Genomic DNA, 230,686 nt, shown 5'->3' on the forward strand with positions numbered 1-230,686 from the left:
GATTTAAGTCCAAAACAACTTTGCGTAGAGGAATATTGGGCGCCAATATGTAAATGGAAGCCAAGTATTGCGCCAAGGTAATCACAAGAATATTGTAACCTCTGACCACAGAAAACAGACTCAACAGCTTAAAAAGCAAGAGTTTGTTTTTTCTACTAAGCATGGATTTGCTTTTAGAAGTTGTACACTACCTCCAAATTATGGCCTTTGAGTGCTTTTTTGGCTTTTTCCAAGTCTTGGGTAAAACCTAAAATATATCCGCCACCACCAGAACCACAAAGTTTAAGGTAGTAATCGTTGGTTTCGATTCCTTTTTGCCACAATTGGTGGAACTTGGATGGGATCATCGGTTTGAAGTGATCGAACACCACGTGCGAAAGTTGTTTCAAGTTGCCAAACAACGATTTTACATTACCGTTCAAAAAATCCTCTACACAAGCATCGGTGTGCTTTACAAACTGGTTCTTCACCATATTACGAAAACCTTCCTGCTTCATGTTTTCCATAAACAGTTGTACCATGGGGGCGGTTTCTCCCGTCATACCACTGTCCAACAAGAAAACCGCACCTTTTCCTTCGGTATTTTGTGAAGGGATACTGGTGGATTCGATATTGTCTTTGGAATTGATAAGAATCGGCAAGCTCAAATAGCTGTTCAAAGGGTCCAATCCTGAGGATTTCCCATGGAAAAAAGATTCCATTTTCCCGAAAATCTTCTTCAATTGAAGCAATTTTTCTCGGGTCAGGTTTTCCAAAACCGTGATTTTGTCCGTTGCGTAGCGGTCGTAAATAGCAGCGACCAATGCACCACTGCTCCCTATTCCATAACCCTGTGGAATAGAACTATCAAAATACATTCCGTTCGCAACGTCTTTTTCCAAAGCTTCGATATCAAAAGAAACCAAGTTTGGTTCTTCACTCTCTAGCTTTTTTAAGTATTCAGCAAAAGCCATGAGGCTTTCGTTGGACGACTGGGCCATTTCGGAATCGTTCTTGTCCCTTTTGAGTGCTCCCTTGAAAAAATTATAGGGTATTGAAAGCCCTTTGGAGTCTTTGATAATGCCGTACTCCCCGAACAATAGAATCTTGGAATAAAATAATGGACCTTTCATATGATACTACTAAGATACAAACAAATTTTGTTTAATTTTTGATAAAATTCGATAAACAAACCGATTTTATCTATAAAAACCTGTTCCCATGGTCTAAAATCTTGGCAAAGAACGTAAAAAAACGGCTTAGCTGTTCATTTTTAAGCATTTATTTTAATGGCTCCTGACCCTACTCGATCATGAATGTATTGTCCATTTTCGCAATGTTCAATCAATTCATCCTTTATAAAATCCAAAACTTTTTCCTTGTCTGCTTCCGGATAAAGTAAATGCACATTGGCCCCGGCATCGAGTGTAAAACATACTGGCGTTTTGGTCGCTTCCCGATATTGCCAAATTTTGTTGATGATTTCCAAGGTATCGGGTTTCATCAACATAAAATAGGGCATACTGGTCATCATCATGGCATGCAAGGTCAGTGCTTCGCTCTCTACCACTGTGATGAATTCTTTCAGATTGCCACTTGCTAAAATGGATTTTAACTTGTCCAGATTATCAAATGCCTGTTGAAATCGGTTTTTGGCATATGGGTGTCCATGCATCAATTGGTGCCCCACCGTGCTACTGATCTGTTTTTGTCCTTTGTGTACCAACAAAATCGTATCGCAATAACTTTTAAAAACCGAATCTACCTCAAACGGATATTCCACACCGTACAAGTCGGAACTGTTGGGAATATTCTGGTGTGCTCCCCATTGCACCAAACTGCTCTTGATGCTTCTACATGCACTTCCCGATCCCAATCGCGCCAAAAACGAAGCTTTTGCGTGGAACAAGGCATCATCCATTGCAGGGTTTAATTGTCTTTCAATATCCATCAAGCACATCGACAAAGCTGCCATTCCACTTGCCGATGACGCAATCCCGCTACTGTGCGGAAAGGAATTGGAGGTTTCAATTATGAAGTGGTACTCCTTCAAAAAAGGTACATACTTCTCAACACGCTCCAAAAAAGTGTGAATCTTTGGTTTAAAATCGTCCTTGGGCTGTCCTTCGAAAAGTAAATCAAAAGAAAGCGCTTTATTGTTATCCTTCTTCTCAAACAAAACGGAAGTTGTTGTTGCACAAGCATCCAACGTAAAGCTAATGGATGGGTTGGCAGGAATCTGAACGGGTTTTTTTCCCCAATATTTTACCAAAGCAATATTGCTGGGCGCTTTCCAAGTTACTTTGCCGTTATCAAGCAATTTTTGATAGACGCCTGGCAAAAAATCTTTTTCCGTCATTTGGAATGGATATTTTGGACAAATATAAGCAGGGGGAAGCGTACTGGGCGTCGGATTGAAATAAATTCTTATTTTCGTTGGAGTTGCACCGACCATGAAAAAAAGAATTGTTTATATAACCATCTGTGTTTTGATTTGCCTTGCCATTGGATTCCTTTCCAGCATAGCCACCCAAAGCTCGGTAAACGACTGGTATCTTGGCCTCAACAAACCATCCTTTACACCTCCAAACTGGCTTTTTGCTCCTGTTTGGACTGCCCTATACATTATGATGGGAATTGCCGCAGGAATTGTTTGGTCCAAAGGCTACCACCATATTTGGGTAAAGACTGCCCTGTACCACTTTGTTTTTCAGTTGTTGCTCAATGCGCTGTGGAGCATTGTTTTCTTCGGATTAAAAAATCCACTTGCGGGCATGGTGGTTATTTTGGCTTTACTAACAATGATCATACTCACCATAAAATGGTTCAAGGTCATTAGCAAACCTGCTGCTTTATTACTTGTTCCTTACGTGTTATGGGTTGGATTTGCTGCTGCACTCAATTACAAAATCTGGGAACTCAATCCCTAGCCCGAAGTCATTTCCAAAAGTTTCAACATGGTTTTATGGTTACGGGTAGTCGCCTCTACCTTCAACTTCTTTTCAATAAGGTTGTTATTGAGCTTTGCTTTGCCATAGCCGTTTTTACAAAGTAAATACACGCATTTGTCCGTGATATGGTATCCTTCATTTTCAAAATGAAGTTGATTGAACTCCTTAACCAAATCCTCCTTTGGAGTACTTTTGAACAAAACGTAGTACAGTTTATTTTCTTCACTTTTACTTGCGAAAGGATTAGTCTCCAAAATAGCTTTCACATCTTCCTTTTTAACCACCAAGGTCGGTACATCAAACCCAAAATGCTGATGGATGGTTGCCGCAATTTTTTCTTGAAGTATGTCTTTATCAACCTGATCGCTATCAAAAACAATGTTACCACTTTGGATGTATGTTTTTGCGTTTTTTAGTCCAGTAGCTTCCAAAATACTACGCAACTCCGCCATTTTTATCTTCTTTTGTCCGCTAACATTGATTCCCCTAAGTAGTCCTATAAATGTATTGCCCATAATAATCGATTCAGAACTCAAATTTATTTTAGTAAATTCAAACGCACATAAATTAATAAAATGAATCAATATATCCTTGCCTTGGACCAAGGTACCACCAGTTCCCGTGCCGTGGTCTTCGACAAAAAGGGAACCATTATTTCCGTAGCACAGAAAGAATTCACACAAATATTCCCAAAACCAGGCTGGGTAGAGCACGATCCCGATGAAATTTGGTCCACCCAAGCGGGAATGGCCGCAGAAGCTGTAAGCAAAAAAGGACTCAAAGCATCCCAAATGGCCGCCATTGGCATTACCAATCAGCGGGAAACCGTTGTGGTCTGGAACAAAAAAACAGGAGAACCCATTTATAATGCCATTGTTTGGCAAGACAAGCGGACAGCTGACTACTGCGATAAACTAAAGAAAGAAGGAAAATCTGATTTGATCCGCAAAAAAACCGGATTGGTGATAGATTCTTATTTCTCGGGTACCAAAGTGAAATGGATTTTGGATAATGTGGAAGGTGCCAGGGAAAAAGCAGTGGCCGGTGATTTGGTACTCGGAACCATTGATTCGTGGCTTATCTGGAAAATGACGGATGGAGGGCTTCACATTACGGATGTGACCAACGCCTGCCGCTCCATGCTGTTCAACATCAATACCATGGATTGGGACGATGAACTTTTAGAACTGCTGACCATTCCCAAGAGTATGCTCCCCGAAGTAAAACAATCCAGTGAAGTCTATGGACACACCACTCCAAATTTATTCGCTACTCCCATACCGATCGCTGGTATTGCGGGAGATCAACAAGCGGCTTTGTTTGGGCAAATGTGTACAAAAAAGGGCATGGTCAAAAACACCTACGGCACAGGTTGCTTTATGTTGATGAACATTGGCGAAAAACCGATAGTTTCCGAAAATAATCTCCTTACCACGGTAGCTTGGAAAATCAATGGAAAAACTCATTACGCACTCGAAGGAAGCATTTTTATTGCCGGAGCTGTGGTGCAATGGCTTCGTGATAGCTTAAATATTATCAAAACATCTTCGGAAGTGGAAAAACTGGCCAGTTCGGTGGATAGTTCGGACGGGGTGGTTTTTGTTCCCGCTTTTGCCGGTTTGGGCGCCCCACATTGGAACCAAAAGGCCCAAGGAACCATTTTTGGACTCACTCGTGGAAGTACCGATGCACATATTGCGCGTGCCGCTCTGGAATCCATTGCTTACCAAACCATGGATATTCTAAAAGCCATGGAAGCCGATTCGGGAATTTCCATAAAAGAATTGCGGGTTGATGGCGGAGCAACCGTAAATGATATGCTGATGCAATTTCAGGCCGATGTATTGAACACCGTTACCGTAAGGCCCAAGATTGTGGAAACCACAGTGATGGGTGCCGCATATTTGGCAGGATTGGCTGTTGGGTATTGGGAAAGTCCAGAGGAAATCCAAGATATTTGGCAGACCGATGTGCATTTTAACCCTACCAAAGAACGCAAAACCATTGAAGAAGGCATAAAACAGTGGTACAAGGCCATTAAGGCACTTGAATTTTGGACGGAGAACCCTTAATTTTTCAAATAACATAAACACTAACTTTCCTTTATATGACCCCTTTTGTTTCTGAAATTGTAGGCACTTTTTTATTGATGGTACTCGGATGTGGCGTAAATGCCAACGTATCCCTACAAAAAACTTACGGCAACGGCTCTGGCTGGATTGTGATCACTACGGGTTGGGCTTTTGCCGTTTATACTGGTGTTGTGGTGGCTGGGCCGCACAGCGGTGCGCACATTAATCCCGCAGTTACCATTGGACTGGCTGTTGCAGGAGAATTTCCATGGAGCGAGGCTCCAAGTTATATTTTAGCACAGTTTATTGGGGCTATGTTTGCCGCTTTTTGCGTTTGGCTCGTTAATAAAGAGCATTTTGATGCCACCGAGGATGGGGGCGTAAAAAGAGGTGTTTTTTGTACGGCCCCGGCAATCCCAAATACATTTATTAATCTGTTCTCCGAAATCTTGGGCACGTTTGTTTTGGTCTTTTCTGTGCTTTACTTTACGGATGCGGTGCTTTCCGCGGACGATGCAATTATTGGCCTAGGTTCGTTGGGAGCCTTGCCCGTAGCTTTAATTGTTTGGGGCATAGGTTTATCCTTGGGAGGCACAACAGGGTATGCCATTAATCCAGCACGGGATTTGGGGCCTCGCATTGTTCATGCGCTATTGCCTTTAAAAAACAAGGGGCACAATGGATGGAACTATGCTTGGGTTCCTGTAATCGGGCCCATTTTGGGAGCTGCTATAGCTGCTTGGATTGCTTTAGCATTGCACTAATTTTTAGGAGGCAATGGCCTGGGCGGCAATATAGGCTCCTGTCCATGCATTTTGAAAGTTGAACCCTCCGGTAATGGCATCCACATTGATGATTTCACCCGCAAAGTAGAGATCGGGATGCAATTTGCTCTCAAAAGTCTTAAAATTAATTTCCTTTAAGTCAACACCACCAGCGGTGACAAACTCTTCTTTAAAGGTGCTCTTCCCCTCTACTTTAAATGATGAAGCCGTTAATTGCCCCGCCAAGGCTTGCAATTGTTCTTTGCTCATGTCTGCCCAGCGCTCTTCAGGTTCAATTTCGGCCGCTTCCACCAAACGTTTCCACAAACGTTTCGGAAGTTCGGTCACATTGGTACGCATCACGGTTTTCTTGGCCTCTACATCTTTGAGTTCCTTGAGGTATGCCTCCATGGATTCCGTGCTATAATCGGGCAACCAGTTTACCTTTATTCTAAAAGAATAATTGTAATCGTGCAGGATGTTCGCTCCCCAAGCGGATAGCTTCAAAATGGCGGGGCCGCTCAAACCCCAATGGGTTATCAAAAGTGGACCATCGGCATAAAGTACGGTATCTTCCTTAATCTTACTTTTTAGGTTTAACGATTTTTTGTCCGTATTGAAGGTTTTCTTGGACATTACTTCAACAGTAGCATTGGTGCTTATGCCCTGGATGCCTTGAATTCTTTTGTCCTTGATATTGAATGTGAATAAGGAAGGTACAGGCGAAACAATATGGTGGCCCAAATTCTCCAATTGTTTCCATATTTTAGGGTTACTGCCCGTGGCAAGCATTAGTTTTTTGGTTTGATAATGCTTGTTCATGGTAGTTACCTGCCAGCCTTCTTCGGTTTTGCTTATTGCCTTTACAGCACTGTTTTTTAAAACTTGTACACCCAATCGCTCAGCTTCACCTACCAAACAATTGATTATGCTCTGGGAAGAATCACTTTTGGGAAATACGCGACCATCTTCTTCTATTTTGAGAGAGACTCCACGCGCTTCAAAAAAGGACATAACATCTATTGGAGCGTATTTATGGAACGGACCCAAAAGCTCCTTCTCCCCTCTTGGGTAGTTCGTTGCCAATTCTTTAGGTGAAAACTCTCCGTGGGTCACATTACAACGGCCGCCTCCCGAAACCTTTACTTTGGAAAGTACGGTTTTGCCTCTTTCAAAAATGGCAATGTCCAGTTCTGGCGAAAGTTCCGCCATTTGAATTGCTGCATAAAATCCTGCTGCGCCTCCTCCTACAATTATGACGTCTAACATTATTTCACACGTTCCGGATAATTGGTAATGATGCCATCAACCCCGAACTCAGTCATTTCTTGAATGTCCTCGGGTGCGTTTACCGTCCATGTGTATACTTTTAACCCTTCTGCCTGGATTTTTGCTACGTTTTCCTTGGTAAGTGTTTTAAAGTTGGGGTTTATCGCCACTGCTTTTAGTTCTTTGGCCACTTCAATTGCTTCGAGTGGATCTTCGGAAGTTAAAACCGCAATTTTTATATCCTTGTTTTTCGCTCTCATGGCTTTGAGCTCATCCCATTTGAAACTTGAAATTACGAAGTTTTCGGGGCTCCACCCTTCTTTTTCGATATAATAGTTGACAATATGATTGACTCTATCGGCTGTTCCGGCTCCTTTAAGCTCGATATTTAGAGCAACCTGATTATTGATTTTTTTTAACACATCTTGGAGCATTGGGATTTTGTGTCCGCCATCCAAAGTGAGTTGCCTTAGTTGAACAATATTGTATTCTTCAATATTTCCGCCGGAATTGGCCAGCCTGTCCACCGTTTCATCATGAAAAACAACGATTTCTCCGCTATCAATTTTAAACACGTCAATTTCTATCATATCAACACCAAGGTCCATCGCTTTTTGAACCGATGCCAAAGTGTTTTCGGTCTCGTGGCCCATAGCTCCTCGGTGGCCTATCACCAATGGTTTTGATTTTGTCATTTCGCAACTAGTTAAAAGTAGGGCAACTGTAATAGCTACAAGTAAGTTTTTCTTCATTTTGGGTTGGTTTTGATGGTTAAAAATACGATTTGCAAACGAAAAACATCAATTCCCTACCTTAAAGATATAGGATTGAAGCGGTTCTAGTTCCAAGTGTATCTGGCCTTGTCCATTGTTAACGCACATCTTCTTTTTAACCCTTCCGTACAACTCCTCCGTCAATGAATACTCCCCATTCGATAATTGCCAGTTGGCAATAACATCTTCGGGAACTTTAAAGTCAAGGGAATAGTGTTTGTGTCCATCAAAATTGGATAGGATAATTAGTTTTTCCCCGGCGGACCATCTTACATAGGAAAATACTCTGTGATCGTATCCTTCCGTGTTGTCCTTATTGTAAAAATGAATCTCTTGATACCCACCCATCAAAGCTTCACTATTTATAGTGAAATTCAAAAGTCGTTTATAGAAATCCCTTAAACTTTTCTCCTCTTCCGATAATTGACCGCCATCGAATTTTTTGTTGTTGACCCATCGCTGGTGATGCGGCACCCCGATATAATCGAAAATTGAAGTTCGTGTTGGGCTGCCAAAGCCTGCATCTTCTTCTGCGGGCTCACCAATTTCTTGCCCAAAATAGATCATGATGGGCGAGGTGCTTATGGTAGCTGAAACTACCATTGCCGGCTTTCCCAATTGGGCATTTCCCGCAAAATCGCGACTGGCTATGCGCTGCTCATCGTGGTTTTCCAGAAAGTGGAGCATGTGGTGCTCTATATCGGCCATTCCTTTTTGTACTACAGGGATGTGGTCTGTCCATCCGTAGCCCTTCATTATATGTTTGATGCTATCGTAAAATTCTACCTTATCGTAGAGGTAATCCATTTTACCTTGATGAATATAATCACGGTACAAACTTGTGTTATAAACTTCGGCCAACAAAAAGGCATCTGGGTTTTTCATTTTGATGTTGGAATTGAGGTAACTCCAAAACTCTACTGGAACCATTTCGGCCATATCAAAACGAAAACCATCCACACCAAAATCCAGCCAATACTGGGTTATGTCCTTAAATTTCTGCCACGAGTCCGGCAGGGTCTTGTCTTTCCAAAACTCGGAATGGGCCTTATAATCTTTTTGACGGTATGCTTCGGGCAGTTCTTCAAAGTCTTTGGTTCCATCTGGACGAACTCCGTAGTTGATCTTTACGGTTTCGTACCAGTCGTTAAAATGAGGTTGTGCCAGTCGGGAGCCGTTACCCGTCCATTTTGCAGGAACTTCTTCAAACTTGGAGTCAGCCAACCTATTTTCATCTCCTCCCAAAGGCAAATATCCATCTTGCCATTCTGGCACTCGAAATGCTTCATTGGGGATGTAGTAAAAATTGTTGTTTACATCATATTCTTTGGATGTATCATCAGAGGCTCCAAAATCCTCCACGCCTTCGGGGTTGGTAATTCCTTTATAATTCCTCGCCACATGATTGGGAACAATGTCGATGATAACTTTTAGGCCAGCTTGGTGTGTTCGTTGAATCAAATCCTTGAATTCTTCCAACCGTTTTGATGGGTCTGTGGCCAAATCGGGATTTACATTGTAGTAATCCTTAACGGCATAGGGAGAGCCTGCCCTTCCTTTGACAACATCGGGGTCGTCATTCGAAATTCCGTAGGCGGTATAGTCGTTGATTACGGCATGGTGGGGAACTCCTGTGTACCAAATATGCGTAACGCCCAGATTTTTGATCTCGATGAGGGCCTTGTCCGAGAAATCGGCAAACTTGCCCACTCCATTTTCTTCGATGGTACCCCAAGGCTTGTTAGTAGCATTGGTGTTTCCGAAGAGACGGGTAAATACCTGGTAGACTACTTGTTTCTTCTTCATTGGTGTAGGGGTCGACTTTTGATTGGTTTGTTGCTTACATGAAGATAACACGATGAGTACAATAAAAAAAGTCAGTATCCCATTTGTTTTCATACCATAAAGAAGAGATTCTTAAATTAATGTGCAATAGAATCCCTGATTACCAAGGTGGGCTCCAAGATTTTGGTTTGATAGGTCTCTTCCTCCGCTTCGCTCTCTACTTTATCTATCAACATTTTTGCGGCCTCTTCGCCCATTTTTTCTCCATGTTGTGCCACAACAGTAAGGCTTGGGTTGGCATATTTGGACAGCACCCCATCGGTAAATCCTATAAAAGATATATCTTCTGGTATCTTTAGCCCCTTTTTCTGTGCAAATCGCATACCACACACCGCAAAGATTTCATTTACGCACAAAACGGCATCCGGTTCCTTATTGTCCAAAAAGGTTTTTATGGCCTCTTCGTCCATTTCCATTGAAGGCATTTTCAATATCATGGATTCGTCAATTCCAAGGGGACTCTCTTTCAATGCTTTGAGATACCCTTTGGTGCGGGCCTTACTAACGCTCAAATAGTCATCCGTAGTAATCAGGGCTATTCGTTTTTTTCCCTGATCGATAAACTTTTTTGTTGCCTGGTAAGCGCCCAGCTTATCATCAATGATTACTTTATCACATTCCACCTCATGGGTGATCCTATCAAAAAGCACCACGGGAATGCCTTGCTCCGTAACTTCTTTTAAATGATTGTAATCGCCTTTCTCTTGTGTTTCGGAAGAGAGTGACATTATAAAGCCATCAATGCTGCCATTGGCGAGCATTTCCATGTTAATGACTTCCTTGTCGAAAGATTCTTCGGAAAGACATACAATAACGTTATATCCCCTGGCATTTGCATATTTCTCGATACCCCGAATGACCGTTGTAAAAAAATGATGTACAATATCCGGGATTACAACCCCAATATTTTTGGTGCGCTTATTTTTTAAGCTTATTGCAATGTTGTTGGGCTTATAGTTGTACAGTTTTGCAAAGGCCTGTATCTTTTCTTTGGTATCCCTACCTATTTCCTCACTGTTCTTAAGTGCTTTGGAAACCGTTGATATGGATACTTCTAGTTCTCTGGCTATATCTTTTAAGGTAATCTTTGATTTCAAGGGATAGATATTTTTATGCTTTTGGGATATACTCAAATAAAAATAAGTAACTGACCAAATTACACTTTTTAACAAAAACAAAACAACCACTTAAAAAATCACTTCTTGAATTAGTTGCCCCAACCAAAGAATAAAAATGTTATATTAGTAGCAATATTGCGGAATCCGTAATTATGAATACACTTTTTAAGATTTAAGCAAGTAAGCTGTTTAAGTTTTGTAAAAAATACACTTCTTAAAGTTATCAACACGAAACCGTTTTCGTTGTGTTTTGCAATATAGTTAAATTTAGATTAACCTTTTTTTTATATATGTTTAACACTTGAATTAAAATTAACTAAACTTAAATTAATTATTTATGAAAATTACGCTACTAAGAAGCTTTTTGTTGCTTGGGGCATTTTTATGCTTTGGGATGGCGAAAGCTCAGACAGTATCAGGTACTGTTTCGGATGCGAATGGGCCGTTGCCAGGGGCAAGCGTATTGGTAAAAGGTACTACCAATGGTACGCAGACCGATTTTGACGGCAACTATACCCTTAACAATGTTGAGGATGCCGCAACATTGGTTTTTAGCTACATTGGTTACAAGACCCAAGAAATTGCCGTCAATGGACAATCCTCCATTAATGTAACCTTGGAAGAAGACGCACAGGCTTTAGACGAGGTAGTAATTATCGGTTATGGGCAAACTACAGTAGATGATGCTACAGGTGCCGTTGCGGTCGTTACTTCGGAAGATTTTAACCAAGGGGTTATTTCATCTCCCGAACAATTGATTCAAGGTAAAACAGCTGGTGTACAAATTACTCAAAGTAGTGGTGAGCCAGGTGCTGGTATTAATGTTAGGATTCGAGGTACAAGTTCTGTTCGTTCCAATAACAACCCTCTTTTTGTTGTGGATGGCATGCCTCTTACAGGACAGGACACTTCCGCAGGCGGGGCTGATGTTGGTACCGGAACAAGTTCTTCCAAAAACCCATTGAGCTTCCTTAACCCTAACGATATTGAGAGCATCAGTATCCTGAAAGATGCATCGGCTACGGCAATTTATGGTTCCCGTGGTGCGAACGGTGTTGTGATCATTACCACCAAAAGTGGTAAAACAGGACAGGGAAGGTTTGAGTTTACATCAAACCTAAGCTACTCAACGCCCGCAAAAACTTTTGACCTTCTAGACAGAAACGAGTTCTTGACTGCACTGCCAGAATATGGAGGGGATCCCAATGCTTTGGATTTTGGGTCTAACACCGATTGGCAGAACCTCATACTTAGAAGCGTGGCTTCACAAAACCAAAACCTTTCCTATGCCAAAAATTACGGGAGCGGAAACATTCGTGCTTCTTTTGGGTACGGAAAACAGTTTGGTGTAGTAGAAGGCTATGCACAAGAAAGGTTAACAGGTAGGATCAATGCATCTCAAAGATTCTTTGACAACAAATTGAAGATTGATGCCAACCTAACCGTTTCAAGAATCAACGATGATGGCGGAGCGATTAGCAACAACTCAGGTTCTACAGGGGATTTGCTCGGTGCTGCTTATTTTGCCAATCCTACTTGGCCGGCAAGAACAAGCTTTTCTACCGGGGGTAGTGAAATCAACCCACTTCAACTGCTGAACTATTACGATGATGTAACCCATACCGATAGATTTTTGGGGAACGTTTCCGCAGAATATAGTCTTACCGATGAATTGAAGGCCAAAGTTGCTGTTGGCTACGATGATTCAAGTTCAGAAAAGTACCAGGTCCAATCCGCTTTATCAACTGGTATTGGCAACGCTCCTGGACAAGGGCAAGGTGCTCTAAGTACTGTGGAGGTAACCGGTAAACTTTTAGATGTTACCCTTAGTTACAATAAGGAGTTCGACAATTCTAAGTTGACCGCTTTACTTGGTTACTCTTTCCAGAGCTACCAAAGAGCAGGTAAAAATATAACAGCATTGGGATTCGGATCTACCGATTTAAACTCAATGATTTCCGATTTAGGGACTGCCACTTCGACCATAGAAAGTCAACTTGATGGCAGATACCAACAATTCGGTTACAACAACACTGGAACCTTTGTAAATCGTTTGTTTGTTGACGAACCTGGAACTTTTGATGTAGCTAGTCCTACAGGTGTTCCCATTAGTGCTGTTGCGGGAGACTATTTTGATTCTACCGACGAGCTACAATCTTTCTTTGGAAGAGCCGAATATTCCATTGCCAACAAATACATTATTACTGGTACATTAAGAGTTGATGGTTCTTCTAGATTTGGACCAAATAATCAATATGGTTACTTCCCTTCAGGTGCATTTGCATGGAAATTGAATGAAGAGGATTTTATTGGAGATACTTTCTCTACTCTTAAGCTTCGTTTAGGTTATGGTATCACAGGTAACCAAGAAGGGTTGGGATATGGTAACTTTACCGTAAGGCAACGATTTGCAGGTATTGGCATCGACCAAAACCAGAATATCAATGCACCGGGACTTGCGATACAATCCTTTACAAATGATGATTTGAAATGGGAAGAAACAGCACAAGCCAACATCGGTCTTGATTTTGGTATAAATAACAACAGGTTTTCCGGTACATTGGATTTTTACCATAAAACCACAAACGATTTGCTACTTCAGCAAGAGGCGGCACAGCCTTCACCTCAACCATTTTACTTTGGTAATTTAGATGCCAAAGTAATTAACCAAGGTGTGGAACTTTCCATGAACTACGATATCATCCAAATGGAAGATGCCAATTGGAATCTTGGGTTCAACGTAGCCTACAACGATAACATGGTAGAGGATTTCGATGGACAAATTCAAACAGGTGAAATCAACGGTAACGGACTTACCGGAGCTTTCGCTCAATTGTTGGCCGGTGGACAACCATTGTTCTCTTATTACTTAAGAGAGTTTGGTGGATTTGATGAAAACGGAATCTCTGTATATCCAAATGGGGATGTACAGGAGTTTGTTGGAAAAAGTGCATTGCCAAAAGTTAACTTGGGTATCAGCACAAGTGCTTCCTATAAAAATTGGGACTTCAACGCATTCCTTGCCGGACAGTACGGCTTCTATGTGTACAACAACACACAAAACGCTTACTTTACAGCTGGTATTATCGGTGTAGGTAAAAATGTAACGCAAGATGTACTTACCAATGGTGAGTCCAACGCCAATGCTGCCGATGTCTCAACAAGATTTTTGGAAAAAGGCGACTTCTTAAGATTGCAAAATGCCTCGTTAAGCTACAACGTGCCACTTAGCGGAGATGGAACCTTACAAAGTTTGCGTTTATCCTTGATTGGCCAAAACCTGTTTATCATTACAGATTATTCAGGTCTTGATCCAGAGGTTAACGTACCAAAATCTTTGAACAACATACCATCTTTGGGAATCGATTATACCGCTTTCCCAAGATCTAGAACAGTTACATTAGGTATTAGTGCAACTTTTTAAAAAAATTATTCTATGAAAGCTATCAAACTAAATAAAATTTATATCTGGACAATCGCATTGGCGATGTTTGGTTGTACAGATCTGGAAATTGAACAGACAGACTCCATCTTCACCGACTTGAGTGGAGAATTTACTGGAGTCCAAGCTGGTGCCAGCCTTACTGCACTATACAATGCAGTGAGAGGACAAACCGAAAGCCAAGAAAATTTATATGCTCTTGCAGAAGTAAGTACAGATGAGTTTGTAGTCCCTACCCGTGGTACAGATTGGGGAGATAACGGGGTTTGGAGAACACTGCATTCCCATACCTGGAGTCCAACGCACCAAAGGATAAAAAATACTTGGAACGATCAAAACAGTAATGTGTATAACGCTACTACCATTATTGACAGTAGAAGTAATCCTACACCTCAGCAAGCTGCGGAAGCCAAGTTTTTAAGAGCTTACAGCATGTTTTGGTTGATAGACCTTTTTGGTCAGGTGCCCTTTAGAACACCAGATGAAGGCCCAGATGTTAACCCAACGGTTATGACAAGGGCAGAAGCTTTCGACTTTGCTGTAAAAGATTTGACCGAAGCTATTCCGGACCTACCATCTGTAGGGCCAAGTGAAGATTTGGTCAGAGCTTCAAAAGCTGCTGGAATGCTGCTATTGGCCAAGTTCTACCTGAACAAGCATATTTTTACAGGTACCGGAACACCAGAAACCTCCGATATGCAACAAGTAATTAGCTTGGTAGATGACATTGAAGCTGAAGGTTTCGCCTTGCAAGAAGGTTATTTTGAGTTGTTCACCGATGATGTGGATACTGAAACCATATTCTTTACCACTTCAAGTGTTGGTAATGTTATTTGGAACGGTTTGCACTATAACCAAATTGTTCCCGACCAAGCTGGTGGATGGAACGGATTTACTACGATTGCAGAATTTTACGATTTGTTCGAAGGTGATCCAAATGTGAACACCCCAGGGTCAGGTCAAGAAGAAAGAAGAGGTTTTGTCCCAACTGATGGAACCAACTTTGGTATTGGTAACGGTTTCCTAATTGGACAACAGTACGATGCCAACGGTAATCCATACAAGGATAGAACTGGGGCTCCCTTGGCATTTACCAAAGAATTACCTGGTTTGTTGGGCAACAACGAAAGAACTGGTATTCGAGTAATTAAATACAACCCTGCCAATGGTGCTTTTGCCAACCACAAAATTGTATTTAGATATGCCGATGCATACCTAATGAAAGCTGAGGCTATGCTGAGAAGTGGAGGTGATCCAACAGCAATGGTTAACGAACTTAGAGCGCTAAGAGGAGCCTCTCCATTAGGAAGTGTTACCGAGCAAGACCTTATTGATGAGAGAGGAAGGGAATTATATGGTGAGCAATGGAGAAGAAACGACTTGATCCGTTTTGGACAGTTTACCGCTCCATGGTCTTACAAAGAGGTTTCTGGGGATGACACTAAAAACTTGTTCCCTATTCCTGCTACAGCAATTATTTCTAACCCTAACTTGGTTCAGAACCCAGGCTACTAATAATTCAAAGTTTAAGCTGTTTTTATATATGAAAAGACCACCGATCGGTGGTCTTTTCTTTTTAACACAACATATATTAATCAAATATTAATCCTTTCTTAGGTTAATATTAATCATTTGCACCTTATAACATACTGAGTAAATAGTTATATTATCCCAGCTATCGATGAAAGAAATGAGAGGACAGCTCTGTATTATTTTTTTATTACTGTTAACCTTGATAAGTTGTAATACAAACAAGCAGAACAAACTGTTTGTTTTAAAAAGCTCCAAGGATACAGGGATAAAATTCAAAAATCAACTCAAACAAACCCCGGAGCTCAATATCCTAAACTACCTTTATTTTTATAACGGAGCAGGTGTTGCAGCAGGGGACTTCAATGGAGATGGCCTTGTGGATCTATACTTTACCTCTAACCAAGAATCGGACAGATTATACTTAAACCAAGGTGATTTCAAATTCGTAGATGTTACCGCTCCATCGCAAATAATCAACAAAACAGGTTGGACCACCGGAGTTACCCACGCCGATGTCAACAACGATGGTCTTCTCGACATATACGTATGCAAAGTCGGAGATCATGAGACTATTCGTGGTCAAAATCTCCTCTTCATCAATCAAGGAAATAACGAACAAGGTATCCCAACATTTAAGGAGGAAGCCGCTAAATATGGATTGGATTTTATAGGATATTCCACCCAAGCAGCCTTTTTTGATTATGACCTGGACGGCGATCTGGATATGTACTTAATGAACCATTCCGTAAATCCAAACCGCTCTTATGGGAAAGGCTCCAAACGAAAAATAGTGGATTCCATGTCTGGCGATATACTGTTTAAAAATGAAAATGGCCAATACATTGATGCCTCCAAAGAAGCTGGAATATTCCAAGGCACCATTGGCTATGGATTGGGACTTGCCATAAGCGATGTCAACAACGATGGATTCCCCGACATATATATCGGCAACGACTTTTTTGAAAACGATTACCTCTACATCAACCAAAAAGATGGCACATTTAAAGAAACCATTTCTGAAGATGATACCAAACTCGGACACACAACCCACTTTTCCATGGGTAACGATATAGCGGACATTAACAACGATGGCCTTTCCGATATTTTATCATTGGACATGCTTCCAGAAGATTTGGAAGCCTATAAAACATCTGGGCTGGAACACCCCTACCCCGTGTATCAACAATATCTAAAGAATGGATTTGCACCTCAATACATGTCAAACGCACTGCATTTAAATTTGGATGGTAAAAACTTTGGCGAAATTGCCAACTTAAGCGGCATCGATGCTACGGAATGGTCTTGGGGAGCCCTTTTTGCCGATTATGACAACGACGGTTTCAAAGACCTTTTTATTTCCAATGGAATACAAGGTGTAACCAACGATATGGATTACATCAACTATATATCCAATGAAGAAATTCAAAAAAACATAGAACAAGGCTTGTCCGACAAGGATATGGAACTTATTGACCGTTTGCCCAAGAAAAAAGTACAGAACTATTTCTACAAAAATAAGGGAGGAACGCAGTTCAAAAATGTTACAACCACTTGGGGACCACAAATAGATTCTTACAGCAACGGCTGTGTATATGCCGATTTGGACAATGATGGCGATTTGGATTTGGTGGTAAACAATGTGAACCAAGATGCCTTTATCATGGAAAATACCCTAAAGGGCAACAATTATCTTAAAATCCAATTTGATGGGAGCCCTAAGAATAAATTCGGCATTGGTGCAAAAGCAATTGTATTCGGTACAACCGGAAAATCGGTTCAAGAAAACATCCCTACCCGTGGATTTATGTCGGCCAAGGACAATAGTCTAAACTTTGGTGTTGGCAAAGATTCCATAATTGATTCCATTCAAGTTATTTGGCCTCAAGGAAAGTATCAAACCATTAAAAACGTAAAGGCCAACCAAGTGTTACAACTGTCTTATTCAGATGCATCTGGAAACTATTTTGCAGAAAAAGACAGAGAGTCAACACCCAACTTTTATACCTCATCAGGTAATTTGAACTTTGTCCATAAAGAATATACAACACTCGATTTTGACCGTAATCCTCTCATTCCCTTTGCCTATTCCAACGAGGGCCCATCAATTTCCGTTGGGGATATCAACAACGATGGATTGGATGATATCTTTATCAGTGGGGGCAAAAAACAGGCTTCAAAACTTTATTTACAAGATGCTGAAGGCAATTTCAAAGAACATCAAAATGACCTTTTTGAAGAAGATGCCATCAATGAAGATACCAGCCATGTATTTGCGGATATTGATACGGACGGCGACCTTGATTTAGTAGTGGTCAGTGGCGGCAACGAATTTACCACTGGCAAACCGCTACAACCTAGGCTGTATCGTAACAATGGTGGTCGGCTTTTAAAAGAGAATACCTTAACACAGATTGAAGTCAACGCCTCCAAAATAGGTGCCGTTGATTTTGACAGTGATGGGGATTTGGATTTATTTATTGCCTCTAATGCAGTACCAACACAATTTGGGGCAAAAGCAAAGCAATACCTTTTAGAAAATGATGGAACAGGAAGCTTTAAAGAAGTGACCAACTCCTTTGCACCGGAACTTCAAGATGTTGGAAACATAAAAGACTTTGTTTGGAAAGATATTGATGGCAATGGATTCCCAGACCTTATCGTAGCCGGGCATTGGACACCGGTGACAATCTTCCTGAACAACGGAAAACAACTTTCTTCCCAAAAAAACAACGGACTTGGCAACACCAACGGCTGGTGGAACACTGTTGAATTGGCCGATTTGGACAATGATGGAGATTTGGATATCCTCGCGGGCAATTGGGGGCTCAATACAAAGTTCAGTGCTTCCCAAGAGAAACCCCTTACGCTCTACATTAACGATTTTGACAATAACGGCTCCATTGAAACTGTAGTCACCCATTTTCATGGTAATCGGGAAACCGCCTTTGCCTCCAAAGATGAGCTTGCCAAACAAATGCCATTTTTAAACAAAAAATTCCTCTTCTATAAAGATTTTGCAAAAGCCTCTTTGGAAGATCTTTTTGGAAAAGATAAATTGGAAGAAGCCACCAAAAGAAAAGTGTACACGCTTAGCACTTCCTATTTTAAAAATGACGGCAGTAATAATTTTACAGAAAAACAATTACCAAATTTAGTGCAATCTTCTACCGTAAACGATATTTACTTGGCAAAAAACAGTAAAGAAAAGATTAATGAAATATTAATGGTTGGCAATAATTTTGAGATAAGCACCCAACTTGGTAGATTGGATGCTTCACACGGATTTTTATTAGAAAATGACGATCAGGGAAATGTGAGTTGGAAGGAAAGCTTGGGAATCTCCGGTGCAGCCAGAAAAATTGAAAAAATAATTGTCAATGGGAAAGAAGCGTTCATCATTACAATAAACAATGATGCTCCCACTTTTTTGGTCAAAAAACAGAACGATAAATGAAACTGAAATATATCAGCACAAGCCTTCTACTAATAAGCTTGATGGCATGTAACAACCAAGAAACTGCCCAATCAAAGGAAGAAAAGAAAGCAGAACCACTTTTCACCCTGTTGGAACCAGAGGAAACTGGCGTTACATTTATCAACAAGGTTAAAAACCAGAAGAATTTCAACATATTTAAATACCGTAACTTTTACAATGGCGGGGGTGTGGCCATTGGCGACATTAACAATGATGGTCTTCAGGATATTTACCTAACAGGAAACATGGAGCCCAATAGGCTTTATCTGAACAAAGGAAATATGAAGTTCGAGGACATCTCCGAAAGTGCAGGTGTTTTGGGTAATAAACCTTGGTCAACAGGCGTGGTCATGGTAGATATCAATCACGATGGCCTGCTGGACATCTATGTCTCCAATGCCGGGAACATGGAGGGAAACAACCACGACAACGACCTCTATATTAATAACGGCGACCTAAGCTTTACCGAAAAAGCCGAAGAATATAATCTAGCAAAAACGGGATTTTCAACACACGCTTCCTTTTTTGATTACGACAAAGACGGTGACCTCGATGTGTACATTCTAAACAACAGCAACATTCCCGTAAGCAGCCTTGGTTATGCGGAGCAGCGCGAAGTGAGAGCACAGGATTGGGAAGGCGTCCCCGACATTTTCAAGGGTGTGGGCGATATGCTTTTGCGCAACGACAACGGTAAATTCGTGGATGTAAGCGAAGAGGCAGGAATCTACGGCAGTTTGATAGGTTTTGGACTTGGTGTGCTGGTCACGGATTTTAACGGCGACCTTTATCCTGATATTTATGTTTCCAACGATTTTTACGAAAGGGATTACCTCTACATCAATCAAAAAGACGGTACATTTTCCGAAGAAATCAAAGATTGGACCTCTCATCTGAGCCTTTCTGCCATGGGAATCGATATTGCCGACATCAACAACGATGGGCATAACGATATTTTCATAACCGATATGTTGCCCGAAGAAGAATCCAGGGTAAAATCCGTGATGGAATTTGAAGGATACAATGTTTTTGATTTAAAACAAAGCAAAGATTTTGGTCAACAATACATCCAAAACACCTTACAACTCAACAACGGAAACGGCACATTCTCCGAAGTGGCCTATTACAGCGGTATTGATGCCACGGACTGGAGCTGGGCCGGACTCATGTTCGACATGGACAATGATGGCCTCAAGGACATATTCATTACCAACGGTATCAACCACGACCTTACCGATTTGGACTTTGTGGACTTTTTTGCCAACGAAATAGTCCAAAAAATGGCCTTGACGGGCAAAAAGGAATCCATAGATTCCATCATCAATAAAATGCCCATAAAACCACAACCCAATTACGCCTACAAGAACAACGGCGATATCACCTTTAAAAATGCCAATAAGGAATGGGGCTTTGAGCTACCCTCCCGCTCCAATGGTGCTGCCTATGCCGATTTGGACAACGATGGCGATCTGGATTTGGTGATCAACAATGTCAACACACCAGCCTTTATCTATAAAAACAATACCGAATCGCAATTGAACAACAATTACATCCAATTGAAGTTCAAGGGACCAAAAAACAACCCATTTGCAGTGGGCACTTTGGCCAAACTCTATTTTGATGGCAACATTGTAAACCAAGAACTGATTCCTTCAAGGGGTTTTCAATCATCCGTTCAGTACGATATGACCTTTGGTTTGGGCAAATCTGAAAAACTGGACTCCATTCGCATTGTTTGGCCCGATGAAAAAACCCAAAAGTTGGAAAATGTAGAGGTCAATCAAGTATTGACATTAGACCATGCCAATGCCACAGAAACTTATACAATTCCCAAAAAACAAATAATAAAATCCTTTTTTAACGAGTTGGATACCGATTTGGTAGCAGCGCATAAAGAGGATGGATACAACGATTTTGATTACGAAGGACTGATTTCCCATAAACTATCACAAGAAGGTCCATCGTTGGCCGTTGCCGATATAAATGGTGATGGAAACGAGGATTTCTTCATCGGAGGGGCCAAAGGACAACCTGGAACCCTCTACCTACATACAGGACATGGCAAAGTAACCCCAAAGAAAACAACAGCTTTTGAACAGGACAAAGCGTTTGAGGATGTAGCAGCAGCATTTTTTGATGCAGATGGTGATGGTGACCTCGATTTGGTTGTAGGTTCTGGTGGAAACAATGTAGGAATGGAAAGAAATTATAGGGCACGCTTGTACTTGAATGATGGAAACGGAAACTTTTCAAAATCGGAAAACGAACTTCCATCAACATTCAAAAACATATCCACAATATCTCCCCAAGATTACGACAATGATGGAGATATGGATCTTTTTATAGGTTCTCGAAGTGTTGTGGGCGTTTATGGGATATCTCCCGACCATCTATTGTTGGAAAACGCAGGAGACGGTACCTTTAACAATGTAACCGAAAGGTTGGGCTACGACCTCAAAGACGCCGGAATGGTAACCGACTCCAAATGGGAAGATATGGACGGGGACGGCAAAAAGGACTTGATCGTAACCGCAGAATGGGATACACCAAAAATCTATAAGAACACAGGCAGAAGGTTATCCAAAATGACCAGTTCGTTGGATAGTCTCTATGGATGGTGGAACACCGTGGAAACTGCTGACCTCGATGGCGATGGCGACCAAGACCTTATTTTGGGCAACCAAGGTCTAAACCTTCACTATAAACCAACGGAATATGCTCCAATGAAGATGTATATCAACGATTACGATAACAACGGCACCATTGAGCAAATTGTTACCATGCAAGAAAACGGCGGCGATTATCCCATTCATCAAAAAAGAGAGCTTACCGAGCAATTGCCCTCGCTTAAGAAGCAAAACCTAAAGGCATCAGATTACGCCCACAGGACCATCCATCAACTTTTCCCAGAGGAAGTGATGAATAAATCCATTGTAAAAAAAGTGGAAACATCAGCATCGGTAATTGCAATCAACGAAGGCGGGGGAGAGTTTACCATCAAAAACCTGCCTCCACGCGTTCAGCTTTCCTGCGTGTGCGATATTACCTGTACCGATGTGAACAATGATGGCAATCTAGATTTGATCATGGCAGGGAACAATTACGAGTTTAAGCCCCAGTTTTCCCGATTGGATGCAAACCAAGGAAACCTTCTTTTGGGGGATGGCAATTTGGGTTTTACATGGCAAGATTATGAGACCAGCGGATTCAAGGTCAGGGACGAAGTGAAATATTTGAAACAGTTCAAGGATAAAAATGGCAAAACTTACGTAATTGCAGCCATCAACAACAAAAAACCAAAGATTTTTGCCTTAAATGAATAGGTTTCTCATCATATTGTTTATTTCAGCATTGGTTATTTCCTGTAAAAAGGAAGGTAGTCTCTTTGAAAATCCCTCCCCCAAGGAAACAGGGGTGGATTTTACCAATACGCTTACTTCTTCCAAAGATTTGAGCATCTTGGATTACCTGTATTTTTACAATGGGGGTGGCGTATCCATAGGCGATATCAACAACGATGGCCTGCCCGATATCTTCTTTACCGGAAACCAAGTCAAAAACAAACTCTACCTCAACAAAGGCAATCTTAAATTCGAGGATATTTCCAGTTCGGCCGGGATCCAAGGAAACAGTGATTGGAATACAGGAACCACAATGGCCGATGTAAACGGCGATGGGCTCTTGGACATCTATGTCTGTGCCGTAGTGGGCATCAACGGGTTTAACGGGTTCAACGAGCTCTATATCAATAATGGCGACAATACCTTTACCGAAAGTGCCGCCAAATATGGGCTGGATTTTGATTCGTACAGTTCCAATGCAGCTTTTTTTGATTATGACCTGGATGGAGACCTTGACCTGTACTTGCTCAACCATGCCGTGCACACCCAAAACTCCTTTGGCCGTTTTGATCTAAGGTACGAACGCCGTTATGAAACGGGGGACAAACTATTGCGCAACGATAATGGAAAATTTAAAGATGTTAGTGAAGAAGCCGGCATTTACGGAGGTATCAATGGTTATGGGCTAGGTTTGGCCATTTCCGATTTTAATCAAGATGGGTACCCCGACATTTATGTGGGCAACGATTTTCATGAAGACGATTATTATTACCTCAATAATGGCGATGGCACTTTTACCGAAAGCCTAAAAAAATATTTTGGTCATACCTCTCGCTTTTCCATGGGCAACGATGTGGCCGACATCAACAATGATGGCCGACCGGATTTTCTTTCCTTGGATATGCTTCCCGAAGACGAAGTGGCCTTAAAATCTTCCGAAGGAGATGATAATATCCAGACCCAAAAAATGCGGATCGACCGTTTTGGGTACCATTATCAGTTTACACGTAATATGTTGTTCGTAAACCAGCCCGATGGAAACTTTATGGAAACCGCATTAATGAGCGGCATTGCTGCCACCGATTGGAGTTGGAGTGCCCTTTTCGGTGACTATGACCAAGATGGGCAACAGGATGTGTTTATTTCCAATGGGATTCCGAAAAGGCCAAACGACCTGGATTTCATCAAATTTGTTTCCAATGATCAGATCCAGCAAAAGATGGACAATACCAAGCTTGTAGATCAACAAGCTCTGGAACTAATGCCCTCGGGCAATGTCCATAATTATGTCTTTAAAGGAGGTAAAGACCTTCATTTTGAGAATATGTCCGAACAATGGATTGCCAAGGACACCTTGGTCTCTGGTGCAACTGCCATGGGCGATTTTGATGGTGATGGCGACCTCGACCTTGTAACCAACAATATTGATCAGCCTGCCACCTTTTATATCAATAAAACAAACGACAAGGGCAACTACTTAAAACTGAGGTTCAATTACACCAACAAGAACACTTTTGGTATCGGCACCAAGGTATATTCATACGTTGATGGAGGCCTTCAGTTCAAGGAACTCTTCCCCACCCGCGGTTTTCAGGCATCCTCCGAACCCATGGTACATTTTGGCTTTAAAAATGCCAAGGCGATTGATTCCATAAAAATCATATGGCCCGATAAGACCTATCAGGTATTAAAAAATGTTGCCGTCAACCAAACACTTACATTAGAACCAAAAAACACCAAACCTTTTGATTACAAATCCCTTAACAAAGGGAAAAAAACAATGTTCAATTTGGTGGACAACAATCTTGGCTTGGATTTTAACCATGTGGAGGACAATTATACCGATTTTAACCGCGAAAAGCTGATTCCCTATCAAATATCCGATAGAGGGCCTGCGCTTGCTATTGGTGATTTAAATGGAGATGGTAAAGAGGATGTTTTCTTTGGAGGCTCCAAATACGGACCATCGCAAATCTACTTGCAACAAGATTCAATCTTTATAAACCAAAGGTTTGACAGTATCCAAAGGGATTCCATTCGTGAAAATGTTTCGGCAACCATTGCCGATTTTAACAACGATGGTAAAAACGATTTGATTACCACTTCTGGAGGTGGGGACTTTTTTGGAAAATCGGAACCCTTATTAGATGCTTACTTCATTCAAAAAGATACTGTTTTTGATAATGCTGCACTTCCAGAATACTATCAAAATTCATCTGTTGTAAAACCTTTTGATTTTGATGGTGACAGTGATTTGGACGTTTTTATCGGTGGGCACACCATTACCGCCAAGTTCGGAGCTCCTGCCAAATCATACCTTTTGGAAAATGATGGTGGAGCCTTTAAAGTGAAGAAAGAATTTGAAGCATTTTCTGAAGGAATGGTAACCGATGCCATTTGGAGCGATTTTGATGGAGACGGCAGCACCGACCTTATTTTGGTGGGAGAATGGATGTCTCCCAAGTTTTTAAAGCAACAAAACGGTTCTTTTACCCAAGTAGAGCAGGTTAACATTCCTGGACTATGGCAGGCCATTGAGGCTTTTGATATGGATGGGGACGGGGACACCGACTACCTGCTCGGAAATTGGGGCACCAACTCCAAGTTCAAGGCTTCAGAAGAACATCCCATAAAATTATACTTCAACGATTTTGATGATAACGGTCAAACCGAAACGGTAACGGCCATGGAAAAAAATGGAAATTACTATCCATTGGAAACATTGGACGGATTGGCATCGCAAATGGTTTACCTCAAAAAGAAATACAACACTTATAAATCGTTTGCCGGTGATACCATGGAAGAAATATTTGGAGAAGATGCATTGGATGCTTCCACTTTAATGGAGGTCAACACACTGAAATCTGGATATTTAAGAAACGATAATGGTAGCTTTGTTTTTGTACCGTTCAAAAGTGAACTTCAAGTGTCGCCGATTATGTCATTTTTGGTAGATGATTTTGATGGTGACGGAAATACCGAGGTGCTCGTTGGCGGCAATTATTTTGGAGTAAAACCCTATCACGGTAGGCTGGATTCGTTTCCAGGGGCACTCATCAAAAGTAATGGTAACATTATTTTGGGCAATCAATTGGGATTGGATTTTACCAAAAAATCAATCCGGCATTTAACAACAATCACACTTAACAATCAAAAATATTTGTTAGCTGTATTCAATAACGATAAAGCACAAGTCTATAAAATCAATGATTAATCGCAAGGCCATGAAAAAAAGAATAAGTTTAATCGCAGCAGCATTGTTGGTTTTGGCATCATGTCAAAAAAAACAGGAACCCGTCGAAGTCTCTCCGGAAGAATTCCATGCATCCGTGGACAAAGTAATCGAAATAATGATCCATGATATATTCTCGCCTCCTGTGGCCAGTAGAATATTTGCGTACTCCAATATTGCGGCATATGAAATTGTAGCTAAGAAAAACGACAAATACAAGTCTTTGGCAGGGCAGGTTACCGATTTGAAAAGTATTCCAGACCCGAAAAACAGTGAGAACGTCAATTACGAAATGGCCGCCTTGATCGCTCATATGGATATTAGCAAAAGACTTATTTTTTCCGAAGAAAGGATGGAAAGTTTTAGGGACAGCCTTTATACCATTTGGATGGATAAAAACGAAACCGTTTTTAATGCCAGTAAGGAATATGGATTGGAAGTGGCCGACTTTGTTGGGAAATGGATGAACAAGGACAATTATAAGGAAACACGTACCATGCCCAAGTTTTCCGTGGACTCCGACGACCCATCTCGTTGGCAGCCCACTCCCCCGGCCTACATGAACGGTATTGAGCCACATTGGGATAAAATACGTCCTTTTGCCATTGATTCCGCTCAGCAATTTAAACCCATCCCACCACCAGAATTTTCCATGGAAGAAGACTCCAAATTTTATGAAGAGGTGATGGAAGTCTACGAAGTGAGAAAAAGTATGATCGGCAAAGGTGACAAATCAGATGAAATAGCCATCGCGCAGTTTTGGGATTGTAATCCTTATGTTTCCGTAACCCGTGGACATTTAATGTTCGCCACAAAGAAAATTACCCCGGGAGCTCACTGGATAGGCATTGCCAAAATAGCATCCAGAAAATCGGGTGCGGATTTTGCCAAAACGGTTTACGCCTATACCAAAACTTCTATAGCGATTGCCGATGGCTTTATTAGCTGTTGGGCCGAAAAATACAGGAGTAATCTTATTCGTCCAGAAACAGTTATCAACGAATATATTGATGACAGTTGGGAGCCTGTGCTTCAAACTCCCCCATTCCCCGAATACACAAGTGGGCATAGTGTAGTATCTGGAGCAGCAGCCATAGCACTTACGGACATCTTTGGGGACAACTTTGCCTTTGATGATGACACCGAAGTTCCCTATGGTCTCCCAGTACGTTCCTTTACCTCCTTTAACCAGGCATCCGACGAGGCTGCATTAAGCCGGATGTATGGTGGAATCCACTATCGTGCGGCCATTGAGGTCGGTATTAAGCAAGGTAGGGATTTAGGAAAATTTATAGTGAACAAATTGGATATGACAAAAGGCTAATCCGTATTTTTGCTCCTTAGTTATGAGGAAGATTATTTCTATAATCCTTACCCTTGTGGTAGGAGTAATTTTATGGTATCTTTTTTTGAAGCCCCAGGATTATCAAGTCAATTTTAAGGCAAATGCAATCCCTGGAACCATCTTTGAAACGGTAAAGGCCTGGAACCACGGTTTTGATTCCGTAGTCCCTTTGGAGTACATAAGCCCAAGCTACTTTAAGCAAACCATTGTAGTGAACGATTCCGTTTATGTGTATGAATGGAAAATTGGTCGGGTACATGATTCCCTGAGTGAAGTTCAAGTAAACATCAAGGATGTTGACAATTCAATCAACAATAGGTTAGCTGTACCTTTTTCAGATACCAACTTTGAGAAAGGTTCCCGAAAACGCCTTTTGGATTTCAACAGCTTTTTAAAAGAGCACTTGGAAGGATTCAACTACACGATTGAAGGAGAAGCGGAGATATTTTCATCATTTTGCGCTTGCGTCAAACTAAAAACCACGCCCGAAAACAAGGCCAAAGGGATGATGGCCAACTATAGCTTCTTGGATGGTATCCTTGCCCAAAATAAAGTTCAACTGAATGGACCTCCATTTGTTGAAGTATTGGATTGGGACTTGGAAAACAATAGCCTTTCCTATAACTTCTGCAATCCCATCATCCGTTCCGAAAAACTTCCAAACCACCCTGATATTGAATACAAGCGCATCTTTAGTAAAAATGCCATTAAAGCGGTTTACCATGGAAACTATATCACTTCCGACCGCGCATGGTACGCACTATTGGATCATGCCAATGAAAATAATATCCCTATAGAGAAGAAGCCTATTGAGGTTTTCCATAACAACCCGAACATGGGTGGTGATGCGTTACAATGGACTACCGAGGTATATATGCCCATAAAAGAATCCAATGAATAAATTTGCTCTCGTTTTTTTGCTGATAGTGGCCCAAACCTGTGCCCAAAAGACCTATTTGAGTGAATTGGACCCCTTATCCAAATTTCCATCCGATCTCAAAGAAGTTTCTGGGATGGAAATTGCTTCCGACGGGAACATTTGGGTCATTGAGGATAGCGGGAACAAAGACAAACTATTTAAGATTGGCAGAAATGGCGAAGAGAAGAAATCCTTAAAAATAGACCATGCCAAAAACAGGGATTGGGAAGATTTGGCAAAAGATGTTAATGGCAACCTTTACATTGGTGACTTTGGCAACAATGATAATGAACGTAAGGATTTGGTCATTTACAAGGTGCCAAGTGATGAAATGGGCAAAAAGGAACCCAATGCCCAAAAAATTGAATTCAATTATCCACAGCAAAAAGATTTTCCACCTAAAAAAGACAGTTTATATTTTGATACCGAAGGTTTTTTTCACCTAAATGATTACCTGTACATCTTTACCAAGAACCGTACGAGGCCCTACACCGGAAAAACACTACTGTATCGCGTACCGGACAAGGAAGGTGAATACGAGGCCGAGTTCTTGGGTTCTTTGTTTCTCTGTGCAGACCAGGACCATTGCTCGGTGACCAGTGCGGATATTTCTCCCGATGGCAAGACCATTGCCCTATTGAGCTATGGCTTTGTGTTTTTGTTGACTGATTTTACTGCCCCGGATTTCACTAAGACATCCATCAAAATCATTGATCTAAACACTCCCACACAGGTTGAATCAGTTTGCTTTGTGGATAACAAAACACTTCTTATCGCTGACGAAGAGAACAACCATGGTGGTAGAAATCTTTATGAATTAAAGCTCGATTAAAACCCAAAAAAGTATTCTACGGACAGGCCTGAAGATTTGTATTGATATATACAAGTCATTATATTTTTTGTGGCTTCAATACTTCACTTTGGGCAGGACAGAACTAAAACAACACCACTTAATAAATTGCCTAATTTGCTTTTACTCATTTTATTCTTGACATTTGGGAGTTATGATTCCCAAACAACAACATAGCCTACAGCTCTTAAAAAAACACTTTGGTTTTGATACTTTTTTACCCAATCAGCAAGCCATTGTCAACAGTATTCTAGAAGGAAAGGACCTTTTGGGCATTATGCCCACAGGAGGTGGAAAATCGGTTTGTTTTCAGTTGCCCGCACTTCTGCTTCATGGAACGGCCATCGTGGTCTCGCCCTTGATTGCTTTGATGAAGGATCAGGTGGACGCCCTACAGGCCAACGGCATCCCTGCGACATTCTACAACAGTAGCCAAGCCGCCGAAGCGCAGAGCGAAATCCTAAAAAAACTTCGGGCACAAGAAATCAAACTCTTGTACGTGGCACCCGAAAGCCTGCCGCACTTAATGCCGTTTTTAACCGAGGACAGCGTGAGTTTGTTCGCCGTGGACGAAGCCCATTGTATTTCGGCTTGGGGACACGATTTCCGTCCGGCATATACGCAGTTGGGAAAACTAAAGGAAGTTTTTCCCAATGTTCCCATTGCGGCCTTTACCGCCACGGCCGACAGTACCACGCAAGATGACATCCTAAAACAGCTCAACATAACAAATGCCGAAAGGCACATTGCCTCCTTCGACAGGAAAAACCTGTTCCTCGAAGTGCGTCCGGGCACCAACCGCTTTCCGCAAATAGTCCGCTTTTTGGAGCAACGCACAGACCAAAGTGGAATCATCTACTGCCTAAGCCGAAAAGGTACTGAAAAGCTCGCTGAAAAATTAAACAACAATGGGTTCACAGCACAAGCATACCATGCCGGAATGGATACCGAAGCCCGTAATCAGGTACAGGAAGACTTTGTTAATGACCGCACACCTATAATCGTGGCTACCATTGCCTTTGGGATGGGCATTGATAAAAGCAATGTACGCTGGGTGATCCATTACAATATGCCCAAAAACATAGAGAGTTACTATCAGGAAATTGGTCGTAGTGGGCGCGACCGTTTGCCCGCACACACCTTGTTGTTTTACAGTTTTTCCGATGTGATACAGCTGCGTAAGTTTATAGATGAATCGCAAACAAAAGAAGTGCAACTGGCTAAATTGGAACGCATGCAACAGTTTGCCGAGGCCTTGAGTTGTCGCCGTATTGCCTTGTTGAACTATTTTGGCGAGCATATTTCAGAAAATTGCGGTAATTGCGACAACTGTAAAACACCTCCCCAATTTTTTGACGGCACCATTTTGACACAGAAAGTCTGTTCGGCGGTGTATCGATTAAGGGAACAGGTAGCCTTGACCATGCTCGTGGATGTGCTTCGCGGCGCACAAAATGCCCAAGTGTTCGATAAAGGCTATCAAAACATAAAAACCTACGGCACGGTAAAAGATGTCTCTTGGCAAAATTTGCAACAGTATATCATCCAAATGGTCAATCAGGGTATTTTGGAAATCCGCTTTCACGAGAACGGACGTTTGTTGCTCACGCCTTTGGCCAAGCAAATTTTATTTGAAGGTCGAAAAGTCCAGCTCGCCACACTTCAAAAAGCAGAAAAAACAACCCAAGGCAAGCGAACCGAAAAAACACAAGTAGTTGGTTTGTTCGATAAGTTGAAAGCCCTTCGTACTGAAATAGCCCTTGAAGAAAACGTACCCGCCTATATTGTGTTCAGCGATGCCGCTTTGCGAGATATGGAAGCCAAACTCCCCGAAACCGAAACCGAGTTTATGCAGGTAAGCGGTGTGGGCGAAGCAAAAAAAGACAAATATGCCACACGTTTTCTTAAGGTAATCAACGCATGGGCAGCATCCAAGAAAAGCACCCAAGAGCTCTCGTTTTCACTGTTTGAAAAAGGTATGACAGTAGTCGATATTGCCACACAGCGGGAATTGAAAGAAGATACCGTTTATGGTCATTTTCAAAAAGTGCACGAAGAAGGAAAACCAATCAATTTATATCAATTCATTTCCGAAGAAGAGGTTAAGAAAATACAAGTCGCCAAAACCGAGCTCGGTGATCAGGTTGAAGGGTTAAAACCTTATTTTATGCATTTTGAGGAGCAGATTCCTTACTGGAAAATCAAAATGGCACTGTATCTTCTGGAAAACAATGGTTGACGGGCTGGTGAATGGACTGATTGGCAAGGTTTTGAAATTTTCACATGAAATCTTTGTATCTTTATAAGCAACAATCCAATATAAAAAATGGAACCTAAAGCCATTACAGTAAAAGAGGAACTCATCGCATGGATACGCGAAATAGAGGATATATCCGTACTGCAACATTTGGAAGCCATAAAAAACCGCAGCGAAAAACCTTTTGATTTTGATGAAGAATGGAAAAAAGGCTATACCGTGGAGGAGGCAAGGGCAGAGATGTATAAACGGATTAAAACATATCCTTGGAAAAAGTAATTTTCACAAAACATACGATTGATTATTTTGATGAGCTGGTTTTTTCGTTATTTATGGCAGGATATTTTTCGTATGAAGAAATTGCCCAAGGCTATGTAGATAAGATTATCCATTTCGTTATAACGGACATACACACATTTCCCCATAAAAAAACACCGTCTAAGCTAAAACATTTAGGGAGTAGTTATATCTTTTACAATTCAACTTCCCGAACCACATGGTACCTCTTTTTTGAAAAAAAGGACAACAACTACATTATTACTGGCATATTGAATAATCATTGTGAAGAAGCAAAGCACATTGTGCCCAACCCATAGCGCGATTTTGAGTTAATTCCTAAATAATATTAAAACCCAAATCCAAGACCAAAGGCAAAACGCAGACCATCTGTACTGTTGAAAAGTCCAAGATTTGCAGACACTACATCGGCACCGTTCAAGAAAAATCCTCCTCCGTAAGAATTATGCCATTTGTCCGAATCCTCCCCTGGAAACCATACACGGCCGTAGTCAAAACCTCCATAAACCCCGGGGGTAACAGGTAACAACCCTGTTTTTACACTTCTAAAACTGTATCGAACGTCCGTGTTTTGAAAATATGCCGTTTTACCCGAAAATCGTTGAAAGCGAAATCCACGCAGACCATTATTTCCCCCAATACTGGCGGCTTGATAAAACTCGTAGCCATCCCCAATGGTAAAATGCCCTTTGAACTTGGTTGCCAAAACCAAACGGCCATCGGCCGTTAGCTTATGGTCCAAGGAAAATGATGGAATTACGTATCCAAACGACCTTGAATCATCCAGATTGGACTTGAATCCACCTTCCAAAGAGAATCCCATGCCCAAGGTTGGAAATGCCTCGTTATCAGTATTGGAGTAAGTGTATTGTCCATCGACCCCGAAAAAACTCAAGTGGTTTTCTTCTCCATTCTCTAGGTAAAACTCATTGATGTACCTATTCTCCGTTTCCTCGATCTCTATGTTTTCGTAGGCAATGCCCAAGCGTACTTTAGACCCCAGAAAACCTCTCCACACCAATGAAGGGGAAAATCTTAGTGTCCTAATCCGCACCCTGTTGTAATCTAGCTCCAAAGGTTCATTGTCATCATTGTTCACCGTCTCGTTACCAAAACCAAAAAAGTTCCGGGTAAAATTGGGGCTTGTAAACCTCGCATGCAGCTCCAAATTTACCTTATTGAAAACGTGTGCGAACTCACCTTTGTACCCTAAGTCAAATCCATCGGTGGCAAAATAATAGGCTGCGTTGAATGTGTGCTGTTGTGTAAATGGATTCTTCCTGAACCCGTTAAAGGTATAGGTGTCGGTCACCCCGATTCTAACCCCATCATCAGGATTGTACCCAATTGTGGGCAGTACTTGGTTATTACTGCCCTTTACATTTAAAAATTCGTAGGTGTTGGTATCGTAATCATTAATGGGTTTTATACTACCTCCGTAAGCATCATCAAAGGTATTTTTCTTGCTCTTAAAGTCGTAAACCAACAATTTTTTGGAGTTTTCCGATATTTTGTACTCGTCATTGTTTTGCCCTCCGGCAATGCGTATCTTTATTTTTGATGTTTCCGTATCGGCATCGAACACATCATCATCATCCAAACCATAGATCCAAATTTCCTTGGTATAATCCGGGTCATACACCTTGTTGAAAAATAAATCCGTGTACTCCCCTCCCTTGATTCGATACGCCCTTACCTCAACATTACCATTGGGTAGTGAAACTATATTGAAATAATCATCCTTGTCCGTTCCCGTAACCACGCTATATTTATTCAATACGGCATAATAGTCCTTTGCCGTTTGGACAAGTGTTTTTTTTCTGGCCAGAAGAATATTCTTGATTTCAGTCAAAGTTTCGTCTCTAACCTCTTCTGGAAAGGCCAAAAATGCCTCGTCAATGATGTCCCCATTCAAGTTTTGCTGGATAAACTTGGCCTGGTCTATCCACATGTCCAAATCCGTTTCAGACAATAGCGCCATATCCAAAGCGAATGTTCTGGGTGATGATGTAAGTCCTTTTACACTTCTTATTTTTTTGTGAAATCCTTCAAAAATACGTAGTGCAGGCACTGCTCTGGAACCAAAATTCATGATAAGGCCATCTCCCCAACGAGAAAATACCTGGTCTCTATCTCTTGGAATTGGTTTATATACTTTATTGCCCGCCTCTGTTTCAAACTCGGCCCAACGCCATTGGTCCACATGCCTGTCCCAATCCCCAATGAGGATATCGAAAAGTCGGGCCTTTACATATTCTTTTTGGTCGATACTATACTCCTCATCTTCCCGGAGCTTGTCCATAAGATCGTACGTACTTTCAATTTTTTTGGTATAACCAAAACTTTCCAGATTATCGTGATCATCCGAAACATGCTCTTCGATCATGTAAAGCTCATCCCCAAACTCCTTGTTAAAGTCCCCCAAAACGGATTGCTTGGGCACATAATACAGCTTAGGATTGGTATGGTACATGCCCAGCGCATCAGAAAGTTTACCTATGGTAAAAGGAGCGTACGGGTGCGCTCCCGTATATAGGTCCAGCAATAATTTTTCCGTGTACGTATCCGAGAACTTCCCAATAATGTACTGGTCTTGGAAGGCAATGGCCTGGAGGTACCTTTCGGCACTTTTTCGCAATCCCCTCATCACATACTCCCTGCCGTCCTTATCAGCTAATCTCAAAGAGTTGGATTGATTGCCTCCTCCCTTCCTTACAACGGTCAAACCTCCAAAAAGGGTGTCCAAACGTACGGTTGGAGCTTTTACCTTGGTCCCATAATATTTTCTATATCGTTCCCCCCACAACAATTTATGAAAGCCGCTTTTATCCACTTGTTCTGGGGTATAAACGGATGCCATTTTGTACGATGGAAAATCACTGGGCAATTCCACTGGTTTTGTAGACCTATCTGCTGGAAGTACTTCAGTTTGATACAATAAGGTAGTTGAATTGGCATCGGCGCCATAAAATTCCACCTGAGATGAACCGTCTTTATACACCTTCAATATGGCGTATCCATTTTTTCCTGTTGAAAATTTACTGCCGTTCAATAATCGGGTTCCACCTGTTTTTGCACCGGAACCACTCACAATCTGTGGTTTTCCTTCTTCCACTATATATTGAAGCGTGTGCTCATGGCCTGAGGCAAAAATAATTTTGTCCGAATGTTGCGAAAGCGTTAAGATTCTATTCCTAAGGTCATTATACTTTGTATTGGAAAGGTCTTCAATCGTAGCTCCTGACGTTTTTCTCAAAAGATTGATAGCTGCTCCCAAAATAGGCAAGGGTACTTTACCTCCGCTGGGATACAATCCTTGTTCAAAGGAAAATTGTCCTCCATGCGGACCGTAGGAAAACATGGGATGGTGAAGGGCAATTACCACTGTTTTATCCCTATTTTTTTTGATTAAGCTCTCCAGTTCTTCAAAAAATCGCCCCCTGTCCTTTATTTCACATTCATCGTTGATGGTCGGGTGCTTGTCCCAATCGACAAGGTACCATTCCGTATCAATGGCAATGACCATAACTTTATCATTGATCTCTATTTTTTCAATAGGGCAACCGTTTTCCGGTTGAAAAGCATCGTTATTGCCAAGCACCTCTTCAATGTACTCCTCTTCCCGTTTTAATCCATCCAGTCCATCGGTATACCAATCATGGTTTCCTGGGATAAAAATGGCATTCCCTTTAAAGGATTCCAAGGTGGCCAATTGTGCATCCAAATAATGTTTGGAACGTTCATGGCCTACAGGGTCATCGTCCTTGTCTACAAATCCGGCGGGATATATGTTATCCCCTAAAAATATGGCCGTGGAATTTCGATCGGCTCGTTCCAATACTTTTTTGAATGCTTTTAGGGTCGGATTCAAATCGCCCATAGGAGACTTACCGGCATCTCCGATCAAATAAAAAGTATGTTCAACCTCTTTTTCCTGCAAGGTGGCATATGCAGAAAAGGGTTCTGCATATTTGGCCTCATAGGTTGCACAACTCATAGCCAAGACCATCAAGATGAGCAGGAAGCAATGTTTCTTCATATACACGAGGTTGATTCCAAAATTTTGTAATTTGGACGTTCCTAATATGGAACTATGTCGGAAATTGTTGAAAAAACCAAACACTTCGTTTCTAAACTGTTAACGGAAGAGCTCGATTCAAGGTTCTTGTACCACAACTTGCGACATACCCAAAGAGTAGTCAAAAGTACTAAAGAATTGCTCAATTATTACAACCTGGATGAAGCAGAGAACGAAAGATTGTTACTTGCTGCCTGGTTCCACGATGTTGGTCATATCAAGGGTTGGGAAAATCATGAGGAAAATAGTTGTGAAATTGCCAGGGATTTTCTTGGTAAAAATGACTACGACCCCGAAGGCATTGAGCAAGTATGCTCGCTGATCATGGTCACCAATATGTGCAACGAGCCCACCAACCTTATGGAAGGTATTATCCGTGATGCAGATATATCCCATTTTGCAAAAAAAAGCTACTGGGAAACCACGGATTTTTTAAAGGAAGAACTCAGAGAACTGGGGATTGCTGATTATTCAGCTAAAGAATGGCGGGACAAGAACATTAAAATGTTCCGAACAAAACATAATTTTTTTACCGATTATGCCAAGGAGAATTGGGAGGAAGGAAAGCAACAGAATCTAAAAAAGCTCCTAAAGGAGAAGAAGGAAGAGAAAAAAATTGCCAAAAAAGAAGCTTTAAAGGCAAAATACAAAAGTGAGAGCCCGGACAGAAGTGTACAGACTTTGTACAGGGTAACTTTAAGGAACCATCTTAAGTTGAGTGATATTGCCGACACCAAAGCGAACATATTGCTGTCCGTAAATGCCATCATTATTTCGTTGGTGCTGGCCAATTTGCTCACCAAACTGGACAACCCATCCAACACCTACATGATTTACCCCACATTTATTTTGATCGCCTTCAGCGTTGCATCCATGGTGTTGTCCGTTTTGGCGACAAGGCCCAATATTACCAGCGGTAAGTTTACCAAAGAGGATGTGGAGAAAAAACGGGTAAACCTATTGTTCTTTGGAAATTTCCATAAAATGGAACTGGAAGAATACGAGTGGGCGCTCCAAGAGCTTATCAAGGACAAAGAGTATGTCTATTCTTCCCTCACCAAAGACCTGTATTACTTAGGTGTTGTCCTAAATAGAAAATATAAGATACTGCGTATTACCTACAATATTTTCATGTTTGGCATTATAATTTCGGTAATCGCTTTTGGAATTGCCTTCCGATTCTTTGGTCCTGAAAGATTGGTTTTTTGATTTAGGCACTCAATTCCTTCATCAAATCATCGTAGGTGTAGGTACGCTCGGATTTTTTATCTTTTTGATATAAAATCTCTGCCCTGATTGCCTTTAAACCTGATACGCCCTGTACACCCTCCAGCTCTACAATTTCGATATTGTTTGTAAAATACCCTTTTGCCTTTAAAAAGCTGATGTAACGCATATACTCTTTTTCATCCTTGCGCTGTGAGTATACAATGGCAAGTTTGCCTTTTTGCGTAAGGCGTTCATTGGTGCCTTTGATGAAGGACTTGTCTATACGTTTTTTAATGACTTCGTATCTGGCATTGTAGGTACCATCAACATCAAAACGCTTTTCGTCCATTCTAAACCTGATAGCCAACGAGGTGCTATATACCAAAACCAATGATGCCACATCCAACTTAACCGGTAGGTGTGGTTTTAGGCTGTAATATTTGTTCTCCATTTCGCACATTACCTGGAGCTGCCACAACCTTAGGTTGCTCAAGAAAAGTTCGTTGAACTCCTTATCCTTGGTTATGGATTTTCCGATATACATATTGTGTTCCACACCATCGGTTTTGTAACGCTCAAAATAGTGTGGGAACATCTCTTGGGCTTCTTCTTGTCTTTTGTCCAGAAGAGCTGCGAGTTTCATGTTGGCCTCCATTACACTGTTGTCGTAGTTTCTACGATGGTCATAATAGCTTTCGGTGGCCTTATCAATTTTCTCGCTATATTTTTCCAATAGACCGGCGATTTCGACATCTTCTTTTTGAAGATGGTTGAAAACAGGGTCCACTTCTTCTTTCACAAAATCAAAAACGGCCTGTTCGGTGTGGGTGAACAGGGCTTCTTTTACCTCGCTCAAATAGTTGTTTACCCGGAACATTAACTCCTCGTAAATGGGTAGCTTGTATTTTTTTAAGGCGACTTCTAAAATGTCATTCACCTCGGAAAGTTGGATCATCAAATCCCTTTGAATGGCAAGGTTACGTTCTTGCGCAGAGTCTTTGACATCAATCTGGCCATATAAAGGATACACATCCTTGAAAACAATCTCCTTGAAGACAGGTTCGTTGCCCGCCAGTTCGTCTGCCATAAAACGTTTGGCCTCTTCTTGGAACTTCCAATACACGGATGGGTGTACGGAGGTACATTCGTGCTGGATAACGGCATCGATCAAGTTCTCCTCTTCCTCAATGGTACGCATTACAGCAGCAACAATGTATGGCATTACATCATCCAGCTTGTTTGCATTAACGCTGTTGAGCTCGTTCACCTTGCCGGATATTAGCTCCAATACCCCCAATAAATTTCCATTTACAGCAATCGGGGCCAAAATAGCACTCTTAATGCCCTGTTCCATCAAGCTTTTATAGGGCTGAATCTCTCCTTTTGATTCTTCAAAATATTTTTCAACATTGGATATGGCAAAGTATTTGTTCTCTTTGAACAACTTTTCGTGGGTATAATTACAAAAGGTACAATCACAATCTTCCATATCCTTGCCATTGAGGATGTAACTTTCCATCCCCTTGCCATATATCTTAAAAAAGCGGTTGGCACCAGAATCGTACCCCGAAAAACCCACTTTTATATCGCTAAGATTAAAAAATGATCTAAAGGTATCTTCAAAACTCTCCATAAAAGTCGCATTTCCCCTTTGGGTGCGACCAATCAAGGTTGATTTAATTTCCGATACGGAATGCTCCGCAGTAACATCGAACATATTGGATATTACAAAACCCTTGGCAATGAAACTGTTCGGTGGTATTTTCTCTTTCCACAAATCCAAGTTGTAAAAATTATCCAACAACTCATCTACATCATCTTGGGTGATTTCCTTGGCTTTTTCTGTGGGGATAATTTCCATGAAATCCGCATTGTACAGAATCCTGTACCTGCGCATCACACCATTGGTATCCGGTATATCGTAGAAGAAGGGGCGCTTAAAGTCCAATTTATAACCGTAATAAAACTGTAGTATTACAGCACACCTCATAATGTAATCGAACTCCCTGGGAATATTGGTTATTGCCAAATCAAAATCCTCACCGGCATCTGCCAATATCTGACGAAAACGCTCCGATGAATTGAACACCAAGTTCTCAAAAGGGGTAGAGGCCGTTTTAATTTCATTTTTTGTCAAAATCGGGGCAAAAGAATCCTCCAAGATTACTCGAATCACATCCTTATGCTTTTCCAATAAGGACAAATCGGTAAAACCATCCCTTAACTCTGGGTATGGGGCCTGCGTATCCAACACATATTTTGCCCTTTCGGCAATATGCGGATTGGAGCTTTCCAATTGCTCATCGTAATGCTCCAACAACTTATTGAAACTTACCAGTTGAACCAGAGGGCTTTCCGAATTTGGGTTGTGCTTCATACCCTTGTTAGTCGAGGTTTAGCCTGTAAAGTTACAAAAAGTAAAAATGCGGGGCCATTAATGGATATCTTTATGGACAAATCGTCATTTTTAAGGATATTTAGCAAAAACTTTTTCATGTCCTCTTCTACCCGATTAGACCGAGCTTACAAAAACGCGAAGACCATTTCGTTCGATGAGGATTCCAAGTTTATTTTTTTTAGTGATTGTCATCGCGGGGACAACAGTTTTGCAGATGATTTTGCCAATAACCGGAACATTTACTTCCACGCACTGAACCATTACTACCGTGAGGGTTTTCATTACATTGAACTGGGCGATGGTGACGAACTCTGGGAAAATATAAGCTTTGACTCGATCATTGAAGCGCATAAAAACGTGTACCAACTTTTGCGAAGGTTCCATTTGGAGAAACGTCTCCACATGCTATGGGGCAACCACGATATGGTGTATCGGGATCCTGATTTTGTGGCCAAACATCTTTCGCATTATTTTGAGCCTATTGATGGCTCGGACAAAGAACTTTTTGAAGACATCACTTACCACGAAGCCCTTATTTTAAAGCATTCGGTTACTGGACAGGAAATTTTTTGTGTTCACGGCCACCAAGCGGACTGGTGGAACTATGTGTGTTGGCGTATTGGCAGGTTTTTGGTACGGGTTTTATGGAAACCGCTCCAAGTCGTAGGCATTGCCGACCCTACAAGTCCTGCTAAAAATTACAAGGAGCTCATCCGTATTGAAAAGCGCATAAAACGATGGATCCTAAAAAAGGACTTACTCATCACCCTTGCGGGACACACGCATAGGCCACGCTTTCCCGAACCGGGCCAAATTCCCTTTTTTAACGATGGTAGCTGTGTTCATCCAAGGAGCATTACGGGTATTGAGATTGAAAAGGGCAAAATCTCCCTCATCAAGTGGCATATTGACACCAAACCCGATGGTACCCTCCAAATTGTAAGGGTTTTATTGGAAGGACCGGAGAAACTATCAGATTACATCTTCCCTTGAACATGGAAAACCTTGACACCATACTTGATCAAATTCCTATTAGGCACGACCTTGCATCGCACATTATGCTTTTGGGCATTGTTCAAGGTTTTTTCTTGACTCTAGTTATTTTTTTGAGGGCTAAACGGAAATCGGCCATCAATTTGTTTGGCTGGTCGCTTTTGATACAATGTCTGGTTTTTTTGGATGTCTACCTCTGTTACACGGGACTCATTAAACATATAATCCACCTGAATGATTCTACCGAATTTTTAGTGCTCCTCATCACCCCTACCCTTTATTTTTTCCTGTATACTTTGTTGGAACGAAAGCCCATCACCCTAAAAAAACATTGGCCCCATTTTGTTTTGCCTGTATTGTATGTCGTTTCACAAGTCAACTATTATTTGGGCCCGATTCAGGTAAAACTCAACGCCTATTTGGGCGCTTATCACCGAAATCTGGGTTTTGTGGACATTCCTGGAAACATGAATTATTCCTACCACTTTATCAAAGATCAGTTTAGGTGGTTGGTACTTTTTAGTTTTGCATTTTACTTGGCGCTGTCCCTTTTATTGGTGATAAAAACTAGAAAGCGGGGGTGGACGTCGCCCAAAAACATAAAAGTGGACAAGTATATTTTTTCCAGGAATACGGTTGCTTTTTTTATGGTGTTGATGCTGACCCTACTTTTCATTTTTCTAAATTACGAAGACGATGGTGGCGATCATTTTATTGGTATCGTGCAGACGGTCACCATTTTTATCACTTCCTTTTTTATGCTGTCGGAATCCCGCTTTTTTGAAAAATCTTGGATTGCCGATAAATATGAGACCCTCGCCAGCAATTCCATCAAGTTTGAAACCATTGAAAGTTTTATATCCGAATCCCAGTACTATGCACATCAAAATATAAGTTTAAAAAAAGTGGCTGAGGAACTGGACACCAACAGCAATATTGTTTCCAAATTGATCAATTCCGAAACAGGGACCAATTTCAACGACTACATCAACCAAAAAAGAATTGCATTGGCCCAAAAAAGATTATTGGATGATGCATTTAAACAGCTTACGGTGGAGGCCATTGGGCAATCCGTAGGGTTCAAATCCAAATCCACCTTTTACAATGCTTTTAAAAAGCATGCTGGGCAATCGCCTTCCGCATTTATGAAGCAAAAAGGAGTGTAATTTCTCCATAATTGCAATTCAGGACGTTTCCCGAACAAAAAAACCACATTGTTTTATCGGCACTTTTCATCTTTGGAAAAAATTTTTAGGATGAAAACTACCATCAGGCGTTACGATTTGGATTGGCTACGGGTCATTGTGTTCGCGCTTTTAATATTTTATCATGTAGGAATGTTTTTTGTACCGTGGGGCTGGCATGTAAAAAACAACGAAATATACGATTGGCTTCGCTGGCCCATGTTGTTCTTGAACCAATGGCGCTTGCCCATACTTTTTGTGATATCCGGTATGGGAACCTACTACGCTTTGGGCAAAAGAAGCATGGGCAAATTTGTGTGGGAACGTTTTCTCCGTTTGGGAATTCCCTTAGTTGTCGGTATGGTTTTGATTGTACCGCCACAAGTGTATTTTGAACGACTGGTCGAGGGTACGTTTTCAGGTTCGTACTGGGAATATTTTACCACCGTTGCTTTTGATGGCCTCTACCCCGAAGGTAATTTGAGCTGGCACCACCTTTGGTTTTTACCCTATCTCTTGGTCTTTTCGTGGGTTTTGGCACCCCTTTTCGTTTATTTAAGAAAACATAAAACCCGTTTTATTGAATGGGTCAAACATTTGATTCAAAAAACATGGGGCATTTATCTATTTGTAATACCACTTTATCTTGTTGAATCCTTGGTGGAACCCTTTTTCCCGATTACACATGCCTTGGTAGATGATTGGTTCAACTTCACATTCAGTATAATCCTGTTCTTTTATGGCTTTGTTCTAATTGCCACAGGTGATGTTTTTTGGCAAACATTGGTCAAAGTGAAGAAAAAAACACTGACTTTAGGGGTGATGTGTTTTTTCGGTCAGGTAATTATCTGGTTGTTTTTTGAAGATGGTTACGTAATCCATTTTACGGAAGCCCTTTTAAAAGTGGTGAATATATGGTCTTGGATATTGGTACTCTTCGCGTATGCCGCCAAATACCTGAACAAGCCCAGCAAAGGAATCGCCTATGCGAACAGGGCCGTTTATCCCTTCTACATTTTACACCAGACCATTACCGTTGGCATTGCTTACTATTTGATGAACCTGGATTGGGGATTGGCACCTAAAACATTTGTATTGGTGGTCGGGACATTTGGCATTAGTTGGCTCATCTACGACCTCATTATTTTAAGGATTCCTTTGTTGCATCCGCTATTTGGTTTAAAAGGAAAGAGCAAAAGAAAGCCTGCAGATTAACGATTTAACTTCAATTTATAATGCTGATGGCAAGGTATTTGCTAAATTTATATTTGGATTATTGCCTTTGTTGCCATGAAAAAGAGAATTTTTGTTTTATTTGGGGTCATTCTTTTCACCTTGCCCATGTTCGCACAGGGCGACTTGCCCACCACGCGACCATTGAAGATTGGCGACAACAATAAGCTCGATGTAAAAGCAAGCAACCAAGGTACTTTACTTCGTATGCCTTCGGTACTGGATGAAAACCTAACCTCCAAAAATGAAAAACCCGGCGTCAAAATGTTGCCGGACAGGGAACTTTTGCAAGCGGGTCACGATATGGTAATCGACCCTAAAGTGATGGAAAAAAGGGAAAAAGGTGCCAACGAACATTTTGGCGATCAATATTTGGGCGACTTCAAAACCACTGCTAAATTTGTGGGCATCGTTGCAAGGGACCACGAATATGTGGATGGCGACCGCATCAAAATTTATGTAAATGGAGAAGCCGTAGAATACAATATGCTCTTATCGGGCTCCTACAAAGGCATCAACTTGGATTTAGTGGAAGGCTTTAACCGTGTAGAGTTTGAAGCCCTCAACCAAGGGTCTTCAGGTCCAAACACAGCACAAGTGGTGGTAACAGATGATAAAGGTGTGGTTATCCACAACAACCGCTGGAACCTTTCCACTGGTTCCAAAGCCAGTCTCATTATTGTTAAGGAAGAGGACAGCGGTATAGAAAAGAGCAATTAAAACTTCCCTTAATATTTCTCTCCGGGCGAATATGTCACTTTCGCGCGTTTTAGCACATCCTCTTTGTAATACGCGGCATCTTTAAATTCCATATCGGCGTAGCGTTGTGCCTGGTCATTAAAATGTGGTGACTCAGGGTCTCCGCTCTGTCCACCCGCTAGCATCGTCTTGGCCTTTACTTTATCACCAAATTCCACTGCTGCTACAAAACTGTTGCCACGGGTACCATAAATCTTTTTGGTATTGTTATCGTACCGTGCACCATAAGCCGCGAGTGCGCCCCATCGTCCACTTGCAAAACCAATAGGAATGCTAGGTTTTTCATCATCAAAAGCTTGGCGAATATCCCCATTTAAACGTTGGTAGCGGTTTACTTCGCCCCAAGGCATTTTCCATGTTCCGAAATCGGTTTCCAATCTATCCAATGTTTCTTTTAGAAAGCTTAATTTTTTCTGATTGTCCCAAGCATCTCCCCAATATGCTACCCATTGCATGGAATACATCCCTTCAGGTCTTTCTGCTTTTGAATAACATAAAGTGCCATAATAATGCGCCAAGGTCATGGCAATGGATTCTTTTGATGTTGTATAATCCCAGTTCCGTAAAACTTCAATGGCTTCTTTTAATTCAGGGGTTGGATTTGCATCATACGCTCTCACCAACCCGGGAATCAATGCCTCAAAAGCGGGCAAATAAGAATCATGGGCCAGTTCTATAAGTCCATCCAAGGTGTAACCACTTCTTCCCGTTAACAATTTGATGGCATGTACCCCCCTAAAGTTTTCTTGGTCTCGCGACATGTATTTTGGGTAATCTTTCCGTTTAGGGCTATATTCCAAAGCCGAAGTGTACGGGGTTGAGTTACAATTTTGAATCCAGCCATTTTCTGGGTTCAGCACCAAAATATTCTCGTCCACGGTGTGCAATCCTTGCCAATCCGTTTTGGGGTTGCTCCCATCCACGGGTTCGGTATAATCAAATATAGTGTCTCGTTTTGGCACAAAATTTCCGTGGAAATAGGCAATGTTTCCTTCGGCATCTGCATACACGGTATTGTTGGATGAATTGGTTCGAATATCCATCATCTCCCTAAAAACAACATAACCATCCTGTTTGGTTCGGATATAGGATTGTTCCAATGCCTTTATGGGTTCCCACATCATAGCCGAAGCCGTCCATTGGTCATCTACCTGATGGGTGATCGGTCCGTGATGTGTTCTGTACATCGGGAAGGTTTTCTCTTTTAGACTTTCGCCATCTTTGTACTTCAAGGTTACTTTGCTGGAATCCACGGGGCGCAATTCCTCTCCATATTGATAAAATAGTTTTCCATCATTTTTAACAATGGTCTCCTTGAACTCATCCATCACATCGGTATAGGTTGATGTATGCATCCACCCCGTTTTTTCGTTGAAGCCCTGATACACAAAAAACTGACCCCAAGTGACGGCGCCGTATGCATTCAACCCTTCTTCGCTCACCACATGCACCTCTCCTCTAAAATAAAATGAGGTGTGCGGATTGATCAAAAGCATAGCATTACCTGACTCGGTCAAATCCCCTGAAATGGCAATTCCATTGGAGCCTTGTGGTTCGGCCATTTCCTCTTCCTTCTTGAGTTGAAGGGCTTCCATTTTGGGCAATTCCATCCCGCTTTCGTAAAAACTTCTGATTTTTCGCGTGGAAATACGCTCAATATCCCCTCCTATGGAACCTTCACTAAAATACATGGACATCCAGGGTTCAAAACGGGTCAAAAGTTTGGGTTTCACCTCGGGATGGGTGTGTAGATAATAATTGATGCCATCCGCAAAGGCATCACAAAGTTCTTTTAACCATTCTGGACTTTTTTCATAATTGGCCTTGGCCTCTTCTTCCGTCATAAACAGTTTTGCGCGCAAATCACTATACAGCGCATCTTCTCCTTCAACTTCGGCCAAACGACCTGTGGCCCAGATATAATTTTGCTCTACACGGTTAAAATCATCCTCGCATTGAGCATACAACAATCCAAAAACAGCATCAGCATCGGTTTTTCCGTAAATGTGCGGCACTCCAAAATCATCTCGGATAATTGTTATGTTTTCAGCCTGTGCTTCCCATTTTTCAACTTCGGATCGAGGGTGTTCGGAACAGGATAAAAACAATAAAAGTATGGCAAGGATTGTAATTCTCATCTCGGGGATTGGTTTAGTTGGTTTTGTGAAAATACGGCAAATCAAAAACATTTACCAACTTCCGCTGGCTCCACCACCACCAGAACTTCCTCCACCACCGGAAAAACTACTGGACGAACCTCCACTAGAACTTGAACCGAAGGAATGGCTCCCTGAGGATGAAAAGGTCTTGCTCATATAATCTTTATCGGATTTAAAAAATGATAGTTTAAAATCTTCGTTGCCTTTTTTCCTGATTTTTATTATGACCAATATGATGGTTAGACAAACAAAAGCGGCAAAAACAAAGAGCACCCAAGTAAAATCTTTGACCAATCCACTAAACAAGTCATCAAAACCAAGCAATAGTGCCATAAAAAATAGTGGCATTCCTATAAAAACCAATCCAAAAATTAGGGGAAGCATCATAAAAGCGGCCATTAATATACCTTTAACTACCGCTAACTTTCCTATAAACATACCACGTATGATCTCGATAAGAGTGGAGTAGCCCTTATAAAGAACAAATCCTCCCGCTGCAATAAACATCAATAAAAACAAGCCTATTACCACCAACATCCACCATGGCATTTCGTTTTCCTTCTCAATCTCCTTTTTAAACTCTTTCAAGGCTTCTGGATTGTTCAAAAATTCAATGATTTGGTCCGTGGCACCATCCAATCCGCTGAAGTAATCTTCTTCCTTAAATCTGGGAATCATGGTATTTCGGATAATCCGAGAAGCGACAGCATCTGTTATATAAGGTTCCAGACCGTACCCGACCTCAATGCGGACTTCCCTATCCAATTTTGAAAAAAGGATAAGAATACCATTGTCCTTCCCTTCCTGCCCCAATTTATTTTGGTTGAAGACCTCAAGGGCGTACTGTTCAATGGTTTCGTTACCCAACTCATCTATCGTCAAAACCACCAATTGGTTGGTAGTCTCCGATTCAAATTGATAAAGTTTGGTTCGAAACGCCTCAAGTTGTGGCTGGGTAAATATCTTGGCATTGTCCGTAACAATTTCAGTCAATTTTGGATATTCCCTTTGGGCAAAGCACATGGAGAAAATCAAAAACAAAAGACCGAACAATTTCGCTTTTAGCATAATCCTTTCAAAATTTGAGCATTTAAATATAGCATTTGTAATCTTGCCAAGTACAGAAGCTCTTCAATTAGGTGTCCTCTTAAATTGCCGTAACTTGCAACTTCTTTTGAAAAATTGTTATGCCAGAAAAAAAAGTTAGCATCCTCACCGCTTTTAAAACCATTATTTGGCCAAAACGTAAACTCGTTTTTTTGGGTCTATTTCTGATTGCCATTAGCAAAGCTGCCAGTTTTGTTGCGCCCATTGCTTCCAAATACCTTATAGACGATGTTATCGTTAATAAGGACGTGGATATGCTCAAATATTTGGTCGCTGGAGTAATGTTGGCCATTCTTGTACAGGCGGTCACCTCCTTCTTATTGACCAAGATTTTAAGCGTACAGGCCCAATATTTAATTTCTGAACTTAGGGCACAGGTCCAAAAAAAAGTGCTTGCCCTTCCCGTGCGCTTTTTCGACAATGCCAAGTCGGGAGCCTTGGTTTCCCGAATTATGTCGGATGTTGAGGGAGTCCGAAATTTAATCGGCACTGGGCTGGTGCAACTGGTGGGAGGAATTATTACTGCGGTTGTTTCCTTGACTTTGCTTATGGATATCAGCGTTTTTATGACGCTTTTCACCTTTATTCCATTGACCATTTTTGCCATAATTGCCTTAAAGGCCTTTAAGATAATTCGGCCCATTTTTAGGAATCGGGGTAAAATAAATGCCGAGGTAAAAGGTAGATTGACGGAGACTTTGGGAGGCATACGTGTTATAAAAGGGTTTAATGCCGAAAAACAGGAAGAAGAAGTGTTTGAAGTAGGTGTGGAACGCTTATACGAAAATGTAAAAAAGAGTCTCACCACTACCGCTTTTATGACGAGTTCGTCCACCTTTTTGCTAGGGGTAGCGACCACAAGTGTAATGGGTTTTGGCGGGTATAAAATTATCCACGATACCCTTACCGTAGGTGAATTTGTGGAGTTTACCGTGTTATTGGGGCTTATGATTGCCCCGATCGTGCAAATGAGCAGTGTTGGGAGTCAATTAACGGAAGCTTTGGCGGGTCTGGACCGCACCGAAGAATTAATGAATTTAAACGAAGAGTCGGACGAGGAAAACCGTACCATTTTATTGGACGAAGTAGTTGGAAGTATGTCTTTCTCCAATGTCTCTTTTTCTTATGAGGAAGACAAGCAAGTATTGCACAACATTAGTTTTGATGTAGCACCTGGGCAGGTTATCGCTCTGGTGGGGAGTTCTGGTTCGGGAAAATCAACGATTGCCGGTTTGGCTGCCAGTTTTTTAAATCCCGATTCGGGGACCATTACCATTGATGGGCATGATCTCTCCAAAGTGAATTTGAACAGTTTTAGACAACATTTGGGCGTGGTGCTGCAAGATGATTTCTTGTTTGAAGGCACTATTCGCGAAAACATACTTTTTCCACGACCCGATGCCAGTGAGGAGAAATTGCTCGAAGCTGTAAAGGCGGCCTACGTAAATGAATTTACCGACCGTTTTGACAAAGGTTTGGATACCTTGATCGGGGAACGTGGCGTTAAACTTTCGGGAGGACAACGCCAGCGTATTGCCATTGCAAGAGCTATTTTGGCAAATCCAAAGATTTTGATTTTGGACGAGGCCACCTCAAGTTTGGACACGGAATCCGAGGCACTTATCCAAAAAAGTTTGGGGGAACTTACCAAGGGTAGGACCACTTTTGTGATAGCTCACCGATTGAGCACCATCCGCAAGGCGGACCAAATTTTAGTGATTGAAAACGGCCATATTCTGGAACAGGGCACACACGAAAAATTGATTGCTTCCGAAGGAAGATATTACAACCTGTTTACTTACCAAGCGAGAATCTAAGCCTCTTCCGGGGCCAACTCCACCTCTAGGCCATCCAAATCCTCGGTAATATGGATTTGGCAACCCAAACGGCTGTTATCCTTTACAAAAAAGGCTTCGGCCAGCATGGCTTCTTCATCATCCGACTTTTCGGGTAATTGATGATTGGATTTTACGTAGCATTGGCAAGAAGCGCACATGGCCATACCGCCACAAATCCCAATGGTTCCCTCCGGGGCAAGTTCATAGGAACGCACTACCTCCATCAGGTTCATATTCATATCGGTCGGGGCGTCTACCTCGTGTAGTTCGCCGTCTCGGTCTATAATCTTTAACTTGATATCGCTCATAATCTTTCTAGAGATACTTCCTAAAGTCCTCAAGGGGACAGTTTCACTTAATAATCAATCTATTGCCTTAACTACTGCTTTTGGTGCTTCTTTTTTACTTCCGTCAAATCCTGTAACGCCACCAACGGTGGTATATTTCATTACGTATTTCTTATCTGGATATATCTTTTGATAGGCACTTTGGCACATCAATGTAGCTTCATGGAAACCGCACAGGATCAGTTTTAATTTGCCTGGATAAGTGTTGACATCACCAATGGCATAAATACCGGGAATGTTGGTCTGGTAATCCAAGGAATTATTCACCTTGATGGCATTTTTTTCTATCTCCAATCCCCAGTTGGAAATTGGACCCAACTTTGGAGACAATCCGAACAACGGGATAAAATCATCAATCTCCACATCGGTTTCTTCAGAGGTAGATGTGTTTTTTACGGTCACTTTCTCCAGGTAATCTTTCCCTTTTAGAGCTACTACCTCGGCGGGGGTCATCAAATTGATTTTTCCCTCATTTTTGAGCTGTTGTACCTTCTCAACGGAATCCAAAGCACCTCTAAATTCATTTCTGCGGTGTACCAAGGTTACTTCTTTGGCAATATCGGCCAAAAAGATGGACCAGTCCAAAGCGGAATCGCCTCCACCGGCAATCAACACTTTTTTGCCTCGGTATATTTCGGGCTCTTTGATCATGTAAGCCACGCCATTATCTTCATACTTCTCCAAGTTTTCCAACAACGGTTTTCTTGGCTCAAAACTACCAAGTCCACCTGCAATGGCTACTACGGGAGCGTGATGTTTGGTTCCTTTGTTTGTTGTTACTATAAAGGAGCCATCATCCAGTTTTTCAATGGTCTCTGCCCGCTCTCCCAAGGTAAAACCCGGCTGGAACGGTTTGATTTGTTCCATTAGATTATCCACCAAATCGCCCGCCAGTACTTCAGGGAATCCAGGAATGTCGTAAATGGGTTTTTTGGGGTATATTTCTGCACATTGACCACCAGCTTGTGGCAATGCATCTATTAAATGACATTTGAGTTGTAAAAGGCCTGCTTCAAAAACAGCAAAGAGACCCGTAGGTCCCGCTCCAATTATCAGAATATCTGTTTTGATCATATATTAGGGGTTTTGGCATGCAACTTAGTACTTGCCTAAAAAAAGATTTATGATAATAATCAGTTAGCTGATATTGATTACCTCTTCAATTTGGGGTGCATACTTTTTAATGGTCATTTCTACGCCACTCTTCAGTGTCATTTGGTTCACGGTACAACCAATACAGTTGCCTTCCAAACGCACTTTTACGGTATTGTCTTCAATGGAAATCAAAGTAATATCTCCCCCATCGCTCTGTAAAAACGGACGTATCTCTTCCAACGCCTTTTCTACATTGCTCCTTGTTTCTTCTGATGTCATTGTTGTCATGGTCATTTCTTTTTAACAGCGGAACAACCTGCCATTGTTGTAATTTTTATTGCTTCGGTCGGGGGAAGGTCAGTATTCCTTCTCACCAACTCCTGAACCACACTTTTTGTAAGCGCTTCAAAAGCTTCCTCGGTAGGGGTCGCTGTCTGCAAGGCTGCTGGCCTTCCTACATCGCCTGCCTCCCTGATGCTCTGTACCAATGGAATTTGTCCTAAAAATGGAACCTCAAGGTCTTCCGATAGATTTTTTGCACCGTTCTCACCAAAAATATAATACTTGTTATCGGGTAGCTCCGCAGGTGTAAAATACGCCATATTCTCCACGATTCCCAATACAGGCACATTAATCGCCTCTTGTTGGAACATGGCCACCCCTTTTCTGGCGTCGGCCAAGGCTATCTCTTGTGGCGTACTTACCACCACGGCACCTGTTACGGGCAAGGATTGCATAATGCTTAAATGAATGTCCCCTGTCCCTGGTGGCAGGTCTAACAAAAGGAAGTCCAATTCGCCCCAATGCGCATCAAAAATCATTTGATTCAATGCTTTGGCAGCCATAGGTCCCCTCCAAATCACCGCTTGGTTGGGCTGGGTAAAAAATCCGATGGAAAGCAACTTTACCCCATAGTTTTCGATAGGCTTCATCTTGGCCTTACCATCTACATTAATGGACAACGGCTTTTCCGTGGCCACATCGAACATAATGGGCATGGACGGTCCGTAGATATCCGTATCCAACAACCCCACTTTAAAGCCCATTTTGGCCAAGGTTACCGCTAGGTTTGCGGTTACGGTAGATTTACCCACACCACCTTTACCGGATGCAACGGCAATAATATTTTGAATTCCCGGAATCGGGTTTCCTTTGATTTGGTTCACTTTAGGTTTTTCGGGAGCATCAACTTTTAGGTTGACTTTTATTTTGGCTTTTTCGTAAACCTCTCTATGAATGCACTTCAATATTTCCACCTCGGTCTTCTTTTTAGCCTGAAGACTTGGATTTTTGATGGTCACATCCACTTCAACCTCATCACCGAATACTTGAACATTGGTCACTGCACCGCTCTCGACCAAATTTTGGCCATCACCGGGTGCAGATATCTTTTCCAGCGCCTTGAGTATGTCTGTTTTTTTCAGCTTCATCTATCAAAATTTTGTAATCAGCTGTTTGAACTGATTCTAAACTACAAAGATACGGTGTTGGCTTTAGATTAAGAAGTTGTATTGCTGAATTTCAAAAAAATCACTTTATTAATCAACGGGAATGGAATTAAAACAACTACCAACCACAAAAGGCCTTGAATATTACGCTCATTTTTTTGAAAAAATGTAGTTTAGAAGCTTGTATTTGAAATTATCGACCAACATGCTACCAAAAACCAGAACCCCCTATTTTGTTCTATTATTCATTTCGTTGACATGGCTCTCATGTTCCACCAATAAAAACTCTTTTACAAAACGAGATGTAAAAAAGTCGGAAAAATTGATCGGGCTTCATTTTGAAACTAAATATCGTGATACACTATACCCTTATTTGAAAAGAAACCGCAGCGGATTTGATTCCCTGCGTAAATATCCATTGGAAAATGACGTTTTCCCCGCAATACGATTTGACCCTACCCCTTTTGGCTTTACCATGCCCGAGCAACAAAATGGAACCGAGTGGAAGATTCCAGATAATGTTGAAGTACCCGAACCTTATGATTTGTTGGCTTTTTATACAATTCCTCAATTGGCCTCACTTATAAAAAACCAGAAAATAACATCCACGGAGCTAACAAAATTTTTCTTGGCCCGACTTAAAAAATATCAACCTGCACTACAATGTACCATTACCCTTACTGAAGATCTGGCTTTGGAACAGGCCAAACGTGCCGACGAAGAAATCAAAAACGGGAAATATCGTGGTATTTTGCATGGCATCCCGTACGGCACCAAGGACCTTATGGCCGTTCCAGGTTATCCGACCACATGGGGAGCTGCCCCCTACAAAGACCAGATAATCAATGAAACGGCTACCGTTGTTAAAAAGCTGGAGGATGCCGGGGCCATTTTGGTGGCCAAATTGGTATCGGGGGCATTGGCCCGTGGCGATGTTTGGTTCGATGGTAAAACCAAAAATCCCTGGGACACTACCCAAGGAGCCAGTGGTTCATCGGCAGGTTCCGGTTCCGCAACAGCGGCAGGGCTTGTTCCATTTGCCCTGGGAACAGAAACTTTGGGTTCCATTACCTCTCCAAGTACCCGAAATGGAGTTACAGGACTAAGACCCACATACGGAAGGGTAAGCAGACATGGAGTGATGAGCTTGAGCTGGTCCATGGACAAGGTTGGTCCTTTGGGAAGAAATGCTGAGGACTGTGCCATTGTTTTTGATGCTATTCAAGGAGAGGATAAAAACGACCTCACTACCGTTAATTTTCCTTTTGGGGTTGATTGGAACAAGGATATCAAAAGCTTGAGGGTTGCTTATCTTAAAGAAGACATTGAGAAAGATACCACGGAATCTGGAGACAATCTGAGGAATGCACTCAAATCCCTGAAGGAAATGGGGGTTGAACCAACCGCTGTGGAGATGCCCAAAGAAGTACCTTATCGTGGATTTGATATTATTTTAAGGGCTGAAGCGGGTGCTTTTTTTGATGAACTTGTACGTTCAGGAGGAGTGGATGTGATGGTGGAGCAAGACCAGCGTTCCCGTGCCAATTCCTTGCGGCAAAGTAGATTTATTCCCGCCGTGGAATATATTCAGGCAAACAGACAGCGACAAGTGCTCATCCAAAAGATGCAGGACTTGATGAAGAATTATGATGTATTGATTTCACCCACATTTGGAAACGACCAACTTTTGGCAACCAATCTTACCGGACATCCTGTAATTGCTGTTCCAACAGGTCTGGATGATGAAAACCACCCTACGAGCATGACTTTTGTGGGCAATTTGTACGATGAAGCAAGTATTTTATTGCTGGCAAAAGCATTTCAAGACAACACCTCTTTTGATGAATTGCATCCTCCGGGTTATTGATCAAGTTCTTTTACTGGATCCCAAAAGTATTTTTGAAAATCGACAATCTGGTTGTCCTTGACCGGGACACCTTCATTTTCAAGGAGTTGTTGCATAATGTTGGAACCATCAAAATGATGTTTGCCCGTTAACACCCCTACGCGATTTACCACGCGATGCGCAGGCACATCTTTTGCCAAAGAATTGTTCATGGCCCAACCCACCATTCGTGCACTACGGGCCGCCCCTAAATATTTGGCAATGGCTCCATAGGAAGTTACCCTACCGTAGGGAATCTGTTCGGCCACTTCATAGACTTTGTCAAAGAAGTTTTTTTCTTCCATATTAGCGGTACATTATGCGAATCAAGGTAATCACGAGCAGCAAAAGCATCAAAGCGCTTAAAATGTAGTTGGAGTTCTTGGAAAAACGATTGGTCTTGGTCTCCATCTTATCAAAATAAAAGGTGTAGAGATACAAAACTGAAAATGTTCCCGCCCCTGCGGCGACCACAAAAGTGGTAATGTCCTTGGCCTCGAACTTAATCCATCCGGCCTCGTTCCACATGGCATTTAGGCCGCTGTAATACGGAATGGTCAATAAATTAAGGGCAGCCAACAAAACTCCCTTGAAAAAACTGTTCTTTTTACTCAGGTTGACCTCTTTAATGGCTTGTGTCTTTGCTTTGTTACGCTTTGCAATCACAAAAAAGTAAACAGCAAAAAAGGCGAATACGGCCACAGCAATCTTGAACAGTACATCTATCACCGCCGGATTACGGTACAAAAATTTAGAGATATACACTGCAATATAAGCCTGCACCATAATGGTACTGGAAACACCCAAACTAAAAATAACGCCGTTCAATTTTCCTTTTTCCACACTTACCTTGGCTGCGTTCATATTGAGCAACCCCGGCGGCACAGTAGCCATAAAGGCTGCCGAAAATGTGGCAAAAAAAAGTATGAGTACGTGGGTCATTGGTTAGTTGATCCTAAATTGGATGTAAGTAATTGGTTTTCCTTTTTCAAGATACTGATTTTCGTAGAAAGTTTGGATTTTGAATACTTCGAGAGGTGCTCCTTCGTTCTTATATACATCGTGATTGGCATATATAATTTCGTGCCCCAAGCCTTGCAAAAGCCCAAGGGTGTACCCATGCATGTACTCGCTATCGGTCTTTAAATTGATAAGCCCTCCTGGCTTCAGAATTTTTTTATATCGCTCCAAAAATACGGGGTTCGTCATTCGGTGCTTCGTGCGTTTGTACTTAATTTGCGGGTCTGGGAATGTTATCCAAATTTCGCTAACCTCCCCTTCGCCAAAAAGATGGTCCACCAATTCAATCTGGGTACGTAAAAATGCTACGTTATCCAATTTTTCTTCCAAAGCGGTTTTTGCACCCCTCCAAAACCTAGCACCTTTAATATCGATTCCGATATGGTTTTTGTCTGGATTTATTTCTGCAAGCCCAACCGTATACTCACCCTTGCCACAGCCTAGCTCCAATACTATGGGGTTATCATTTCCAAAAAAAGAGGCCCAGTTCCCCTTGTACTTGAATCCATCCAAAACTTCTTCCCGTGTGGGCTGGACCACATTGGCAAATGTTTCGTTTTCCTTGAACCGTTTCAGCTTGTTCTTACTTCCCACGTTCGTATTGAATTGAGCAAAAAATTAATGATTTGGCAAAACTAAGGAAATCTAAAAGCAATTCGCATTTTGTTTTTTTGTTGATATGAATTCTTCCAAACGTATTCTGGTCGCCCCGTTGAACTGGGGACTGGGACATGCCACTAGGTGCATACCCGTAATCCATGAATTGATAAAGCACGGTCAACAACCCTATTTGGCTTCAGACGGGGTGGCCTTATCCTTGCTAAAAAAGGAGTTTCCAGAATTACCCGCTTTTGAATTACCTTCCTATAAAATTTCCTATGCAGAGAAAGGGAAGAATTTCAAAATTAAAATGATTTGGGATTCCCCCAAAGTCCTCAAAGCCATTGCCATGGAAAAGAAAGCCGTGAAGCGTTTGGTAAAGGAGCATGGCCTGGACGGAATCATTTCCGATAACCGATTAGGAGCTTATTACAAAAAAGTGCCTTGCGTATTCATCACACACCAGCTCAACGTACTTTCGGGCAACACAACTTGGATGAGCTCCAAAGCACATCAAAAAATCATAAAAAAGTTTGATGCCTGCTGGGTTCCCGATGTGGAGAAAAAACCCAACTTGACAGGAAAGTTGGGGCATCTAAAAAAAACCAAGCTAAACATTGTCTATTTAGGTCCTTTGAGCCGATTTGAGAAAAAGAAACTCTCCATCACGAACGATTTGATGGTTCTATTATCAGGCCCTGAGCCTCAACGCACTTTGTTGGAAGAAAAACTACTGGTTGAATTACAGGGATTCGAGGGCAACATTCTTTTTGTTAAGGGCAAAATCGAGGATAAACAAGTCCAGGAAGGAATTCAGACGTCAAAAGGGAAAATCCTCCATTACAATTTTATGAAGTCCGATGAACTGGAAAACGCCCTGAATCGAAGTGAAAAAGTGCTGTGCAGATCGGGTTACACCACTGTTATGGACCTGGCAAAATTGGAGAAGAAGGCCTTTTTTATTCCAACCCCTGGTCAATACGAACAGGAATATTTGGCCAAACGGATGCAAAAACAAGGTTTGGTTCCTTATAGCACACAGGAAGATTTCAAACTTGATGATTTATCCAAAATAAAGGATTTTGATGGGCTGGCTCATTTTGACTCCAGCGTTGATTTTTTCTCCTTATTTGAAGTTTTCTCCAAAACTGGTGGCGTGGAGGCCTTTTCCAACGTAAAGGAAAACTCGGAACCTACATCGACCTCACTTTCCACATAGATTTTTTCGCCGTGGGCCTCCACAATGTGCTTGACAATGGAAAGTCCAAGACCTGATCCACCCTCATTTCGGCTTCCACTTTGGTCCACGCGGTAAAAGCGCTCAAAAAGTCTTGGAATGTGCTGTTTTGGGATTCCACCGCCGTTATCCGTAACCCTAACGATTACCTTGTTTTTAATAAGATTTTCCACACTTACCTCCGTGGTTCCTTTTGGCAGACCGTATTTGATGGAATTGACCAAAAGATTGCTAATTACCTGCTGGATTTTTTCCTTGTCCCCATTCACGTAAATAGGCTCGGTATACTCCATATCAAAAGTGAGGGAGATTTCCTTCTTGGCCGCTTTCATCTCCAGTAAATCAAAGGTGTTTTCAATAAGTTCAATAATATCAAAATCCTCTCGTTCCAACTTTAACTCACCCGCTTCCAGCTTGGTAATCAAATCGAGATCCTTTACAATATAAATTAAGCGTTCTACACCTTTATTGGCTCGCTGAAGGTACTTTTTTCGAAGTTTCTTGTCTTTCATGGCACCGTCCAAAAGTGTTAAAATATAGCCTTGAACGGTAAAAAGCGGTGTTTTTAATTCGTGGGAAACGTTGCCCAGAAAATCCTTTCTATACTCCTCACGAATTTTAAGGGTGTCTATTTCTATTTTCTTCCCTTCGGCGAACCTTTCAATCTCCTGAACCAAAGTTCTCATATCCGTGGTTACGGGTTTGGAAGAGAAGGATGAGGATTCCAAAAGGGACACATCATCGTAAATTCTCTTGATACGTCTGTATATGAAGCGCTCTACCCGAATTTGGATGATTGCAAAACAAATTGCAAAACAAATTAGTGCAAAAAGAAGGGTATGCGGCCAGTTCATGTAATCCGCATCCAAATGAAACCCTACGAAGACAGCAGTAATCAAAACGGTGATAACCAAAGAAGATCTTAGGGCAAATTTGTATGATTTCTTTAGTTTAATGGCCATTAGAGCACAAACTTATACCCCACGCCCTTAACGGTTTTAAAGTGGTGGTCCCCGATTTTTTCGCGCAGTTTTCTAATGTGAACATCGATGGTTCGACCGCCAACAACAACTTCGTTGCCCCAAACTTTGTCCAAAATTACTTCTCGTTTAAAAACTTTGTTCGGTTTGGATGTCAGCAAAGACAAAAGTTCAAATTCCTTTCTGGGCAATACCATCTCCTCGCCATCATTCACGATTTTATATTCCTCACGATTAATAACGATGTCCCCGACCTTGACAATTTCCTCTACTTCTTTTTTGTCATCTTTCAACCTTCTCAATAAGGCTTTCACCTTACTGACCAATACTTTTGGTTTTATAGGTTTTGTTATGTAATCGTCCGCACCAGCATCAAAACCTGCTACTTGGGAGTAGTCTTCCCCACGTGCGGTTAAGAAAGTAATGATTGTATGGTCCAGTCCAGGCGTGTTTCGGATTACCTCGCATGCTTCAATGCCATCCATTTCTGGCATCATCACATCCATAATAATCAGGTGGGGGCTCTTCTTTTTCGCCTTGGCAACGCCTTCCACACCATTTTTGGCGGTAAAGACCTCATACCCCTCCGCAGAAAGGTTATAGCTTATAATTTCCAGAATATCAGGTTCATCGTCTACCAATAGAATCTTAATGTCCTTGTTTTTCATGGGATGGTATTTCTATGTTAATCGCCCAAATGTAAAGATAATACACTTACGGGATAAACGCTTAACGTTCATTTAATCTAGTAACGTTATTGTAACACTAACAACAAAAACACTTAACACACAACTAACACGGCTTTTACAACCCCCACCTTTCTTTGCAACGTTCAACATAAGGATCATATCCTACTTATTAAACGACAAAACAAAGAATTATGAAAAAATTTATTTCCCCTTTATTAGCTATTGCCATGCTTTTTATAGGAGCGTGTAGTGGCGATGATAACGGTGCTATACCAGAACCGGAACCAGAGCCAGAACCATCCGGTGAGGAGATAACCAAAACAGGTGTCCTTACCGAAGATGAGACTTGGACTGCTGAGAACGTATACATATTGGACGGCAAGGTAGTGGTAGGTGACGGTGTTACCCTTACCATTGAAGCCGGTACCATTATAAAAGGTGAAGAAGGGCAGGAAACCCTTGCTTCTGCCCTTGTAGTGGACCAAGGCGGTACATTGATGGCCGAAGGTACTCCTACAAACCCGATTATTTTTACCTCTGTGCTTGATGGAATTGAGCCAGGAGAGACCACTGGAACACTTACCACTGCCGATACAGGCCTTTGGGGAGGTGTGATAGTTTTGGGTAAAGCTCCCATCTCTGTAAACGGGGATATCGAGACTGCCCAGATTGAAGGACTCCCTGCAGATGAGGACTATGGTGAGTACGGTGGTACAGACCCAGCGGACAATTCCGGATCTTTGAAATACATCTCCATCCGCCACGGTGGTGTGGCCATCGCAACGGACAACGAGATCAACGGATTGACACTTGGTGGTGTTGGTTCCGGCACAACGGTTGACCATATCGAAATCGTTGCCAACCAGGATGATGGTATTGAGTGGTTCGGTGGAACTGTGAACGTGACCAACGCTTTGGTGTGGAGCCAAGGAGATGACGGTTTTGATGCCGACCAAGCTTGGACAGGTTCTTTGACCAATGGTGTGGTCGTTATGTCCACTGAGTCAGGATCTGCCCTTGAGCTTGATGGACCTGAGGGAAGTGCTACAACAGAAGGAGGTTACACCTTAGAGGACATTACGCTAATAGGTGCAGGTACTTCCAGCAAGTACGCCGACCTTAGGGACGGGCTTATCGCCAACCTTAACAACATTTTTGCTTATGATTTTGGAGCTGAGGCCACTGTAAACATCAACGGTGCCGATTCTGCAACAGAGCTTACCAATGACAGGATCACCTTCTCCAACTGGGAAATTGTATTGCCCGAAGGAGTTGTAATGGCAGATATTTTTGCCGGTGATTTTACACCTGGCGATGAAAGCAAATTCTTAGATAATGCAACAGCAGTAGGATCAGGAAGCGTAGGTGCCAATATTGATGTGTTTTCTTGGACATTGGCCGCTTCCGAAAGTGCCATTCCTGCAGAACCTCTAGGAACTACTATTACAAAAACTGGTTTCCTTACGGTTGATGAAACCTGGACTGCCGAAAACATTTATGTGTTGGATGGAAAAGTAATTGTTGGTGATGGTGTAACCTTGACCATTGAACCGGGTACCATTATTAAAGGTGCCGAAGGACAGGAAACTCTTGCCTCTGCACTTGTGGTTGATCAAGGCGGTACATTAATGGCCGAAGGTACTGCCGAAAGCCCAATCATTTTTACCTCTGTGCTCGATGGCATTGAGCAAGGACAGACCACTGGGACACTTACCGCTGCCGATACAGGTCTTTGGGGAGGTGTAATTGTTTTGGGTAAAGCTCCCATCTCCGTAAACGGGGATATCGAAACTGCCCAGATTGAAGGACTCCCTGCAGATGAAGATTACGGACAGTACGGTGGTACAGACCCAGCGGACAATTCTGGGTCTTTGAAATACATTTCCATCCGTCACGGCGGAGTGGCCATAGCAACAGACAACGAGATCAACGGTTTGACTCTTGGTGGTGTTGGTTCCGGCACAACGGTTGATCACATCGAAATCGTGGCCAACCAAGATGACGGTATCGAGTGGTTCGGTGGATCTGTGAATGTGACCAATGCTTTGGTATGGTCCCAAGGGGATGACGGTTTTGATGCCGATCAAGCTTGGACAGGTTCTTTGACCAATGGTATGGTAATCATGTCTGCGGAATCAGGCACTGGTCTTGAACTTGATGGACCCGAGGGAAGTGCAGCAACAGAAGGAGGTTACACCTTGGAGAACATCACCCTTATCGGTGCAGGTACTTCTAGCAAGTACGCAGACCTTAGGGACGGGCTTATCGCCAACCTTAACAACGTTTTTGCTTATGGGTTTGGAGCCGATGCCACTGTGAACATCAACGGTGCAGACTCCGCAACGGAACTTGCCAACGACAGGATTACCTTCTCCAACTGGGAAGTTGTATTGCCCGAAGGTGTTGTTTTGGCCGATATTTTTGGTGGAGACTTTACTCTTGGCGACGAAAGCAAATTCTTAAACAATGTAACATCAATAGCAGCTCCCGAAGATGCTTCAGTCGGTGCAGACACAACTGTATTTGCATGGACTTTTGCTTCTAGCGAGAGCGCTTTCTAGGTCTCAAAATAATTTATTAAAAAAAGGAAATGTCCAAAGGCTTTTATAGTCTTTGGACATTTTGTCGAATAATTGAACACTATTTAAATCATACAAAATGCATAAAAAAATCCTCTCAGTAATCGCGATTTCGCTGGCTTTGGTTCAGTTTGCTTTCGCACAAGTAGGTACCATTAGAGGAGAGTTGACAGATGGTGAGTTTAATGATGTATTGCCTTTTGCCAATATTTTAGTGAAGGGCACTACAGTTGGTACTACCTCCGATTTTGAGGGGGCCTATTCCCTAGAAGTGGAACCAGGTACGTACACTGTGGTATTTTCATATATTGGGTATACCCCACAAGAAATTACCGATGTCGTCGTGGAGGCCGGCAAGATTACTGAACTCAATGTACTGCTGCAGCCTGCCTCAGCCCAATTGGACGAAGTAGTCGTTACAACAACCGTAAGGAAAAATACCGAAGCCTCTGTATTGAACCTTCAAAAGAATTCCGTAACCCTTATGGACGGATTGTCATTAGAAGGTATCAAAACAATGGGAGCAAGCAATATAGCTTCCGCCGTAAAAAGGGTGCCGGGAGTTTCCGTGCAAGATGGGAAATATGTGTATGTGCGGGGATTGGGCGATCGTTACACCAAATCCATTTTGAACGGCATGGACATCCCTGGACTTGACCCGGACAAGAATACTGTTCAAATGGATATTTTTCCGACCAACATTTTGGAAAACGTGATTGTTTTGAAATCAGCATCAGCTGAATTACCAGCTGACTTTACAGGAGGCGTAGTCAATATCATCACAAAAGATTTTCCAACACAAAAGCAGATGTCCATTTCTGCTTCGGTCGGTTATAACCCAAGTATGCACTTTCAAGACAATTACTTAAGTTATGAAGGTGGCGCAACTGACTTTTTGGGGTTTGATGACGGCACAAGAGAACTTCCATTCCCTTCGAATTCAGTTATTCCAAGCCCATCGGATTCCAATAGAAATAGTATTTTGGATGATTACACCAGAGCTTTTGAATCCAACATGGCCGCTCAGGAACAAACATCCAAACCCGATTTTAGTCTAGGTTTTAGCTATGGCAACCAATTTAATGTAGGCGACAACACTTTAGGTTTTATTGCTTCTTTGGACTATAAAAACACAACAAGGTTTTATGAAGGTTTTGAGAACGGTATCTATCAGAAAGCCCCAGAAAGTGATATCTATGAACTTCGTTTTGACAGGAGGCAACGAGGTGATTTGGGAACCAACAATGTATTGGGTTCTGCTTTGGTGGGACTTTCCTATAAAACAGGGAGGTCAAAATACCGTTTAAACCTACTACATATCCAAAATGGGGAATCAAGAGCAGCGTTGTACGACCAAAGAACCGAAATTTCCAACGCCCTTGATGTGGTAAAGGACAATTTGGAATACTCCGAACGTTCTGTGAGCAATTTGTTGCTATCTGGAAAACACACCTCTGAAGATGCTTCTTTTACTTCGGAATGGAGCTTGTCACCAACTTTAACAAGCGTTCAGGATAAAGATGTGAGGCTAACCACTTTCATAGTCAACCCCGATGGTTTCACCATTAGTTCGGACGCAGGCTTTCCAACCCGACTATGGAGAGATTTGAAAGAGGTAAATGCTGTTGGTAAAATAGACTTTACTAAAAGCTATAGCCTGTTCGACAATAAGGCTCTATTTAAATTTGGAGGGCTCTACAGCTACAAACAGCGAGAATACGGCATCTATAACTACGATATCGCGTTCTATAATTTTAGCACGGCCAGTCTTAATGGAGATCCAGATGCAATTTTATTGGAAGAAAACATTTGGACCCGCGAAAACAATTCTGGTTCTTATGCGAGAGGTAACTTTCAGCCTGCAAATAGTTTTGATTCAAATCAGAATACTACCGCTTTCTACCTTTCCAATGAATTCAAGTTTGCCGATAGATTAAGAGCCATCATTGGGGTTAGGGCCGAAAACTTCACCACCTTTTTTACTGGACAAAACAATACTGGAACCGAAGTTTACAACGAAGAAAAAACCATAAGCGAACTGGACTTTTTCCCTTCGGCCAACTTTATCTATGAGGTAAAGGACAATGTGAACATGAGACTTTCCTATTCCAAAACCACGGCAAGGCCAAGCTTTAAAGAACTATCCGTAGTACAGATTGCAGATTTATTGACAGGTGTCCTTTTTCTTGGAAACTTGGACTTACAACCTACATATATTGACAATTTTGACTTTAGGTTTGAAGTTTTTGGCGATAGTGCACAAATGTTTGCTATCAGTAGTTTTTACAAGAAGTTTAAAGACCCGATAGAAATTGTTGCCTACGATATAACAGCACCTAACCAATTTACCCCTCGAAATTCCCCATCGGCAGATGTTTTGGGATTGGAATTTGAAGCCAGAAAGAATTTTGGGTTTATCACTGAAGGATTAAAGGATTTGAGTTTGAACGTGAACGTTTCTATAATCGATTCCAAAATAGAGATGGCAAAAGGAGAAAATCAAGAATATGATTCCAGACAAACATTTGCCAGGGATGGTGAAACCATTGATGAAACTAGACAGTTGCAAGGGCAATCCCCATTTTTGGTAAATGCAGGACTAAACTATAACAACAGAAATATTGGTCTTGAGACAGGGGTTTTCTACAATGTTCAGGGAAAAACTTTGGAAGTAGTCGGTTTTGGGCAAAATCCGGATGTGTTCACACAACCTTTTAATAGTTTGAACTTTAATTTTTCAAAAACTTTTGGGCAAGAACAAAATAGCAAAATAACCCTTAAAGTAAACAACATACTCAATGACACTAGGGAAAGCTTATATGATTCGTTTGGCGCGGCCAAGCAAAATTTCTCGTACAGGGAAATTGGAACAGCTTTTTCGTTAGGGTATAGCCTTAACTTTTAGTATTCTAAAAACAATTGTATTTAAAGAAGCTCCCGACACTATTGGGGGCTTTTTTTGCATTTCATCGAAAAGTAACCCCCTATTCGTCAAAAGGTTCCGGTTTGGCATTGCAATTTTTATATATTTGTGGCATACCGTTTGCAACCATTAACGTATGAAGCACTTTTACTTCGTCATTTTATTATTAGTCTGTACACTTGGCTTTTCTCAGGAAAGTGCCAAATCAAGTGCGGATATTGACGGGTTTAAGTTATACCCTAATCCTGTTTCCCAAGGAAAGGTTTATATTGAGACAACTCAAAATTCCCCTAAAAAAATCCTTGTTTTTGATGTATTGGGTACACAAGTGCTCCAAACCACCATTATTGGAAAGGAACTCAACCTTTCCGAACTTACTAAAGGAGTCTACATTCTTAGGGTTTTTGAACAAAATAAAGTAGCTACTAGAAAGCTCATTGTGAAGTAGTTCAGTCCATTTTCGTTGCTTTATAATTCCTCTTAACAACAGTTTTCAACGCTTTACAACCGGTTTTAGTACTTTCACAACATAAAATGGTCAGCATTGGCCTGTTTACCTACCTTTAAACTGCGCATATACCCCAAATCAGCATACATGAAGAAAATCTACTTTGTTTTACTTATGGCTTTACCTTTATTTTCTTTCGGTCAAGACCTGGTTACAGTTAATAATGAGCCCGTACAAGAGCTCAAGGGTTTTAAAATGTACCCCAACCCTGCTTATGGGAGTGAAGTTTACATTACAACGGAAACCAACGGAACCAAGGATGTTAAGGTTTACGATGTTTTCGGCGAAGTTGTTCTCACCAAAAGAATCAGCACCAACACTTTGGACATATCCAGATTGGTACCAGGTGTTTATGTGCTTCAAGTAACGGAACTTAAAAAAACAATGACCCGAAAACTGGTCGTTAAATAATATAACACAAGATATTTTGAAGCCCTTTTTTGCGAAGGGCTTTTTTATTTTTGGGTACTTTTGCCCATGAATGAAACAGATTGACACCCATCGGATTTTTAATATCAATAATGCGGACGAATTTGAAAAAGTCGCATTGGATATTTTCAAGTTTCAATACGTAAACAATAAGGTGTACAAGGACTTTTGCATTCATCTAAAGAAATCTCCCAAAAATGTTTCAAGCTCATCGGAAATACCTTTTCTGCCTATTTCCTTCTTTAAGACACATAGGATTGTTTCAACTCAAAAAGAACCGCAAACCATTTTTACCAGTAGCGGAACTACACAAAGCACCACAAGCAAGCATTTGGTGCCAGACATCAAACTGTACGAAGAAAGTTTCCTTGAGGCATTTGAACTATTCTACGGTAAACCCGAAAAGTTTTGTATTCTGGCGCTTTTACCCTCTTATCTGGAAAGAGAAGGTTCCTCTTTGATCTATATGATCAACAGTCTCGTTGAAAAATCGGAACACCCCAGTAGTGGGTTTTATCTTCATAATTTGGAAGAACTCCATCAAAAACTACAGGAATTGGAGCAAAAAGGCACCAAAACCTTATTGATCGGTGTTTCGTTCGCCCTCTTGGATTTGGCTGAACAATTTCCCACAACATTAAAAAATACCATTGTTATGGAAACCGGGGGCATGAAAGGACGTCGCAAAGAGCTTATCCGTGAAGAACTGCACTACATCTTGAAAAAGGGATTGGGTGTTGATAAAATCCATTCCGAATATGGGATGACAGAACTTTTGTCTCAAGCATATTCCAAAGGAAACGGTATATTTCAAACCCCACCTTGGATGAAAATCATAACACGTGACACCGAAGACCCTTTAACCGTTCAGCCCAACGGAAAAACAGGGGGCATCAACGTTATTGATTTGGCCAACATCTATTCCTGTTCCTTTATTGCTACGCAAGATTTAGGCAAAACACATCCCAACGGAACTTTTGAGGTATTGGGCCGTTTTGACAATTCAGATATTAGAGGCTGTAATCTAATGGTGCTGTAAACTACTCCACTACCAGAACAAAGTAATTCTTCTTGCCCCGTTGAAGCAGCACAAATTTATCATTGATCAAGTCTGAAGCCTTAATCAAATAATCCTCTTTTACCTTTTCCTTGTTTACAGAAATGGAATTTTGCTTCAATTCCCTTCTAGCCTCGCCATTGGAACCCAAAAAACCTGTTTTAGCTGCCAAGGCCCCGATCATGTCCAAACCAGATTCAAGTTCATCTTTACCAACCGTTGCTTGGGGAACCCCGTCAAAAACATCCAAAAATGTCTTTTCGTTAAGTTGTTTTAAATCATCCGAAGTGGATTTCCCAAAAAGTATGTTACTCGCCTTGATGGCATTGTCCAAATCTTCCTGGGAATGTACCATAATGGTAACTTCTTCGGCCAATCTCTTTTGCAATGCCCTCATGTGGGGTGCTTCTTTATGCTCGGCTACCAAATCCTCAATCTCCTTTTTACTCAAAAAAGTAAATATTTTGATGTATTTCTCGGCATCCTCATCGGAAGTGTTCAACCAATATTGGTAAAATTTATAAGGAGAGGTTCGTTCAGCATCCAACCAAACATTTCCGCCTTCAGTCTTCCCGAATTTGGTACCATCGGCCTTGGTGATCAGCGGGCAGGTAAGGGCAAAGCCCTTTCCACCACCAATTCTTCGGATAAGTTCCGTGCCCGTTGTAATGTTTCCCCACTGGTCGCTACCGCCCATTTGCAACGTACAATCATGGTTTTGGTAGAGATACAGAAAATCATAGCCCTGAACCAACTGATAGGTAAACTCGGTAAAGGACATTCCTTCCTTGGCGTCCGAAGAAAGACGTTTTTTCACGGAATCCTTCGCCATCATATAGTTTACGGTAATGTGCTTACCAACATCACGGATGAACTCCAAGAATGAAAAGTTCTTCATCCAATCGTAATTATTGACGAGTACCGCCGCATTGTCCTCCCCGCTTTCAAAATCCAAAAACCGGCTCAATTGCTCTTTTAAAGCCTCTTGATTGTGACGAAGTGTTTTTTCGTCCAAAAGATTCCGTTCGGCCGACTTGCCAGATGGATCGCCGATCATTCCCGTTGCACCTCCTACCAAAGCATAGGGCTTGTGGCCGGCCAGTTGAAAGTGTTTGAGCATCATAACGCCTACCAAATGGCCAATATGAAGAGAGTCCGCCGTAGGATCGATCCCAACATAAGCGGCACGCATTTCCTCCATAAGGTGCTCCTCGGCTCCTGGCATCACATCGTGTACCATTCCCCTCCATTGCAGTTCTTGAACAAAATTCTTCGTCATGATCAGTTTTTTGGAATAGCTGCAAATATAAAATGAAGTTGGCATTTCGCTCAATTTTTCCACCACAAATAGGTACTTTTACCTTATGATTTTGGTTACAGGAGGCACTGGACTGATCGGTTCCCATTTACTTTTCCATTTGATCAGCAATGGAAAGACCGTCAGAAGTAATTACAGGACCGAAGCGTCCATGGAAAAAGTCCACAAGGTTTTTGGTTATTATACAGACAATCCATCCGTTTTAATGGATAAAATTGATTGGGTAAAAGCCGATATTACCGATGTGGGCGGATTGGATTCCCTTTTTGAAGGTGTTGAGCAAGTGTACCATTGTGCCGCTCTGATCTCTTTTGATCCAAAAGATTACAAGATTTTGGAACGTACCAATGTGGAAGGCACGGCCAATGTAGTGAACCTTTCCTTAAAACACGGTATTGAAAAACTATGTTATGTAAGTTCCATTGCAGCCGTTGGCCCCAGCATCAAACAACAAGAGGTGACCGAGGAAAATGAATGGAACGAAGCCAAGGCCAATGTCTATGGCATTACAAAATATAATGCAGAGCTTGAGGTTTGGCGAGGTTCGCAAGAAGGGCTCCCCATTGTTATTGTCAACCCTGGAGTGGTCATTGGGCCCGGTTTTTGGAAATCGGGCAGCGGAACTTTTTTTACCTATGTATCCAATGGGAAGAAGTATTTTATTCCTGGCGGAACCGGTTTTATCACTATAAACGACGTCATCAATGCGATGACCAAATTGATGGATTCCAACATTCAAACGGAACGCTTTATTCTGGTGAACCAAAATATGACCTACAAAGAATTATTCCAAAAAATCGCGCCTCAACTAGGTGTAGCTCCACCGACCAAAGAGGTCTCCAAATTTATGCTCGAATGTTTTTGGCGATGGGATTGGGTACGCAGCAATGTATTCGGTAAAAGAAGAAAGCTCTCCAAGGCTGTGGCCAAAGGCCTGTACCGTAAAAAAATATTCAGTAACCAAAAAATAAAATCTGAATTGGATTTTATTTTTGAGGACATGGACAAGGCTATATGTTTTTGCTGCGATAAGTTTAAGGAACGGGCTTAGTTTTTTTTACCTCTCCTTTTTCTTTAAGTGCTTTCAACGAATCACTCCGCTTTAGATTAGCCTTACGAACACTGTCGTTTCTCCGTTTTCCTATTGCTTCGAGGGTATCTTTTTGACGCTTTAACCGAGCTTCTACCTCTTGATAAATAGTTTGATACTCCAGCGGAAGCGATGCATAATAAAGGTCGCTTTGTGAAAATTGGGTACTATCTATACCGTATTTTTCGTATAGAAATTCCATTACATCAATACCTGATTCATTAAACTTGTTCCTTGCTCCAGATTTAGCTGCATTCAAAATGGCCAAATCATGAAGAATCTCGGTCATTTCCTCCTTGGGAATCAAGTTTTCGGGCTCCTCCACTACCTTTTCGGCACAGGACACCAACAACATCAAGCCCAAAAAAAATGTTATGATGTATTTCATCTTCTAACGATTAAATGTAAGCCGTTTTGCATTCTTTTTGGAACTGAATGTACCATTTTCATAGGCCAATAAACCATTCACAAAAGTTCGCTTTACTTCGGAATCAAAAGTAACACCTTCAAAGGGAGACCATTCACATTTATAGAAAAGATTATCTTTTTTAACCTCATTTTTGGAATTTCGGTTGACCTGAACCAAGTCTGCATAATAGCCTTCTCGTATAAATCCACGCCGGTCAATATCAAACAACTTTGAAGGGTTGTGACACATTTTTTCCACTATTTTCTCCAAACTTATTACACCTTCTTTTTCTTTTTGGAGCATGGCCAAGAGTGCGTGCTGCACTAAAGGTCCCCCAGAAGGTGCGCTGGTGTATGGATTGTCTTTTTCTTCGAGCGTATGCGGTGCATGGTCGGTGGCAACCACATCTATACGGTCGTCCAACAGGGCTTCCCAAAGTTTGTCCCTATCATTTTTGGTCTTTACTGCAGGGTTCCATTTGATCAAGGTTCCTTTTTTAGCGTAATCCTCATCGGAAAACCAAAGATGATGAATACAGACCTCAGCAGTGATTTTCTTTTCTTCCAACGGAATTTGATTCGTGAACAAATCAGTTTCAATACCTGTGGACACATGAAAAACATGTAATCTTGCTCCTGTTTTCTTGGCAAGTGCAATAGCTTTTGATGAGGATAGGTAGCAAGCTTCCGCACTTCGGATAATGGGGTGCATTTCTATAGGAATATTATCCCCGTATTGTTCCTTATACTTGGCCAAATTGGCTCTGATAGTGCCTTCGTCCTCACAATGGGCAGAAATTACCATTTCGGTATTCCTGAAAATCTGTTCCAAGACTTTCTCATCGTCCACCAACATATTTCCTGTGGAAGAACCCAAGAACAACTTAACCCCAGAGCAAGCATTTTTATCCAATCGTTTCAGTTCTTCCAAATTATCGTTGGTCCCTCCAAAAAGGAAAGAATAGTTTGCCGAAGAATCCTTGGCGGCAATAGCGAATTTTTCCTCCAATTTCTTAATGGTGGTTGTCTGTGGATTGGTATTGGGCTGCTCCATAAAAGTGGTGATACCACCAGCTATTGCGGCTCTACTTTCGGTTGCAATAGTTCCTTTGTGGGTAAGGCCGGGCTCCCTAAAATGTACCTGGTCGTCAATAATGCCTGGTAACAAAAGATCCCCTTCCAAATCAATTACCTTGGCATGGGCATCGGAAATATCAGCATCTATTCGATCAATAAAGTCGCCTTCCAACAGCACATCGGATTCAAAAATGCTGTTCTCATTGACAACTTTGGCATTCTTCAACAGTATTTTTGACATAACTAAAAGCTCTTTTTAAAAAATATACTCCTAAACTTCATGGCTATCACTCCAAAAATGGCTTCCCTAATAATGGCAGAGTTCATTTTTGATTTTCCATTTACCCTATCGGTAAAAATAATCGAAACTTCCTCTATCTTGAATTTCTTGAGATAGGCCCTGTATTTCATTTCAATCTGAAACGCATAACCAATAAAGCGCACCTTATCCAAATTAATGGTTTCCAACACCTTTCTTTTGTAGCAGACAAACCCAGCCGTAGGGTCGTGCACCTTCATTCCCGTAATCAGCTTTACATAAAACGATGCTCCGTAAGACAACAAAATCCTGGCCAATGGCCAGTTGACCACATTTACCCCTTTTTTATAACGCGAGCCGACTGCAACATCAGCTCCATTGAGACATGCCCGATGCAATCTGGAAAGGTCGGCAGGCCGGTGCGAAAAATCCGCATCCATCTCAAAAATGTAATCGTAGCCATTTTTTAAGGCCCATTTAAAACCATGGATGTATGCCGTACCCAAGCCCGATTTTTCCTTTCGAACCTCCAAAAAGAGTTGTTCCGGAAATTCTTTTTGCAAGTTTCTAACGCAATCCGCAGTGCCATCGGGAGAGTTATCATCTACCACCAACACATGGAAATCCTTTTTTAGGTCGAAAACCGCCTTAACAATGGCCTCAATGTTTTCAATTTCATTGAATGTGGGTATAATGACCAAGCCGTCTGCCATTCGCAATAGATTAGAATGTCAAAAATACGGTTTTCTAGCTTGCCTACACAAGTTCGTGTTAGTAAGGCGGGTTGGCACTTGCCCAATATTTGTAACTTTGCCATTTTAAAATCCATTTTGATGTCTCAAAAGTTTCCCAGACTTTTTTTTATTCTCTTAGCGGTTCTTTTTGCACTTAACCTTTTACAAGCATCTTTTACCGAGCTTATTTACGATGAGGCCTACTATTGGTACTACGCACAAAACATGGCCTGGGGGTATTTTGACCATCCGTCCATGGTTGCCTTTTTGATCAAGATCAGCAGTTTGTTTTTTGATGGTGAGCTAGGGGTAAGGTTTATGAGCTGCGTACTATCCGCAGGAACATATATGCTACTTTGGTTATTGATTGATAATCCGAAGAAAAAGGATTACGTGGTACATTTCTTCCTCTTGGTGTTCTCTTTCACCTTGATGAACGCCTATGGTTTTTTGACACTTCCTGATACATCGCTTTTATTTTTTACAGCCCTGTTTTTATGGTTATATAAACGTTTCTTAAGGGATGAAGGCATAGCGACCACTATGTATTTGGGATTGGTAATGGCAGCTCTTATGTACAGCAAGTACCATGCGGTGTTGGTGATTTTTTTCGTGTTTCTGTCCAACTATAAACTCATTTTCAACAAAAAAGCATGGTTAGCAGTGGTTTTGGCATTGGTTTGCTACATTCCGCATTTTGTATGGCTCTATCAAAACGACTTTGTTTCGATAACCTTTCACTTGTACGAACGCCCCAACCAAGCCTACCAATTCGATGAATTTACCCTGGGCTACTTTTTGAACATTATTGTAATTATTGGCCTTTTGTTTTATTGGATCTATGGTTCACTCTTCAAGTTCAAGGTAACGGATAAGTTTTCAAAAGCTCTGGTTTATTTGGTTTACGGGGTATTGATCTTCTTTTTCATCTCCAGTTTTAACCGAAGGGTCCAGGCGCAATGGACTATTGTAATCTCAATTCCGCTTGCAGTAATAGCTTTTAACCATCTTTTGGAGAATGCAAAGAGCAGAAAATGGATGTACCGAATCGGTTTAGTGAGCTTAATGCTTTTGATGTATGCCAGGGCATGGATGATATATTATCCGTTATTCCCTATGTATTTTGAAACCCATGGCAATAAGGAATGGGTGAACGAGCTTAAATCAAAGTCCGGTGGTGTTCCCATACTTTTTGAAAACTCCTATAGACGCTCCTCGATGTATGAGTTTTACTCGGGTGTTCCTGCCTCATCATTAAACACTTACATGTATCGAAAAAACCAATATTCCATTGATGACTCCGAAGAACGAATGCGAGGCAAAAAGGTCATGTTTGTTTCCAAATACAGAAAAAGCGGGGATATAACCTATGAACATCTAGATGGTGCCGTTTTTCATGGTATTTTTATCAATGATTTTCAATCGTACCGAAAATTGGAATGTATTGTGGAAAAACCGGAAACAGGCATTGAATACTCCCTGAAAGTTTACAATCCATACCCATTTGATGTACCCTTGGAGCAATTAAAATACACGATTTCGTATTCCAACAAACACAAACAGGTTAAACAGATGCGCTCCTTAAAGGTTAAGAACACCTCGCCCCAGCAAGCATTGTTAAAATCCAAGGATACGGTTTTTTATACGTTTGAACTGCCATTGACCACTATGGAAAATCCATCGTACTTTAGAATAGGAATTGCAGAAAACGGCCTTCCTCCCGGTCTTAACGGAAAACCTATTAAAATAGAATAATGGAGCCCATTGAAAAAACAATCACTTCTTTGGATTGGATGACCATTACATTGTTTGTAGGTCTGGTTGTTTTGGCCCTTGGCAAATTTTTATTCCATAAAAAGTTTCTGAACTTTATCATTCTCCCTTTTAATGACAAGTATATTCTACTTCACAATAAAAAAGGACAATTTTCGCATTGGTTCCACCTTCTTCTTACCTTGTTTCAACTCATTAATCTCTCTTTATTTATTCTTCTTGTTCTTAAAGCCTTTGACCTGATACCTTATGAAAAAACAGTCCTTGTTTATTTAATCATCCTTGGTTTTTTGGCGTTGTTCGAATTGGTGAAATTTTCCCTTCAAATGTTCGTAGGGCTCGTTTTTAATAATTTAAACCTTGTCGGCAGTCTTATTTTCAGTAAAATATCTTACCTCAATTACAGCAGTATAATAATCGCCATTGCAAACATTTTGCTGATATACATCACAACAAATTCAAAAACAACAATATACGTTGCTTTAACGCTGATTATCCTAATAAATGGCATTGGCATGGCAAAGCTGTTGAAGAACCATCAAAAAGCACTGTTCCCGTATTTTATGTATTTTATTTTGTACCTTTGCACACTCGAAATTGCGCCCTTGGTGTTAATTGGAAGCTATTTAAAAGGTTGAAAACTTATGAAAGTAAAAACAATTTTGGTTTCCCAACCAGAACCCAAAGTCGAAAACTCCCCCTATTCGCGATTAATTGAAAAGGAGAAGGTTAAAGTAGATTTTAGACCTTTCATACATGTTGAAGGCGTAGAAGCCAAAAATGTGAGACAGCAGAAAATCGACTTGAACAACTTTACGGCAATCATCCTGACGAGCAGAAATTCTGTGGATCACTTTTTCAGGATTGCCGATGAAATGCGCTTTAAAGTTCCGGATTCCATGAAATATTTTTGTCAGTCAGAGGCAGTAGCCTACTATTTGCAAAAATATGTGGTATACAGAAAAAGAAAGATATATGTTGGGAAGAGAACTTTTAACGAGTTGACTCCCTTAATCAAAAAGTACAAGGACGAAAAGTTCCTATTGCCATCTTCCGATTCGCTAAAACCCAGTGTTCCTGAACTATTGGATGAGATTGGCGTAAATTGGACTCGTGGTATCTTCTACAAAACAGTAATAAGTGACCTTTCGGATCTAAGGAATGTGTACTATGACATTTTGGTTTTCTTTAGCCCTTCAGGCATTGAATCCTTGATGAAGAACTTCCCGGATTTTGAACAAAACGATACTAGGATTGCCGTTTTTGGCAACAGTACCGTTAAAGCAGCTACAAATGCAGGTCTTAGAATAGACATTCAGGCTCCGACGCCAGAGACTCCATCCATGACCATGGCATTGCAGAAGTACATTACCAGCGTAAACAAATAAAAACGAACTGGTTTAAAAAACAAAAAAGCCCCGTCCATGGACGGGGCTTTACTTTTCTAGAAAGCATATCGCTGTGGTCCTCCCCTTCGGATTTCCTCGCTGGCATATCCCTCGAACTTCTTGAAGTTCTCCCTAAAGGCGTTCGTGAGCTTGAAGGCCGTTTTGTAATAGGCCTCGTCATCGTTCCATGTGGCCCTTGGGCTCAGTACCTTTGTTGGCACTCCCGGGCACTCCCTGGGCTGGGCCACGCCGAACACCGAGTGGATATGGTACTTCTCGTAATTGTACAGTCCCAGTTCACCACTGAGTGCAGCACTGATCATGGCCCGTGTGTATTTCAGCTTCATCCTAGTGCCTACTCCATAAGGCCCCCCAGTCCATCCGGTGTTCACCAACCAAACGTCCACCCCTGATTCCTTCATTTTCTTGCTCAACATCTCGGCATATTTCGCAGGGTGCAAGGGCATGAAGGGCGCCCCGAAACAGGCCGAGAACGATGGCTGTGGTTCCACAACGCCAGCTTCCGTGCCCGCCACCTTGGCCGTATAGCCCGAGATAAAGTGGTAAGCCGCCTGTGCAGGGGTCAGTTTGGAAATGGGGGGCAATACCCCAAAGGCATCCGCCGTAAGGAAAAAGATGTTCTTTACGTTTTTCCCTATGGATGGCCACTGGATGTTATCGATATGATGGATGGGATAGCTTACCCTCGTATTCTGGGTAATGGAGGTATCCGAAAAATCTACCACTCCATTTTCATCCATCACCACATTTTCCAAGATGGCTCCTTTCTTGATGGCTTCATAGATCTCCGGTTCCTTGTCCTTGGAAAGGTCGATTACCTTGGCGTAGCAGCCCCCCTCAAAATTGAACACGGTATTGTCGGGCGTCCAGCCGTGTTCGTCGTCGCCGATCAGTTTTCGGTTCGGGTCGGTGGAAAGGGTGGTCTTTCCCGTACCCGATAATCCGAAGAAAATCGCGGTATCGCCCGATTCCCCCACGTTGGCCGAGCAGTGCATGGGCAAGGTGTTTTTGTGAACGGGCAGGATAAAGTTCAATGCCGAGAATATCCCTTTCTTGATCTCCCCCGTATAGCCCGTTCCCCCGATAAGGGCAATCTTTCTGCCGAAGTTCAGGATGGCAAAGTTGTGCTGGCGCGTACCATCCACATCAGGGTCCGCCATAAAGCCGGGCGCGTTCACCACGGTCCACTCCGGGTCAAAATCTTCCAACTCTTCCTCGGTGGGGCGCAAAAACATATTGTAAGCGAACATATTGGACCAAGGGTATTCATTGATCACACGGATGTTCAATTTGTAGTCCGGATCCGCACAGGCGTAGGAGTCCCTGACATAGAGCTCCTTGTCGTTGAGATAAGCAATGACCTTATCATAAAGTGCATCAAACTTATCACTCTCGAAAGGGATGTTGATCTTTCCCCACCAGACCTTCTCCGAAGTAATCTCGTCCTTAACAATAAAACGGTCCAGGGGCGACCTGCCAGTGAACTCACCGGTGTTAACGGCCAAGGCCCCGGAGGAGGCCTCTCGGCCCATACCCTTTTCAATGGTAATCTGGTGGAGTTCCTCAGGGGAAAGTTGATAGTTTACATTATCATGGTTAATCCCGTATGGCTTTAACGAAATCGTTTTCGTGGCTGAAGCAGAATCCTTCATAGTTTAGTTTTTATGTTGGTACAAAACTAGAAAATATTAACTTTTTGTCCTTTTAATTCTTGCTTAATCGAGCACTTTTTGGGTTAAAATGTTATATCCTAAATAAAACCACCCAGAAATCATCAAAACACCCCCGATTGGTGTTAAAAATCCGATAATTTTAAAATCGAAAGCGGTTAAGCTGTTCAATGCCAATAAGTAAATAGAAAAAGAGAACAGTATCACCCCCAAAAGCACAAGAACAAAAACAATCTTTTTTGGCTTTATGGCCAACCCATTCCATATCCCCAAAAAGAGAAGAAAAAGGGCATGGTACATTTGATATGTAACACCGGTTTCAAAAGTGTCAACGGCTTCTGCATCGACCAATTTCTCCAATCCATGAGCTCCAAAAGCCCCTAAAACAATCGCCAACAGCCCCATGATTGTACCAACCAACAAAATTGTTCTGTTCATAACTTTAACTTGCTATTTTTTTATAAATATAACATTTTAATACCTTAGTGTCCAGTTAAACCAAAAGTAAACAAAACACATGGTCCGTACTATTTTAGTTGTTGGAGCAGGTAAATCAACCTCATACCTTCTAGATTATTTCCTTAAAAAATCAAACGAAGAAAAGATTCATCTCAAGATTGGCGATCTTCATCCAGAAAATATCCCGGATAAATTCACCAAACACCCAAATTGTACAGTCTTCCCTTTGGACATATTTAACGAGGAGGATAGAAAAAAGGCTGTTTCCGACGCATCCATTGTTGTGTCCATGCTCCCAGCTCGAATGCACATAAATGTTGCCCATGATTGTATTGAATTTGAAAAGCATTTTATTACCGCTTCCTATGTAAGTGATGAACTAAGGGCCCTGGACGAAGAAGTGAAAAAGAGAGGCCTTGTATTTATGAATGAGATTGGCCTGGACCCTGGAATTGACCACATGAGCGCCATGGAAGTTATTGACCGGATTCGGGATGCCGGTGGTAAAATGTTGTTATTTGAATCTTTTGCAGGTGGTTTGGTAGCCCCGGAAAGCGATACCAATCTCTGGAACTATAAATTTACCTGGAACCCAAGAAATGTTGTGCTTGCAGGCCAAGGGGGCGTCGCGAAATTTATCCAGGAAGGCACGTACAAATACATCCCATATCAAAAGCTTTTTAGAAGGACCGAGTTTATGGATATTGAAGGATACGGCACCTTTGAGGCTTATGCCAACCGTGATTCCTTAAAGTATCGCGAAGCTTATGGGCTAGAAAATGCTTTGACCCTGTTCCGGGGAACCATGAGGCGAGTTGGTTTTTCCAAGGCGTGGCAAATGTTCGTGATTCTCGGAATGACGGATGACAGCTATACCATTGAAAATTCCGAAGGAATGTCGTACCGAGAATTCGTCAATCTATTTTTGCCCTATTCGCCTACCGATTCGGTGGAACTAAAAATGCGGCACTACCTTAAAATTGACCAAGACGATATTATGTGGGGAAAGTTGCTGGAATTGGATATATTCAATCCTTCCAAGAAGATACCCCTAAAAAATGCCACTCCCGCCCAAATGCTCCAATACATTCTAGAAGATACTTGGACGCTCAAGGAGGATGAAAAAGACATGATTGTGATGTACCATAAGTTTGGTTATGAATTAAATGGCGAAAAGAAGCAAATTGATGCCAATATGGTAGTAATCGGTGAAAACCGGACATACACGGCCATGTCCAAAACCGTAGGGCTTCCCGTAGCCATGGCCACACTACAAATATTGAACGGCAAGATTAAAACCCCGGGAGTACAAATCCCGATCAACAAAGAAGTGTACAAGCCCATCCTTTCTGAGCTTCAGAAGCAAGGAATCCAGTTTAAAGAATATGAGAAACCCTACTTAGGCTATAACCCGGATTCGGTGGCCAGTTAGTTTTTGTTAGATTTTCAATACCTTTAACTTCAAATTAAAATCATTGTTGTGAAAAACAATAACAATTCAGTTAAAATTGACGGTATTGATAAAAAAATCCTAAGATACCTGATGGAGGATGCGCGTAAACCTATCCTCGAAATTGCCAGAAACATAGGAATTTCAGGTGCTGCCATCCACCAAAGGTTACGTAAACTGGAAAGTTCCGGTCTTATAGCGGGCTCCAAGTTTGTTATCAATCCAAAGATACTGGGCTACTCCACCATGGCCTATATTGGAATTTATCTGGACAAAGCCATGGCAAATCCCAGGGCGGTTAGGCAATTAGAAGAAATTCCAGAAGTTTTGGAATGCCATTACACCACAGGAAATTGGTCCATTCTTATAAAAGTGCTCTGTAGGGACAACGAACACTTAATGCAGGTGCTCAACAAAAAAATACAACAAATAGAAGGTGTTTCACGTACCGAGACCTTTATTTCCCTAAACCAGCAAATTGATCGTCAAATACAGATCTGATATTTGTATTGAATCTAAATAAACATTACATTTGCCCCCATGAATGTAATATTTCAATCCACATATTACACCTTGTATCAAGCTGCCAACGAACGCTGTTATTATATAGATTTCGGGCAGAAATTGGTTCGCATGTCTTTATGCCAACTACTTTCACTTCGCCATAAAGTGAACACTATTGCAATTGAGAACCATTTTGACAGCGATTTGAATGCCCACGGGTTTGAGGTTCTTATGCTATGCAACAAAGAGCATCTTTTTATCCTCAATACCTTGGAGGTACTGGACCTTAAAAACCTTGTGGATCATGGTTTTGTTGCTATAGGTCTTTCTGCAAAAACTGAAGTACTAAGTCAGTAACGCTATTATTTTTATCCAGTCTTAGTTCTCTTTTAAATAAAGAGTTAACTCTTTTTAAACAGATAAAATTCTGTAACTTTATAGAACAATTATACTTGAAATTTACACCATGAAAGATATAGCAAGACAAAGTATGAGCATTAAAGTGGAATCCATGGATTTGCTCAACGGACAAATAAAAATGGAAGCCCATGCCTCTGCCACTTATTTGGCCATGGCCTCTTGGTGCGAACAGAACGGTTTTTTTACCAGCGCCAAGTTTTTCTTTAAACAGGCCGAAGAGGAACGGGAGCATATGATGAAGATTTTCAACTTTTTGGTTGATACGGGAGGTAACCCCATTTCACCTGAGGTAACCAATATTAATCATGATTATTCATCTATTACAGATGTTTTTGAATCTACCTTGGAACACGAGGTTAAAGTGACAAAATCCATTCACAATATTGTGAAGAAAGCCCGTGAAGCTGGTGATATTGCCACTGAACGTTTCTTGGATTGGTTTGTAATGGAACAAATTGAAGAAGAGAACACCGTTAGGGATATCTTGGACATGATAGAAGTTACCGGCACAGAAGGTGTAGGTCTCCAAATGATCGATAACCAAGTCGCCAATTGGATTGAGTAATCCATCAAATATGAAATAGAAAAAGGGGCCGCTTGGCCCCTTTTTTATTGAATAGCTTTACAACTATCCTTAATCTCTTCCCCCGAACACCTGAACAGCCCAGTACATCAAAGACGCTAGCGCACCTAAAGCAGCAACCACATAAGTCCTTGCAGCCCATTTCAGGGCATCTTCTGCACCTGAATATTCTTCTTGGCTTACCATATTCTTCTGCTTTAACCAAACCAATGCCCTTTTGCTGGCATCGTACTCCACGGGCAGGGTTATAAAACTGAACAAGGTCGCGAAGCCCATCATAATAAGACCAGCTACCGCGATATAAAAACCGATACCGCCGGCGACACCTGTTGCAGCCATCAACATAATACCTCCAAAAACCACCCAAGTGGACATTCCAGAGGTAACACTTACCATAGGAACCAATTTGGAACGCATGGTCAACCATTCATACGCTTGTGCGTGTTGCACCGCATGTCCGCATTCGTGTGCAGCCACCGCAGCGGCAGAAGCATTGCGCTGATTGTAGACGCCTTCACTAAGGTTGACCGTTTTGTTTTTAGGGTTGTAGTGGTCCGTAAGCATACCGGGAGTGGAAATTACCTTTACATCTCGGATTCCGTGATCATCAAGCATTTTCTGGGCAATTTCTGCCCCGCTCATGCCATTTCGTAAATGAACCTTTGAATATTTTTTGAACTTGCTCTTCAAGCGGCTGCTCACCAACCAGCTGACCAGGGCAATTCCACCGATCAATATATAATATGTCATCATAGTCTTAAATCTTTTATATCAGTATAAATATACCATATAAAAGCAAAAACCCCGCCAAATTATGGCAGGGCTCTTTTACTGTCAAAATGTTAGTTTATTAAGCTAGTACTGGCTCCAGCTTAAAAGTTTCGGCAATTTCGTTGTAAACGATCTCCCCTTCAACAATATTCAATCCTTTTTCCAAGGATCTATCCAACTTGCAGGCACTTCGCCATCCCATATTGGCCAATTTTAGCACATAGGGCAGTGTTACATTCGTCAAGGCAACAGTAGAAGTATAAGGCACTGCCCCTGGCATATTGGCTACACAGTAATGGACCACGTCATCTATAATATAAATGGGGTCCTCATGGGTTGTTGGCTTGGTGGTTTCCACGCATCCGCCTTGATCTACCGCTACATCTACAATAACGGTTCCTGGATGCATATCCTTGAGCATGTCCCTAGTAATCAAGTTAGGGGCCTTGGCTCCTTTTAAAAGGACACCACCGATAATTAAATCGTTTGTTTTTATATGTTTTCTGATATTGAACTCGTTCGAAAATCCGGTCACCACATGGCTTGGCATAATGTCGTTCACATATCTGAGACGTTTCATGTTCACATCCAAAATGGTTACTTGGGCACCCAATCCTGCTGCCATTTTAGCAGCCTGAATGCCTACGGTTCCAGCCCCAAGGACCAAAACCCGTCCTGGGGACACTCCGGGCACCCCTCCCAAAAGCACACCTTTGCCTTTTACTGGTTTTTCCAAATATTTGGCTCCCTGCTGAATGGCCATTCTACCCGCAACTTCGGACATTGGTGTTAATAATGGCAAAGTACCGTCTTCGTCTTCCACGGTTTCATAAGCAATACAAATGGACTTGCTTTTGATCATGGCCCTGGTCAACGCCTCACTGGAAGCAAAATGAAAATAGGTGAAGACAATTTGTCCTTCTTGAATCAAATTATATTCCTCGGCAATGGGCTCCTTCACCTTAACGATCATGTCGCTCATGGCATATACCTGGCCAATCGTATCCAAAATAGTAGCCCCGGCCTGTTGGTAATCCTGATTAAAAAAACCACTTCCCTCACCTGCGCCGGATTGCACATATACGGTGTGGTTGTTTTTTACCAATTCAAATACTCCGGCTGGCGTCATGCCTACCCGGCTCTCGTTGTTTTTGATTTCTTTAGGTATACCAACAGTCATAACTATGGTGTTTTTTGGTTACTGGGGTCAAAGTTGAATAAAAAAATTAGATTAAAACATAAAAATTCGATAAAAAACAGGGGGTAAAGGTCAAAATAAACGTTTTTTAACATTTATACCCCTTAATCTATAGGGGTATATAGGTATAAAACCTATAAATAATTATTATACCCTATAATTTTAGGGGTTGAACTTGTTTAAAATAAAAAAGCATGCCGGTCGGCATGCTTTTTTAGGGCTATTATATGTTTTTGTTAAAAATTTTCGGCTAATAATCCAGTTTTACGATTAACCTACAATATTCACAATCTTTCCGGGCACTACGATTACCTTTTTAGGGGAACGACCCTGTAATTGCTCTTTTGTTTTTTCGTGGGCCATTACAGCGGCCTCGATTTCATCCTTGCCCATATCCAACGGCAACTCCATCTTGAAGCGCATTTTTCCGTTAAAGGAAATAGGATATTCCTTGCTGCTCTCCACCAAGTACTTTTCCTCAAACTTAGGGAACGGTGCTTCGGCAATAGAAGCTGCATTACCTAAACGACTCCAAAGCTCTTCAGCAATGTGAGGTGCATAAGGTGATACCAAAATAGCAAGTGGTTCCAAAATAGCTTTGCTAGTACATTTTTGTGATGTCAACTCGTTGACACAGATCATAAAAGTGGAAACGGAAGTGTTGAACGAGAAGTTCTCGATATCCTCTTCCACTTTTTTGATGGTCTTGTGCAAAGTTTTCAAGTTTTCGGCGGTGGGTTCCGCTTCGGCTCCGCTCAGCGACCCATCTATGAAAGGGGAATAGAGCTTCCATAATTTTTTAAGGAAGGAATGTACTCCGGTAATACCTGCCGTATTCCAAGGTTTGGATTGCTCCAAAGGCCCCAAGAACATTTCGTACAAACGAAGGGAATCCGCCCCGTACTCCTCACAAATGGCATCCGGGTTAACGACATTGTATTTGGATTTGGACATTTTTTCCACTTCACGGCCCACAATGTATTTTCCATCTTCTAGTATGAATTCAGCATCTTTATATTCCGGTTGCCATTCTTTAAATGCCTCAACATCCAGTTCATCCGATGCGTTCACCAAAGAAACATCGGCGTGGATAGGAACAACATTCTTACCATCAATCAAACCTTTCGAGTACAACTTATTGGAATCCAGCTCCCGATACACGAAAGCACTCGTCCCGGTAATCATTCCTTGATTAATCAGCTTTTGGGCAAATTCATCTTTGGGCACATACCCCATATCAAACATAAACTTCTGCCAAAAACGGGAGTACAACAAGTGGCCCGTAGCGTGCTCGCTACCTCCGATATATAAGTCCACATCTTGCCAATAGTTGATGGCCTCGGGAGAGAAAATAGCGTCATCGTTCCGTGGATCCATATACCTATTAAAGTATTGGGAACTTCCCGCCCAACCTGGCATCGTGTTCAATTCCAAAGGAAAAATGGTCTTGTGATCAATCAAATCATTGGAAACGACTTCATTTTTATCGGTATTCCAGGCCCATTCCGTAGCGTTGCCCAATGGTGGCTCGCCTGTTTCGGTAGGGAGGTATTTTTCAACTTCGGGCAATTGCAAGGGCAAATGCTCCACATCGATCATCTGCGGCATGCCATCCACATAATACACGGGGAAGGGTTCTCCCCAATACCGCTGACGGCTAAATACGGCATCACGTAGTCGGTAGTTGACTTTGCCTTCGCCGTGCCCGATTCTTTCCAATTCAGCAATGATTTTCTTCATGGCATCTTTATAAGGAAGACCATTCAAAAAGTCGGAATTGGCAATAACCGTAGTTTCTTTATCGGCAAATGCCTCTTCGGAAACATCGACCCCTTCAAAGATATTTGGAATAGGTATTTGATAGTGTGTTGCAAAGTCATGATCACGCTGGTCACCACAGGGCACTGCCATAACCGCTCCCGTTCCATAACTGGCCAACACGTAGTCGCCAATCCAGATGGGAATGGGCTCTTTGGTGAACGGATGCTCTGCATAAGCTCCAGTAAACACCCCCGAAATGGTTTTTACATCGGCCATACGGTCACGCTCGGAACGTTTTGCCGTGGCTTCCACATAAGCATCCACCTCAGCTTTTTGTTCTGGCGTAGTGATTTTGGCCACCAACTCGTGCTCTGGGGCCAAGGTCATAAAACTAACTCCGAAAATGGTGTCAGGTCGGGTGGTGAAGACTTCTATTTGATATGGGTGATTATCCCCTCCCCAGCCCTCCCCTGTGGAGAGGGAGTCTAAAACGTCTTCTATCTTTTTTATGACGTTTTCTAGATTTGAGATAACCTCTTCATTGGTGAAACGGATAACCGTAAACCCTTTTTTCTGTTCCAATTCCAATGTCCGTTGAGCATCTTTATCCAACTGGTAGTCGTGGATTTTTCCATCAACTTCAATAATCAGCTTTTTCTCAAGACATATGAAATCAACGATATACTTGTAAACCGGATGCTGCCTTCTAAACTTGACATCAAGATTTTTTCTTCTCAATGCTTGCCACAATTTGTCCTCGGCAGGCGTTGGGTTCTTTCGCATTTCTTTAGCCCGATCCAACAAAATTCCAATCATTGACGAATCGCCTGTCAATCTTGCACTGGCTCCCCCTCCGCTGGAGGGGGTTGGGGGGAGGACATTAAAAGTAACCGAAGCCCCAACGGAACGACCAATCCAGTTGGTTTGGGAATCCTTTAAAGGTTGTGGCCAATCAATTTTGTCCAAACCGTCCAACAAACGCTGGGCATACGCGGTAATGCGCATACTCCATTGCGTCATTTTTTTACGAACCACGGGATGACCGCCACGCTCTGAAACACCATTTACAATTTCATCGTTGGCCAAAACGGTTCCCAAGGCAGGACACCAGTTGACTTCGGTATCGGCCAAATAGGTCAATCTATATTTCAATAGAATTTCTTGCTTTTCCTTATCGGAATAGCCATTCCAAGTTGCTGCATCAAAGCTTGGGGTATCATCATCACAAGTTGCTTCGACATTGGCATTTCCTTCTTTTTCAAAAATGGAAATCAAACTGGAAATGTTTTCCGCTTTGTCGGATTTCTTGTTGTACCACGCATTGAACAATTGGATAAAAATCCATTGTGTCCATTTATAATATTGAGGGTTGGAGGTACGCACTTCGCGGCTCCAATCAAAAGAAAAACCGAGCTGATCTAACTGCTCACGGTATCTGTTGATGTTGTTTTCCGTAGTGATCGCAGGGTGCTGCCCTGTTTGAATCGCATACTGCTCCGCAGGCAACCCAAAGGAATCGTAGCCCATGGGGTGCAACACATTGAACCCCTTATGCCTTTTGTAACGCGAATAGATGTCCGTGGCAATGTACCCCAGCGGGTGTCCTACGTGCAACCCTGCCCCAGATGGGTAAGGGAACATCGACAATGCATAAAATTTAGGTTTATCGGAATCGTTGGATGCCTTAAAAGTTTCATTTTCTGCCCAATACTTTTGCCATTTGGCCTCAATCTCGCGGAAATTGTAATTCATCATTCGTATTTCATGGTCAATTCATGTCACATCGAGCGCAGTCGAGATGTCTCCAAGAAAAAAGAGATTTCTCGTCCTCCCGAAAAGGACTCGAAATGACAAAATTTTGAATCTATTTTCGTGTGCAAAAATAGGTTTAATCCCCTAAATACAATTTACTTTTCTATTTTTACGTACTGATTCTACTATATGAGCCAATATATTGAACGATATCAGCGACGAAAACTGATTTCCTCCTACTTTTCCGTGGCTTTGAGCATTGCCCTGGTCCTGTTTCTTTTGGGTGTTTTGGGCCTTTTGGTGCTCAATACCAAAAAATTGGCGGATCATTTTAAGGAGCAGATCACAATTTCGGTGTTTTTGAAGGACAACGCAAAGCCTGTGGAAATAGATCAACTACAGAAAAGTTTGACCCTTGCGGAGTACACCAAGTCAGCCGAATATATTTCCAAAGAAGATGCGGCAGAGCAATACAGCGAGGATATTGGAGAAAATTTTGAAGAGTTTTTGGGCTACAATCCGCTAAAAAATTCCATCGATGTGAACTTGAAGGCCGATTTTGTCTCTTCCCAACAAATTGATGAGATTGCAGAGGAACTAGCAGCCAAGGCCTACGTGGACGAGGTAAGCTACGACAAACCCTTGATTTCGCTTCTGAACAACAATGCAAGGAAAATCAGTCTATGGATTCTGGTAGCTAGTGCCGTGTTCACGCTCATTGCGGTGTTGTTAATCAACAGCTCCATCCGTTTGTCCATTTATTCCAAACGTTTCATCATCAAAACCATGCAGATGGTGGGAGCCACCAAAACATTTATTCGAAGACCATTTATTTGGACGAATATTAAGCTAGGAATGGTCGGAGCCGTTGTGGCCTTGATCGGGCTAGGGGTTTTGGTATATTATATAGACAAAAATTTTCCTGAACTGAGCTTGCTTCAAGACTATATTGTACTTATTATTTTGTTCGTTGGGGTGTTTGGGCTAGGGGTGATTATTTCATGGGCCAGCACCCATTTTGCTACACAACGCTTTTTAAACCTGAGAACGGACGATCTTTATTATTAACTTTGCAGCATGAGCAAGAAAAACAACAACGGCAAAAAACCACCTAAAGACTTTGTTTTCCAAAAGAAAAACTACCTCTTTCTATTTATAGGTATTGCCTTTATTGCCCTCGGGTTTATTTTGATGAGCGGTGGTGGAAGCGACGACCCCGAAGTATTCAATCCTGAGATATACAATTTTAGAAGAATCCGCCTTGCACCGACCTTGATTCTTATCGGTCTTGGCATTCAGGTGTACGCCATTTTGTTGAACCCTCACAAGAAAAACAAGGAGTAATTTGGAGATAATCGATGCTATAATCCTTGGAATCATACAGGGATTGACCGAATTTTTGCCTGTTTCCTCCAGCGGTCACTTAGAATTGGGAAAAGCCATTTTGGGAGCTCAAGCCGTTCCCGAAGAAAGTTTGTTGTTCACGGTAGTGCTTCATTTTGCAACCGCATTAAGTACCTTGGTGGTATTCCGAAAAGATGTTTTTGAAATACTGAAAGGCCTGTTTCAATTTAAATGGAACGAGGAAACTCAATTCTCTTTAAAAATCATCATCTCCATGATTCCCGCCGCTTTGGTCGGTCTTTTTTTGAATGACTTTATCGAAGTATTCTTTGATGGTGCCATTGTGATTGTCGGCATTATGTTGGTAATCACGGCATTTTTGCTGTATTTGGCAGATTTGGCCAAGACCACGGATAAAAATGTATCCTTCCGCAGTGCTTTTGTCATAGGAATGGCACAGGCCGTAGCCATACTTCCAGGAATTTCTCGAAGTGGAGCAACTATTTCGGCTGCCGTACTTTTGGGTGTGGACAAAACAAAATCGGCCCGTTTCTCCTTTTTGATGGTGGTTCCATTAATCTTGGGAAAAGTGGCCAAAGATGTGATGGGTGGCGATATTGCTTTTCACGGCGACCAAGCCGTAGCCATGGGTGCTGGTTTTATCGCAGCTTTTATCGCAGGATTGGCTGCCTGTACCTGGATGATTAAATTGGTACGCCAGAGCAAGCTTACCTATTTTGCCATTTACTGTTTGATCGTAGGGTTGATTGCCCTTGCGTGGAGCATTTGGGGATAGATCAGTATATTTGCCCCAAAACCCCAAGTTTTTGAACACCAAAGAAGATTTTTTAAACGGTCAAATCCTTTTGATTGATAAACCGCTGGAGTGGACGTCCTTCCAAGCGGTAAATGCGCTCAAATGGGCCATTCGTAAAAAATTTGGCCTTAAAAAGATAAAAATAGGTCATGCAGGAACATTGGACCCTTTGGCCACAGGGCTGTTGATTATCTGCACGGGGAAGTTCACTAAAAAAATCCCACAGCTTCAAGGACAAGTAAAAGAATATACGGGCACTTTCACAATTGGTAGCACTACGCCATCCTACGATTTGGAGACCGAAGTGAATGAGACCTTTCCCATAGAACATATCACGGATGCATCCATCAAAGAAGCCACAACACAATTCTTGGGCGAAATTGACCAAGTACCCCCCATTTTTTCAGCATTAAAAAAAGATGGTAAGCGACTCTATGAATTGGCCCGAGAAGGAAAAAAAGTTGAAGTAAAATCAAGAAAAATAGAAATTCTTGAATTTGAGATTACCCGAATCGCCCTTCCCGAAGTTGATTTTCGAGTAGTGTGCAGCAAAGGGACCTACATTCGTTCCTTGGCTCACGATTTTGGCAAAGCTTTGGGCTCAGGAGCTCATTTATCCAAGCTCCGAAGAACCAAAATAGGGGATTTCAACGTAGATAATGCTACAAGCCCCAATGTTTTCAAGGAAAAACTTGAAGTAAATACCTCGACCTAGGCCAGTTGGGATAAAATATTTTTGCAAAAAAGCGGTTATAGTAAAACCATGAACTTAAATAGGCGTCAATTATCTCTTTTGATTACCTTCTTCTCTATGTCCATAGTGATATTATTACTTTTTAATATTCACTTGGGAGGCATAAAGGAAGATGAGTACGTTATTGAAATGAGCTTGGCCGATGAGGATATTGAAGAACTTCTTAAAGAGGAAGAAGAACGATTGGAAGAAATGGCCGCCAACAACAACCCCATAAAAAGCCATATGGCCGTTAATGAAACCGCTAAACCGAGCGTTGGAAACCCAGAGCCTTTAAAAACGTTGGAAGAGCTTATGGAGGAACGAGCCCTCAGTAGCGAAACAGGGGAATATGCCGATAACTCAGGTTTTGAGGAACAATTAAAACAGTTAAAGGCCCAGCGGGACGAGAAAAAAGAGAAATTAGGGGAACGCGATGCCCAAAAAGAAGAATTTACCGATTACCTAAAAGATAGGCGTACTTCCATTTCCTACTCCTTGGTCGAGCGAAATGCCCGCTCTCTACCTCCACCCATTTATACCTGTATTGAAGGCGGCAAGGTTGTGGTAAACATTACCGTGGACAACAACGGTTATGTAACCGAAGCCACATTCAACGATAAAAGTTCGGGAACGGACAATGGCTGTTTGGTAGACAATGCCATTGCCTATGCATTAAAAGCTCGTTTTAGCCCAGATTCCAAAGCATCACAAATTGGAACCATTACCTATCTATTTCAGAGCAAGTAATTCCAATATATCTTCCAGAATATTTTGCCCTTTGTTTTTATTGTACCAAACCTGAAGTTCTTGTTTGAACTCATCGGTAAGTTTTCCATGCTCTTTTTTGCAATCCTCCACCATTTGCGTGGCAATGCTTGGTCTTGGGCCCCACTCTCCTACGATTTCGTTTTTGGCTTTGTCCAAAACAATGACTTTGGGGATGGAACGAGCACCATTGGTAAGGAAAGTATCCATTAAATCCAAGCTTTCATCCCGCAAAACAACTTTCAGGGAAATATTGGGGCTTGCTTCGGCTACTTTATTAATGATGGGCAAACTGGCCGCCGCATCTCCGCACCAACTTTCCGTGAGTGCCAAAAACACCAACTCTTTGTCCAGAGACTTCAATTTTTGTTGGACATCCTCGGAGATCTTGAAGGTTTTCTCCCAACGGGCCATTCTACGTTCGCCTAGTTTGGTATAGTTGACCATAGCTTCGGACTGATTGGGGCCAGTGGATTTTTCCGTTTTGGCAAGTTGACTCACTAACTCACTGTACCTTGGGTAATCCATTCCCTTTGAAATGTATTCTTGAACTATCTCCAATCTATTTCGCTCCAATACTTCCATAAAAAATGTTTTTGCAAAAGTACCACCATCAATCTTCCTATTTGGTGACTTTTGTCATTGGTTGTTTTCACAACCTGTTCCTTACAATTTTGATGGCTTTCTATATGCCAAAAACCGTCAATTCGTATGAAATTCCAGTTCTCGATACAATTTCTCTCGGTTTCGACTTCGCTCAACCACCAAAAAATCACTTGAACTGACGAATCTCAATCATAATTGCAAAAGGTTCCTACAAGCTCTTGGGGTTTATGGCCAAACTCTTGAACAGCATGGCCTTGGTGTAAAAATATTTGTTCTGCATTTCGTTCCGTTTCAGGTAAGCATCGATTAATTTACTTTCCCTGGAATTGATCAAGAACAAGGAACTCTCCCCAAAACTGAATTTCCGCTCCTCGGCATTCAACATTGTGGAATAATCGTTCACTATATCCTTAATGAGCTGGTTTTGTTTGGTATAAGAGTCCAATTCATTGTATATAGCGATGACCTTGTTCTGTATTTCCACTTGGGCATTGTCCCTTTCATATTCCGCATCCCTAAGTTTAAATTTGGCCAATTTTAAATCTCCGCGCTCTTTCCGCAAAAAAATGGGCATCTGAAAACTCAATCCGGCCTTATAATTCTCGGTAACGAAGGAATTCATCAACTCGGGGGTTTCTGTTATAAAATTGTATTCTGCCTTTAATTTTGGCAATAATTTATTCGATTTTAAACGCTTGTCCACCGTCAACCCTTCTATCTTATAATCTAAAGATACAAGTTTGGGATGTGTTTCCAGATTAAAGCTATCCAATGGCACACCTTCTATTTCCAAGGTTGAATTGATGTCCATTTCTGGTTCCAAGTTTGGTCTTATACCTGGTTGAAGCTCTACTGGCACATCCTCGATCCATAAAAAATTACTGAGTTCCAATGATTTTTTCATCAATTTAACCTTGGCCTGCTGGTAGCCCAAATCCCTATTGCGAACGGCGATTTTAGCCTCTACGGTATCAATCATGGCAATATCGCCCGCCAAGGCGCTCTCTTTTATTCCCTGAAAACGTATTTCGGCATTTTCCAAAAAATCTTTGTATACCTCAGCATCTCTATAGGCTTGCAACCAATCAAAATAGGCGAGCGAAGCATTGTACAGAACCTTGTTTACCTGTAAATCTTGTTCTGCTTTGGACTGTTCCCTGAAAAATTTAGCCTTTCTCAGGGTGGCCATACGCTCGTTTATCCAAAACCCCTGCAACACGGACATGGACACTCCGGCACTGTACAGGCCGTCATCGGGCAAGGTTTCATCAGGATTTAGATAATATCCCTCATTCTGCTGAAAATTTCCCTTAAGCTCAATACCAAACCAAGTTGGGATTTTAAAAGTAGTGTTCAACCGATTCCAATATTCGGTTCCCTTAAACTCCTTTCTATCAAAATCCACCTCTACCTTGGGGTCAAAACCTCCTCTGGCTTTCATAAGTTCGGCCTGCCCAATAGCAATGTTCAATTGGGCTTGTTTGGCAATGGGATGGTATTTTTTTACATAGCCCAAGTACTCCTTAAACCCAAGTACCAAGGAATCTTGCTGCGCATAAAACAATTGCACAGAAAAGAAAAAGAGGGTACAGATTAAAAGTAGTCTTCTATTTCTTCTCAGCATTTGCACTCGTGTTTTGGGGTTGATAATAGTTTGGAGGGAAGCCATTGAGCTGTCTCCAGAGTTCGTACCAAATGGGAACATCTTCCAATAGAGCCATGGTACTGGCCCCAGAACCTACGCGAATATCTTTTGGCCAAGGAGCCTCTTCCTCGTCTGGGGCCAAAAGCACTCTATATTTACCATTTGGACTGATAAAGTTCTCAATGGCGACCACCTTACCTCCAAAGGTACCGTAGGAAACATTGGGCCAACCACTGAATACTATGGCAGGCCAACCATCAAACTGGATACGCACTTTTTCGTCCACATGAATCAATGGAAGGTCTATGGGGTCTACATAGGTTTCCACGGCAATATCATAATCCGATGGCATTATACCTACCAGTTGTGCGCCTTCTTTGAAGGTTTCCCCTATCCCAGACTGAATGGCCTTGGTAATATATCCATTTTGGGGAGCTCTTATGTAGAGCATCTTGTTCCTCATTTCGTAATTGGTGTACTGGTTCTCCAGTTTTGTTACCTGCGCTTCGGAATCAAATTGGTTGGATTGTGCCGTATAGAGATCACTCTGTGCTTTGGAAATTTTGTCGGAGTACTCTGCCCTTACCCTATTTATTTCCACCTGTGCATTGATCACATTGTTTTTACTGGCCAACAACTTGTTTTCTTGGCTTATAAGTTTTGCCTGGGTCTCTTGCAGTTTCAATCGTTTTTCTTCTACATCGGTGACCGCTTTTAACCCTTCTTCCTGTAATTTTTCGGTACGGTCGTACTGACGCTGGGCTATTAAAATGTTAGTCTTGGCCGCTTCAAGGTCAATGCTGTCACTTTCCACTTTCAATTTGGACTGCATTAGTTTGTTTCTGGCCTGTTCCAGTTTTAAGCCAAGTTCTTGATTAAGGGCTCTGATCTGTTGGTTCAAGGCTTTTACCTTTTCTTGGTACGATGTTACGGACATAGTTTTCGCCTTGATCTGTTGCCCGGTACGTTCGACCAGGTCAGGGTCGAAATACTCGCTTTTTATCTCTGATATAAACAGGATCGTATCGCCCTTTTCAACATAATCCCCTTCCCTAACATACCACTTCTCAATACGCCCAGGAATCGGAGATTGAATGGTTTGTGGTCTCTGATCGGGGGTCAACGTAGTAAGGTATCCCCTACCGGAAATATTCTGGGTCCACGGTAGGAACATCATCAAAAGCACTATAATGGAAAAAGATGCCAGAAAGCGGTTGAACTGCTTGTAGTGCCTTTTATGAAAGACTTTTTTACCTGCCTTATAGCCGGTAAGGTCTACTTTCTCGTTCAATTTATTATTTGAAGAAATGTTCAGCATGAACTTTATTTTACGTTAATCAATCTACCTTTATCCATTCGAATTACTTGATTGCAGCGACTTGCCCATTTTGGGTTTTCACTTACTACGACCAAGGCCCATCCGTTAGCAGGATCGGCCAAAAAGTCCATCATCCTTTCCGTATCTTCATCATTATATTGCTCCAAGGGATCCTTTAAGATCATTAGTTTTGGCCTGGTTACAATGCTCCGGGCCAATACAATTTTTCTGGAAATAAAATCAGGAATCTTTTTCCCTTCAGGATATAAAATGGTTTTAAGTCCTTGCGGCTGCTCTTTTACAAACTGTGTAAGACTTACTTTTTCGAGTGCCCAATACACATCTTCCATTGGAATATCTTTATTACCGAATGTAATATTATCCAATAGGGTTCCCTCAAATGGATATTCCTCGTTTAGGGAATGACCTAAATAGGAGCGGTATTGACTTAATTTTATTCCTTGGATGGCCACATTGTTCACATATATTTTTCCTTCATCCGGCTCTAGGATGCCGGCTATCATTCTTAGCAAGGTGGATCTTCCCGATCCGCTCTTTCCTTGTATCAATAATTTGGTATCTGGCCGGACGGTGAGCGATAAATGGTCTATTATCTTTTTGTCCATCCCTGGAACTTTGTAAACAATATCCTCAAGCTCTACTGTTAAGCCTTCGTTATCTTTAAATGGGGTTTCTCCGTTTTGGGGCTCTATTTCCTTATCCACGACCTGTCCCATTTTTTCCAAAGAGGTCAATAGGTCGTAAAACGTTTCGAGACCCAAGATCATTTTCTCAACAGAACTGATTACCAATAAAATAATGATTTCCGCCGCTACAAATTGACCAATGTTCATCTGCTGATCTAAGACCAACAAACCGCCAATCAACAATAGGCCTGCTGTAACCAAGACTTTAAAGCCTATCATTTGAATAAACTGTAAGACCAAGACCCTAAAGTGACTTTCCCTTGCTTCCAAATATTCATCGACCAGAGTATCGTTTTTGTCCAAGGCATGGGAGGTTTTTCCCGAAAGCTTAAAACTGACAATTGAACGGGCGATCTCTTGTACCCAATGTGCTACCTTATATTTGATTTTTGACTCGTCCAAACTGGTATCCAACCCCCTTTGTGCCGTAAACTTGAACACAATGTAAATGAGCAAAAGGAGCAATAAACCATAAATGATAAAGAAAGGATGGTAAAAAGATAGCAGCAACAGCCCAAATACGATCTGCAACAATGCCGCCGGAAAATCGATAAGTATTTTGGACAACGATTTTTGTACCGTAAGTGTATCAAAAAAACGATTGGCTAGCTCTGGTGGATAATAATATCGGAGTTCGCTCATTTTTATTTTTGGAAAACGGTAGGCAAACTCAAACGAAGACCTTGTAAAAATTTTCTGCTGAAGGTTTTCAATAATCCGTATTTGCATTAACTGGAGCATCCCCACAAATGCAACCCCAAGGGTAACCAATACCACGAGCACGATCCAAGATGTACTCACCCTGGCTCCCTGTATAAGGTTTATGATGGCCTGTATACCCAAGGGGAGCGATAGGTTGACCAATCCCGCAAAAATGGCGTAGTAAAATATTTGAAAAATGTCCTTTTTATCCAAGGCAAGCAGCCCCATTAACCGCTGCCAAGCTGTGAGTATTTGTTTAGCCATTTACTTTTTGATTTAGTGTCCGGAATATAAGGTCCGTAAAAAAGTCTGTAGGTGTAATTTTTTTGTTACAGTTTGTAAGTGTCGGAAAATGTGCCTTTAAAAAATACTGATGAAGCGAACCTTCCAAAACGGTACTGGCCAAACTTACGGGATATTCGTAATTTTCATCCACGGCCGAAATCATCTCGCTCAAGCGGTTTACCAATCTTTTACAAATAATAAAATAACCGTCCTTGCTCTCTTTGTTTATTTCTTTAACCAAATAGGATTTGGAATATTCATTGATAATAAGTCGGTTCAGTGCTACTTCGTTCACATGTGTAATTGAACTATCCTCCTCAACATTTTGGGTGAGGACCTCTATCGCTTTTTCCAATTTCTTGGCCGGGTCGGAGATACCGTTTGTGGCAAAGACCATGCGATATTCTACCCACCCCCAATACCAAGTGGCCAAATAGAGCAACAGCTTGTGCTTGTTCTCAAAATAGCGGTAAATGGAACTTTCGTTGGAACTGATCTTTACACCCAATTTTTTGAACGTAAAATTTTCAAACCCCATTTCATCGATCATCAAAATACTCTGTTCAACAATATTCTTCCCCAAAGTTGAAGATTCAGGATCCTTTATATAAAGCTTTTCATTGACCCCAATTTTAAGAGACTGCATCAATAACTCCATTACATCACTTTTAAAATATAGTCTCGCAAATATAAAAGTATTACTATTAATGTATAATACTTTAACTTTCAATTAACTCTCTTGTTTTTCCCTTATTTTTGATGGAAAAACAAATAGAAATGCATAAACATAGATGCGGATGGTGCCTTGGAGACCCTTTATATGAAGCTTACCATGATACGGAATGGGGTGTTCCCGTAAAGGATGATGCCACTTTGTTCGAATTTTTGATTTTGGAGACCTTTCAGGCGGGATTGAGCTGGATTACCGTATTACGAAAGCGTGAAAATTTTAGAAAAGCCTTTGATTATTTTGATTACAAGAAAATTGCCAGCTACGATCAGGAAAAAATTGATGAATTACTACAAGACCCTGGGATCATCAGAAATAAATTGAAGGTGAACGCCACGGTTTCCAACGCAAGCGCTTTTATGGAAATTCAAGAAGAGTTTGGTAGTTTCAGTAAATATATTTGGGGCTTTGTGGAGAACGAACCCATTAAAAATAAGCTGCAAAATTACAAAGATGCTCCTGCAACCACCTCTCTTTCGGATAGCATCAGCAAAGATTTGAAAAAAAGAGGGTTTAAATTTGTAGGCAGCACAGTAATTTACGCCCATATGCAGGCGACGGGCATGGTAAACGACCACGAAGTGAATTGTTTTAGGTACCATGAAGTGTAACTATATCTTCCAATAATGCTAGGCTTTGTGCAATTACGCCTGTAAAATCTCCACAAACTCTTTTCTGGGAATCAATTCAGCGCCCAAACTTTCCAAATGATCGGTATGCACTTGACAATCGATAAGCTCATATCCTTTTTCATCCAGTTCCCTCGCCATTTTTATAAATGCAAACTTGGAGGCATTCGGTTTAAAACTGAACATGCTCTCCCCGCAGAACACATGGCCTAGATCAACACCGTACAAACCACCCACGAGCTCGTCGCCTTCCCAAACTTCAAAAGATTTGGCATGCCCTTTTTTGTATAAATTCATGTAGGCTGTTTTCATTTCGGGGGTTATCCATGTACCGTCTTGTCCTTTTCGTTCAATTTTGGCACAATGGTCCATTACCTGTTCAAAACAAGTGTTCTGGGTAAGGGTAAATGCTCCGTCACGAATTATTTTCCGCATACTTTTGGACACTTTTACCTTTTCGGGAAAAAGAACCATACGCGGGTCGGGGGTCCACCAAAGGATCAAGGAATCATCATTGAACCATGGGAAAATTCCGTTTTTGTAGGCCAACAACAATCTTTCTGGAGACAAATCACCTCCAACCGCAAGCAACCCATCTTCACTGGCGGTATCAACAGGAGGAAACTCCAATCTTTTGCTCAAAAAATGTAATGGGGTATTTTCCAAGGGCAATTTTTTCTAAAAATACAAATAGGTCCAAAAACAAGAAAATCCGAACCAAGAGGTCCGGATTTTTATTGTAAAATATCGCTTTCTACTATTAAAAGGGAAGGTCGTCATGGTCATCCTCGTTCAAATCATCCGCTGGCTCAAAAGCTTCCATTGGCGGAACGGGAGGCATATTATCCGTGCTTTGCTCTTGTTGCAGGTTTTCAATTCTCCATCCTTGAATAGAGTTAAAATATTTGGTCTCCCCTTGTGGGTTAACCCACTCCCTTCCTCTTAGGTTTATACTGATTTTTACCATTTGACCAACGCTGTAGCTGTTTAGCAAATCGCACTTATCCTGAACAAATTCCACCAATATGTGTTGTGGGTATTGTTCCTCGGTTGTTACGACTACCTCTCTTTTTCTGAAACCGTTGTTGCCGTATGTCTTGGTCTCATCTATCATTTTGATTCTTCCCTGAACTTCCATGCAATGTTAATTTTTGTTGAAAACTCAAAAGTACATAAAATGAATTCCATGGGCAGACGTTATTTCAACTAACTATCAACATGTTTTCCATTTACCTATCTTTAAACAGAATTTGACCGCCAATGAACTTTAGTCCCAAAAGGAAAACTTCCAACATTATAATGCTGATTGCAGCATTTGTTATTGTGAGTCTTATTTTATGGAACACCAATAGTTTTTTTAAAAAATTCAAGGAAGAGGAACGCCTAAAAATGGAAATCTGGGCTACTGCCCAATTGGAACTGATCCAATCTTCCGTAGATCAAGAGTTGGGAAACCTTACCCTTAAAGTTTTGGGAAACAACACCTCCACCCCCATGATCTTGGTAAACGAGGAGGGTTCTTACAAAACACATAATATTCCCGAGGACAAGGTAACCGACAGTGTATACATTCGAAAAAAGATTGCACAGTTCAAAAATGAGAACGAACCGATACAGATAATTCAAGAAGATGAATTGTTGGAGACCTTGTACTATGGCAATTCTGAGGTTTTGAACAAATTGAAGTACTACCCATTGGCCCTACTGCTGATTATTTTCTTGTTCGGTGCGGTCATCTTCTTTTTCTTTAGAACGAACAGGGCATCGGAACAAAACAAACTTTGGGCGGGAATGGCCAAGGAAACGGCACATCAAATTGGAACACCACTTACTTCCCTGTTGGGCTGGAACGAACTCTTGAAATCGGAAGACATCAATCCCGAAGTAACCCAAGAAATTGCGAAGGATATTGATCGTTTGCAAACCATAACAGAACGCTTTTCCAAAATTGGGTCAATTCCCGAATTGCGTGAGCACGATATTGTGGACGAAACCAAAAAGGCCTACGAATACTTGAAACAGCGCAGTTCCAAATTGGTACATTTTTCTTTTAGCTCCAATGTAGATGAGGCCCATGTACTGATGAATCCTCCCTTGTACAACTGGAGTATAGAGAATCTTGTTAAAAATGGCATCGATGCCATGAAGGGCAAAGGTAACATTGCCATCCAAATCGAAAAAAAGGGACAAAACATCCACATTTTAGTGTCAGATACGGGCCACGGCATACCCAAAAGCGACTTTCAGAACATTTTTAATCCAGGGGTCACTTCCAAGCAAAGAGGCTGGGGATTAGGACTTTCGTTGGTAAAAAGAATTGTTGAAGAGTACCATAAAGGAAAAATTAAAGTATTTTCGTCTAGTAAAGAAGGAACTATCATGCAGATTTCCCTACGAGCACTATAAAAATGAAGTTATGGCCAAGGAAAAACAACTTGTAATACAAGAAGCTGATATCACCAATAATTGCCCCGAATGTTTTAATCAGGAACTTAAGATTACATTTTACCAAAAACACACCTTTAATGCACTGTACCATAGGACTACGGGCGTCATAACACATGAAATCAAGTGTAAAAAGTGTAATTCGGTTATTTATCCCGTAAACTGGACTCAGGATATTGAGCGGGTTTTTGACTACTACAACAAACTGGTAAAGCCAGATAGACCCGCGGTACGGTTTACCATGTTGTTCTTTATTATTTTGGTAATGATGCTATGCTTGGTAGCAGTGGGTGTATATTTTTATTTAGAACGCTAAATATAAATATTTGACCTGATGGCTTTGGCCACGGCCTCGAACTCTTCTGTAGTAAGGTTCTCCTTTTGTTGGAAAGTGGCATTCGCCATACTTTGAAGCGGAATGAGATGAACGTGCACATGGGGCACCTCCAAGCCAATAACCGACATTCCCACACGTTTGCAAGGCACGGCCTTTTCAATGGCAAGTCCCACTTTTCTTGAAAAAGCCATGAGTTTCATGTAAGATTCCTCATCAAGGTCCATGATCTTGTCCACTTCTTTCTTGGGAACACACAAGGTATGCCCTTTCGAGTTAGGATTGATGTCCAAAAAAGCAAAGTTATCATCATCCTCCGCGATTTTATAACTGGGTATTTCCCCATTGATGATTTTTGTGAAGATACTGGCCATTTTGATTCGGTTTTAAAATAAAAAATCCCGTCTTTCAACGGGATTAAATATAACCAATTTAGTTGCTGTTACTCTCGTGTAATCTCTAAAACTTCAAAATTCAGGGTTCCGTTCGGCACCTTAATCTCTGCCACATCACCTACTTTTTTACCCAACAATCCTTTTCCTATGGGAGAGGTAACAGAAATTTTACCTGTTTTTAGGTCGGCTTCGCTTTCTGCCACCAAAGTATATTTCATTTCCATGCCATTGGCTTGGTTTTTAAGCTTAACGGTGGAAAGTACCAATATTTTGGAAGTGTCCAATTGGGATTCATCAATTAAGCGGGCATTGGCCAAAGTCTCTTCCATTTTGGAAATTTTCATCTCCAAAAGTCCCTGGGCTTCCTTGGCCGCATCGTATTCCGCGTTCTCGGAAAGATCTCCTTTGTCCCTTGCCTCTGCGATAGCTTGGGATGCTTTGGGACGTTCCACATCTTTTAAGTGGTTCAGTTCTTCCCTCAATTTCTTTAATCCTTCTGCTGTATAGTATGAAACTTTGCTCATATCGTTAATTTTTAATGCAAGGAAGCATTGAAGAAAATCAAAAAATTTCCCCAATGTACTCTTTAGCTGCAAATACAAAAAATCCTCAACTATACCGATGACCTGCATGGTATTTTTGCGAGGATTTAACGCAAATATAGGCAAATTTTCATCAACTTTGCTCAAGAAACGTTTTCAAACATTGACTATGAAGCTCTTCTGGGCCATTATGCTTTTGGTACTGATTTTGTCTTGCAGCTCGGACACAACCAATCGAAATCCATATTTGCAAGATGTTCGGTTCAGGTTTGAAATTAATCTGAACCTTCCGTTATACAACGACCTTCAATATCCTTTAAATCCAATTTATGTGGGTAACACCAGCGTGGGAACAAGAGGTGCTTTTGTTATCAATACCGGGTCTGGTTTTATGGCATGGGAAGCTAGTTGTCCCAATCATGCGCCCAATGACTGCTCCACAATGACGATTGATGGACAAAATGTAGTTTGTAGTTGTGAAGGTTATACGTATGAGCTTACTACAGGGTTATTGTGGAGTACGCCCGATGATGAAAACCGGTACTATGGACTTCTTCCTTATAGGGCCACTCAAAGTGGGAACTCTGTTATAATATCAAATTAAAATTTAAGAATGAATTACAGAAGACTAGGTAAAACAGAAATCAATGTCTCGGAAATCTCCTTGGGCACATGGCAAGTAGGAGGAAAATGGGGCTCTGGATTTAATGATACTTTAGCTGAAAATATTATAAATGAAGCCATTGATGCAGGTGTCAACTTTATAGACACTGCCGATGTTTATGAAGCTGGGGCAAGCGAAGCTGCCGTTGGCCGAGTGGTAAAATCCAGATCGGAAGAAGTTTTTGTTGCCACCAAATGCGGAAGACAGATAAATCCTCACGTCAACGAAGGTTATACCGTGGAAGTGCTTCGAAAATATGTGGAGGATAGCTTAAAAAACACTGGTTTGGATTGCTTGGATTTGATTCAGCTACATTGTCCGCCAACCGAAGTATTTTACAGACCTGATATTTTTGAGCTCTTTGACCGATTAAAAGACGAAGGCAAAATAAAAAATCTTGGAGTAAGTGTTGAAAAGGTGGAAGAAGGCCTAAAAGCAATAGAATACCCCAATGTAAACACGGTTCAAATCATATTCAACATGTTTAGGCAGCGCCCCTCTGAATTGTTTTTTGAGCAGGTACAGAAAAAAGATATTGGTGTGATCGTAAGGGTTCCTTTGGCCAGTGGACTGCTCACCGGAAAATTCTCTTCGGATTCAACCTTTGAAAAAGAGGACCACAGAAACTTTAATAGGGAGGGTGCAGCCTTCGATAAGGGCGAAACCTTTAGTGGTGTACCTTTTAATATAGGACTACAAGCCGTTGACGAACTCAAAAAAGTATTCCCACAGAGAGAAAACCTTGCACCAGTGGCGCTTCGTTGGATATTGGATTTTTCTGAGGTGAGTTGCATTATTCCGGGAGCCTCAAAAACAGAACACCTAAAAAGCAATCTCCAAGCTGTGGAATTGCCTCCGCTTACCGAAGATGAAAAGGCTGCTGTAAACCAAATCTATGACAAGTACATCAAAAAGTATGTGCACCAACTTTGGTAAAAGATTATAGTGCTTCAGGTTTCGGGTTGTCCTCTATATATAAGAAACGGGATTCTGCAATTGCTTTCAAATTACAGAATCCCGTTAAAAATATTTGAATAGAATTTAGTTCTCGATACAAAATCCCTTTGGGATTTTACTCGAACCGACTAAAAATTGACCGTTGCTCCCAAAAGGAAATTAATCCCTGCTTGCGGATAGTACCCAGCGCCCTCAATGGTTGTGATAGTTCCAGGGTTGGAGTAATCATCATCAAAAGTGTAGAAGTATCCATTGGAAACAATATCTGCATCAAAAATGTTGTTTACCAAACCTGATAGTTCAATACTCTTTATAAAAGAGTTCATGTTAATGGTGTACTGAATATTGAAATCCGTCTGCGTGTAACTGTCCAAAACTGAAGTTTCTGAGTCAATGTTGCCCATATATTGTTTACCTACAAATTTGGACAGCAATGATACTTGAAAATTGGTACTGGGCATATAAGAAATAATGTTGCCCGCAATCAGCTTTGGGGAATAGGCAATATTCGTGTTGCCCAAATTTTGAAGCTCTCCGTCTCTTTCAAAATAAAAATCAAGGTTTTTGTTATCGCTCAATGCAATATTTGGTCTCCACTTAAATGTTTTGGACAAACTTACATTTGCATCTATCTCCAGACCCAATCGGTAACTGTCTCCAACGTTCGACCTCAGGGGCGCGCCAACATCGTTCAACTCCCCCGTAAGTACCAACTGATCTTTGTACCGCATGTAATATACATTGGTATTCAATTGGAAACTTGGTGAAACGTATCTCCAACCCAGTTCAAAATCGTTTAGTTTCTCTGGTTTTGGACTGCCGCTTTCATAATCATTGCGGTTGGGTTCCCTATTTGCCCTTGCATAAGAAAGATAGAAGTTGTTATTGCGGTTTAAGTCGAAGGTAACACCTGCCTTTGGATTGAAAAAGTTGAAGGAATCATCCACCAAACCCGTATCATCACCATTGGCTTGGTAAGTTACCCCACGGTACTGTACATCTCCGAACAAGGACCATTGATCTGTCAACTTATAATTGGCCTTGGTGTACACATTAAAGTCGGTTTTAGTGGAATTATCATCGTAATACCTATCCCGATATTCGCTATTGCTGGCATACTCGGCCCAAATTATTTCACCAAAGTGGTCTCCTTTGTACTCGTTGTAACCACCTCCCATGATCAGTTCAAGCTTGTCGCTATTATAGGTGGCGGAAAATACCGTTCCATAAAAATCATTGTCCAACCATCTACGACGTATCAAATCCGTGGTTTCCACCAAATCGCCGTTCACCGTGATGGGCTCCAAGCCATACGTAGCAAAATCGTCGTCTTCCCTAAATTGTTCAAAAAAACCTCGACCACGGGTGTAGTGTACCGCCAAATGGGTATTCCAAGCAGAATTCCAGGTTTCATACCAATGCAGTTGAAAATGGTCTTGCTTGTAGTTGTCCACTTCGTTTTCGTAGTATTGGGTATCACCATTATCATCGGTATATTCACCTGCGGAATTATAGGTACGATTATCTTCCAATTGGTCAGCCGTTATTCCATTCCAGGCTTGATATGTAACCTCATGCCCTCCAAAAAGCAAAGCTTTGATCAGGGTATTGTCATCCTTGTAGGCACCTTGCAGGAAATAGCCATCCAATTCCGAAGCCGCTCGGTCCACATATCCATCGGATGTAACCCTGGATAGTCGCCCAGAGAATTCAAAATAATCGTTCATCAACCCTGTACTGAACTTTACATTGTTCCGAAGCGTATTAAAACTCCCTATAGATGATGAAATTTGAGCATAAGCCTCTTCGGAAAAAGCATCTGTGAGCATATTTAAACTAGCACCAAATGCCCCGGCCCCATTGGTAGAAGTTCCCACACCTCGCTGTAACTGCAAACTTTGGGTAGAGGAGGCAAAATCGGGCATGTTCACCCAAAAGGTACCATGTGATTCTGCATCATTGTACGGAATACCGTTAATGGTAACATTTACCCGTGTTGCATCGCTACCACGAACACGCATGCTCGTGTAGCCCACGCCTGCACCTGCATCGGAGGTGGTAACAACCGCTGGCATAAAATTCATGAGAATGGGAATATCCTGTCCTAAGTTCCGCGGAGCTAGTTCCACCTTGTCCAAATCTGAAAAAGTAATGGGAAAATCTTTGGTTATCCTTACCGATTGTACCAAAACTTCATCCAGCACCACTTTTTCTCCTTCAAGACTGTCAATCGGTTCTTCTTGGGCGTTCATGGTAAGCGACAGCCCACCTAGGACCATTGTTGCAACCAAAGTTTTAATGCGGTTTCCGTAATTGTCTTTTGTCGGTCGCATTGAGCCAAACACGGCTCTTTTTTGAATAATTGAATAGAGTTTCATTCGTAAAAATGTTACGAATAAAAGGGGTCATTATTCTTTGTTAATAATTGATTGTTGTTTCTAAAAGAAACATAGAAATTCCAAGATGCGGCTTGCGCATTCCCTTGGCAGCATTACCCGCCCAGGTTCATTGGGTATAATCTCAGCCTTTTGGTAAAAGCACCCCTTTGAGATGCCACAAATGTATGGTGTGAATATTGATTTTCATAAAAAACATCTTGGAAATTTAACTTTTGATAACAACCAAGCCCCCCAAGTGCCTGCGTATATAATGGTATGCACCCTAAATCCAAAAAAAGGTTTACCCTTAAAATTATACTGAGTTATGCAGTGCTTGGAGTTTTGGCAACCTTGGCTGCATTCTTTATCTATAATGAGTTCAAAAGCTATGCTTCTGCAAAAAATCAAGGAGAGAGCAACGAAAAACTACTGAAGACCAACATATTGCTTACACAATTGTACGATGCCGAAAACTTATCCAAGTTGGCCTTACAGACCAAAAAACCACAGGATTTAAAATCATACGCGCAAAAAGTAGACTCCATTAATCAATTTATCGACTCCCTTAAACCATTGGTACAAACCAACAATGGTAGTCTAAATCTCAAATTGGATAGTGTTCAGGAATTATTAAAGCAAAAAGTTTTTAATAATGCCGAACTACGAAAACTAAAAGTTAGGAACGAAAATAAAACTTCTTTGGATTCAGTTTTAAAGGCATTCCATGAGATGGAAGTGGACATGGGCAGAATTACCCCCGAGACCTTTGCTCCCAATTTTGACAAATTGCCTACTAGAACCCAAGAGTACATCAAAGAGTACGTCGCCATACTCAACAAGAATATTCCAAATTCCGACGGTAATACGGCCGCCAAAAATATCGACTCCATTTTAGAAGTATCCAAAGCTATTTTAAACAAAGCCAAAACCGAAACAGTTACGGCCGAACGTACCGTATTGCAAAAAGAACTTCAAATTTATAGGACCGACTTGGAGCTTTCACAAAAAATGCGGGGCATTTTATCCGACTTTGAACAGGAAATGGCACTGAATGCCTATTTGGATAATCTTAAGCAAGAGCAAGCATTAAAAAAAAGCTCTCGCTTGGCAGTCGGAGCTGTTATTCTAGGACTAATAACAGTGATATTGTTTACGCTCATGATTTCCAAGGATTACTGGAAAGCACAGCAATACCGAGAACGGCTCGAAAAGGCCAAAAAATATTCCGAATCACTTTTAAAAAGCAGGGAACAATTGATCTCGACCGTTAGCCACGACCTAAGGACACCGTTGAATACCATCAGTGGCTATTCCGACTTGATCGAGCAAAGTGGATTGAACACAAAACAACTGAACTACCTTAAAAAAATTAAGTCCTCTTCTGGCTACGTAGATAATTTGGTGAACGACCTTTTGGACTATTCCAAACTGGAGGCCGGAAAAATCCAGTTGGACAAGGTGCCTTTTTCCCTCTTCCAATTAATAGAAGAAACTGCGGTTGATTTTGAAGAAATACAATCCAAAAAAAGAGTATTGCTCCAATTAAAAATAGCAGACGACTTAAAAACACCTATCATCAACGACCCTTTTAGAATACGGCAAATACTTACCAACCTCATTGGCAATGCCTTTAAGTTTACAGATTTTGGCCATGTTAAGGTTGCTGCGGCAGTGGAAGAAAAAAACAAAGCCAGATGGGTGAGGATTGATGTTGAGGACACGGGTATAGGAATCCCTGCTGAAAAACAGGAAGCTATTTTCCAAGAGTTTACACAAGCAGAAGCTCCTTCCCAAAAAGCCCAGATCGGGTATGGGCTGGGGCTTACCATTTCAAGAAAACTGACAGAATTATTGGGAGGTACATTGAGTTTGAAGAGCAAAGTAGGCAAAGGGAGTACTTTTACTGTTCGGATTCCTGTTGGGTTTTCTAAAATCGAAGTGGTTGAAAATGATTCCAAAGCGTTTATTCCCAAACTCAAAGAGCTTTCCATTTTGGTTATTGATGATGATGAAAACATGCTTGGTCTTATCGCTGAAGTTTGTAAAATCAACCACATCAAAACAGAAACTATTTTGAATTTTGATGATATTGAGCTATCAAAAATCCACCAGTTCGATGCTGTACTGACGGACATTCAAATGCCCACCACAAATGGTTTTTCTGTGCTAAAAACAATTAAAAGCATTGGATATAAAAATCCCGTAATTGCCATGACCGGACAACAAATCGGTAATAAAACGGACTATTTAGGCCCTGGTTTTTCGGATGTGCTACAGAAACCATTTACGGCCAATTCCCTACTGCGTGTTTTAAAATCAACAGAAAAGGTGGCCTTGTTCAATGCAATTCCCGCTTCGGAGTCTTCCATGTTCACTCTTAAAAATATTTCCCCCTTTTTGGATGATCCAAATGCCATTCAGGAAGTTTTACAAGTGTTTTTGGAGAACACGAAAAAGAATCTAGCGTTTTTGCTTTCCGCCGTTGGCGATAAAGATTATACAGATATCAGGGCTACATCCCACAAAATGTTGCCCATGTTCAGGCAGTTGGAAATAAAAGATGCCATCCACTTATTGGAACTTTTGGAAAATATTTCCGATGATGCAAAAGGAGAAAAAACGTTCAATATTCTTTCGGAACTAAAAGAAGTGCTGTCCCATTTGGAAAGTGAAATCCAAAATTATTTAGCTAAACATCCAATTGATATTGATTGATTTTGTTGTAAAGCGTCTTGCGGGTGATTTGCAGTAGTTTTGCCGCTTTGCTTTTGTTAAAGTTGGTCTGTTTTAAGGCGGTCAGAATCCGCTCCTTCTCATAATCAGATTTAGAAAAAATGGACTCTTCGTGCTTACTTGCTCCTTTTACGACCCCATCTGCCAAAGCATTTGGGAACATGGTTTCCGTTTCAGAAAAAAGAACGGCCCTTTTGATTACATTTTTCATTTCCCTCAAATTTCCCGGCCAATCATACTCCTGAAGAATTCGCTTGGTTTCATCGGAGAATTCTAAAATATTTTTATCCAATTCTGAATTGGCCTCGGCCAGAAAATAATCTGCAAATAGAAGAATATCCTCTCGCCTATCCCTCAAGGATGGCACTTCAATGGAAAACTCGTTGAGTCTGTGGTACAAATCCTCCCTAAAACCACCTTCTTCCACAGCTTCGGAAAGATTTTCGTTTGTGGCAGCAATGATGCGGATATCCAACTGGATTTCTTTAGTGCTGCCCACTCGTTTTATTTTACGCTCTTGAATGGCTCTAAGCAGCTGAATTTGATGTTCATAGGATAGATTTCCTACCTCATCCAAAAAGAGGGTTCCTCCGTTGGCCGCTTCAAAATGCCCTTGTTTATCATCAATGGCACCCGTAAAACTGCCCTTTACATGACCAAAAAATTCGCTGGTGGCAATTTCCTTTGGTATGGCACCACAGTCTACCGCAACAAACGGTCGATCATTTCTCTTACTAGCCCGGTGAATGGTCTTGGCGGTCACTTCTTTTCCTGTACCACTTTCGCCCGTTAGCAAAACGGACATGCTGGTTGGAGCGACCAGCTCCACATACTGCTGGAGTTTCTTGGATTTTTCTCCTTGACCTTTTAAAAAATTAATCGGGCCCTTTTTCGCTTCAGTTGGTTTTGAACCTTCGCGAGAAACTTTGAAATCCGTCACTTTGGTTCGCAAGGCATCTTTAATTACGGAAAGTATTTCTTCTGGTGTAAAAGGCTTTGAAATATAATCGAAAGCACCCTTTTTAATGGCATTTACCGCAGTTTTCACTTCGGCATACCCTGTCATTAAAATAACTTGGGTCTTTGGTGACTCACGTTTTACCTGGGGAAGCAAAGTAACCCCGTTTCCTTTTGGCAATCTAACATCGGACAAGATTATATCGAAGGTGGATGATGCAAGATGTTCTTCTGCCTCCTTAATGGAATAACTTGTAGATACGGCAAAACCATTCTTGGTCAAAAACTTTTGAAGCATTTGACAAAAAGCAGTATCGTCCTCAATTATTAAGATTCTGGGCATATCTCAGTTATCTAATATACGGCCCTAATCTTTTTTGGGATTTTTCTATTTTGATAAAATTATCACAAAAAAAGGACTGCCGAAGCAGCCCTTTTCCAACCAAACTAACTAGTGTGGGGTGATAAAACTAATTACATGTCAATCCAATTCCCCTCGGCATCGGCATAAACAGTTCCTGTTGTACCGTCTTCAAGGGTAAGATCCAATTTGTACTGATCTTGATCGTTCTTGTATGCCTTACTGATCGTAGCCGTAGGGTAGTCTGATTCCACAGCACCTGTTACTGCCGATGGAAGGTCGGACACGCTGATCTCTTCAAAATCTCCCTGTACGATTTCCATTGCGTTATTATTTTCCAATTCTGGAGTTTCTACATTGGCAAATGCTGTGATTCCTACAAATGATAGTACTGTTGCTAAAGCTAAATTTTTCATGGTATATGATTTTAATTGTTAAACTTGACTAACTATGTGAAAACATGGTGCCAATTCTAAAATCACATACCAAACACACGTACATTATTGTTTATCAGTTATTTATAATTTTCGGCTATTTTGAAGCTGTGTGTAAAAGTGTGTAATGGGATAAACAAAGCGTGTAATTTTTATACAAGAAAGGCTGCCGAAGCAGCCTTTCATTTTTGCCAATTATACGGTCACAAGGAAAAAAGACCACGGTACAGATTGGCAGGAATGGATAATACATGGATAGTGTTTATATAGCATCATCCTGATTTTGCATGTCCTTATCCTTATTTCTGTTTTTTAAATACGATACCAATATGTATATGGCCAGAGCCAATGATACTAGATTAAAGAACAGGACTATTTTATAAATCATTTTAACGTTGTTGCCTATCGTTTCCGAACACTATGAAAAGAAAGCCGTACAAAATGCACGGCCTCTTACCAAATCAACCAACCTAGTTGAGACAACCCGCAAGGATTATCAAAATTTAATCATGTCATCGAAAACAATTTCGAATATACTTTTAAGACACACCTTTTAGTGATAGGTCACACCAAAACACAAAAAAATCCGCCACCTTTTTAGGAAGCGGATTAATTCATTGTTTTTTAAATCCTTATGCTTGGTGTGTTGGTTTTAAAAGATTGTTTACGGTCTTAACCGGATTGAACGTTACCAATGGTACCTCTACAAAAATGGTATTCCAAAAGGCCATGCCCCCGTTCCACAGACCAGGAAGTTCCAAGGCTTTCAATTCCTTACCTTCTTTGGTTTTGCCAGTAATAAACCCTTGCTTGGTGTCCACATAATCCAATAGGTTGAATTTTTCACCTTTATGGTTCCGGACTCCACAGACCAGGTCCACGGGATTAAAATGTGTTGCGTTCTGTACTATTGCTGCTTGTTCTTTGTTGTCCATATCAATTTGGGCGGACTCTATGATTTGAAGCGATAAGTTTCCTTGACCATCTTTTATCCAGAAAGGACCTCCACCGGGTTCGCCCTCGTTCTTCACCATGCCACAAACCCGGATGGGGCGGTTTATCCTATCTTTTAAAACCTTCTTTTGTTCGTCCACGCTGAAATCATCGTAATTTTTGGGCATGCGAACATTGAGATTTCTTTCCAAAAAAGCTTTTATTTCATCCGATTTTTCAATGGAAACATCATCGTTTTCCAAAAGTTTGGCATAAGAAAAAGCCTTGTCCTGTACTTTTTTAAGTACCCCTGCCAACATTTTTTTGCTGTTGGCCACGGTCTCCAGGTTTTTATCGACAACTACGTTATCAATATTTTTAATGAAGATAATATCGGCATCTTGATCATTAAGGTTTTCTATGAGTGCCCCATGCCCTCCTGGACGAAACAGAATGGATCCATCGTTATTTTTGAATGGGCGGTTGTCCATATCCACCGCAATAGTATCCGTTGAAGGTTTTTGGTTGGAGTAGGACACTTTAAAAATGGTATCGGTCCTTTTTGAAATTTTTGGCCCTACCGAGGCTTCTTCTTTGGCGAACATCTCATCATGCTGTTCCGATACGGTAAAATGAAGATTGGCCCTGCCCTTTGTTTTGGCATACAGGGCAGCTTCTTTTAAATGTTCCTCGAACGGGGTTGCCGTTCCTGTATCATATTTATGAAAAGGCAATAGGCCTTTTGGATAAAAACCGTAATTAAGGCCCTCTTCGGTCAACATCTCCTTTACAAAAAGATAGGCTTCTTCATCCTTGTTGGATGCTTTGCCTTTTATTCTTGACATAATGAGGTCGTAAAAAGGAAAATCAGAAAGGTTCTCGGTAAACTTTTTAGCATCCTTGTCACCAGTTCGCTCTATGTATTCGGAGAGTTTTTCTTTTGATGGATTATAACTGTCCAAAAAATTGAACATGGCCTTGAACATTCGGGATGCTGCTCCAGAAGCTGGCACAAACTTTAATAGTTCCAGTTCTTTTCTGTTGTCCTCAAAATATTGAAGCAGGTCGAGTTGCTCCTTTTCGGAAAACCTAAGTATGCCATTGCCCACCACAGCAGCTTGCGATAGCTGAACAAAGGGAATACCCTCTTTAAATGTTTGTATTTGGTTTGTTACTTTTTCTTTGGAAATTCCTTTGGAATCCAGTTGTTCCAAGTCTTTAGGACTTAATTCAATCATGTTTTTGGAGAAGTTTATCTATATATTTTACTGCTGTGGATAGCCTTGACGCTTTATCCCCCCTTAAAATAACGAATTTCCTGTTATTATTCTCCAAAGCTTCCTTGAAATACGCAAACATTCGTTCTCTTTCATTTGGCTTGTCCCTCAAATCATCCGCCTCCCATGGTGTATCTATATATGTCAAAAAGTATAGGTCGTAGGTGTTTTTGAGGGCGTACTCCTCCAAAAGTGGGTCGCAGGTACTATTGTAATAAGCCTCCGAATATACTTTGGTTTCCAAAAGATCGGTGTCACAAATAAGGACTTGATTTGCCTTTTTGGCCAACTCATTTTCCAAGCGCATTTGGCCGTAGGCAATGGGAACCAAATCGTGGGGTTCGCAAGTCTTTTTTTCCCTATCCCATTTCTCTTGAAGATATTCCCGTGCATATTCGGGCACCCATTGCGTATTATAATGCTCGGCCAATTGTTGGGCCAAGGTGGTTTTTCCGGTAGACTCGGGTCCAAAAAGGACTACTTTTATGAGGTTTGAGGGCTCTTGCCCAAGTTTTTCTTCCATGCTAGATATCCCTGTATTGCCAACACAGTAAAAATGAGGTATTGCAAAGAGAACATACCCCATCCTCTATATGCGTACAAAGGTACGGTTATTAAATCACCCAAAATCCAAAGGGTCCAGTTTTCCAATTTTTTATTGGCCATATACCACATCGCGGTAAAGAAAATCCCCGAAGTGAATATATCCACGTAATTGGTAGGTTCTATTTCGGCGCCGAACATCCTATATACCCCATAAGTAACCAACATGGTCAGTAAGAAAAAGCCAAAGCCTATCCATTTTTCTTTGGTATTGGTTCTCGTAATATTGACCACCAACCGTCTATCATCTCTTCTTCTGGCCCAGTTCCACCATCCGTAAATGCTCATAATGGAATAATAGAAGTTCATCATCATATCGCCATACAGGCGATCCACAAGAAAAATATAGGTAGTTATTACGGTAGCGACCAATCCCGTGGGGTACACCAAAATATCTTCCCTTTTGGCATAGACCACGCTGGCAATTCCAAAGAAAAAAGCGGTGGCCTCTAAAATGATCAGGGATAGCTCTCGGTCTTCGTAGGGGCCGAGAAAAAAATCAAAAATGGGGTTCATACTCGCTTCGGTCGGATTTTACCATTTTTATAGTAAGTACCACATGGTCCAAGTTCTCAAAACTTTCCTTGATTTCTGTATGGAGCAGTTCCATTACCTTATCATAATCACCAAACACCTGTGTACTCAATGGATTTTCTAAAACGGTGAGTCCCGAATCGCGCAACTTTTTGATAAAATCAATGACAGGAGCTTCAAAATTGTCTTGAAGTGGTGATAAGGTTAGTTCAACGGATACTTTCATGGGCAGTTATAGTTTCAGCAAAACTACAAAAAGGAATCATCATCCCCCCATCATTTTAAGCGCATAAACGCATGTAAAGCCCTCAAACTCTATAAATTCAATTTCGTAATGCGATCTTTTTCCCTCGTACAATATCTCGGCCACGGTACGGGTGTCCTCAAAAGAAAAATCAATCACGTTGATATGCCTTAAAAAACTGAGTCCCTGCTGTGCGTAAATTTTGTAGAGCGACTCCTTGGCACCCCAAACAATGGTGAGCTTTCGCATCAATGCTTCCGAATTGGCCAAGGTTTTGTACTCTTGGATGGGCGTGAATTTGTGGGCGATCTTTAGGATTTTATCCCGCTGCATCTCAATATCGATACCCACCTCATCGGTTTCACTGATAATTATTCCGGTAAAGTTGTGCGAATGGGTAATGGAGATAAATTTCCCATCCTTAAGATGGGGTTTTCCAAAATCGTCATAATACAGATCATGATCTACATAGCCCGCCTTTGCCATAAGGTGACGAATACTCAAAAAAGCCCTTCGGTGTGCCTCCGATTTCATGCCGTCCATCCTGTTTTGGCAATGCGTTGTAAGCTCCACACCCTTAGCAAGTTCGGCCTCTGGCTCAGTAACCTTCCAAATGTAGACTTTGGTCGTTGGCGAAACTGTTATTGTTTTGTAAATGGGCATGAGCTAAAGTTAAGTGAATTCGTATCTTTGTCGCACTGTTTAAGCGAAGCTACAAAAGTAAATTTATATAAAATATGAGCACAAAGACAATTCCGCATGTACCTTACAAAGTAAAGGATATCTCTCTTGCAGACTGGGGAAGGAAAGAAATTGAGCTTGCCGAGGCCGAAATGCCAGGACTAATGGCCTTACGTGAAGAATACGGGAGCCAACAACCTTTAAAGGGCGCAAGGATTGCCGGTTGTCTTCACATGACCATCCAAACTGCGGTACTTATCGAAACTTTGGTCGCGCTCGGAGCTGAGGTAACCTGGAGCTCTTGCAACATCTTTTCTACTCAAGACCACGCTGCTGCGGCAATAGCTGCTGCAGGAATCCCGGTTTATGCATGGAAAGGGATGACCGAAGAGGAATTTGACTGGTGCATTGAGCAAACCTTGTTCTTTGGTGAGGCAAGAAAACCATTGAACATGATCTTGGACGATGGCGGAGATCTTACCAATATGGTCCTTGACCAATCTCCTGAGTTGGCAACCGGAGTAAAAGGACTTTCCGAAGAGACCACAACCGGAGTACACCGTTTGTATGAAAGAATGAAAAAGGGAACGCTTCCCATGCCAGCCATTAATGTGAACGACTCCGTGACCAAGTCCAAATTTGACAATAAATATGGATGTCGTGAGAGTGCCGTGGATGCCATTCGCAGGGCCACGGACACCATGTTGGCCGGTAAACGTGTTGTGGTTGCCGGTTATGGCGATGTTGGAAAAGGAACTGCCGCATCGTTCCGTGGGGCAGGTGCCATTGTTACCGTTACCGAAATTGACCCAATTTGTGCTTTGCAAGCCTGTATGGACGGTTTTGAAGTGAAAAAATTGGAAACCGTGGTATCCAATGCCGACATTGTAATCACTACTACAGGCAACAAGGACATTATACGTGAAGAGCATTTTAGAGCCTTAAAGGACAAAGCCATTGTTTGCAACATTGGTCATTTTGACAACGAAATTGATATGGCTTGGTTAAATGGAACCTACGGCGATACCAAAGACGAAATAAAACCACAGGTTGACAAGTACACTATTGATGGCAAAGATGTGATTATCTTGGCCGAGGGTAGATTGGTAAACCTTGGATGCGCCACAGGTCACCCAAGTTTTGTGATGAGCAACTCGTTCACCAACCAAACCTTGGCACAAATAGAACTTTGGAACCACAGCGACAAATATGCCAACGAAGTTTATATGCTTCCGAAGCATTTGGACGAAAAAGTAGCCAAATTGCACTTGTCCCGTTTGGGCGCTGAGTTAACCGAGCTAAAGCAAGAGCAAGCAGATTATATCGGTGTAAAAGTCGAAGGACCTTTTAAGCCAGAGTATTACCGATACTAAGCACGGAAGATCTATAAAACACAAAACCCATGGTCAAAACCATGGGTTTTTTTATTGGAATTTATTTTTTAATCAGCTAAAAGGGTTTCACCATAGTAGCAGGTTTTGCTTTCTTTCAACAAGGCCAATCCTTCTTCCCTAGTACTCATAGGGTCTATTTTAACCTTTTCTCCGTTTGGCATATAAACAATATAGAAACCTTCTTCAAAAGAGGATAGTTTAATAATCTCACCATTTGGACGAATGGCATTCCAAGATTTTTCATCTGGTTTGTATACCAAATCAATTTTCTTTCCTTTTTTTGGTCCCTCCACCACGGTAACTTGAATTCTATTTTTGGTGGCCACCATTTTAAATTTGTTTCCATCGTGCTCTACCATTTGGGTTTCGGATTCCCCATCTTTCATCGCAATTGGGTTAGATCCCGACCAAAACTCGATTACGTTAAAAATAAGGGTATCCCCAAGAAAGAATAGGCCGTAAACAGGAACTATGTTCAATCCCCAAAAAATCAGGTTGTCCAAAAACTTGCTATCCGTTAATCCTTGGTTCCAATCTTTTAAGTTGTTGAAGGCACTAAAAGAGCCTAAACAGCTAGTAAACAAAATAGAACAAGCCAATAATGATGAAATGATTGCTTTTTTCATGATATAAGATTTATGGTTAATGCTATTAAAACTACAAAAAAACTTTGTGTAAAAGTCACAATGGTTTATCAAGGAGCTTTTTTTGGTATCATTTAATTGGTTACATTGCCTCGGCAACTTATATTTCAAAACAATGGATAACTGGTACAACATACAGAATGTGGAAACGGTGGATTCTCCCTCAATTGCATTATACTTGGAACACCTTGAATACAACATAAAAGAGATGATTACCTTGGTTGATGGCAAAACAGAACGGTTGATGCCGCACATCAAAACCAACAAAATGCCCAAGGTAATGGAGCTATTGTTGACATCCGGAATCTCCAATTTTAAGGCTTCCACCATTGCTGAAGCGGAAATAGCTGCTGAAGCTGGAGCTAAGTCTGTTTTGATTTCCCATCAGCTTGTTGGGCCCAAAGTAAAACGTCTCCTTAGTTTGATGAAACACTATTCTGAAACCCAGTTTTCCTCTATTTTGGACAATATGGATAGTGCCGAGCTTTTAAACCAAGAGGCTTTGGACCATGAACTCACCATTGATATTTATATTGACATCAATAACGGAATGAACCGTTCAGGCATTAAAGTTGGGCACAGCCTCGACGAGCTAATGGCTTTTCTTAATACTTGCAATGCATTACATTTTAAAGGGTTCCATGTGTATGATGGCCATTTACGCGACACCGATTTTGAAGAGAGGAACCAAAAAATTGAAAAAGGACTGGAAGAAGTGATCGCATATTTTAAAGCGGTTCAAGAAAAGTACCCAGACTCCCAAATGATCTGTGGAGGAACCCCGTCCTTTACCTCCCATCTTATTGAAGGTAGTAGAATTACCAGTCCGGGCACTTGTGTGCTTTGGGATTGGGGCTATGATGAAAAATTAAAGGAGCAAAACTTTAAACATGCCGCGCTTTTGGTCACGAGGATTATCTCCAAACCCACCGAGGACATTATTACGGTGGATTTAGGCCATAAATCCGTGGCAGCCGAAAACCCGATTGACAAACGGGTCAAATTTCTCAATCTAGAAAATTATGAATTGCTTTCACAAAGTGAAGAACATGGTGTGATCAAAGTAAAAGATTGGGACAAACATAATGTTGGAGATGTCCTATATGGCATTCCGTATCACATTTGTCCCACTATAAATCTTCATGATGAAGTTTCTGTGATTGAAAACGGTAAAAAAGTAAACACTTGGGAAATTACAGCCCGAAAACGGAAATTACGCTTCTAATACAGGTCCAAGATTTGCCCAAATCCTAAAAATAGAGGTTCTTTTCAATATACTACAACATAAGAAGGTCAAGGTCACTCCCCATCACTCCAAAAACATCACCATTAGTTTTTGAAATCTTTAAAAATGATGACAAATAAAAAAGGCTCCGCAAATGCAGAGCCTTTTCCAAAATATCTTTGTTGCTTATTAAGCTTCAAAAGGTTCGATGGAAACGTAAGATTTACCACCAACTTTCTTTTCAAACTTAACAACACCATCTACCTTGGCGTGCAAGGTATGGTCTTTTCCTGCGTATACATTTTCGCCAGGGTTGTGCTTGGTACCACGTTGTCTTACAATAATGTTACCAGCAGTGGCTGCCTGACCACCAAAAATCTTAACACCTAAGCGCTTCGATTCTGATTCTCTACCGTTTTTTGAACTACCTACACCTTTCTTGTGAGCCATGATATATAAATTTTAGTTCTTTTCTTATTTGCTTAACGCTTCTATCAACTCGGCCTTCTTCATGGAAGAGTAACCGGTAATTTCCTTGGCCTTTGCCATTTCCTTCAATTCAGCAACAGTTTTGGAACTCAAGTCCTCGGTTGCTTTTGGAGCTTCTTTCTTTGGAGCTTCCGCTTTTTTCTCTGCCTGTTTTGGTTCGGCAACTGGTTTTGCTTCAGCTTTGGCTTTTGCGGGGGCCGCTTTTTTGGCTCCTTTTGCCAAGATACTCTCAACAACGATTTCAGTCAAATATTGTCTGTGACCGTTTTTCTTTTGGTATCCTTTACGTCTTTTCTTTTTAAAGACGATTACCTTATCTCCTTTAAGGTGTTTTACTACTTTGGCTTCAACAGCCGCACCTTCTATGACCGGGGCGCCAATGGTTACGTTACCACCATCTTCCAAAAGAAGCACTTTGTCGAAAGTAACTTTTTTACCTTCTTCTGCTTGTAAACGGTGAACGTACACTTTTTGGTCTTTTGCAACTTTAAATTGCTGCCCTGCCATCTCTACAATTGCGTACATAATGCGTTAATTAGATTAAAATTACTGCGCTTTATCAAAATTAGCGGGTGCAAATATACTGCTAAATCCTTAATCTACAAGTAATCTTCCCTGATTTAACCCATAATTTTTTTTGAATTGTTGCTGGTTTTAAAGAGTTGCATAAACGAGAGGGTCAAAACCAAAGTCGTGGCAAACCCCATAATGGCCACTGTAAAAAATACAATCCCTTGGAAATTCTTATAGTCGTTGGACCATGCCGAGGAGAGTTTATCAAGAAAAGTACTGTCCAACTCCGTTGCATAGACGGCAAAGAAAATGGTGAACAGCAGCGTAGCAACAAAACCAGTTGTAATGCCTGCAGTAAATCCATTTCCATAGCTAAAACTCTTGCCCTGCCTTATTTTGGTATACTTGATTGTCTCATATATGCCAAAACCAGTAATCACTCCATTGAACAGGCTGTAAAAAACATTGGTATGCTTTCCCATCAAGGCCAAAATCAAAAAATATGCAATCAGTACAGCACTGGTAACTATTCCGAAACGGATTGGAAGGGTTAAATTTTTCATCTTTCAATTTTTGGATTCATTGTTTAATTTACTGAATGTTTGTGAATTATCCCACATTTTAAATCTAAAGACTTTTATATATTCATGGGATCGTCATAAAAAATTTTATATTTAGCGTAACATCGATTGGAAAATCGATACCAACCTCTTAGCAATATCAATTTTTAAATACTGACTATTAACATGAAAAAACATTTGTTTTCTGCATTTACAATGCTCTTTGCAGTAACGCTGCTTTCGGCACAGGAAGTGGTTTTTGAAGAGTATGATCTGGACAACGGTCTGCACGTTATCCTACATCAGGACAACGGTGCGCCTGTGGTTACCACATCGGTTATGTACCATGTGGGATCTAAGGACGAGGATCCCAACAAAACGGGCTTTGCCCACTTTTTTGAACATTTATTGTTCGAAGGCACCAAAAACATTGAACGAGGTGAGTGGGATCAAATTGTTGCTTCCAATGGAGGAAGGCATAATGCCAACACCTTTTTGGATCGCACCTATTATTATGAAGTTTTTCCCTCCAACAGTTTGGAAGTCGGCCTTTGGCTGGAATCGGAACGCTTGATGCATCCTATAATCGGGCAAGTTGGTGTAGATACCCAAAAAGAAGTGGTACAGGAGGAAAAGAGGCTTCGGGTAGATAATTCTCCCTACGGTGCCTTTTTTAATGAAATCCTGAAAAATCTATATACCAACCATCCATATCGCTGGGGGGTTATCGGGTCTTTTGAGCATTTGGCAAGTGCCACTTTGGACGATTTTAAAAAGTTCAATAAAACCTATTATGTGCCCAATAACGCTGTTTTGGTCGTTGCTGGCGATTTTGAAACCGCCAAGACCAAAAAGATGATCGAGGATTATTTTGGCCCTATTCCAAGAGGTGCCGAAATCCAAAGACCAAACGTAAAGGAAGAGCCTATCACCAAAACCAAGTTTGCCAAATATCACGACCCCAACATCCAAATCCCTGCAATTTTATTGGCTTATAGAACACCAGGGCAAGGGCAACGGGATGCTTATGTCATTAACATGATTTCCACTTATTTAAGCGATGGGGAAAGCTCCAAACTCTACAAAAAATTGGTGGACGAGAAAAAAATGGCACTTCAAATACTTTCCGTCCCGATTGATGCCGAAGATTACAGCTCGTACATCGTTGGAGGACTTCCTGTTGGCGACAATTCCATTCAGGATATCAAAAAAGAAATTGATGAAGAAATATTGAAGCTTCAAATGGAATTGATTTCCGAAAAGGATTATCAAAAACTTCAGAACAAGTTCGAGAACCAATTCGTAAATGCCAACAGCAGCGTTGAAGGCATTGCAAATTCCTTGGCCGAAAACTATATGCTGAAGGACGATACCAACCTCATCAATACGGAGATTGATATCTACCGTTCCATTACCCGTGAAGAAATCATGGAGGTGGCCAAAAAATATTTGAAGGTGAACCAACGTATCGAGTTGGAATATTTACCAGAACAAAAAGATGCTAATTAAGATGAAAAAGTATTTAATTTTAGCTGTGCTGTCCTTATGTATGACAGCCTCATACGCACAAATTGATAGGAGTACACCACCAAAAGCTGGTCCTGCTCCCAAGATCAACTTAAAGGAACCTGCCCGCTTTGAGCTTAAAAATGGCTTGAAGGTACTCGTAGTGGAAAACCACAAATTACCTAGGGTTCGCATTCAACTTTCCATAGACAACCCTCCTATTTTGGAAGGGGACAAAGCTGGAGTTTCTGCCCTAACGGGAAGCATGTTGGGTAAAGGGTCCAAAAACATCCCAAAGGACGAATTTTATGAAGAAGTGGATTTTTTAGGTGCCGATATTTACATTGGTGAGCAAAGTGCGTTCGCAAGTTCTTTGTCCAAATATTTCCCAAGGATTTTGGAGTTGATGGCCGATGCCGCACTCAATCCAAACTTTCTCCAAGAAGAATTTGATAAGGAAAAAGAGAAAATCATAACAGGCATCAAATCCGAGGAAAAAGACGTTTCCGCCATTGCGGATAGGGTTCAATTGGCCTTGGCCTACGGAAAAAATCACCCCTTTGGCGAGTTTATGACCGAGGAGACCGTTAACAATGTAACCCTACTCGATGTGGAGCAATTCTACCGGTCTTATTTTGTTCCCGCCAACGCTTATTTGGTCGTAATCGGTGATGTAGAATTTGAAAACGTGAAAGATTTGGTGACCAAGGCGTTCACACCATGGTCCAAAGCAGCACCGCCATCTTTTAGCTATTCCAATCCAAAAGATGTGCAGTACACCCAAATCAACTTTGTGGATATGCCCAACGCTGTGCAGTCCGAAGTTGCGGTAGAGAACATCACCCACTTAAAAATGAAGGACGAAGATTATCTGGATGCCCTTTTGGCCAATAGAATATTAGGTGGCGGTGGACAGGCAAGGTTATTCAAAAATTTGAGAGAGGACAAAGGGTACACCTACGGTTCCTATTCCGGATTAAGGGCCAATAAATTTAGTCCAATGCGTTTTAACGCCTATGCGCAAGTAAGAAATGCCGTTACCGATAGCTCCGTGGTCGAAATCTTGAAAGAGATAGATAAAATAACTTCCGAGCCCGTCTCCAATGAAGAACTGGCTAATGCGAAGGCCAAATATGCAGGAAGCTTTGTGATGGCCCTCGAAAAACCTGAAACCGTTGCCGAGTATGCACTAAACATAGAGACCGAGGATCTTCCAAAGGATTTTTATGAAACCTATCTGGAACGATTGGACGCCATTACCAAAGAAGATGTGCTCCAAGCAGCCAAAAAACACTTTTCCACCACCAATGCCCGCGTAGTTGTTACCGGAAAGGGAAGCGATGTTTTGGAAAACTTGGAGAAAGTGACCTTTAAAGGAAAAGATGTTCCTGTACTGTATTACGATAAGTATGCCAACAAAACGGAAAAACCTGATTATAGTGCCGCCGTTCCCGAAGGGATGGATGCCAATACTGTATTGAAAAACTATATTGAGGCCATTGGCGGAAAATCCAAACTGGAAAGTGTGGACTCTTATTCCATGTTGGCCGAAGCAGAAATGCAGGGCATGAAACTGGAACTTGAGATGAAGAAGACCTCCCAAGACCAATTCATGCAAGATGTAAAAGTGCAAGGAAATTCCATGCAAAAACAGGTTTTGGATGGCGATTCCGGTTACATGGTGGTGCAAGGTCAGCGTAAAGACCTTTCTCCAGAGGAAATTGCAAAAATCAAAGAAGAATCTGCCGCTTTCCCTGAATTGAATTACTTGGCTGCAGGGGATGTTACCTTGGAAGGTGTTGAGCCTGTGGGCGACAAAAAGGCCTACAAGCTAAAAATAAACGACAGCAAAACCGCTTTCTACGATGTGGAAACCGGTCTAAAAGTTCAAGAAATCAACACTCAGGAAGTACAAGGCCAGCAAATGACGAGTACGTTGGGATACAGCGATTACCAAGAAGTTTCAGGTATCAAATTCCCGTTCAAGCTGATGCAGAGCATGGGACCTCAAAACTTTGAATTTAATGTGAAAGAAATCAAAGTAAACGAAGGGGTTGAGGCATCAGACTTTAAATAGAGAAGATTCTTTATAAGGAAAAAGGCGCTCTTACCGAGCGCCTTTTTTATCCCCGAATTTCTCAAAAACTATACTGTATAAAGGCAGATAGATTCCTGCCAGGGTCATTAATGGGTACCCGACCATAATCTGCTTGGTTCACAAAAGAGAAGTTTAAGTGATTATTGTAGGTCTCATCAAAAATATTGGATGCTGCAATGCCTACAGTCAAATGCTCAAAGGGCTTAGCCCCAAAACGCAAATCCATAACTCCGTATCCTTCCGTTGTTTGTTCTCCAAAGGAATTCGCAATATTGGATTGTTCCGATGTAAGCGTATAGGTTGCTGTGGCCCAAATCATTTCTCTCTCAAAACTTAAATTGAAACGGCTCACCAAAGGTGGTGTCAGCGGAAGGGATTCATCCAAATCCTGATTCTTGGCATAGACATAGGACAACTCCGTTTTAAAGGCAAAATCTTCCAAAAAAGCCAATTCTCCGAAAACCTCAAATCCTGTTTTGTAAGCATCATTCAAATTGGTGAACCGTTTTACCTCGGTGGGCTCTGCCATGGGCATATATTTTTTGTCCAATGATGGATCTATCACGGGAACAATATAATCGTCATAGATAGCATAATAGACAGAGGCTCCATAATCCAATCGGTTGAAAGCATATCCCTCAAAATTGGCATTTGCTTTCATACCCAACTCAAATTGATTGTTTATCTCAGCATTCAAATAGGGGTTTCCTACATATTCATAAGGATCCTGACCTACTGTAAAATGATTGATGAAGCGCTCGATCATATTCGCGGAACGCACTCCTCTACCATAGGCCAATTCCAACAAAAGCTTGGACGAAGCCATATATTTAAATGATGCTGTTGTACTAAAATTATGCTCCGTTCTTGTATCCAAATCGGGATATTCGGCAACAAAATCCTCTGCTGGTGCATCTGTTTTGGACAGAACCATGTCATACCTCGCCCCTACATTCAACAACAACTTTTTGGATAACGGATATTTACCCTCTACAAATGCTCCGTAGTCATCAATTTGGGAATCTTGCCATACCTCATCAACAAACTCCATGGGAGCAGGGAGTAAGCCTCCATTCATGTTTCTCTTTACCAAACGGGTTCTCTGCCCTGTCCGTCCTACCGAAAATGCATCAATCCCTGTATATAGTTTAAAATTACTGATCGGTCTCCATTCCAGTTCCACCCTTCCACCAAGGGTACTGGCTTCCACTTCGGAAACGGCTTCCATCATCATAAAGGTTGGACGCAATTCATTGGTCATTATATGGTCCACCATGGAACGATATAACTTTGCACTCAAGGTTTGTAGGCCATCTGAAATGTTGCCCAGCTTATAATCCACGGAAAATACATTGCTATTGTCCTCTTCTGTATCCATGGGCAATCCTGCATGCAGCACATCCCGTCCAAAAGATTGTCTGAAACCAAGCTGAAGTCTTTGGTTATCCGTTGGATTATAGCCCACTTGAACACCATAATCGGTACTTTTAAAGGAGGAAGGTACTTCATTGCCATCTCCATCTTCGTAGTTCCCGAAATCACGGAAGCCGAAATTGAGGTTGGCATCAAACTTTTTACCAACATATTTCACATTTGCGTAACTGGTAATGGCATTTCCATTGTTTTCACCACCAAAGTTTATCTTACCATGATACCCTTTTTCTTGTTTTTCGACTTCTTGGGTCACCAAATTCACAATTCCGCCAAAAGTGGGGCCATACCTAAAGGTATAAGGACCCTTGACCACTTCCACTCGCTCTATCTCTTCAGGAATCACATGTGTTGTAATGGGATCCATTCGGTTAGGACAGGCGTGCATTATCTTGGTTCCTCCATTAAATTGAACATTGAGTTGCTCATATTGTGAAGCCCGAAAAGATGGGTCTATGGCATAGTTGCCACGTTTAATTAGGCTAAATCCATTGATATCCTTAAATAAATCGGCCACATTCTTGGATTGGACAATTTTCTTTTCCGGTTCGCTCTTAAATGAGGATAAAACCGGGTCTGTCTTTCGTTTTCCCCTAACCAGTACCTCATCCAATTGTACCGGTGCTTTTGATAAGGTATCTTGCGCAGTCGAAACTTGCGCATAGGACACACCTGTCCCAAAAAGCAAAACACAAAGTTTTGCCATCGCAATTCTATTCATTTTTGATTTTATGTTAAGATTATACATGTTCGGCAATAGGTGTTTGCCGATTTTATTGTAAAACCTTAAGCCATAGGTGGTTTAATAAGGGTATCGCTAAAGCGATAGGAGTAAGAATCTTTATAGTAGAATGAGTTATTGACCTCCTCGGTATCATTGGGTAGATTGTACGCTGGCAAATCCATGAAAAAAAACAAAACTTCTTCCCAACCGATTACCGGCATAGGCTCTTCATCCTCCGCTTGGGCACGGAGCATTTGCATCAACATACACTGACCGTTACAATTGAGTTCAGGCTTGTCCTTGTTCTCGCAAAGTTGCTCAATAAACCCTTCCCTGTCCAAGCTATAATACACGTACATTGATGAAAAACGGAGATTACTTATCATTATCAAAATAACGAAAATACAAGCAAAAAGGTTTTTGGGACTAAATATGGACTGTATCCGTTGCAACGACTCTTATTTAAGTTGCAAAGATAGATCTTGCTCAATGGTAAGAATATGAGAATAATCAGTAATTAATACATATTAGTTCTTTATTACATAATGATGTTTGACAGTTGTTTATTTTTGTAGACAAATAAAAATCCATGAAAAAAACCATTTTTATCCTAAGCTGTGCTATTTTATTTTTGAGTTTCTCTTGCAAAGAGGAAAAAAGAGCACCCAAGAGCTCATCACAAATGGAAGAGGTAATGGCCATCCATGACGAGGTAATGCCCAAAATGAGTACAATCGGAAAATTGGTCGGGGAACTAAAACCTAAAGTGGATTCCACCGAAACGGGGCAGCAATACGAAATTGCTATGAAAGATCTTCAAGATGCACATAAAACCATGATGGATTGGATGAAGGATTTTGGAGACCGATTCAATCACGAAGAGATTTTAAACGGCAAGGAGCTTTCCGAAGAAAAACAGCGATGGTTGGATGAGGAAGAAGAAAAAGTAAAAGTGGTCAAGGAAAAAATAAACGGTAGTATTGCAAGGGCCCAGGCTTTGCTTGCCAAGGATACTGTACAATAATCAATTTTTCCACCGTAAACTTTCCATAATCCTTCGGATATCGTTCTGAAGGTACATCGCGGCAGGGAGAATGGAATCGTAATTGGGTTTGGCGTAGAAATATAAAGAACCCGTCACAAAGTGGTTGATGCTATCAGTCACATAAAACTGTGATTGCGAGGCTGCATTTCCGCTTACTTCGTAGAACATGCCGTAAACGCCATCCTCTTGGTTAATAAAGGGTTGTTCCGCAATGTTATCGGCTTTTACCACGTGTTCGTATGAAAGTTTTTGTGCATCCACTAGCAGTGTATCCAAATTTCCTTGAACAGGTTTGTAAGTAAGGTAGATTGACCCGTTCATCATTGGATAGTCCAGAACCATGGAACAATCCTTACTTTCCTTGATTTCAGAAAGGATGTTTTTATCAAAAGTATACACACAATCAGAGCCGGACTTTGCGTACTCCGCAGCCGGATAATCCAACCGAAGCATAGCTTTGGGCTTGGGCAACACCTCGTCTTTACAACTTACCAAAAGTGCTGCTACAATTACAAAAAACAATATACTATGTTTCATGGGGCAATGTTACTTTAATGCGTTTCAATCGTTTCTTGTCCATGCTTTCCACCACAAATTGGTAGTCCTTGAACAACACCTTCTCTCCTATTTTGGGAAAACTCCCTGAAATTTCCAGCACAAATCCCGCGATGGTCTCCGATTCGCCCTTTTTGCTTTCAAACTCATCTTCCTCCTCTATTTTTACCACACGATAAAAATCCTTTAAGGCCGTTTTGCCATCGAATACATAATTGTAATCGTCCAATTTGGAGAATACCAGGTCTTCATCATCAAACTCATCACTGATATCTCCCACAATTTCTTCAATGATATCCTCCAGTGTTACAATTCCAGATGTTCCGCCATACTCGTCCACCACAACGGCCAAATGATTTTTCTTATCCTGAAACTCCAACAGCAAATCATCAAGTTTCTTGTTTTCCGGCACAAAGTAAGGTTCGCGGATCAGCGACATCCAGTTAAAACTCTTCCTCTCTATATAGGGCAATAAATCCTTCACATAAAGAACGCCCATTACGTTGTCCATATTTTCCGCAAATACGGGAATCCGGGAATATCCGTTCTTTTTGATTTCTTCGAGTATTTCTGGAAACTTCATTTTCTCGTTGACCGCAAATATGTCGATCCGTGGTCGCATTACTTGCTTGGTATCCGTATTTCCAAAGGTTACTATTCCCTCCAATATCTTTTGCTCTTCCTTGGTCGTATCCCCTTCGGAGGCCAGTTCCAAAGCTTGGGAAAGATGGTTAATGCTCAAATTGGATTTTTTCTTCCCCAACTTATCCTCCATAAAAAGGGTTACGGACCGCATCGGGGAGCTTAAGGGCGTAAAAATATAATTCAGCCCTTTTAAAGGAACGGCCATAAAATGAGAAAACTGCACTCGATTACGGTTAGCATAGATTTTTGGCAGGATTTCACCGAACATCAAAATTAAAAAGGTGGCCACTATTACTTCCAACAAAAAACGCAATGTTCCATCAATTCCTTCAAAAATCGTATCGCCTATGGAACTGAACAGCAATACAATTCCGATATTGATGGCATTATTGGTAATTAAAATGGTGGCCAATAACTTTTTGGGTTTGGTCAATAACTCTACAATCAACTTGCCACGGGAGGAATTGCCCTCTTGCATTTCGTTCACATCGGTCTGTGATAGACCAAAAAGAGCAACTTCTGCGGCTGAAATCAGAGCTGAGCCAGCCAAGAGCAGTATCAGTACAACAATTTTTAAAGTGAATATTCCACTAAATGTGGTAAAGTAAAATGCCAAACAATGGGGCTCGGGATCCAATTTAATATTGCTTTTTTAGTGTTTTATTTAGAATGGTAGGTCGTCATCCTCTTCCTCCGAATTATCGGTAGGCGCAGCAGGGCTTTCAGCCTTCGATGGCTCTTGGTAGTTAGCGGACGAACCTGATGATTGTGCATTGGCCATGCTTTCCTTTTTGGTGGTCAAAAAAGTAAAGTCCTGCACGTGCACTTCGGTGGTATACCGCATATTGCCATCCTCGCCTTGCCATTGCCTGTTTTTTAAACGGCCTTCCACATAAACCTTATCGCCTTTACTGAGGTACTTTTCACAAATTTCAGCGGCCTTGTTGCGCACTACGATATTGTGCCAATCCGTATTGGTCACCTTTTCGCCTGTTTGCCTATTGGTATAGGTCTCGTTGGTGGCCAAGGGGAATCTGCCGATACAGTTTCCGCCTTCAAAATAGTGCATTTTCACTTCGTCTCCCAAATGCCCGATCAGCATTACTTTGTTCAATGTTCCGCTCATATCTCTCTTAATTAACGAACTCGTCTTAAGTTATCCGAATCCGCTGCAAATTTATCTTTTGCATCCATTTTTTACCTTTTTATCTTTCCGTAGCACGGCTATGCAACTCAAAAAAGTCTTCAAATGGGCACAAAACTTTACATTTTCGCTTGAATCCAACAACTCAAGACCAGTTCATCAAAAGTACTAAATTTTCAATGTCTTGATAAAATCTGCTATCAAAACTGGTACGGGAAAACCACCGATTTCTTTCCATGGTGTTCCTTCTTCTAATATATCAGAAGTTTTTAGGATCCAAAATTGTGTGTATAAATGTTGGTGTGACAGTTTGTGCACAATGGGTTCATTATTATATAATGATATGGACGCCGTTTCGGGAACAATATCTTTTTTCTTGATCAAGGGCCTCAATTCTTCGGCCTGAAGCATTTTCTCGGACTCAATCAATGGAAATTGATATAAATTCTGCCAAATGCCTTTTCCTGTTCTTTGTTCCAAAATGGTCTTGCCATCATCATCCAGCAATACTATATAATTAAAGTAACGGTTCCGCACCTTGGTCTTGTTCAATTTTACAGGAAGTTGGTCCACTTTGTTCTCTTGGAGCGCCACACAGCTTTCTTGGAGCGGGCACAACAAGCAATACGGTTTTTTGGGTACGCATTGCACCGCGCCAAATTCCATTATCCCCTGATTATAATCTCGTATATTCCTTTCATCCATCACCCCACGGGCTAGTTCCTTAAAATATTTGATGCCCTGTGTGCTATTAATAGGTAAATCCACTCCAAAATATCTGGACAGCACACGATAAACATTGCCATCTACCACCGGTTCGGCAATATCAAAACAGAAAGATGCGATGGCACTTGCCGTATAGTCCCCCACTCCTTTCAATGATTTTAATCCATTATATGTATCGGGAAACTCCCCCTCAAAATCTTCCACCACCATTTTGGCCGTTGTGTGCAAATTACGGGCGCGTGAGTAGTATCCCAGTCCCTGCCAGAGTTTCAACACCTGTTCCTCTGGTGCATTGGCGAGATCATGAATCGTAGGAAAAGCTTCCACAAACCTGTAATAATAAGGCATTCCCTGAGCAACGCGAGTCTGTTGGAGAATAATTTCCGACAGCCAAACTTTGTAAGGATCACGCGTTTGTCTCCAGGGAAGCTCACGCTGGTGTTCGTGGTACCAATTCAGGATTTTATGGGCAAAAGTCATTAGATAAAGTAATAAAGCTCAAATGTATCAGTTTATATACTTAAAATTAAAGGGTTAAAGGGAAAGATTAATTTTAATGTTTATATTTGCAAGCCGAAAAAAATTAGAAAATTAATAAGAAGTAATGACGAAAGCAGATATTGTAACTAGGATCTCAGAAAAACTAGGTATTGAAAAAGGAGATGTGCAAGCGACAGTTGAATCCTTTATGGAAGAGGTAAAATCATCCTTGGAAAATGGTGATAATGTTTATTTAAGAGGTTTTGGTAGTTTTATCATCAAGACCAGAGCGGAAAAAACAGGTAGAAATATCTCTAAGAACACTACCATTAAAATTCCTGCACACAATATTCCTGCATTTAAGCCAGCCAAAGTTTTTGTGGAAGGCGTAAAGACAAACGTACAAGTAAAATAATATAATTAACAACACTAAAGCAAGAGCATATGCCGAGTGGAAAGAAAAGAAAAAGACATAAGGTAGCCACGCACAAGCGTAAGAAGCGCAGAAGAGCTAACCGACACAAGAAAAAGTAGTTGTTTCAACTACTTTTTCGTTTTACCCTATCACGTTCTTTGACATAGAGATTCAAGAAACGAATTTCAATCGGTTCGAAAAATAACCGATACTATATATTGTTTAATCATTTATCCCAAAATTCATGTGGGGTAAATAAAAATCGATTCAGGTGAATAGAGAATTAATAGTAAGATCTACGCCAGATGCAGTCGATTTTGCCTTATTAAAGGATGGAAAATTAGTAGAATTACACAAAGAAGAAGACAACAATAACTTTTCCGTAGGGGATATCTTCCTAGCCAAGATCAGAAAACCCGTTACAGGCCTAAATGCAGCATTTGTTAATGTAGGTTATGAAAAAGATGCGTTCCTGCACTACCATGACCTGGGCCCGCAACTGTCTTCCATGTTAAAATTCATTAAACAAGCTAGAACAGGGAAACTCAAAGATTATTCCCTGAAAAATTTTCCATTTGAAAAAGACATTGACAAGAATGGCAGCATCAACGATGTGCTAAAAGCCAATCAGTCACTACTGGTACAAATAGTAAAAGAACCCATATCAACAAAGGGACCAAGAATAAGCTCCGAGCTTTCCATAGCCGGTCGATTTTTGGTCATGGTACCTTTTTCCGATAGAGTCTCGGTATCCCAAAAAATAGCGAGCAAAGAGGAAAAGGACAGACTTATCAGACTTGTAAAAAGCATTAAGCCCAAAGGATTTGGAGTAATTATACGTACCGTAGCAGAAGGCAAAAAGGTTGCAGAACTGGATAAAGATCTTCAAAACTTGTTTTCCAAATGGACAAACATGTGCAAGAAATTGCAGCGGGCGTCGCATCCATCAAAAGTTTTGGTGGAACTGAACAGGGCGTCATCCATCCTTAGGGATGTCTTCAACGATTCCTTTACAGGAATACATGTTGATGAAGAAACACTCTACAACCAAATCAAGGATTATTTGCATGAAATTGCACCAGAAAAAGAATCCATTGTAAAGTTGTACACCGGTCCGGCCCCAATTTTTGAAAAATTTGGGATAGAGCGTCAAATAAAGACCTCTTTTGGCCGAACAGCATCCATGAGCCGCGGGGCTTACCTTGTTATTGAGCATACCGAAGCGTTACACGTAATAGATGTAAACAGTGGCAATCGCTCCAACAAGGCCAAAAATCAAGAGGATACCGCCTTGGAAGTAAACCTTTTGGCCGCAACCGAAATTGCAAGACAGTTACGTTTGCGCGACATGGGCGGAATTATTGTTATTGATTTTATTGATATGACCAAAGGTGACCACAGACGAAAATTGTTTGACCATCTTAGGGATGAAATGAAGGACGACAGAGCAAAACACAAGATTTTGCCACCCAGTAAATTCGGTCTTGTACAAATTACAAGGCAAAGGGTACGTCCGGAAATGAATATCAAAACCAGCGAGGAGAACCCGAACGTATCGGGTGCAGAAGTAGAAGCTCCCATTGTCTTGATCGACAAAATCCAGGCAGATTTGGAGCGAATCCTGAAGCCAGGACGCAAAAACAACGGAATTGTATTGAATATACACCCGTTTATTGCAGCCTATCTTACCAAAGGATTCCCTTCTATCCGCTCCAAGTGGTTCAAAACCTATAAAAAATGGGTTAAAATTCAACCCAGGGATGCCTATAAGTACCTTGAATATCGTTTTAAGGACAAAGACGGCAAAACAATACGACCGTAATAAGAAGCGACTCCAGAAATGGGGTCGCTTTTTTGTTTTATGTACATTTGGAATATGAATCATACCAAAAGCTACACCCTTACCGAAGCAACCAAAAAGATGGAGCGTTACTGTGCCTATCAAGAGCGTTGCCACAAAGAGGTTGTGGAAAAACTGAAGTATATGAACATGATTCCCGAAGCGATAGACCAAATACTGGGACACCTCATCCAAGAGAACTACCTCAACGAAGAGCGATTCGCCAAAGCGTTTGCTCGAGGCAAATTCAGTATTAAAAAATGGGGAACGAACAGAATCATCAGAGAGTTAAAATTCCGTGATATCTCCGCTTACAACATTAAAAGTGCATTGGCAGAAATCCAAAATGAAGATTACCTAAAAACGTTTGATGAATTGGCCAAAAAACGGTTAGGACAGATCAAGGAGACCAATCCTTTCAAAAAAAAGAAAAAATTGGCCGACTATCTCCTATACCGAGGTTGGGAAAGCCATTTGGTCTATGAAAAAGCGAACGAACTCATCAAATAGATTAATCCTGCACCAATAGTTTTTGTGTGCGCTCCACTGCCTTTTCATTTTTCCAATCAATCCATTCTTGGCCTTTAAGTCTACGCATCAGGTTATCAAAATGTCGCATCACAAAAATGTTGTAAACTGCCTTACCAAGATTTTTAGGCTTTCGTGCAATCGCCCTCAGACTCATGGAAAAACCAGGGGTAATGTATTTCATGTGGTGCCAATACCCTTCGGGTATGTACAAAACATTCCCGTGCTCCAAGTGTGCAATATGCCCTTTAGCATATTGCAATGCGGGCCACTTATCCAAATCAGGGTCTGCAAAGTCAATATCTTCACGTGTAATCAGCGAATGCGGAATCTTGTACAAGAATTTGGTCTCGTCCTGCGAGAATAGGATACATTGTTTTTTTCCTTCAAAATGAAAATGGAAAATATTGGCCAAATCAATGTCGTAGTGCATAAAAGTATGGGAATCCTGTCCGCCAAAAAAGAGCATGGGCAATCCTTTCATGAGCCGTAATCCGAAATCTGGATACTTGAAATCTTTCTGGAGTTCCGGAACTTCTTTTAATATATTCCAAAGGAAAATACGGTATTTTGTGGGGCCGCTTTTTAGTAAATCCACATAATCGGCCAGCTTCATTTTGGCGTGTGGTTCGTTAAAACCCTCGTCATGTTTTACTGGGCGATCATCATACAAAGGAACCTCCTTATCTCCTGCTACCTCTTTAACATAGTCCAAGCTCCATTTGGAATACGCCGGCCAATCCTCAATAAAGCACTCAATTACGACAGGCTTTTGGGGCTTGAAATATTTTTGGATGAACTCTTTCTTGGAAAGGGTCTTCTCCCGAGGTATCTGTTCAAGGTTCAGCTTCAAAATTTCAAGGAATTTGAAACCACTAAATTAATAAAACGTTTTTATATAGTTCCGAAAACTACTCTTAGGCACCTATTTGCCTTTTTCTTTGGCAGCTTCGTTCCGCCCTATTTAAAACTGTATCGCAAACCAAATAGAACATTGCTCGGCGGCATAGGTATAAAGCCAGATTCTATGTAATCCGCATCGAAAATATTATTTGCGGTAATGGTAAACTCGGCTTGTTGCACCTTAACAGCCAATGATGCATCCCAAACATTATATGTTTGTCCCGTAGTTCGTTCTGCATACTTGTAAATTATATTTTGACGTACATTTTTGAACAATTGCGTACTTAATCGTGTGGTGTATTGGTGCTTGAGCGTATTTAAAGAGTAACGTGACAATTCTTCATTCTGATCTAAAATATTGTCATCCAAAAACGCATAGCCAACACTTAATGTTTGGGTATAGTCCTTAAATTTAAAATTATAAGCAGCGTCCAACTCCAAGCCTTTGGTGTTTACCTCAGTAATATTTGTTGCCACAAATACATCTTCAGAAACATCGTTTCTAATAAAATCTATTAGATTGTCTGCATCTCTATTAAAAACGGCAACGCTGGCATTAAATTTAGGAGAGGTGTACTTTAAGCCCAATTCTTGGGCAAAAGCTTCTTCCGGTTCCAAATTTTCGTTACCAGTTGTAACCGGGTCGTTGTAGAACATATCTGTATACGTTGGTATGCGGTAGGTATAACCAATATTACCATATACTTTAAAACTATTGGTAAGGCTATAACCTATATCCAATCCTGGAAAAGCACGAAACTTAAAATCTGAAAAATAGGTCAATGCTATGCCGGGAGTAATGTCCAGTTTGTTGTCCGCAATGCTAAAACGATGTTCTAAAAACACATTGGACATGAAACGGTTTCGATTGCCCAAGTTGTTGCTCCTAAGGTAGATTTTAGAAAACTCTACCCCAAAGCCCGTGATTCCCAATTTAGAGGCATAAGACGCATTGGTTTCTACCCCGATCTTGTTGGAAATATGCATGTTCCGGTAAAAACTTGGTTCATTTCTTCTTAATAGAAATAAATCTTGATTACGTTTCCAATAGATTCTTGGCTGTATTTTTAGCTTGTTTTTCTTAAAGGTGGTAGAAAACGCCAAAAGGCTGTTTTGGGTTTCTTCGTATTCATGAAATGTGGGATTGGTGGTGTAAAAGTTCTCAGCTCCAAAATTGCGCTCCATGAAAGTAGCTGTCATTACAATAGGTTGTGCATTTTTATTGAAAATGCTTTTTAAAAAGTAATTGCCATTATCGTAATCTGAGTTATTTCTATACCCTTCAGATGTCATCCTTCCCACATGTATGATATGAGTCGAGTTTTCCTTATCTACCCCCGCAGTTGCGCTTCCGTTTAACTGTCCAAAGGAACCCGCTTCCACGTTTAGGGAAACAGAGTTATCCAGATTCTTCTTGGTAATAATGTTAATAGCGCCAGCAAAGGCGTTTTGCCCAAAAACCCGAGCTGCCGGACCTTTTATAATTTCTATTCTTTCTATGACCTCTAATGGCAAAGCTGCGTTCATGGTATGGTGGCCCGTTTGCGCATCGTCCATTTTAACGCCATCTATTAATAATAAGGTTTGGTCAAAACCACCTCCTCTTATATACAGGTCTGCTTGGCTACCACCGGTACCGCGTCTTCTTATATCCACACCCGCAACTTGTTGTAGCAAATCCGTCACATTAACAGCGGCACTATTTTTAATATCATTGGAAGTGATGATATTGATGGTTCTTGAATTTTCCTTGAAAGGAAGATTAATTCGGTTTGCGGTCACAACAACTTCGCTTAACGAATCTACTTTAACAGCATCGTCTTGTTGTGCTTGTACTTGAAAAGCAACGGCTATTAAAATCGTAAAAGATAAAATTGATTTCTTCATTATCAACGTAAGTTCTTAAAATTAATGCTGCAAAAGTCCTAACTTTCCGGACGATTAAACTAGTCCAGTTTTAAAACAATGAATAGTCCGGTTTTTGATTTGTTGGTCCAGCTAGTATCCATAGACAAGTCTATTGTACAACCTGCATACGTGCAGGTGGCACAACAAATCATGAACGCCATTCAACGTGGTTATTTGGAAAAAGGCAGTAAGTTACCTGGAACACGGGCTTTAAGTAAGTTATTGAACGTTCATCGCAATACGGCCGTGGCCATCTACGATGAATTGGCCTCTCAAGGATGGGTAAACATTATTCCCAATAAAGGAACTTTTGTGGTGGTTCCTGAAGGTTCCGAGGTAAAAATCAAGGCAAATACGCATCACATCAATCAGGCATACGAGTACCCAAAAAGTCCAGGGTTCCCATTTCAACAATCCTTTAATCTAGCATCTACCAAAGAGGAAAGCACTGCCAAATATTCCATAAATGATGGTAAGCCCGATTTAAGATTACATCCCGTGCACCAGTTTTCCAGATGGTATAGCGCTGCAATGAAACGAAAGCCGTTAATCAACAAATGGAATAAAACCAGTGCCTTGGTGCCTTCAATTTTTAGCACACAACTTTGCAACTATCTAAATGTCACTAGGGGCTTCCATATAAAACCACTCAATTTGTTGAATACCCGAAGTACGGAAATGAGTCTGTATATAGTTTCGCAGGTATTGATAAATCCGGGGGATTTGGTGTTGGTTGGACAACTAAGCAATTATGTGGCCAACATGATATTTCAACAAGCTGGGGCAAAGATAAAAACAGTTCCAGTAGATGATGGGGGATTGGATATTGGTTATATAAAAAAGCATTTTATACACGGGAACATTCGGTGTATCTATGTTTGCTCCAATCGGGACTATCCTACAACCACAACATTAAGCACCAAAAGAAGACTACAATTATTGGAATTGGCCAAAATCCATGGTTTTGCCATAATTGAGGACGATTATGACCATGATTTTCAGTTTGAAGGGTCTTCCATGTTGCCCATGGCAAGTGCAGATGCCAATGGAAATATTATTTATTTGGGTAAACTGGGACAGTCATTATTTCCGAGTTTTCACACAGGCTTTGTCGTGGCGCCGGAACAGGTTATTACCGAAGCCAATAATTACTTGCAATTATTGGATACCCAGGGTGATTTAATACAGGAACAAATGCTTTCTGAATTGATATCCGAAGGCGAAATATACCGGCTCAAGAAAAAAAATATTGTTACCTACAAACAACGTAGAGATGCTTTATGCACTTTATTAAATCAACACTTTGCCAATATCCTTGATTGGCAAATACCCTCTGGAGGGCTTGCTATGTGGTTACAATTTAGAACCCCCATATCACTAGTAAAACTTGCCGAAGAAGCTGAAAAACTAGATTTATTTTTGCCAAAAACAATTCTCTATCAAAATAAAAATACCTGCGCCATACGTTTTGGTTATGGGCATTTAAACGAGGAAGAACTTAAAATCGTAATGGAAAAGTTAAAACAAGCGTACCTAAAATTGTTGGCTGTTTAACCATTCAAATTTATCTATATTGCAACTATGATAATCAACGACCAAAAAGCTGAATACCGCCGTGCTTAAAAAATTACGTTCTCCGAGGTATCAAGATTTGGACTGGAAAACGGCCCTCTTTGTTTTGGTCATAGTCGCTGTCTTTATCCGTTTTCCTTTCTTTTTTAGGGATTATGTGGATCGCGATGAAAGTACTTTTATACTAATGGGACAGTCTTGGGTGAACGGACATTTGCCCTACACTCAGCTTTGGGACCTAAAACCGCCTATTACTTTCCTTTATTTTGCCATCATCATAAAACTATTTGGAAAAAGTTTTTTTGCCATCCGGCTTTTTGGTTCGGTCATGGTTGCTATAACAGCTTTGTTCACCTATGGTATCGCCATCAAAATCACTACAAAAAAAGTGGCGTTCTGGACCGCTATCTTTTGTCTGTTTTTCCAAAGTCTCTTCGGGAGCCTGCAGGGGGTAATGTCCGAACACATTTGCACCTTCTTTTTTGTGGCAGCCCTATATATTTTGGTTCATAAAACCGATGCGAAATGGTTCTTTACCTCAGGGCTGTTGTTGGGCCTGTCCGTGATGACGAAGTTGAACATGGCCTATCCCGTTTTCTGTTTGGGACTTTACTTTTTGTGGGAAGGATTTTATGAAAACCATCCATGGAAAAACATTAAAAATCTGGTGTTTATGGGCGCAGGTTTTTTTGTGACCATTTCATGCACGGCAATTCCATATTACCTTCAAGGAGATACCCAAATTTGGTGGAAATCCATTGTCGAAGCTCCCTTGGCCTATTCTGAAGGTAAATTTCATTCTCCTTGGAAAACATTGCCTTATGTTGGGACTATAGCCATACTTTTAGGGTCAGGCTATTATTTTAAATTAATTGATTGGAAGTCAAAAAAATTGCAATTGTTGACTGTTGTTGTGGTCGGGATTTTAATCTCTTACATACAGGCAGGCAAAGTGAACGGGCATTATTTAATCCAGTTGTATCCTTTTATTTTGATTCCCTTGGCAATGGCTGTGGCCAAACTGCCCCTTATCACTAAAAAGTATCGGCCTTTGATTATTGCCTTACTGATTTTAATCCCCATGGAATCTTATCTGGAATATGCCAACATCATTTCAAATAAGGTACAAAAAGCGTCTTTTTATAATGGAGAGGGCATTGATGTTCCAAGATATATTGAGGAACATGAGCTTGAAACAAAGAACATTTTTTTTACTGAATACCACATTGGGTATTGGGTACTGGGAGTAAATCCGCCTACCAAAGCCGCTACGCACCCGAGCAATATTACCCGTGAAGAGTTATTTCCGTACATGGATAATCCGAGAAAAACCGGTATTGAAGAATTAAAATACATCATGGAGGTTGTCCGGCCCAAAGTCTTGGTAGCTAGGGAGGGCAAGAAAATTTTTGATAAAAAATTGGTGGAATACAACACCTATATTGATGCTTATCTTGAAAAGCATTATAAATTAAGGGCAACTGTTGGTCGTGGCCTTATCTATCAACGGTTATAAAAACCTACTTCCCTTTAATACTTCCAAATAATATATCTGAAGTTTTTCCGTTGAAGATATGGGTTACCTTGGTTGCCCGCAGCATATTTATTGCCCCATTACTTTTTACCAGACAGGTTACCCATCCAATTTTGGAGTTGTCTAATACCAAATCTTATATGCTGCGATGGTCAAGAACCTGTTTTCCCTTCTCAATAAGGGAACCTTTTTCACAATTATATCCTTATCCTTTCTTATACTTTATGTTGTCTCCCTCTTTCTCAATTTAGGGGTCGCTCCTTTTTACAATGAAGAGCCCAGGCGATCCATAATCGCCATGGAGATGCTGTCCAATAAAAATTTTGTGGTGACCACACTTTTCAATGATGTGTTTTACGACCATCCTCCCTTATGGAATATAATTTTGGCAGGGAGTTCCTGGTTATTTGGAACCGATACCGAATTTGCATTTAGGTTTCCCTCTGCATTATCATTGCTCTTGACTGGTATTCTGGTCTATTTTATAGGCAAAAAATATGTAGGACATGTATTCGGTACTGTTTCGGCCTTTTTATACATGGTTTCCATAGACCTCTATTTTTTCTTTTCCAACACGGCTGAAATCGACATCTTTTTTTCCTTGCTCATCTTGGCAAGCATTATGGGAATTTATCACTTTTATGAACAAAAGAAGTTTGTTTCCCTATATCTGTACGCCTACTTTTTCTGCTTTTTGGGTTTTTTGACTAAAGGTGTCGTCTCTTTGGTTTTTTTGGGTATATCCCTGTTGGTGTTCTTTATTTATAAGAAAGATTATAAAAAACTGTTTCTCCCTGTGCATTTTCTCTCCATATTTCTTTGTTTGGGAGGCATTGCAGTATTCTTTTATGTTTATGGGCAGTATGATGATGTTTATGCATACATGGAGGGAATGTGGAGAATTACACGAAACAAATCATTCTTGGACGAACAAAACAATGCCTTTCTCTCCCACTTTTTATGGTTTCCATTAAATATGCTTGGGAACCTTTTTCCTGCCACCTTACTTATTCCCTTTTTGTTCAAAAAATCAGTCATTTTGAAAATCAAGGAAAACCCTTATATAATCTTCTTGATCTCGATTTTCTTTTCAAACTTTATCATTTACTGGTTGTCGCCAGGAGCTAAAGCACGATACACTTATATGTTTTATCCCATGCTTATCAGTATCTTAACCTTTGCCTTTTTGATAGAGAAACATAAAAAAGGATGGAAAACGAAATTACTCTTTGGCGTCTTGTCCGCCATATCATTGTTACTTGGTGTAAGTTGTTTTATTCTCCCTTTTATTGATCATTTGGATACGGTAAAAGGAGTGACTTTCTTTGGTATTCTCTTTGGGTTTGGTGGGTTAATCTTATTCCTATTGCAACTAAAAACATATAACATGTGGAACAGGTTAGTCTTTGGATTAATGGGAATTGTAATGTTTAAATTAGTATTCTCACTTACTGTTTACCCATTAAAGCAACAGAAAAGCTCTTCATCCTCCTTCAAAAAACATGCTAAAAACATTTTGGGAATAACAAAAGACTCTCCTATTTATCTGTTTTCAGAGTTAGGCTTCTTCGGTCATCACGAAATTGGAAAATTTTATACAACAGGAGCCTATTTGGAACTTTTGGGAAATCAAATCCCTAAAAAAACCTCATCCTATAAAGAAAAGGGGTATTATATTCTTCATAAGGAAGAATTAAAAGGGCAAAAGGTTTTATATACTATTGATAATCGGACAAGCTGCCTTGTATTGATTAAAAATGAAGAAGAGCATGCTGAAACTTGGTCGCATATTCCAGAATTACCACCTTATCAAAGCGAGGCTCTTCGTTGATCCTCCCCAAAAAGGCAACCTTTGTTTTTATCAGGATGACTTCCTCGGTTGTAGGGTGTTCATCACCACTGAAAATGATGTCTATTTCAATTTTTTTCTGCTGTTGTTTTTCAATAATCCACCTGTAACAATTCCTCCACAATGGCCGATGCGAACTTTTTCCTACTTCTGTTGAGGTCCCGGTTATAAATAGTTTCATCTAATGGGTCTGGTAATAAAATTGCACTGCATGCATTGATACTTTCTGGGCTCAAAGAAAGGAAACAGTTTATAGAAGACGGTGCTCCGAGAATAATAAATTTCGGATTTCGTCGCTTTACAGTTCGGGCAGACAACAGGATTGCCAAAATTGTCGGTGGCGTAATTGCGGACTTCATCAAAAATTTCCTTGGCCCGTTCCTTATCGGTTGAATACACCTGAAGCTTTACACCTCCCAAAGCTGCGCTGATCAAAGGGTCCGAATTGATAGTAGCTTCATCCCTCAAAAAAACAGGGATGCCCTCCGCTTCCAATTTGCCTTTGATAACCACAGCGTCTGCAGGAAACTCAAATGTCCCCAACGTATGAAATTCGGTTTTCATGCTTCCATATATTTTTTGAGCGTTTGCAATACGCTTGAATTTTTTTTGCATTGAAGACGTACAGATATAACCGCAATCGCTCAATTTCTTGTTAAAATAGTCGATATTTTCAAATAGTTACTGAAAAAAGTTCCCTATAACGCAAATGTAGTACTTACGCTGATTATACAGTATCTTAGTTGCTCTTAAACCTATTCTAAAAATGAAATTTACCCTTTCTTTTCTAGCACTATTTACCGGATTATGGATGACGGCCCAAACGAATACTTACAAAATTTCCTTTGACAATGCCGTCCATCACGAAGCAGTTGTTGAAGCTACTTTTCCCGACTTAACTTCGGATACCGTGGAGTTTCGGATGAGCAGGACCTCCCCTGGACGCTATGCACTTCATGAATTCGCCAAAAACGTTTACGGATTTGAGGCTACGGACAGTAAAGGAAACGCTTTGACCGTTACCCGTCCCAACCCCTACGCCTGGGAGGTCAGCGGACATGATGGCACCATCAACATCAAATACATTTTGTTTGCCAACCGTGGTGGGGGCACCTATTCGCAAGTGGATGAAACACATGCCCACCTAAATATTCCAGCAACCTTCATGTTTGCACCTGAATTGAGCGAGCGCAAGATTGAAGTGACCTTTAACGCCCGTGAAGATTTGGATTGGAAAGTGGCAACGCAGCTTCCTTTGGTCTCGGGCACTACCTATTCGGCCCCGAACCTTTATTATTTTATGGACAGCCCTACGGAGATCAGCAACTACATGCTGCGATCTTTTGAGGTGGACGGAAAAACGATCAACCTTGCTCTGCACCACAACGGAACCGAAGCAGAAGCCGATGAATATTTTGAAAAGGTGAAAAAGGTAGTGCTGGCGGAAAAAGAGGTTTACGACGAACTTCCTGATTTTGATTATGGGAATTACACCTTTCTTGCCTGTTATATCCCCAATGCCTCTGGTGATGGTATGGAACATCGCAACTCTACTATATTGACCAGTACCCGTAGCTTGGCCGATGGAGGTATGGAACGTAATATCGGGACGGTATCCCACGAATTTTTTCATGCGTGGAATGTGGAGCGTATCCGTCCGAAAACTCTGGAACCTTTTGATTTTGAAGAAGCCAATATGAGCGGTGCGCTTTGGTTTGCCGAAGGTTTTACCAGTTACTATACTGGCTTGATTTTATGTAGAGCGGGACTTTCCACCCCAAAAGACTACGTAGGGGGATTGGCAGGAACCTTCAATTATGTTTGGAACTCACCAGCTCGACAATTTTTCAACCCAATTGAAATGAGTTTCCAAGCTCCATTTGTAGATGCGGCTACCTCGGTAGACCCTGTCAATCGTGAAAATATGTTCATTTCCTACTATTCCTACGGAAGTGTTTTGGGCCTGGCCTTAGATTTATCGCTTCGTGAAAAAGGGTTGAACCTGGATGATTTTATGAAGCTCGTCTGGAAAAAATACGGTAAAACCGAAATTCCCTATACCATCCAAAACCTTCATGATGCCTTAAATGAATACGCTGACAAATCTTTTGGGGACGAGTTCTTCAATAATTACATCTACAAAAGTGAAATGCCCGACTACAAAAAACTTATGGAGTCCGTTGGGGTTGTGTTGGAACAACCTGAAACTTCTCCTTATTTTGGTGCGTATGTTTCCATGAGTGCGGATAAATCTGGCTATATGATTCTCAGAAACACAAAAATGGGGAGTCCGGCATACAAGGCTGGTCTGGATAATGGGGATGTAATTTTAAACATCAATGACAAACCTTTCACAGAAGAGCAATCTTTTGATGATTACTTAAAACAGTTTACGATAGGTGAAATTTTAACCGTCAACTTTACCCGATATGGCGAGCAAAAATCTACGGAACTGGTATTAACACCCAACCCTGATTATTCTTTTAGTTTGATGGAGAACAAGGATAAAAAACCGTCCAAAAAGATGCTGGAACAGCGCAAAGGGTGGCTTAAAGTGGAATAGATGGTCGTTTACAAACAAGCGGAATCTTTGAAAGAACTAGAGCAGATTCTAGACCTTCAGCAGCGTAATTTACCCAAAAATATAAGTCAAGAGGAAAGCACAAAAGAAGGTTTTGTGACTGTGGAACACACCTTGGGCCTTCTAAAATCCATGAACGATGTGTGCGGACACATCGTTGCGGTGGATGAAGGTCAAGTTGTGGGTTACGCCCTGTGCATGCACCCCCAATTTGCCGAAGATATCGAGGTGCTTCGCCCCATGTTCCTTGAAATTGATAAAGTTCTTAAAGGCAAGAGAAATTACATGGTGATGGGACAAATTTGCGTTGCCAAAAGCCATCGGGGACAGGGTGTTTTCCGAAAGTTGTATCAAACCATGAAAGAAAAATTGCCCGAGGGCTTTGATACCATTGTTACCGAAGTGGATGGAAAAAACAATAGATCTTTGGCCGCACACGCAGCGATTGGGTTTAAAACCTTGACCATATACCATTCGAGTGAAAAAGAATGGCACATAATTAGTTTGCAATAAGAAATCTTTCCAAATAAATTTTGGTTATCAAGGTAGGCTATAAATTAAACTCTGTTCCTAGCCGGAGCTTTCCCTTCGCTGGCGCAAGCATCATGCTTGTGCCTCCACTAAAGCTTCTATTTTAAACTCCAACCATAAAAGTAAAAAGATTACTCCCCAAACAAGAACAACTCATGCAACTGAACCTTGAGGGCCTTGGCTATTCGGTTAAGGGTAACAAGGCTGGTATTCCTCTCGGCACGCTCTATTCTTCCGATTTGATTTTTGGTCAAGTCTGCCTCAATCGAAAGTTGGAATTGAGACATTCCACTCTCTTTACGAAGTTGTCGGATTTTTTTACCAACAACTCCCATCACTTCCATATCTTCTTTTGTGTATTCTTTGAGCACATGCCAATTTGACTATTGTTTGGTAAAAATTAGACACCCACGATGGGGTATTTTAATTATTTTTTATATTATTGCTTAGGAAATTGCAGCAAACCCCTTCTATAATCCTTTTGACAATGGCCGACATACATGTATTGGGGGAAATCAGGCATTTTCTAAACCAAACCACGGTTACCACTTTGGAGCTAACATTTTCCTCTCTGGAAATCCACTCTGTTTTTAACGACAGATTGCTCCATGAGCTTACCAAGCCAAATGGCAAGATTCGTATTTATTACCAAAAACAACCAGAATCGGCCCAGATGGAAGTATTGGACAACCTGGTCTTTCAATTTTCTTTTGGTTTTATTTTACCCAATACAGCAACTGTTTACCAAAGTAATATGCTGCACCTTCCAAGACCGTTGATGGATGGTAAGCTATTATTGGATGCGGAGCAACTACTCTTGGAATTTATGATTCACACTCCAAACAAAGAGCACAAAATACTTGTAAAACATCGCTACACCCATATAGTGGAGATAAGTAAAGCATTGCCACACCCTTGACCTAACATGAAAAGCCACGAACTAAACGCCCATGGCCTCCCATTTTTACTGTTACTCATCATCAACGGCACGAGCCTAGAGGCTCGCGCTAGCGAATGACCATCAAAAATACTAATACCCGAAGTCTCCTCTCGTTGGCGCATGCATCATGCTTGTGCCTTCACTAAGCTTCTATTTTAAACTCCAACCATTATTATCTATTTTCAATACTGTTTCATCTTCGGCATAGTTCCTTGCACTGCTGTATTTCCAATCCACTGAATCTGTCACAAAACCTGCTTCTACGGGATTGTTGTGTATGTAGTCTATCTTTTGTTGTATAACCTTATCACTCCATAGCTCTATTGGTTTGTTGTGCTGTTGCCAAAATTGGTGCTGCTTCACATTGCTTTTCTTCTTTCCTGCCCTTTCAAACATTTCCAATAGCCATTCCTTTCGACTTTCCTGTGGGTTTTCGGCAATTGTCCGTATCAATTTTCGGGACGTATAACCTTTGAAATCCCTTATCAATCCGGATGGATCCCCCACTGCTGACCTGAAAACCAAATGTACATGACTGGGCATAAAACAATAGGCAAACACTTCCATTCCCTTTTCTGCCCGGCAATAGTTAATGCTTTGTTCCAAAACATTAAAATAAATCTGTCTGGTAAACACATCAATCCAATACACCGTTGCAAAGCTTATAAAGTAAACTGCCTCCTGATTATGGAACTTGTGTTTACGGCTCATCTATTTTATTGTTGTTCTTTTACTTTTTTCTGCACAACTCATACTTGGCACGAGCGTGACGCTCGCGCTAGCCACGGAGCTATAAATTAAACTCTGTTCCTAGCCGGAGCTTTCCAATTATCTAAACATTTAAAACTCTAATACCCGAAGTCTGCTTTGAGGGCATCAATTTTTTCGAGGGCCAAATCCTTGGTCAAAAAGTCGATTTCTTCCAATTGGAAGGCTTTTTCGAATGTTTTGAATGCTTTTTTGGGCTCTCCTATAAACTCGTAGTATTCTGCTTCAAAGTAAAAGCCCATCATGGTATCGGGATATTCCTTTTTGCAAAGATCGGCCAAAGGTTCCAGTGACTCGTAGTCTTCTTTTTTCAGACAGGCGGCATAAATGGCCATAATATCGTTGAGTTCCACTGGCTTCTCAAACCCGAATAGGTCTTCTATGGTTTGGTATCTATTCTCTAAATAATTGAAAACAGGTTCTTCAGAAGTAAGAATGTCTGATTTGTATTCGGCTGGTGTGATAGGCCTGTAGATGCTGAACACATTATCAAAAGCTTTGCTTATGCCATAAGCAGCAATGGAAGTGTGGTCTGCATTTTCGTATTCATCAAAAAAGTAGTGCAATGATTCTTTGGTGATGGAGTTGATGCTGGTGTTCATCTGAAGGATACGCTGTCTATCGTCCGTAGGCTGCTTTTCCACAATCAGATTGTAAAAAATCACTTGGTCCAGTTCAGATAAACGAGCAGGAACCCTGCTTTCCATTTCGGTAGCCATTACTGGGGATATGTTAATATATGAATTGAAAAGCGAACGCTCTTTGAACAAATAATAATTACCAAAATTAGCGGTGATATCGTACCCCACAAACATTTTGAAGGGTGCAATATTGTAACTCGTTTCTAGGTAGGGAATCAGTTCCGTGCCCAAGAATTCGTAGAACATTTTACCTTTCTCGGTCGGCAGGCCCGATACATCTTCGTATGCACAATCTTCCCATCTCAAGTCGTTTTGTAATTGATGAACGCCAACTACGATGGCTTCGGGCATACGGTCGAACCTACTTTGGAATTTTACGTTGGCCACAACAAGGTCGAACAGGTATTCCGCATCCAAAACCACGATGAGCGGGTATGTTTTTTCTTCGGTATAATCTTCAGGAAAATAATAGGATACATCTCTGCGCTCTTGTAGTTTGAAGGATTCAAAAATCTCCTTTTTTACTTGGGCACCTAGGTTCAAGCAGGTGAAGCCTATCAATAGCAATAGACATTTTTTCATTGGTTAAGTTTTACGCGGTTGGGGCTTACCGATTTCTATTCAATAACGGTAATACAATGAATGATATTGTACCAAAAACTACGACCATTAAGGTTTGTGCGATCCACATAATCCACCCAAATGCATCTCCAGAAACCGAGCTTATTCCGTAAATGCCCAAGGCCGCACTGACGGCAATAGGATACAGGCCTATTCCCCCATTGGTAGTGGACATAGCAAAGGCACCAGCTACGAAGGCTACCAGTAATTCACCTAGAGATAAAGGAATGGTCTCTTCCACGGTATATTTTATGACCCAGAACATACCAAAATAGGCGGCCCAGATAAACAGGGTGTGGAAAATGAACGGCCATTTGTTCTTCATTTTGAAAACGCTGAGTACGCCATCTTGCAATCCGTTGAGGAAACCTTTCAGTTTTAATGCCAGGGGCGATTTGGATTTACGGATGATGTATGATCCCAAAAAGAGTCCGACAATACCAAAAAGCAATATTCCGATGGCACCGATGATGTTCACTCCTCGTTCTTCGAGAAATCCGAGGATAAAATCAGTTTGTAGCACCAAGGTAATCATGATGATGGCCAGAAGCATCAAAAGGTCGATGACCCTCTCGGTGACTATGGTTCCAAACCCTTTTTCAAAAGGGACCTTCTCGTAAGTGGTGAGTGCGGTGGCCCTTAATATTTCACCTGAACGGGGTATTCCCAAGTTGGCAAAATAGGATATCAATACAATAAATATGGTGTTGACAGTCTTGGGCTTGTAGCCCATAGGTTCCAAGAGGTATTTCCAACGAACCGCTCTGGAAATATGGCTCAAAATCCCAATAATCACGGAAATGGTGACCCAAAATGGGCTTGCATTGGAAATATAATGGATAATCTGTTTTCGTTCTTCCGGTGTGGTAGAGTTGTAGGAGTACCAAACCAAAAACAACCCAACGGCAATGGGCACAAATATCTTAAGGAATTTTTTTAGGGATTTTCCCAAAATTTACTTGAGTAGATTGGTTTCCTCGTTGGGGAAGACCAATGCTGGATTAAATGTTTTTGCCTCTTCGATATCCATCCAAGCGTAGGTAATCAGGATCAATACATCTCCTACGGCCACTTTTCTGGCGGCGGCACCGTTCAGGGTCAACTCTCCGGAGTTTCTTGGACCGGGAATGGCGTAGGTTTCCAATCGCTCACCGTTGTTGTTGTTCACGATCTGCACTTTTTCGCCCCTAATAATGTTGGCGGCATCCATAAGGTCTTCGTCTATAGTGATGCTTCCAATATAGTTAAGGTCTGCCCCGGTAACTTTTACTCGGTGTATTTTAGATTTTACGACTTCTACTTGCATGGTGCAAAATTATCAATTCAATCTTAGATTATCAATTAAGCGAACGCCGTCTGCGTAAACGGCAATAAACGCCCTATATTTTTGGTTGTCCTGTATTTTTAAAGCCGGAGTCAATGTGTTCTCGTCGGCAATTTCAAAATACTCTAGATCAAACAAAGGGTGTTGCTCAAACTCGGATTTTACCCAATCCGCAATAACTATTGCACTTTTCGTGCCAAAATCGGCTTTGGCAGTTTGTAGCGTATCATGAATAAAACCAGCTTGTTCGCGGGTTTTTTTTGACAATCTCTCGTTACGGGAACTCATGGCCAAACCGTTTGGTTCTCTTTCAATGGGGCAACCTATAATCTGAAATGGCAATTTTTTGATCTCTGCCATTTTTCGGATAATCTGCAATTGTTGAAAGTCTTTTTCGCCAAAATAGGCTTTGTCGGGAGCTACTGTTCTGAGCAAAAGCTCCACAATGGTGCCTACACCGTCAAAATGACCTGCCCTGAACTCGCCTTCCATTACTTTGTCCAAACCATTAAAATCATAGGACTCGGAAGTAACATTTCCTTCATAGATCTCATCAACAGTGGGAGCAAACACCACAATATTGTCCGAAACCTGTTTCAAAAGCTCAATATCCTGCTCAAAAGTACGTGGATATTTATCCAAATCATCCTTTTTATCGAATTGTGTAGGGTTCACAAAAATGCTGACAACAACCAAATCATTTTCCGAAAGTGCTTTTTTTATCAAGGAGATATGACCGGTATGAAGCGCGCCCATAGTGGGTACAAGACCAATGGTGCGGTCTTTGTTGCGCTGCTCCAAGGTGAAGGCGTTGAGTTCTTTTTTACGGTCGAATATCTTCATATACAGGTACAAAAGGGTGCAAAAATACTATAAATACAGCTAATCAGCATAATTTTTGTACTTTTGCAGCTATGTTTTTCGGATAAACAAAAGAAAGTGTTTATGAATGGTAAAAAGGTATTGTTTGTATCTTCTGAATTAGTTCCCTACCTCCCAGAGAATCCTGTTTCCTTAATGTCGTACGAAGCACCTAGAATGGTGAACAGTAGCGGTGGACAAATCCGCATCTTTATGCCAAGGTACGGAAACATTAACGAAAGGAGGCATCAATTACATGAGGTAATACGTTTATCGGGGATGAACCTGGTGATCAACGACATGGATATGCCCTTGATCATAAAGGTGGCTTCTATACCAAAAGAGCGAATCCAAGTCTATTTTATAGACAACGACGAATATTTTAAAAGAAAGGCAACATTTGCCGATGCTGATGGAAATTTGTTTCCGGATAATGACGAGCGCGCGATATTCTTTGCAAAAGGAGTTGTAGAAACGGTAAAAAAATTGAACTGGTCCCCAGATATCATCCATGTGCACGGTTGGATGGCTTCCTTGGTGCCGCTTTACCTAAGAAAATACTATGCAGATGAACCTTTGTTCTCCGAAAGTAGAATTGTAACATCAGTATATGGTAAAGATTTTGAAGGAGAGCTCGATACTGCCATGATAGATAAAATAGCTTTTGATGGTATAGACAAAGAAGAAATTTCCGCACTGTCCCATCCCGAGTATAATAATTTGTTAAAGGTTGCCGTAGATCATTCCGATGCCGTTATTTTAGCCGCGGAGGATTTGTCCGATGACCTAAAAAGCCATATAGACAATCTTTCCGTACCTGTTTTGCCCTATGTTTCGCTTCAAGAAGCAGAAGAGGCTTACACAAATTTCTATAATACAGAGGTTTTAAAATAGATTTAATGAGATTTTCCAAGATTATCAAAGTTTCGGCACTGTTTGGAACTTTGTTTTTACTAATTGCCTCTTGTGAAGACGAATTGGACACCATAGGTGAAGGTGTTATTGCAGGAGAGCCTTTTACAACCGGTAAAGTCGAGTACGATGTGTTTGCCTACAACAAAGGCATTACTGCGGTACAGACCAATAAACTGCCATTGTACCAATTGGGCACCTTTAATGACCCTATATATGGACAGAGAAAGGCGAGCATTATTTCGCAGCTCCAATTGGCAACAACATCGCCGACATTTGGCGATATTTCCCAAGCAAAAGAGGATGAAGCGGATAACGATCAAGAGAACGAAACCGTAAAGGAGGTCTATTTGTACATACCTTTTCAAACGGCCCCTTCTCCCGATTCGGACGGAGATGGAGTTCCCGATGAGTTGGAAAAAAGCGATGATGACGTTGACGACCCCAATTCCGATTGGGACGGTGACGGGGTAACCGATAACCAAGAGCGGGTCCAAGGTTCAAACCCCTATGACCCCGATGAGGATGGAACTGAGGATAATTTTGTGTCAAACAATTATCCAAAGAAATTCGATTTGGACAGTATTTATGGCTATAGCAATGAAAACAGGACTTTTAATTTAGTTGTGTCAAGGTCGAACTACTTTCTTCGGGACTTGGATCCAAATTCTAATTTTCAACAGGCACAGGAATATTATTCCAATCAGGATTTTTCCAGCTTTATAGGGGAAACCTTATTCAGTGGAGAGGTAACCGTTGATAAAGAAGAAATTATTGTTGATTATAAGGAGGATGATCCGGACACCGAAGATGTTGATGAATCCACACAAGTAGATACGAAGCTCAATCCTGGTATCCGTGTAGAGCTAAACAAGGAGTTTTTCCAACAAAATATCTTGGACAAAGAAGGTCAGTCCGAGCTATTGAGCAGTTCCAATTTTAAAAATTTCCTACGGGGAGTACATTTATCGGGAACCGATATGGAGCAGTTAATGTTCTTGCTGGATTTGTCCGAAGCAAATATTACCATTACTTATACGTACGATGATTATGACTCCGAAACAGAGGAAGAAGTAACATCCGAAAAGGATTTTGTATTAAACTTTCTTGTGAGTTCCCAAACAGGCGTTACTGGAAATGCCGTAAATGTTTTTGAGAACGAAATGTTGCCACCAGAAGTAGCGAATGCCATGAACAGTGGAGAGAATGCTTCTAGAATATATGTAAAAGGCGGTGCCACACTTGCTGAGGTACGCTTATTTGAAGAAGTGGAAAACGGAGGGTCAAACATCATTAACCAGATCAAGCAGAACAATTGGGTAATCAACGAAGCCAATTTGGTATTCTATGTGGATCGTGAAACGTTGGGCGAATCGGTTGTAGAGCCACCGAGGCTTTATTTGTACAATGCAGAAACCAATCGACCCCTATTTGATGCATCTAATGAAGACCCAACAATTAATTCCGGTTCAAATCCGTTAAGGTACTTTCTAAATCACGATGGTCTTTTGGAAAAAGAAAACGACCGGGGCATAAAATATAAGATCCGTATTACGGAGCACATCAATAATATTATCGTCCGCGATTCTGCAAACGCCAAATTAGGGTTGACTTTGACCCCTAATATTAACATTATAGGTGTTCAAGAAGCGATTGGCAGCGATATGCAGGGAATTGATTACCCTGTTGCGGCAGCCATAAGTCCTTTGGGTACGGTTTTATATGGGAGCAATGTTTCCGATGGAGAGGAAAGTAAGAAACTTAAATTGGAAATTCACTACACCGAAGCCAATTAAAAGCACGAATTTATCGTAGTTTTTTGGGCGTTTATCGTTTTAAACAACCAGAACTGCATATTTTAACGTATACCTTTTAAATTTGATGACCAACCCCCAAATGGTTATTAACTAAAAAAAAATCTTATGTGTGGAATAGTTGGTTACATTGGTCATAGAAATGCCTATCCAGTTATAATAAAAGGTCTTCAAAGGCTGGAATATAGAGGGTACGATAGTGCCGGAGTTACCTTGTTCGATGGAGAGAACATCCATCTTGCCAAAACAAAAGGCAAAGTTGAAGATTTAAAAAACAAGGCCGAAGCTTCTATTCCCACTAAAGGAAAGTTGGGCTTGGGGCATACAAGGTGGGCGACCCATGGAGTTCCAAACGATGTAAATTCGCACCCCCATTACTCCAATTCAGGTGATTTGGTAATCATTCACAATGGAATCATAGAAAACTACGAGTCCATCAAACAGGCACTTATAAAAAGAGGGTACACTTTTCAATCGGATACAGATACCGAAGTACTTATCAACCTAATTGAAGAAGTCAAGAAAAAAGAAGGGGTAAAACTGGGGCACGCAGTTCAAATTGCATTGAACCAAGTTGTAGGGGCTTATGCCATCGCTGTTTTTGATAAAAACAAGCCCGATGAAATCGTGGTAGCCAAACTTGGTAGCCCGCTTGCCATTGGGATTGGGGAAAACGAATACTTTATTGCCTCGGATGCCTCACCGTTTATAGAATTTACCAACAACGCCGTTTACCTTGAAGACGAGGAAATGGCCATTGTAAGGATTGGCAAGGAAATCAAACTACGTAAAATAAAGGATGATTCCATTGCCTATCCAAACATTTTAGAACTACAGCTCAACCTGGAAGAAATAGAAAAGGGCGGGTACGACCACTTTATGCTCAAAGAAATTTATGAGCAGCCCAAAGCTATATTGGATACCTATAGGGGTCGTTTGTTGGCCGATAAGGGCATCATTAAAATGTCCGGCATCGATCAGAACCTGGAAAAACTCCTCAACGCCAACAGAATCATCATCGTAGCCTGCGGTACTTCGTGGCACGCTGGTTTGGTAGCAGAATATATTTTTGAGGACATGGCCAGGATACCTGTTGAGGTGGAATATGCCTCGGAATTCAGGTACCGTAACCCGGTAATTACCGAAAATGATGTGCTCATAGCCATTTCTCAATCAGGAGAAACAGCAGATACTTTGGCGGCCATTAAGCTGGCAAAAGAAAAAGGAGCTTTCGTATTCGGTGTGTGTAATGTTGTGGGGTCCTCCATTGCTAGGGAAACTCATGCAGGAGCATATACCCACGCAGGACCTGAAATTGGGGTGGCATCCACCAAGGCATTTACAACTCAGATTACGGTATTGACCCTGATTGCCTTGAAATTGGCGCAAGGAAAAGGAACCCTCTCTCAATCCAAGTACCATGAATACTTGGCAGAATTGGAAGCTGTACCGGCTAAAGTGGAAAAGGCATTATTGTCGAATACGCTAGTAGAAGAAATATCGGAAATCTATAAAGATTCGTCTAACTGCTTATATTTAGGTAGGGGGTATAATTTCCCAGTTGCATTGGAAGGCGCACTGAAATTGAAAGAGATTAGTTATATCCATGCAGAAGGCTATCCCGCTGCAGAGATGAAGCATGGACCCATTGCTTTGATCGATGAGCAAATGCCAGTTGTAGTAATTGCCACCAAAAAAGGCCACTACGAAAAAGTAGTAAGCAATATCCAGGAAATAAAATCCAGAAAAGGGCGAATCATCGCCATAGTAACAGAAGGTGACGAAACCGTAAAAGAATTGGCGGACCACGTAATCGAGGTTCCGGAAACTTCCGAAGGCCTTTCTCCGTTACTTACAACAATCCCCTTACAATTGCTTTCATACCATATCGCTGTAATGAGAGGTTGTAATGTAGATCAGCCAAGAAATTTGGCTAAATCCGTTACGGTAGAATAGAAAGTAAAAACATAAGATCAAACAAAAAAGGTGCTGTTTTCAGCACCTTTTTTGTTGAAAACATATATTTGAACAGGATTTTTTGCCAAAAAAGTATTATGCATGCATAATTTTTTTCAAATTTGTATAATCGAAATAAAAAAAAATGTATCTTCCCGATTGATACTTAACATGCACAATAACTAAATTAACTCTAATCCATAGCAAATGAAAAAACTTATGTTTCTTTCCCTAATGCTGTTGGGTTTGGCAACTTATGGTCAGACCACCGTACAGGGAAAGGTAGTTGATGAAAATAACGATCCCATACCGGGAGCCAATGTGGTCTTGGTAGGGAAAGCGGAAGGAACCACTACGGACTTTGATGGAAATTTTACCTTTAATACTGATGAAGCCCCCCCTTTTCAGCTTCAATTTTCCAGTATAGGTTTCTCGGATTTTACAGCCAATGTCACTTCAAACAACCAGACACTTACCATCACACTTTCGGAAGCCAACACCATGTTGGATGAAATTGTGATTTCTGCATCAAGAACACCGGAACGTATTTTTGAGTCTCCCGTATCCGTTGAAAGATTTGGTCTTAGAGAAATTAAAAACACTACGGCAGAATCCTTTTATGGAGGTCTTCAAAACTTGAAGGGAGTGGACATTAATACAAACAGTTTAACGTTCCAATCCGTCAATACCAGAGGTTTTGCAACTTTTGCCAATAACAGATTCTTGCAATTGGTGGATGGCATGGACAATACCGCGCCCGGGCTTAATTTTGTACTGGGTAACCTTGTGGGTATGTCCGAGTTAGATGTGCAGAGTGTAGAAATTCTTCCAGGAGCCTCTTCCGCACTATATGGTGCAGGTGCCTTTAACGGTATCCTATTTATGAGAAGTAAAAGCCCCTTCGATTTTCAAGGGATCAGTGCCTACGCCAAAGGCGGGGTAACCACCCAAGACGCTGCGGGAAGCAATTTTTATAAAGATTTTGGCGTGCGTGCGGCCCACGCATTCAGCGATAAAGTAGCCGTTAAGGCAAACCTATCGGTTCTGACCGGTGAGGATTGGCATGCCAACAGCAGAGCGGATTTGAACAATCCCGGAGCAGACCGTTCCAATCCAGCCTACGACGGATTAAATGTGTACGGTGATGAAGTTTCTACAATATTGGACTTTGACGCTGCTGCTGGTTTACCATCAGGAACTGTTGGATCCGCACTGGTTTCCAGAACAGGGTATGATGAAGCCGATTTGGCCGACTATGGTGCGGAAAGTGTAAAAGCGGATTTTGCATTGCATTACAGGCCGTTTGCCGATGATTTGGAAGTGATTCTTAACAGTAGAATTGGTCGCGGTACCACCATTTATCAAGGAGCTAACCGGTATGCTGTAAGTGGGTTTACCATGCAGCAGCACAAGTTGGAAATCAAAAACGACAACTTCTTTTTAAGGGGATACATTGTTTCCGAAAACTCGGGCGATGCCTACGACACCCGTTTCGCGGCCATCAATGTGAATAGATTATGGAAACGGGATGCCCCAAACCCAGATGACCCTACCGAAAGATCTTGGTTCGGGGATTATGCTGGAAGATATATACCAACCTTTTTAGGACTTGTTCAGCAAGGAACTTCCCGTGAGGATGCATCTGTACAAGCACATGCCGCGGCAAGAGCTTATGCAGATGAAGGAAGATTGATTCCTGGGACACCAGCTTTTGAAAGTGCATTCAATAAGGTTATCAATGATGGGGACTTAACCACAGGGGCAAAGTTCATTGATAAAACCAAATTCCGTCACGTAAACGGTAATTACAATATTGCCCACCTGATAGATGATTGGGCCGATATTCAAATCGGAGGTTCGTTCAGGGAATATGAGTTGAATTCCAATGGAACCATTTTTACAGATATTGATGGTCCCATCAAATACAACGAGTACGGAGCCTACCTTCAAGTACAGAAGAAATTTTTGGATGACCGTTTAAAATTTACAGGTTCTGCCCGTTATGATAAAAATGAATTTTTTGATGGATTTCTTTCACCAAGAGTTTCCTTTGCCTACACCTTGGGAGAAGAAAGAAACCATAACCTTAGGGTTTCAGTACAGCAAGGGTTTAGAAATCCAACAACACAGGACTTGTTTATTGGTTTAAATGCAGGACGTGCTATTTTGGTAGGTTCCGCACCATCAAACTTGGACAGGGATGTGAGAACTATTGGTGTAAGCGAAGAGGGACAAGAAGATGGCCAGCCTGCAACCGTTGAGATTACGGGACGATCTGCCTATGAAAATGCTTTTACGCAGAGATCGATTGGTCAGTTTCAGGCAACTGGAGACCCTTCGGTTTTGCAAAAGGCCAGTCCTAGTCTTGTTCAGCCAGAGGAAATCATTGCTTACGAGGCTGGATATAGAGCCCAATTGGGAAGGTTTACCATTGATTTGAGTGGATACTATAACAGTTATTCCAATTTCATAGGAAATGAAGTTACCATTGTGCCTCTTTATGGTACAGTGGGCGATGGAAGCTTGTCATTGTCGGCACTTCAGAATGGAGATTTTCAAGCATACCAAACCTATACAAATTCTAAGGAAGACATCAATTCCTACGGAGGTACCGTTGGTGTAGATACCAAACTTGGAAACTTTAATCTAGGGGTTAACTACACATTCGCCGAATTGGATATTGATGAAGGAAAGTACCCGGACCTTAGGACAAATTTCAATACACCAAAACACAAGGTAAAAGCATCTTTCGGGAATGCGGCACTCTTCAAAAACTTTGGTTTTAACGTTAACTACCGTTGGAGCGACAGCTATTACTGGGAAGCTTCGTTTGCCGATGGCAATATTCCAGCATACACTGTGTTGGATGCCCAGATCAACTATTCGGTTCCATCCATCAAATCAGTTTTCAAACTGGGGGGATCCAATCTGTTGGGTGATGAATACTACACGGCAATCGGTACAGGATTTATCGGTTCCATATACTATTTGTCTTGGAGCATAAACCCTTAAACAACAGATAACAAGCAAAACTAAGGGCGTTGGGTTTTCCAACGCCTTTTTTCTTTAAAAAAAACTGAAATCGGTTTCTGAATAAAAATGTAAAAGCATATCTTTGCAGCCGAAAAAATAGCGGTCATTTTCCGCGTATTCAATTATAAATAAACATACTAATGTCTAAAGTAACAGGTAAGGTTGCCCAAATTATAGGCCCGGTCATTGATGTTGAGTTTGAATCAGGGGTAGAAATCCCAAGAATTTATGACTCCCTTGAAATAGCAAAAGCTGATGGCTCAAGATTGGTTCTCGAAGTACAATCACACATTGGTGAGAATACCGTAAGAACCATCTCTATGGACTCTACCGATGGTTTGAGCAGAGGTGTAGAGGTAGTAGCTACCGGAAATCCAATTCAAATGCCAATTGGCGAAGATGTTTACGGACGTCTTTTCAATGTGATCGGCGATGCCATCGATGGTTTGGAAGAACTGCCTAAAACTGGAGACAACGGACTTCCAATTCACCGTGAAGCACCAAAATTTGAAGACCTTTCTACTTCTACAGAAGTACTTTTTACAGGTATTAAAGTAATCGACCTTATCGAACCTTATGCAAAGGGTGGTAAAATTGGATTGTTTGGTGGTGCCGGGGTTGGTAAAACCGTTTTGATTCAGGAGTTGATCAACAACATTGCAAAAGGTCACGGAGGTTTGTCCGTGTTCGCAGGTGTTGGAGAGCGTACTCGTGAAGGAAACGATTTGCTTCGTGAGATGTTGGAATCCGGTATTATAAAATATGGTGACGATTTCTTGCACTCCATGGAAGAAGGAGGATGGGATTTGTCCAAAGTAGATAAAAAAGCAATGAAGGAATCCAAGGCTACCTTCGTGTTCGGTCAGATGAACGAACCACCAGGAGCACGTGCCCGTGTGGCATTGTCCGGATTGACCATTGCAGAATATTTCCGTGATGGATCAGGAGAAGGTCAAGGAAAAGACGTTCTTTTCTTTGTGGATAACATTTTCCGTTTTACACAGGCAGGTTCCGAGGTGTCCGCACTATTGGGTCGTATGCCTTCTGCGGTGGGTTACCAACCAACATTGGCAACAGAAATGGGTGCCATGCAGGAAAGGATTACATCAACAAAAAGAGGTTCCATTACATCGGTACAGGCGGTTTACGTTCCTGCGGATGACTTGACGGACCCTGCACCAGCGACAACATTTGCTCACTTGGATGCAACTACCGTACTTTCCCGTAAAATTGCCGAGTTGGGTATTTATCCAGCTGTGGATCCTTTGGATTCCACTTCCAGGATTTTGACCCCTGAAATTTTGGGTAAAGAGCATTACGATTGTGCACAACGTGTAAAAGAGTTATTGCAACGCTACAAAGAGCTTCAGGATATTATCGCCATCTTGGGTATGGAAGAGCTTTCTGAAGAAGATAAGTTGGCCGTAGGTAGGGCAAGACGTGTACAACGCTTCTTGTCACAGCCATTCCACGTAGCAGAACAGTTTACCGGTATTCCTGGGGTGTTGGTTGATATTAAAGAGACCATCAAAGGATTCAACATGATTATGGATGGCAAACTAGATCACCTGCCAGAATCTGCATTCAACCTTAAAGGAACCATCGAGGAAGCTATCGAGGCCGGAGAGAAAATGTTGGCGGAAGCATAATGTCATTCCTGCGGGACCCTGAGCGGAGTCGAAGGGAAAGCAGGAATCTCATTGGAAATTTAGTCAAAGTTTAAAAGATTCCCGTTTCCACGGGAATGACAAAAGAAAATATGTATTTAGAAATAGTATCACCCGAAGCCACCTTATTCTCAGGCGAAGTAACCGCGGTTACCGTTCCTGGTATAAATGGTGAGTTCCAAATGCTGGAGAACCACGCACCTGTTGTTTCTTTGTTGCAAAAGGGAAGCGTAAAAGTAAAGGGCAACATCACTATAGATGAAGCCTTTGCCGATAAGTTTTCCAAAGGAAAAAATGGAGAAACTGTTTTGGCAATCTCAAGCGGTACTGTTGAAATGAAAGACAATAAAGTAATCGTTCTGGCCGATTAAAAAATGAATTCTTGATTAACCTAAAATAGGTTGATAGATTTAATCCTGTGAAGCTAGCTTCACAGGATTTTTTGTTGCTATAAAGTCAGGTAGTTTGGGTTAACTTGTACAAATCGGATAAGATCCAAAAATCCATATCTTAGACATCTCATTTATTTTTAATGGCCAAAACAAAAACAGCATTTTTTTGTCAAAACTGTGGGACCCAATTCCCAAAATGGATTGGGCAATGTTCCTCTTGCAAGGAGTGGAACACCATTGTGGAAGAAGTGGTCCAAAAAGAAGACAAAAAAAGTTGGAAGACCAACAAAACTGCCAAACAAGCCAACAAACCCCTACGTGTTTCCGAAATTACACAAGAAAAAGAACTCCGACTGGATACCTTGGACCAAGAGTTCAATCGTGTTTTGGGAGGTGGATTGGTACCGGGTTCGCTTACTTTACTGGGAGGAGAACCAGGTATTGGAAAAAGTACCTTGTTACTTCAAATTGCATTAAAACTGCCCTACAAAATTCTATATGTTTCAGGGGAAGAAAGTCAACGGCAAATAAAAATGCGAGCCGACCGCATTCAACCCAACAGCGAAAATTGCTACATCCTTACCGAAACCAAAACCCAGAACATTTTTCAGCAGATATCGACCATTGAACCCGATTTGGTTATTATTGACTCCATCCAAACCCTCCACACCGATTATATCGAATCCGCAGCTGGAAGCATTTCACAAATCCGAGAAAGTACTGCCGAACTCATCAAATTTGCGAAGGAAAGTCACACCCCCGTTATTTTGGTAGGGCACATTACCAAGGATGGCACCATTGCAGGCCCCAAGATTCTGGAACACATGGTGGATACCGTTCTTCAGTTTGAAGGTGATCGCAATTACGTGTATCGTATCCTTCGTTCCCTCAAAAACCGATTTGGTTCCACAGCCGAACTCGGTATTTACGAAATGCAGGGAAGCGGTTTGCGTGAAGTGAACAACCCATCCGAAGTATTGATTTCCAAAAATGAGGAAGACCTCAGCGGCACTGCCATTGCGGCAACTGTTGAAGGTATGCGACCTTTGCTTATTGAAATTCAGGCTTTGGTGAGCACCGCTGTTTACGGAACGCCGCAACGATCCGCAACAGGTTTCAATGCCAAAAGGTTGAACATGCTTTTAGCCGTTTTGGAGAAGCGAGCGGGTTTTAAACTAGCAGCTAAGGATGTTTTTTTAAATATTACCGGTGGAATCTCCGTGGACGACCCAGCCATTGATTTGGCCGTAATGGCCGCTATTTTATCCAGTAACTCCGATATTCCCATTGAAAAAGGTACTTGTTTTGCAGCTGAAGTAGGACTAGCTGGTGAAATTAGACCCGTGCAACGGGTGGACCAACGCATTCTTGAAGCGGAAAAATTAGGTTTCTCTACCATATTTGTCTCCAAAAACAACAAAATCGGCCTAAAAAAGACAGGGATACAGGTACAAAAAGTATCCAAGATTGAAGATGTCGTCGCCCATTTATTTGGGTAAACCAGTAATTGTAGGTTTCTTTCTATATTTAGAGAACATTCAAACTGCACATGAAAAGATATTTTCTTTTTCTTCCAATAGCTTTTTTGGTTTCTTGCTCCAATCCAGATTCAAATAAGGCCAACAAAACCTATTTCACCACTTGGGAACATTATTTGGGAGACCCCGAACGAACGCATTTTTCCAATCTTGATCAAATCAATGCCTCCAATGTAAATCAATTAAAACTCGCTTGGAGCTATAAAAGCGGAGGACTGAAAGAAGGAAGAACAACACAGATACAGACTAGCCCCTTAATGGTAGAAGATGTACTTTATGGGGTAAATGCCGCCATTGAGTTGTTCGCAATCAACGCAAAAACAGGAACAGAAATCTGGAAATTTTCGCCAAAAACAAAGGATGAATCAGGTTTAGGGCTCAACCGTGGATTAAATTATTGGAAGTCCGATGGGACGGCCCCGAGCCGTATTTTTTTCTCTTCAGGACCAAAACTGTACGCCATCAATATTGAAACAGGCAAGCCCATTGCCGATTTTGGCAACAACGGCAGCATTGACCTCCGGGATGGCTTGGGCAGAGACCCCAATAGGTTGTCCGTAGTGTCCAATACCCCTGGAACCGTTTTTCAAAACATACTTATTCAAGGTACTCGTGTGGGTGAAGGACCCGGCTCTTCACCAGGGCACATACGGGCATACGATGTACTCACAGGTGAAATTTTATGGACTTTCCACACCATTCCCCAACCAGGAGAATTCGGTTACAACACCTGGCCTGCCGAAGCCTATAAAAAAGTTGGCGGTGCCAACAGCTGGCCAGGCATGGCCTTGGACAAGGAGCAGGGCATTGTTTATATTCCTACGGGTTCGGCCGCTTTTGACTGGTATGGTGGCGACCGCGAAGGATCCAACCTGTTTGCCAATTCCCTGTTGGCACTAAATGCCACTACTGGGGAACGCATTTGGCATTTTCAAATGGTACACCACGATATTTGGGACAGAGACTTGCCCGCACCGCCCAACTTGGTGGATATTGTTAGGGACGGACAAACCATTCCTGCGGTAGCACAAGTAACCAAAAGTGGGCACATATTTGTGTTCAACCGAATAACTGGGGAGCCTCTCTTCCCTATCGAGGAAAAGGCCTATCCAAGTTCCACACTCCTTGGTGAAAAAACATTTGAGACCCAGCCTCTACCCTTAAAACCAGCTCCTTTTGCCCGTCAAATTTTGACAGAAGACGATTTATATGCACCGGACAGAACTGCTTTTGTTGATGATTTGGTTCAAGGGAATGAAACCAAGGACAATCCAACCGTGTTGGAAAAATTCAACTCCATTACATCGCAAGGGCAATTTATACCTATGGATACTACGGGAGTAATCTTATTCCCAGGTGCGGACGGTGGCGCCGAATGGGGCGGAGCAGCACTTGATCCTCGCAGTGGTGTTATGTACGTTAACGCCAATGAAATGGCTTGGATCATTAAAATGAAAGAAGTTGGTAGTGATGGAGAAGGTTCCAGCGTGGGGCAAAGTTTGGCACAAATTCACTGTGCCAGATGCCATGGTGGCAATTTACAGGGTTTAAACGGAATTCCTGAACTCCAAAATGTGAAGTTGCGGTTGAAATCCGATTCCATAAAAACCATTATCCAAAAAGGTCGCGGTGCCATGCCGGGCATGCCCAATCTTTCCGAGGAGGAAACCAATGCAATTACCGAGTTTGTTATGGGTATGGAAGAAGCCAAAGACCATAGGGTAGAAAAGTTAACAGTGGATGTTCCCTATTCCGTGGCCAGTTTTGCCAGATTTAAGGACGATAGGGGTTATCCTGTGGTAAAACCTCCATGGGGCACCTTGAATGCCATCGACCTTAATTCAGGGGAATATCTGTGGTCGGTACCTTTGGGGCATGAAGAAAGTTTGGACGACCCCAATGTTCCCGTTTCTGGACTTGAAAACTATGGCGGTCCTGTCATCACCAAAGGTGGGGTGCTCTTTATTGCGGCTACAAAAGATGAAAAAATCCGTGCATTCAGCATGAAGTCGGGCAAACAACTCTGGGAAGATCAACTTCCTGCTGGGGGGTATGCCACACCCATCACCTATCAAGTTGATGGCAAACAATACGTCGTGATTTCCTGTGGAGGAGGCAAAATGGGTACCCCTTCGGGTGATGAATACCGTGCTTATGCTTTAGAATAATTTATGGTGCGGGATTTGGAATTTCTCTATGGATTTCTTCAATCCCGTCCAACACCGCATCGGAAAGGTCTACATCAATACTGGCAATATTTTCCTTGAGTTGTTCCATACTGGTTGCACCAATAATGTTACTGGTAAGGAATGGTCTGGTATTAACAAAGGCCAAGGCCATTTGCGCCATGCTCAAACCGTGTTCACTGGCCAATTGAGCATACTTCTCAGTAGCCTGTACAGCTGTATCGCCACTATATCTGTTGTAATTCGGAAACAAAGTCACCCTTGCTTTTCTTGGGGGAATTTCGGTCAGGTATTTTCCGCTCAACACCCCAAATGCCATCGGAGAATACGCCAAAAGTCCAATCTGCTCGCGCATGGAAACCTCGGAAAGGCCAACTTCAAACAATCGGTTCAAAAGATTGTACGGATTTTGTATGGTCATCATCCTTGGCAAGGATTGGTGTACTTTGCTTTCTTCTAAATAGCGCATGGTTCCCCAAGGGGTTTCATTGGACAATCCTACTTGTCGGATTTTGCCTTCGGCAATCAAATCGCGCAATGTTTCCAATACTTGATGGATATTATCATCCCATACATCAACCGCATGGGCATTGTAGCCACGTTGTCCAAAATAATTGGTGTTCCGCTCTGGCCAATGGAGTTGGTACAAGTCAATATAATCGGTTTGTAAACGTTTTAAGCTGCCTTCAACCGCACTGATAATGGATTCCTTGCTGAACCCCGTGTTGCAAATGTGCTTCGCAGCGTGTCCAGGCCCCGCTATTTTAGATGCAAGTACCACTTTGTCCCGGTTGCCTGTTTTTTTGAACCAGTTCCCTATAAATTCTTCGGTTACTGCGTACAGTTCTTTCTTTGCCGGAACCGGGTACAGCTCGGCCGTATCAAAAAAATTTACACCTTGGCCCAAGGCGTAGTTCATCTGTTCATACGCCTCATCTTCATTGTTTTGGCGGCCCCAGGTCATGGTTCCCAAACAAATTTTGGATATTCGGATATCGGTATGTGGAATTCTGGTGTATTTCATCTTTTTAGTTTAGGACAGTTAAAGGTACTCAAACAAAAACTTCGGTCTTTACGCCAATGTTATTTTTCAACTTCCAATAAAATGGGGCAATGGTCGCTGTGCTTGGCTTCGGACAAAATCACTGAACGCTTGAGCCTATTTTCCAAGGGTTCGGCAACCATTCCATAATCCAAACGCCAGCCTTTATTGTTTGCCCTGGCATTGGCCCGGTAACTCCACCAGGTATAATTATCTGGTTCTTTGTTGAAGTGTCTGAAACTATCAATAAAACCACTTTCCATAAAATTGCCTATCCATTCCCGCTCCACGGGCAAAAATCCCGATACATTTTTGTTGCGAACGGGATCGTGGATGTCTATTGCCTCATGACAGATATTGTAATCCCCACAAACAATTAGGTTGGGGCGTTCTTTTCGAAGCTCTTCCGAATATTTTTGAAAATCGGCCATGTAGGTCAATTTAAAATCCAAACGATCCATATTGGTGCCGGATGGCAAATACATGCTCATCACGGAAAGATCTCCAAAATCGGCACGGATGTTTCTCCCTTCATGATCCATATAATCTATTCCCGTTCCGAATTCTACGTTATCCGGTTCGTTTTTACATAGTAAGGCCACACCGCTGTATCCCTTTTTTTGGGCACTGAACCAGTAGTGGTAAGGGTAACCTGCTTCCTCAAAAAGATGTGTATCCACTTGCTCTTTCATGGCCTTGGTCTCTTGTAAACAAACCACATCTGGACCAACGGATGTCAACCACTCCACAAACCCTTTGTTCATTGCTGCCCGGATTCCGTTAACATTGTATGATGCAATCTTCATTATAATCAAATTTGTTCAAAAATAGCTATTGTGAACGGCTCCCTAAAATTGAATTTACCAATGGATGTATCGATGGAAAGAATCAACACCTGCTTTCTTGATGTTTTCCCGTATTTTTAGATCAAAATTCATCCTCATGACCACACTTGTTCTAATCGACACCCAACTTGGGCTCCAAGAAACAACATTTTATGGTACGGAGCGGAACAATCCCGAAGCTGAAGAAAATTGTGGCAGACTACTCAAACACTTCAGAAAAAAACATTTGCCCATTTTTCATATAAAGCACAATTCGACCAACCTTAGTTCTCCTTTACACCCCAATAAAATGGGAAACGAATTCCACCCCGCGGTGCAACCAATGATCAACGAGCCTGTGTTTGAAAAAACCGTGAACAATGCTTTTATTGGTACTGAATTGGAAATAAGTCTAAAAGCTCAAGATATTACTGACTTGGTGATTGCAGGACTCACCATTGAGCATTGTATTTCCACTTCGGTTAGGATGGCCTCAAACCTTGGTTTTAATGTTATTTTGGTTTCTGATGCCACTGCTGCCTTTGATAAAATTGGGTTTGATGGAAAAAAATATAGTGCAGAGATCATTTTTCATTCGGAATTGGCCAACTTAAAAGATGAATTTGCAACAATCAAGAACACTGAAACATTACTAAACGAACTAGATAAATCATTAAATGAAATTTAAAGCACTCCCCCAGCTTTTTGTGCTCCTTTCCACACTTCAAGTATTGGCACAAGACACCCAAAAAGACTCCATAACACAATTGGATGAAGTCGTCCTTACCCAAGATGCCATTCCAAAAAAAGCTACGGGAATTACATCTTCGTCCAAGATTGCAGGTCAGGCTTTTGAGCGTTTCAATCCCACGGACATCCCTTCGGCCATCAATCAGATTTCGGGTGTTTATATTCTATCGGGAGCCATCAACACCAACCGAATTACTATCCGCGGCATCGGTGCAAGAACACCCTACGGAACCAACAAGCTACGCATGTACTTTAACGGTATTCCCGTTACCAATGGCACTGGCTCCTCCACCATCGAGGCCTACGATTATGAGAATTTAGGTGCCGTAGAGGTTATAAAAGGCCCAAAAGCCACTGCCTATGGTTCCAATTTGGGCGGTGCCATTTTACTGGACACCAAAGCATCCGTTAAAGACAAGACCCAACTCATTAATTCGTTCGCGATGGGATCTTACAATATGTTGAAAGACAACTTGACATTTTCCCATTCGGAAGACGGTTTTAACCTCAGTTTGAGTTACAATCACTTGGAAACGGATGGTTATAGACAGAACAGTCAGTTCCAGCGTGATGGTTTACTGCTGAACACCCAGTTCCAAACCGGGCAAAAAAGCAGTATGGCTATTTTGGTAAACTATATTGATTATACAGCGCATATTCCGAGTTCCATTAATCAAACAGATTTTGAGGAAGACCCTACGAGGGCACCATCAAACTGGTTGGAATCGCAGGGCTTTGAGGCCAACAGCTATATTTTAACGGGCCTGTCGCATACTTATCAGTTTTCCGAACATCTCCAAAATACCACAAGTGTTTTCTATACTTACTTGGACCATTACGAACCTAGACCTTTCGATATTTTGGATGAGTTTACCAACGGATTCGGTATTCGGAGCCGTTTTGGCGGCAATTGGGGCAATGCACAATTCACCTTTGGTGGTGAATTTTATAAGGATGAATACCATTGGGGCACTTTTGAAAACCTTTATGAAGAAAACAATGGCAATGGCAGCTTGCAAGGGAGTCAACTAAGCGACAATACAGAGTTTAGGCGGCAGTTCAACCTTTTTGGGACGCTTACCTATCCTTTAACGACAAAATTTTCCGCTCAATTGGGCCTCAACTTGAACAAGACCCATTACGATTTTAGGGACTTGTTCGACCAGGGAGAGGCCAACGCTTCAGCAGAACGTGATTTTGATGTGATTTTGCTCCCAAATCTTGGGCTCAACTACCAATTAAAAAACGCAAAAATCTATGCGAACATAAGTAGGGGCTTTTCCAATCCCAGTTTGGAAGAAACACTCACTCCAGAAGGAGTCATCAATCCTGACATTGCCCAAGAAACAGGAACAAACTATGAACTTGGAAGTGAGTTATCGCTATTTGATAAAAGGCTTTTGGCTAACATCAGCCTGTACCGAATGAACGTGAAAAACCTGTTGGTGGCCCAACGTGTGGGAGAGGACCAATATATTGGCAGAAATGCCGGAAAAACCCGTCACCAAGGGTTGGAACTGGACTTGCAATACCGAGGAAAACTATTGCGGTCGGTTACCTTTTCCCCATATTTAAGCTATACTCTGAACGATCATAGTTTTGTGGATTTTGTGGATGGGGACAACGATTATTCGGGCAATCCGCTCACTGGCGTGCCAAAACATCGGTTAAGTTCGGGTATCGATTTAAGGCATTCAAACGGGTTGCTGCTTAACTTGACCCATCAGTATGTGGACGAAATTCCCTTAACGGATGCCAATTCCATAAGCAGCGATTCCTTTAACGTGTTCCATGCCAAGTTGGGCTTCCGCACCTCACTTTCGTCGCATATCAGTTTAGGTATTAATGCGGGGATCAACAATATTTTTGACAGCAATTATGCCCAATCCGTATTGATCAATGCGGTTGGTTTTGGAGGCGCACAGCCCAGATATTTTTATCCGGGCAATGCACGCAATTATTTTGGAGGTATGCAATTAAATTATGTCTTTTAAATTTGATCAATGACACCAAAAATAGAAACCCTACCTCCTACTAAATTAATTGGTAAAAAACTGAGTACATCTTTCGCCGATGATAAAACTTTTGATCTTTGGCGTAGCTTTTCACCAAGGAAAAGAGAAGTCAAAAACTCCATTAATAATGACCTTTATTCGGTAGAAATTTATCCCGACACGTACTTTTTTAAAAAATTTGACCCTAACCGGGCATTTGAAAAATGGGCCGCCATTGCCGTATCCGATTTTGAACAAATTCCCGACGAAATGGAAAGCCTAACATTGCCCAAAGGCCTATATGCAGTTTTTCAATACAAAGGAAAACCAAGCCAGGCCATAGAAACCTTCAAGCGTATATATGCCGAATGGCTGCCCAATTCGGAATATGAAATGGACAGCAGGCCGTACTTTGCACTAATGGGCGATAAATACAAAGGAGAGCACCCCGAATCCGAAGAGGAGTTTTGGGTGCCCATTAAGAATAAACAAAAAAGAAGTGAGCTCTATTGATCCGTTGAACCGAAAGAGTATAATAATCCTCACGAACCTACAAATGTCATAGTTTTACTCGCTTGATTATAGTACCTTGTGTATCGAACTTTGGGGAGGTTTATAATTCCTTTACATATAAAATAAAGACTATGAACGATTTACAAATCGCCAAAGGTGTTCAATTGAAACACATATCCTCCATTGCAGAAAAATTTGGAATCGACCCAGAGCACATTGAAATGTTCGGGAAATACAAGGCCAAACTTCCTCTTAAGGCCATTAACCGAGATAAAGCTAAAAACAGTAATTTAATTTTGGTGTCAGCCATTTCCCCGACCCCAGCTGGCGAGGGAAAAACTACCATGTCCATAGGCCTTTCGGAAGGACTGAACCGTTTGGGAAAAAAAACAACCGTGGTATTGCGAGAGCCATCGCTAGGTCCCGTTTTTGGAATTAAAGGAGGTGCCACTGGTGGTGGTTATTCCCAAGTGTTGCCCATGGAGGACATCAACCTACACTTTACGGGCGATTTTGCCGCCATTGAAAAGGCGCACAACCTCTTATCGGCCATTATTGACAACAATATTCAGAATAAAACCAATTCTTTGCGATTGGATCCGAGAACCATTGGTTGGAAACGGGTAATGGACATGAACGACCGTTCTCTTCGTCACATTATTGTAGGATTGGGCGGCACTACATCTGGCGTACCCAGAGAAACAGGTTTTGATATCACGGCTGCTTCGGAGATTATGGCCATTCTGTGTTTGGCCGAGAGCTTAAGCGACCTAAAAAAGCGATTGGGCAACATTTTTGTGGGGTATACTTTTGACAAAAAACCTATCTATGCCAAAAATTTGAAGGCCGAAGGCGCTATGGCCGCCTTGTTGAAGGATGCCATAAAACCCAATCTGGTACAGACCATTGAGGGAAACCCAGCCATTATTCACGGAGGGCCTTTTGCCAATATAGCCCAGGGAACCAATTCGGTAATCGCGACTTTAATGGGGATGTCCCATTCTGATTACACCGTTACGGAAGCTGGATTTGGATTTGACTTAGGGGCCGAAAAATTCTTCGACATTAAATGCCAAAGTGCTGGTTTAAAGCCTAAGGCCGTTGTGCTCACCACAACTATTCGGGCATTAAAATACCATGGAGGCGCAGATTTAAAATCGTTGACAGAACCCAATGTGGAAGCCTTAAAAAAAGGGCTTCCCAATTTGGAGAAGCATTTGGAAAACATCGCTAAATTTAACGTTGTTCCCGTAATTGCCATCAATAAATTTGTTTCAGACACGGATGAAGAAATTGCGGTAATCAAGGCATTTGCGGTATCTAAAGGTGTTCGAGTAGCCATTGCCAATGTTTGGGAGAAGGGTGGTGATGGCGCAGAAGAATTGGCTAAATCCGTAATTGAGATTGTGGAATCCAAAACCTCCGATTTCCAACCACTTTATGATTGGAAATCCAATGTAAAAGATAAAATAGCGACCATTGCCACTGAAATTTACGGTGCGGAATACGTGGATTACACCGTCAAGGCCAAAGCTGATTTAAGAAAAATCGCAGACCTTGGTTTAGATCAACTGCCCGTTTGCATTGCCAAGACCCAAAAGTCATTATCGGACAATCCTAAATTATTGGGCAGGCCCAAAGATTTTATCATTACCGTGCGAGAGATCGAAATTGCTGTTGGGGCAGGCTTCCTTATTCCGATAACAGGCAACATTATGCGTATGCCCGGGTTGCCAACACATCCATCATCCGAAGGTATCGACATTAACGATGACGGAGAAATTACAGGCTTGTTCTAAACCTTAGATTTTCTGTAACCAATAACGCATATCCACTTCTTTGGAGATGATATCCTTTACCTCTGAAAGCTTCACACGTTTTTGGTCCATGGTATCCCTATGTCTAATAGTAACTGTATCGTCTTCCAATGTTTGATGGTCCACCGTAACGCAGAAAGGTGTTCCTGCCGCATCTTGACGGCGGTAACGGCGCCCTACGGCATCTTTTTCATCATAATCCACATTGAAATCCCATTTGAGTTCATCCACCAATTTTTGGGCAACTTCTGGCAGTCCGTCCCTCTTTAACAATGGCAAAACGGCCACTTTGTTGGGTGCGAGCACAGCCGGAATTTTAAGTACGGTACGTGTAGAGCCATTTTCGAGCTCCTCCTCTTGCAATGCATTGGAGAATACGGCCAAGAACATACGATCAAGTCCTATAGAGGTTTCCAACACATAAGGGGTATAGCTCTTGTTCTCTTCGTGGTCGAAATATTGAAGTTTCTTGCCTGAGTATTCCTCATGCTTACCCAAATCAAAATCGGTACGGGAATGGATTCCCTCCAGTTCTTTGAACCCAAACGGGAACCTAAACTCGATATCTGAAGCTGCATCGGCATAGTGCGCCAATTTTTCGTGGTCATGGAAACGGTAGTTGTCGGCTCCCATTCCCAAAGAAAGGTGCCATTTCATCCGTTTCTCTTTCCACGCTTCGTACCACTCCAATTGGGTGCCTGGTTTTATAAAAAATTGCATCTCCATCTGTTCAAATTCCCTCATACGGAAAATAAACTGACGGGCCACAATTTCGTTACGGAAGGCTTTTCCTGTTTGGGCAATCCCAAACGGAATCTTCATTCGTCCAGTTTTTTGTACGTTCAAAAAGTTGACGAATATACCTTGTGCAGTTTCGGGACGAAGGTAGAGGTCCATGGCACTATCGGCGGAAGCTCCAAGTTTGGTGCCGAACATGAGGTTGAACTGCTTTACATCAGTCCAATTCTTAGATCCTGAAAGTGGACAGGCGATTTCCAACTCTTCAATTAAAGCTTTTACATCAGCCAAATCTTCTTTTTCCAAAGACTGACCCATTCTCTTAAGAATGGAATCGGCTTTCTCTTGATAACCTAGTACCCTATTATTGGTCGCTAAAAATTGCTCCTTATCAAAGCTATCTCCAAAGCGTTTTTCAGCTTTTTTGACTTCTTTTTCGATTTTGGCTTCGATTTTGGCTACATAATCCTCGATCAAAACATCGGCACGATACCTTTTTTTGGAATCCTTGTTGTCTATCAATGGGTCATTGAAAGCGTCCACATGGCCAGAAGCCTTCCAAGTGGTGGGATGCATAAATATGGCGGCATCGATGCCCACAATGTTCTCATTGAGCTGCACCATGGCCTTCCACCAATATTCGCGAATGTTCTTTTTTAGCTCGGCACCGTTCTGACCATAGTCGTAAACTGCGCTGAGTCCATCATAAATCTCACTGGATTGAAATACATAACCGTACTCCTTTGCGTGTGAGATAACCTTCTTAAAAATGTCTTCCTGATTTGCCATTGGGCAAAAATAGAATTTTACCCAAAAAGAAGTATGTTATTTCAGCTGAAATTCAGTGGAAGCCAACAATCTTTCATCCTCAAAGATATTTAGGGTATAAATTCCCTCTGCCAACGACCCTTCGGGTACGGTAATGGCATCACAAATGCTGATTTCCTTTCCGGTATACACAATTTCTACCTTTTTGCTGTATGTATTCCCGCTAACCGAAATTGTATTGGCGTTATCCTCGATAATGGCCATATTCGGGTCCAAAAACTGGAGGTATAGCACTTTTATGTCCCCTTTGGTGTTAGGGTCGCTCAATATGGTAACGCATCCTCTCAATTTTTCGATCACAGATGCCTTATTGGTTTTTATGGGTCTGCCCGCCCTTAACCTAAAACCACTGCCTTCAGCATCTTGTAGCTTTAAATAGCTTTTAATTTTGAGTTCCTTGGCAAGTTCCTTATTGGTCTCGCGAAGCAAAGATTCTGTTTGTTGCATATTGCTGGCCCTGCCCCTTAGTTCTTCCAACTGCTTTAAGGTTTCATTATACTTACTGGCCAGTAAACTATTATTGTACCTAAGAAAGTTGTTTTTGAGCTTCAGGCTGTCAAAACGTAACTCCAATTTACGAAGTTCCTTTCTGGTTTCCTTTAATTTGGTAATGCTGAAGTTTAATCTGCCGACGGAGTCCAAAAGTTGTTGCACCCTAAAACGGGAGGTTTGCAACTCGATTTCGTTTACCTCATTTAATCCCGATAAACGGTCAACCTCTGCCCTCATCAATGTTAAATCCTTTACCAAAAGTGATTTTTCCTCCTCCAAATAAATCATTTGGTTTTTGGATTGTGCATAGCTGTAATAAAAGGCAATAAGAATCCCCACAATTACCGCGGCCATGGCAGCAAAAATAATTTTGTAGTTGAAATTGTTATCTTGGGAGTTCATGGGGTTGACAGACTACTCTAAAAATGTATAAGATTTGACACCAAAAAGGTTGGCTAAGATAATAAACGAGATTAACAACATCCTATTGCCAAGGGTATGTTTTGGATGTAATGCCCAATTATTTAGGGAAGAGCGTATTCTGTGTGCAGTTTGTCGGCATGATGTGCCACTCACCGATTATAACTTCCTGGAAGAAAATGCGGTGGACCGTATATTTTATGGTAGAATTCCCATAAAAAAAGCTGCCTCGTTCGTTTTTTTCTCCAAAAATGGCCTGATAAAAAATTTATTGCACTGGCTCAAATACAAAAACCAAGAACAAATTGGAGGCTTTTTTGGAGATTGGTGCGGTGCCCAATTAAAAGAAAGTGGTGAACTCGGCCATATTGATGCAGTAGTCCCAGTTCCTTTACACCCAAAAAAATTAAAAAAACGGGGCTATAATCAAGTAGCTTTATTTGCGCGTACAATTGCGGAAAATTTAGGTGCTGAGTATTGTGATGATTGGTTGATAAAAGTGAAGAACATAAAAACCCAGACCAAAAAAGGCCGACAAAGTCGCTGGGAGAGCTCCAAAGATGCATTTGACCTCAATGCATCAAACAGCGGAAAATTTAAGCATGTGCTTTTGGTGGACGATGTCATCACTACCGGGGCAACCATTGAATCGTGTGCACAAACACTTCTCCAACAAAAAAACATAGAGGTTTCTGTATTGAGTATGGCCATGGTGCCAGAGGGTTAAATTTTATTAATGCGTTGTCCCATTTTTCAAATTAGTTGTTTCTTTGTCCCTCATTGGTTTTAGGCATGGTGTATTTTAAAAAATTGTTGGGATTTCTTTTTTTCGCCTTTATGGCCCTTGCTATGTGGCAATGTGCCAAACGAGGTTCCCCAAGCGGCGGCCCAAAGGATATTACACCCCCAAAACTGGTACGTAGCGAACCAGAAAACTTCACCATTAATTTCAAAGCAAAGAAAATACGGCTCTATTTTGATGAGCTGATCAAGTTGGAGGACGTACAGAACCAATTGGTGGTTTCCCCACCGTTTAAAAACCCCGCCACTATAACTCCAATGGGAGCTCCAAGCAAGTATATTGAGGTTGTTATAAAAGACACGCTTAGAGAAAACACTACCTACACCATAAATTTTGGGCAAAGTATTGTGGATAACAATGAGGGGAATCCCAATAGCTTTTTGAGCTACGTATTCTCTACTGGAGATTATTTGGACTCCCTATCCTTATCCGGTGCTGTAAAAGATGCCGTTAACAGAAAAGCGGACGAGTTTATTAGCGTAATGCTTTACGAAATGGACAGTACCTATACTGATTCCACCATTTACAAGAACCCACCGTTGTATATTACAAACACAGGCGATAGCGTTCCCTTTTTTGAATTGAGGAACCTAAAAGGTGGTAAATATGCCTTGTTTGGCTTAAAGGATGTGAACAAGAACAACATGTTCGATCAAGGGCAAGATAAAATCGGTTTTATAGCCGACACGATTACAATTCCGACGGATTCCATTTACTTATTAAATATATTTAGGGAGCAGCCAAATTATAAGCCTTCGGTACCAAGTTTGGTAGCCAATAACAAAATTATATTCGGGTATCAGGGGGATTACAGGGATATGGTCATTGAATCCCAGACATTGTTGCCCGACTCGGTTAAAACCAAAATATTGAAAGAAAGGGACAAGGACACCCTAAATTATTGGATGACCCCAACCGATTTGGATTCCATTATATTCACGGTCAGGAATGATAAAGTTCAGATTATCGACACTTTTACAGTAAAAATGCGGGATTTGCCCATGGATTCTTTAAAATTGTCTACTTCTGTTAGCGGAAAATTTAATTTTGAGGATACCTTCAGTATTTTGGCCAATACGCCTATTGCAACATTGGACACCAACCATATTTCGCTAAAAGTCAGTGATTCCATTCCCGCATCGTACTCCTATGCGTTGGACAGTTTGAACAACAAAATTGATTTTGATTTTGAGGTGGAGCCGAACCAGAAATATACTTTTTCGTTTTTGCCTGGGGCCATTACCGATCTCTTTGGAATTCAGAACGATACGTTGGCCTACAATTTATCTACAGGCAGTTATGCTGATTATGGCAATCTAAAAATGATTTTGGGAGGCGATGTCACCTATCCTGTAATCGTGCAGTTGACCAACGAAAAAGGAGAAGTACAGCGAGAGATTATTGCTGCTGAGCCACAATTCTTCGAATTCAACCATTTGAATCCGGGCAACTATGTAGCCCGCGTTATATTGGATAAAAACGGAAACGGTAAGTTGGATACTGGTAGCTTTCTTGAAAAAAGACAGCCCGAAGAAATAAGTTATTATCCCGGCGTTATTGAGATCAGGGCCAACTGGGAAAAGGAAGAAACCTTTATCCTATCAAATTAAAACTATCTCGATCTTCCAAGAACCTTAATTTTTTTCTTGTGGTTAGTATGTGTTCTTTATCCAATGTAGCATATAATATCTCTTCTTCTTCAGAATAGGCCAAAGGTTCCCCGAGCACATCATATACGGCGGAATGTCCATTGTATTCAAAATCCACTCCATCCGTTCCTATACGGTTAACACCAATACAATAGGCCATGTTTTCAATGGCTCTAGCTTTTAACAATGTGTCCCAAGCGTTAATCCTTTTCTTGGGCCAATTGGCCACATAAATCAATACATCGTAATCTTCGGTATTTCTGGACCAAACGGGAAACCGAAGATCATAACAGATCATGGGGCAAATTTCGAATCCTTTATATTCGAAAATGAGCTTTTTGTTGCCTGCTTTGTACACTTTATCCTCACCGGCCAATGTGAACGTGTGCTTTTTATCATAAACCTCAAGTACGCCCTCTGGTGAAACAAAAAACAACCGGTTGAAGAAATTTCCATTTTCCTGAAAAACAATGCTGCCAATAAGTGCCTTATTTTTTGATTTGGCCACACTTTGCATCCATTCCACCGTTTTATTTCCTTCAAAAGCATCAATGCTTTGTGGGTCCATCGTAAAACCGGTCGTGAACATTTCTGGCAGTACGATCAAATCCACATAATCGGGAATGGTATCAATCTTTTCCTCGAACATTTTCCTGTTTTTTGCTGGGTCTTCCCAGTATAAATTGGACTGAATTAAGGCAATGTTCAAAGTTGTAGACATCTAGTATTTTTTTAAAATTTCTTCCATTTCGCTATTTCCTTGTTCCAAAACAAGGTCCATAGCTGTTTTCCCCTTGGCGTCTTTTACGGTGGTATTTGCCCCATGCTTTAAAAGAAGTTCTGCTATACTTTTGCGGTTAAATGTTACGGCATAAATAAGGCAAGTTGCCCCCATAGCGTTTTTTTGGCTGATGTTAGCTCCAGCTTTTATTAATTTTTCGGCAATGCTTGTAAACCCTTTGAAACATACACCCATAAGAGCTGAATTTCCAGAACTGTCCAAAGCATTCACTTGGGTACCTTTATCCAACAAAAAATCAACTATGTCCTCGTGCCCATAATAAGCGGCCAATATAAGTGGTGTAGAGCCTCTTTGATCTTTAGCTTCCAAAAAATCAGGTTTCTTCCGTATCAGGTTCTGTACGGCTTCTAAATTACCGTTTCGTATTTGGTTAAAGAGTTCTTCCTTGTTGTTCATTGTTATGCAGAAAGTTATAAAAAACTGCCATAACCTTTTTAGCTACGGCAGTTTTTGTTGGTACTGATTTTCTTTTTCTATTATTTGTTTCGGATGGGGTTTACTGATTCAAATCGAAACGGTCTAGGTTCATCACTTTGGTCCAAGCAGCTACAAAATCCTTTACGAATTTCTCTTTGCCGTCTTTAGAAGCATACACTTCGGCCAAGGCACGCAAAATGGAATTGGAACCAAATACCAAGTCCACACGGGTACCGGTCCACTTTAGATCACCAGTCTCACGGTCACGGCCTTCGTACAACGATTTTTCATCGTTGGCGGCTTTCCATTCTGTGGCCATATCGAGCAAGTTTACGAAGAAGTCGTTACTCAAAACCCCTACTTTATCGGTAAGTACACCGTGCTTTGAGCCATCAAAGTTGGCCCCCAGTACACGCAAACCACCTACAAGAGCGGTCATCTCGGGCGCGGTAAGGGTCAACAATTGGGCCTTATCCACCAACAAATGCTCGGCTGGCACTTTTACGCCTTGTTTCACATAGTTACGGAAACCGTCGTATTTAGGTTCCAAGTAATTAGTGGCCTCAACATCGGTTTGATCTTGGCGGGCATCGTTACGCCCTGGCGCAAAAGACACTTCGGTTGGAACACCGGCATCGCTAGCAGCTTTTTCAACTGCGGCAGTACCGGCCAAGACAATCATATCGGCCAAAGAAATTTTCTTTCCTCCACTGGCTTTGCTATTGAATTCGTCTGCAATGGCTTTAAGCGATTTTATAACTTTTCCTGTGTCTTTGTTTACCTCCCAACCGTTCATGGGTTCCAAGTTGATACGTGCACCATTGGCACCACCACGCTTATCACCACCACGGAAGGTGGACGCAGACGACCAAGCGGTGTAAACCAAATCGGAAATTGAAAGACCGGAATCCAATACTTTTGCTTTCAAGGCTTTTATATCGGAGGCATCAACCAAGGTGTAATCTACCGCTGGAATGGGGTCTTGCCAATTCAATTCTTCTTTTGGTACTTCAGGCCCAAGGTAACGGGAACGTGGTCCCATATCACGGTGGGTCAATTTAAACCAAGCACGGGCATAAGCTTCGGCAAAAGCTTGTGGATCATCCAAGAACTTACGTGAAATCTTTTCATAGGCCGGATCAAAACGTAACGACAAGTCGGTGGTCAACATGGTAGGCTTTCTGTTGGGACCGCCAAAAGCATCAGGGATGATGGCTTCGGCATCTTTGGCCACCCATTGGTGTGCCCCTGCGGGACTTTTGGTCAATTCCCATTCATATTTAAACAAGAATTGGAAAAAATCGTTGCTCCAACGTACCGGTGTGGAGGTCCAAGTCACCTCAAGTCCAGAAGTAAAGGCATCACCTGCCTTCCCTGAACCATTTTTATTGACCCATCCCAAACCTTGCAATGCCAAATCTTCTGATTCGGGGTCAACTCCCACCAATTCTGCATCGCCATTACCGTGGGTTTTACCGATAGTATGTCCCCCAGCAATAAGGGCTACGGTTTCTTCGTCGTCCATTGCCATTCGCTTAAAGGTCTCTCGAATGTCGTGAGCAGCAGCTACGGGATCAGGATTTCCGTCAGGTCCTTCAGGGTTTACGTAAATCAATCCCATCTGAACTGCGGCCAAGGGGTTTTCCAAATCGCGTTCTTCTTTGTTGTGCGAATAGCGACTGTTGGGCGTATCGCTTAAGGCCAACCATTCACTTTCGCTTCCCCAATATACATCTTGGTCTGGCTCCCAAACGTCCTCACGGCCACCGGCAAAACCAAAAGTGCGGAATCCGGTTGATTCCAAGGCAACGTTTCCGGCCAATATCATAAGGTCTGCCCAAGATATTTTCTGACCGTATTTTTGCTTGATGGGCCACAACAGGCGACGGGCTTTGTCCAAGCTCACGTTGTCCGGCCAAGAGTTAAGGGGAGCAAAACGTTGTTGACCACGGCCACCACCGCCACGACCATCTCCCGAACGATACGTACCGGCACTGTGCCATGCCATACGGATGAACAAACCGGCGTAACTGCCAAAATCGGCAGGCCACCAGTCTTGCGAATCGGTCATAACCTTTAAAAGGTCTTTTTTAAGTGCTGCGTAGTCCAGTTTTTTGAACTCTTCGGCATAGTTGAATTTCTCTCCCAGCGGGTTGGATTTTTCCGAATGCTGGCTTAAAAGTTCCAATTTAAGTCGGTTGGGCCACCAATCTTCATTTTGTGTACCACTCCCGGCCACTTGTTTTATTTCTCCGTTCAAAAAAGGACAGGCGCCCTCATCTGCACCATTTGCCAATTCTTTACTCATGATAGTATATTGTTTTAAATTAGATTTTTACTGACACATAAAAATACAAAAACAGCAATCAAAAGAATAGATGATTAATATTAAAATACTATTATAACATAATCTTAATCTATTTAACTGTTCTGTGGTTTGCTTTCAATTGCTGTGACTTTTTTTCAAAAGATATAAAGCATTCAAATAATACTTTTGAAATTATTTTTCGTTCTATTTAATTCCTATTAATTTTAATACATTATGAACCAATAATTTACAACAAAATCAATAAATACCACAACTCATGAAAAAATTAATCCTTCCTTTAGTTGCCCTAGTGCTTTTAAGTTTTTCCAAGGACTCCAGCACAAAGCTTAGTACAGAAGACCGAAAAATGATGATCAAACATTTAACGGAAACAAGAGAACATATGAATAAGGTATTGGATGGTCTTACCTATGTACAGTTCCACTATAAACCAGACCCAACATCATGGTCCATTGCCGAATGTGTGGAACACCTTGCCTTGACCGAAAAGATGTTTGTCCAAACAGTACACAAAAGTGTTAAAGAGGGTCCAAACCCAGCACTTAAGGATTCTTTAGTTTTTAAAGACGAACAAATTATGCCCATGGTGGCGGACAGGAGCCAAAAGGTGAAGACCTCCAAACCGTTCGAACCAAGTGGAAAATTTGGTTCTGCTGAGGAGACTTTGGAAGCATTGCTTTCTACCAGAAGCGAACTTATGGAATATGTTAAAACAACGAACGACGATTTGAGAAACCGTTACAATAGCGATCTGCCTTTTGGTACTATAGATGGTGTACAGCTTATTGTTTTTATTGCTGGGCATATGGAAAGGCACGTACTTCAAATGGAAGAGGTGATGAAAGACGAAGATTTTCCAAAAATAGAGTAACAAGTTATATACTTTTCTTAACATTAATTGGCAAACCCTTTCCAAAATGGAAGGGGTTCTTCATTTAATTTTGAATGAACTTAAAAACAGAAACACTATGAAACCGATTAAAACCTTTGCTTTGGCAACCTTTCTTTTGGTCACTACCATTGCCATAGCACAAAATAAAAAGGACAAGAAAATAATGAAGGACGCCCAAAAGGCCAAAACCACCCTTTTGGAAACAAGTCCAAGTTTGGAGCGCTTTTTTGACAATTCTGCCGGATATGTCATTTTTCCCAATGTTGGGAAAGGTGGTTTTATTATAGGTGGTGCATCGGGCAATGGGGTAGTTTATGAAAATGGAGATGCCGTAGGCATGGCCGACCTTAAAAAGTTGAATATTGGCCTACAAGCTGGCGGACAGGCCATTATTGAGGTTATTTTCTTTGAAACAGATGTAGACCTGCAACGATTTAAAACCGAAAAGTTCCAGTTTGCCGCTGAAACTTCTGCTGTTGCCCTAAAGTCCGGTATTGCCTTTAATGCAAAATACAAAGATGGGGTGGCCGTTTTTGCCCTGCCCAAAGCAGGATTGATGGCAGATGCATCGGTAGGTGGACAAAAATTTAGTTATAAGGCTTTTTAAAAGTTTAATCCCTAACCCCTGGGGTAAAATCCTCGGGGGCTTTTTGGGGTAAATCTGTGGTGCCAGCTTCGCCCGAATCGTTAAAAATGGTCCACTCACCAAAAGTGAAAGTTGGATTGCCTTCCAAAATATCCGGGTTACGAATCGCTCTTCCATCTTCAAATTCGTGATTGGTTCCCGAACCATCTTCCCCTATTACACCAAACACATCTATTACTTTTCCGAAAGGGTCTACCAGTTCCAGATTATCATCGCCATTGGAATCTGCAGGGCTGTTGGTCGACACACCTAAATCGGGGGCAAATCCGTATACCAGCTCAAACTCCTCTGCTTTTGGTGAAATGACCAAAGTGCTCTCAGCACCAATAACCAAACCAGATAAATCGATAGTGGAGCTTACTTCTGTATTATCATTGGTATACCTTCGGAGAGTCCATAAGTTCAAATCCAACGGTTCGGAAGCTGAATTGTAGAGTTCCACAAACCGGGCGCTGGAATTGTTGTCCGGGTCGGCCAATTCGGAAATAAAAATTTGATTGGATGTGAACTCGGTGATAACCTCTGGGCAACGCTCTTCGGTAAAGTTTACATCTTGCAAGGTTCTAATTATAAGTTGTGGAGTTTTACCGTCTTTGGTCAAAATCGCGGTAATCGTACCGTTTTCTTCAGGCAATGGTTCGGCTTGGAAATCGGCATAGCCACTGTTTATAAGTGTAATCTTGTTTTCTTCACAATCCATTAGTGTTCTTTGGGTTTCTTCTTGGGCTACAGCATAGGTTTGGTTCAAAATTTCTTCAGCAAATTCAATATTTTCCAATTGCACCAATATGTTTGATGGCAAACTGTCCAATTCTGTGATGGTTGCACTCACTGGTTCTGGAACGCCCTCGCCATCACAAGAAACCAAAAGATGCTCGAAAACTTTTCCCTTGGGCAATCTGCCTATCGAAAGATTTCCGAAAGATGAGAAAACACTGCCAATTCGAATATTGCTTCCTTTTTTGCCTATATAAAGGTCTTTCAATTTTACCAAGACTTTGCTGCCTACTGGAAATTGTAAATTCGATTCCCTCAAATCCATTTCCAGTTGAATTCCTTTTGATGGATTGCTCAATGCATCTTGCAGGTAAAGCACACCAAAAAAATTCCCCGCTCGGTCGGATGAGATTGCGTAGCCTTCCAAGACCAGATTTTCATGAATCTGTATTACACCATCTTGAACCAATGAATCCAACTCTGCAAAAGTTATATTGGCCAAAATATCGGCTGTACAACTCCCCTCAATTTCATCAAACTCTCTGCCATCAACACAACATAAAAGCGTCATCAAAGTGATGGTTCCAAATATTTTATAAAATAAATTTTTCATAAGTAGTGTGATTAAAAGCTTATGGCCAAATTCAAAAAATAGGTTCTTCCGTAGCTGTACCAATATTTTGGGGCAAAGGAGGGAGAACCGCTTTGGTTATCCTGTTTCAATTGCCCGAAATTTCCATTTCTGCTCTGCTCGTAGCCACCAGTGCGGAAAACCGTATCAAAAACATTGTTGATACTGGCAAAGAAGCTGATGTACTTGCCATCTATCAGCCAAGATTTACCCCCGACCAGATTGAGCAAATAGATATCGTCCAGTTTGTTTTGCTTAAGCAATTTGGAAACATTCTCTACCGAAGCATCGGGAAATGGTTCGCCTGTTTCGGGGTCCATCAAAAAACTGGAAGTTCGGGTAATGGTGGAAATGTTGCTATAATTATTTGTGAGATAATTGGTGGTCCCGCTTATCCACCAATATTTTGGGGCGCGGTAAGAAACTCCCAATGCTAGCGCGATTTGCGGTCCTTGGGCCAGTTTTAAATCCTTGAGCGTGGCAATGCCTAAATCTATGTTTCCTTCTGGTGCAATAAGATCTTCCTCGGCGCCTGCTGTATCAAAATTGATTTGAACGGATGGGTCGCTGGCATACACATAATGGCCTACATTTCCGGCGGCGGTCAATTTTACACTGGACGATGCTTCGTACTCGAACCCAAACTCGATACCTTTGTGAAGCCTGTCCAATCCCGTGATTACTTCCTGTACAAAATCGGAGCCGAGTCCTGAATCCACAAAAAAGAAATTAATGTCCGTGGTATGTTGAAACCGTGTGTAAAATGCACTGATTCTCCCCATTAAGCTGGGTAAACGGACGAAATAGCTCAAATCCACACTGCTTACGACCTCTTTTTGAAGCTCGGGAACTATTTCGTTGTTTTCCCGTGGATTGATGAATATATTCTGAATGATGGGCGGCCGTTCCACCATTGCTGCATTGGCCGTAAACCAATGTCTACCCGTTAAGAAGTAAGTGAATCCTCCTTTGTAAGCCAAGTTGGAGAATGATACTTTTTCGCCTGTTCCAAAGGAGTTTTCCAAATAGCGTTCGTTTTTGAAAAATCCATTGCGCTGCACATTGAAACTGGAATACATAACCGATGCAAAACCATCCCACTTCTTAGAAGTCAATTGTACTTGCGCAAAACCTTCCATCTGCGAGGCATCCAAATTGTAGTGGTAATTGAACTTTTCGCCTTCGGCCTTCTGTAGTTCTCCATCAACATTGTTCAAAGTGTTGGAAAAGGTGTCCATATCCTCGTGGTATGTGGCTCCCAACAAATCTAGTATCTCGGCAAAGTTCTCGGATGTCGTGGTTTTGTAATTTCCACCAAAGCCAAGTTGAATGAAATCACTCAATTTGTAATTAAAACTGGTAGCGCCCGAAATAGTCGTGTTGTGGGCTACATCATCATAAAGTAAATAGGCTGCTTTTTCGCCATTGTTGGCATTCGCAGTGTACAGTTGCCCCCAATCGAGTTGTGGATCTTCCAAAAATGCTTCTTTTGCCAAGTTTGCATTGATAAAATCAGCACCAATGGAACTGTTGATGTGGTAACTGGGCAAATAGCGGTAGTATGTCGGGTCGGGATTCGGCGCATTGTAATACCCAAGTCGACTTCTTGTATTGATTCCTATTTGATAAGCAACGCCAACATTCCAATTGATTTTTTTCTTGTCCAAGGAGTAATTGAGCAGAAACAAGGGCTCAAAAATCTCCCGCTCCCTTGAGTTGCGAATTTTACCGTCTTGCTCGCCCCAATACGGGTTGTATTGACCACCCATCAAATCAAAAACCTCTTCGGTCATAGCAGAGGAACGCCCTCGTCGATTACGTGCCAACATTGCAGTAAATGTGATACTGCTTTGTGGGTTGAATTGATACTCCATAGCTCCAAAAAACGAGTAGGCATCGTACAAGGTTCCATCTACAAACCCTTCTTTGGCCCATCTTCGCGAAGCAGATACCGAATAGGCCAAACCACTTGCTTTTTCTCCTGAATTATAGGTCGCCATCAGCCTGCCGCGATAGGTACGATTGGACATTGATGAAGACAAGCGTAATCCAGGCCTCATTCCAGAAGGACGGGTGTTGATGTTTGTGTTGCCCAAAATTCCACCAAAGGTGTACGGGTTCAGCGTGAGACTATTGGTAAATTCTTGGTTTCGAACCACATCATTCAGCCCGCCCCAATTGTTCCATTGCGGCCTGCCATCAAAAAATTTGTTCATGGGCACACCGTTCATCAACACTTGACCATTTCGTGAATCATAACCTCGTACCTTAAAAAAGGCCTGTCCAAAATCGAACGCGGCACGATTTAGAAATATGTCACGTGTGGATTGCAACAATCCCATCGAGCTGGAAATGGATTCAAAATCGTCGGACAAATCGCCATCGGTAAGTGAAATCAAATTATCCGTTTGTTCGTGAGCAATATCCCTTTCCAGATAAATTATCCCTAAATCAATCGGATTACCTTCCAAAAAGACCGAAAACCGCTTCGAAATAAAATCCAGAGCAGATATTCGGAGCATTTGCTCTCCTGTTTGAGACACATTGATGTCAAATTCGCCATTGGTGTCTGTTGAAAATTCTTGGGAAGTGTTTTCAAGAATTATTGTTGCATTCGGGATGGGTGCATCCAAACCCTTTTCCATCAATTGTCCTGTAATTCGAGTACTTTGTTGCGCACACAGCGATTTACAACAACAAAGCACGGCCACTACTATGGCTAGCCTCATAGCTTATTCTAGGTTAATTAAGAAAAAAGGGGTTGTAATTGCTGTACAAACTGCGAAAAAGCGAACAATTCTACATATTTTAGCTACAAAATCAAAATAAAATGCGATTATTAATATGCCTACTTGTATTAATATCGACCTCACTTTATGGGCAAAAGTCCAAGACATACAGCTTAAGAACGATTGCTTTTTACAACTGTGAAAACCTGTTCGACACGGTAAATGATTCACTCACTTTTGATGATGACCGCACTCCCGAGGGACGTTACCATTGGACTCAGGAACGTTACCTTAAAAAAGTTGAAAACCTGTCCAAAGTAATTTCTGAAATCGGTGCTGAAACTTCCAAAACCTCTCCAGATATTGTGGGGCTTTGTGAAGTTGAAAATTTGGATGTGCTGGAAGATTTGGTGCAGCACCCAAATCTACGAGAGAAAGATTATGGCATCATTCATTTTGATTCACCCGATGCGCGTGGTATTGATGTTGCGCTGCTTTATAAAAAGGCATCATTTATTCCATCGTCCTTTAAAAGCCATAGACTACTGCTTTTTGATGAAATGAGCGAAAGAAAATATACCCGCGACCAACTGGTGGTAGGTGGCAACATGGATGGTGAAGAAATTCATTTTATCGTAAACCATTGGCCTTCCCGAAGGGGCGGGGCTGCGAAGAGTTCACCATTACGGGTAAGGGCGGCTCTGCTGAATAAACGCATCATTGATTCTATTCAAGAATTGGATTTGGATGCGAAAATCATAGCTATGGGCGACCTGAACGATGACCCAATCGACGACAGCTTGAAAAAAATACTGAAAACGAAGGGTAAAAAACGCAAATTGGACAGTTTGAGTTTATTTAATCCAATGGAAGCCATGTTTAAAAAAGGCGTGGGTTCTTTGGCCTACCGGGACAAATGGAACTTGTTCGACCAACTATTTATGACTTCCAATTTGGTGACCGAAGACAGAACATCACTCTCCTTCTGGAAAGCTGGCATTTTTGCGCCACAATTCATGCGAACGGACAAAGGAAGGTTTAAAGGATATCCGTTACGCACCTATTCGGGCGGTACATATACGGCAGGGTATAGCGACCACTTTCCTGCTTATTTGTTTTTGTTGAAGGAGGTGGAGTGATGGATTTCGAGTTAGCTTTCACATCGTGTCTTTCGGCTTCGTTCAGGATAAACTAAAGTCGAGATGTTTTCCCTACCTTTCGACTGCGCTCAAGGTGACAAAACATTTAATATCTTTAACTCATGACTGTACGACTTCCCAAGGACGAGGACAAGCATATATCTGGCACTAATGATATTGCCCATTGGCATTAATTTGGAACAAATTTTGAAACCTTAATAAAAAGTAGTTACTTTGTAATAACATTTAAGAGCTTATGGAAGCATCAATAATCAAAATCGGAAATTCAAAAGGACTTCGTTTGAGCAAGACCATTTTGGAAAAATACAATATCAAGGACAAAGTGGAACTGATTCTTGAAAAAGGACAAATCATCCTCAAACCAATTGCTTCACCAAGAAAGAATTGGGAAAAAGAGTTTAAAAAAATGAATGAAAATGGAGATGACAAGTTGCTGATGAATGATGTATTCGAGGATGAAAACCTTGAAGAATGGATTTAAAGCAATATTCGGTCGTTCTTGTAAACCTTGACCCGACCATTGGTAGCGAAATAAAAAAGACAAGACCTTGTGTAATCATTTCGCCAAATGAAATGAACAAATATCTGAACACAATAGTTCTTGCTCCAATGACAACCAATTTAAAAAAATATCCGACAAGGGTTTCGATCAAACATAACAAAAGAAAAGGAATGATTGCCATTGACCAAATTCGGACAGTTGACAAAACTAGAATAATCCGAGTTTTTGAAAACCTGACCAATGTAGAAATTGAAAAATGCAAAGAGGTCATAAAAGAAACCTTTGTTGACTAAAAAATACAAGGTTATAGTGATTATTATCCCGCCCATATCTTTTTTGGTCAAGGAATCTGAATAATCCTTTGAACAAAACATTTTCTATCTTTATCTCATGACTGTAAGACTTCCCCAGGACGAGGACAAACACATATCTGGTACTGATGATATTGCCCGCATTATGCAAAAGGTGCTTTGGCGGCAGAACAAAATCCACAGACAAAAAGAATATTTTTGGACCATTGGCCTCAATGCCGCAAATGATATTGAATATATTGAGCTTGTGACCATTGGCTCCAGCAACCGAAATATTGTAACACCAGTGCAGGTTTTAAGTTTGGCAGCGGCCAAGCAATGCCATAAGATTGTCCTCTGCCACAATCATCCCTCAGGAAAATTGGAGCCCAGCGAGGCTGATATAGCGTTTACAGATCGCATGAAAAAAGCTGCTGCTATATTGGAAATAGAGCTGCTGGACCACATTATAATCACGGAACTAAATTACGTGACCATTTAAGGCATTTATAATTATTGAGGGAGAAGATTCCTGTTTTCGCGGGAATGACATTATGCAAACCACTGCCCCCAAGGAATACGGCTCAAAATCAAAAGCAATCCAAGTCCGTAGAAAATGGAGATGGTCTTGAACTTTTTCTCGCTTTCCATGAATTTTTTGTGACGGGACCAACCAATGGTTATCAACACCAAAGCTATAATATTGATAAATGGATGTTCCACGGCCAATAAACGTGCTGGGGCATTTAATCCGCTCATTCCCAAAGTTTGAATGGCTTTAAGACCATTACCGGATATAAAGTATAGCAATAGTCCGACCAAAAGTTGAATATGACTTAAAATAAGTGCAAATAGACTAACACGTAGGTCCTTTTGCATGGTAAAGTCCTTTTTGCCCAACCAGCCTGCTATGGCATTGATTACGGCAATAACTAAAACGGCCAACACCACATAGGCCAAATAAGAGTGTAGGTTCTTGATAATTTCCATTAGGTATAGTTTGTGTGTTTAAAAGTACGGAATTTTGGGCATAAAAAAAGCCCTTCGAAAAGTGAAGGGCTTTTGATTTTATGTTTCTGTATAACGATTAGAACCTGTAAGTCACACTTGCATTAAAAGTACGACCGTTTCCATAAAAAACACCGAAGGCATCCGTTTGGTTCAAATAAGCATGATTGAACAAGTTGTAAACGTTTGTTCTTAATTCCATTTTGTTTGTTCCAAAGTCAAATGTGTATGCTGCTGTCATATCAAATAACGTGTAAGCATCCAACTTTGAGGTTTCATAAGAATTTCCTTCGGCAACAACATCAGCTACATCATTGAACTCATATAGGTTACTAAAGTGGTTTACATCCAAACCAACCTCAAATCCATTTGCAAAATCATAGTCAGCGTTAAGACCCATGGCAAACTGAGGTGCATTGCTAATCTCAACTCCATCAAGATTCACATTTCCATCAAAGAAGTTTGCTGGAAGTGGGTCACCATTTTGATCGGTATAATCATCAATTTGAGCATTGGTGAAGTATGTATTATCCCTAAAATCTCTTGTTCTGTAAGGAGTGCTTCCAGAGTATACCCAGTCTCCAATAGAAGTATAGGCCCCAATTATCAATCCTTGTGCCGCTCTCCATCGTGCAGTAAGCTCAACACCCTGGTGCAACTGTGTTACATCTGTTTGTTCACGGTTAATATCTACTTCTGCATCAGTAGCTATATCAATAATACTGTTACCATTGGCTATAAATCTGTTAGCCCATTCTGTCCTATACAAATCAATTGTGAATTGGAAATCATATGTATTGAATTTATATCCAATTTCCAAGCCTGTAATCTCTTCATTTTCAACTTCTGGATCAGCCAGCTCAGCTGTACCTGAGAAAATATTATCCAAGAAAGGTTGACGGGAATAGAAACCTGCATTGGCATATACAGTGTTTTTTTCGTCAAAGTTATATGCTCCACCACTTTTCACGTTGTATCCAAACTTGTTAGCCTTGCCGGATGTTTGGGTAGTCTGATTACCATTGATGTCCGTAGCGAATCTATCTTCCCTTTGATACGATTGGTTAGATATTGCTCCTTGAAAAAATACGGAGAATGCTTCTTCAGCATACTCAACCTGTCCGAACATTCCCTGATAGTTAATATCTTCGGAGTAATCGTAGTTGATCCTCTCATCTTCATCAGCAAATGTTGTCAAGGTTTTCCATGGGTTTATACTAAAAGATTCAGTAACGACTCTATCATCTGGCCTGTCGTTAGACCATCCGGAAAGACCATAAAAATCAGCTACTTGTCTGAAGTGGTCACCTGTATAGAATCTGAAATCGGCACCAACGTTAAAACTAAGATTGTCGTTAAGGTCGTGACTAAAGTTAGATACCATTCCATACCATTGGTGATTGTTCATAGAAGCACGACGGATATAACCAGCTCCATTTGGTGCACTATAATCACCACCGATACCTACTTGAGCATTTCTTTCGCGTGTTGCAGCATAGTCAATTTGTCCATCTATTCCTCCAGCAACAGGATAATCTGGTAATCTTAGAGCACTATTACCTCTTGGTCCAGTTCCGCCACCACGACCCCAAGAGGCGTAAAGCACTGTTGAAAGGTCTGATTTATCTGAAATATCCCAATCCCAGTTTAAGTTCATGACTGGCTTGTGGTAGAAGTTCGTTCTTTCAGACTCCAATTCACCTTCATCAAATCCCCAGTGTTGATTGTATTTTCTTTTGGCTTCAACAACTTCCAAAGGCTGTGACCAACGCTGCATGTGCCATTGTGGGGCACCAAAAACCAAAAAGTTGAAGTTATGGTCTCCAATAAGTTTACCCACAGAGAAGAAATAATTCTGACCTTGTCCTTTAGTTCCTTCAGCAAACTTTCTTTGACCTTGCCAATGATCTAACATTACTGAGAATCCCCAGCCATTCTCGTTGATTCCTGAATCGTAAGAAGCGGTTGTCTTAAAGAAACTGTCGTTACCAACCATGAAGCGACCGAAACCGCCTTCTCTTTTTTCAGTAGCTTTAGAAACGATGTTAACCGTACCTCCTACTGATGAAATGGCCAATTTGGAAGAGCCAAGCCCTCTTTGTACCTGAACTGCATTGGCAATGTCTGCCATACCAGCCCAGTTGGACCAGTACATTCTTCCATCTTCCATGCCGTTGATGGGCTGTCCGTTCAATAGGAAGGCCGTGTTGGTTTGATCAAAACCTCTCAAGAACATTTGTGAATCCCCAAAACCTGTTTGGTTGGAAACATATACAGAAGGAACATTTTTCATTACCTCAGGGAATTCCACGTTACCAGCAGAAACAGCTTGTATTTCGTCTCTTTTAATTGTGGTTACAGCAATTGGTGTACTTCTGTCTTCTTCAAGGTCGATAATACCCGAACCAATTACAACAACTTCTCCCAATTCTTGTGCATCTGGCAACAATTCAATTGTTCCGAGATTTCCTGTTGAAGTAAATTCAACCTGTTTTTTAATAAAACCAATGTAAGAAACAATCAATGTTCCCGAACTTTGGTTTACCTCCAAAGTAAAGTTTCCATCAAAATCTGTAGATGTACCATTAGAGGTACCTTTAACAACAACGCTGGCTCCTGGAAGCGGACCGCCAAGCTCGCCGTCAACTACAGTACCAGTAAGAGTTCCTTGTGAAAATGCCATTGCGGAAACAAAAATAGCCACAAAAGCCAAGTAGATTCTTTTCATTTAATTCAGTGTTTAAGTGTTTAATTAGCCCTGCAAATGTGATTCATTTTTGACACTCTGCGATTAAGTCAAAGTTAAAATCGGGCAAATATAGTTAACACTAAATTAACAAATAAAGTTAACTGACAAACAATTGTTTACGGTTTTGTTCCTAATTTGAGAAGATGACAACCTACTCCTTAAAAAAATGTAAAAGGTTCAATGTGGAACTGTCGTGCTTACCAATTTTTGAATTTTCGATGTCGACCAAAATATTTTTGGCCAATTGCTTACCTAATTCCACGCCCCATTGATCATAGCTGAAGATATTCCACACCACGCCCTGAACAAATATCTTATGCTCGTAAAGTGCAATGAGTGCGCCAAGGCTTTTCGGCGTAAGCTTTTTAATTAAGATGGTATTGGTAGGTTTGTTTCCCTCAAAGATTTTGAAAGGAAGCAGTTTCTGAAGTTCTTCACCCGACAAGCCTTGGGATTCGAGTTCTTGTTTTACCTCATCAGCGGTTTTCCCGTTCATCAAGGCCTCGGTCTGTGCAAAGAAATTGGCCATCAATTTATTATGGTGGTCCACATCACCGTGCAGCGATTCCTTATATCCGATAAAATCTGTTGGAATCAGTTTGGTTCCTTGGTGAATCAACTGGAAGAAGGCATGTTGTGAATTGGTCCCCGGCTCTCCCCAAATTATGGTGCCGGTTTCATGCCCAACCCTGTGCCCTGCTCTATCCATGCTTTTTCCGTTGCTTTCCATAATACCTTGCTGCAAGTATGCGGAAAAGCGGTGCAAATATTGTGTGTATGGGATGATGGCCTCGGTCTCTGCTTTGTAAAAGTTATTGTACCAAACACTTATTAAGCCCAACACCACTGGAATATTCTCTTCAAATGGGGTTTCTTTAAAATGGTCGTCCATTTCATGGGCTCCGGTCAAAAGGGCTTCAAAGTTTTTGTATCCTACTGATAGGGCTATGGATAATCCAACGGCGCTCCAAAGTGAGAATCGACCACCGACCCAATCCCACATAGGGAATACATTGTTATCGGCTATACCAAATTCCTTGATTTTTTCAAGGTTGGTGGACACTGCCACAAAATGATCGGCCACATCTTTTTCGGATGCACTTTGCAAGAACCATTTTTTTATGGTCAATGCATTGGACAATGTTTCCTGCGTAGTAAACGACTTTGATACGATAACGAACAAAGTGGTCTCGGGATCGAGTTCCTTTAAGACTTCGTGAACCAAATCGCCATCCACGTTGCTCACAAAATGGGTTTTCAGGTTATTTTGATAGAACTTCAAGGCTTCGGTCACCATCACAGGTCCTAAATCCGACCCGCCGATTCCGATATTCACGACATCGGTAAAGGCTTTACTGGTATGTCCTTTTCTTTCTCCAGAAATAATGGCTTCAGAAAAAGATTTGATTTTTTCTTTGACCTCAAAAACCTCATCAACAATATTCTCTCCGTCAACAAAAACCTTATCCCCCTTTTTGGCCCGCAAGGCAGTGTGCAGCACGGCCCTGCCTTCGGTTTGATTAATAAGTTCCCCTCCAAAATAACTTTTGATGGCATCTTTCAACCCAACTTCTTCGGCCAGTTTCAACAACAACTGTAACGTTTTACCGGTAACCCTATTCTTTGAATAGTCCACCAGAAAATCATTCCACTGAATTGATAGCTTTTTCCCTCTGCCTTCTTCTTTTGAAAATAGTTCTCTTAAATGTACGTTTTTAGTCTCTTGGTAATGTTCTTGAAGTTTTTTCCAGGCTTCGGTGGTGGTAGGGTCGATTGTGGGTAGTGCCATTACTGGGTATATGATATTAAGGTTTCTTCAGGTTCTTCCGGGGTTAGGTCTACAAATTCGACACAGTCCAATTGTTCTTTTAGGGGGGCAATATATGCCATATAATCTGCGCGTAACGAATCTGCAATGGGTTCAGCAGCGGGAAGTTCCTCCTTAAATGGGTCCACCTGTCTTCCATTCTTCCAAAAACGGTAACAAACGTGAGGACCTCCAGTATTTCCCGTCATTCCAATCCAACCAATTACATCGCCCTGACGTACAAAGTCACCTCTCTTTACATTTTGTGCCTTCATGTGGAGGTATTGGGTGCTGTAGGTACTATTGTGCTTGATCTTTACATATTTTCCGTTGCCTCCTCTTCGGGTCGATTCCGTTACGGTACCATCAGCGGTGGCTACAATTGGCGTTCCTATTGGTGCGGCAAAATCTGTTCCTTTATGGGGCCGTACCTTATAACCATAGTAAGCTATCCTTCTTTTAAGGTTATAGCGAGATGACAAACGATACTTAAATTTAACCGGTGCACGTAAAAAGGTACTGCGTAAGTTATTGGCATCTTGATCAAAGTACTCCAAGATGTTGTTAGTTGCATCTGATATGTATGGAAATGCATAAATGGTTTTTCCTTTGTGCTCAAAATAAGCTGCCTTTATGGAACCTATGCCCGCATAAATACTGTCATTGATATATCGCTCATCAAAAACCACCTTGAACTTGTCTCCTTTGTCCAATCGTCCAAAATCGATGGTCCATGCATATATATCGGAAAGCGCAAAGGTTAGATTGTAATCCACTCCCAAAGTATCAATTGACATGGACAAACTATGATCTATAATTCCTCCTATCTCACGCTCTACCAACGTTACTTTTTTCTTGCTCTTGTAGGCTTTGGTAGAATCGCGGAGGTCTACCACCGTATAGTTTATTTTATCGTTTTGATAGATAAAGACTTCGGCAACCTCGGAAGTATCCTTGGATTTAAGGATTAGATAGGGTTTGCCCACCATGATCTTGCGGACATCGAAAGTATCTCGATATTTTTCGGAAATGGCGGCAATTTTTGGGTAATCTACCTTGTTCTTGAGCATAAGCTCACCAAAACTATCGCCACTACGGACAGTATCGTGGACTACATTGAACTCATCCAAATTAAAGCCATAGCGCAGCACTGGAAGTTTTTCGATCGGTTCTGCCTTTGCTACTTCATTAATAACCGGTTCTTTCGTCTGTTTACACGATATGAGCACTGCCAGCGTCAATATCGCCCCAATAATTTTCCGCATTTCTCTTCTTATTCCTTGTATTCTTCTTTTTCGGGATTAAAAACATGATCGACCCATTGTTTGCCCCATGTATCCAACTCTTCTTTGGTATGCAAAGTTGGGAAAAAAATTATTTTCTGGAAACTTGGCGGCAAATAGTCCTTCCAATTAGTGCCTCCAGTTGCCTCCACATCTTGGCCTTCCCTTGCCAAATATCTGTGTGCCGATCCCATGTGCATCAACGGCCAATTTACATTGGCATTCAAATCCAATGTCTTTAACGCAGAAATCAGCTCTTCATTGTTTTTGGATGCATCGGGAAGCTGCAAATATTTATGATATATGGTACTGTTCTTTACCTGATTGGCAATCCGCAAGAGTCTGGGCGTGTATCTTACCTCAAACTGTTTCAGGGTAAGGGTTTTTTCGCCCGTTGCCAAATCGGTTGCTCCTTTTTTCCAATATACGTGTTCAAATAGTTCTTCTATGCTGTTTTCCGAGGAAAACGATTCCCTTTCGGATGGATGCACCATATTTTCCAATGGGGTGGCGTAGAACTCTATCATTCTATATTGCACTGATTGGAACCCACTTGCCGGAAGCAAAGCCATTCGGTAACGTAGGAATTGCTCCCTTTCCATACCCTTTATCATAATACTAAAGGAAGATATAAGGGCCTTGAAGTAACTGTTGACTCTTCGAACTTTTTCTATAAAAAAGGCTACATCCTGGGATTTGTCTTCAACAATCTGTTTTTCTTCATGAAGGATGAGTTTAAAGTACAGCTCTGTAATCTGGTGGTACATGATGAAGATTTCCTCATCTGGAAAATGTGTTCGCGGTACTTGAAGACTGAGCAAGGTATCCAAGCGGATATAATCCCAGTAAGTAAGATATCTTTCGTAAAGGAGTCCATCCAAGTAGGAGCTTAAGTCCTGCCCTGAGTTTTTGAACTTTTCCTCTAGTTTAATTATTTGGGAAGCGATTTTTGCATCCTTATCCATTAATCTCGATACTAATCCATTATTATTTTAAACTGGTTCTTAAGTCCGTTGTAACCATCTAAGTCAGCTTTTAAAGACCCTACGGCCAAATCTGCCTTTATTCGGATGGGTATTTTGTTCCAATCGTTGGAAACCCAAAGTGTAAGACTTTCTTTTTCCTTAAAAACTCGACCGGACTGAACCAAGGGTCTAAATTTAAGACATTCTACCTTTCCATACTTGGTCCTAAGGATTTCTTTTCCCAAATATTTTAACTGGAACTTAAAAACCCCGTCATCGTCAAAAAGCATATCCAAATTAATGGATTCCCCTTCTTCAAACTCTTCAAGATTGTAGTTGCTTCTTAAATAATACGAGGCGGATATCAAATCCTGAATCCCATCATGTATGGCAATGTTCTTTTTTGTATCATTTTTGTTGTCAATCAGAATCGCTTTGTCCTTATCGTAATCAAATTCAATTTCTATGTCCTTGGTATAACCTCCTTCATCTATTTTTCGGATAAACTTGTAGGGTTTACCGTGTTCACGGCCAAAATAGCTTTCGTAGGTATCGTCGACCTTAAAAAATATACTTGCAAATCCTGTGGTCTTGCCTTTCCCCACAACATGATAGACGGGGATATCGTCCAAAGTTTTGGAAGTTAAGTGCAATGTGGCATAACTGGCATTTAGAATGCCATAGTGTATCCTAAATTTTAGCCATTCCCCCGGTTTAAAGGCAGGGCGTGAACTCTGACCCATAGCGGACATTGACAAAAGAAGCAATAGTGTAGGTATTATAATCTTTTTCATTTGCAATTTTCTTGATATAAAATTAGTAAAATCACTTTAGGGGCCATGTTGTTCACATATACTTAAACAAAACTTATTCCAAAATAGTATAAACAAAAAAAGCCCAGTCTCGAGACTGGGCTTTTCCTAAATAACCAACCAAACTTTAAATTATGAAAAACCAATACTTAAAGTTATAAGGGAACCACCCCTTATGTGGGTCAAAGATACGGCAAGCTTTTGTAGGAAAAAGTGTTTTTAACGGACTTTAACTAAACACTTATATTATTGGTTGATTTTACCGGTTTTTTTGACAAATTATTAAGAGAATCAACCTAATTGATCAAGTGATTTATATTAGAACCAATATCCGACACTGAAGAAAATATTGCTTTCACTTACCTCCGGAGACCAAGAATAGTATACTTGAATCGGTCCTAGAAAAGATTCGAAACCATAGCCTACCCCATAACCCGAAAAATTTGGCTCTTTAAACCAATCCCCTGTTCTAAAAAGATCGTCGGCGATATTGGCATAATTGGCCGAGAACAGCAAATGGTGCTTGTAGGTAAATTCGTAATCCAAACGGCTATATCCTTTAATGTAACTATTGCCTGGCAAGCTAAGAAAATCGTACCCGAAAAAGGGCACAAAATTGTTTACAAAATCGTTGCCAAAACCTCCCAAAATAAAATCAAACGAGGTTATCTGCGATGTTCCCAGTTTTACGCCTCCATCAGCTTCCAACTGCAGACTCAAATCGTTTAGTATGGGGACAACGCCGCCTAACTTTGCCTTCCCGACAGCAAATTGGCTAAAATTATCGTTGTAATCGGAAGAGAACGCGTAAAAATGAAAGTCTCCATCAAACAAAAGACCCTTGGTAGGGAAGTATTTATCATCGTATGTATCCAGTTTTATTTGGGAATAGGCACTAAAATAATTGGAGTTTTCAAAAGTAGTCCTTTTGTTGGATGCCGACATTGCAACTTCCCCTTCTGTATCTATTTGATTTAGTGTTCGGGTACTATAGTTCAAGAATTTGTGCTCTGCTCCAACGGTAAAGGCAAACTCTTCTTGGAGAACGGTTTGTAGATACACTTGGTTGGTAAGGTCTGTCACATCTATATTGATTCTTTGGATATTGGGATCGTTCGGAACATTAAAGTTGCCTTGAATCAAAGAAAAATCGGTTTCAGCATCAAAATCGGTCAATTTTGAGTTGACTCCAAAGCTCCAATAATAGCCTTTATCCAAATAATACTGCATGTTGTACCTAATGTGATCACCAAGAATAAAATCGAAGGAAGCCACATCATCCTTCATTAAAAAATTCTTTTTGGTGAGATTGATCAATGCCGCACTTTTATATAGATCATCATAATGAGCAGACATTTTAATGTACATTTTGATTGGGTTTTCCTTAAGTTTTAGAATCAAGTCCGTACCCAGACCGTTCGATACAAGATCGTACCGGATTGCCTTAAAGTTTCCCGTTGCCGAAAGATTGCTCATTCCTTGCTTTAACTCATCAAACGAAATCTTCTCCGCCAGGTTAAACCTCAACTTACCTTTAATATATCCTCTGGTGTACTGGTCGTTACCTTTAATGATCATCCTGTTAATGGTTAAGCTGTCCACCATCTCTATTCTTTTACGGGGTTTTGGGGCCTCATTTTGACTTTGTGCTATTTGTTTTAGCTCATCCATTTTATTTTGGGCTGCAGCCTCCCCGCTTTTAACAATTTGTTTGCCCTTATCAAAAGCAATAACGGAAAACTCGTCAATGTCCGGCCGGATATACAAATCGGTTTCCTTGGATTTTTTCTTCATATCGTTTACGGTACGATAATTATTGATCTGAAGCAATATTTCCGTAGCCGAAGAAAGTGATTCCCTTGTGGCCAGATCGTGCTGCACGTCCACCCCAATAATAATGTCTGCCCCCATTGCCTTTACTTGATTTATAGGGTAGTTGTTCACCACGCCGCCATCGATCAAGATCTGTCCATCAATTTCTGCAGGTTCAAAAAGCGAGGGGAATGTTCCACTTGCCACAATGGCCTCGGGCAGGTATCCTTTGTCCAGCAGAATTTCTTCCCCAGTTTCCACATTGGTGGCCACGCACAAGAAAGGTGTAGGCAATTTTCTGAAATCTTGCACATCCTTTACATGGTACAAGAGCTGAACCAATAGGTTGTATATGTTCTGTCCGCCAGAAATAGCTTGCGGGAAGGTTACCTTAAAATTTTCGAAGGGCAAGGAAAGGGCATAGCGTTCGGAATCCTCTTTCTCGTAAAAAGTTTTTGCACTTCGGGGAACATTATCCTGTATCAAATCGGTAAAATCGGTACTCCTAAAAATGGAATCCAATTGCTGGGCGGAGTAGCCCGATGCGTACAAAGCTCCAACAATAGCCCCCATACTGGTTCCGCCAATATAATCCACTTTAACACCAGCTTCCTCAATAATCTTTAATGCGCCAATATGAGCCAAGCCCTTGGCGCCGCCTCCACTTAGTACCAGCCCAACTTTTGGCGACTTTTTGTCTGTAGTGTTTTGGGCCATCCCCACCACACCTAGTAAAGCAATTAAAAGTGTTGTGATTGTTAATTTTTTTCGCATTGCTTACTTATGAAAAGTTTTATAAATCTTCTTTGCCTTGGACACCCCAACGGAAGCTGTTAAAGTTTCCAGGGACGCTTCTTTGATTCGTTTTACCGATTTAAAGCTTTTTAATAGTTGCTGGGCAGTTTTTTCTCCTATCCCATCAATATTAACCAATTCTGAACTAATTGCACCCTTACTCCTTTTGTTCCGATGATGGGTAATCCCAAACCGGTGTGCCTCGTTTCTGAGTTGCTGTATTATTTTTAAAGTTTCCGACCTTTTGTCCAAATACAACGGTACTGGGTCATCCGGAAAATAGATTTCTTCCAAACGCTTGGCAATGCCAATAATGGCGATTTTTCTCCGTAGACCCAAAACTTCCAAACTCTTTAACGCTGACGATAATTGTCCTTTCCCTCCATCAATCACAATAAGTTGGGGCAGGGGCTCTTCTTCATCGAGCAATCTTTTGTATCTCCTAAAGACCACCTCCTCCATACTGGCAAAATCGTCCGGCCCCTCTACCGTTTTTATATTGAAATGGCGGTAATCCTTTTTGGATGGCTTTCCGTTCTTAAAAACAACGCAGGCCGCAACGGGATTGCTACCTTGTATGTTGGAATTATCAAAACACTCTATATGTCGTGGCTCCTCCGAAAGGCGCAAATCGGATTTCATTTGTGCCATGATCCGTTTGGCATGGCGGTCTGGGTCGGTAATTTTGATCTGCTTCAACCTATCTTGACGGTAAAACCTTGCATTACGTTCGGACAGGTCTAAAATTCTACGTTTATCGCCCAACTTGGGCAGGGTCACCTTTACATCATCTTCCACGGTAACAGGGAATGGCAAATACACTTCCTTGGATTTTGAGTTGAAGCGCTGCCGAATTTCGGTTATGCCCAATTGGAGCAATTCTTCATCGGTTTCATCAAGCTTCTTCTTTATTTCCAGAGTATGAGACCTAATTATGGCCCCGTGGGAAATCTGTAAAAAGTTGACATAGGCATGGGTCTCATCAGAAATAATCGAAAACACATCAACATTGTTGATCTTGGGGTTCACTACGGTGGATTTGGCCTGATAATTTTCCAGAACTTCAATTTTGTCCTTTACACGCTGCGCCTTTTCAAACTCCATTTTCTCGGCAAAATCCTTCATTTGCTGCTTAAAGGTCTGTATGGAGTTTTTTAAGTTTCCTTTTATGATTTGCCTAATGTCCTCTATCTGGTCATGATACTCTTTTTCGCTCTGAAGTCCCTCGCAAGGCCCCAAACAATTGCCCAAATGATAGTCCAAGCACACTTTGTATTTTCCTGCTCCGATCTTTTCTTCGGAAAGGTCGTAGTTGCAGGTACGCAATGGGTACAGGCTCTTTACCAGATCCAGAAGCGTCCTCACCGTTTTCATGCTGGTGTAGGGGCCAAAGTATTCGGAACCGTCCTTGATCAGTTTTCGTGTGGAAAATACTCTGGGGAATCTTTCATTTTTAATACAGATCCACGGATAGGATTTATCGTCCTTGAGCAAAACGTTGTATCTGGGCAACAGTTTTTTAATGAGATTGTTCTCCAACAAAAGGGCATCCGACTCCGTAGGCACCACAATATGTTTAATGGAATGGATCTTCTTTACCAGTACCCGGGTTTTGCCATACTCTTGCTTTTTATTGAAATACGAGGAAACCCTTTTTTTGAGGTTTTTGGCCTTTCCCACATACAGAATCTTTCCATCGGCATCATAAAATTGATAAACTCCTGGATTATTGGGGAGCGAACTTAACTGTACTTTTAGGGATACCGATTTGGACATACGAGCTCTGAAAAATGAACTTTTTGACTTTATAACAAAGTTATATTTTAATTGCTGTGATAATTGTTAAACTTGATCAATTCCCGTTTTGCATTGATATTTGACCGTTCTCACTTTAGCATGCATCAAAAAGTACACATAATCAGAATTTTGCCTCCTCAAACCCAAACAAGGGTTTTTCCCTAAAAAAACTAAGGAAACCATGCAATTTAACAATTGGGATTGGGTCTGGTTTGTTAAACAGTTGCTAAAAATTGTGCATTTCGTCGATAAAAAGTGCATTTCATAGTAAAATTTTCAATTGTTTTACTTACATTTAACCATCTAAATACAGTCCGATGGAAAACTATATTATCGTTTTGGGAATGTACTTGATTTTGATGCTTTTCTTCAAAATATTTTTCTCCGTTGCAACCAACAAAGGAGAGTAACGGTTCATTGTCCTAAAACAACCCCAAAATCTTCAACAGTTACATGTTGAAACATGAATTAAGAAAAAAATACACAAATCTGAGAGCTGAAGTTACTTCTGAACAAGCCTCTGATTTTAGTTTGGCAATGGCCAATAATATACTCCAAATCCCTATCTGGGATTTTTTTTATTACCACATATTTCTTAGCATAGAGGAAAAGAACGAAGTGGACACTTTGCCTTTGATAACACTTCTCCAAGGAAAGGATAAAAACGTGGTGGTCCCCAAAGTGGTAAGCAGCAATTCCATGGAAAATTATTTGCTCACCGACAATACTTCTTTAAAAAAAAGTGCCTGGGGCGTACCCGAACCTCTGGATGGCATTGAAGTCCCTGAAAACAAAATTGATGTAGTCTTTGTACCATTACTGGCTTTTGATGTTTTGGGCAACAGGGTTGGGTACGGAAAGGGCTTTTACGATACCTTTTTGAACAAATGCCCCAAGGAAACCATAAAAATTGGCTTATCGTTTTTTGAAGCTGAAAGCGAACCAATTACCGATGTAAATGAAAACGATGTAAAATTGGATTACTGCGTTACCCCACAAAAAGTTTATACATTCTGATCGGCAACGGCCTCTTTCTTATCTTCCTCCTTTGGAAATGCTTTTTTATTGAATACGATCAAAATTCCCACCCCTGTACTTATTGCTGTATCGGCAATGTTGAACACTGGCTCAAAAAAACGAAAACGTTGACCTCCCCAAGAGGGAACCCAATCTGGCCATGTGGTATCCACCAAAGGAAAATAAAGCATATCCACCACTTTGCCGTGGAACAAACTTCCATAAGGCTCTTCGGCAAAAAGCGTAGCAACTTGTCCGTTGCTATGATCAAAAATGATTCCGTAGAAAACAGAATCGATAATATTACCTACCGCTCCGGCGAAAATTAAGGAAACCGCCAAAATCAAAGTTTTGGGTGATTGTTTTCTAATAATGTCCCACAGCCAATATCCAATTCCAAAAACGGCAAAAATTCGGAAAATGGTCAAGATCAGTTTTCCCACTGGCTCGGAAATGGGCAACAAATCGCTCAATTTGGTCCCCCAGGCAGCTCCCTCATTCTCAATAAAAAGAATTTTGAACCAGCCAAACACATCATGGGCCTCGCCCAAGATAAAACTGGTTTTGATATAGATTTTACTGATCTGATCTACTAGCAGAATCAGTATGATGATAACAAGGGACTTTTTTAAATTCATGCTTTAACTAAAAGGATTGCAAAAATATGGATATTATTTTGTTTTGGTCAGGATGATGTCACCTTCTATCGTCTTCAGAATAAATTGATTGTAGCCTTTGGGAATTACTTCCTTTTCCACTTTTCCGTAAATGCTTTCAGCAACAATATCACCGCTAGGAACCGACAGCAATATATCCCCTTTTTGGGTGGTCACTTTAACAGACTCGGAAACATTCTCCAAGGTACAGCGCCCATCGGACAAAATAACATTCAAATCTTCATATTTTCCCGAGACATACAAATTGGTATTGGTTCCAAATACATCCACACTTTTATACTCGGGAACACTGATTTCCAAAGCTATGGAAACCACTTTATGCGCACTGAGTTTATCGTTCGGGTTTACAAAAAGGGGCTGAAAATCTGCACTTATCATAGCGGTGGTTCCACTTTGCTCTATGGAAATCAATAAATCCTTGGCATATTCACCCTCCATGCTCGCAGCAACATGGACCTCATCGGTTGGTGCTGTTTTTAGGTCAATTCGATAGCAATATCGGGCATCAATCTGAATGGTTGCCGTTCGGGGGCCAATAAAGGCCTTCCTTACCAATTTTTGCGCATGAACATGCCCGAGCGCAAAAAAAACGAACAAAAACAATAGTGCCCTCATAAATAAAAAACGCCCGAAGGCGTTTCAATTACTTCTGCATGTTCTTCGCCTCAATGCTCAAAGTAGCATGGGGCACAAGCTTTAATCGCTCCTTGTTGATGAGCTTTCCGGTAACCCTGCAAACACCATAGGTCTTGTTCTCAATTCTCAATAGCGCATTCTTTAAGTCGCGGATAAATTTCTCCTGACGGATGGCCAATTGGGTGTTCGCTTCCTTGCTCATGGTCTCAGAGCCTTCCTCAAATGCTTTAAACGTTGGTGAAGTATCATCTGTACCGTTGTTACCATCGTTCATGTAGGAGCTCTTTAAAAGTTCCAAGTGTTTCTTGGCCTTCTCTATTTTTTCCTCTATCAAAGCCCTGAATTCTGCAAGGTCCTTGTCGGAATATCTTACTGTTGAATCTTCTGCCATTTTCTAATGTTTTTGAATAAACAATTTTGTATTCACTTCATCAAAGGCAATTGCTATACCTTCTTCAAGTTTTTCTTCAAAGTTGAGCTCAGCGGTCAAAGTTTCCGTTTTGATGTAATCCTCGTTACTGGAAACCGCATTTTCCACAAAGCCGTCCTTCAATATCTTAATATCAATTCTATCAGTCACCTCAAACCCGGATTCCTTTCGAAGATTCTGGATTCGGTTCACAAGCTCTCTCGCAATCCCCTCTTTTCGCAAGGTTTCATCTATAGTTACATCAAGAGCCACAGTCAAAGGGCCTGAGCTTGCCACTAACCAGCCCTCGATATCCTGAGAGCTGATGTCTACATCGGTTAACTGTAAATTAACGGTTTTATTTTCCAACTGTAGCAATAATTCACCCTCACGTTCCATTTTTTGGATGTCCTCTTGACCCAATTTTGATACGGCCGCGGCAATCGCCTTCATATCCTTACCAAATTTCGGGCCCAACACCTTAAAGTTGGGTTTTATTTGTTTTACAAGCACTCCCGAAGCATCGTCCAACATCTCGATTTCCTTCACATTTACTTCGGATTTCACCAAATTGGAAACAGCTTCGATGTCTCCACGTTGTTGATCGTCCAAAACAGGAATCATGATTTTTTGAAGCGGTTGGCGCACCTTTATTTTCTCCTTCTGACGGATGGAAAGTACCAAAGAAGAAATTTTTTGGGCCAACTGCATCTTGCGCTCCAAATCCTTGTTCACCATATTGGCATCAAAAACAGGAAACTCAGCCAAATGCACACTTTCAAAACCTTCTTTTTTGGTGGTAGCGTCTAAATCCCTGTACAATTGATCCATAAAGAAAGGAGCTATCGGCGCGGATAATTTGGCTACGGTCGCCAAACAGGTGTAAAGCGTTTGGTAAGCGGAAATTTTATCAGTTTGATAATCCCCTTTCCAGAAACGTCTTCTGCTCAAGCGAACATACCAGTTACTCAAGTTTTCCTGAACGTAATCGGAAATCATTCGAGCGGCTCGGGTGGCTTCATAATCTCCGTAAGCTTCATCCACATTTTTGATCAAGGTGTGGAGCTCGGACAAGATCCACTGATCAATCTCTGGCCTGTCCTTTAATGGAATATCGGCTTCCGAATAATCAAACTCATCAATATTGGCGTAAAGCGCCATAAAAGAGTAGGTATTGTACAGCGTTCCAAAGAACTTTCTCTTTACCTCAACAACTCCTTCTATATCAAACTTAAGGTTGTCCCATGGGTTGGCGTTGGAGATCATGTACCAACGTGTAGCGTCCGGGCCGTGCTCTGGCAACACCTCAAAAGGATCTACCGCATTGCCCAATCGTTTGGACATTTTTTTGCCTTCCTTATCCAAAACAAGCCCGTTGGAGACTACATTTTTGTAGGCAATGCTATCAAAAACCATGGTGGCTATTGCATGCAGGGTATAGAACCAACCTCGGGTCTGGTCCACACCTTCGGCAATAAAATTGGCCGGAAATGCTACGCCATCGTCTATCAATTCCTTGTTTTCGAACGGATAGTGCCATTGCGCGTAGGGCATGGAACCGCTATCGAACCAAACGTCGATAAGGTCGGCTTCACGTTTCATAGGCTGCCCAGATGGAGAAACCAAAGTGATGCCATCCACAATATTTTTGTGCAAGTCGATTTTGTCGTAGTTCTCCTCGCTCATATCACCCACTACGAAATCCTCGAATACATCCTTGTCCAACACACCTGCTTCAACAGCCTTGGCCATTTCTGACTTTAGCTCTTCAACAGAGCCTATCATAACTTCCTCTTTGCCATCTTCGGTACGCCAAATGGGCAATGGAATGCCCCAGTAGCGTGATCGGGATAGGTTCCAGTCGTTCGCATTGGCCAACCAGTTCCCAAAACGCCCTTCTCCTGTGGATTTTGGTTTCCAATTGATGGTCTGGTTCAGCTCGAACATGCGGTCCTTGACATCGGTTACCTTAATGAACCAAGAGTTCAAAGGATAGTAAAGGATTGGTTTGTCCGTACGCCAGCAATTTGGATAGCTGTGCACATATTTCTCGACCTTAAAGGCCTTGTTCTCTATTTTTAGTTTGATGGCTAGCTCAACATCAACCGATTTTTCGGGTGCTTCACCGTCCTCGTAGTATTCGTTTTTTACGTATTTGCCACCAAACTCTTTCATTTCAGGCCTGAACTTCCCTTGAAGGTCCACCAATGGAACGGGGTTATCGTTTTCGTCCAAAACCAACATGGGCGGAATCTCTGGGGTAGCCTGTTTTGCCACCAAGGCATCGTCCGCACCAAAGGTGGGTGCCGTGTGCACGATTCCCGTACCATCTTCGGTAGTCACAAAATCTCCAGCAATTATTCTGAAAGCGTTTTCCGGATTTTGGTAGGGCTGCACATAATCTATCAATTGCTCGTACTGAATGCCAACCAAATCTTTGCCCACAAAGGATTCGCCAACTAAGTATGGAATCTTTTTGTCACCTTCCTTGAATGATTTCAGTTCTTCCTCAGTCTCCACTTGGGTAAACTTTCCAGAAAAATTGTAGCCTACCAAGTTTTTGGCCACCACCACATTGATTGGCTCGAATGTATATTGGTTGTATGATTTTACAAGGACATAATCAATTTTTGGCCCAACGGTCAATGCCGTATTCGATGGAAGCGTCCAAGGCGTGGTCGTCCATGCCAAAAAGTAAATATCTCCATCAACTTTCTTCAAAAATTCTGGAAGTGAATCGGTTTTGGCCTTGAACTGGGCCGTTACCGTGGTATCCGTCACATCCTGATATGTTCCGGGTTGATTCAATTCGTGGGAACTTAATCCCGTACCCGCCTTTGGCGAATATGGCTGTATGGTGTAGCCTTTATAGATAAGCCCTTTGTTGTAAATCTGTTTTAACAACCACCAAACGGACTCCATGTACTTGGGCTTGTAGGTGATGTACGGATCGTCCATATCCACCCAATACCCTACTTTTTCGGTCATCTCGTTCCAAACGTCCGTGTAACGCATTACTGCTTTTTTACAAGCTGCGTTGTACTCTTCTACCGATATTTTCTTTCCAATATCCTCTTTGGTGATGCCCAGTTCCTTTTCCACTCCGATTTCCACAGGTAGGCCGTGGGTGTCCCATCCCGCTTTTCTTTTAACCTGAAACCCTTTCATGGTTTTGTACCTTGGGAATATATCCTTAATGGTACGTGCCATCACGTGGTGAATCCCTGGCATTCCGTTTGCGGACGGTGGGCCTTCGTAAAACACGTAGCTCTCCTTGCCTTCCCTGGTGGAAACGCTCTTTTCAAAAATCTGTTTGTCCTTCCAAAAGTCAAGAATGTTCTCAGATACTTTTGGCAAATCCAATCCCTTATACTCCGCAAACTTCATATACTGCTTCTTCTAGTAGAATTCAAGTTTGCAAAATTATAAATTTAGATGGAATTATACCCTCCCTTTTTACATTAGAATTCACTTAATTCCCTTAACCTAAATATGATAAGCGCCAAATCACTTCTTAACATAAATTTCCCTATATTGATTCCTCATTAACACGTAACCATATAAATCATGAAAAAAGTACTAATTGCCGCAATGGCATTGACCTTGTCCGTGTCCGTTATGACTTCTTGTAGGGACACTAAGGACAAAACCGAGGAGGCTTCCGAGGAAGCTGCAAAAACCTTGGAAGAGGCTGGTGAAGATTTAGAGAAAGCCGCAGAAGATGCCGCAGATGCCATGAAAGAAGCTGGCGAAGACGCCAAAGAAATGGGCGAAAAGGCTCTGGACAGCATTAAAAAAGCTGGTGAAGAAACCATAGACGCCACAAAAGAGGCTGCGAAAAAAGCTATTGATAGCATGTAGCTTTAAACTAGCTCACGACAAAAAGTCTCAAAAAAAGAAGAGGGGTTCTAAAAGGAGGTTTCCGTCAACCTGAACTTGTTTCAGGTTCTCATAACAATTGGTTTATCAGCATAATGAGATTCTGAAATGAATTCAGAATGACGCATTTCAATACTTTTTAGAAACCCTCTTTGCTTTTTAAAATACATATCCCAATCCCACAACCAAATTAGTCCCTGGGGCAGCAATACCCGAAGAATACATTCGGTAACGCTGGTTGGTCATATTTTCCAAACTTAAGGATGCCTTTAATGCATTGGTAATCTGATATTGTGACCTAAAATTTAAGGTGTACCAAGATGGCGAATAGGGGTTCCCGTTGGCATCGCTCGCATACATATAGGTTTTGCCCTGTTCGGAAATCGCCAAATCATCGTTACTTACCTCTCCGTTATAGTTGACGAATACATCTGCTTTTAACTTTTGATTTTCCCAAATCAAATGTACATCGCCAAAAGTGGGTGCTGCGTGGCGGGATGGGCTATCGGTTCCATCATCGTCCTCTTCAATTCCTTTTGTTAAGGTTAAATTGGTGTTTAAGGAAAGGTGTTCGTTAAAATAGGCTTCCAATCCAAACTCAAAACCATACACATAGGCTTTGGCTGCATTTTGTATTGCCTGCACATTGCTTGGTTCTCCGTTGTACTCAATTTCGGTTTGCCCGTTAAAAGAAAAATCTCTTCGCACTAAAGCATCGACCAAGTAAGTGTAGTAAGTGGCACCTTTTAAAACCAAAACATCATTAAAGTTTTTTCTGAGTCCCAGCTCGCCATTGTAGGCATATTCGGGTTCCAAATCGGGGTTGGGCACTACTACCGAGCCAGGTTCGGAGTCAAATATTTTTCCGATATCATCAATATTGGGTGCTCTAAATCCAGTAGAGCCGTTCAAGGTCACCTGTAAATCGGATCTTGGGAACCAGCTTAGCCCCAAACTTCCTGTAAGCGCTCCGGTAATAATATCGGCTTCATCAAAAGGGAAGGGGTAATAGGTGGTATCGAAAATAGCATCTACCCAAACTTGACTATACCGGATTCCCGATAATAAAGTAAGGTTGGGCTTTAATTGGTATTCTCCATTTATATACCCGGCCAAGGTTTGCCATGTAGAACCATCGGGATATCTCGAAGCTGTTTCCGCTACTTCATCCGTTTCAATATTTTGCATGCTTCCTTTGGAATCGACCTTATTAAAGACATACTCGGCACCATAATATAGGTGCAGGTCTCCCATTTTCTTGTTTTCAAAATCCAAGTTTACGGATAGGGCATCTACTTTTTCCCGGGTTGAATAAAGTTCAGGATCTTGAAAACCTCTGTCGTGTCGGCTTTCTTCAAAATATTGATAGGCCGTGGTCAGTTTTACTCCATCATAGAATTTGTTTTTTCCTTTTTGGGTGATTTGAAAATTTCCCATGAACCATTTTTGTGGACCATAGTACCATTCTGCCGAACGAAGTCCATCACCATCCTTACTAGGCCTTATTAATCTGTCGTATCTGGAATAATTGGAGGTTTCGGAATAATACAGTCCCAAATCGTAGTTCCAAGTGCTGTTGGGTTTATAGGTGAACTTCTGAAGAAAATTTACTTGGTCGTATCCTGAACTCACTTGCTTTTTAGAATCATCATTCGCTACCAAAACATCGGTTCCGTTCTCACGAATCACATAATTGTTGCGCAAATAGGATTCAGGCCCGTGCTTGCCCATCTTCAGATCATCAAAATTGTTGTAGGTAAAGCTGGTGTAGGATGCCCATTTTTGCTTTCCAAAATTAAAGTCCAGATGGGCGGTATTCTCATTGTTAGCGGTTGAATATCGGTAATTCACATTTCCAGAGAAAGCAAGACTATCTGTAAAGGAAAAGCGTGGATCTTGTGTATAAAAATTCATCACACCGCCAATAGCATCACTCCCATAGATGACAGAGCCCGGACCAAAGGTTACCTCCGTTTTTTTAATAGCAAAAGGATCAATGGATATCACATTTTGAAGGTTTCCGCCTCGGAAAATGGCATTGTTCATCCGAACACCGTCCACGGACAACAAAATCCGATTGGTGGCAAATCCCCTGATCATGGGGCTTCCTCCTCCCAATTGACTTTTTTGAACGAACACCTTTCCGCTGTTCTGCAAAAGATCTGCAGAGGTCTGCGGAGCGGTAAACGCAATATTTCGGGCATCAAAAGTTTCAATTTTTTGGGGGATATGCTTTTTTTGTTGCTCCCATTTGGAGACGGACATCACTACTTCTTGAAGTTCTTCTGTTTTTAAGTGGAGATAAACTCGGTTGCCGCGCCTTTCTATTTGATTTTTGGTAGTGATATAGGTTTCATAACTAATGTGTTTAAAAGTGATTTTTTCATCAGACGAAAAAATATCGAGTTCACTTTTTCCATTGAAATCTGTTACCGTAGTCTTACTCTGATCTTTATTGAAAATGGCAATATTGTCCACTGGTACTCCTGTATCAGCATCCAAAACAGTTATTTCTTGGGCGTAAAATGTTACGGAAAGCAATAAAAAAATTAGAGGTAAGGTTGATTTTAGGTTTTGCATTGTTAGGTAAATACTGCATTTAATACGGCGAGAGACTTTGGTTCCCGAAATCCATGCACATGCAAGTGGAAATACTGGATTATCGTTTTTAAGAGCTCTCGTCTGTCAGATTTAGTTAGTTGTATCATCTGTAACACCTCAAAATTCGTGCCTAAAAATCTCTTGAAATTCTCCAAGTTTTCACCCTGAATCAAGGGGTTAAGTGATGGGTTTTTACAAAAACGACCCTCCAAAAGATCAAAAAATGGCGAGTTTTGGTAAGAAGTGTCTGGATAGAAGCCCAAAAACTTGGTAAGATTGAGCAAAAACAGGATGTGAAAATTAGGCGAGAGCTTATGCGCATCCATCCAATGGAGGGCATACTCCAAATAATTGAAAAGACCTTCATCCTGCTCTTGTTCCTGAATACTGTTTCCCAACATTTCAGCCAAAAATAGCACCACACTGTTCTTTACAACATCGGTGTGCATGGTTTGGTAAGGAATGGCCACCCTAACGTCGCGGATACTTTCCAAAGTGCCCTTGTTTTTATGGTTGGCCACAATCTCCAACTGCATTAGAGGAAGAAAATAAGCGGGTCTAATTTTAGCCTTTTTGGAAGCGAGAACTCCTTTTAGCAAATACGATTTTACCCCATCGGACTGCGTAAAGGCCCTAACAATAAGGCTGGTGTCCCCATATTTTAGGGAAGAGAGAACAATGGCCTTTGTTGTGATTTGCATGGGCTAAAAAAAAGCAGTTACCAGAAGTGTAAATGTAACCACTACTTCTGGTAACTGCCAATCTAAAATTATTTTGGTAACCGGATCAGATCACCCCTTGGGCCAGCATAGCATCTGCAACCTTGACAAAGCCAGCAATATTGGCTCCTTTTACATAGTTGCAATACCCGTCTTCCTCTCCATATTCCACACAAGAGTCATGGATATCGGCCATAATTCCTTTCAATCGTTTATCCACTTCCTCCCTTGTCCAGCTAATACGAAGTGAGTTCTGGCTCATCTCCAATCCCGAAGTGGCCACACCACCTGCGTTTGAGGCCTTACCTGGTGCGAACAGAATTTTCGCATCGTGGAATGCATGAATGGCTTCGGGTGTAGAAGGCATATTTGCACCCTCTGCCACGGCAATACATCCGTTTTTGATCAAGGTAGCAGCATCTTCCCCATTTAATTCGTTTTGGGTGGCACATGGCAATGCGATATCGCAAGCAATCTTCCATGGTGTTTCTCCCTTGTGGAACTCTGCTGATGGATATTTATCGGCATACTCGGCAATTCTTCCTCGTTTGTTGTTTTTCAAATCCATCACAAAGGCCAGTTTTTCGGTATCAATACCATCCTTATCGTAGATGAATCCTCCGGAATCGGAAAGTGTTAATACGGTACCTCCAAGTTGCAATACTTTTTCAGCAGCATATTGCGCCACGTTACCAGAGCCTGAAATCACTACTTTTTTACCTTCAAAAGTCTCGTTTCTGGTTTTGAGCATGCTATCGGCAAAGTAAACCGTACCATAACCGGTTGCTTCAGGACGAATCAAGGAGCCTCCCCAAGAAAGTCCTTTCCCTGTTAACACTCCGGTAAACTCGTTACGTATTTTCTTGTACATCCCGAACAGGAACCCGATTTCACGGGCACCTACACCTATATCACCTGCTGGAATATCTGTATTTGGACCAATGTGTCTGCACAGCTCGGTCATAAAAGCATGGCAAAAACGCATAATCTCATCGTCCGACTTACCTTTAGGGTCAAAATCGGACCCCCCTTTACCTCCACCCATGGGCAAGGTTGTCAAACTATTTTTGAAAACTTGTTCAAAAGCCAAGAACTTAAGCACACTGGCGTTTACGGTAGGGTGAAAACGAAGTCCCCCTTTGTACGGCCCAATGGCCGAGTTCATTTGCACACGGTAGCCACGGTTTACATGGATTTCGCCATCATCATCTATCCATGCCACACGGAATGAAATCAATCGCTCAGGTTCTACCATTCGCAATAGAATGTTTTTACCGTGGTATATGTCGTTCTGTGCTATGTAAGGTATCACGGTTTCCGCAACCTCTTGCACGGCTTGTATGAACTCGGGCTCATGACCATTTCTGGCAATTACCTCATCCATAAACGCTTTTATTTTTGCTTCCATATATTGGGTTAAAATTAATTGTCTTTCCGCTCGCGAAAAGTGTTTTTTTATTGAATTATGAATTTGAGGGCAAAATTATATTATTTCAATAATTTGAATGCATTTATTTTATAAGTTTTTCAAAAAATGTTATTTCAAGGCCTGATCCAAATCTGCAATCAAATCTTCTACATCCTCAATGCCTACGCTAAGCCTGATCAGGGCATCGACCACACCATTTTTTTCTCGTTCTTCCTTTGGAATACTACCGTGCGACATACTCGCCGGATGTCCCACTAAACTTTCGACACCTCCTAACGATTCAGCTAGGGTAAATATTTGAAGGTTCTCCACAATTTTTATAGCACTCTCGTAGCTCCCGACTTTGGGCACAAAGGAAATCATGCCGCCAAAACCGCTCATCTGTTTTTTTGCTACCTCGTGGCTCGGATGGTATTCAAAACCAGGCCAGTACACCTTATCGATTTTAGGATGATTCTCCAAATATTTGGCAATCAATTCCCCATTCTCGCAATGTCGTTGCATGCGCACGTGAAGGGTTTTAATACCACGAAGGGTCAAAAAACTATCCATGGGACCACAAATACCTCCGCTGGATTTCTGGATAAAATAGAGTTGTTCGGCCAATTTTTCATCCTTTACCGCCAAAGCCCCGACCACTACATCGCTATGTCCGGCCAAGTATTTAGTGGCAGAATGCATCACTATATCTGCACCGAGCTTCAAAGGTTGTTGCAAGTAAGGTGTGGCAAATGTGTTGTCCACCGCTAACAGCAACTTATGCTCTTTCGAAATTTTTGAAACAGCTTTAATATCAATAATGTTCATCATGGGGTTGGTAGGCGTTTCCACCCACACCAGTTTAGTATTTTTATTGATTTGCGAAGCTAGTTCCTTTATATCCGTCATATCCGAAAAGCGAAACTTGATTCCATATTTTTCATACACTCCTTTAAAGAGTCGATAGCTGCCTCCGTATAAATCACTTGTGCAAATTACCTCATCACCTGGGCCCAACAGCTTCATCACGGCATCTATAGCGGCCATTCCACTGCCGAAAGCCATACCAAAGTTGCCATTTTCCAAGCTGGCCACCGCATTTTCCAAAGCAGTTCTCGTAGGATTTGCCCCTCTGGAATATTCGTATCCTTTATGCCCTCCAGGAGTGGATTGCGCATAGGTAGAGGTTTGGTAAATGGGAGGCATTACCGCACCATAGGCTTTATCGGGCTGCTGCCCACCGTGAATGGCCTTACTGTTGAACTTTAACTCTTTTTTGCTCATGCCAAAACTATCTTACTACAAATGTATCGTTATCTTTCCGAAGTATTATTTTTGATGACCCAAAAACCTCGACCCATGAAAAAGCACCTTGTAACAATCTTTTTTTTGTGCCTATTGATAAGTTGCCAAACAGAAAGCAAACTTACTTTTGAACCGACCCGATTACTGGGTGAAAACTGCAATGGTTGTCCAAAAATAGAGATCAACATTCCCAATGCGCTGGACGACTCCCCAGTTTCCGAGGCTATAAATATTGCACTACAAGAAGAGATTATCAGTATTTTATCCTTTAATGACGATGAAACCATTGACAGCGTGGACAAAGCCCTGCAATCGTTTACTGCGAGCTACAAGGAACTTAAGGCCAAATTCCCCGATGAGGTGCAATGGGAGGCCGAGATAGATGGTACAGTAGTTTATGAGGATGAAAACATTATTACATTAGTGCTAAACTCGTACTCATTTACCGGAGGAGCACATGGATATGCTTCCACTTCTTTTTTAAATTTTGACAAAAAGCAGGGCAAGGAACTGGAAAACTCGGAACTTTTTGATGATTTGGAAGGTTTTGAAGATTTTGCAGAGTCCAAGTTCCGAATTCAGGAAAACATCCCACAGAACAAAAATATCAATGCCACGGGCTTTATGTTCGATGGAGATGCTTTTCATTTATCGAACAACATAGGATATACCGAAGAAGGCATAGAGCTCATATATAATCAATACGAGGTTGCATCTTATGCCGATGGACCCATTGTTTTGATTTTGCCGTATGACGAAATCAATACCTATTTAGAAAGAAAAGTGAAGCACTAACGGTCTCTTTCCAACGCTTTTTTTAATGCTAAGATGGCCCCAAGGTGAAGCCCTTCATGAAACACATTGAAAGCCAAAGCGTCTTCCACATTGTTTAAACCAATTTTTGGGGTTGTCATATATTCCTTAAAACTCTTGAACTTACCGTGTTCATAGTCCAACTGGATAAGCTTTACCGTACTGAACAGATAGGCTGATATTTTCTCCATCTCCTGCTTTGTCGGCTCTCCTTCGGGAAATGTTCCTTTTCTGTATTTATCTATCAGTTCTTTTTCGATGGTAAAATCCATACCACTCAATCCATAAACCAATAATTGGGGCGTAACCACCACATGGGCAATGTTCCACCAAATATTGTTGTTGAAACCTTCAGGAATTTTGAACAAGTCCTCTCTTGGGGTATGCACCAAGTGGCCGTGAAGAATCTTTCTGTTCTTGAGAAGAATATCGAATAACTTTTCCATGGGATAGCAATTGGTTGATGTAAAACTAACCCTAAAATCTGAAAAAGTATCCCCAAAGCGTAATCAATCCATCAGCAAAAAAACAAACACTGCCTTTAAATGCTGTTGAATTTACATGTTCGTAATGTGTTTTGATGGATTTTTGATTTCCTTTGTCCATCAAAAATCATTGTCATGAAAAAAATATACCATTTGGGCAGTTGCTCAACCTGCAAGCGTATCCTTAAGGAATTGGAACCGTTGAACGGCGTGGAACTCCAAGAAATAAAGTCCGAGGCCATTACTCCCGAACAATTGGAACAAATGGCAGAGCTCAGCGGAAGCTATGAATCGCTTTTTAGTAGAAGAGCCATGCTTTTCCGCCAAAGAGGACTTCAGGAAAAGAATCTCTCCGAAAGTGATTACAAAGACTTGATTCTGGAGCATTATACTTTTTTAAAAAGACCCGTGATTGTAGTGGATAAAGAGATTTTTGTCGGCAACTCCAAAAAAACGGTAGAAGCTGCCAAGCAAGCCCTGCATTGATGAGCAAAAGAACCCTAGCTATTTTGGCCGCTATTGGCGCCACTATAATTTACGGTATCAACCACACCTTGGCCAAAGGGGTCATGCCCACGCATGTTAAACCCTTTGGGTTTATTTTCCTCCGTGTTGGGGGAGCTGCGCTTCTTTTTTGGTTAATTTCCTTTTTTGGCCCCAAGGAAAAAATCGAGAAACGGGATTGGGGCCGCATGTTGGTTTGTGCCCTATTGGGTATGTCCATAAATATGCTTTCGTTTTTTAAAGGCCTACAACTTTCCACTCCCATCAACAGTGCTGTTCTGGTGACCATTACTCCTATAATCGTAGTGGTTATCTCAGCCCTTTTTCTGAAAGAGAAAATTACCTTGAACAAAGGCTTAGGGATTTTTTTGGGGTTTGTAGGTGCGGTGGGGCTTATTCTTTTTGGAGCTGAGGCGCGTCAAAATGCACCTAATATACCTTTAGGCAACTTTTTGTTCATTATAAATGCCACTTCCTATGGTGCTTATCTAGTTGTCGTCAAAAAACTGATTGAAAAGTATCATCCTTTTACTCTAATGAAATGGTTGTTTACCATTGGAGTGGTCATTAATCTGCCATTGACACTTCCCGAAGCAATGGAGATTCAATGGTCCGCCATGCCTCTTTGGGCTTATGGTTCTATTGCCTTTGTGGTTATCGGGACCACATTTTTGACTTATTTGTTCAATATTTTTGCATTGACACAGCTCAAGGCTTCATCCGTTGGGGCTTTTGTGTACATGCAACCTTTGGTTGGGATACTTTTCGCATTGTTTGCTGGCAAAGATGAATTAACCCTGGTTAAGGTTGCTGCAATGGCCTTTGTGCTGGTAGGCGTTTATTTGGCGAGTAAAAAACCGAAGCCCAGATTAAGCTAAATTAGTTCAAACTAAGATTGAGCCACCTCCAAATCTTTCGGCACCTGCACATGCTTTCGGGTATCCGCCTTGGTCAATGTTTTAAAATCTGCTGTTTTTTCCATGGACTCAAAAGCCTTGAGAAACTTATCGGGCAATCCTGTTAGTTTCCTTTCTTTCAAATCTATCCAAGCGCCCATCATCTCACAACGTGCAAAGTTTTTGCCCTTATGGTCGTAAAAATTGTGCCGGAACTCAAAAAACATACCATCCTCGCTCATTCCTACAAACTCCAACGAAACTTTTACGGGCATGCCAGGAAATGCTTCTTTAAAATAGTATACGTGCTCGTAAAAGACCACGGGACCAATATTATGGGCGGCCATACTCTTTTGGTTAAAGCCAAGCTGTTGCAAATAAGCCATTCGGGTATGGCTCATAAAATTGATATAAGCGGAATTCGCCAAGTGCCGATTAGCATCCGTATCGCTCCATCTGATCTCAAATTCTTTAAAAAACATAGCGGGTTATTTTGTTATGCATGCATAATAATTGTAAAAATACCATAGTTTTGATAACTGATTCCAATACGGAAGAAGAATTGTTCCTATTTTTAAACATAGTTTAACACATAATCCATGAGCCAAAAAGCTGAATTCATCAAAAATCTATCACTTCCTGTAATTGCCGCACCCATGTTCTTGATTTCGGGACCAAAATTGGTGGTGGAATGTTGCAAAAATGGAATAGTGGGCACCTTTCCCGCATTAAATCAGCGTACAAGCGAAGGTTTTGAGGAATGGCTCATCCAAATAAAATCCGAATTAAAGGCTTTTGAAGAGGAAACAGGTAAAAAAGCGGCTCCTTTTGGTGTCAATCTTGTGGTACACCCTACAAACCCGAGATTGGAGGCGGATGTTAAACTCTGTATAAAGCACAAAGTGCCATTGGTAATCACTTCTTTAGGTGCTGTGAGCCAAGTGGTAGATGCCATTCATAGTTACGGAGGCTTGGTTTTTCACGATATCATTAAAAAACGTCATGCGGAAAAAGCTGCCGAAGCAGGCGTGGACGGACTTGTTTTGGTGTCAGCCGGAGCAGGCGGGCACGGTGGTACCATAAACCCGATGAGCTTGATCGCCGAGGTAAAGAAATTCTTTGACAAGACCATAATTTTATCCGGATGCATCAGTACCGGACGTGATGTTGCCGCTGCGCTTCAAATGGGTGCCGACCTTGCCTATATGGGCACTCGATTTATCAATACAGAAGAAAGTAAGGCCGCAGATGAATATCGAAAAATGATCATCGATGCCGGCGCCAGCGATGTTGTTTACACTGCTGCCATTTCGGGGGTGCACGCCAATTTCCTGGCAGAAAGTTTAAAAGCTGCCGGAATAACCGAAGAAGATTTGAAAAAAGACACAAAAATTGATTTTGGCAAAGAACTGGATACCGAAGCCAAAGCATGGAAAACGATTTGGTCTGCCGGACAAGGGGTAACGACCATAGACAATGTATTGCCTGTATCAAAACTCGTTGCAAACTTGAAAGGCGAATTTAAAACAGCGGTTGAAGAACAGGCAAACCTTTTAAAAACCTTCCCGAAAGAGTAAACTGCCCCGGGGCTAGCCTGTCTGCCGACAAAGGCAGGCCCACGAGGCATTGATAGGGAAACATATTTTGATTTCGAGGCAAGCCTCGGAGTATTTAAATCTCAATTATCGAGTAATTTTTAAACTAAAATTGTACCAATGCCCCAAGTCAATTCCGATTACACTCCTCCCTTTCTGTTTAAAAACGGTCATTTTGCCACCATTTACTCAGGCATTATCCGTTCGGTAAACGGCGTGGTCCAAAAAAGGGAAAAACTCACCCTTTCCGATGGGGACTTTTTGGATTTGGACTGGAGCGATTCTCAAATACCAACCCAAAAATTGGTGGTCCTTCTCCATGGGTTGGAAGGAGATGCCCAACGCCCTTATATTACAGGAAGCGCCAAAATCCTAAACAAAAACGGATACGATGCCTGTGCCGTGAACTATCGTGGATGCAGTGGCGAGCCCAACAAAATGTACCGTTCCTATCATTCTGGGGCAACTGAAGATTTAATCGAGGTGCTCGACCATATCCTAAATACAAGGGATTACTCCGAAATTTACTTGAAGGGTTTTAGTTTGGGAGGAAACCTACTGCTTAAATATTTGGGGGAAGAAAACGATGTTCCAAGGGAACTGAAAGGTGCTGTTGCGGTATCCGTACCCTGTAATCTTCACGATTCTTGCCAGGAATTGCTCAGTCGAAAAAATATTCTCTACGCCATCCGCTTCAAAGGAAATTTATTGGGCAAGCTCAGGCAAAAGCAACAAATGTTTCCCGAAAACATAAGCGAAACCGACATCAAAAAAATTAAGACTTTAAAAGATTTTGATGACATCTACACCAGTAAGGCGCACAATTTTAAGGATGCCTTGGATTATTACCACAAATGCAGTTCCCTTCAATTTTTGCCGAACATCAAAGTCCCGAGTTTGATCATTAATGCAAAAAACGACTCTTTTTTGGGACCGGAATGCTATCCGATCAAAGAAACCGAAAACAACCATTCACTTTATTTGGAAACCCCAACCTATGGTGGACATGTTGGTTTTTGGGGCAAAAAAAACATCACTTACACCGAAAAAAGAGCTTTGGATTTCTTTAATTCTCTCTAACTACAACGTTTTCTGATCTTATATTGTGATGATCAACACAGAAATGCCCATAATGTTATTGGCTAATTACCTATCTTAGTGCCTACGTTTACACAAACAAAATTCAATAGAACCAGAATGAAAAAAATTGTAATGTTCTTGGCCTTGGGTGCCTTGATAGTGAGCTGCGGCGGAAAAAAAGAAGAAAAAAAAGATGGTTTTGAGGTGAGCCGTACCAAAACTGAAGATAAAAAAGCTGAAGAAAAAGAAGGTGTTCCCGTTGATTTGGACAACAAAGGAATTGGACCCATAACCAATTTAAAATTCCCCGACGAAATCAATGATGAAATGGCTGCGCGCGGAAAAGCCAAATTCGATGCCATTTGTGTTGCTTGCCATATGATCGATAAACGCATGATCGGGCCTGCCCTTAAAGGAGTTTACGACAGAAGAAGCCCTGAATGGGTAATGAACATGATCCTAAACCCTGATGGGATGCTGAAAGAAGACCCCATTGCAAAAGCTTTGTTGAAAGAATACAACAATGCGATAATGCTTAATCAAAACCTAACTGAAGGCGAGGCGAGAGATATAGCCGAGTACTTAAGAACGCTCTAACAAACCGACCTAATTATATTGAAAAGCTGCTGTTTTATCGCAAAACAGCAGCTTTTTTTTATCTTAATAAAAACTTTTAGGCCATGACAAAATCAATATTGCTTGCTGTTTCTTTATTTGTTGCCCCTCTTGCACATGCACAGGACTTGCATGGTGCATGGATCGCAACAGAATCTGATGCTACGGGAGACCAAACGGAACATACCCTTATTTTTGCGGGCACTTTTTTTTCGGAGGCCATTTTTGGAAAAGCCCACGGAAAATTTATAGGCACCAAAGGAGGCAGTTACACCTTGAATGACGACACCCTTGACCTTACCTACGAATTTGCCAACCAGAGCCCCAACTTGGTCGGGGAAACCAAATCCGTTTCATACACCTTAAAAAACAATACCCTTGAATTGGGTGGGTATACATGGACCCGGATTGACGACGGAACCCCAGGCGATCTATTCGGGGCTTGGCTGATATCCGGCAGAAAACGCGAAGGTGAAATTGTAAAGCGCGATACCTCGGGGCCACGAAAAACCATGAAGATATTGTCCGGCACCCGTTTTCAATGGATTGCCTTTAACACGGAAACCAAACAATTTATGGGAACAGGTGGTGGTACCTATACCACTATTGATGGCAAATACACCGAAAATATCGGTTTTTTTTCCAGGGATGATTCCAGGGTAGGTGCAAGCTTAGAGTTCAACTACGAACTGAAGGACGGTGATTGGCACCATTCTGGACTCAGCAGTAAAGGACAACCCATTTATGAGGTTTGGAGCCATAGAAGGCTATAAGTTATACGTTTGATAATCATTTTGAGAAAATACCATGAGAAAGATTGTTGCAGCATTGAATATGACAATTGACGGGATATGCGACCATACTGCTGGAATACCCGATGAAGAAATACATCAACATTATACGGAATTATTAGGTCAGGGAGACGCAATTTTATATGGCAGAACTACGTATCAACTTATGGAATTTTGGCAGACGTTTTTAGAAAATCCCTCCGAAGAAAAATCAATGAACGACTTTGCTATGGCTATAGACAGCATCCCTAAAATAGTTTTTTCCCGCACGATTAAAAATGTAGCATGGGAAAGTGTAACAATAGCAAAACGTGACTTAAAAGATGAAGTTATAGAACTCAAGCAACAACCGGGTAAAGATATTTTTGTTGGTAGTCGCAGTTTAATCATACAGCTGATAAAACTCGAATTAATCGATGAACTCCAACTTTGCATTCATCCCATGGTTGAAGGAAAAGGCTTGCCATTGTTTGAAAACTTAAACGACAGGACTATTTTTAAGCTTGTTAAGAATAAAACCTTTAAGAATGGAGCTATAATTCTATATTATCAACCAAAAAACGAATGACAATGAAAACAAAGACGGTTATACGTAATTGTTTTTGCCAGTTTACTCTGAAAATTCCTGCCACCGCTCGGCCAATACTACAAATGGAACCACCCCTCCGAACTATTTTCCCCAACAGAATTGATGCTTACAAGTAATATTTTTAGTATTTTACTGATACATTAACCATTAATTTCTGTAAAATGAAATCCTCAGTCATCCTCTTTTTTACTGCTGTTCTACTGGCTGAATCCTGTAGTGGACCAAAATCCGATGAAGAAGCATTGTACGGCCCCACTTGGGAACTCGAATATATTTCTGGACCACGAATTGCCTTTGAAGGTCTTTTTCCCGAAAAAAAACCTCAAATTTCGTTTGACAAAGAATCGGGCAAGGTATCCGGAACCGACAGTTGCAATGGATATTCTGCCGATTATACATTGAATGGCAACTCCATCTCTTTCGGAGAGCCGGGACCAACCACCATGATGTTCTGTGGGGGCAGCGAACGGCAATTCTTGGAAATGATGAAAAAAATAGATGGCTACTCCTTTGAAGACGGCAAACTCAACCTATTAATGGGCGAAGTGCCCATGATGCGCTTCAAAAAAGTTAAACCATGAGAAAAATACTCATTCCAATCTGTGCATTGTTTTTGTTCTCCAACTGTATTGAAAAGAAAAAACAAGAAACTTCCGAACCCGGGTCATCAGAAATGGAAACAAAGGACACGGTTCAAGTGAAAGAACAAATACGGCAAATGGAACCCATCACCATAAAAATTGATGGAAGCTATTTTAAAGCCACTGGAACCGAACCTTTTTGGGGACTCAAAATTTATGATGACAAAATTGAGCTTCAGACCATGGAGGATACTATTGTAACACCACCATCAGAAGCAATTAAGGCACAAGATGCCAATATTAAAATGTTCCGTATTAAAACTGAGGCAACCCAAATGGACATTATTATTTCGAACAAGGAATGCATCAATGCCATGTCGGGAGAGGTTTTTCCCTATACCGTAACCGCTTCCTATAAAAGTACAGACGGAGATGAAACCCGTGTTCTGGAGGGCTGTGGGTCGTACATTACGGACTATAAGCTTCACGATATTTGGGTTTTGGAAGAAATGCAAGGAGCACCCGTATCCAAAAAGGATTTTAACGGGAACGATGTTCCCAATATGGAAATCAACATCAACAACAATAGATTTTCAGGTTTTTCTGGCTGTAACCGGATGACCGGCAGTATTTTTTACGAAAAAGATGTGCTACGCTTTACCCAAGTAGCCTCCACCCGAATGGCCTGCCCGAATATGGAAAAGGAATCCGAGTTTTTAAAGGCATTACAGCGCAGTACCAAACACAAAGTGGAAAACAACAGATTGTACCTATCCAATGGTTCCAAAGAAAACCTTCTTGTGTTTAAAAAAATAGACTGATTATGAAAAATGGTTTCCACTATCAATTTGCCACCATTCTCTTTATCTTGATGGCCTATTCAAACCTTCAAGCACAAGCCATGGAACTACCTTACAAAGAAATCCCTGCCTATCCCCCAGATTATGCTTCGGGCAATGTGGTGTCCCGAATGATTGATGGATTGGGATATCGATATTATTGGGCCACGGAAGGCTTATCACAAAAAAATCTTGACTATAAACCTTCGGAAGATGGGCGTACCGTTATGGAAACCTTGGAACATATTTATATAATGTCCAAAAATATTTTATTGGCACCAGATGCAAAACCGTATGAGCACCCCAAGAATCCTCCAAAATACTCCTACAAAGAGCTTCGCGCTCTCACCCTGCAAAACTTAAATGCTGCGAGCAACAAGGTTTTGGGCAAAAGCCCTGAAGAAATAGAGCATTTTAAAGTAATTTTTAAGCAAGGGGAGAGGACATCGGAATTTCCGTATTGGAACATGATCAATGGTATGATTGCAGATTGCATTCAACATACAGGGCAAATTGTTTTGATGCGAAGGGCAAGTGGAAACCCGCAAAACCCGAACGTAAATGTGTTTTTGGGAAAAACCAAGGAATAAATAACTGCACGCTTCAAAAAAGAACCGCCCCAAGTTTAAATACTGGGGGCGGTTCTTAACTAAATAACCAACCAAAAAACTTATTTGTAAAGTCGAACAATACTGCTCTTACTTACTTGTTTCGTTGACGGGTAACGTTCATTTTTGGATTTTTTGTTTTTGAACGTTTTTTGCCCGTTACATCACTCGATTTTAAATATTGAATGTATCCTCTTCCTGTAAATTCATACACCGTTCCGCTGGATACGTGATACAACTCTATGGTACTATCGTTAATAACGTACAACTCAAAATAATCATTGCCCAAGAAGGCATAATCGAGTGTTAAAGTTTTCAATGAGGCATCGTTAACCACATCATACACTTCATAATCACCTTCATAATCCCATTGTAGGTTGGACAATGGTATGCCCTGAGCATCTATCGAAGATCTAAAATATCCATTTCCATCATCAAAAAACTGCAAGTAATTTTCCTCGTCAAACTCATTTAGGGCACCTAATTCACTGGTATAGGTCTTTTCCCAAACTTGATATTCCTGCAAAAAGTAGTGGATGTTATCATAGAATACCATATCGTAGTCAAAATTGCTTCTTTGATAGCCTTCCAAAATATAGGAAGTATCTGAACGGGGGTCGTAGATTTCCAATGTATTATAATCCAAGGCGATAACTTCCAATAACCAAAGACCATCCACATCGTGGTCTATTTCCACCTGACCGCTGTAGGTGGCGTACGCACCCACATCAATGCCCAATCCGTTGCCCGTTTTTCCCAAGCCAGAAAGGTTGTTGTTGGCATAAACGATTCCCCTATCAAAAGAAATGGTGAAAGCACGTTGCAAAAAGGGAACTTCTCCATTTCCACGGGTTTCGTTGATATCCACATACCAAAGATCATGCGATTCCAAAACCAAGGCGGTATTGACTGGCGGTTCTTCTATAAGATCATCCTCTACAATAACCTCAGTGTAGCAAGAACTGGCCAAAAGACCTATGAATAAAATTCCAAAGAGTAGTTTTCTATTTTCCATAATCGAGGTTTTAAAGTTCTCTTTATATAGACCAAGCACTATGCCAAATTCTTTAACTATTTGATAATCATATAAAAACAGGCTGATGATTTTATTTTTTAGCTTTACACCATAAATTAGATGCATGAAAGACAAACTTACGTTTGGAGTATTTGGAGGTGGAAGCTGGGGAACTGCTATCGTAAAAATGTTGACCGAAAATTTGGATCAGGTAAACTGGTATATGCGAAGCGATTCCGCTATTCGTCATATTAAAAAGGAATGGCACAATCCCAATTATTTGAGCTCTGTGGAGTTTGATGTGGACCAACTTGTTATGAGCCATGATATTAATGAGATTGTTGAAGCATCTGATGTGCTCATTTTTGCTATCCCATCTGCTTTTTTGGAAGGGGAGCTTCAAAATTTGACGGTTTCCTTAAAGGATAAAATTATTTTTTCGGCCATTAAGGGCATTGTTCCCGAAAGTGGACGGATCGTGGGGGAACATTTTAATGAGAAATATGAAATTCCTTTTGAGAACATAGGTGTGATCACGGGACCTTGCCATGCCGAAGAGGTGGCTCTGGAGCGCCTATCGTACCTAACCATTGCCTGTGCCGATGCCGATAAGGCCAAAATGGTTGCCAAACATTTAAAAAGCGACTATATCCGCACTAAAATTTCTGATGATATCATAGGAACGGAATACGCAGCTATGCTGAAAAATATTTATGCCATTGCTGCTGGAGTTGCTCACGGACTTGGCTATGGGGACAACTTCCAAAGTGTGTTGATGAGCAATGCCATCCGAGAAATGAAGCGGTTTATTGACCGTGTGTACAAAATGAAGCGTAACATCAATGCTTCTGCCTATTTGGGCGATTTGTTGGTGACAGGCTATTCCGTTTTTAGTAGGAACCGTATGTTCGGCAATATGATCGGAAAGGGCTACACCGTAAAAAGCGCTATGATGGAAATGAACATGGTGGCCGAGGGCTATTATGCTTCCAAAAGTGCCCACGACCTTATGGACAAACTGCAAAAGAAGTCCAAAACGCCGATTATCAATGCAGTCCATCAAATACTTTATAAAAACAAGAACCCGAAAAAGGTCTTTGAGAAATTGACGGAGAAGTTGGATTGAATTATAAGGTCAAAACTTGGCAATGTCAATACTGTAACTTATAAATGGTACCATAAAGGTCGCCTTTCCTTCAAAATACTTTGTATTGCGAGATATGTAAATACCCATCATTATTTTGGATTTACCTTTTCCATAACCAACGGAAATTTTGTTTGCACTAAAATTATAATTATCCATGGATGTCTTTGACCCTACGACATCTCCTTCTTCATTGAAAATAGGTTCGGTACGAGCATATTCACTCTTTCGATTGAGCAAGCTAAGCCCAGCATTGACCAACAAATCTCCTTTTTTAAAAATTTGAAAGTGATAGTTAAAACCAAAATGATAACCGAACATTAGTCCCCTCTCTGTTTCTGAAGATGTTTCATCGATATGGGTCGTTATCAAATCATATCTTACAGAGTTTTTAAACCCTACGCTAAAATTTTGAGTGAAAAAATAATCCAATCCGATATTAAGTACTGGGCCAGAATTTTGTAAGTCAGGATTAATAAAGTTTGTGGCTACTGCTTGATCTCCAGATTTGTGAATGGGTGTAATCCTGAATTCAGCACCCAAATTGAGAAAGAAATTTTTCTCCCTTGAATTATTTTGGGCAACCAGATATAACGGTAGTAGGAATAGAAATATTAATGGTTTTTTCATTTGGAAATAGGGTTGAGACGAAGCTATATAAAATTTATCGTTCAATATCCTCAAAACCCACGGATGCTCCTCTTGGGTTGACGGACAAAGGTTTTTAGTTGACGGAATGGCAATTCTGAGGTTTTTTGAAAAGAAAAATCGTGTCGAGAAATGGAAATGGACAAAACCCGATTCTCGATACAAAATCCGATGAATTTTACTCGAATTGATAGATTTTGGCAAAGAAAAAATAGATGACAGGTTGGATTACTCCCGCTCCAACGAAAAATCGGAATGCTCCTTTAATTGAGCATCCAGCTCTACTGAAAAAGCCTCCATTTCTTCCGTGGAGTAATTGTAGGCTTTCTGGAATTCTTCGAAAACTGAGGCTTTATGTTTTCGGACACTATCGATATCAAAATAAAGTCGGCCCGTTCTTCTAATAAAAAAGTCCAATGGGTTCAACGCCATTTCGTGGGCAATGGCAAATTGGGCTTCGGCCCTGATCATCCTTTCCTTGGGATTATCTCCTTTAATGCGGGCATAGAGTTCTAAAATGGATTCGGTCTGCTTCCCATAAGTGGTTACCAAGTACCAGGCATCATATTTGGTAAACCCATCTTTCTGTAGCCTTTCTTGTAAATTGGAGATATATTTTTTTACGTGCTTAAACTTTTTAAAGTCGTTTCCACAAAGTGGAATCTTATCCGTGGTACAATGCTCCAATTTGGCGTCGTGGTCTTCCTCCATTTTTTTGGCAATACGGTTTACGGTACGCTCCGCCATTTTGCGGTATCCCGTCAGTTTGCCTCCCGCTATGCTTACCAATCCTGTATCGGAAGTGAAAATTTCATCCTTTCGTGATAGCTCGGATGCTGATTTCCCCTCTTCGTGAATCAAAGGACGTAGTCCGGCCCATGACGAAATGATATCGTCCAACTCCAATTCAATGTCCGGAAACATATTATTTACTGCGGATATCAGATAAATGGCATCGGCCAATTCGGTAGTTACATGATCCTTATCAGAATTGTAATTGGTATCAGTGGTGCCAATGTAGGTTACCTTCCCTCGTGGTATGGCGAACATCATCCGCCCGTCGGGGATATCAAAATAAACGGATTGCTTCACGGGAAGTTTTTCCTTTGGAAACACCAAGTGAACCCCTTTGGTCAAATGCAATCGCTTGCCTTTTTTGGATTGATTGACACTTCTGAGTTCATCCACCCAAGGTCCCGCGGCATTAATCACATATTTTGATGTAACGCTGTACTCATCACCAAACACCTCATCCGTAAACTTTACCCCTGCTACTTTTTCATCCTCGTAAATAAAATCGGTGACCTTGGTGTAGTTGAAAATTTCTGTACCAAATTGAAGACTGGTTTTTAGGTTTTCCAAGGTAAGTCTAGCGTCATCGGTACGGTACTCGGCATAATACCCTGCGCCGTTCAAAATCTTCTTGGGCAAAAGGGGCTCTAGTTTCATGGCCTCCTTTTTCTCCAGCATTTGCCGTTTATCATCATCGGAAACCTGGGCCAGAATATCGTATACTTTCAAGCCGATGGAAGTCAACCATTTTCCGTAGGAACCGCCTTCGATAAGCGGAAGCAACATTTTTTCGGGTATTACCAAATGTGGGGCCAGTTTATGTACAATGGCCCTTTCGGAACCTACTTCTTTCACCAACCAAAAATCGAACTGTTTTAAATAACGTAGCCCACCGTGAATAAGTTTGGTGGATTTACTGCTGGTACCCGAGGCAAAATCCCCTTTTTCGAGCAAAAGCACCTTCATGCCGCGAGAAGATGCATCCAAGGCGATGCCCGCACCGGTGATTCCCCCTCCAATTACCACAAGGTCGTAAGTATCCTTGGTAATCTTTTGCAGGTTGTTCTTTCTATCTACGTTTGAAAAAGCAATGTTCTCGCTCATGAGTCTATTTATTGAATTCGTACTCGCGTTCCACCTTGCAAATCCTGACCTTGTACCAAGAATACCACTGCCCGATTCCTTGCTTTTGGGCTTTTTTATGGTCTAATTGGGCTTTCCAGTTAGCGATTGCCTCCAAACTTTCCCAATAGCTGACCGTAATGCCCAATCCATCCCGAGCACTTTCCATTTCTAAAAAGCCAGGTTGAGTTTTGGCCAGGGTTTCCATTTCTTCTGCCATTTTTGCGTAACCTTGGTCCCCGGGGGTCCTCAGGCTGGTGAAGATTACGGCATAGTACGGTTTTTTAAGCTCCATTTATGTGATGTATTCTTTTTCCAAGAAATAATTGACTACGGCCTCTTTCATTAAAACAGCCTGTTCCCCGGCCTTGAGCGGTGGTAATTGCTCTTTAATTTTATAATGCGGCCATCCGTCATCATCGAAAAAATCAAAATCGTAATAGCCATAAGGCTCCAATAATCTACAGATGGCAATATGCATCAAATTGACTTTTTCGTCCTTTTTAAATTTGCGATGAAAATTGCCCAGTTCCTGTACGCCAACCAAATAGACAATTCCGTCCAATTCCAGCGGGTCGCCATCAGAAAATTGTGCGGACAATTTTTCCACCAAATATTCCCATCGTTCCTTTAATTGCTCGTCTCTTGACATGTGTTTCTGGAATGAGTACCAAAGGTACAAATCAATATTCTATATTTGTTAAAACCCGTGTATGAGCTTTTTGGATATTATCATCGGAATTCTTTTGGTCTGGGGCCTTTACAAAGGCTTAAAAAACGGTCTTTTTGTTGAGCTGGCTTCTTTGATTGCCCTGATTGCGGGAATTTACGGTGCCATCCATTTTTCTCACATTACGGGCAACTACCTTGCCGAGCGGTTTGATTGGAGCGACCAATACCTTAAAATTGTCGCATTTCTGATTACTTTTTTTGCCATCATCATTGTAGTGAACTTGGCCGGGAAATTCCTGACCAAGATTGCCGATTTTGCCATGCTGGGCCTTTTGAACAAGATTGCCGGAGGTATTTTTGGCACCCTTAAAGTCGCTGTAATCCTTGGGGCATTTCTTATTTTCTTCGAAAAGCTTTCCTCCCCCCTCGGATTAATTAATGAGGAAACCAAAGAAGAGTCCGTTTTCTACGAGCCCATCAAAGAAATAGGTGCCTTGGTTTTTTCCTACGTTTTTGATGATGAAAATAATCCTTCAAACCAAATCGAGGCAAAGGAAGAGGTTATATAAACGGTACATTTTTACCGATAAAAGGATTCGGGCCTTATCAAAAAAACACTATTGAATGCAGCTTCCTGTATTTCAACGTAATAATCTGTCCTAACATGGAAATTTCATGGAAAAGGGAGGTGTCTCCTTTAGTTTAGCAACGAGAACACCTGGGAATTTAGAACACTCCCTGAAAAATACCCCGAAAAATGAAAAAATTTTCTAGCGCAACGCTGGTACTGGTCTTTTTATTGTTGCTTGGCAGTTGCAGCGACTCTTCATCAGAAGAGTTTGAACAAATGTACTCCGAAACCAATCTTGAAAACCAAAAGGTTACTGTTGATCCCAACAAGATGGAAAAGGAACTATTGGGCCTAATCAACGAACATCGAACATCGATAGGATTGAGTTCTTTGGCAGATAGTGAACCAGCTTACAAATATGCAGAGGAGCACAACGATTACATGATTTCCAAAAACAGCCTAAGTCATGATAATTTTGAGACACGGGCCACTAAGATTGCCGATGAAACCAATGCTCTAAAAGTATCTGAAAATGTAGCTAGATATTATACCTCTGCCGAAAAAACATTAAAGGCTTGGGTAGAAAGCGAATCGCATAGAAAAGCGTTGGAAGGAGATTTTAGTCATTCAACCTTAAGTGTTCAATTGGATAAAGATGGCAGACCATACTACACACAAATCTTTATCAAAGTGAAGTAGTCAACCAAAAATATATAAGAAAGAGACCCGCCGATCAGCGGGTCTTTTTTGTTATTTGCTATGTTGCCAGCAAGGTTTTTTTTACCTTTCGTAAAATCTTTGAACATGGCAATACAGGAACCTTTCAACCTTAATAAATGGATTGAGGAAAACCGAGAAACCCTAAAACCCCCGGTCGGGAACAAAAACCTTTACAAAGCGTCTGGCGATTATATTGTGATGATTGTTGCAGGACCAAACGCCAGAAAAGATTACCATTACAACGAAACCGAAGAGCTTTTTTATCAGCTTGAAGGCCATATAGAAGTGCACATTCAGGAAGATGGCCAGAAAAAAACCATGAAACTGGGGCCGGGCGATATGTACCTTCATCCTGCCAAAGTGCCCCATTCACCTGCCCGCCAAGAAAATTCCATTGGCTTGGTTGTGGAACGCAAACGCGCAGATCTCGATGCTGAAGATGGCCTACTATGGTTTTGTGACAACTGTAATCACAAATTGTACGAGGTCTATTTTAAACTGAATGATATTGAAAAGGATTTCTTAGGACATTTTAAGCACTTCTATGGTTCGGAAGAATTGCGTACCTGTGATAAATGCGGAACCGTTATGCCCGTTGATGAACGTTTTGTAGCCAAAGAAGAATGATTCTCCTTTTAGCAAAAATCATTATCGGAATTGTGGCTTTGCTCCACATCTATTTTCTGTGGTTGGAAATGTTTGCTTGGACAACAAAAGCAAAAAAGGTATTCCGTACTTTTCCCGAAGAACTGTTTGAACCCACAAAAACATTGGCAGCCAACCAAGGCCTTTACAATGGTTTTTTGGCTGCAGGGCTTATTTGGTCGTTGATCATTCAAGATGCAGTATGGCAAGTTTATGTGGCCATGTTCTTTTTGGGGTGTGTGGCAGTTGCCGGTATTTATGGAGCTGCAACAGCATCAAAAAAAATATTTCTGGTACAAGCACTTCCTGCCTTGGTGGGAATTCTTCTTCTTTTGATCCATCAATTCCTCTAAACCGTTTATCCTCTTCTATATTATTTGTAATATTGTAATAATATAACAATACATCGCTAAAAAGTTATAAATGTCAAAAATAGCAACTGATTTTGGAATTGAAGAAGCCTTAAAGGAACTTGGCTTAAACAAAATAAATAATGGTACTTCCACAGGAAAAGATTGGTTTTCCGAGGGAGATATCATCGAATCCTATTCACCCGTAGATGGTGTGCTTATCGGAAAAGTGAAAACCACTACCAAAGAGGACTATGAAAAAGTAATCACTACAGCCCAAAAGGGGTTTAAAACTTGGAGAACCATGCCAGCCCCTCAACGTGGTGAAGTGGTTCGCAAATTTAACGACGAGCTTCGCCGTTTAAAAGAACCTTTGGGCAAATTGGTGTCCTACGAAATGGGGAAAAGCTACCAAGAAGGTTTGGGCGAGGTACAGGAAATGATAGATATCTGTGACTTTGCCGTAGGCCTGTCCCGTCAATTGCACGGACTCACCATGCACAGCGAACGTCCCGGACACCGCATGTACGAACAATACCATCCACTTGGTGTTGTGGGGATTATTTCTGCCTTCAATTTCCCCGTGGCCGTTTGGTCCTGGAACACGGCTTTGGCTTGGGTTTGTGGTGATGCCTGTATTTGGAAAGGCTCAGAAAAAACTCCGATGACCTCCGTAGCTTGCCAAAACATTGCGGCTCGTGTGTTTACCGAAAACGGAGTGCCAGAAGGTATTTCTTGTTTGATTACCGGCGATTATACCGTAGGTGAATTTATGACCAAGGATGATCGTGTTCCCCTAATTTCGGCTACCGGATCCATTAGAATGGGTAAAATAGTTGCCCAAGCCGTTGCTGCAAGATTGGGAAAATCCCTGTTAGAATTAGGTGGCAACAACGCCATTATCGTAACCCCCGACGCCAACATAAAAAATACCGTAATAGGTGCTGTATTCGGTGCAGTGGGTACATGCGGACAACGTTGCACCTCTACACGTAGATTGATTGTCCATGAAGATGTATATGACAAGGTGAAAAATGCCATTGTAGATGCCTACAAGCAAATACGCATCGGAAATCCCTTGGATGAAAACAACCACGTTGGACCGCTAATAGATAAGGATGCTGTAAAAAATTATTTGAATGCCCTTGAAAAAGTCAAGGAAGAGGGCGGAAACATTTTGGTAGAAGGTGGCGTGCTCGAAGGCGAGGGCTACGAAAGCGGTTGCTACGTAAAGCCCGCTATTGCCGAAGCCAAAAACCACTTCGACATTGTACAGCACGAAACCTTTGGTCCTGTTTTATATATTTTGAAATATAAAGGTGACCTTCAAAATGCTTTGGACATGCAGAATGGTGTTAGGCAAGGACTATCCTCTGCAATTATGACCAACAATCTGCGGGAGGCGGAACGTTTTCTTTCCGTAGAAGGATCGGATTGTGGTATTGCCAATGTTAATATCGGTACTTCCGGAGCTGAAATCGGTGGAGCCTTTGGTGGCGAAAAAGAAACCGGTGGTGGCAGGGAAAGTGGTTCGGATGCTTGGAAGATCTATATGAGAAGACAGACCAACACCATTAATTATACCACAGAATTACCGTTGGCACAAGGCATCAAGTTTGACCTATAAAAATAAAAAGCCGCCCATTTAGTATCTAACCTAAATGGGCAGTCTTTAAAACCAACTTAACTAACTCAAACTTAACTTTAAAACCCTATTTCAATGCCGTATCTTTGTCGGGAGAAACAGGGTTCTTCACCTAATATTGATTCTCAAATTTCTAAATATTTCATCAAAAAACTAAAAGGTATCTTACAAGTGGTCATAAAAAATGTATGATCGGTAATTTTTGTTTTGTTTTTGGCCTTCGATTTTTCCTACAAAACCATCCATTTTTCAGAAATCCCTCAATTATGAGTGGTTTAATTTAGAATTTTAAGATTTTTTTAATATTTTAAATGAGCAGTCTCTACTGTTTATTTTGTGTAAAATCATGGATTGGATAAGTTCAACAATGTGGTATTGGATTGTTTTGGCCATAACTGGAATCATTTCTGGCATTCTTGGTTATTTTTTTGCGAAATCCAGCACACCATCAGCGGCCGAAAATTCAGTTCAACTCAATATCCTTGAAATTGAAAACGCCAAGTTAAAATCCGATCTGGAAACTTGCAGAAAAAGACTGGGTATATCCAAAACAAGGCAACAAAACTTTGAGGTGGATAAAAGTCCTTTAAAAAAGGACGCTTTCTTCTTTGATGCAAATAGAGCAAAAACAGCTTTTGGGAAAAAAATCAAGGAAAATGATTTAAAGCTTGTTGAAGGCATCGGCCCAAAAATTGAAGCCCTTTTTCACAATTTTGACATCAAAACATGGAAGGATTTGGCCGAAACCTCTGCGGACAAATGCCAAGAGGTGTTGGATTCTGGCGGTAAGCGCTATCGCATCCACGATCCCGCCTCATGGCCCATGCAGGCAAAAATGGCATACGAAGGCCATTGGGAACAGTTGTTCGAGTGGCAGGAAAAACACCGTGCCGGCAAATATTAACGTAATCGGCCAGACTTAACCAGACTTAACTCGGTTCCTACAACATTCCGTTGGCCTCTACCCATTTAAAGGTATGCTGCTCTTGCGGAAATTTCATACGTTCGGATATACGTTGTAGCCTTTCGGGGAGTTTCATCAGATAATCCCTGGCCTTTTCTGCCTGATCAGAAAGTCCGCGAAGGTTTCCTATATCCCAGTAATCGTTCAGTTTTTTCAAAATATCAATATAGTCTTGTGAGGTATACACCCCCAACCGTTGGGCACAATTGGAAAACTGTTCGAATGCCTCTCCTATACTTCCGCCCGATTCCCTAAGAAAATGGGCCGGCATCACAATTTTTTTCTTCATCATATCTGCAAAGGCCAAGACCATTCCATCGGGGTCCTGCCCCATAATTGTCTTTACAAATTCGCGATAAGCCAAATGGTGCCTCATTTCATCACCTGCAATTATGGTGCACATTTTTGCTAGCAGTACATTGCCTTTCTTTCTGGCCATTTTTCCCACTCTTTTGTGCGAAATATTGGTGGCCAATTCTTGGAAAGTGGTGTATACAAAATTCTTGTAGGGATCCCTGTCCGTTCCAATATCAAACCCATCAGAAATCAAATGTTGGGTAGTTATCTCAATTTCACGCATGTTTACACGGCCAGAGAGGTACAAATATTTGTTCAAAACATCTCCATGGCGATTTTCCTCGGCTGTCCATGCACGCACCCATTTGCTCCATCCATTGTCCTTGCCATTGTGCTGATCAATACCTTCCACATCCATCAACCAGGATTCATACGTGGGGAGTGCTTCTTCCGTAATGGTATCGGCCACAAGGGTCACCCAAAAATCGTATCCCAATTCCTTCGCCTCTCCGCGAATCTTTTCTACTTCATCAAAAAATTTATCGCTTTGGGAATTTGGCAGAAAATCTGTGGGCTGCCATATTTTTTCTGTTGGAATAAGAAATTCATCAATAAACCCTTCAACTTTGGGTTCAATCGCCTGCATTACTTCCAATCTTACATTCTTAATCGACATAGTACGGGGTTTTTTTACAAAGGTCTATATAAAATAATGAAAACTGCGCTAATTTCTTCCTCTTTCGCCAGGATAAAATGTGTGTACCGGGTCACTTTGCCAATATTCCTTGGTTTCCACATTCAACATGGTCAATCCGCCCTTAAATGCAGCCCCTGTATCCACGTTCCAAACATTGGCTTTGTTCTGCGGTTCTACAAACTCGTTCTTGGACAAAGGGGTGTGGCCAATATATACTTCTTTGTAGTGGGTGAGCCGTTTTGGAAACTTGGGACTTGTAGGTTCCAAATCAGGGTCAAGTGCGGTTACCAGTTCCCATAATGTCCTGTCCCAGTAAAAAGATTGTTCAAAATATTCGTAATCCACCCCCTTAAGGTTTGTGTAGCCTGCGTGCAAGTACAAGCGGTTGTCATCTGCGAGATAGTAATTTTGCAGTTCGTTATAAAACTTCAAATGTAATTCCCATATATCCCTACCTGCATTTAAATAAGAGTCCCTGGTTGCAATGCCGCCGTGTGCCAACCATTGTGGGTTTTCTTTTTGATCTACCAACCAAGCCCTACAGAGTTCATCGTGATTTCCGCGAATAAAAGTACAGTTATATTCACTTTTGAGCTGGATCAAAAAATTCACGGTTTCCACTGCGGTGCTCCACCCATCTACATAATCGCCCAAAAATATGATATGATCTTTGGAGGTGACATTGGCCTTGCCCATTAATTGCTTCAACGCCCGCACCCCAGAATGGATGTCGCCCACAACAAGTGTTCGCATAGAAAAGTTTTTGACAAAATTACGCACAAATGCTTGGCCAATGAAAAATCATGCTGGCTTTATCAAGCATTTAACCTACATTTCAAATTAACCTAGCTGTTTTTTGGACATGGTATAATTTTCTATGTACCTTAGAATATTCCGAAACAATATGAAAAAAGTATACTGCATTGGTGAAGTGTTGATTGATTTTGTTGCCGAACGGCAAGGAAGTGACCTTTCCAAAGCAAACGAGTTTACAAAAAAAGCAGGGGGGGCTCCTGCCAATGTGGCCTGCGCCATATCCAAATTAGGAGGGAACGGAATTTTTATTGGGTGCGTCGGGGACGACCCGTTTGGGAAATTTTTGTTGGAAACCCTGAAAGAGGTTGGCGTAGACGTTTCGTTGGCCCAATTATCGGATACTTTTACCACGCTGGCCTTTGTATCGCTTTCGGAAGATGGGGAGCGCGATTTTGTTTTTAGCAGGGGCGCCGACAAGGAATTGAAATATAATCCCGACCTAAGAAAGAACCTTCCCGGAAATATTCTTCACTTGGGAGCCGCGACCGCTCTTTTGGGCGGATCTTTGGAAAAAACGTATGCCAAATATCTTTTTGATGGCCTTACCAAGGAAATGTTTATCTGTTTTGATCCCAATTTTAGGATTGACCTTTGGAAAGACGACGAAGAAACCTTTATAAAAAAGTGCATGCCCTTTGTGGAAAAATCACATTTGTGCAAGTTTAGCCAAGAAGAAGTACAACTTATTTCAGGTAAAGAAGATTTACATGAAGCCTGTGATGCTTTGCATAAGGCTGGAACGAAAATAATTACCGTTACCTTGGGGAAAGATGGCACCTTACTGAGCATGAACGGCACCAAAAAAGTAATTCCAAGTGTAAAAGTAGCTCCCATAGATACCACTGGTGCTGGCGACGCATTTATAGGATGCTTATTGTATCAAATTTCCGATTTGGGCAATTTTGGACCTGTTTTCGAGGATTTTTCTTTAGTGGAAAACATGGTCGCCTTGGCGAACAAGGCTGGGGCCATTACCACTACTAATTATGGAGCCATTGTTGCTTTGCCCACAAAAGAGCAACTCGAAAAATAGATGAACCAAGCGACTAAGCGTACCTTACTTTCCTTAGAATTCGCTGGGATTCCTTTAAGGATTGATAAATACTGCTATCGTAAGTTTTTAACAACTCCCTTGAACCGTCCATTTTATCCTTGGCCTCCTCAAAACCGTTCAGATAGCAAATAAGATACGTTGCTGGGAGGTGAGTCATATCCGTATGCTCCGCATCGGTCAAGGGAATATGGTTTTCGAGTTTTTTGAGCAATGCATTGTTGGCATTGTACACATGATAAAGTGTTTTTTTATCAAATTGAGGTGGTTCAAATATTAATTTACTGTTGATGGTGTACTTGCCATTGTCCGAAAATGTGATGACTACTTCTTCCAAAGGATAATATTTTTGTTGAGAGCCCAAACCCAATTGCACATACTCCAAGGTTTTGAAGTGATCGTCATCATAATCAATAGTGATTTCATCCAAAGCGGAATAAAACAATTTCACCTGTTCGTTAATGAGTTCAATATCCACTCTGGAATAATAGATTTTGCCTTTCACTTTTTTCTTGTTCCCTGCCCAACAGACCACGAATTGTTCTTTAAAGACTTTGTAGTCGCTAGTAAGGTCGGGATGCCTAGTGTTGAAGAATTTTATGACCGCATCCAGTGTCAACTCTATGTTATTCCGGGCATGCTGTTCAATCGTCGCCACCTTATCGGAGTTGATGTCCTTTAGTTCAATATCAAAAGCTTTGGGCAAGCTGATGCTGCCTTCCCTAAAAAAGACAGCCCCCCCGTAATACTTCCAAATATTTTTGCGAAGGGCACAGACCTTTCCGTTGGACCTTATTGTTACGAGACCAACCACCTTGCCTTCGGGCAAATGGGGAAAGGGAATGTTTTCGTAGGAAATCAGGGGTGGGTTGTCCAAATAGGCATTTACAAGATTCTGGATTTTGCTGTCGTCAAAAAAATCAACGCCAACAATTTTGTTGTCCTCATCCTCCACCCCAATAACGATAAAGGAATTGTTTTTAGGGTTGCTGTTGGCCAAGGCGCAGACATGTTTTAAAAATTTGGCCTTGCCCTCCTTTTCCCCAATGGATATAAAACGCTTTTTGTCGTAAAAACTATTCTCGTCGTTGTGGGCCAATAAGTTTTTTACGAGTAGGCGTTTATTGATCATAGTTCAAAGTTTCGGAATTTGAAAAGCGAATGAAAAATTCGTCATTTCGAGTGGTTTTTTGAACCCAAGTTCAAAAAAATGTATCGAGAATAGAATTTTTAATCGTACAAATCTTGTTCTCGATACTTTTTCATTCTGAAAAAACTCGAACTGACGGTTTTTACATTTTACCATCATTAATTTTACATTTTTTCATTTCAATCCCTGCCCATCAATTATAAATCCTTTTTATTGACAATTGTGC

At 41.4% G+C, this 230,686-nt stretch carries 202 protein-coding genes, 1 pseudogene and 1 riboswitch (2 of these 204 only partly in view); of the genes and pseudogenes, 101 read left to right on the forward strand and 102 right to left on the reverse strand.

The features are described 5' to 3' along the window. From GO009_RS03685 to GO009_RS03695, 3 genes are all read right to left on the reverse strand, one after another. Positions 1–163: the beginning of a geranylgeranylglycerol-phosphate geranylgeranyltransferase gene (locus tag GO009_RS03685; RefSeq protein WP_163624868.1), read on the reverse strand. The gene continues 743 nt to the left of window position 1, outside the view; only the first 163 of its 906 coding nucleotides appear in the window; it begins with the start codon at positions 161–163; its stop codon lies beyond the left edge, outside the window. 10 nt (positions 164–173) lie between these two features. Beyond that, the gene (locus tag GO009_RS03690; protein ID WP_163624869.1) at positions 174–1,112 is read right to left on the reverse strand and encodes a mevalonate kinase; all 939 of its coding nucleotides are present in this window, start codon (positions 1,110–1,112) and stop codon (positions 174–176) included. Positions 1,113–1,252: 140 nt separating this feature from the next. Continuing rightward, complete coding sequence (locus GO009_RS03695) at positions 1,253–2,338, reverse strand: diphosphomevalonate/mevalonate 3,5-bisphosphate decarboxylase family protein (protein ID WP_163624870.1); 1,086 nt, start codon at positions 2,336–2,338, stop codon at positions 1,253–1,255. 94 nt (positions 2,339–2,432) lie between these two features. Between GO009_RS03695 and GO009_RS03700 the strand changes: the two genes are divergently transcribed. Then, positions 2,433–2,909: a TspO/MBR family protein gene (locus GO009_RS03700; RefSeq protein WP_163624871.1), complete on the forward strand. Its 477-nt coding sequence runs from the start codon at positions 2,433–2,435 to the stop codon at positions 2,907–2,909. Here GO009_RS03700 and GO009_RS03705 read toward each other — a convergent pair. Continuing rightward, positions 2,906–3,445, reverse strand: a complete 540-nt coding sequence (locus GO009_RS03705; RefSeq protein WP_163624872.1) for a DUF1697 domain-containing protein — start codon at positions 3,443–3,445, stop codon at positions 2,906–2,908. The genes GO009_RS03700 and GO009_RS03705 overlap by 4 nt on opposite strands. A gap of 60 nt (positions 3,446–3,505) precedes the next feature. Here GO009_RS03705 and glpK point away from each other — a divergent pair, with 60 nt between their 5' ends. Both glpK and GO009_RS03715 read left to right on the forward strand, forming a co-directional pair. Then, positions 3,506–5,002 carry a glycerol kinase GlpK gene (gene glpK / locus GO009_RS03710; RefSeq protein WP_163624873.1) on the forward strand — a complete coding sequence of 499 codons (1,497 nt, stop codon included), beginning with the start codon at positions 3,506–3,508 and terminating at the stop codon, positions 5,000–5,002. 35 nt (positions 5,003–5,037) lie between these two features. Beyond that, positions 5,038–5,766 carry an MIP/aquaporin family protein gene (locus GO009_RS03715; RefSeq protein WP_163624874.1) on the forward strand — a complete coding sequence of 243 codons (729 nt, stop codon included), beginning with the start codon at positions 5,038–5,040 and terminating at the stop codon, positions 5,764–5,766. A 3-nt stretch (positions 5,767–5,769) separates the two neighbouring features. Here GO009_RS03715 and GO009_RS03720 read toward each other — a convergent pair whose 3' ends face one another. The 4 genes from GO009_RS03720 to GO009_RS03735 all read right to left on the reverse strand — a co-directional run bounded on the left by GO009_RS03720 (position 5,770) and on the right by GO009_RS03735 (position 10,750). Beyond that, on the reverse strand, positions 5,770–7,035 hold the full coding sequence (locus GO009_RS03720) for an NAD(P)/FAD-dependent oxidoreductase (RefSeq protein WP_163624875.1): 1,266 nt from the start codon (positions 7,033–7,035) through the stop codon (positions 5,770–5,772). Next, complete coding sequence (locus tag GO009_RS03725; protein ID WP_203532314.1) at positions 7,035–7,787, reverse strand: glycerophosphodiester phosphodiesterase family protein; 753 nt, start codon at positions 7,785–7,787, stop codon at positions 7,035–7,037. Before GO009_RS03725 ends, GO009_RS03720 begins: the two co-directional genes overlap by 1 nt. 48 nt (positions 7,788–7,835) lie before the next feature. Further along, the gene (locus tag GO009_RS03730) at positions 7,836–9,614 is read right to left on the reverse strand and encodes an alpha-amylase family glycosyl hydrolase (protein WP_239057376.1); all 1,779 of its coding nucleotides are present in this window, start codon (positions 9,612–9,614) and stop codon (positions 7,836–7,838) included. Between the two features lie 116 nt (positions 9,615–9,730). Beyond that, positions 9,731–10,750 (reverse strand): LacI family DNA-binding transcriptional regulator, encoded by a 1,020-nt coding sequence (locus GO009_RS03735; RefSeq protein ID WP_163624877.1) that lies wholly within the window; start codon positions 10,748–10,750, stop codon positions 9,731–9,733. 358 nt (positions 10,751–11,108) lie between these two features. Here GO009_RS03735 and GO009_RS03740 point away from each other — a divergent pair, with 358 nt between their 5' ends. From GO009_RS03740 to GO009_RS03790, 11 genes are all read left to right on the forward strand, one after another. Continuing rightward, on the forward strand, positions 11,109–14,195 hold the full coding sequence (locus GO009_RS03740; RefSeq protein ID WP_163624878.1) for a SusC/RagA family TonB-linked outer membrane protein: 3,087 nt from the start codon (positions 11,109–11,111) through the stop codon (positions 14,193–14,195). A 12-nt stretch (positions 14,196–14,207) separates the two neighbouring features. Beyond that, on the forward strand, positions 14,208–15,728 hold the full coding sequence (locus GO009_RS03745) for a RagB/SusD family nutrient uptake outer membrane protein (RefSeq protein WP_163624879.1): 1,521 nt from the start codon (positions 14,208–14,210) through the stop codon (positions 15,726–15,728). 166 nt (positions 15,729–15,894) lie between these two features. Beyond that, positions 15,895–19,200, forward strand: coding sequence for a VCBS repeat-containing protein (locus GO009_RS03750; protein ID WP_163624880.1), 3,306 nt, complete (start codon positions 15,895–15,897; stop codon positions 19,198–19,200). Beyond that, positions 19,197–22,544, forward strand: coding sequence for an FG-GAP-like repeat-containing protein (locus GO009_RS03755; RefSeq protein WP_163624881.1), 3,348 nt, complete (start codon positions 19,197–19,199; stop codon positions 22,542–22,544). The genes GO009_RS03750 and GO009_RS03755 overlap by 4 nt, the downstream gene beginning before the upstream one ends. After that, the gene (locus GO009_RS03760) at positions 22,537–25,776 is read left to right on the forward strand and encodes a VCBS repeat-containing protein (RefSeq protein ID WP_163624882.1); all 3,240 of its coding nucleotides are present in this window, start codon (positions 22,537–22,539) and stop codon (positions 25,774–25,776) included. The genes GO009_RS03755 and GO009_RS03760 overlap by 8 nt, the downstream gene beginning before the upstream one ends. A gap of 10 nt (positions 25,777–25,786) precedes the next feature. Next, positions 25,787–27,118, forward strand: a complete 1,332-nt coding sequence (locus tag GO009_RS03765) for a vanadium-dependent haloperoxidase (protein WP_203532316.1) — start codon at positions 25,787–25,789, stop codon at positions 27,116–27,118. Positions 27,119–27,140: 22 nt separating this feature from the next. Beyond that, on the forward strand, positions 27,141–28,040 hold the full coding sequence (locus tag GO009_RS03770) for a GyrI-like domain-containing protein (RefSeq protein ID WP_163624884.1): 900 nt from the start codon (positions 27,141–27,143) through the stop codon (positions 28,038–28,040). Further along, on the forward strand, positions 28,033–28,890 hold the full coding sequence (locus tag GO009_RS03775; RefSeq protein WP_163624885.1) for a hypothetical protein: 858 nt from the start codon (positions 28,033–28,035) through the stop codon (positions 28,888–28,890). The genes GO009_RS03770 and GO009_RS03775 overlap by 8 nt, the downstream gene beginning before the upstream one ends. A gap of 172 nt (positions 28,891–29,062) precedes the next feature. Further along, positions 29,063–31,147: a DNA helicase RecQ gene (gene recQ / locus GO009_RS03780; protein WP_163624886.1), complete on the forward strand. Its 2,085-nt coding sequence runs from the start codon at positions 29,063–29,065 to the stop codon at positions 31,145–31,147. Positions 31,148–31,234: 87 nt separating this feature from the next. Beyond that, the gene (locus GO009_RS03785; protein WP_163624887.1) at positions 31,235–31,444 is read left to right on the forward strand and encodes a hypothetical protein; all 210 of its coding nucleotides are present in this window, start codon (positions 31,235–31,237) and stop codon (positions 31,442–31,444) included. Next, complete coding sequence (locus GO009_RS03790) at positions 31,432–31,761, forward strand: hypothetical protein (RefSeq protein ID WP_163624888.1); 330 nt, start codon at positions 31,432–31,434, stop codon at positions 31,759–31,761. Before GO009_RS03785 ends, GO009_RS03790 begins: the two co-directional genes overlap by 13 nt. A gap of 29 nt (positions 31,762–31,790) precedes the next feature. On the opposite strand, the gene GO009_RS03795 is transcribed toward GO009_RS03790, so the two are convergent. Continuing rightward, positions 31,791–35,501 carry a metallophosphoesterase gene (locus GO009_RS03795; RefSeq protein WP_203532322.1) on the reverse strand — a complete coding sequence of 1,237 codons (3,711 nt, stop codon included), beginning with the start codon at positions 35,499–35,501 and terminating at the stop codon, positions 31,791–31,793. A 54-nt stretch (positions 35,502–35,555) separates the two neighbouring features. On the opposite strand from GO009_RS03795, the gene GO009_RS03800 reads away from it, so the two are divergent. Further along, positions 35,556–36,749: a Pycsar system effector family protein gene (locus GO009_RS03800; RefSeq protein WP_163624890.1), complete on the forward strand. Its 1,194-nt coding sequence runs from the start codon at positions 35,556–35,558 to the stop codon at positions 36,747–36,749. 1 nt (position 36,750) lies between these two features. On the opposite strand, the gene GO009_RS03805 is transcribed toward GO009_RS03800, so the two are convergent. Then, on the reverse strand, positions 36,751–39,126 hold the full coding sequence (locus tag GO009_RS03805) for a GAF domain-containing protein (protein ID WP_163624891.1): 2,376 nt from the start codon (positions 39,124–39,126) through the stop codon (positions 36,751–36,753). Positions 39,127–39,243: 117 nt separating this feature from the next. On the opposite strand from GO009_RS03805, the gene GO009_RS03810 reads away from it, so the two are divergent. The 4 genes from GO009_RS03810 to GO009_RS03825 all read left to right on the forward strand — a co-directional run bounded on the left by GO009_RS03810 (position 39,244) and on the right by GO009_RS03825 (position 43,277). Further along, complete coding sequence (locus tag GO009_RS03810) at positions 39,244–40,140, forward strand: metallophosphoesterase (RefSeq protein ID WP_163624892.1); 897 nt, start codon at positions 39,244–39,246, stop codon at positions 40,138–40,140. 2 nt (positions 40,141–40,142) lie between these two features. After that, a complete protein-coding gene (locus GO009_RS03815) occupies positions 40,143–41,306 on the forward strand; it encodes an AraC family transcriptional regulator (RefSeq protein ID WP_163624893.1) in 1,164 nt (387 codons plus the stop codon). Between the two features lie 90 nt (positions 41,307–41,396). Continuing rightward, the gene (locus GO009_RS03820) at positions 41,397–42,539 is read left to right on the forward strand and encodes an acyltransferase family protein (RefSeq protein WP_163624894.1); all 1,143 of its coding nucleotides are present in this window, start codon (positions 41,397–41,399) and stop codon (positions 42,537–42,539) included. A 75-nt stretch (positions 42,540–42,614) separates the two neighbouring features. Beyond that, the gene (locus tag GO009_RS03825; RefSeq protein ID WP_163624895.1) at positions 42,615–43,277 is read left to right on the forward strand and encodes a hypothetical protein; all 663 of its coding nucleotides are present in this window, start codon (positions 42,615–42,617) and stop codon (positions 43,275–43,277) included. 8 nt (positions 43,278–43,285) lie between these two features. On the opposite strand, the gene GO009_RS03830 is transcribed toward GO009_RS03825, so the two are convergent. Beyond that, the gene (locus GO009_RS03830) at positions 43,286–45,454 is read right to left on the reverse strand and encodes an acylase (protein ID WP_163624896.1); all 2,169 of its coding nucleotides are present in this window, start codon (positions 45,452–45,454) and stop codon (positions 43,286–43,288) included. Positions 45,455–45,505: 51 nt separating this feature from the next. Then, complete coding sequence (locus GO009_RS03835) at positions 45,506–46,543, reverse strand: YgcG family protein (protein WP_163624897.1); 1,038 nt, start codon at positions 46,541–46,543, stop codon at positions 45,506–45,508. A 119-nt stretch (positions 46,544–46,662) separates the two neighbouring features. On the opposite strand from GO009_RS03835, the gene GO009_RS03840 reads away from it, so the two are divergent. Next, positions 46,663–48,399 (forward strand): ABC transporter ATP-binding protein, encoded by a 1,737-nt coding sequence (locus GO009_RS03840; protein WP_163624898.1) that lies wholly within the window; start codon positions 46,663–46,665, stop codon positions 48,397–48,399. Here the strand turns inward: GO009_RS03840 and GO009_RS03845 are convergent. From GO009_RS03845 to GO009_RS03860, 4 genes are all read right to left on the reverse strand, one after another. Then, complete coding sequence (locus GO009_RS03845; RefSeq protein ID WP_163624899.1) at positions 48,396–48,728, reverse strand: 2Fe-2S iron-sulfur cluster-binding protein; 333 nt, start codon at positions 48,726–48,728, stop codon at positions 48,396–48,398. The two genes, GO009_RS03840 and GO009_RS03845, sit on opposite strands and share 4 nt — an antisense overlap. 54 nt (positions 48,729–48,782) lie before the next feature. Further along, entirely contained in the window at positions 48,783–49,841 is a 1,059-nt protein-coding gene (locus GO009_RS03850; protein ID WP_163624900.1) for an NAD(P)/FAD-dependent oxidoreductase, read from the reverse strand. A gap of 63 nt (positions 49,842–49,904) precedes the next feature. Beyond that, positions 49,905–50,141, reverse strand: coding sequence for a NifU family protein (locus GO009_RS03855; protein ID WP_041801799.1), 237 nt, complete (start codon positions 50,139–50,141; stop codon positions 49,905–49,907). 11 nt (positions 50,142–50,152) lie between these two features. Then, on the reverse strand, positions 50,153–51,292 hold the full coding sequence (locus tag GO009_RS03860; RefSeq protein WP_163624901.1) for an Mrp/NBP35 family ATP-binding protein: 1,140 nt from the start codon (positions 51,290–51,292) through the stop codon (positions 50,153–50,155). Between the two features lie 223 nt (positions 51,293–51,515). On the opposite strand from GO009_RS03860, the gene GO009_RS03865 reads away from it, so the two are divergent. After that, the gene (locus GO009_RS03865; protein ID WP_163624902.1) at positions 51,516–53,177 is read left to right on the forward strand and encodes an amidase; all 1,662 of its coding nucleotides are present in this window, start codon (positions 51,516–51,518) and stop codon (positions 53,175–53,177) included. Here the strand turns inward: GO009_RS03865 and GO009_RS03870 are convergent. The 3 genes from GO009_RS03870 to trmB are packed head-to-tail and all read right to left on the reverse strand — an operon-like array spanning position 53,171 to position 54,809. After that, positions 53,171–53,500, reverse strand: a complete 330-nt coding sequence (locus GO009_RS03870) for an MGMT family protein (protein ID WP_163624903.1) — start codon at positions 53,498–53,500, stop codon at positions 53,171–53,173. The genes GO009_RS03865 and GO009_RS03870 overlap by 7 nt on opposite strands. A 1-nt stretch (position 53,501) precedes the next feature. Next, positions 53,502–54,137, reverse strand: coding sequence for a LysE family transporter (locus GO009_RS03875; protein ID WP_163624904.1), 636 nt, complete (start codon positions 54,135–54,137; stop codon positions 53,502–53,504). Positions 54,138–54,140: 3 nt separating this feature from the next. Further along, positions 54,141–54,809, reverse strand: a complete 669-nt coding sequence (gene trmB / locus GO009_RS03880) for a tRNA (guanosine(46)-N7)-methyltransferase TrmB (protein ID WP_163624905.1) — start codon at positions 54,807–54,809, stop codon at positions 54,141–54,143. An 85-nt stretch (positions 54,810–54,894) separates the two neighbouring features. On the opposite strand from trmB, the pseudogene GO009_RS03885 reads away from it, so the two are divergent. After that, positions 54,895–55,872 (forward strand): annotated as a pseudogene (locus tag GO009_RS03885) (glycosyltransferase); the annotation flags it as partial. Positions 55,873–55,910: 38 nt separating this feature from the next. Here GO009_RS03885 and GO009_RS03890 read toward each other — a convergent pair. Beyond that, positions 55,911–57,014: a cell wall metabolism sensor histidine kinase WalK gene (locus GO009_RS03890; RefSeq protein ID WP_239057377.1), complete on the reverse strand. Its 1,104-nt coding sequence runs from the start codon at positions 57,012–57,014 to the stop codon at positions 55,911–55,913. Further along, entirely contained in the window at positions 57,014–57,700 is a 687-nt protein-coding gene (locus GO009_RS03895; RefSeq protein WP_163624907.1) for a response regulator transcription factor, read from the reverse strand. Before GO009_RS03895 ends, GO009_RS03890 begins: the two co-directional genes overlap by 1 nt. Positions 57,701–57,912: 212 nt before the next feature. On the opposite strand from GO009_RS03895, the gene GO009_RS03900 reads away from it, so the two are divergent. From GO009_RS03900 to GO009_RS03920, 5 genes are all read left to right on the forward strand, one after another. Continuing rightward, positions 57,913–60,282, forward strand: a complete 2,370-nt coding sequence (locus tag GO009_RS03900) for a hypothetical protein (RefSeq protein ID WP_163624908.1) — start codon at positions 57,913–57,915, stop codon at positions 60,280–60,282. A 97-nt stretch (positions 60,283–60,379) separates the two neighbouring features. Beyond that, positions 60,380–63,205: a TonB-dependent receptor gene (locus GO009_RS03905; RefSeq protein ID WP_163624909.1), complete on the forward strand. Its 2,826-nt coding sequence runs from the start codon at positions 60,380–60,382 to the stop codon at positions 63,203–63,205. A 154-nt stretch (positions 63,206–63,359) separates the two neighbouring features. Then, positions 63,360–63,671, forward strand: a complete 312-nt coding sequence (locus GO009_RS03910; RefSeq protein ID WP_163624910.1) for a T9SS type A sorting domain-containing protein — start codon at positions 63,360–63,362, stop codon at positions 63,669–63,671. Positions 63,672–63,818: 147 nt separating this feature from the next. Beyond that, a complete protein-coding gene (locus tag GO009_RS03915; protein WP_163624911.1) occupies positions 63,819–64,142 on the forward strand; it encodes a T9SS type A sorting domain-containing protein in 324 nt (107 codons plus the stop codon). Positions 64,143–64,212: 70 nt separating this feature from the next. Beyond that, positions 64,213–65,199, forward strand: coding sequence for an acyl transferase (locus tag GO009_RS03920; protein WP_163624912.1), 987 nt, complete (start codon positions 64,213–64,215; stop codon positions 65,197–65,199). Between the two features lies 1 nt (position 65,200). Here the strand turns inward: GO009_RS03920 and tyrS are convergent, their stop codons facing one another. Beyond that, positions 65,201–66,496: a tyrosine--tRNA ligase gene (gene tyrS / locus GO009_RS03925; RefSeq protein ID WP_203532324.1), complete on the reverse strand. Its 1,296-nt coding sequence runs from the start codon at positions 66,494–66,496 to the stop codon at positions 65,201–65,203. Positions 66,497–66,581: 85 nt separating this feature from the next. Between tyrS and GO009_RS03930 the strand changes: the two genes are divergently transcribed. After that, the gene (locus tag GO009_RS03930) at positions 66,582–67,586 is read left to right on the forward strand and encodes an NAD-dependent epimerase/dehydratase family protein (RefSeq protein ID WP_163624914.1); all 1,005 of its coding nucleotides are present in this window, start codon (positions 66,582–66,584) and stop codon (positions 67,584–67,586) included. Here GO009_RS03930 and GO009_RS03935 read toward each other — a convergent pair. Genes GO009_RS03935 through GO009_RS03945 form a run of 3 tightly spaced genes read right to left on the reverse strand, consistent with a single transcriptional unit; the run spans position 67,570 to position 70,082 of the window. Further along, a complete protein-coding gene (locus GO009_RS03935; RefSeq protein WP_163624915.1) occupies positions 67,570–68,013 on the reverse strand; it encodes a DUF4296 domain-containing protein in 444 nt (147 codons plus the stop codon). The genes GO009_RS03930 and GO009_RS03935 overlap by 17 nt on opposite strands. Positions 68,014–68,016: 3 nt before the next feature. Further along, positions 68,017–69,351 (reverse strand): dihydroorotase, encoded by a 1,335-nt coding sequence (locus GO009_RS03940; RefSeq protein ID WP_163624916.1) that lies wholly within the window; start codon positions 69,349–69,351, stop codon positions 68,017–68,019. 2 nt (positions 69,352–69,353) lie between these two features. Next, positions 69,354–70,082 (reverse strand): polyprenol monophosphomannose synthase, encoded by a 729-nt coding sequence (locus GO009_RS03945; RefSeq protein ID WP_163624917.1) that lies wholly within the window; start codon positions 70,080–70,082, stop codon positions 69,354–69,356. Positions 70,083–70,121: 39 nt separating this feature from the next. Here GO009_RS03945 and GO009_RS03950 point away from each other — a divergent pair, with 39 nt between their 5' ends. From GO009_RS03950 to GO009_RS03960, 3 genes are read left to right on the forward strand one after another with little or no spacing between them, the layout of a single operon-like run. Next, complete coding sequence (locus tag GO009_RS03950; protein WP_239057378.1) at positions 70,122–71,858, forward strand: glycosyltransferase family 39 protein; 1,737 nt, start codon at positions 70,122–70,124, stop codon at positions 71,856–71,858. Between the two features lie 38 nt (positions 71,859–71,896). After that, on the forward strand, positions 71,897–72,514 hold the full coding sequence (locus GO009_RS03955; RefSeq protein ID WP_239057386.1) for a DUF4271 domain-containing protein: 618 nt from the start codon (positions 71,897–71,899) through the stop codon (positions 72,512–72,514). A gap of 6 nt (positions 72,515–72,520) precedes the next feature. Continuing rightward, positions 72,521–73,264 carry a uroporphyrinogen-III synthase gene (locus GO009_RS03960; protein ID WP_163624919.1) on the forward strand — a complete coding sequence of 248 codons (744 nt, stop codon included), beginning with the start codon at positions 72,521–72,523 and terminating at the stop codon, positions 73,262–73,264. Between the two features lie 56 nt (positions 73,265–73,320). On the opposite strand, the gene pckA is transcribed toward GO009_RS03960, so the two are convergent. Both pckA and GO009_RS03970 read right to left on the reverse strand, forming a co-directional pair. Next, the gene (gene pckA / locus GO009_RS03965; RefSeq protein ID WP_163624920.1) at positions 73,321–74,937 is read right to left on the reverse strand and encodes a phosphoenolpyruvate carboxykinase (ATP); all 1,617 of its coding nucleotides are present in this window, start codon (positions 74,935–74,937) and stop codon (positions 73,321–73,323) included. Positions 74,938–75,000: 63 nt separating this feature from the next. Beyond that, positions 75,001–75,393 carry a DUF423 domain-containing protein gene (locus tag GO009_RS03970; RefSeq protein ID WP_163624921.1) on the reverse strand — a complete coding sequence of 131 codons (393 nt, stop codon included), beginning with the start codon at positions 75,391–75,393 and terminating at the stop codon, positions 75,001–75,003. A gap of 79 nt (positions 75,394–75,472) precedes the next feature. On the opposite strand from GO009_RS03970, the gene GO009_RS03975 reads away from it, so the two are divergent. The 4 genes from GO009_RS03975 to GO009_RS03990 all read left to right on the forward strand — a co-directional run bounded on the left by GO009_RS03975 (position 75,473) and on the right by GO009_RS03990 (position 78,353). After that, complete coding sequence (locus GO009_RS03975) at positions 75,473–76,846, forward strand: saccharopine dehydrogenase family protein (RefSeq protein ID WP_163624922.1); 1,374 nt, start codon at positions 75,473–75,475, stop codon at positions 76,844–76,846. Positions 76,847–76,894: 48 nt separating this feature from the next. Continuing rightward, entirely contained in the window at positions 76,895–77,365 is a 471-nt protein-coding gene (locus GO009_RS03980) for an Lrp/AsnC ligand binding domain-containing protein (RefSeq protein WP_163624923.1), read from the forward strand. Positions 77,366–77,404: 39 nt separating this feature from the next. Beyond that, positions 77,405–77,725 (forward strand): hypothetical protein, encoded by a 321-nt coding sequence (locus GO009_RS03985; RefSeq protein WP_163624924.1) that lies wholly within the window; start codon positions 77,405–77,407, stop codon positions 77,723–77,725. Between the two features lie 109 nt (positions 77,726–77,834). After that, positions 77,835–78,353 (forward strand): ferritin, encoded by a 519-nt coding sequence (locus GO009_RS03990; RefSeq protein WP_163624925.1) that lies wholly within the window; start codon positions 77,835–77,837, stop codon positions 78,351–78,353. Between the two features lie 69 nt (positions 78,354–78,422). Here GO009_RS03990 and GO009_RS03995 read toward each other — a convergent pair whose 3' ends face one another. The 3 genes from GO009_RS03995 to leuS all read right to left on the reverse strand — a co-directional run bounded on the left by GO009_RS03995 (position 78,423) and on the right by leuS (position 83,853). Next, a complete protein-coding gene (locus tag GO009_RS03995; protein WP_163624926.1) occupies positions 78,423–79,124 on the reverse strand; it encodes a zinc metallopeptidase in 702 nt (233 codons plus the stop codon). 97 nt (positions 79,125–79,221) lie between these two features. Further along, positions 79,222–80,322 carry an alanine dehydrogenase gene (ald, locus tag GO009_RS04000; protein ID WP_163624927.1) on the reverse strand — a complete coding sequence of 367 codons (1,101 nt, stop codon included), beginning with the start codon at positions 80,320–80,322 and terminating at the stop codon, positions 79,222–79,224. A 288-nt stretch (positions 80,323–80,610) separates the two neighbouring features. Continuing rightward, complete coding sequence (leuS, locus tag GO009_RS04005; RefSeq protein WP_163625080.1) at positions 80,611–83,853, reverse strand: leucine--tRNA ligase; 3,243 nt, start codon at positions 83,851–83,853, stop codon at positions 80,611–80,613. 189 nt (positions 83,854–84,042) lie between these two features. Between leuS and GO009_RS04010 the strand changes: the two genes are divergently transcribed. From GO009_RS04010 to GO009_RS04030, 5 genes are read left to right on the forward strand one after another with little or no spacing between them, the layout of a single operon-like run. Next, on the forward strand, positions 84,043–84,921 hold the full coding sequence (locus GO009_RS04010) for an ABC transporter permease (protein ID WP_163624928.1): 879 nt from the start codon (positions 84,043–84,045) through the stop codon (positions 84,919–84,921). A gap of 9 nt (positions 84,922–84,930) precedes the next feature. Continuing rightward, positions 84,931–85,197, forward strand: coding sequence for a DUF3098 domain-containing protein (locus GO009_RS04015; RefSeq protein ID WP_163624929.1), 267 nt, complete (start codon positions 84,931–84,933; stop codon positions 85,195–85,197). 1 nt (position 85,198) lies between these two features. Beyond that, the gene (locus GO009_RS04020) at positions 85,199–85,993 is read left to right on the forward strand and encodes an undecaprenyl-diphosphate phosphatase (RefSeq protein WP_163624930.1); all 795 of its coding nucleotides are present in this window, start codon (positions 85,199–85,201) and stop codon (positions 85,991–85,993) included. 31 nt (positions 85,994–86,024) lie between these two features. Beyond that, positions 86,025–86,729 carry a tRNA pseudouridine(55) synthase TruB gene (truB, locus tag GO009_RS04025; protein WP_163624931.1) on the forward strand — a complete coding sequence of 235 codons (705 nt, stop codon included), beginning with the start codon at positions 86,025–86,027 and terminating at the stop codon, positions 86,727–86,729. A 48-nt stretch (positions 86,730–86,777) separates the two neighbouring features. Then, entirely contained in the window at positions 86,778–87,497 is a 720-nt protein-coding gene (locus GO009_RS04030) for an energy transducer TonB (protein ID WP_163624932.1), read from the forward strand. Here GO009_RS04030 and GO009_RS04035 read toward each other — a convergent pair. The 5 genes from GO009_RS04035 to GO009_RS04055 all read right to left on the reverse strand — a co-directional run bounded on the left by GO009_RS04035 (position 87,480) and on the right by GO009_RS04055 (position 93,436). Next, positions 87,480–88,100 carry a thioredoxin family protein gene (locus tag GO009_RS04035; RefSeq protein WP_163624933.1) on the reverse strand — a complete coding sequence of 207 codons (621 nt, stop codon included), beginning with the start codon at positions 88,098–88,100 and terminating at the stop codon, positions 87,480–87,482. The genes GO009_RS04030 and GO009_RS04035 overlap by 18 nt on opposite strands. Positions 88,101–88,329: 229 nt before the next feature. Further along, positions 88,330–89,745, reverse strand: a complete 1,416-nt coding sequence (locus GO009_RS04040; RefSeq protein ID WP_163624934.1) for a TolC family protein — start codon at positions 89,743–89,745, stop codon at positions 88,330–88,332. Then, on the reverse strand, positions 89,729–91,084 hold the full coding sequence (locus tag GO009_RS04045) for an HlyD family secretion protein (RefSeq protein WP_163624935.1): 1,356 nt from the start codon (positions 91,082–91,084) through the stop codon (positions 89,729–89,731). Before GO009_RS04045 ends, GO009_RS04040 begins: the two co-directional genes overlap by 17 nt. Positions 91,085–91,089: 5 nt before the next feature. After that, positions 91,090–92,757, reverse strand: a complete 1,668-nt coding sequence (locus GO009_RS04050) for a peptidase domain-containing ABC transporter (protein WP_163624936.1) — start codon at positions 92,755–92,757, stop codon at positions 91,090–91,092. After that, a complete protein-coding gene (locus tag GO009_RS04055) occupies positions 92,750–93,436 on the reverse strand; it encodes a TetR/AcrR family transcriptional regulator (protein ID WP_203532331.1) in 687 nt (228 codons plus the stop codon). Before GO009_RS04055 ends, GO009_RS04050 begins: the two co-directional genes overlap by 8 nt. A 119-nt stretch (positions 93,437–93,555) precedes the next feature. Between GO009_RS04055 and GO009_RS04060 the strand changes: the two genes are divergently transcribed. Further along, a complete protein-coding gene (locus GO009_RS04060; RefSeq protein WP_163624937.1) occupies positions 93,556–94,119 on the forward strand; it encodes a DNA-3-methyladenine glycosylase I in 564 nt (187 codons plus the stop codon). A gap of 33 nt (positions 94,120–94,152) precedes the next feature. Here GO009_RS04060 and aat read toward each other — a convergent pair whose 3' ends face one another. Next, on the reverse strand, positions 94,153–94,809 hold the full coding sequence (gene aat / locus GO009_RS04065) for a leucyl/phenylalanyl-tRNA--protein transferase (protein ID WP_163624938.1): 657 nt from the start codon (positions 94,807–94,809) through the stop codon (positions 94,153–94,155). Positions 94,810–94,897: 88 nt separating this feature from the next. Continuing rightward, positions 94,898–95,275, reverse strand: a complete 378-nt coding sequence (locus GO009_RS04070) for a DUF3127 domain-containing protein (protein WP_163624939.1) — start codon at positions 95,273–95,275, stop codon at positions 94,898–94,900. Positions 95,276–95,397: 122 nt separating this feature from the next. On the opposite strand from GO009_RS04070, the gene GO009_RS04075 reads away from it, so the two are divergent. Both GO009_RS04075 and GO009_RS04080 read left to right on the forward strand, forming a co-directional pair. Beyond that, positions 95,398–96,543 (forward strand): PAS domain-containing sensor histidine kinase, encoded by a 1,146-nt coding sequence (locus GO009_RS04075; RefSeq protein ID WP_163624940.1) that lies wholly within the window; start codon positions 95,398–95,400, stop codon positions 96,541–96,543. A 10-nt stretch (positions 96,544–96,553) separates the two neighbouring features. After that, a complete protein-coding gene (locus GO009_RS04080; RefSeq protein ID WP_163624941.1) occupies positions 96,554–96,898 on the forward strand; it encodes a hypothetical protein in 345 nt (114 codons plus the stop codon). Here the strand turns inward: GO009_RS04080 and GO009_RS04085 are convergent. Continuing rightward, a complete protein-coding gene (locus GO009_RS04085) occupies positions 96,895–97,290 on the reverse strand; it encodes an HIT family protein (RefSeq protein WP_163624942.1) in 396 nt (131 codons plus the stop codon). The genes GO009_RS04080 and GO009_RS04085 overlap by 4 nt on opposite strands. Before the next feature lie 68 nt (positions 97,291–97,358). Next, positions 97,359–97,835 (reverse strand): transcription elongation factor GreA, encoded by a 477-nt coding sequence (gene greA / locus GO009_RS04090; protein ID WP_163624943.1) that lies wholly within the window; start codon positions 97,833–97,835, stop codon positions 97,359–97,361. 187 nt (positions 97,836–98,022) lie between these two features. On the opposite strand from greA, the gene GO009_RS04095 reads away from it, so the two are divergent. Together GO009_RS04095 and GO009_RS04100 are read left to right on the forward strand one after the other, a co-directional pair. Continuing rightward, positions 98,023–98,457, forward strand: coding sequence for a hypothetical protein (locus GO009_RS04095; RefSeq protein WP_239057379.1), 435 nt, complete (start codon positions 98,023–98,025; stop codon positions 98,455–98,457). Positions 98,458–98,466: 9 nt separating this feature from the next. Then, positions 98,467–99,453, forward strand: a complete 987-nt coding sequence (locus tag GO009_RS04100; RefSeq protein ID WP_163624945.1) for an aldo/keto reductase — start codon at positions 98,467–98,469, stop codon at positions 99,451–99,453. 149 nt (positions 99,454–99,602) lie between these two features. On the opposite strand, the gene GO009_RS04105 is transcribed toward GO009_RS04100, so the two are convergent. Further along, positions 99,603–101,852, reverse strand: coding sequence for a TonB-dependent receptor (locus GO009_RS04105; RefSeq protein WP_163624946.1), 2,250 nt, complete (start codon positions 101,850–101,852; stop codon positions 99,603–99,605). 83 nt (positions 101,853–101,935) lie between these two features. Then, positions 101,936–102,029: riboswitch (TPP riboswitch) on the reverse strand. 99 nt (positions 102,030–102,128) lie between these two features. Here GO009_RS04105 and GO009_RS04110 point away from each other — a divergent pair. Further along, positions 102,129–104,567 (forward strand): hybrid sensor histidine kinase/response regulator, encoded by a 2,439-nt coding sequence (locus GO009_RS04110; protein WP_163624947.1) that lies wholly within the window; start codon positions 102,129–102,131, stop codon positions 104,565–104,567. Here the strand turns inward: GO009_RS04110 and GO009_RS04115 are convergent. From GO009_RS04115 to GO009_RS04145, 7 genes are all read right to left on the reverse strand, one after another. After that, a complete protein-coding gene (locus GO009_RS04115) occupies positions 104,542–105,885 on the reverse strand; it encodes a sigma-54 dependent transcriptional regulator (protein WP_163624948.1) in 1,344 nt (447 codons plus the stop codon). The genes GO009_RS04110 and GO009_RS04115 overlap by 26 nt on opposite strands. A 131-nt stretch (positions 105,886–106,016) precedes the next feature. Then, entirely contained in the window at positions 106,017–106,319 is a 303-nt protein-coding gene (locus tag GO009_RS04120) for a hypothetical protein (RefSeq protein ID WP_163624949.1), read from the reverse strand. A gap of 650 nt (positions 106,320–106,969) precedes the next feature. Beyond that, the gene (locus tag GO009_RS04125; RefSeq protein WP_163624950.1) at positions 106,970–108,508 is read right to left on the reverse strand and encodes a DUF4301 family protein; all 1,539 of its coding nucleotides are present in this window, start codon (positions 108,506–108,508) and stop codon (positions 106,970–106,972) included. Beyond that, entirely contained in the window at positions 108,501–109,070 is a 570-nt protein-coding gene (locus tag GO009_RS04130; protein ID WP_163624951.1) for an AAA family ATPase, read from the reverse strand. The genes GO009_RS04125 and GO009_RS04130 overlap by 8 nt, the downstream gene beginning before the upstream one ends. Next, complete coding sequence (pnuC, locus tag GO009_RS04135) at positions 109,031–109,666, reverse strand: nicotinamide riboside transporter PnuC (protein WP_163624952.1); 636 nt, start codon at positions 109,664–109,666, stop codon at positions 109,031–109,033. Before pnuC ends, GO009_RS04130 begins: the two co-directional genes overlap by 40 nt. Continuing rightward, on the reverse strand, positions 109,650–109,910 hold the full coding sequence (locus tag GO009_RS04140; RefSeq protein ID WP_163624953.1) for a thiamine-binding protein: 261 nt from the start codon (positions 109,908–109,910) through the stop codon (positions 109,650–109,652). Before GO009_RS04140 ends, pnuC begins: the two co-directional genes overlap by 17 nt. A gap of 39 nt (positions 109,911–109,949) precedes the next feature. Then, positions 109,950–110,591 (reverse strand): 4'-phosphopantetheinyl transferase superfamily protein, encoded by a 642-nt coding sequence (locus GO009_RS04145; protein ID WP_163624954.1) that lies wholly within the window; start codon positions 110,589–110,591, stop codon positions 109,950–109,952. Positions 110,592–110,665: 74 nt separating this feature from the next. On the opposite strand from GO009_RS04145, the gene ahcY reads away from it, so the two are divergent. Continuing rightward, entirely contained in the window at positions 110,666–111,982 is a 1,317-nt protein-coding gene (gene ahcY, locus GO009_RS04150; protein WP_163624955.1) for an adenosylhomocysteinase, read from the forward strand. Between the two features lie 68 nt (positions 111,983–112,050). On the opposite strand, the gene GO009_RS04155 is transcribed toward ahcY, so the two are convergent. After that, the gene (locus GO009_RS04155) at positions 112,051–112,629 is read right to left on the reverse strand and encodes a DUF3332 domain-containing protein (protein ID WP_163624956.1); all 579 of its coding nucleotides are present in this window, start codon (positions 112,627–112,629) and stop codon (positions 112,051–112,053) included. A 133-nt stretch (positions 112,630–112,762) separates the two neighbouring features. Here GO009_RS04155 and GO009_RS04160 point away from each other — a divergent pair, with 133 nt between their 5' ends. Next, positions 112,763–113,872, forward strand: coding sequence for an alanine racemase (locus GO009_RS04160; RefSeq protein ID WP_163624957.1), 1,110 nt, complete (start codon positions 112,763–112,765; stop codon positions 113,870–113,872). 189 nt (positions 113,873–114,061) lie between these two features. Here GO009_RS04160 and rpmA read toward each other — a convergent pair whose 3' ends face one another. The 3 genes from rpmA to GO009_RS04175 form a co-directional block, all read right to left on the reverse strand. Further along, complete coding sequence (gene rpmA / locus GO009_RS04165) at positions 114,062–114,322, reverse strand: 50S ribosomal protein L27 (protein ID WP_163624958.1); 261 nt, start codon at positions 114,320–114,322, stop codon at positions 114,062–114,064. Between the two features lie 24 nt (positions 114,323–114,346). After that, complete coding sequence (gene rplU / locus GO009_RS04170) at positions 114,347–114,886, reverse strand: 50S ribosomal protein L21 (protein ID WP_163624959.1); 540 nt, start codon at positions 114,884–114,886, stop codon at positions 114,347–114,349. Positions 114,887–114,981: 95 nt separating this feature from the next. Next, complete coding sequence (locus GO009_RS04175; RefSeq protein WP_163624960.1) at positions 114,982–115,437, reverse strand: DUF4199 domain-containing protein; 456 nt, start codon at positions 115,435–115,437, stop codon at positions 114,982–114,984. Between the two features lie 183 nt (positions 115,438–115,620). Here GO009_RS04175 and GO009_RS04180 point away from each other — a divergent pair, with 183 nt between their 5' ends. Both GO009_RS04180 and GO009_RS04185 read left to right on the forward strand, forming a co-directional pair. Further along, the gene (locus tag GO009_RS04180; protein WP_163624961.1) at positions 115,621–116,943 is read left to right on the forward strand and encodes a pitrilysin family protein; all 1,323 of its coding nucleotides are present in this window, start codon (positions 115,621–115,623) and stop codon (positions 116,941–116,943) included. 1 nt (position 116,944) lies between these two features. Next, positions 116,945–119,017, forward strand: coding sequence for a pitrilysin family protein (locus tag GO009_RS04185; protein WP_163624962.1), 2,073 nt, complete (start codon positions 116,945–116,947; stop codon positions 119,015–119,017). Positions 119,018–119,078: 61 nt separating this feature from the next. On the opposite strand, the gene GO009_RS04190 is transcribed toward GO009_RS04185, so the two are convergent. Both GO009_RS04190 and GO009_RS04195 read right to left on the reverse strand, forming a co-directional pair. Further along, on the reverse strand, positions 119,079–121,190 hold the full coding sequence (locus tag GO009_RS04190) for a TonB-dependent receptor (RefSeq protein WP_239057380.1): 2,112 nt from the start codon (positions 121,188–121,190) through the stop codon (positions 119,079–119,081). 65 nt (positions 121,191–121,255) lie between these two features. Further along, entirely contained in the window at positions 121,256–121,552 is a 297-nt protein-coding gene (locus tag GO009_RS04195) for a hypothetical protein (RefSeq protein ID WP_163624963.1), read from the reverse strand. A 230-nt stretch (positions 121,553–121,782) separates the two neighbouring features. Between GO009_RS04195 and GO009_RS04200 the strand changes: the two genes are divergently transcribed. Next, positions 121,783–122,217 (forward strand): hypothetical protein, encoded by a 435-nt coding sequence (locus GO009_RS04200; RefSeq protein WP_163624964.1) that lies wholly within the window; start codon positions 121,783–121,785, stop codon positions 122,215–122,217. Here the strand turns inward: GO009_RS04200 and gldD are convergent, their stop codons facing one another. The 4 genes from gldD to mutY form a co-directional block, all read right to left on the reverse strand. Beyond that, positions 122,218–122,775 (reverse strand): gliding motility lipoprotein GldD, encoded by a 558-nt coding sequence (gene gldD, locus GO009_RS04205; RefSeq protein WP_163624965.1) that lies wholly within the window; start codon positions 122,773–122,775, stop codon positions 122,218–122,220. It lies immediately after the preceding gene. Next, positions 122,765–124,075, reverse strand: a complete 1,311-nt coding sequence (locus tag GO009_RS04210) for a gliding motility-associated protein GldE (protein WP_163624966.1) — start codon at positions 124,073–124,075, stop codon at positions 122,765–122,767. The genes gldD and GO009_RS04210 overlap by 11 nt, the downstream gene beginning before the upstream one ends. Before the next feature lie 27 nt (positions 124,076–124,102). Next, complete coding sequence (gene ssb / locus GO009_RS04215; protein WP_163624967.1) at positions 124,103–124,564, reverse strand: single-stranded DNA-binding protein; 462 nt, start codon at positions 124,562–124,564, stop codon at positions 124,103–124,105. Between the two features lie 186 nt (positions 124,565–124,750). After that, positions 124,751–125,788 (reverse strand): A/G-specific adenine glycosylase, encoded by a 1,038-nt coding sequence (gene mutY, locus GO009_RS04220; protein ID WP_163624968.1) that lies wholly within the window; start codon positions 125,786–125,788, stop codon positions 124,751–124,753. 124 nt (positions 125,789–125,912) lie between these two features. Here mutY and GO009_RS04225 point away from each other — a divergent pair, with 124 nt between their 5' ends. The 3 genes from GO009_RS04225 to GO009_RS04235 all read left to right on the forward strand — a co-directional run bounded on the left by GO009_RS04225 (position 125,913) and on the right by GO009_RS04235 (position 128,553). Continuing rightward, positions 125,913–126,203 carry an HU family DNA-binding protein gene (locus GO009_RS04225; RefSeq protein ID WP_014032385.1) on the forward strand — a complete coding sequence of 97 codons (291 nt, stop codon included), beginning with the start codon at positions 125,913–125,915 and terminating at the stop codon, positions 126,201–126,203. Between the two features lie 271 nt (positions 126,204–126,474). Next, on the forward strand, positions 126,475–128,025 hold the full coding sequence (locus tag GO009_RS04230; RefSeq protein ID WP_163624969.1) for a ribonuclease E/G: 1,551 nt from the start codon (positions 126,475–126,477) through the stop codon (positions 128,023–128,025). A 54-nt stretch (positions 128,026–128,079) separates the two neighbouring features. Next, a complete protein-coding gene (locus GO009_RS04235) occupies positions 128,080–128,553 on the forward strand; it encodes a regulatory protein RecX (RefSeq protein WP_163624970.1) in 474 nt (157 codons plus the stop codon). A 1-nt stretch (position 128,554) separates the two neighbouring features. Here GO009_RS04235 and GO009_RS04240 read toward each other — a convergent pair whose 3' ends face one another. Continuing rightward, a complete protein-coding gene (locus GO009_RS04240; protein ID WP_163624971.1) occupies positions 128,555–129,424 on the reverse strand; it encodes a cupin-like domain-containing protein in 870 nt (289 codons plus the stop codon). Between the two features lie 107 nt (positions 129,425–129,531). After that, the gene (locus GO009_RS04245; protein WP_163624972.1) at positions 129,532–131,361 is read right to left on the reverse strand and encodes a TonB-dependent siderophore receptor; all 1,830 of its coding nucleotides are present in this window, start codon (positions 131,359–131,361) and stop codon (positions 129,532–129,534) included. Positions 131,362–131,439: 78 nt separating this feature from the next. Here GO009_RS04245 and GO009_RS04250 point away from each other — a divergent pair, with 78 nt between their 5' ends. The 3 genes from GO009_RS04250 to GO009_RS17600 all read left to right on the forward strand — a co-directional run bounded on the left by GO009_RS04250 (position 131,440) and on the right by GO009_RS17600 (position 136,319). After that, positions 131,440–132,936, forward strand: a complete 1,497-nt coding sequence (locus tag GO009_RS04250) for a PLP-dependent aminotransferase family protein (protein WP_163624973.1) — start codon at positions 131,440–131,442, stop codon at positions 132,934–132,936. 61 nt (positions 132,937–132,997) lie between these two features. Beyond that, complete coding sequence (locus GO009_RS04255) at positions 132,998–134,470, forward strand: glycosyltransferase family 39 protein (protein WP_313790199.1); 1,473 nt, start codon at positions 132,998–133,000, stop codon at positions 134,468–134,470. Between the two features lie 322 nt (positions 134,471–134,792). Then, the gene (locus GO009_RS17600) at positions 134,793–136,319 is read left to right on the forward strand and encodes a glycosyltransferase family 39 protein (RefSeq protein ID WP_262886992.1); all 1,527 of its coding nucleotides are present in this window, start codon (positions 134,793–134,795) and stop codon (positions 136,317–136,319) included. Positions 136,320–136,514: 195 nt separating this feature from the next. On the opposite strand, the gene GO009_RS04265 is transcribed toward GO009_RS17600, so the two are convergent. Further along, a complete protein-coding gene (locus GO009_RS04265; RefSeq protein ID WP_163624975.1) occupies positions 136,515–136,901 on the reverse strand; it encodes a DUF2007 domain-containing protein in 387 nt (128 codons plus the stop codon). 202 nt (positions 136,902–137,103) lie between these two features. Between GO009_RS04265 and GO009_RS04270 the strand changes: the two genes are divergently transcribed. Together GO009_RS04270 and GO009_RS04275 are read left to right on the forward strand one after the other, a co-directional pair. Then, a complete protein-coding gene (locus GO009_RS04270) occupies positions 137,104–138,900 on the forward strand; it encodes a M61 family metallopeptidase (protein WP_163624976.1) in 1,797 nt (598 codons plus the stop codon). 27 nt (positions 138,901–138,927) lie between these two features. Beyond that, positions 138,928–139,431, forward strand: coding sequence for a GNAT family N-acetyltransferase (locus tag GO009_RS04275; RefSeq protein WP_239057382.1), 504 nt, complete (start codon positions 138,928–138,930; stop codon positions 139,429–139,431). A 149-nt stretch (positions 139,432–139,580) separates the two neighbouring features. On the opposite strand, the gene GO009_RS04280 is transcribed toward GO009_RS04275, so the two are convergent. Next, positions 139,581–139,820: a helix-turn-helix domain-containing protein gene (locus GO009_RS04280; protein ID WP_293165782.1), complete on the reverse strand. Its 240-nt coding sequence runs from the start codon at positions 139,818–139,820 to the stop codon at positions 139,581–139,583. Between the two features lie 116 nt (positions 139,821–139,936). On the opposite strand from GO009_RS04280, the gene GO009_RS04285 reads away from it, so the two are divergent. Beyond that, positions 139,937–140,368 (forward strand): hypothetical protein, encoded by a 432-nt coding sequence (locus GO009_RS04285; protein ID WP_163624978.1) that lies wholly within the window; start codon positions 139,937–139,939, stop codon positions 140,366–140,368. Positions 140,369–140,539: 171 nt separating this feature from the next. Here the strand turns inward: GO009_RS04285 and GO009_RS04290 are convergent, their stop codons facing one another. The 5 genes from GO009_RS04290 to panC all read right to left on the reverse strand — a co-directional run bounded on the left by GO009_RS04290 (position 140,540) and on the right by panC (position 144,586). Continuing rightward, complete coding sequence (locus GO009_RS04290) at positions 140,540–141,100, reverse strand: transposase (protein ID WP_163624979.1); 561 nt, start codon at positions 141,098–141,100, stop codon at positions 140,540–140,542. Positions 141,101–141,237: 137 nt separating this feature from the next. Next, positions 141,238–142,380 carry an alpha/beta hydrolase gene (locus GO009_RS04295; RefSeq protein ID WP_163624980.1) on the reverse strand — a complete coding sequence of 381 codons (1,143 nt, stop codon included), beginning with the start codon at positions 142,378–142,380 and terminating at the stop codon, positions 141,238–141,240. Positions 142,381–142,405: 25 nt separating this feature from the next. Further along, positions 142,406–143,371, reverse strand: coding sequence for a lysylphosphatidylglycerol synthase transmembrane domain-containing protein (locus GO009_RS04300; RefSeq protein ID WP_163624981.1), 966 nt, complete (start codon positions 143,369–143,371; stop codon positions 142,406–142,408). A gap of 3 nt (positions 143,372–143,374) precedes the next feature. After that, entirely contained in the window at positions 143,375–143,725 is a 351-nt protein-coding gene (panD, locus tag GO009_RS04305) for an aspartate 1-decarboxylase (RefSeq protein WP_127137328.1), read from the reverse strand. A 12-nt stretch (positions 143,726–143,737) separates the two neighbouring features. Then, positions 143,738–144,586: a pantoate--beta-alanine ligase gene (gene panC, locus GO009_RS04310; protein WP_163624982.1), complete on the reverse strand. Its 849-nt coding sequence runs from the start codon at positions 144,584–144,586 to the stop codon at positions 143,738–143,740. Between the two features lie 102 nt (positions 144,587–144,688). Here panC and GO009_RS04315 point away from each other — a divergent pair, with 102 nt between their 5' ends. From GO009_RS04315 to GO009_RS04350, 8 genes are all read left to right on the forward strand, one after another. Continuing rightward, on the forward strand, positions 144,689–145,498 hold the full coding sequence (locus tag GO009_RS04315; RefSeq protein WP_163624983.1) for a glycogen/starch synthase: 810 nt from the start codon (positions 144,689–144,691) through the stop codon (positions 145,496–145,498). Positions 145,499–145,503: 5 nt separating this feature from the next. After that, the gene (locus GO009_RS04320) at positions 145,504–147,312 is read left to right on the forward strand and encodes a DUF4270 domain-containing protein (RefSeq protein ID WP_163624984.1); all 1,809 of its coding nucleotides are present in this window, start codon (positions 145,504–145,506) and stop codon (positions 147,310–147,312) included. A 126-nt stretch (positions 147,313–147,438) separates the two neighbouring features. Beyond that, complete coding sequence (gene glmS, locus GO009_RS04325; RefSeq protein ID WP_163624985.1) at positions 147,439–149,286, forward strand: glutamine--fructose-6-phosphate transaminase (isomerizing); 1,848 nt, start codon at positions 147,439–147,441, stop codon at positions 149,284–149,286. A 207-nt stretch (positions 149,287–149,493) separates the two neighbouring features. Then, on the forward strand, positions 149,494–152,298 hold the full coding sequence (locus GO009_RS04330) for a TonB-dependent receptor (RefSeq protein WP_163624986.1): 2,805 nt from the start codon (positions 149,494–149,496) through the stop codon (positions 152,296–152,298). A gap of 161 nt (positions 152,299–152,459) precedes the next feature. Beyond that, on the forward strand, positions 152,460–153,968 hold the full coding sequence (gene atpD / locus GO009_RS04335) for a F0F1 ATP synthase subunit beta (protein WP_163624987.1): 1,509 nt from the start codon (positions 152,460–152,462) through the stop codon (positions 153,966–153,968). Between the two features lie 110 nt (positions 153,969–154,078). Next, complete coding sequence (locus tag GO009_RS04340; protein WP_163624988.1) at positions 154,079–154,357, forward strand: F0F1 ATP synthase subunit epsilon; 279 nt, start codon at positions 154,079–154,081, stop codon at positions 154,355–154,357. Positions 154,358–154,518: 161 nt separating this feature from the next. Continuing rightward, the gene (radA, locus tag GO009_RS04345) at positions 154,519–155,877 is read left to right on the forward strand and encodes a DNA repair protein RadA (RefSeq protein ID WP_163624989.1); all 1,359 of its coding nucleotides are present in this window, start codon (positions 154,519–154,521) and stop codon (positions 155,875–155,877) included. A 50-nt stretch (positions 155,878–155,927) separates the two neighbouring features. Then, a complete protein-coding gene (locus tag GO009_RS04350) occupies positions 155,928–158,084 on the forward strand; it encodes a PQQ-binding-like beta-propeller repeat protein (RefSeq protein ID WP_163624990.1) in 2,157 nt (718 codons plus the stop codon). Position 158,085: 1 nt separating this feature from the next. Here the strand turns inward: GO009_RS04350 and GO009_RS04355 are convergent, their stop codons facing one another. Further along, positions 158,086–159,126, reverse strand: a complete 1,041-nt coding sequence (locus GO009_RS04355; protein WP_163624991.1) for an aldo/keto reductase — start codon at positions 159,124–159,126, stop codon at positions 158,086–158,088. A gap of 59 nt (positions 159,127–159,185) precedes the next feature. Next, positions 159,186–159,950, reverse strand: coding sequence for an exodeoxyribonuclease III (locus GO009_RS04360; RefSeq protein WP_163624992.1), 765 nt, complete (start codon positions 159,948–159,950; stop codon positions 159,186–159,188). A gap of 136 nt (positions 159,951–160,086) precedes the next feature. On the opposite strand from GO009_RS04360, the gene GO009_RS04365 reads away from it, so the two are divergent. The 4 genes from GO009_RS04365 to GO009_RS04380 all read left to right on the forward strand — a co-directional run bounded on the left by GO009_RS04365 (position 160,087) and on the right by GO009_RS04380 (position 165,024). Continuing rightward, on the forward strand, positions 160,087–160,656 hold the full coding sequence (locus GO009_RS04365) for a cysteine hydrolase family protein (RefSeq protein ID WP_163624993.1): 570 nt from the start codon (positions 160,087–160,089) through the stop codon (positions 160,654–160,656). After that, positions 160,646–162,712, forward strand: coding sequence for a TonB-dependent receptor (locus GO009_RS04370; protein WP_163624994.1), 2,067 nt, complete (start codon positions 160,646–160,648; stop codon positions 162,710–162,712). Before GO009_RS04365 ends, GO009_RS04370 begins: the two co-directional genes overlap by 11 nt. Before the next feature lie 9 nt (positions 162,713–162,721). Then, positions 162,722–163,225 carry a GyrI-like domain-containing protein gene (locus GO009_RS04375; RefSeq protein ID WP_163624995.1) on the forward strand — a complete coding sequence of 168 codons (504 nt, stop codon included), beginning with the start codon at positions 162,722–162,724 and terminating at the stop codon, positions 163,223–163,225. Between the two features lie 131 nt (positions 163,226–163,356). Next, the gene (locus GO009_RS04380) at positions 163,357–165,024 is read left to right on the forward strand and encodes a formate--tetrahydrofolate ligase (protein ID WP_163624996.1); all 1,668 of its coding nucleotides are present in this window, start codon (positions 163,357–163,359) and stop codon (positions 165,022–165,024) included. A 3-nt stretch (positions 165,025–165,027) separates the two neighbouring features. Here the strand turns inward: GO009_RS04380 and GO009_RS04385 are convergent, their stop codons facing one another. Both GO009_RS04385 and GO009_RS04390 read right to left on the reverse strand, forming a co-directional pair. After that, a complete protein-coding gene (locus GO009_RS04385; protein ID WP_163624997.1) occupies positions 165,028–166,569 on the reverse strand; it encodes a glycine--tRNA ligase in 1,542 nt (513 codons plus the stop codon). A gap of 36 nt (positions 166,570–166,605) precedes the next feature. Next, positions 166,606–167,502 carry a hypothetical protein gene (locus GO009_RS04390; RefSeq protein WP_163624998.1) on the reverse strand — a complete coding sequence of 299 codons (897 nt, stop codon included), beginning with the start codon at positions 167,500–167,502 and terminating at the stop codon, positions 166,606–166,608. A 49-nt stretch (positions 167,503–167,551) separates the two neighbouring features. Here GO009_RS04390 and GO009_RS04395 point away from each other — a divergent pair, with 49 nt between their 5' ends. Next, positions 167,552–168,247, forward strand: coding sequence for a ComF family protein (locus GO009_RS04395; protein ID WP_239057383.1), 696 nt, complete (start codon positions 167,552–167,554; stop codon positions 168,245–168,247). 86 nt (positions 168,248–168,333) lie between these two features. Continuing rightward, positions 168,334–169,932, forward strand: coding sequence for an Ig-like domain-containing protein (locus GO009_RS04400; protein ID WP_306770388.1), 1,599 nt, complete (start codon positions 168,334–168,336; stop codon positions 169,930–169,932). Here the strand turns inward: GO009_RS04400 and GO009_RS04405 are convergent. The 3 genes from GO009_RS04405 to katG form a co-directional block, all read right to left on the reverse strand. Continuing rightward, complete coding sequence (locus tag GO009_RS04405; RefSeq protein ID WP_163625001.1) at positions 169,916–170,692, reverse strand: amidohydrolase; 777 nt, start codon at positions 170,690–170,692, stop codon at positions 169,916–169,918. The genes GO009_RS04400 and GO009_RS04405 overlap by 17 nt on opposite strands. Beyond that, complete coding sequence (locus tag GO009_RS04410) at positions 170,693–171,169, reverse strand: ankyrin repeat domain-containing protein (RefSeq protein WP_163625002.1); 477 nt, start codon at positions 171,167–171,169, stop codon at positions 170,693–170,695. Between the two features lie 100 nt (positions 171,170–171,269). Then, complete coding sequence (gene katG, locus GO009_RS04415; RefSeq protein ID WP_203532338.1) at positions 171,270–173,498, reverse strand: catalase/peroxidase HPI; 2,229 nt, start codon at positions 173,496–173,498, stop codon at positions 171,270–171,272. 277 nt (positions 173,499–173,775) lie between these two features. Here katG and GO009_RS04420 point away from each other — a divergent pair, with 277 nt between their 5' ends. Together GO009_RS04420 and GO009_RS04425 are read left to right on the forward strand one after the other, a co-directional pair. Next, positions 173,776–174,390 carry a DinB family protein gene (locus tag GO009_RS04420; RefSeq protein WP_163625003.1) on the forward strand — a complete coding sequence of 205 codons (615 nt, stop codon included), beginning with the start codon at positions 173,776–173,778 and terminating at the stop codon, positions 174,388–174,390. 97 nt (positions 174,391–174,487) lie between these two features. Next, positions 174,488–175,018 carry a lipid-binding SYLF domain-containing protein gene (locus GO009_RS04425; RefSeq protein ID WP_203532340.1) on the forward strand — a complete coding sequence of 177 codons (531 nt, stop codon included), beginning with the start codon at positions 174,488–174,490 and terminating at the stop codon, positions 175,016–175,018. A gap of 4 nt (positions 175,019–175,022) precedes the next feature. Here GO009_RS04425 and GO009_RS04430 read toward each other — a convergent pair whose 3' ends face one another. Both GO009_RS04430 and GO009_RS04435 read right to left on the reverse strand, forming a co-directional pair. Beyond that, positions 175,023–176,387 (reverse strand): DUF5689 domain-containing protein, encoded by a 1,365-nt coding sequence (locus tag GO009_RS04430; protein ID WP_163625005.1) that lies wholly within the window; start codon positions 176,385–176,387, stop codon positions 175,023–175,025. Between the two features lie 11 nt (positions 176,388–176,398). Beyond that, the gene (locus GO009_RS04435) at positions 176,399–179,134 is read right to left on the reverse strand and encodes a carboxypeptidase-like regulatory domain-containing protein (protein ID WP_163625006.1); all 2,736 of its coding nucleotides are present in this window, start codon (positions 179,132–179,134) and stop codon (positions 176,399–176,401) included. Positions 179,135–179,235: 101 nt separating this feature from the next. Here GO009_RS04435 and GO009_RS04440 point away from each other — a divergent pair, with 101 nt between their 5' ends. The 4 genes from GO009_RS04440 to GO009_RS04455 all read left to right on the forward strand — a co-directional run bounded on the left by GO009_RS04440 (position 179,236) and on the right by GO009_RS04455 (position 181,588). Beyond that, positions 179,236–180,273 (forward strand): endonuclease/exonuclease/phosphatase family protein, encoded by a 1,038-nt coding sequence (locus tag GO009_RS04440; RefSeq protein WP_163625007.1) that lies wholly within the window; start codon positions 179,236–179,238, stop codon positions 180,271–180,273. A gap of 256 nt (positions 180,274–180,529) precedes the next feature. Beyond that, positions 180,530–180,775, forward strand: a complete 246-nt coding sequence (locus tag GO009_RS04445; RefSeq protein WP_163625008.1) for an AbrB/MazE/SpoVT family DNA-binding domain-containing protein — start codon at positions 180,530–180,532, stop codon at positions 180,773–180,775. Further along, positions 180,766–181,089: a type II toxin-antitoxin system PemK/MazF family toxin gene (locus tag GO009_RS04450; protein ID WP_163625009.1), complete on the forward strand. Its 324-nt coding sequence runs from the start codon at positions 180,766–180,768 to the stop codon at positions 181,087–181,089. The genes GO009_RS04445 and GO009_RS04450 overlap by 10 nt, the downstream gene beginning before the upstream one ends. A gap of 97 nt (positions 181,090–181,186) precedes the next feature. Beyond that, complete coding sequence (locus GO009_RS04455; RefSeq protein ID WP_163625010.1) at positions 181,187–181,588, forward strand: JAB domain-containing protein; 402 nt, start codon at positions 181,187–181,189, stop codon at positions 181,586–181,588. 50 nt (positions 181,589–181,638) lie between these two features. Here the strand turns inward: GO009_RS04455 and GO009_RS04460 are convergent, their stop codons facing one another. The 8 genes from GO009_RS04460 to uvrC form a co-directional block, all read right to left on the reverse strand. Continuing rightward, a complete protein-coding gene (locus GO009_RS04460; RefSeq protein ID WP_163625011.1) occupies positions 181,639–182,076 on the reverse strand; it encodes a hypothetical protein in 438 nt (145 codons plus the stop codon). Between the two features lie 97 nt (positions 182,077–182,173). Further along, positions 182,174–184,822: a TonB-dependent receptor gene (locus tag GO009_RS04465; protein WP_163625012.1), complete on the reverse strand. Its 2,649-nt coding sequence runs from the start codon at positions 184,820–184,822 to the stop codon at positions 182,174–182,176. A 172-nt stretch (positions 184,823–184,994) separates the two neighbouring features. After that, a complete protein-coding gene (pgi, locus tag GO009_RS04470) occupies positions 184,995–186,632 on the reverse strand; it encodes a glucose-6-phosphate isomerase (RefSeq protein WP_163625013.1) in 1,638 nt (545 codons plus the stop codon). After that, positions 186,632–187,915: a peptidoglycan DD-metalloendopeptidase family protein gene (locus GO009_RS04475; protein WP_163625014.1), complete on the reverse strand. Its 1,284-nt coding sequence runs from the start codon at positions 187,913–187,915 to the stop codon at positions 186,632–186,634. Before GO009_RS04475 ends, pgi begins: the two co-directional genes overlap by 1 nt. A gap of 8 nt (positions 187,916–187,923) precedes the next feature. Beyond that, positions 187,924–188,898 carry a tryptophan 2,3-dioxygenase family protein gene (locus GO009_RS04480; protein ID WP_163625015.1) on the reverse strand — a complete coding sequence of 325 codons (975 nt, stop codon included), beginning with the start codon at positions 188,896–188,898 and terminating at the stop codon, positions 187,924–187,926. An 11-nt stretch (positions 188,899–188,909) separates the two neighbouring features. Then, positions 188,910–189,692 carry a DUF3108 domain-containing protein gene (locus GO009_RS04485; RefSeq protein ID WP_163625016.1) on the reverse strand — a complete coding sequence of 261 codons (783 nt, stop codon included), beginning with the start codon at positions 189,690–189,692 and terminating at the stop codon, positions 188,910–188,912. A 336-nt stretch (positions 189,693–190,028) separates the two neighbouring features. After that, complete coding sequence (locus GO009_RS04490) at positions 190,029–192,296, reverse strand: patatin-like phospholipase family protein (protein ID WP_163625017.1); 2,268 nt, start codon at positions 192,294–192,296, stop codon at positions 190,029–190,031. 3 nt (positions 192,297–192,299) lie between these two features. Continuing rightward, positions 192,300–194,093 carry an excinuclease ABC subunit UvrC gene (gene uvrC, locus GO009_RS04495; protein WP_163625018.1) on the reverse strand — a complete coding sequence of 598 codons (1,794 nt, stop codon included), beginning with the start codon at positions 194,091–194,093 and terminating at the stop codon, positions 192,300–192,302. A gap of 474 nt (positions 194,094–194,567) precedes the next feature. Between uvrC and GO009_RS04500 the strand changes: the two genes are divergently transcribed. After that, complete coding sequence (locus tag GO009_RS04500; protein ID WP_163625019.1) at positions 194,568–195,131, forward strand: 5-formyltetrahydrofolate cyclo-ligase; 564 nt, start codon at positions 194,568–194,570, stop codon at positions 195,129–195,131. Here the strand turns inward: GO009_RS04500 and GO009_RS04505 are convergent. The 4 genes from GO009_RS04505 to ileS are packed head-to-tail and all read right to left on the reverse strand — an operon-like array spanning position 195,119 to position 200,240. Then, positions 195,119–195,769, reverse strand: coding sequence for a lipoprotein signal peptidase (locus tag GO009_RS04505; protein WP_163625020.1), 651 nt, complete (start codon positions 195,767–195,769; stop codon positions 195,119–195,121). The two genes, GO009_RS04500 and GO009_RS04505, sit on opposite strands and share 13 nt — an antisense overlap. A gap of 33 nt (positions 195,770–195,802) precedes the next feature. After that, positions 195,803–196,423 (reverse strand): hypothetical protein, encoded by a 621-nt coding sequence (locus tag GO009_RS04510; RefSeq protein WP_163625021.1) that lies wholly within the window; start codon positions 196,421–196,423, stop codon positions 195,803–195,805. A gap of 28 nt (positions 196,424–196,451) precedes the next feature. Then, positions 196,452–196,835 carry a TraR/DksA C4-type zinc finger protein gene (locus GO009_RS04515; RefSeq protein WP_014032448.1) on the reverse strand — a complete coding sequence of 128 codons (384 nt, stop codon included), beginning with the start codon at positions 196,833–196,835 and terminating at the stop codon, positions 196,452–196,454. Between the two features lie 3 nt (positions 196,836–196,838). Next, positions 196,839–200,240: an isoleucine--tRNA ligase gene (gene ileS, locus GO009_RS04520; RefSeq protein WP_163625022.1), complete on the reverse strand. Its 3,402-nt coding sequence runs from the start codon at positions 200,238–200,240 to the stop codon at positions 196,839–196,841. A gap of 180 nt (positions 200,241–200,420) precedes the next feature. Here ileS and GO009_RS04525 point away from each other — a divergent pair, with 180 nt between their 5' ends. Continuing rightward, entirely contained in the window at positions 200,421–200,714 is a 294-nt protein-coding gene (locus tag GO009_RS04525; RefSeq protein WP_014032450.1) for a hypothetical protein, read from the forward strand. Between the two features lie 177 nt (positions 200,715–200,891). Here the strand turns inward: GO009_RS04525 and GO009_RS04530 are convergent, their stop codons facing one another. The 4 genes from GO009_RS04530 to GO009_RS04545 all read right to left on the reverse strand — a co-directional run bounded on the left by GO009_RS04530 (position 200,892) and on the right by GO009_RS04545 (position 206,744). Beyond that, positions 200,892–203,312: a TonB-dependent receptor gene (locus GO009_RS04530; protein ID WP_163625023.1), complete on the reverse strand. Its 2,421-nt coding sequence runs from the start codon at positions 203,310–203,312 to the stop codon at positions 200,892–200,894. A gap of 2 nt (positions 203,313–203,314) precedes the next feature. After that, on the reverse strand, positions 203,315–204,034 hold the full coding sequence (gene recO / locus GO009_RS04535; RefSeq protein ID WP_163625024.1) for a DNA repair protein RecO: 720 nt from the start codon (positions 204,032–204,034) through the stop codon (positions 203,315–203,317). Positions 204,035–204,119: 85 nt separating this feature from the next. Beyond that, positions 204,120–205,460 carry an NADP-specific glutamate dehydrogenase gene (gdhA, locus tag GO009_RS04540; RefSeq protein WP_163625025.1) on the reverse strand — a complete coding sequence of 447 codons (1,341 nt, stop codon included), beginning with the start codon at positions 205,458–205,460 and terminating at the stop codon, positions 204,120–204,122. A 129-nt stretch (positions 205,461–205,589) separates the two neighbouring features. After that, entirely contained in the window at positions 205,590–206,744 is a 1,155-nt protein-coding gene (locus GO009_RS04545) for a cystathionine gamma-synthase (RefSeq protein WP_163625026.1), read from the reverse strand. A 75-nt stretch (positions 206,745–206,819) separates the two neighbouring features. On the opposite strand from GO009_RS04545, the gene GO009_RS04550 reads away from it, so the two are divergent. After that, complete coding sequence (locus tag GO009_RS04550) at positions 206,820–207,560, forward strand: DUF3298 and DUF4163 domain-containing protein (protein WP_163625027.1); 741 nt, start codon at positions 206,820–206,822, stop codon at positions 207,558–207,560. Here GO009_RS04550 and GO009_RS04555 read toward each other — a convergent pair. Then, positions 207,557–208,024 carry a DinB family protein gene (locus tag GO009_RS04555; RefSeq protein WP_163625028.1) on the reverse strand — a complete coding sequence of 156 codons (468 nt, stop codon included), beginning with the start codon at positions 208,022–208,024 and terminating at the stop codon, positions 207,557–207,559. The two genes, GO009_RS04550 and GO009_RS04555, sit on opposite strands and share 4 nt — an antisense overlap. A 174-nt stretch (positions 208,025–208,198) precedes the next feature. Here GO009_RS04555 and GO009_RS04560 point away from each other — a divergent pair, with 174 nt between their 5' ends. Continuing rightward, positions 208,199–208,549, forward strand: coding sequence for an arsenate reductase family protein (locus tag GO009_RS04560; protein WP_163625029.1), 351 nt, complete (start codon positions 208,199–208,201; stop codon positions 208,547–208,549). Then, complete coding sequence (locus GO009_RS04565; protein ID WP_163625030.1) at positions 208,549–209,445, forward strand: DMT family transporter; 897 nt, start codon at positions 208,549–208,551, stop codon at positions 209,443–209,445. Before GO009_RS04560 ends, GO009_RS04565 begins: the two co-directional genes overlap by 1 nt. A gap of 11 nt (positions 209,446–209,456) precedes the next feature. Here the strand turns inward: GO009_RS04565 and GO009_RS04570 are convergent, their stop codons facing one another. Next, positions 209,457–209,945 (reverse strand): thioesterase family protein, encoded by a 489-nt coding sequence (locus GO009_RS04570; RefSeq protein ID WP_163625031.1) that lies wholly within the window; start codon positions 209,943–209,945, stop codon positions 209,457–209,459. Between the two features lie 117 nt (positions 209,946–210,062). Between GO009_RS04570 and GO009_RS04575 the strand changes: the two genes are divergently transcribed. The 8 genes from GO009_RS04575 (at position 210,063) to GO009_RS04610 (ending at position 216,143) form a co-directional block, all read left to right on the forward strand. Continuing rightward, complete coding sequence (locus tag GO009_RS04575) at positions 210,063–211,040, forward strand: nitronate monooxygenase family protein (RefSeq protein ID WP_163625032.1); 978 nt, start codon at positions 210,063–210,065, stop codon at positions 211,038–211,040. A gap of 138 nt (positions 211,041–211,178) precedes the next feature. Then, positions 211,179–212,138, forward strand: coding sequence for a YheT family hydrolase (locus GO009_RS04580; RefSeq protein WP_163625033.1), 960 nt, complete (start codon positions 211,179–211,181; stop codon positions 212,136–212,138). Positions 212,139–212,255: 117 nt separating this feature from the next. Then, positions 212,256–212,735, forward strand: a complete 480-nt coding sequence (locus GO009_RS04585; protein ID WP_163625034.1) for a cytochrome c family protein — start codon at positions 212,256–212,258, stop codon at positions 212,733–212,735. A gap of 83 nt (positions 212,736–212,818) precedes the next feature. After that, on the forward strand, positions 212,819–213,526 hold the full coding sequence (locus GO009_RS04590; protein WP_163625035.1) for a membrane or secreted protein: 708 nt from the start codon (positions 212,819–212,821) through the stop codon (positions 213,524–213,526). A 34-nt stretch (positions 213,527–213,560) separates the two neighbouring features. Beyond that, positions 213,561–214,112 (forward strand): dihydrofolate reductase family protein, encoded by a 552-nt coding sequence (locus GO009_RS04595; RefSeq protein WP_163625036.1) that lies wholly within the window; start codon positions 213,561–213,563, stop codon positions 214,110–214,112. A gap of 182 nt (positions 214,113–214,294) precedes the next feature. Then, positions 214,295–214,714, forward strand: a complete 420-nt coding sequence (locus GO009_RS04600) for an META domain-containing protein (protein WP_163625037.1) — start codon at positions 214,295–214,297, stop codon at positions 214,712–214,714. After that, complete coding sequence (locus GO009_RS04605; protein ID WP_163625038.1) at positions 214,711–215,535, forward strand: META domain-containing protein; 825 nt, start codon at positions 214,711–214,713, stop codon at positions 215,533–215,535. The genes GO009_RS04600 and GO009_RS04605 overlap by 4 nt, the downstream gene beginning before the upstream one ends. Before the next feature lie 2 nt (positions 215,536–215,537). Beyond that, on the forward strand, positions 215,538–216,143 hold the full coding sequence (locus GO009_RS04610; protein WP_203532342.1) for a DinB family protein: 606 nt from the start codon (positions 215,538–215,540) through the stop codon (positions 216,141–216,143). A 112-nt stretch (positions 216,144–216,255) separates the two neighbouring features. On the opposite strand, the gene GO009_RS04615 is transcribed toward GO009_RS04610, so the two are convergent. Further along, positions 216,256–217,176, reverse strand: coding sequence for a nicotinic acid mononucleotide adenyltransferase (locus GO009_RS04615; protein ID WP_203532344.1), 921 nt, complete (start codon positions 217,174–217,176; stop codon positions 216,256–216,258). 124 nt (positions 217,177–217,300) lie between these two features. Between GO009_RS04615 and GO009_RS04620 the strand changes: the two genes are divergently transcribed. Continuing rightward, positions 217,301–218,302, forward strand: coding sequence for an NAD(P)H-dependent glycerol-3-phosphate dehydrogenase (locus GO009_RS04620; protein WP_163625039.1), 1,002 nt, complete (start codon positions 217,301–217,303; stop codon positions 218,300–218,302). A gap of 9 nt (positions 218,303–218,311) precedes the next feature. On the opposite strand, the gene GO009_RS04625 is transcribed toward GO009_RS04620, so the two are convergent. From GO009_RS04625 to GO009_RS04640, 4 genes are all read right to left on the reverse strand, one after another. Further along, a complete protein-coding gene (locus GO009_RS04625) occupies positions 218,312–218,950 on the reverse strand; it encodes a hypothetical protein (RefSeq protein ID WP_163625040.1) in 639 nt (212 codons plus the stop codon). 246 nt (positions 218,951–219,196) lie between these two features. After that, positions 219,197–220,864 (reverse strand): glycerol-3-phosphate dehydrogenase/oxidase, encoded by a 1,668-nt coding sequence (locus GO009_RS04630; protein ID WP_163625041.1) that lies wholly within the window; start codon positions 220,862–220,864, stop codon positions 219,197–219,199. Between the two features lie 4 nt (positions 220,865–220,868). Continuing rightward, the gene (locus GO009_RS04635) at positions 220,869–221,177 is read right to left on the reverse strand and encodes an antibiotic biosynthesis monooxygenase (RefSeq protein ID WP_163625042.1); all 309 of its coding nucleotides are present in this window, start codon (positions 221,175–221,177) and stop codon (positions 220,869–220,871) included. Further along, the gene (locus GO009_RS04640; RefSeq protein WP_163625043.1) at positions 221,178–221,534 is read right to left on the reverse strand and encodes a hypothetical protein; all 357 of its coding nucleotides are present in this window, start codon (positions 221,532–221,534) and stop codon (positions 221,178–221,180) included. A gap of 61 nt (positions 221,535–221,595) precedes the next feature. Between GO009_RS04640 and GO009_RS04645 the strand changes: the two genes are divergently transcribed. The 6 genes from GO009_RS04645 (at position 221,596) to GO009_RS04670 (ending at position 226,389) form a co-directional block, all read left to right on the forward strand. Further along, a complete protein-coding gene (locus GO009_RS04645; RefSeq protein WP_163625044.1) occupies positions 221,596–222,123 on the forward strand; it encodes a CvpA family protein in 528 nt (175 codons plus the stop codon). Between the two features lie 188 nt (positions 222,124–222,311). Beyond that, a complete protein-coding gene (locus GO009_RS04650) occupies positions 222,312–222,824 on the forward strand; it encodes a CAP domain-containing protein (protein ID WP_163625045.1) in 513 nt (170 codons plus the stop codon). Positions 222,825–222,929: 105 nt separating this feature from the next. Further along, entirely contained in the window at positions 222,930–223,472 is a 543-nt protein-coding gene (locus tag GO009_RS04655) for a 3-hydroxyanthranilate 3,4-dioxygenase (protein ID WP_163625046.1), read from the forward strand. Beyond that, a complete protein-coding gene (locus tag GO009_RS04660) occupies positions 223,469–223,843 on the forward strand; it encodes a DUF1304 domain-containing protein (RefSeq protein WP_163625047.1) in 375 nt (124 codons plus the stop codon). Before GO009_RS04655 ends, GO009_RS04660 begins: the two co-directional genes overlap by 4 nt. Positions 223,844–223,913: 70 nt before the next feature. Then, entirely contained in the window at positions 223,914–225,467 is a 1,554-nt protein-coding gene (locus tag GO009_RS04665; protein ID WP_163625048.1) for an aldehyde dehydrogenase family protein, read from the forward strand. A 364-nt stretch (positions 225,468–225,831) separates the two neighbouring features. Next, positions 225,832–226,389 (forward strand): hypothetical protein, encoded by a 558-nt coding sequence (locus tag GO009_RS04670; RefSeq protein WP_239057384.1) that lies wholly within the window; start codon positions 225,832–225,834, stop codon positions 226,387–226,389. A gap of 37 nt (positions 226,390–226,426) precedes the next feature. On the opposite strand, the gene GO009_RS04675 is transcribed toward GO009_RS04670, so the two are convergent. Next, positions 226,427–227,422, reverse strand: coding sequence for an acyl-ACP desaturase (locus tag GO009_RS04675; protein ID WP_163625049.1), 996 nt, complete (start codon positions 227,420–227,422; stop codon positions 226,427–226,429). Positions 227,423–227,470: 48 nt separating this feature from the next. Then, positions 227,471–228,196, reverse strand: coding sequence for a metallophosphoesterase (locus tag GO009_RS04680; RefSeq protein WP_163625050.1), 726 nt, complete (start codon positions 228,194–228,196; stop codon positions 227,471–227,473). Positions 228,197–228,347: 151 nt separating this feature from the next. Between GO009_RS04680 and GO009_RS04685 the strand changes: the two genes are divergently transcribed. Next, positions 228,348–229,292, forward strand: coding sequence for a carbohydrate kinase (locus tag GO009_RS04685; protein ID WP_163625051.1), 945 nt, complete (start codon positions 228,348–228,350; stop codon positions 229,290–229,292). A gap of 13 nt (positions 229,293–229,305) precedes the next feature. Here GO009_RS04685 and GO009_RS04690 read toward each other — a convergent pair whose 3' ends face one another. Continuing rightward, a complete protein-coding gene (locus tag GO009_RS04690; protein WP_163625052.1) occupies positions 229,306–230,442 on the reverse strand; it encodes an ATP-binding protein in 1,137 nt (378 codons plus the stop codon). 215 nt (positions 230,443–230,657) lie between these two features. Then, a protein-coding gene (locus GO009_RS04695; RefSeq protein ID WP_163625053.1) for an SDR family NAD(P)-dependent oxidoreductase crosses the window boundary here: on the reverse strand, positions 230,658–230,686 show its 3' portion. It continues 730 nt past the right edge of the window; the window shows 29 of its 759 coding nt (coding positions 731–759); the start codon falls outside the window, past its right edge; it ends in the stop codon at positions 230,658–230,660.

Source organism: Allomuricauda sp. TY007, assembly GCF_010468565.1.
GTDB lineage: Bacteria > Bacteroidota > Bacteroidia > Flavobacteriales > Flavobacteriaceae > Flagellimonas.

Bases quoted from the DNA above. Each gene is read 5' to 3' on its own strand.
- GO009_RS04385 (WP_163624997.1), bottom strand. From the start codon at position 166,569: ATGGCAAATCAGGAAGACATTTTTAAGAAGGTTATCTCACACGCAAAG.
- GO009_RS04070 (WP_163624939.1), bottom strand. From the start codon at position 95,275: ATGGAAGTTCAGGGAAGAATCAAAATGATAGATGAGACCAAGACATAC.
- GO009_RS04565 (WP_163625030.1), top strand. From the start codon at position 208,549: ATGAGCAAAAGAACCCTAGCTATTTTGGCCGCTATTGGCGCCACTATA.
- GO009_RS04380 (WP_163624996.1), top strand. From the start codon at position 163,357: ATGAACGATTTACAAATCGCCAAAGGTGTTCAATTGAAACACATATCC.
- GO009_RS04675 (WP_163625049.1), bottom strand. From the start codon at position 227,422: ATGTCGATTAAGAATGTAAGATTGGAAGTAATGCAGGCGATTGAACCC.
- GO009_RS04615 (WP_203532344.1), bottom strand. From the start codon at position 217,176: ATGGAAAATAGAAAACTACTCTTTGGAATTTTATTCATAGGTCTTTTG.
- GO009_RS04430 (WP_163625005.1), bottom strand. From the start codon at position 176,387: ATGAAAAATTTATTTTATAAAATATTTGGAACCATCACTTTGATGACG.
- recQ (WP_163624886.1), top strand. From the start codon at position 29,063: ATGATTCCCAAACAACAACATAGCCTACAGCTCTTAAAAAAACACTTT.
- GO009_RS03830 (WP_163624896.1), bottom strand. From the start codon at position 45,454: ATGAGAATTACAATCCTTGCCATACTTTTATTGTTTTTATCCTGTTCC.
- GO009_RS04570 (WP_163625031.1), bottom strand. From the start codon at position 209,945: ATGTTTTTTAAAGAATTTGAGATCAGATGGAGCGATACGGATGCTAAT.
- GO009_RS04095 (WP_239057379.1), top strand. From the start codon at position 98,023: ATGAAGCTCTTCTGGGCCATTATGCTTTTGGTACTGATTTTGTCTTGC.
- GO009_RS03805 (WP_163624891.1), bottom strand. From the start codon at position 39,126: ATGAAGCACAACCCAAATTCGGAAAGCCCTCTGGTTCAACTGGTAAGT.
- GO009_RS04590 (WP_163625035.1), top strand. From the start codon at position 212,819: ATGACAAAATCAATATTGCTTGCTGTTTCTTTATTTGTTGCCCCTCTT.
- GO009_RS03720 (WP_163624875.1), bottom strand. From the start codon at position 7,035: ATGTTAGACGTCATAATTGTAGGAGGAGGCGCAGCAGGATTTTATGCA.
- radA (WP_163624989.1), top strand. From the start codon at position 154,519: ATGGCCAAAACAAAAACAGCATTTTTTTGTCAAAACTGTGGGACCCAA.
- glpK (WP_163624873.1), top strand. From the start codon at position 3,506: ATGAATCAATATATCCTTGCCTTGGACCAAGGTACCACCAGTTCCCGT.
- GO009_RS04125 (WP_163624950.1), bottom strand. From the start codon at position 108,508: ATGATTGAATTAAGTCCTAAAGACTTGGAACAACTGGATTCCAAAGGA.
- GO009_RS04620 (WP_163625039.1), top strand. From the start codon at position 217,301: ATGAAAGACAAACTTACGTTTGGAGTATTTGGAGGTGGAAGCTGGGGA.
- GO009_RS04505 (WP_163625020.1), bottom strand. From the start codon at position 195,769: ATGAATTTAAAAAAGTCCCTTGTTATCATCATACTGATTCTGCTAGTA.
- GO009_RS04080 (WP_163624941.1), top strand. From the start codon at position 96,554: ATGGCCAAGGAAAAACAACTTGTAATACAAGAAGCTGATATCACCAAT.
- GO009_RS04375 (WP_163624995.1), top strand. From the start codon at position 162,722: ATGACACCAAAAATAGAAACCCTACCTCCTACTAAATTAATTGGTAAA.
- GO009_RS04195 (WP_163624963.1), bottom strand. From the start codon at position 121,552: ATGTACGTGTATTATAGCTTGGACAGGGAAGGGTTTATTGAGCAACTT.
- GO009_RS04320 (WP_163624984.1), top strand. From the start codon at position 145,504: ATGAGATTTTCCAAGATTATCAAAGTTTCGGCACTGTTTGGAACTTTG.
- GO009_RS03760 (WP_163624882.1), top strand. From the start codon at position 22,537: ATGAATAGGTTTCTCATCATATTGTTTATTTCAGCATTGGTTATTTCC.
- GO009_RS03910 (WP_163624910.1), top strand. From the start codon at position 63,360: ATGAAGCACTTTTACTTCGTCATTTTATTATTAGTCTGTACACTTGGC.
- GO009_RS03975 (WP_163624922.1), top strand. From the start codon at position 75,473: ATGGTCCGTACTATTTTAGTTGTTGGAGCAGGTAAATCAACCTCATAC.
- GO009_RS04445 (WP_163625008.1), top strand. From the start codon at position 180,530: ATGGAAGCATCAATAATCAAAATCGGAAATTCAAAAGGACTTCGTTTG.
- GO009_RS04515 (WP_014032448.1), bottom strand. From the start codon at position 196,835: ATGGCAGAAGATTCAACAGTAAGATATTCCGACAAGGACCTTGCAGAA.
- GO009_RS04440 (WP_163625007.1), top strand. From the start codon at position 179,236: ATGCGATTATTAATATGCCTACTTGTATTAATATCGACCTCACTTTAT.
- GO009_RS04015 (WP_163624929.1), top strand. From the start codon at position 84,931: ATGAGCAAGAAAAACAACAACGGCAAAAAACCACCTAAAGACTTTGTT.
- GO009_RS04500 (WP_163625019.1), top strand. From the start codon at position 194,568: ATGTTGAAACATGAATTAAGAAAAAAATACACAAATCTGAGAGCTGAA.
- GO009_RS04635 (WP_163625042.1), bottom strand. From the start codon at position 221,177: ATGGAGCTTAAAAAACCGTACTATGCCGTAATCTTCACCAGCCTGAGG.
- GO009_RS04350 (WP_163624990.1), top strand. From the start codon at position 155,928: ATGAAAAGATATTTTCTTTTTCTTCCAATAGCTTTTTTGGTTTCTTGC.
- GO009_RS04390 (WP_163624998.1), bottom strand. From the start codon at position 167,502: ATGAACTCCCAAGATAACAATTTCAACTACAAAATTATTTTTGCTGCC.
- tyrS (WP_203532324.1), bottom strand. From the start codon at position 66,496: ATGACGAAGAATTTTGTTCAAGAACTGCAATGGAGGGGAATGGTACAC.
- GO009_RS04110 (WP_163624947.1), top strand. From the start codon at position 102,129: ATGCACCCTAAATCCAAAAAAAGGTTTACCCTTAAAATTATACTGAGT.
- GO009_RS03745 (WP_163624879.1), top strand. From the start codon at position 14,208: ATGAAAGCTATCAAACTAAATAAAATTTATATCTGGACAATCGCATTG.
- GO009_RS03895 (WP_163624907.1), bottom strand. From the start codon at position 57,700: ATGAAAAACAAGGACATTAAGATTCTATTGGTAGACGATGAACCTGAT.
- GO009_RS04235 (WP_163624970.1), top strand. From the start codon at position 128,080: ATGAATCATACCAAAAGCTACACCCTTACCGAAGCAACCAAAAAGATG.
- GO009_RS03845 (WP_163624899.1), bottom strand. From the start codon at position 48,728: ATGAGCGATATCAAGTTAAAGATTATAGACCGAGACGGCGAACTACAC.
- GO009_RS04630 (WP_163625041.1), bottom strand. From the start codon at position 220,864: ATGAGCGAGAACATTGCTTTTTCAAACGTAGATAGAAAGAACAACCTG.
- GO009_RS04410 (WP_163625002.1), bottom strand. From the start codon at position 171,169: ATGAACAACAAGGAAGAACTCTTTAACCAAATACGAAACGGTAATTTA.
- GO009_RS03740 (WP_163624878.1), top strand. From the start codon at position 11,109: ATGAAAATTACGCTACTAAGAAGCTTTTTGTTGCTTGGGGCATTTTTA.
- GO009_RS04455 (WP_163625010.1), top strand. From the start codon at position 181,187: ATGACTGTAAGACTTCCCCAGGACGAGGACAAACACATATCTGGTACT.
- GO009_RS04105 (WP_163624946.1), bottom strand. From the start codon at position 101,852: ATGAAACTCTATTCAATTATTCAAAAAAGAGCCGTGTTTGGCTCAATG.
- GO009_RS03940 (WP_163624916.1), bottom strand. From the start codon at position 69,351: ATGTCAAAAATACTGTTGAAGAATGCCAAAGTTGTCAATGAGAACAGC.
- GO009_RS03985 (WP_163624924.1), top strand. From the start codon at position 77,405: ATGAATGTAATATTTCAATCCACATATTACACCTTGTATCAAGCTGCC.
- GO009_RS04585 (WP_163625034.1), top strand. From the start codon at position 212,256: ATGAAAAAAATTGTAATGTTCTTGGCCTTGGGTGCCTTGATAGTGAGC.
- GO009_RS04100 (WP_163624945.1), top strand. From the start codon at position 98,467: ATGAATTACAGAAGACTAGGTAAAACAGAAATCAATGTCTCGGAAATC.
- GO009_RS03860 (WP_163624901.1), bottom strand. From the start codon at position 51,292: ATGAAGCTGAAAAAAACAGACATACTCAAGGCGCTGGAAAAGATATCT.
- GO009_RS04480 (WP_163625015.1), bottom strand. From the start codon at position 188,898: ATGGATAAGGATGCAAAAATCGCTTCCCAAATAATTAAACTAGAGGAA.
- GO009_RS04360 (WP_163624992.1), bottom strand. From the start codon at position 159,950: ATGAAGATTGCATCATACAATGTTAACGGAATCCGGGCAGCAATGAAC.
- ssb (WP_163624967.1), bottom strand. From the start codon at position 124,564: ATGAGCGGAACATTGAACAAAGTAATGCTGATCGGGCATTTGGGAGAC.
- GO009_RS03820 (WP_163624894.1), top strand. From the start codon at position 41,397: ATGAAAACTACCATCAGGCGTTACGATTTGGATTGGCTACGGGTCATT.
- GO009_RS03875 (WP_163624904.1), bottom strand. From the start codon at position 54,137: ATGACCCACGTACTCATACTTTTTTTTGCCACATTTTCGGCAGCCTTT.
- GO009_RS04510 (WP_163625021.1), bottom strand. From the start codon at position 196,423: ATGAGGGCACTATTGTTTTTGTTCGTTTTTTTTGCGCTCGGGCATGTT.
- GO009_RS03945 (WP_163624917.1), bottom strand. From the start codon at position 70,082: ATGGCAGACGGCTTGGTCATTATACCCACATTCAATGAAATTGAAAAC.
- GO009_RS04420 (WP_163625003.1), top strand. From the start codon at position 173,776: ATGAAAAAATTAATCCTTCCTTTAGTTGCCCTAGTGCTTTTAAGTTTT.
- GO009_RS03705 (WP_163624872.1), bottom strand. From the start codon at position 3,445: ATGGGCAATACATTTATAGGACTACTTAGGGGAATCAATGTTAGCGGA.
- GO009_RS04665 (WP_163625048.1), top strand. From the start codon at position 223,914: ATGTCAAAAATAGCAACTGATTTTGGAATTGAAGAAGCCTTAAAGGAA.
- GO009_RS04315 (WP_163624983.1), top strand. From the start codon at position 144,689: ATGAATGGTAAAAAGGTATTGTTTGTATCTTCTGAATTAGTTCCCTAC.
- GO009_RS04490 (WP_163625017.1), bottom strand. From the start codon at position 192,296: ATGCGAAAAAAATTAACAATCACAACACTTTTAATTGCTTTACTAGGT.
- GO009_RS04200 (WP_163624964.1), top strand. From the start codon at position 121,783: ATGAAAAAAACCATTTTTATCCTAAGCTGTGCTATTTTATTTTTGAGT.
- GO009_RS04475 (WP_163625014.1), bottom strand. From the start codon at position 187,915: ATGCGGAAAATTATTGGGGCGATATTGACGCTGGCAGTGCTCATATCG.
- GO009_RS03970 (WP_163624921.1), bottom strand. From the start codon at position 75,393: ATGAACAGAACAATTTTGTTGGTTGGTACAATCATGGGGCTGTTGGCG.
- GO009_RS04010 (WP_163624928.1), top strand. From the start codon at position 84,043: ATGAGCCAATATATTGAACGATATCAGCGACGAAAACTGATTTCCTCC.
- GO009_RS04660 (WP_163625047.1), top strand. From the start codon at position 223,469: ATGATTCTCCTTTTAGCAAAAATCATTATCGGAATTGTGGCTTTGCTC.
- GO009_RS04330 (WP_163624986.1), top strand. From the start codon at position 149,494: ATGAAAAAACTTATGTTTCTTTCCCTAATGCTGTTGGGTTTGGCAACT.
- GO009_RS04050 (WP_163624936.1), bottom strand. From the start codon at position 92,757: ATGGCTAAACAAATACTCACAGCTTGGCAGCGGTTAATGGGGCTGCTT.
- recO (WP_163625024.1), bottom strand. From the start codon at position 204,034: ATGCAAATCACAACAAAGGCCATTGTTCTCTCTTCCCTAAAATATGGG.
- GO009_RS04035 (WP_163624933.1), bottom strand. From the start codon at position 88,100: ATGGAAGTATTGGAGCGAAATAGATTGGAGATAGTTCAAGAATACATT.
- GO009_RS04290 (WP_163624979.1), bottom strand. From the start codon at position 141,100: ATGAGCCGTAAACACAAGTTCCATAATCAGGAGGCAGTTTACTTTATA.
- GO009_RS03690 (WP_163624869.1), bottom strand. From the start codon at position 1,112: ATGAAAGGTCCATTATTTTATTCCAAGATTCTATTGTTCGGGGAGTAC.
- GO009_RS03870 (WP_163624903.1), bottom strand. From the start codon at position 53,500: ATGGAAGAAAAAAACTTCTTTGACAAAGTCTATGAAGTGGCCGAACAG.
- leuS (WP_163625080.1), bottom strand. From the start codon at position 83,853: ATGAATTACAATTTCCGCGAGATTGAGGCCAAATGGCAAAAGTATTGG.
- GO009_RS03920 (WP_163624912.1), top strand. From the start codon at position 64,213: ATGAAACAGATTGACACCCATCGGATTTTTAATATCAATAATGCGGAC.
- GO009_RS03835 (WP_163624897.1), bottom strand. From the start codon at position 46,543: ATGCTAAAAGCGAAATTGTTCGGTCTTTTGTTTTTGATTTTCTCCATG.
- GO009_RS03755 (WP_163624881.1), top strand. From the start codon at position 19,197: ATGAAACTGAAATATATCAGCACAAGCCTTCTACTAATAAGCTTGATG.
- GO009_RS04365 (WP_163624993.1), top strand. From the start codon at position 160,087: ATGACCACACTTGTTCTAATCGACACCCAACTTGGGCTCCAAGAAACA.
- GO009_RS03810 (WP_163624892.1), top strand. From the start codon at position 39,244: ATGTCCTCTTCTACCCGATTAGACCGAGCTTACAAAAACGCGAAGACC.
- GO009_RS03715 (WP_163624874.1), top strand. From the start codon at position 5,038: ATGACCCCTTTTGTTTCTGAAATTGTAGGCACTTTTTTATTGATGGTA.
- GO009_RS04180 (WP_163624961.1), top strand. From the start codon at position 115,621: ATGAAAAAACATTTGTTTTCTGCATTTACAATGCTCTTTGCAGTAACG.
- GO009_RS04040 (WP_163624934.1), bottom strand. From the start codon at position 89,745: ATGCTGAGAAGAAATAGAAGACTACTTTTAATCTGTACCCTCTTTTTC.
- GO009_RS03850 (WP_163624900.1), bottom strand. From the start codon at position 49,841: ATGATCAAAACAGATATTCTGATAATTGGAGCGGGACCTACGGGTCTC.
- GO009_RS04595 (WP_163625036.1), top strand. From the start codon at position 213,561: ATGAGAAAGATTGTTGCAGCATTGAATATGACAATTGACGGGATATGC.
- rplU (WP_163624959.1), bottom strand. From the start codon at position 114,886: ATGTACGCAATTGTAGAGATGGCAGGGCAGCAATTTAAAGTTGCAAAA.
- GO009_RS04340 (WP_163624988.1), top strand. From the start codon at position 154,079: ATGTATTTAGAAATAGTATCACCCGAAGCCACCTTATTCTCAGGCGAA.
- GO009_RS03825 (WP_163624895.1), top strand. From the start codon at position 42,615: ATGAAAAAGAGAATTTTTGTTTTATTTGGGGTCATTCTTTTCACCTTG.
- ald (WP_163624927.1), bottom strand. From the start codon at position 80,322: ATGACTGTTGGTATACCTAAAGAAATCAAAAACAACGAGAGCCGGGTA.
- panD (WP_127137328.1), bottom strand. From the start codon at position 143,725: ATGCAAGTAGAAGTCGTAAAATCTAAAATACACCGAGTAAAAGTTACC.
- GO009_RS03955 (WP_239057386.1), top strand. From the start codon at position 71,897: ATGACCATTACATTGTTTGTAGGTCTGGTTGTTTTGGCCCTTGGCAAA.
- GO009_RS04370 (WP_163624994.1), top strand. From the start codon at position 160,646: ATGAAATTTAAAGCACTCCCCCAGCTTTTTGTGCTCCTTTCCACACTT.
- ileS (WP_163625022.1), bottom strand. From the start codon at position 200,240: ATGAAGTTTGCGGAGTATAAGGGATTGGATTTGCCAAAAGTATCTGAG.
- GO009_RS03815 (WP_163624893.1), top strand. From the start codon at position 40,143: ATGGAAAACCTTGACACCATACTTGATCAAATTCCTATTAGGCACGAC.
- GO009_RS03795 (WP_203532322.1), bottom strand. From the start codon at position 35,501: ATGAAGAAACATTGCTTCCTGCTCATCTTGATGGTCTTGGCTATGAGT.
- GO009_RS03775 (WP_163624885.1), top strand. From the start codon at position 28,033: ATGAATAAATTTGCTCTCGTTTTTTTGCTGATAGTGGCCCAAACCTGT.
- GO009_RS04555 (WP_163625028.1), bottom strand. From the start codon at position 208,024: ATGGAAAAGTTATTCGATATTCTTCTCAAGAACAGAAAGATTCTTCAC.
- glmS (WP_163624985.1), top strand. From the start codon at position 147,439: ATGTGTGGAATAGTTGGTTACATTGGTCATAGAAATGCCTATCCAGTT.
- GO009_RS04650 (WP_163625045.1), top strand. From the start codon at position 222,312: ATGAAAAAATTTTCTAGCGCAACGCTGGTACTGGTCTTTTTATTGTTG.
- GO009_RS03785 (WP_163624887.1), top strand. From the start codon at position 31,235: ATGGAACCTAAAGCCATTACAGTAAAAGAGGAACTCATCGCATGGATA.
- GO009_RS04265 (WP_163624975.1), bottom strand. From the start codon at position 136,901: ATGAAAACCGAATTTCATACGTTGGGGACATTTGAGTTTCCTGCAGAC.
- GO009_RS03990 (WP_163624925.1), top strand. From the start codon at position 77,835: ATGAAAGATATAGCAAGACAAAGTATGAGCATTAAAGTGGAATCCATG.
- katG (WP_203532338.1), bottom strand. From the start codon at position 173,498: ATGAGTAAAGAATTGGCAAATGGTGCAGATGAGGGCGCCTGTCCTTTT.
- GO009_RS04405 (WP_163625001.1), bottom strand. From the start codon at position 170,692: ATGTCTACAACTTTGAACATTGCCTTAATTCAGTCCAATTTATACTGG.
- GO009_RS04550 (WP_163625027.1), top strand. From the start codon at position 206,820: ATGAAAAAGCACCTTGTAACAATCTTTTTTTTGTGCCTATTGATAAGT.
- GO009_RS04460 (WP_163625011.1), bottom strand. From the start codon at position 182,076: ATGGAAATTATCAAGAACCTACACTCTTATTTGGCCTATGTGGTGTTG.
- gldD (WP_163624965.1), bottom strand. From the start codon at position 122,775: ATGAAACATAGTATATTGTTTTTTGTAATTGTAGCAGCACTTTTGGTA.
- pgi (WP_163625013.1), bottom strand. From the start codon at position 186,632: ATGGCACTACCCACAATCGACCCTACCACCACCGAAGCCTGGAAAAAA.
- GO009_RS04685 (WP_163625051.1), top strand. From the start codon at position 228,348: ATGAAAAAAGTATACTGCATTGGTGAAGTGTTGATTGATTTTGTTGCC.
- GO009_RS04225 (WP_014032385.1), top strand. From the start codon at position 125,913: ATGACGAAAGCAGATATTGTAACTAGGATCTCAGAAAAACTAGGTATT.
- GO009_RS03725 (WP_203532314.1), bottom strand. From the start codon at position 7,787: ATGAAGAAAAACTTACTTGTAGCTATTACAGTTGCCCTACTTTTAACT.
- GO009_RS04285 (WP_163624978.1), top strand. From the start codon at position 139,937: ATGGCCGACATACATGTATTGGGGGAAATCAGGCATTTTCTAAACCAA.
- GO009_RS04625 (WP_163625040.1), bottom strand. From the start codon at position 218,950: ATGAAAAAACCATTAATATTTCTATTCCTACTACCGTTATATCTGGTT.
- GO009_RS04185 (WP_163624962.1), top strand. From the start codon at position 116,945: ATGAAAAAGTATTTAATTTTAGCTGTGCTGTCCTTATGTATGACAGCC.
- GO009_RS04355 (WP_163624991.1), bottom strand. From the start codon at position 159,126: ATGAAATACACCAGAATTCCACATACCGATATCCGAATATCCAAAATT.
- ahcY (WP_163624955.1), top strand. From the start codon at position 110,666: ATGAGCACAAAGACAATTCCGCATGTACCTTACAAAGTAAAGGATATC.
- GO009_RS04465 (WP_163625012.1), bottom strand. From the start codon at position 184,822: ATGAAAAGAATCTACTTGGCTTTTGTGGCTATTTTTGTTTCCGCAATG.
- GO009_RS03930 (WP_163624914.1), top strand. From the start codon at position 66,582: ATGATTTTGGTTACAGGAGGCACTGGACTGATCGGTTCCCATTTACTT.
- GO009_RS04245 (WP_163624972.1), bottom strand. From the start codon at position 131,361: ATGAAGAAATCAATTTTATCTTTTACGATTTTAATAGCCGTTGCTTTT.
- pnuC (WP_163624952.1), bottom strand. From the start codon at position 109,666: ATGAACCCCATTTTTGATTTTTTTCTCGGCCCCTACGAAGACCGAGAG.
- GO009_RS04160 (WP_163624957.1), top strand. From the start codon at position 112,763: ATGGATAACTGGTACAACATACAGAATGTGGAAACGGTGGATTCTCCC.
- rpmA (WP_163624958.1), bottom strand. From the start codon at position 114,322: ATGGCTCACAAGAAAGGTGTAGGTAGTTCAAAAAACGGTAGAGAATCA.
- GO009_RS04250 (WP_163624973.1), top strand. From the start codon at position 131,440: ATGAATAGTCCGGTTTTTGATTTGTTGGTCCAGCTAGTATCCATAGAC.
- GO009_RS03935 (WP_163624915.1), bottom strand. From the start codon at position 68,013: ATGAAATACATCATAACATTTTTTTTGGGCTTGATGTTGTTGGTGTCC.
- GO009_RS04055 (WP_203532331.1), bottom strand. From the start codon at position 93,436: ATGGAGTTATTGATGCAGTCTCTTAAAATTGGGGTCAATGAAAAGCTT.
- GO009_RS04155 (WP_163624956.1), bottom strand. From the start codon at position 112,629: ATGAAAAAAGCAATCATTTCATCATTATTGGCTTGTTCTATTTTGTTT.
- GO009_RS03915 (WP_163624911.1), top strand. From the start codon at position 63,819: ATGAAGAAAATCTACTTTGTTTTACTTATGGCTTTACCTTTATTTTCT.
- GO009_RS04145 (WP_163624954.1), bottom strand. From the start codon at position 110,591: ATGCCCATTTACAAAACAATAACAGTTTCGCCAACGACCAAAGTCTAC.
- GO009_RS04545 (WP_163625026.1), bottom strand. From the start codon at position 206,744: ATGAGCAAAAAAGAGTTAAAGTTCAACAGTAAGGCCATTCACGGTGGG.
- GO009_RS03905 (WP_163624909.1), top strand. From the start codon at position 60,380: ATGCATAAAAAAATCCTCTCAGTAATCGCGATTTCGCTGGCTTTGGTT.
- GO009_RS03765 (WP_203532316.1), top strand. From the start codon at position 25,787: ATGAAAAAAAGAATAAGTTTAATCGCAGCAGCATTGTTGGTTTTGGCA.
- pckA (WP_163624920.1), bottom strand. From the start codon at position 74,937: ATGAAGGATTCTGCTTCAGCCACGAAAACGATTTCGTTAAAGCCATAC.
- gdhA (WP_163625025.1), bottom strand. From the start codon at position 205,460: ATGGAAGCAAAAATAAAAGCGTTTATGGATGAGGTAATTGCCAGAAAT.
- GO009_RS04575 (WP_163625032.1), top strand. From the start codon at position 210,063: ATGAGCCAAAAAGCTGAATTCATCAAAAATCTATCACTTCCTGTAATT.
- GO009_RS03695 (WP_163624870.1), bottom strand. From the start codon at position 2,338: ATGACGGAAAAAGATTTTTTGCCAGGCGTCTATCAAAAATTGCTTGAT.
- GO009_RS03840 (WP_163624898.1), top strand. From the start codon at position 46,663: ATGCCAGAAAAAAAAGTTAGCATCCTCACCGCTTTTAAAACCATTATT.
- GO009_RS04645 (WP_163625044.1), top strand. From the start codon at position 221,596: ATGAGCTTTTTGGATATTATCATCGGAATTCTTTTGGTCTGGGGCCTT.
- GO009_RS03800 (WP_163624890.1), top strand. From the start codon at position 35,556: ATGTCGGAAATTGTTGAAAAAACCAAACACTTCGTTTCTAAACTGTTA.
- GO009_RS04670 (WP_239057384.1), top strand. From the start codon at position 225,832: ATGGATTGGATAAGTTCAACAATGTGGTATTGGATTGTTTTGGCCATA.
- GO009_RS04600 (WP_163625037.1), top strand. From the start codon at position 214,295: ATGAAATCCTCAGTCATCCTCTTTTTTACTGCTGTTCTACTGGCTGAA.
- GO009_RS03960 (WP_163624919.1), top strand. From the start codon at position 72,521: ATGAAAGTAAAAACAATTTTGGTTTCCCAACCAGAACCCAAAGTCGAA.
- GO009_RS04120 (WP_163624949.1), bottom strand. From the start codon at position 106,319: ATGAAAAATTTAGCTTTAGCAACAGTACTATCATTTGTAGGAATCACA.
- GO009_RS04115 (WP_163624948.1), bottom strand. From the start codon at position 105,885: ATGCCCAGAATCTTAATAATTGAGGACGATACTGCTTTTTGTCAAATG.
- GO009_RS03730 (WP_239057376.1), bottom strand. From the start codon at position 9,614: ATGAAGAAGAAACAAGTAGTCTACCAGGTATTTACCCGTCTCTTCGGA.
- GO009_RS04085 (WP_163624942.1), bottom strand. From the start codon at position 97,290: ATGGCCAGTATCTTCACAAAAATCATCAATGGGGAAATACCCAGTTAT.
- GO009_RS04030 (WP_163624932.1), top strand. From the start codon at position 86,778: ATGAACTTAAATAGGCGTCAATTATCTCTTTTGATTACCTTCTTCTCT.
- GO009_RS04295 (WP_163624980.1), bottom strand. From the start codon at position 142,380: ATGAAAAAATGTCTATTGCTATTGATAGGCTTCACCTGCTTGAACCTA.
- GO009_RS03700 (WP_163624871.1), top strand. From the start codon at position 2,433: ATGAAAAAAAGAATTGTTTATATAACCATCTGTGTTTTGATTTGCCTT.
- GO009_RS04655 (WP_163625046.1), top strand. From the start codon at position 222,930: ATGGCAATACAGGAACCTTTCAACCTTAATAAATGGATTGAGGAAAAC.
- GO009_RS03855 (WP_041801799.1), bottom strand. From the start codon at position 50,141: ATGACATCAGAAGAAACAAGGAGCAATGTAGAAAAGGCGTTGGAAGAG.
- GO009_RS04435 (WP_163625006.1), bottom strand. From the start codon at position 179,134: ATGAGGCTAGCCATAGTAGTGGCCGTGCTTTGTTGTTGTAAATCGCTG.
- GO009_RS04610 (WP_203532342.1), top strand. From the start codon at position 215,538: ATGAAAAATGGTTTCCACTATCAATTTGCCACCATTCTCTTTATCTTG.
- GO009_RS03865 (WP_163624902.1), top strand. From the start codon at position 51,516: ATGCTACCAAAAACCAGAACCCCCTATTTTGTTCTATTATTCATTTCG.
- GO009_RS04075 (WP_163624940.1), top strand. From the start codon at position 95,398: ATGAACTTTAGTCCCAAAAGGAAAACTTCCAACATTATAATGCTGATT.
- GO009_RS03900 (WP_163624908.1), top strand. From the start codon at position 57,913: ATGAAAAAATTTATTTCCCCTTTATTAGCTATTGCCATGCTTTTTATA.
- GO009_RS04525 (WP_014032450.1), top strand. From the start codon at position 200,421: ATGAAAAAAGTACTAATTGCCGCAATGGCATTGACCTTGTCCGTGTCC.
- GO009_RS03750 (WP_163624880.1), top strand. From the start codon at position 15,895: ATGAAAGAAATGAGAGGACAGCTCTGTATTATTTTTTTATTACTGTTA.
- GO009_RS17600 (WP_262886992.1), top strand. From the start codon at position 134,793: ATGCTGTCCAATAAAAATTTTGTGGTGACCACACTTTTCAATGATGTG.
- GO009_RS03890 (WP_239057377.1), bottom strand. From the start codon at position 57,014: ATGGCCATTAAACTAAAGAAATCATACAAATTTGCCCTAAGATCTTCT.
- mutY (WP_163624968.1), bottom strand. From the start codon at position 125,788: ATGACTTTTGCCCATAAAATCCTGAATTGGTACCACGAACACCAGCGT.
- panC (WP_163624982.1), bottom strand. From the start codon at position 144,586: ATGAAGATATTCGACCGTAAAAAAGAACTCAACGCCTTCACCTTGGAG.
- GO009_RS04175 (WP_163624960.1), bottom strand. From the start codon at position 115,437: ATGAAAAATTTAACCCTTCCAATCCGTTTCGGAATAGTTACCAGTGCT.
- GO009_RS04425 (WP_203532340.1), top strand. From the start codon at position 174,488: ATGAAACCGATTAAAACCTTTGCTTTGGCAACCTTTCTTTTGGTCACT.
- GO009_RS04060 (WP_163624937.1), top strand. From the start codon at position 93,556: ATGCATAAACATAGATGCGGATGGTGCCTTGGAGACCCTTTATATGAA.
- GO009_RS04680 (WP_163625050.1), bottom strand. From the start codon at position 228,196: ATGCGAACACTTGTTGTGGGCGACATCCATTCTGGGGTGCGGGCGTTG.
- greA (WP_163624943.1), bottom strand. From the start codon at position 97,835: ATGAGCAAAGTTTCATACTATACAGCAGAAGGATTAAAGAAATTGAGG.
- GO009_RS04450 (WP_163625009.1), top strand. From the start codon at position 180,766: ATGGATTTAAAGCAATATTCGGTCGTTCTTGTAAACCTTGACCCGACC.
- GO009_RS03770 (WP_163624884.1), top strand. From the start codon at position 27,141: ATGAGGAAGATTATTTCTATAATCCTTACCCTTGTGGTAGGAGTAATT.
- GO009_RS04140 (WP_163624953.1), bottom strand. From the start codon at position 109,910: ATGAAAGTATCCGTTGAACTAACCTTATCACCACTTCAAGACAATTTT.
- GO009_RS04605 (WP_163625038.1), top strand. From the start codon at position 214,711: ATGAGAAAAATACTCATTCCAATCTGTGCATTGTTTTTGTTCTCCAAC.
- GO009_RS04530 (WP_163625023.1), bottom strand. From the start codon at position 203,312: ATGCAAAACCTAAAATCAACCTTACCTCTAATTTTTTTATTGCTTTCC.
- GO009_RS04560 (WP_163625029.1), top strand. From the start codon at position 208,199: ATGAAAAAAATATACCATTTGGGCAGTTGCTCAACCTGCAAGCGTATC.
- GO009_RS04190 (WP_239057380.1), bottom strand. From the start codon at position 121,190: ATGAATAGAATTGCGATGGCAAAACTTTGTGTTTTGCTTTTTGGGACA.
- GO009_RS04640 (WP_163625043.1), bottom strand. From the start codon at position 221,534: ATGTCAAGAGACGAGCAATTAAAGGAACGATGGGAATATTTGGTGGAA.
- GO009_RS04270 (WP_163624976.1), top strand. From the start codon at position 137,104: ATGAAATTTACCCTTTCTTTTCTAGCACTATTTACCGGATTATGGATG.
- atpD (WP_163624987.1), top strand. From the start codon at position 152,460: ATGTCTAAAGTAACAGGTAAGGTTGCCCAAATTATAGGCCCGGTCATT.
- GO009_RS04045 (WP_163624935.1), bottom strand. From the start codon at position 91,084: ATGCTGAACATTTCTTCAAATAATAAATTGAACGAGAAAGTAGACCTT.
- GO009_RS04690 (WP_163625052.1), bottom strand. From the start codon at position 230,442: ATGATCAATAAACGCCTACTCGTAAAAAACTTATTGGCCCACAACGAC.
- uvrC (WP_163625018.1), bottom strand. From the start codon at position 194,093: ATGTCCAAATCGGTATCCCTAAAAGTACAGTTAAGTTCGCTCCCCAAT.
- GO009_RS04485 (WP_163625016.1), bottom strand. From the start codon at position 189,692: ATGAAAAAGATTATAATACCTACACTATTGCTTCTTTTGTCAATGTCC.
- GO009_RS04130 (WP_163624951.1), bottom strand. From the start codon at position 109,070: ATGGAAGAAAAACTTGGGCAAGAGCCCTCAAACCTCATAAAAGTAGTC.
- GO009_RS04580 (WP_163625033.1), top strand. From the start codon at position 211,179: ATGCCCCAAGTCAATTCCGATTACACTCCTCCCTTTCTGTTTAAAAAC.
- GO009_RS03995 (WP_163624926.1), bottom strand. From the start codon at position 79,124: ATGATGACATATTATATATTGATCGGTGGAATTGCCCTGGTCAGCTGG.